Source organism: Neobacillus driksii, from assembly GCF_013409995.1.
GTDB lineage: Bacteria > Bacillota > Bacilli > Bacillales > Cytobacillaceae > Neobacillus > Neobacillus driksii.
The window spans coordinates 97,498-328,183 of record NZ_JACCBX010000002.1 but is presented as its reverse complement, the minus strand read 5'-3'; the positions used below and the strand labels follow the sequence as shown (position 1 = coordinate 328,183).

Below are 230,686 nucleotides of genomic sequence, written 5' to 3'. Positions count from 1 at the left end.
TCGGTTAAATCACCAACGGCACGTGAGAGGTTATCTATTACCATTGTTAGGAGTTCTGGCGGCATTTGCACATTTCTAAGATTTACCTCATCCATAATTTCATGAGCTTGCCTTTGAATTTTTCGTAAACGTATACTCTCAGATGTCATCATCCAAATGTCCTCCTTTATTATCATCTGCCAAAAATATATGTAGCAGAAAAAGATTCTTGACAACAATTTAACTATTCAAATAATTTAGCTCGTAAATTAGAAAATTTGATTGACATTGATAATCATTATCAATTATTATCGGATTAACTACGTTGAACAAATACATTTAGGGGGAGGTTTGTCCATGAATCAAATACAGGCTATCACAGAGGATAACTTAAAAGACTTCATCACATGTCCTTACAAATTTTATTTTGATTACTACGAAAAGAGAAAGCGTACTATCAACTGGAGACAGGTAGTGCAACATGTGGTAAATAAGGTGGTTTATACTTTTTATAAACTTCCTTCTGAACACCGACATTCAGGAAAAGTGCTAAGACTTGTGGATGAATATTGGAGTAATGTAGCACCACACCTATTTGAATCTAGGATTCAATATTATTTGGTAATTGCCAAAATAACAGATAATCTAATTCAATATATACAGCCAGAATCCAAGGAATCTCCACCTTTGTTTTTGTTTGAAAAACTAAATACATATATTGAAGAGTTGGATGTCGACCTATCCTTAACATTTGATGTTGCCGAGTGGTCTGATTCCTCTTTTGTGATAAAGAAGTACTTAGTCGACGCAACACCAGAAATGTTAACGCTCTACTATCATCTGTCGATAGTTTTTTCTGAAAAGGTATTTAAAAGAACCCCGAAGAGAGTAGAAGTCATTACGTTACTCGACGGAAAGAAGCATGTCTTCACACCGACCCCTGAAGATTTACAGGAAGGTATTAACTATCTACAAGTCATGAAATATTCCATTGAGAATCCTACTAACTACTTTAAGACAAGCAATGTTCATGAATGCAATTTATGTCCGTTTGTGAAGGACTGTGATCACGATACTCAAGAATTTAACCCCAAAAAATACTTGTCATAATCGATTTTGAAACATGTAAACTCCCACTCGGTTGAAGGGGAGTTTTTTGTTAACCTCGAGGCTAGATTTTATACAGAGATCCCATGATATGTACAGGTTTTTAGCTAAACTTTTACAATTGGGTCATGCGTTATAAATGTTTTGAATAGGATAGGAGTAATTATTCGAAAAGGGTTATTTTACGGTGTCCGCTCGTTTGTGAAAGGAGTTCAAAGAATGATAGCTAAGTATAAACATCTTGTAATCATGCACGTCTTGGTTATTTTTTTCTTTAGCATTTTCGCTTCAATAGTGGAAGCGAAAACTCATTCCACTATTCCTAAAAATAAAATTGTTGCGCTTGTATATGATGATTCTGGCAGTATGTGGGAACAGTCTGGAAATGTACCGATTGATAATTGGAAGTATGCGAATTACGCTCTTCAAAGCTTTGTTTCTCTTTTAGAGAAACAAGATCAGTTAAGAGTTGTTTCTATGAGCTCACCGACCGTACCGGAGCCGATTGAATTAGATGAAAGACTTCGTCAACATGAAATTGATCAAATTCGAACCTGGACCGGGAAAAGAAATACTCCACTAGAATCTTTACAAACCGCGATCAATGAATTGGGTAAAGCTGTGGACAGCAATAAAAACTCTGATTTCTGGTTAATCGTTCTTACCGATGGGATTTTTAATGAACTTAATCATCTTGAACAAAAGCTTTCAGCCGCACAAATTGAAGAGAACAAGAATACCCTTTTTACTAGTTTGAGGGAACTAAAGGAGAAAATGGACCAAAACGGTGCTAGTTTTCACAGTACCTTGATTCCCATTGAATCCTATTTGAGCACAGAAGAGCTAGAGATTATGGCTGATTTTAAACGACAATGGACCGAAAGTTCAGCTGGAAATGTGCTAGTGAGCAATGGAGAGCAAGATATCATCCAACGCATTAACGAGGTTGCAGCTCTCATGACCAATCGAGATCCGAGTGAACAGGAGAAATTTGATTTACATCCTGTTTGGGACGGCAATCAATTAGTCTTAGAGTCTCCATTTCCATTACGGAGAATTACTCTCATTGAACAATCCGCTGCAGAGAATGCTTCCTTTAAGGAATTTTATATAAACAACCAACGCATTGAACAAGGAATGGAGGGTCCATACAAAGTTATAACACCCGATGATCCAGCGAAATTACATCCACCCATTCAAGGAACATTCACGCATTTTAAAAATGTGAATGGTGATGGCGTTGTCGACAGAGGGACATATAAAATTGTTTTTGAGAAGCCACTATTGGAAGAACAACAAGAGTCTATCAAGATATTAGCAGAACCGGCGATTGATTTTAGAGTAAATTTTAAAAAAGCCACGGGTGAAGAGAATCCTGAAGTTTTCTTTGCAGGCAGTAAGATGGTGCTAGAAACCACACTATTGAAGAGTGAGAGTAATGATGAAGAAATCGATTTACGTGCAATTGACGTAAAAAGTTTGTTTGAAGTAGAAGCTGAAATTGACGGAGAGAAGCTTCACCTAAACTATGATTCTAAGGTTAATAAATTCATCGGGGATTTCACGTTACCTCAAAAGGATAAAATTCCTGTCAATGTAAAAGTCAATATTAAAGGATTCTATCAAAAGGTAAAGGAATCGAGCATTCAAATTAACCCAACGCGAAAGTTGAGCCTGGTGGCAAATACTGATACCTGGAGTGAGTCGTTAGATAAGTTAAACAAAGCAGATCCATTTGTGATTACCCCAATGATCAATGGGGAGGAAATGACTTCGGAAGAACTTAAAAAGGTTTTTAAGCAACTAAAAATAGAAACCCCCAGCCATATAAAAATTGAAAAAGAACAAAAAGGGAATAAAATTCTTATTTACCCTAAGAGTTTATCGCCGATCTTCCGAACATCGGTAGGAGACGTACCCCTTCACGTTACCCTACCCGGTGAGTACCCTAATGAAATAGCGGAAGAGACTTTTACACTAAACATTGAGGATATATCACTCTTTAAGAAATATGGAAAGGATGCTATAAAAGCGTTAATCTGGCTTGCCATCCTTGTGTATATCATTGGAATCATTATAAAACCAAGGTTTGACAAAAACCGCATTTCACTAGAATACAAGCAAAGCAGGAAAAGAGAGAGGCTTCGAGATGCACGCGGAATGACAGAAAACTTCTATACGAATTGGGTTAACAGATGGCTTGTACCCTATTTGGCGGAAAAAAAGAGTATTGGCGATTTAACATTTAAGGCTGATCGAAAGAAGGACCGTGTTTGGCTCGTGAAAGAATCACAGGACCCAAACCTCATTGTGAGACATGAAAAGCTTGAGGGAAGAAGTAAAAAGGCAGACTTACAGATTTATCATAACGATGAGATTCAAATTGAGAGAAGTAATGACTATTCAATTTATATATTTAAATCCCATTAAAGTACTTTAAGAGGTGGTAACAAGATGAGCTTTAATGTCCCAACGATATTAATTGGTCTAGGTGGAATAGGGAGTAATATTGCGAATATGGTATATGGCCGTGTTCCCCCCGAGCAGCGAGGAAGAGTCGCAATCCACGCGTTTGATACTGATGCCAATAGCATTTCAAAATTAGAACACTTAAGAAACAGTGCTACACAAACAAGCACAAGCCATTCCGTTAATGAATATCTTCAAGCGAATCCAGAAGTATTAAAATGGTTTCCGAATAATCCCCAAATAAAACGGAAAACGATGACAGATGGAGCCGGCCAAGTTCGAGCAGTATCGAGACTTGCTTTCCGGTCAGCGATGTCACAAGGGAAATTAAATGCGATGTGGGATGGAATTGAACGAATTTTTCCTGTTGATAGCCATGCTGAGTCGTATAATGTCCGAGTGATTATTATTAGTTCCTTAGTTGGCGGCACAGGTTCAGGGATCTTTCTTCAAATCGCTCTCTACCTGCGTGAAATGCTGGAGAGAAAGCTAAACTCGGAAAGTGTTCTGATTCGCGGAGTTTTTTTACTACCGGATATATTGGTAAGAAGTAATACGGTTGACCAAACGGAGTGGGAAGCGGTCCAAGGGAATGGGTATGCCAGCTTAAAAGAATTGAATGCCATAAGCTTGAGCGCATCGGGTAATCATAAACAAAATGTGACGATTGAGCTCGAGTATCGACCGAATCAAATTGATTTAGAGGGCAGGACAGCACATGCGATTACAGATAAACATCTTCCCTATGATTTTTGCTTTCTATTTGATTATGAAAATACAAAAGGGCAGCATTTAACGAACGTTTCGGAGTATATAGACCAGGTAGCACGATCTGTTTATCTCCAACTCTTTAGCCCGATTTCAGCTAGAAGCTTTTCACAGGAGGATAACCAAATAAGAAGTTTGGTCGAATCAAACGGGCAGGCACGGTACTGTGGTGCTGGAGTTGCTTCCTTAACGTATCCATATGAAGAGATTGTTGACTATTGTGCACTAAAATGGTCCATAAGCGGCTTAGATGACTCTTGGCTCCGATTAGATAAGTTATTTAATGATGAAAAAAAGAGACATGACGATGACTTAAGAAACGGAATTCATAATGAAAAACCAAAGATTAGAGAGCTTTATGTTAAGTACTTTGAGCAGATTGTGAATGACCAAGAAAAACCAAACCCTTTTTTCCGTCAGCTTGAATACCAAGTTCATGAAATCGAGGATAAGGGTAAAAAAGGCGCTTCGAAAGCCGATATATTCTTATCTGAAGTAGAGGAATATGCAAAAAAAGTGCTGAAAGATGATGTGGAATTAAAAGAGGATTATGAAGATCATTGTGTGCTGGATGGAGGAAAACTGAAAATAAAAGATCGAGCGAAACAAGAAATTAATCGAATGGAATCCGCCCTAGAAGACTACGCCAAAGAAATTAACAAGAAAATTAATGAATACAGTCATTTCATTGTTTATCAGATCATTGATGCAGATTATCATTCGACGAATGGCGTAAATGGGAGCCGGTTCCAGCTTAATACCTGGATTTTGAAAAAAGATTCACCTATTCACCCTGTTGGGGTGCGATATCTGCTCTATAGTATTCACAATAAACTTATTAAGAAGATTTCCCATTTAAAAGAAGAGAATCGCAGATTTAAAGAACAGATTGAACGCTATCAAGACATTTATGATTTAGACCGCAATGACGGTGATGTAGATGATGCGGTTCGACGTGTGGATAAAGCGTTAAAACAGGGCTTTGTTTCCAGTGTGTTTCGAAATCAATTTAAAGATTTTATTGATGAGTATACGGAAAAGGCATCTCATCAGCTGAGTACCCTTAATCGTTATAAATATTCCATGTTGTTAGAACTAGTCTTTTCTGCTCTCAATCAATCCATCAAGGAAATGATCGAGGATTGGCAAAGGTTCTTTGATCATTTAATTGAAACAAGAGAAACGCTCTTGTTGGAAATAAATCAATTAGCAAGGAAGTTTGATGGCGTGAGTGATCCGACGAAAAGGTATGTTCTAGCCAACAAGGAAATGCTGGAGCAAACGTGGGAGCGGATACGTCAATCGGTAGATCATGGTTTCTTGCCAGATAGTATCTCTCAGAAGATTTATCAAAGTCTCTATAACCGGTTTATCGAGCGGAAAACGAATCGAAGGGCAGAGGAGTTTTATAAAGAGACCAAGGTTGAAGTGTTTTTTAGAGAGAATGTTTTAAACTTTTGCCGGAACGAATTGGCGAGTAAGCATCATGATAAACTAGATTTAACCATCACCCAGGCGCTCAGAATAGAAGCCAGTCGGTTAGGGATTGACCCAGATGATTATCTTTATAAAAGAATGAAGGCAATAGAAGAACTGGCACAACCATATGTTCCGATTACAAATGAGTATCGAAGTTTAAAATACTGGGGACTCCATACGGAAAGTTTTAACCTGCTTTCGGAGCAGCTGCAAAATGAGTTATTTAACGAAAAACAAATTGTGGATGATGCCTTTAAGCGTAATGAAATCGTTTGTTATCGTGCCCATTATGGGTTATCTGTCAGTGACTTTACCAAATTTTCCTCTGGGAAAAATGGAAAGCCTCCAGGTGTTTATTATGAAGCCTATCATCGGTTAGTGAGTAAGCTCAATGAGGATGAAAATCGAACAATAACCCCGCATTTGGATCGAAATTGGCATCTCCCTGCGTATATGCCAGACTTAAATCCGGAACGCGCTGAGCTTGAAACCAATCGGACGGACCGTGCACTGTTGCTGGGGGTAATCTATGGCTGGCTTCAGTTAGTCAACTCTGACGGAAAGAGAGTCTATCAATATAGTGGAAATCAAGGCACAAAATTATTACTGAAATTTGGAGAAAAGGTGGAAGAAGATACCTTCAACCTTCATGAAGCATTACCTCATAATCCTGTTATCTATGATGAAATTTTAGAAAGATTCCAAGAAACACAAGAAACCCAAATCAGAAATAACCGAGAGATTCATGAACATGATTTTATTAGGGGAGCCGTTGAAATTTCGAAAGTTAGAAAAGATGGAATTCGTAATATCCTAGATTTAGTGTTGGCATATGACCAAGAATTTATCTCCAATCCTTCCTTAACGGAGCGGGCCAATCGTTTACGACAATGTCTGTTAACAGAGATTTGTGAGTACTTCAAAAAAGTAAAGAGAACGGAGTCGGCAAAACGTGGTGCGGCAAATTTGATTTACCAACTTTGGAAGGAATCTGAGGTCAGACAAATAACTCCACAGGATTCAGAAGAGTACCACAAGTGGTTGAATGATATTAATAATAAGCTGAACTCACTTAATCAAGAGCGAGTTTTAGTATAGCTTGTTTAAAAAAGGAGTGATCTTTGATGCACTCAATCGTGATTCATTTTGGCAAAAAGTATGAGGATTGGCATTTAGTTGAGCCATTCTTTTACAAGCTGCAGAGTTGTAATGAATTAACTTTTTACTGGGAGGAGGAGGCCCCGGCCTCTAATCCTCTCTTTTTATCATTAGTCGATCGAATGATTGAACATCTTGACCGTCAGCGAATAAAGGATTGGCAGTTGATTATTCTTTTGAATTTAGATGATGAGCTAAATAGACGGTTACGACTCACAACGCATCTCTCGGAAATAAGAAGAGACCTGCTTGAACCTTTAAAGGACAAGGGATTCTATCCATCTCAAAGTATCTTACATTTAATTGACAAGATCAAGAGAACTTCTAATTATGCGCCCATAGAAGAAGGGTTAAAACGGTATTGGGAGCTTGACCATTATGGCTATCTGATGAAAAGCCCTGGGTGGCCAATAGTGGGTAATGCCTTCATCGAGGAGGAAATAAAACAGCTTGATGAAGAATGGGGGGAACCCATTCAGCTTCAAGATATAATCTTAGATCAACCTGGTGCAGAATTTATGGAGGCTTTAGAGATGAAATGTGAGCGGGTCACGACCTGCCTAGCCAAGAAGATAGACAAAAAGAAGGATTATTTGTTGTTACGTGGAGAGAAGCCTAGTCATGATGAATGGATGACCAAGGATCAATTAGATATCGTCATGGAAGATTTTGAGAAAAAGATTAAGCAAATACGCACGCTGCCATTAACTCCTTCATTAACAAACTTTACTCCATCAGGAGAACTCTCAAGCAGTTTAAAGTACCATGTTGGTATTCAAAGTGAAATCGGTGATATTCGCCTTATTCGTCAGGAAATCGTACAAAGTTCTCATCGGGAAAGAATGAGAGGTTATTTGGAACTCACCTATTTTCTTCTCACGATTAGCCAACATCCAAAACTAATTGAAAGGCTGGAAAAGGGAAGTACCAGTGTGATACAAATTTCGTTAGAATCTGAGAGGCTGGAAACATTACTCAATCATTATTTTATGAGCTTGTTGAAGGCAAAAAGGCAATTAGAGGATCAATTATTGCTCCAGAACCAGTTTCAAACAAATCGATTTCGAGACGATGATTTTTCTCCCTATACAGCAACAAGTATTGAAAGAAGAAGAGATCGCAACCACCCACTATTGAAGAGCACAAAGCTGAACTATCAATTCTTTGACCAATGGCAGGATCAGCTTTATAAAGCTGAAACTATTCTCATTGATCGTGAAAATGAACTGCTAAAAAATTCAAGAGAAGCGATAAAAAAATTGCATGTTGTAAAAAGAAGAAATGACATTTTGGAAGAGGAAGAATTGATGGACATAAATGACTATAAACAGGACATTCTCCAAAAAATTAGTGTTGTGGAAAGGGATGTCATCCATTCTGCTCCTGAGACATCGGAAGCACTTTCAAAGTGGAAAAATTTTGTGACGAAAGCAAAAAACCAAATGCATTTTCTCCTGCAGCTACTCCCAAACCAGCGTCAGTTCCTGATGATGAGTTTCCTGATTATTATGATCCTGTTCATTCCTTTTCTGCAAATGTCGGGTTCAACTGAATCTACTAAGGTAACAGCCTATTTTTATGGTATTGGTTTGGTTGTCACCCTCCTTGTTACGTATATTGGGTATTATTTTACCAGACATATATCCCATCAACACATATGGAAATATCAAGAAAAAACCTATGAATATACCGAAAATATTTATCAAATGCAAGTCGATGCCCAGCACCGCTATAATGACTACTTAAACCATTTATTCAAGCTATTCTCGTTACGTAAATATCTCGAAAAATTATCCTTAATCGGTGAAGAAAAGAAGGAACAGAATCTTCTTTACCGCTATCACCTTATTAAATTAGACGAATTCGTCCAGATGACAAATCGATTGCTTCATATCCTTCAGATAAATAAAGAATCATTTTCCTCTAAACAAGAAATACGGGTGCCAGGTATTAAATTTGAAAAAAACATCACCGAGAATCCAATCTATTCTCCGTTTCAACAGCTAGGGGTACAGAGGACAAACGGACATGGCATTGAAGTGTATCTCGGTAGTGCGATTGAACAATACCAATCAGCCTACTTGAATGAACTCGAGCAAATTCGAATCCAAGAAGATAAGGTGTATAAACTATGAACTTATACCTTGAACTGTTAGGAAGTTTCGTTGTTTTATGTCTTAGTATCATTCTTCTCTATACGGCAAATTTTCCCCAAAATCAGCGTTATAAACAACTTTACCTACCACTAGTGACTTTATTTATTTGTTTATCATGGCTGCTTTTGGATAAGTGGCTTACGGGTATATACCAAGAATTTCTTAATGAAAGAATGCCGTCTTTATTGCCGAATATCCAATTGCTGATAAATATAACGATTTTGGTCTCGGTATTGACTGTTAAATGGTGTTGGAAAATCACAGGAAGTTTGCCTTCTAAGAATCTTGGAAATAATCGCATCTTGAAACCATTTGTGAAAATAGTAAATAAGGCTGCGTCTATTCTCTATCCGAAAGAACTTGTGGAAAATTCGAAAACGAAGTTGTCGAAGCAGGGTACAGTTTCACTAGTATATTTTAAAAGCCGTGGAAGGATTTACTTGAAAAAGGAATGGACCTATCTAGCTGCTTTTTTTAAGATTACAGCGATTTTCCCACTACTTATACTCGTGCTTCTTATCATTGCCAATGTATACGAGCTGACGATTAATCAGTATTTGCCGGCATATCCTATTATTTCTTTTATTCTATTAATGGAGATTGCATGGTTTTTAAATGGTGAAAAGGTGCCTTATAGTGAAGGTATAATAGCTGGTAATGATGCCGTCTCTAAAAGACTAACAACCTATGAAGAATTATTTAATCAATACAAGGAATTATGGGAAGATCGACTGCTGGCTTCTGGGATTCTGAAAGAAGATGAACATTTTCATCAACGTAAAGATCATTTTTCCTATGAAAATATCTCTCCAGACTTGGAACATCAATTGATTATTCATTCGATTTGTGAGGAATTAAAGAAAAAGAACATCATCATCGATGAAAGCTATACGACGATGATGTCAGAAATCATTCAAGAACATGATGTAATGATTGAGGATGTTAATTACAATGATTTTTCTTCCTATTTCTTTCCGGCATTGTATCATTTGCTGGCTAAAAATAAGAAGATATTAATCATTGCACATAGCCAAGGTGCGGCATCGGCAGCGGTAGATTGGGTGTCAAAGGGAATGAGAGAAGTATCAGGGGTGGATCAATTATGGAAGATAAGCACCTTTTTAGATGCACTTGAACAAAACATGAATTCAGATGTATTGATTGTTTCGCCCGAAACGTTGAAGGAGAAACGATTTTTGTACTACTTACGTCAGTTAGAAAAAACAAAACTGTTGGAAGGAATATTGTTGTTACATGCAGAGAAGCTGATTCCAGTTTATTCGACCATCATTCAAACTTTTAACCTGAATGTTAGAGAGCTAACTGGGAAAAAACCACAATATATCATATTAACTGAGTGGTATGAAGGATTAGAACATACCGTACGTTCTCTCTTGCAATGTGAGCCTAGAGATATCGTTTCACCGTCCAGCGTAAGTCAAAATTTATTTTATATGGTTTGGAAAAATGAAGGTGAAAATTGGTTTCAACAAAAGATCCTGCCAAAAATATCGCATCGTCAATTAGAAGCCGAAGTGGTCCTATCGATCCCTGCTTTACAGGCAAAAATTGACCCCGTTCACTTGATCAACCAGCGAAACACAAACGTTAAAGAAAGTATCGACGAAATCATGGATATGAAGAAGTCTTTGTTTGACCTAGGGTTTGATTTAGAAACGTTAGATCATATGGTAAAAATGATTCAGGTCGAGGACAGTAACCTTTCGATTCCGATTGATGAGTTTACACTTTTTCTCATTCGAGATGATCACTACAATTTAGTGAGGCGTTTAAATTTGTGGAAAGGAACCGGCAAAGTGGCTTCATTTGTTCACATCGTCAGCCCTCCATACTTACTTCGAGATTACTTAGCAGATCAGTTGGATTTCTATATGAGTACGAATCGGACCATCGCACCATTAGCTCCACGATTATCGCAATCACTTTGGAGCATTGCATATACTCTATTAGAGCGATTATGTCATTTTTATATAATGAAAGAGGAAGTGGAAAGCTATTTAACAAGAGCAAAAATTAGCTCTTATCGCTCGGTTGTCGAGGGTGTTCACGAGCTGTTCTCGAACGCCTTTGGTCCTAAATTAGCATACCGTTTTACGATTGAATCAGAAGAATTAGTAACCTTTGACCGGTTCAAAAAGGATTTTGTGAAGAAAACACGATACAGGATCCCCTATTCAGCTAAGGAAAAGATTTTACCAAAGGGGTTCCGTTTCTTTCAGATTAAGCATAACGATAAGTGTCTTTCTGAGATTCTTGAAGGACACCTCTATCAACAATACCTGCCAGGTCAATTCCATTCATTTAATGGCGAACAATATAAAATTCAAAAAGTAGATACAGAGCGTGGAATCGTGGAAGTCACCTTTGAACACATTTTTAGGCAGAAATACTATCGTCCTATTTCGGAATTTAAAATAAGCAATATGGCAGAACAACGCAATTTCAAGAGGAATACTATTCTTTTCGAACAGTTTGAGGTCTATTTGGGGGCGGTACAGGCGGATGTAAGTGTTAAAACAAGCGGATATGTGGAAATGAGTGAAATGTTAAACTTACAATCGATGAAGTTGCATTCTTATCATCAAGATGAACAAATCACCAGGAATTATGAAAACGGCCATCTTTTGTGCTTTGAGATACATTCCAAAGAGGGTACATTTGAAAATGCCGCAAAAATCAAATTTACCTTATCTCTCTTATTGGATGAGTTGTTTGTTTCCTTATTCCCAGATACACACCATTTTGTGAAGGTATGTGCTAGGTTGGAGGAATTATTCTTTGACCAAACAGATTCACAGTCTAAAAATCTAAAATGGATTACTCCTACCATCCAAGTAGATGATGTCAATGAGAAAGAGGGGCAGATCTCGCTCTATATTATTGAGGATTCTCCTGTACACCTTGGCATGTTAGAAGCGATTAGTCATAATTGGGAAAAAATCTTTGATATAGTAAATGACTATCTTTATTGGTTATTAAATGAAAGTAATGGAAATAGCGATTATCTGTATTTTGGTTACGGCCACTATCCCAAGGAATTGGCCTTAAGCGAAACTTTTGCGATTTTAGATACGTTGTTACCAACAAAAAAATTAAGGGAAGTTCGATCAGGATATCTTGGACGTATGGAAGATGAAGAAATCGTAAATATCAACAGCAGTGAAACGCAATGCGTGTTCTGTGGCAGAATGGTCGCTGCAGCGCAAGTCATTCAACTCAATGATGGCAGACAAAGGTGCTTTGCTTGTAATCAGTCGGCCATTGATCATGTATCACGAGTGGAGCCACTTTATCGAGAAGTTCGTCAATTTTTTAAAGATGTATATTTAGTAAACTTACCTGAAGATATCGCGCTATTCGTGTTAAGTGCAGCAGAAATTCATAAAACAAGCGGTTTACCTTCTATTCCAGAGGCAGGTAATCCACGATTAACCGGTAAAGCCAGCATGGATAGTGATGGTAATCTCAAGGTTCTTGTGGAAAATGGGTCACCGAGAACCCATACACTTTCCACCTTAGCCCACGAACTAACCCATATATGGCAATTTGAGAATTTACAAGTGGATCAGCTGCAAACGGAAGAACTTGAGGGATTTGCCTCATGGGTGGAAGTACACATGATGACCCAAATGGGAGAAGTACCGTATGCCAACATGCTGAAAGAACAACTAGAAAAAGATCAAGACCCCTATGGCAGGGGATACCGACTTATCGAAGAGAAATTAGCCATTCTCCCATACAATGCAACCCCATTTGACTTGTATGTACCTGATGAAGTTGAGATGTAATTAATAGAAAAAGCTTGGTGTGAATCGTTCATACCAAGCTATTTTTTTATTGGCAAAAAATAAGTTTGTAAAGTTACTACCTGATTAAATGTAAACTTAAATGAAATATTTGTTCTAATGACTGTTTTTCATGTAAAATAGGTAAATGAGACGTTAAGGAATTGTAAATAAACAAAACATGGGGGACATAAAGTGTCGTATGAATTGAAAAAAGGTATTAAATTGTTTGCACTAAATTCTAATCAAAGCTTGGCAAAGGAAATAGCGAAGCATTTAGGCTGTGAGGTTGGGAGGAGCTCGGTCACTCAATTTAGTGATGGAGAAATTCAGGTAAATATAGAAGAAAGTGTGCGCGGCTCCGACGTTTATGTTGTTCAATCCACTTCACACCCGAATAATGACCATATCATGGAGCTGCTGATTATGATTGACGCTCTAAAAAGAGCTTCAGCGAAAATGATTAATGTGGTTATTCCTTACTACAGCTATGCACGTCAGGATCGAAAAGCTAGATCCCGTGAGCCGATTACAGCCAAATTAATAGCGAACCTTCTTGAAAAATCAGGTGCTACCAGGGTGCTGACAATGGATTTTCATTCTCCGCAGGTACAGGGCTTTTTTGATATTCCAGTCGATCATTTAGTTGGAATTCCGATTCTCTCACAGTATTTTGAAAAAAAGGGACTTGAGGATGTAGTGGTTGTTGCGCCACATAACGGTTCTGTTGGTAGAGCAAGGAAGATGGCAAAGTACTTAGATGCTCCGATCGCCCTCATTGATCGACGACGTCCTGAACCGAATGTTTCCGAAATTTTTGAGATTATTGGGAATGTTGAAGGGAAAAATGCGATTATTGTGGATGACTTAATTAATACAGCCACAACGCAGACATTAGCAGCCAATGCTTTAGTAGAGCATGGGGCAAAGGCAGTTTATGCTTGCTGTACACACGCAGTACTCTCTCAATCTGCTGTACAAAAAATTGAATCATCAGCGATTCAAGAATTGGTTATTACGAACACGATTGAGCAGCCAGAAGAAAAGAGAATTGATAAAATTACGATGCTGTCTGTAGCCCCATTACTAGCAGATGCTATAGATCGAATTCATAATGAAAGAGCAGTAAGTCCTCTATTTGAATAAAGTAAAGCTGAAAGAGCCGTGATGATGACCACGGCTCATTCTTTATAAAAAATTAAATATTTTGAAGGGAAACATCATTCTTATTAATAGAACTAAATAAACGTATTTTGGAACGTACCATTTCTTTAACGGCTTCTCTTCCTACTCTTAGGAATAACCTAGAGTCTTGAATATCATCATGGCTATTAATAATTTTTCGTACTGCATTTGAAAAAGCCACTTGATTTTCTGTATTAACATTTATTTTTGATATTCCACACTCTATCGCTCTTTTAATATCCTGGTCGGGAATCCCTGAACCCCCATGCAGAACTAAAGGTACTGGAATTGTATTTGAAATATCTGAAATAACATCAAACTGTATGTTTGGTTCGATTTTATACATTCCGTGGGCTGTGCCGACTGCAACGGCAAGAGCATCAACCTTCGTATGATTCCAAAATTCGATTGCCTCTTCAGCACTTGGCAAGACGACTTCCTTTTCATTAACATGTATATTGTCTTCTGTTCCTCCAATTGTTCCTAATTCCGCTTCAACAGAAACCCCAACAGAATGAGCCGCTTCAACAACCTTTTTTGTAAGTGAGATATTCTCATTAAATGAATATTTTGATCCATCAATCATAACCGAGGAGAATCCAGCTCTAATACACTGCATGACAACTTCAAAACTACTGCCATGATCTAAATGTAGGGAAATTGTAACAGAACTATTTTTTGCAGCTGTCTCGGCAATCGCCATTACATAATCCATTCCCATATATTTAATGGTAGGTTCGCCAACCCCTAAAATAACGGGTGAATTTTCCTCTGTGGACGTCTCCACAATTGCCTGGGTAAATTCCATATTGATTATATTAAACTGTGGAACTGCATATTTTTCCATTTTCGCTTTCAAAAGCATATCGGTCATTGGTAAAAGTGTCATTTTGACATCTCCTTTATACTTTGATTAAGATAATTTTTTATTTTTTGTGATAGGACTTCCTCTGTAAAACCGAATTCTTCTATTAAATCATTTCCAGGTGCAGAAGCCGCAAACGTCTCTATACCAATATTTATACCTTTTTCACCTTTAACTGAGTCCCAACCGTATGGAGCGGCTAGTTCCAGAATAACTCGATGACGAACTTCAGAAGGTATGATGACTTCCTTATAAACTTGATCTTGTTCATTAAATAATTCTAGCGAAGGCATACTTACAATTCGAATCGAATAGCCCTCATTTGATAGGAGATTTCGAACTTTATCAGCGAGATGTACTTCTGAGCCCGTCGCAATGATTATGGCATCGATTTCTTTCTTTGATTCAAATTTATAAACATAACCCCCCCTACTTACGTTTTGATAGAGATTTACAGGGTTGGTAATGACAGGTAAATCTTGTCTAGAGAGAATGACGGCAGAAGGGCGATTGGTTTGTGAAAAGGCTGTTTTGTATACTTCAACTGTTTCGTTAGCATCAGCAGGCCTAAACACTAATAAATTTGGTATTAGTCTTAATGATGGGATATGTTCAATGGGCTGATGTGTAGGACCATCTTCGCCGTAATGAATGCTATCATGTGAATATATATAGGTAACTGGTTGATTCATTAGTGCAGACAACCTAATAGCTGGTCTCATATAATCTGAAAATACTAAAAAGGTAGCTCCATATGGTTTTAATCCTCCATATAAAGATAGACCATTTAAGATAGAGCCCATTGCAAACTCTCGAACTCCGAAGTGTAAATTTTGCCCACCATAATTAGCAGGACTAAAGTCTCCTTGATCAAATAAGTAGGTTTTATTGGAAGAGGATAAATCAGCTGAACCACCAATAAGGCTGATGTTAGACTGTGCAAAGGCATTTAGTACTTTTTCAGAGGCTTCTCTTGTTGAAATGAAGGTATTTTCTTGAAAGATTGGTAGTATGGACTTTTCTATTTCTATAGGATGTGAAAATATGTTCGTTAATAGGTTTGACTCCTCTGTATAATAATGTTGATAATCCTTAAATACTTCTTTCCACTTTATTTCCTTTTGTTCATTGGTATCGATATAGTCCTCAAAATGGTTTCTTACTCTGCTATCTACGAAAAACGGTTCATGATTCCATTGATAATTTTCCTTTACTAATCTAATTTCATTTTTACCAAGTGGGGATCCATGACTTGCGGATTTTCCACCTTTATTAGGACTTCCATAACCAATCATAGTTTTTACAATAATTAGGGAAGGTTTAGTTTCGTCTTTTCTTGCTTCTGCTAATGCTTCTTCAATAGCATGTACATCGTTTCCATCTTCAACGGTAAGAACTTCCCATCCCATGCTTTTATATTTATCTTCTACATTCTCTGTGAAAGAAAGACTTGTACTACCATCCAGTGAAATATCGTTTGAATCATAAAGAACAATTAATTTCCCTAATTTTAGATGACCAGCTAAAGAGGAAGCTTCTTGTGCAACTCCTTCCATTAAGTCACCATCTCCACATATTGAATAAGTATAATGATTGATTAACTTGAATTGGTCCTTATTAAATTTTGCGGCCATATATCTTTCTCCGATTGCCATTCCAACAGCCATTGAGAGACCTTGGCCTAGCGGGCCTGTTGTTGCTTCTACACCAGTGGTATGACCATATTCTGGATGTCCAGGTGTTTTGCTTTTTAACCTTCTAAAACGTTTTAAATCTTCTATAGATAAATTCATGTTGCTTAAATGTAGAAGACTATACAGCAGCATGGAGCCATGACCTGCAGATAATACAAATCGATCACGATTTATCCATTTTGGATTCTTTGGATTATAATTCATGATTTTTGTCCATAAAACATAAGCCATTGGAGCAGCTCCCATTGGCATACCAGGATGTCCTGAATTCGCGTGCTCAACCGCATCGATTGCCAGCATTCGAATGTTTGTAATAGATAAGTCATCAATAAATGAATAACTCATGTAAGTCCTCCTAATTGTTATAATTTACCCAATATTTATAATATTACAAATAGTAAGCGATTACAATAAAAAAGAAAAAAATAGTAAATAAAAGAAAAAAATAGAAAATTACACTTTACAAACTTAGAATAGTAAAATAAAATAAAGAAAAATTATGAAAATTCAAAAAACAAGAAAGTGTGAAGGGTATGATAACCACTAAAAGAATTGATAGCCTCATGAAATTTATTGAGGAGAAAAAAATGGTTAGTATAAATGAAATTGCTGAATTGTTAAATATTTCAGTTGTAACTGCCAGAAGGGATGTAGAGTATCTTGAAGAAATTACTCCTAATATTAAAAAGGTAAGAGGAGGAGCTGTTTGGAAGGAAAATGAAAGCGGTGACAAAGAAAATATTGGAAACATATCGAAGGATTACTTAAACGATCGTTTTCATAAACAAAGCAAAACAAATATAAAAGAAAAAAAACAGATAGCATTAAAAGCTTCTGCTTTGCTGAAAAGTGGAGATAGTATCCTGCTTGATGCTGGATCAACTTTATTTGAATTTGCGAAGAGTATAAGTCCTAATTTAACGATTACGGCTTTTATTACGGCAATGAATATTGCAGAAGTATTAGAAGATAGGGAAACCATTACAAAAATAGTATTAGGAGGAGTGTTCAGATCTAAAACAACGACGATGGTCAGTTCTATGATGGAGCAAATGATTTCTTCAATTTATGTAGATAAACTATTTATCGCAGCTACAGGTCTATCCTACACACATGGGTTTACCTGTAACGACATTTTAGAAGCAGATGTGAAAAAGCAACTTCTTAAATCTGCAAAAGAAGTTTACTGGCTTGTTGATTCATCAAAAGTTGGGAAAATAAGTTCTTTTCAAATTTCTCCTTTTGATTCGTCACACACGATTATTACGGACGATAATATCCAACCCGAAAATCAAAATGAACTGGAAAAATTGATGAATGTTATCATTGCATAATAACGAAGGAAGGTGAATTATGAACATATTTGTCGCTCAATCTGGCGGTCCTACGCCAGTTATTAATTCTACATTATATGGGGTTCTTGACCAATCAGAAGAGGTTGATGAGATCAAGAATGTGTACGCCTCTCTGAATGGATTAGAAGGACTCTTGAAAAATAACATTATCCTCTTAAATGATAAAGTGGACCTAATAAAAAAGGCGAAAGAACAGCCTGGAGCCATTTTAGGAGGATCAAGGTTGGAACTTACAAATGTAGATTTTGAAGAAATTGTAGATAAATTACTTGACCTTTCAATCGATGTTTTTTGTTACATCGGCGGAAATGGCTCCTCTACCACGATAAATAAAGTTCATGACATTTGTGAATCACGAAATGTTGGGATAAAGTGTATTTTTATTCCCAAAACCGTTGATAACGACATTTGCGGAACTGACCACACTCCTGGTTATTTAAGCGCTGCAAAGTTTTTAATCCAATCATTAAATCAAATAGAAGCAGATATTCGATCCAATTCCTTTCCTCCACAAATTGAGATTATGGAAGTGATGGGAGGAAATGCAGGTTGGTTGATTGGTGCAAGTGCTATAAGGAAAAAACACAGGTATGACTTTCCTCAATTAGTCTATTTACCAGAGAGAGAAACGTCAATCGATGAAATTTTGTCAGATATTCAATCAGCATTGAAAGAAAATACAAATATTTTAATAATGGTACCGGATCATATGAAACTCAAGTCTATTACTTCCGATATTACCATTCATAACCCAAGACAAAAGTACAACGGTGGCATAAGTTATAGATTGGCCCAGGAAATACAGCAGCATTTAGAAATAAAAACTAGTATTACAATCCCAAATAAATTATATAGAAGTTCAATGTGCTTGGTTTCACATCAGGATTTACATGAAGCTGAAATAATAGGAAGGGAGGCAATAAGAGTTGCTTTAAGAGGGGAAAGCGGGAAGATGATTGGGATTGAAAGGTCTTCTAATACCCCATATGAATACAAATTAACATGTGTTGATTTGTCAGAAGTTTCTGGAAAGGAAAGAACTTTACCATCCGATTTTTGGGATAATACAAATTTCATGCCAACAGATAAATTTAGAAACTATTTAAAGCCTTTGTTAGAAAAAGAGATTAATATGGAATCCAATTATGTAACAAATGAAAGTTTATATTAGGATGGGGGATTTAGATGAAAAATTTTAAGTTAATTACTTTAATTACTGTTTTATTGCTTTTGTTAACAGCTTGTGGACCTCCTTCAACTGCAAATACTTCAGAAGAAAAAAATAATGATAGTGGCTCCAAAACAAAAGAAGGAAAAACACAAATTCATTGGCTTCAGCATTGGGTAAATGAGCAAGGGCCAGATAAAATTAATGAAGTTAAAAAAGCATTTGAGGCGAAAAATCCAGATATTGAATTAATCATTGATGATCTTCCATTCGCACAAGAACATGATAAAATTTTGTCCTTAGATTTGGCAGGTAATCCACCAGATATTATCACAGCATCAGGAGCTTGGTTAACTGAATTTGCAGATGCAGGTATTATTGAACCAATTGATGAGCGATTTGCTTCATTACCAGAAGACATAAAAAAAGCAAATGAAGGGCCGATGATGCTTCCATATAAAGGGAAACTTTACGGTATTCCAGTTACGAATGGAAATATTGCATTGTTTTATAATAAAAAGCTTCTTGAAGAAGCAGGTGTAGAAGTTCCTACTACATGGGATGAATTTATGGAAGCTTCTATTAAACTAACAGATCCTAGCAAAAATCGATATGCCTTAACAGGAAACCTAGCGGCCGAACCTCCGACTGTCATCAGCTATGAGGTCATGCCCTTTATTTTACAAGCAGGTGGAAAGATCCTAGAAAATGGTAAAGCAGTATTTAACTCACCTGAGGGTGTTAAGGCTTTGAACTATTTGAAAGATTTAATAGTAACAAATAAGGTTAGCACTCCAGGCGAATTAAGTGCGGGTGAAAAGGAAAAAAGGGCAAACTTCTCCTCTGGAAATGTTGCTTTCATGTTTGAAGGTCCATGGGGGGTAAACATTCAGAAGAATTTAAATCCTGATTTAGATTTCGGTGTTGTGCCATTACCGAAAGGTGAAAAAACTGGTACGATCGCTCAAGGTTCTGTGTTAGCACTCAGTGCGAAGGGTAAGAACAAAGATGCTGCATGGAAGTTTATTGAATTTATGAGTAGTGCTGAAGGACAGTTATTATGGGATAAAGCTACAGGTTTCTTCCCTTATAACAAAGACACTATGAATGATCCGTTCTTTAAAGAAGATCCAAACTTGAAAGTATTTGTTGAGGAATTCGAAACCTTTGATCGCGTAGAAGTAATTGATCATTATTTACCTAATGCAGTGGATTTGAGGAAGCAATTCACTACTGAGATCCAAAACTTTATTACTGGTAAGAAAACTGCACAGGAAGCATTAGATGATGCAGCTGCTTACTGGAACGATGCTTTTGAAAAAAATAAATAAATGAAAAAATGTCAGAGGTTCATTTTGAGCCTCTGACACTATGGAGGAACACGATGAACAATAACCATGCGAGGAATGATCTAGTAGAATATTTTAGAAAAGTATCATTTATCCTACCTGCTATCACTTTACTGCTTTTGTTAACGGCGTATCCTTTATATCAGGTTATATTAATGAGCTTTTATGATTATACCGACAAGGCAAACCCAATATTTGCAGGGATAAAAAACTATACAGAATTTATTGTCGATCCGCTTTTTTGGAATGCATTGGGGAACACGGTCGTTTTCACAATTGTTAGTGTTTTCTCTGGTCTCTCAATTGGTTTAATTTTTGCCTTACTATTAAATCAACAAATCAACACAAAATTTAGGGCTATTTTTCGATCTGTATTAATGTTTCCTTGGTTAACTTCATCAACGGTTGTGGCCGCCATTTTCATGCTAATATTCAATCCATTTGGATTAGTAAATAAATTTCTAAGCAGCATAGGGTTTACTGAACTCTCCCAGACAGCATGGTTAGGGGATGAAAACACAGCACTACTAGCTGTAATCGTTGCGAATATTTGGAGAGGTTTTCCTTTTATGATGTTAATGCTATTAGCTGGTTTGCAAACCATTTCAAATGATTTATATGAAGCTGCTGAAATAGATGGTGCAGGATTTTTTAAGAAATTATTCTATATTACAATTCCGCAACTTAAAAATATTATTTTAACGTTAGTAATATTAGAGTTTATTTGGAATTTTAGATCATTTGATTTAGTTTTTCTAATGACTGGTGGCGGACCAATGAATAGCACAGAAGTCTTGTCTACATATATTTATCATCATGCATTTAGAACATTAGATTTTGGATATGCTTCTGCAACAGCTATCTTTATGCTTTTGATTATGGTCGCGTTATCCTTTTTCTATTTAAAATCTTCTATTAAGAAGGAGGGGGAATAATGTGTTTAGGAAAAACAAATTTGGTGTCTATTTATCACTAATAGTACTTGGCAGCATTGCGATGGTTCCAATTTTTTGGATGATTAGCATTGCATTTCGAACCAATCCAGAAGTATTTGCTTCTCCACTAAAATTATTACCCCCAACATTTACTTTAGATGCATTTAGCACGGTATTTGAAAACAGAGAATTAATTCAATTATTTATTAATAGTTATATTATTGCTCTATCGGTAACGTTTATTTGCATCATTGCTGCTGCGATGGCGGGTTATGGGTTCTCTCGGTTTGATTTCAAAGGAAAAAGGTCAGCTTTAATTTACATTCTATTAACTCAGATGTTCCCTATGGTTCTTTTGGTAATCCCCTACTTTTTGTTCATTACACGAGTGGGTTTATATAATACCTATTTTGCCTTAATTTTGGCATATACTTCATTTGCACTACCATTTTCGATCATGATGATGAGAGATTTTATTAATACCATTCCAAAAGAATTAGATGAGGCAGCAAAAATAGATGGATGTGGTCCACTTAAATCATTTTTTTATATAATATTACCCCCATGTCTGCCAGGATTAATTGCTACTGGTGTCTATACATTTATCCTAGCTTGGAATGAATTTTTATTTGCAGTCATTCTAACCAATTCTATTGAGGTTAGACCACTAACGATTGGAATTGGGATGTTAATTGGTGAGTTTACAACAGAATGGAACGCCTTAATGGCTTTATCCTTTATGTCGAGCGCACCACTAATCATAGTCTTTTTATTTGTTCAAAAATATTTTCTTCAAGGACTTACAGCAGGGAGTGTTAAGTAAATCAGAGGGAGAGTTTCTATGCAAAAAAAATTGTTATATAAATCTATCAAATCAGAACAACCATCACTTGTTCGTGTTATGCCAGAAGAATCAGGTCTACAGTTTGTTGGTTTTGAAGCGTGTAAAATTCAAAAAGGGGAAACGATTAAGAGAGAAGCCAAGGAAAATGAAATTTGTGCTGTAATTTTAAGTGGAAAGGTGAAAATTACTACGAAGGAACTGACATTTGATGATATAGGTAATCGATTGGATATTTTCGAAAAAATCCCCCCTTATGCTCTTTATGTGACTAAAGATGATTGTTGTGAAATGGAAGCCCTAACAGAAGTGGTCGAAATTGCATTCTGTTCTTCACCTTCAGCAGGTAGCTATCCAACGAGAGTAATCAAACCAGCGGATGTAGAAGTGATTGAAAGGGGTAAGGGTAATATGAAAAGGTATGTTCATAATATTCTTCCAGAAGATAGGGAGGCAGATAGTCTCCTAGTTGTAGAGGTATTTACTCCTGAAGGCAATTGGTCAAGTTATCCCCCTCACAAACATGATGTATTAAATTTACCTGTAGAGACCTTGCTCGAAGAAACTTACTATCATCGAATGAAACCAGATAAAGGTTTTGCATTTCAAAGGGTATATACAGACGATCAAAGCATTGATGCAGCTTTTGCCATTAAAGATGGAGATGTAGTTGTCGTGCCAAAGGGGTACCATCCTGTAGCTGCAAGCCCGGGACATGAACTATATTATCTAAATGTTATGGCCGGTCCTACGCGCTTGTGGAGATTCCATAACGATAAAGACCTTGAATGGCTATTAAATAAATAGCAAAAAATGGTGTAACTGATAGATTTAATGTGTGGAGGTAGATTATATGGATTCTTTAGTTTTTAAACACGATCGTTCATTGGATTTAATTGCGATTGGTCGTTTATGTATTGACCTAAATGCGAATGAAACACAACGTCCGATGGAAGAGACAAAGACATTCACCAAATATGTCGGTGGTTCCCCAGCGAATATAGCTATTGGTACTTCGCGTCTTGGAATGAAGGCTGGTTTTATTGGAAAGGTATCAGACGATCAAATGGGGCGTTTTATTCTACAGTACTTAAAAGAGAATAACATTCAAACTGATCATATTTTCACTGATAAGACGGGTGCCGTTACAGGTCTAGCTTTTACTGAAATAAAAAGCCCTACCGAGTGCAGTATATTAATGTACAGGGATAATGTGGCAGATTTGAAGCTTGATGCCTTAGAAGTTTCTGAAGAATATATAAAGCAATGTAAGGCATTATTAGTTTCAGGTACCGCATTAGCCAAGAGTCCATCAAGAGAAGCGGTATTTCTAGCATTAGAGTATGCAAGAAAACATGATGTAGTGGTTATATTTGATCTAGACTATCGACCATACACATGGGAATCCGAAACTGAGACTGCCATCTATTATCACTTAGCTGCAGAAAAATGTGATGTTATAATCGGAACCCGTGAGGAGTTTGATATGATTGAAAAAATCAGAAATTTTGGTGATTCTACTAATCTAGCTACAGCAGAACGGTGGTTTTCCTACCAAGCAAAACTCGTTGTAATCAAACATGGCGGGGGAGGTTCAATTGCCTATACCAAGGATGGCAGTCAATATCAATGTGGGATTTTTAAGACAAATGTACTAAAAACATTTGGCGCAGGTGATTCCTATGCATCTGCCTTTATATACGGATTAATGAATAGATTCAGTGTTTTAGAATCTATGAGGCTAGGAAGTGCAGCTGCATCAATTGTTATTTCCAAGCACAGTTGTTCCGACGCCATGCCAACATTAGATGAAATACAAGGTTTTATGGAAAATGCGGAAGAAGTATTAGCGACTGCAACCTAAAATGGAAAGATATATTACACTGAAATTGATCGATAATCATGAAAAGGAGAAAAATATTCATGACAAAAACAACAGTCAAAGTTGTACAAAATTATATAAATGGTGAATGGGTAGAGGCAACAAGGACTAAGACAGAGCCTGTCTATAATCCAGCAACAGGAGAGATCATTGCAAACGTTCCACTATCCACTAATGAAGATGTGGTAATGGCTGTAAAAGCTGCTCAAGAAGCATTTCAAAGTTGGTCTCAAGTTCCTGTACCAAAACGAGCAAGAATTCTTTTTAAATATCAACAAATTCTGGTCGATCACTGGGATGAACTTGCAAAATTAATTACCGTTGAAAACGGGAAAAGTTATAACGAAGCCCATGGTGAAGTTTTACGTGGAATTGAATGTGTTGAATTTGCAGCGGGTGCTCCTACGTTAATGATGGGTAAACAACTTCCAAATATTGCAACTGACATTGAGTCTGGAATGTATCGATATCCAATAGGGGTTGTGGGTGGAATCACTCCATTTAATTTTCCGATGATGGTACCATGCTGGATGTTCCCACTTGCAATCGCATGTGGTAATACCTTTGTCTTAAAGCCATCGGAAAGAACTCCTCTATTAGCAAATCGCCTTGCTGAGTTGTTTGAAGAAGCGGGATTACCAAAGGGTGTACTGAACATTGTGCATGGGGCACATGATGTGGTAAATGGATTACTTGAGGAAAAACAAATCAAAGCGATTTCATTTGTTGGTTCACAGCCTGTTGCTGAATATGTTTATAAAAAAGGAACAGAGAATTTAAAACGTGTACAAGCGTTAGCTGGTGCAAAGAACCATTCCATTGTTTTAAATGATGCTGATCTTGATCTTGCCGTTACGCAAATCACATCTGCAGCTTTTGGTTCTGCAGGAGAAAGATGTATGGCTGCTTCGGTAGTGACCGTTCAAGAAGGAGTGGCAGATGTATTGGTGAAAAAATTAAAAGAAGCTGCAGACAATATAATTATAGGTAATGGTCTAGATAGGGATGTATTTTTGGGGCCAGTAATTCGTGAAGGTCATAAAGAGCGTACGTTAAATTATATTGCTACAGGTGTTCAAGAAGGAGCACAACTTGTTCGTGACGGCAGAGAAGATGATGCAGTAAATGGAGAAGGCTTCTTTGTAGGACCAACGATCTTTGATGATGTTACAGAAGAAATGAAAATATGGCAGGACGAAATTTTTTCTCCTGTTTTATCGGTTATCCGTGTAAAATCTTTAGACGAAGCTATTAAAATAGCCAATAAATCTAGATTCGCAAATGGTGCCTGCATTTATACGAAAGATGGGGGGAGTGTTCGGAAATTTCGAGAAACGATTGATTCAGGAATGTTAGGTGTTAACATAGGGGTGCCAGCACCTATGGCATTTTTTCCGTTTTCTGGATGGAAAGATTCATTTTACGGTGATCTTCATGCAAATGGGACAGATGGTGTAGAGTTTTATACAAGAAAGAAAATGTTGACTGCACGTTGGTAGTCTAGTAAGAAACATAAAAAAAGCTGAAACGAAAACGTTTCAGCCCAGGCTGTCCAGAAACTCTCGATTGCCTTTTATTTTCCCTCAAATCTTTAACAATTCACCGCGTTAATCTGATATAATATAATTAATAATTATAGGCCGGTGGATTGAATGTATAAGCCAAAAAAAGAGATTCAAAATGAAGCAGAATTTGTTTTTATTGACGATTTGGTACCACAGGATCATCTTCTTAGAAAAGTTGATAAATACATAGACTTTTCTTTTATTGGTGAAAAGGTCCGTCCATATTACTCAGAAAAAAACGGGCGTCCTTCGGACCCTATACAACTTTTCAAGATGATGTTTATAGGATATTTTTATGGAATTCGTTCTGAACGCCAATTAGAACGGGAAATCCAGACAAACGTAGCTTATCGATGGTTCCTAGGATTAAAACTAAATGATCCAGTACCGGATCATTCAACTATAAGTTGGAATAGACGTACTCGTTTTAAAGAAACAAATATTTTTCAGGAGATTTTTGATCAGATCGTTTTTCAGGCCATTAACCACAAAATGGTTGGCGGAAGAGTTTTGTTTTCTGATTCTACCCATCTAAAAGCAAACGCAAATAAACATAAATTTACTAGGGTAGAAGTTGAAGTTGAAACACGTGAATACATAGAAGATTTAAACAAAGCAGTGGAAGAAGACCGAGTGAATCACGGAAAAAAGCTTTAAAGGATAAGGAGGTGAAGGAAACTAAAGAAATACGAAAGAGCACAACTGACCCAGAATGTGGATTCATGTCTCGCGATAATAAGCAGGAAATGTTCTGTTACCTTGATCATCGTACCACGGATATGAAATTTAATATCATTACTGATGCCTTTGTTACGCCTGGAAATGTCCATGATTCTGTTCCTTATTTATCCCGCCTCGATCGTCAAATCGAAAGATTTGGTTTTGACGTAGAAGCAGTGGCACTTGACTCTGGTTATTTAACAAATCCAATTTGTAAAGGTCTTAGTGATCGTAATATATTTGGAGTAATTGCTCATAGAAGATATCAACCCACAAAAGGGCTCTTTCCAAAATGGAAATTTCATTTCGATAAAGAACTTGATATCTATATATGTCCTAATGGAGAAGAATTGTCTTATAGTACCACAACAAGAGAAGGATATAGAGAGTATAAATCTGACTCTAAGAAATGTGCCAACTGCCCACTCCTGCAGGAGTGTACTAAATCGAAAAATACGCAAAAAGTAGTTACTCGACATGTATGGGAGGAACACAAAGAAAAAGTCCGCCTCAACAGGCTTTCTAAATCGGGTAAAATGCTTTATAAATTTAGAAAAGAAAAAGTAGAGCGAAGCTTCGCAGATTCAAAAGAACTGCATGGGCTTCGCTATGGCCGGTTACGGGGATTGCAAAATGCTAGTGAGCAGGTTTTACTTACAGCAGCCTGCCAAAACATGAAAAAGATCGCCACACACCTAGCTAAGCTAGCATAGGCGTGGCGATCTTTATGATTACTCAACTTTTTATTAAGCATTTAAGGAAAAGAAGACTTTTGGTTAAGAAAAAATACTACTTTCTCAACAATCTGAGCTGAAACGAAAACGTTTCAGCCTTTTATTATGTTGTTACAGTTAATCCGGTTAAATTCCAATTTTCTTTTCTAACATTCCAATCTTTTTAGTTCCTTCGATTAAAGTGTATTCATTCTTTTTGTAAGCAAACCAATACGCCATTCCGATAAAGAGCGCTCCGCCAACGGCATTCCCTAAGAAAACTGGAATAAAGTTACCAATATAATCCATCCATGTGAGATGTCCAGCAAAAATCGCTGCTGGTATGACAAACATGTTGGCCACAACGTGTTGGAAACCAATCGCGACAAAAGCCATGGTCGGGAACCATATACCCGCAATTTTACCCATCATATCTTCACTTCCATACGATAACCACACGGCTGCAGCCACTAGCCAGTTACAACCTATACCTGAGACAAATGCTTGAAGAAAGGTAGCCTCTACCTTATGTTCAGCAATATGAACTGTACTATCCAAATAAACGCCTGTTTCAGTTAATCCTACAATATGTCCGAAAAAGTAAGCAACGAAAATGGCACCCAAAAAATTGCTCACCGTGATGAGAAACCAGTTTTTCACAACTTGTTTTGTATTAATTTTATTTGCAAACTTTGCTAATGGAACCACCATCATATTTCCTGTGAGAAGTTCCCCGCCTGCGATTAATGTAAGGATGAGTCCAATCGGAAAGACAGAGGCACCTAGAATTGCGCTAAGTCCAGATAAACCCTCGGATAAGGGAGCTGTAACACGTATATATAATAGGAATCCTAATGAAATAAATGCACCTGCCTGGAAACCCAACAGCATCGTTGTTAATAATGGATAACTTGTCTTTTTTACTCCATTTTTAATTGAAATGTCTAATATTTGATTGGGTTTGTATAATGACATAACAGTATTTCCTTCTTTCTACCAGCTTGTATTGTGAAGAACATCACATATTGATTCGTCTTTATTTTAACGTAATACAGCATAAGAAGCTGTGAACATTTCATTAACTTTTTGTTTATTGAAGACCTGTCCACACTTTGCTGCTTTCCCCGGTGCGTAAGCTAATATAATAACGCGCAAAATGAAGCTTTTGGACTTGTAAATCTATAAGCCATGTCAACAGGTACCCCTGTTATTACTACGAAATCCGGTGGAATACCTGAAATTATTGAACACGGAAAAACTGGTTTTATAATAGATCCATCTAATATTCGAGAAGACTTGACTAAACACATCCTCAACTTACTATCAAATCCTTTAAAACTACAGCGAATGGGCAAGAAATGTGTTTTACGGATAAGAAACAATTTTACCTGGTAGCATAAGGTTGATTGACAGTTAAAGCTTTACCGACAAAAGCAGGAAGAATAAAATGTAAAAAACAAAAGTCACAGGCATTGCTGTGGCTTTTTTTTTGACTTTTAAAGTCACTTTTTTTGCATATATACCGTGGCTTCAAACCAGTCTTATGAATGATAAATTAATTATTTATTTAGGGTTTTGTTATTTTAAGAAAAAATACTAAAATAGATAATAAGTCTGTTTGTATTTTAATAGGTTATAATCAATATTATTAGTATTGTGTGGAACATTGGTATGGGGGAATGGTTTAATGGCTGCAGTGAAGTCGGTAAAAATTGATGGTGAAAATATACATATCTTTAATAGCGTGATCTATATCTTTGAGTCCCAATCGGGGTATACGCTTGAATTAGATTTAATTGTCAGCGAAGTTACGGTAAGAAAATATAAACAAGAGCAAACACTAATCATTGAGATTGAGCTTGAGGACGGTAGAAGCATAAATTCGATTATGCACCTAAAAACACTTCCTGGTGGATTACCACAGCTTAATTTATTTTGTGATTTAGGTGATATTGATGAGTATGAAGATTTTGATAGAGTCGATGAAAATAGTTCATGGTTTCCGAATGTAGAAAAAGGAATTACATTAGAAGAGATTAGAAAAGTTGAAATGCCGAATGAGAACATTAGCCTAAAATTAAATCTGCCTATCGATCAGGTTGAATGGTTAAAAAAGCAAAAAAGAGCTAGTTTAAATGAAATGGTAAAAGTGTTTATATCTGAATATTGGAAAAAACTAGAATAAAAGGTTAATGAAGGATTTATATCTTGTAGGAAGTGGAATAAATATATTATCGCATTATACTATTTTTATAATAAAGGGGTGGTACTCAAGGTTTCATGGTGTGGAAATCAATGTTGCGCATGGATTCTTAATACAAAATTTCATTTCTCCATTCTTCAATCAGCGTACAGCACAATGGGGAGGGAACCTTAAAAACCGCTTGCGATTTCCTCTCCCGGGGGTCCAGAAGTTATAAAAGTAATGGAGAAGCATGCTACAAAACCGTTTATTCTTGGATATAGAATTGCTCATGAAGAGTCTTCACTAGAGAATGGATTGCGAATAATCTTCGAATCTTCTTTAAAGAAGGATACATTGAAGAAGCTATCCATGATGAGTTAAAAGTTCTTAGGAGACCAGTGGATATAATTGAATCCTTTACTGCAGAGGAAATTCGAACGTTATTAGCAGTAATAAACACAGATACCTACACAGGATTTGGAGAAGCTTTGATTGTTCAATTTCTTCCTGATACGATGGTACGGATTTCATAATTCCGGCTCATAATGTTAAGAGCAAATTTACATTTTCATTAAGTTATCAAGGCCAATAATCTCATTAATAAAAGAATCGGTTACCACTTCATCAGTAGAAAACGTCTCCATACCTGAACCTATGTCAAAAGCTACTTTTCCATAATTTTGGGCAATATGCGAGGCAAGAATAACGGCATTAACCCCTGCTGAAAGAAAACATATGTCATAGGTGAAATCGTTTAGTTTTTCTTTTACATTCGGAATATCTTCATATTCATAAATTGGAATGGCGCCCACAATGGTGCAGCCTAAATCTTTAGCGTATTTCTCTTCAAGTGAACTCTTGGCTTGCGGAGCTCGGGAACCAATCAATAATACTCTTCTGCCTTTTAAAATTTGTTTGAATTTTTCTTCCTGCGATTTCATAAACACTCTTCGAATATTAGCCTCAAAGATGGTATTAGGCTGGATATTGTAGAGGGTGAACACTCGTTCTGTAATCGTTTTCGCGTTGGGTTCTAACGTATTATATCCAACTATATCTGCCGCTTTTACTGCCTCAAGGGCTTGTTTCTGTGCCTCGGGGTTAGGAAATCGAATGCCCCGATGATAAAATCCTTTCTTAATTCCTTTATTTGCAATTTTTGCTTCCCTGCGAAGGTGGGTTTGAAAGTTCTGTAAAACAGGATCGGAATTAAACATGCCTTGACCTATTATCACCGCTTCTGTTTGTCCTACTGAAATGATGGAACACGGTTGTTTTTTATTTAGAGAATCTAGAATACGGTCCATTAATTGAGCACTGCTTAGTTGTTTTGTATCCATACGTTCTTCCCCTTCAAAGTAAAGTAAGTGCGCATTTCTAATAAAATATGTTGGTTATGGAATGAATGTGAACAAAATAGGTCTTTATAAATTGTCAAAGAAAGAGGGGAGTCAGCAGGCAGATACACATGGAATTTTAAAACCATTTTGCCCAAGGCAATAACACTCCGGGTGAATAAATTAATTAAGACAGATTACTATTGAATTTATTTAGAAAGGTAATTACTGGGATAACATTACAATGGTTAGGGATGTGATTATTTGGTAAGAGCCTTAATTGGAAACACGGGTTTAGTTGGAGGAAACCTTTTAAAACAAACGCGATTTGACAGGCTATTTAATTCTAAAAATATATCTGAAGTTCGAGGGAACGAATTTGAATATGTAATATGTGCTGGAGCTTCAGGTGTTAAATGGAAAGCTAATAGGGAACCAGAAAAAGATTTGGAGAACATTAAGAGTTTAACTGACAATCTTCAGTCAATTAAAGCCAACAAGTTTATCTTGATTTCCACTGTGGATGTGTACCAAAGCCCCCTAAATGTGAATGAAAAATCTCCAATATTATTAGAAGGTTTAATTCCATACGGGAGGCATAGGAGATATCTCGAGGAATTTGTGCAAAATAAATTTGCTAATCATTTAATTATCCGGTTGCCGGCTTTATTTGGGCATGGTCTAAAAAAGAACTTCATATTTGATTTAATTCATAACCATTGTCTAGAATGGACACATAAAGATAGTAAATTCCAATTTTATAATCTAGAAAATCTTTATAACGATATTCAATTAGCAGAGGATCATCAACTCAAGTTACTAAATATTACGTCAGAACCCCTGTCTGCACAATTGGTAGCAAAAGAATGCCTTGGTATTGATTTCCAGAATGAAACCAAGGGAGAGCCAGCGAAATATAATGTGAAAAGTATGCATTTCCCTGTTTTTGGAGGAGAGAATGGATACTTATATTTAAAGGAAGCGGTTCTCAAAGACCTTAAGGAATTCATCCACCTGGAAAGATCGAAATTCTGACCAGGCCCCAAAAAAGCACTTGAGAAAAACCATTTGTTTTTCTCAAGTGCTTTTTTGTATTTGATATTCCAATTATGATCGCTTAATATGAAAGATTTGGTCTCTTTCCTTATAGACTTTAATCTGTTTTATTTGATAGGTCGATTGATATTGATTCCTTAATAGGAACGAGAGATACATCATTTTAATAAACAAGAAGAACAAAAAGCCCAAAAGGATAAATAAATCAGAACCGTACCTTACAGTGAAGTAAGCGAATGGTATAAGGAATAGACACAGAGCGATTAAAAAATATCTAAGTCTAAAATAGAGTAATTTGAAATATAGAGCGTTAAAAATTCGATCTTTACTGTGAGTATATATTTTTACATTGTTAACAGGGGTATAGTTGATGGCCGAAAATGCATATCCCGACAAGGCGTATAAGGAATCCCTAAAAAGATTTTTATTAATCTTTTTAATCCTTATAAAGGTCAAAATTTGATTAATTGCTCTTCTTGAAATCACTTTTATAGGTCCACTTGGTAAGTTCTTAGGAAAATGAATAAGCCTGTTGACTAATATCCCTGAAAAAGAATTCAATGCACTTTTTTCCTTTGGCCGTGCAAAGATGATATCATAGCCTGATTTGGTTTTTATAAACATTTCCTCAAGTAAAGTAACTGGATAATTGCAGCGAACTGAGTCGATTTCAAATACATAATCCCCCATAGCCCTATCTAATCCGGCAATCATTCCATTTTCCAACCCATGCCGATAGGCCAAATCTAAAATGATAAAATGACCATTAAGATCACTAACTTCTTTTTCTAATAATGACAGATTCCGTCCCTTTATTGAATCATTAACTAATAGAATTTCATAATTAGCAAATGTTTGATTTACATAGGGTGTTATTGTCTTCAAAAAATGAGAAATACAGCTTTCCTCTTCATTACCAATATAAACAACAAAAGAAACGAAGGTTTGAATCATTACAGCACTTCCTCTAGATCATAAATCGTATTTACCTTACCCGATAATATAGTCATAAAATATGGATTTTTACTATGTTCTTGGAATAGCGTCGGTCTTGCATCGTCGATTTCGGAACTTGAGATAATCGTTTTAATGGCAAACAGGGACCTAGCAAAAGAAAAGTCAACTTGTTCATTAAAATACATTTTTGCCTGTTGTTTCATATATGGCCATGAGCTCAAAGGTCGAACCGGGCAATCATTACAATTTTTCAAGTCAGTTGGAGTACAATCTTCTCTGAAATCCTGGCACTTAAATGTCGGCAATGATTCGTTGGAAGGACAATGAGGTGTATATTTGACAGAAGATAGGGAGTGAAGGCCTGTTAACCCAAAAGGCATCAAGGAAAGAAAAGGACCATCCATGATCGTTAATCCAACATTTTCGAGAAATTGATTAGGCTGTACAAGAATCATTTCGCATAACTCATATTTTAGTGGAATAAAAGGTAAATTGAATTTATCCAAAATAATATTAGTGGAAGCATAGGTGGCATTAAGGACTGCAGGGGTCGAGATGGAAAGATCATCCTTAAACGAAAGTTTATATTGGCTATCGACAACCTCTGCTTCAATTAAGTTTAATCCCCAAAAAAAGGATACATGCTTTATTTGTTTTAGTTGTTCTAAAAACCAATCCCTTATTTTTTCCGAATCAAATGAAAATTCGTCTGTTTCAAAAGCGGCTTCTACTCGGTTTTTATTAAAATAGATTCCTGGCTTTATGCTCTTTAAGGGAATATCAATATAATCACAAAAATTTTCAAATTGGGTTGGACTCACTAAGGAATCAGAAATGGATATCCCGTATATTTTTGTAAACTTATTATTTATCGCAAAGGAAAAATCATTACAAAACCTCTCGTAATTCAAAGTAGATCTAATGGCTGTAGATATACTTCTTGGATAATGATAACCTTTATGAATCCTTGCTTGATTAATATAGCTTGCCCTTTTAAAAGGGGAATCCTCAATATCAATTAAGGCTACTTGATGTTTTTTTTTAGCTAACAAAAGGGCAGCGTACATTCCAAATATACCTGAACCAAATATGACATAATCAAATTCCTTGTGTACCATTAATTCTCTCCTTTGACGTTCGTGACTTCATAGCCTCGTTCATTTCCACCTTCTTCAGCAACCCATAATAAGGGTTGTGTGGGTTTCAATCTCTTCACCCTCTTTTTTTTGCTATGTTAGCCTGGATGTTGACTTTTTTAACACACAGCTTTTTATTTTTATGAGTCATTTTCTTAAGTAATATATGCATGTCTATCTGTAATGCCATAGATAAAAGCTCTCTTTCCATGTTCCATTCATCCTAAAGTTAGATAATTGAAGATCTTTCTTTACGTTCTATGACTTTAACCGTCAGAAGCAAACTTCGTACCAGCGTGATTTCCAGGACCGTGACTCCCTTAACAACGACTTTCCCTTGTTAAGAGACATCAGCTTACTCTTGCCCCTAAATGTTTAAGACCAAAATTACATTTTCATCAAGTTATCAAGGCCGATAGTGTCATTAATAAAAGAATCGGTTACCACTTCATCAGTCGAAAACGTCTCCATGCCTGAACCAATATCAAATGCTATTTTTCCAAAGTTCTGGGCAATATACGAGGCAAGAATAACGGCATTTACCCCCGCTGACAGAAAACAAATGTCAAAGTTGAAACCGTTTAGCTTTTCTTTTACATTCGGAATATCTTCATATTCATAAATTGGAATGGCGCCCACAATGGTGCAGCCTAAATCTTTAGCGTATTTCTCTTCAAGTGAACTCTTGGCTTGCGGAGCTTGGGAACCAATCAATAATACTCTTCTGCCTTTTAAAATTTGTTTGAATTTTTCCTCCTGCGATTTCATAAACACCCTTCGGATATTGGCTTAAAATATTTCATTTGGCTGGATGCTGTAGAGTGAGAAAATTCGCTGAGTAATCGTTCTTGCATTTGGTTCTAGCATGTTATAGCCAATGATATCTGCCGCTTTTACTGCCTCTAGAGCTTCTTTCTGTGCCTGGGGATTAGGGAATCGAACCCCCCGATGATAAAATCCTTTCTTAATTCCTTTATTGGCAATCTTTGCTTCCCTGCGAAGGTGGGTTTGGAAGTTCTGTAAAACAGGATCGGAATTAAACATATCTTGTCCGATTACAACCGCTTCCGTTTGTCCTACAGATATGATGGAAGACGGTTGCATATTATTTAAACACTCCAAGATTTCGTCCATTAATTGAGAACTGCCTAATTGTTTTGTTTGCATACGTTCTTCCCTTTCCAAGTAAAGTAAGTGCGCATTTCTAATAAAATATGTTGTTTAGGGAATGGATGTGAACAAAATGGTGTTTATACATTTTCAAAGAAAGAGGGAATCAGTAGGCAGAAACACAGGGAAAATTTAAAACCATTTTGCCTAAGCCAATCACACCCCGGCTGAATAAATTAATTAAGACAGATTACATTTTGTATTGCTCGGATACAACATTCATTTTAGGAGGTCAATAAATTTGAAGGATATTTCCATTCTCATTCCTTACAGGCCAGATAATGGACCGCGGGATAAAGCATTTGATTGGGTGAAGAAGTTTTACCAGGAGTTCCTGCCGGATGCAGAATTATGTATAGGCAGTTGCAAATATCGAATGTTTTCCAGGTCGCAAGCCATAAACGATGCGGCATCCAAAGCAACAAGAGACGTTTTTGTCATTGTGGATTCAGATGTTTTCTTTAACCCAAAACTTATTGAAAAATCAGTTGACCTATTAGATCAACATCCATGGGTCATTCCTTTTGACAAGGTTCATATGATTTCCGAAAAAAGTACTCTTGAACTATATAAAACAAAACCTGAAGTCCCGCTCAAAAAAGAGCTGGAATGGACTATCAAAAGCGGGCATCATGGATTTAATATTGTTCCCAGAAAGTATTTTGAGAAAGTAGATGGATTTGATGGAAGGTTTTGTGGCTGGGGTGGAGATGATGATGCATTCGCTTATTCAATGAATACGATGTGTGGTGAATATAAAATATTAAATGAAGCAATTTTCCATTTATGGCACCCTCGACGAAGCGGGCAAGGCTGGCACCCCCGAAATAGAAGAAAAGACGAAATAACGGGGGATAATTTTGATTTATTTAAAAGATATAAAAGGGCAAATGGAGATCCCCGGGCGATGCAGCGTCTTATTGATGAAAGAAAAACGGATCAGTGTGGACAATGTTATGAACTCTAACCGATTTTTCCATGGGAAAATGAATCAATTCATATTGGGGGGGATCGCTGTTGAAAAAGTTAAACATTCTTGTTATTACCGGTGATTTCAGCAAATATGTATCTCCAGAGTTTCATCATTTATTAAATGAAGTGGGAAAGTTATCAGAGTTAACACTTTGGCATGAACCTGGTGATATAAAGGATATCCTTAACACTCTCCCATCACGCCCCGATTTTATTTTTATCAATGAATTTGGTGAAACCAATACACCAAAGGTGTCCGGACTAGAATCATTAGACATCCCATTCGCTGTCAATATGCACGATATCCATTATCATAAAGCGCAACGAAGAGAACAACTGAAATCTTTAAATGCAAGAGCGATCTTTATTTATTATCGAGACAAATTTGAGGAATGGTACCCAGAGTATGTAAGTAAAATGAGATGGTTGCCGCACCATGCCAATACTAATATCTTCAAAGATTATGGGCTGAAGAAAGAGATTGATTTTCTTTTAATGGGTGCAGTACATTCAAGAATTTATCCATTGAGATATAAAATTCTTAAGACCATGCAGAACAAACCCGGTTTTGTTTACCATGAACATCCTGGTTACCGCAATATCGAGAACCATGAAAAATACACCACATTTGCTGGTGAAAAGTATGCAAAAGAAATAAATCGGGCCAAAATCTTTTTTACATGCAATTCAATATATAAATATACGGTAATGAAATATTATGAAGTTCTCGCATGCAAGACATTATTGTTAGCGCCTGTCTCTCCAGAAATCATTGATTTAGGATTGATTCCAGGTAAACATTTTGTTGCTATAACGGAAAAGGATTTTCTAGAAAAGGCTGAGTATTACTTGCGCCATGACAAAGAAAGGGAAACAATCGCTCAAGAAGGGTATCAATTCGTTCGTAAACAGCACTCCACTGTCCAGCGTGGACGTCAGTTTGTAGCGATGATTAAAGACCTTCTAAGTGAATCATGAAATGGGAGCTGATAATATGAAATCGCATCCTATAGAAGACATTACTTCCTCTGAGATGACTAAGCTTCTAGGATTAAAACATGCAGAAATTGTAGACCGGGAATTAATTCTTAAAAACAGTGACACTAAAAAAATTGAGAAAATTAGATTGAGGATAAACTCAGGAAAAGATACAAAGGATTATTTCGTTAAATATGGAACCACACCTTCATTTATAAAAGAAATATTATTTTATGATGCACTTTCTCAACCAGTAAGAGACCACATAACTAAACTATTTTCATATCAATTTAACCCAGCAAGATATATCATGATTTTTGAATGGATAGATGGGGGAAATCCTGATTTTTCGAACAAAAATGTTATCTCAAACGTTTTTAGGGATTTAGGAGTTTTTGCAGCTAGCTATGAGGATCCCATTATTAAATATCAACACGGCAACGCAGGTGCCCTTTTAACTGGAAATACTCATTATGGTAAGGATAAGGTAGAAGATCTGGTTAATGATGTATTTGTAAGGAAAGAAAATTTTAATATCTTCTTGGAATTATCCGGACTAGCAAAAAGAAAAACCAAATCGGTTAACAGCATAGGCGGAGAAAAATTGGCAGTATTTCTAATGAATTGCGAAAATGGGTTAATTGACCTTATTATAGATACCATTTACCATATGCCTCTCACCATTCATCCGGGGGATGTATCTAAATTTAATCTGTTAATCAGAGAGCCGAATAATCAAACAGTGGTTTTGGATTATGAAAATATCAAAATAGCCCCAATGTGCATGCTGATGGAATACATTGGCGAAAAGGATATTCATGTTCCTTCGGAGAGCCTTTCAACATTGGCTCTGCAATCATATTTGAATGGCTGGAATTTAAAAACCGAAAATAAAATCGATTGGAGAAGCTTTTATAATAGTTACATTTGTAGCAGGATCATGTACAAATTCTATCTATTGGGGTGGTGGCTAAAAAAAGAAGGTTCAAAGAGGGATCCAGGGAGGGAATGGATCTTAAACCATGTAAATGATTTATCTTTTCTAATAGATCAGATCGAAAAAATTAATTAAAAATCATAATAGAATCACTGGGATCTTCCTCCCACCATTATTTTTCTGCAAAAAAGAGTAACGTTCACATATGAAAATAGGGACATCTGTCGTGTGCAAGGACTTTTTTTAAAGTAAAATGGTTGCAAAATTTGAATCTGTCAAGGTAGAAGGCACTCCGCATTATATACTTTCAAATAGGAAAGCGGGAACTGGGTTGGAAACCTTCTTATACTCTTGACGAAGGACTAAAGGAAACTGTCTGCAGCTTAATGAAGACTGACTTTATGAAGTGATAGTCTTGTAGACTGAACAACTGCAAACGGATAGCCATATTGCTATCCGTTTACAGTAGAAATATTATCTCAGTATGTCTGGATTCATATGTTGTTTGTAAACCTGAAGCAAATCATTTGTTACTCGTTCAATACTAAACTTATTTTCTACAAGTTCGCGGTTTTTCTTAATGTTCGTAATATCTGATGATGAATCGGACAGGAAAACTTCTGCAATGTCTTTACAAAATACTTCTTTAGAAAAAACTGCTTTTCCAGCATGATCACCAAAATGCAGCAGACAAGCCTCATGAAAGTTGTTTGGGGTAATGAAGCCGACATATCCTGCCGATCCAACCGCTATGACTTTTGTTTCACAGGCCATAGCTTCTAATGCAATTCTCCCGGTACCCACTACACAATCTGAACCGCGATAAATTCTTTCCATGTCTTTTCTTTCACCTAGCACATGAATAAAGTTCTCCCCGTTTTGTTTATTGATTTTGTTTACTTCGTCCTTTATTAAATTGAATCTTCGTTTGTTATTGGGACTGCCGCCAACTATCGCCACATGCATGTTGGAGAGGAATTTTTCCCGTATCGCGGGACATGTTTTGATAAATGCGTCACATAATTTGAATTTTTTTCGATTGCCAAGTCGTGCAGCGTAAACAATAAGAGGGGTATCAACAGGAATTCCTAATTGAAATTTAAGGCTGTGCTGATCACGATTACAATGATATTTTTTCATATCGATTCCGTTATGAATCAAAGTAGAAGGAATTCCTTTAGCATCCAACCAGTTCTTAATAGGGGAACTTACACTAACAAAAGCCGTATTTTTATGATGTAATTTGGAAAAAATATCATAATAGGTTCCATGAACGGTATAAATTAATGGAAGGTGAAGCTTGCTGGCGGCATGATCAGCTAACTCTGCAGATTTATCATGGGTATGAATGATGTTAATTCGATGTTTCAAAATGATTTTATGCACTTCTTCTAATCTATTAGCTGCCTTTAAGGAACCAATATACACGGGACAGCCTAGTGAAGTAAAATCTTCATGAATATTTCCGCCCGAAAAACTATATATGGTTACATCAATCCCGCATTGGATTAACTGCTTTGTTAAAGAGAGGGTATGAGTTTCTGTCCCGCCGATATTCAGACATTCCAACATCATTAATATTCTTATTTGGGAATGAGTCATAATCGTCCACCTTAATATTGACAATTCATTCATTTTTCCTCTAGTCTTTTACTCTTTCATTAATAATACTAAGCATCCTTTTCTTGCTTTTTCCCGCATCAACATAACGTTTTAGCAGAGCGCAATTCGCCTGGTAATGGGGATTGCTTTTCGTTCTGACTCTTGGGTGCCATAAATGGAAAATATCTGTATCCAGCCTTAAATAAGGACCGCAAATGGTGTTGACTGAGTGGCCAAAGGCATCATCTTCAGCTCCGTACCCTAGGAATCTTTCATCAAATCCTCCTACTGCTTCAAAGTTTTTGCGCGGAATAATATTTAACCCACCCACAAAATTACGTGCTCCTGCATCTGCCGTTTTAGATACTTCAAAATGAATTCGTGGAGGCCAGGAAGGACCAGTATTTAAGAGTTCATTTGTACTTTTTTTTGAAATATGTTTCACACGGGAATAAGGTATGATCCACGCATGTTCATTGAGGAGCTGGACGGACTTATTAATGATATCAGGATTTAAAATAATATCCGCGTCAGCAATTATAAAAATATCCCCTGTTGCTTGCTTTGCAGCATTATTTACTGCTTGTGCTCTGGAAAAAAGAGGTGTGGTGCAGTCGCTGATACAAATTTCAGTTTCCGCAAGCATTTTTTTGTAAAATGCTTTTACCCAGCTAAACGCCTGATCCCTTGGGCCATTATCAGGTCTATAAGGCATAAGTATCGATAATTTTCCCATAACAGCCTCCAAAATTTAAAAAAATGATAATAATGAATGAAAAGGCTCTGTTCTTTAGATTAGGTATAGTTGTAAAGTTACCAATGATTTTCAGATTGTTAACCACCCGTCAACTTTATGATATGCGTATAGAAGGTTAATGGTTTACGTTGGGTGATTTTATCATTTTAAAAAAATAAAGGATTAGCCCAATAACTTAAATTGCATCTTTCATAAGGTATATAAAGACGTACAAGTTATAAAAATTCGCCAATTAGCCTTGTTAAAGTAATCTGTTAACAGTTGGAAGAATTTCAAAAGGATGGGAGAAGTAAATGAAAGATGCACAACTATTAAATAGCGAAATGCTTATGGATAAAATTTTGTTTGCTTTAAACAATAAAAAACCACTTTCAGTAATATCAGTTGGTGCAACAGAGTCTTTTGTCATGGCACAATATACTATCTTTTCCGAGGAAGAGTTTATGAACCATCCGGAAGCACGTGTAGCTAACAAGGGGATAAAAGCAGGACTTAAACATCGAGGAGTCCGGTTCCCAAATATAACGCTGCGTGATGAGGTTGTAGATGCAGTTCGAAAAGCTGATATTATTGGGTACAACACAATTGTAAAAACCATGGATGCTGGACTATTAACGGAGAAGGTATTTGAAGCTTATGATATTAATCCACATTATATATTCGAAGCAAATCTTCGGCGTGTTTTTATGTTCTCTCAAAAAGAAAAATTTGAAGAAATGTTACGAAATAAAAATATTTTATTAATTAGTTCGATAGCTGATAAGGCAAGAACAGGACTTAATAAAAGATTAAAAGACAACCTAAAGTTCAATATTGTGGGGACCATAAGTATTTATGAATATGAAGATATTCCAAGGGTTAAAGATGAAATTTCAAAATATAATTTTGATCTTGCATTAATTGCTGCAGGGACAAATGCAATCATTATTGCTTCCCATATTGCTGGTGAATACGGAAAAGTGGCAGTTGACATAGGTTCTGGGATGAAGAGTTTATATACGGATAAAATTGTAAAGGATCGATGGCTAAAAAGTATTATTGGTCTGGACAATATTATGAAAATGTAATTGGTTGCAGGATATCTGTATTAATATTAAGCTCCCAATTCAATAAATTTAGTAATAAGGGACTAATCTATAGAATAGGAGGTGTTCGTATGAAGGTTTTAGTAACAGGTGGGTTGGGGTTTATTGGTTCGCATATAGTTGACGGTTTAATTGGGGAAGGATACGACGTGGTTGTAGTCGATAATATGGTTTCAGGAATAAGGAAAAACCTTCATTCTCAAGCGACATTTTATGAAATGGATATCAGGGATCAAGAAATCGAAACGGTTTTCCGGACTGAAAAACCGGATTGCGTCATCCATCAGGCGGCTCAAGTTTCAGTACAGCATTCAATGGAAAATCCATTATATGATTGTTCTCAAAATATTATAGCTACAATTAATCTATTAAATGCATGTAAAAAATTTGGAGTTAAAAAATTTATTTTTGCCTCAACTGCAGCTATTTATGGTGTGCCAGAAGATGTTCCCATAAAAGAAGATCATAAACTAGGACCGCTTTCTTTTTATGGTCTATCCAAGGCTACTTGTGAAGAGTATATTCAAAGATACTGCAAATTATACGAAATAAATTATACCATTTTAAGGTATGCCAATGTTTATGGACCAAGACAAAGTAAGGATGGAGAAGCAGGAGTCATTACCATCTTTATCAATCAATTAATGAACAAAAAGCCAATTAATGTATATGGAGATGGTAAACAAACTAGAGATTTTATTTATGTAAAAGATGTTGCGAGAGCTAATATCTTAGCTTTAACTAGAGCACATAATAAAACCATTAACATCAGTTCTAATAAAGAAACTTCACTAAATCATTTAATTCAAGAACTAACTGTACATTTTGGTGGAAATAAGGACATTATAATCAATTATCTTGATAAAAGACCAGGCGATATCTCTAGGAGCTGCTTGTCAAATGTAAGAGCAAAAACAGATTTAACCTGGGAGCCTACACCCGAATGGGATCTTTCAGGTGGTATAGCTGAAACAATAAAGTACTTTAATTTAAATAACTGATTACATTGAAAAGCTTATTCCAATTGATGTATGAGTTTCTTTTCCTTTATGGAGAAGTGCATTCCAAAGTTAGAGGCTTGTCTTTTTATTGGTTATCTCCTGGGAACGCATAAGAGTGATATGGGTTAAGAAACATATATTATCGGTAAGGATTGTTTGGAAAGTCTCCACTAGGAGAGATTATTTTAATCAAAGCACGGAACGTGAATTATACAAAAGAGGGTTTGGGAGGAATAGTCAAATGAATAAAGAGGATGAATCGATGATTGCCGAAGAGCCAATATCCATCATCTTAGCAACAAATCGACCTGAATCTTTCGATACCATATTTGCTAACTATGAACGACAACTGTGGAAGGAAAAAGAGCTTATCATTATATTAAACAATGATAATATGGATCTTGAAACTTGGAAGAAAAAAGCCACTGTTTATGAAAAGGTATCTGTTTTTCAGTTATCTGAAGAAACATCTCTTGGGGATTGTTTAAACTTCGGAGTAGAGAAAGCAAAATATACCTACATTGCCAAAATGGACGATGACGATTATTATGGTCCATTGTATTTAACAGAAGCAATCACAACGTTGAAACAATTTAACGCAGATGTTGTTGGAAAACGAACGTGTTTTATGTATTTAATTCATGAAAAGGAGTTAAGGCTGAGGTTTCCTGGAAGGGAAAAACGTGAGGTTAGCATCCTGCAAGGAGCAACGATCTTTACTACAAAAAAGCTGCTTCAATTAATTCCATTTGGGAAGAAAAATCTTGGCGAATGTCTGCACTTCCTAAAAAGATGCCAAAAAAAGGGACTTAAAATTTACTCTTCAAGCTGCTATAACTTCGCGATATTAAGAAATCATGCTCAATCCCATACATGGCGCCCTTCAAGTAAATATCTATGGAAAACATCAAGATTATATACACGTACAGAAAACTTCGGGGAAATAGTGAATGCCCCAACTAATAACGAGCATTAATACCAAGTTTGGTATGAAAGAGACAGAAAGTAAGCTCGTAATAAAAGATGAATCCTTGTTGCTGCATAATAATTATTTTCAGGCTCCGTTTGAAATCCTTGCATCGTCCTCCCTTATAAAAGAACTGGAAATCCCCGAGGATATAGTTTTCCAATTGTTAATCATGAAAGAACGGCCAACTGTTGGGCTTCTATTGGGTGAAAAAAATCAAAAATAGAATCTCGACTACATGAAAAATACCCTGACTGGTTTTGTGAGTATGAGAATATTGGCGGAATAGTCATTCCCTTTTCAACTAGGTCCATAAATTGGAGAAAAGGATTGTCCTGGCATGATTTATGATTCGGTCCTGAGAGGTACGGGTCTGCGCCAATTCCTTCTAGTAAATATAGAAGTAATTTAAAATCCAGCTAAAGTCATATTAAAGTTAGCAACCCTTTCTAAAGGTAGAGCAATTTTTATACTAGAGCTGAAGAAAGGTAAACAAGAAGAATACATTGTGTACCCATTATAGTAAAATAAGGGTACATGACCGATTATTTGATATTAGAGTTGTTATGTAGAAAACACATATTAAAAAATGGACGTGTACTCCGAATAGAGTGCAGGGTGGCAGGAGTCGATGAAGAGTTAACGAACATCACAAGAGGCGGTAATGCCATGACCCTGGAGGAGGTAATCGCTGAATCAGGATTACAAGGTTTCGATGTAAATGAGGAGGTGCTGGATATGGAATATATAAACAAGAAGAATCCTACTGAACTATTGCCCCAAGGTAAGGTTAAAAAGGATCTCATTCAAAACCGTATGGACCTAAAAATTGGAACGTTGATGGCTGCAACTCCAAAACCAGCCGCAACCGTAGTATTGATGGACGAATTATCAAGGGTGTATTTAACAAAACGACCCGTCACCATGAAGTTTATGGGTGGATTTCACGTTTTCCCAGGAGGAGCCGTAGAAAGTCATGATCTATTGGTTGAAAATGATTATATAAAAAGTGATGAAGTACATCTTTCTATTAGTCTTTCCCATTATATTGCTGCAGCTAGAGAATTGTTTGAAGAAGTTGGGATATTGCTGGGTAATACGACTGATGGTTTCCCGGTTTTATTGCCAAAGGAAAAAGAAATGAAATATCGAAATGATCTTGTAAGTGGTGAAATACCTTTTGTTCGAGTGTTAGAGCAGGAAAGAGTCTATTTTGATCCTCGATGTTTAACGTATATCGGACAAATAACTACACCCGAGGAAAGTCCGATTCGTTTTGATACCCGTTTTTTTCTAGCAAAACTTCCACCAGGACAAAGCCCAGAACCAGATGAAAAGGAAATTGATGGAGCGAGCTGGTTTAAGCCGGAAGAAGCATTAACTGCGTTTCGACATAAAAAAATAAAACTTGCACCACCAACTATTCTTACCCTTCAAGCTATCATTGATTTTCAAAAAAGCGGTGTCTTAAAGATGTCAGTTACAAGAGAGGATTTAATTAAATTGCTTAAGGAATTATAAAAAAATACTAGTTAAACGATGACAAAAGGGGAAAGCATTCATGCAAATTACATTTGATAATATTTTTATTCATAGTCATGTCGCAGCTGAAAATAGTCTATACAAACACTACCATTTTCCTGAAATGTTATCGCGATATGATAGTAATTATATTGAGTTTAAAACCTTTCCTGCACTAGAAGAATTTAAAGAGGCAGAACGTTATTTACGAGATTTCCATCGAAAAAATGGTCAAAAGCATGTGAAGTTTAAATTTCCTGTCAATGAAAAGATCCCTGCTAAGTTAGTGAATTACTTAAATCAGAAAAATTATGATATTGGTTTTCTAGAATTATATTCAATTGAACCGAATCATTTTCCAAAGGTAAAGGATCACCCTGACATTGAGGTTCAAATTGTAACAAATCAAAATTTGAAATCATTTCTTGCTTTACAATATCAGCAAGATATCGTGTTTGGGAGCAATTTCGCCAATCAAAAGGTTGAGTTAAATAAGTGGATTTATGAGAACCCGAATTTTATGCAGCTGCTTGCTTTATATAAAGGAACTCCAGCAGGTACAGTGGATGTCATTATTTCGAAGGATACAGCTGAAATTGATAATTTAGGTGTGGATGAAGCTTTCCAAAAGAAAGGAATCGGCACCAGGATTCAAAAATTTGTGATGGATACATTTCATGATAAGACCGTCATCCTTGTTGCAGATGGTCAGGATACCCCAAAAGAAATGTATAAGAGGCAAAACTATCAATACCTTGGTTATCAATATTACACACAAAAAGTTGAAGATTAAAATTGAATAAAAAATGCTTGGGTTCTTTAACGTCACTCGGAGTTACAATGGGAACTGAATGATTAGAAAGAAAAAGTCGTTTACTTTAATGGTAAGTGGCTTTTGTTTTACCTTATTGATTTAGCAAATGAGTGCAAAAATAATTTTCTGAATAGTTTTTATATATTGACACATTAGTCATAAGTGACTACAATTTTATATATAGAAATCTGATTCAAATAGGAGAATAATATGAAATCTGAAAATTATTCAAGAACCGATCGTCGTAAGGCATATATACGTGAGCAGATTGTGAGCGGTGCTTTGGAGTCTTTTTCTGAATTGGGCTACATGAAAACGACTGTGAATGATATTACTTCACGTGCGGATGTGGGGCATGGAACCTTCTATCATTATTTTAAAAATAAGCAGGACCTTCTAAGTAAGCTGGTAGATGAACTGGCGGAGAAAGTGGATGATTATGTCCAGCCAAAGAATATGCAGTTAACGGTTTACGAGAGAATGAAATATGAAGCACAAAGAATTCTTGAATATTACGTGAATAACAGCAGCATTTTGCTGGCATTAAAAGAAGCGCTGATGGTGGACAGACAATTTGAGGAACAATGGCTAAAAATTAGTGAAAGCCTATTTAAGCGAATCGAGCGCGATATCAAAGGTTCAATCCAAAAAGGATACTGTCACGATGTTAATGTTGACGTCACGATCCGAGCTTTAACATGTATGTTTGAGGGTTATGGTCATCATTTGATGGTACAGCCAGTGACTCCAGCAGAAATACAAGAGGTTGCTCAATCATTGACAGATTTGTGTTATAAAGCTGTATTTAAGGAATAATGTATTTGATTTATTAGATAGCCAGAATAAGCAGCGAAGTTAATCCTTTTGTTGCTTATTCTTTATGGGGGATGTCTTTTGAGGGAGGAATTCAAATTATTTGTATGCGCTTACAATTGAATATTAGCATTCAGTGGACAAATGAACTTCAATATATTTAGGGGTAGTAAGAACTATTATTGAAGTTTATTTGATTCTTTTTATCTAATTATGACAATGTAGTCATATTCGATATTATTGTCATTATTAGAAAATTAAAAGGAAAATAGGACTAAGCTGGCGAACATTAAAGGAGGTGAGGAATAAATTCAACAGCTCTATAATCGTGATGTGAAAACGGTCGACCATATTTTTAGTTTAGTGTCACCGTTATCATAACTGCACATAGGCAACACTATTTAAACCATACTTAGTAGTCTGCATAATGAACTGAGTCCAAATGTAGTGAATCCATAAATTCGTTTTTTGTGCACCTATAGATTCTACAATGTGAATGGAGTCTTATTAAATGGATGCAAAGGGAGAGGATTAATTTGGCGAAACACGAGGTATATCATTCTACCGTATTAAAGGAGTCTTACTGGCCGGCTGATACTTCACTTCCATTAAACGATTGGACTGTTGCTCAAGTATTAAGGGAGGTTACAGCGGAAGTTCCTGACCGGATTGCATTAGTCGAAGGGGGTGCGGATCCTGCAAAACGCAGAAGATGGACATACAGTCAGTTGCTAGCTGATTCTGAGCGAGTTGCTTCTGCATTGCTTACAAAATTTAAGCCTGGGGAACGTGTAGCGGTTTGGGCTCCAAATGAAGTGGAATGGGTACTGATTGAATTTGGCTGTGCCATTGCAGGAGTCACCTTAGTGACTGTTAACCCTGCGTTAAGGGAAAAAGAACTAGATTATTTGATACGTCATTCAGAAGCAGCTGGAATCTTCCTTGTTGATGAATACCGTGGCTATAACATGCTCGAGGCGGTTACCAATGTTCGCAAAAATTTACCTTTACTGCGGGAAGTGATTCGTTTTACGAATTTTGAGGAATTCATCAATTGCGGCAGTCAATCAACCATTTTTCCAGTAGTAAAGCCGGAAGATCCTTTTGTCATCATGTATACCTCAGGAACAACTGGTAAATCCAAGGGTGCCATCCTTCACAATAAAGGCATAACCAACTCTACTAAATTTATGGCTGAACGTGCCGGAATGGAAGTCGGCGGTGTATGGGTGAATGTTATGCCACTTGTTCATATGGGCGGCTGTGGGTTTGCTGTACTCGGAACCCTTCAACAACGAGGCACTCATGTACTCGTAAATGCGTTCGACCCAGGATTATTCCTTGAGTTGATTGAGAAAGAGAGAGGGTCCTTCGCACTACTAGTACCAACAATGGTCGAAGCAATCTTAAATCATCCTGATCGAAAAAAATACAATCTCTCAACCTTTAAATCTCTACTTTCTGGTGCCTCTAAGGTTGAACCTTATTTAGTTAGACGGGTTAAAGAAGAACTTGGCTGTGGGATGTCGATTGTTTGTGGTCAAACCGAGATGCATGGTGGAACAACGCAAACGCATCTTGATGATTCCCCTGAAGACCAGGCAGAAACAATTGGGCAGCCATATCCGCATATTGAAGTCAAGATTGCTGATCCTGCAACCGGAGAAGTGCTTCCACTTGGTATGGATGGGGAGATTTGCTGTCGTGGGTATCAAACAATGGTTGGCTACTACAATATGCCGGAACAGACAGCCACTACCCTTAATGACGATGGCTGGCTGCATTCAGGCGATATTGGCTCCATGGATGAAAGAGGTTTTATAAAAATAAAAGGGCGTTTAAAGGATATGATTATCCGAGGCGGTGTCAATATTTATCCAAGTGAAGTAGAATCGCTGTTGCGAGACCACCCTAAGGTTGCCGATATTGCAGTAGTTGGCATGCCGGATGAATATTGGGGTGAACAAGTCACGGCGCTTATCATCCCAACTTCCTTTGATGATCTGCCGACAGAATCTGAACTTACAGAATACTGTAAAGCCAATATGGCTGGCTTTAAGAGACCAAGGAATTGGTACTTCGTTAAAGAATTTCCAAAAACTGCGGCAGGGAAAATCCAAAAATTTAAGCTGCAAGAAATGGTCAAAAATGGTGAAGTAGAACAGGGAACCAATTTAACAATATAAGACGCAAAAATAGGGTGTTCCAAAGTTGGAACACCCTATTTTTGTTATCTTTGAATACTAAAGAATAGATAAAAATTTTTATATTTTTGAATTGTCAGTTTATATTGACATTCGTGTCATATATGACTACAATGTTTATAAAGGTAAAAATTATGAAAAATAGGAGTTAATAATATGGCGAAATCTCAGGAGGCAATAATAGTAAACCGGCACATTACACTCAATCAGAATCAAATCATGTTAAGCGCTATTGAAGTGTTTTCTGAAATCGGTTACATGAAAGCGACTGTCAAAGACATCACGACAAGAGCTAATGTAGGACATGGAACCTTTTACCATTACTTTAAAAATAAAAATAACCTCCTAGATCAATTAGTAGACGAACTTTTCGAAAAGGTTAAACACAATATAGAGCCCAAAACCTTGCCGGAAAACCTTTATGAAACGATGAAAGATGAAGCTCGTAGAATATTAGATTTTTATTATCAAAACAGAGGGATACTCCTAGCCTTAAATGAAGCGATGATGGTCAACCACCATTATAAAGAAAAATGGTTGGAACTGAGTGAGAGGTTATTTAAAAGGATTGAGCGTGATATTAAAGGCTCTATGAAAAAGGGATACTGCCATAATATGAATGTCGATGTTACAATTCGTGCACTTGCTTGTATGTTTGAAGGTTATGGAAATTACATAATGTGGCAGCCATCTAGTCCTAGGGAAATAGAAATGACTGCTGAATCTTTAACGGACTTTTGCTATAAAGCGGTTTTTAAGCTCAAAGCCTAAGTACTAGAGTAGTAGCTGGTGCAATTTTATAAATCCTAGGTACATAGGAAGTAAACAAAACAAATAGTCAATAGGAGGTTAGCAATAATATGCAGGATGTTTATATTATCGGCATTGGGATGAACAAATTTGGTAAGTATCCCGGAGAGACAGTTAGGACCATGGCAGAACACGTAATACAGCAATCCTTGGAGGACGCAGGAATTAGCGCAGAAGATTTACAGGCTGGCTTTTTCTCAAATACTTTTTGGGGAATGTTTGATAAGCAGCACTCGATTCGTGGTCAGGTGATTTTCAGGGGGATGGGGATTGATAAGATTCCTGTAACAAATGTGGAAAATGCTTGTGCAGGAGCCTCAACTGCTCTGCACCTAGCATATACCGGAATTCGAGCTGGCGTGTATGATGTCGCCATCGCTGTCGGTTCTGAAAAGTTAACGAACCCAGACAAAGCAAAATCTTTATCCGCCTACTCAAGCTGTATGGATGTAGAGAACTTTGATAGACAGATCAATTTGTTATTGGATTATGGAAAGAACCTAGAGGTTGCACTCCCTCAGGAAGAATCACCACCTGGGGCTGGAAGAAGTGTTTTTATGGATGTTTACGCGATGATGACTCGTTGGCATATGAGCAAGTATGGTACGAACCAAAGACAACTAGCAGTAATTGCATCGAAAAACCATTTTCACTCTTCCCTCAATCCAAAAGCACAGTATCAAAATCGGATGAGCATTGAAGATGTTCTGAACGATAGTCCTGTTACCTACCCTTTAACTCGCAGTATGTGTGCTCCAGTTGGGGACGGGGCAGCGGCGGTTATCGTTTGCTCTGAAAGATTTTTGAAAAAACTTGAAAAATCTCGTCCAGTAAAAATTCTTGCTTCCGTCCATGGTCAAGGTTCAGACAGAGACCTTGATGGTGAGGATATCGGTGAAAGACTTGCAAAAGAGGCCTATAAAAAAGCAGGGCTAGGTCCACAGGATATTGATTTAGCTGAGTTACATGACGCTACTGCTTATGGTGAACTGCACCAAAGTGAAGCGATGGGATTTTGCCCCCCGGGTGAAGGCGGGGCACTAGCAGAATCAGGTGCGACAACGCTCGGAGGATCCATTCCAATCAATACAAGTGGGGGACTTGAAAGCAGGGGCCATCCAATTGGAGCTTCCGGTCTTGCGCAAATATACGAAGTTGTTACCCAGCTTAGAGGGGAAGCTGGAAACAGACAGGTTATTGGGGCAAGAATCGGTCTAGCTGAAAATGGCGGCGGCAGTATTGGAGTCGAAGAAGCTGCCATGTGTATTCATGTCTTAGAAAAAGTATAAGTGGAGGTTTTGAACTGTGGATTATAACTTAACAGAAGAATTGTCGATGTTAAAGGATATGACCTATAAATTTGCAGCAAATGAAATTGCTCCACATTCTGCGGAATGTGATAGAGAAGAGAAATATACTCCTGAAATTGTAAAAAAAGCTGCAGAATTAGGTCTCGTTGGAGCATGGATACCTGAAGAGTATGGCGGCGCTGGGATGGGGATATTAGGCCAGGCCATCATTACAGAACAGCTATCCCGTGTAGATATGGGAATTGGAACGAATATTATCACAGCAAGTTTCGGATGTGAAGCATTATATCTATACGGCTCCGAGAAACAGAAGCAAAAGTATTTACCTAAGGTGTGCAGTGGCGAGTGGGTCTCATCAGGAGCATTCACCGAGCCTAATGCCGGAACGGACGCGGCAGGGTATCAAACAAGGGCTGTTCGTGACGGAGATGATTTCATTATTAACGGAAGCAAAATCTTCATCACAAATGGTACAGTAAGTGATTTTATGGTGGTGCAGGCGATTACCCAGCCAGATGAAAAAAGACATAAGCGCTTCTCGCAAATCATCGTTGATGCCAATACTGAGGGTATTACCAGAAGTAAGCTTCATGGCAAGTTAGGAATACGTTCCAGTGATACGGCACAAATTTCATTTGAAAATGTCCGCGTCCCCCAGTCCAATCTAGTTGGGACAGATGGAAAAGGATTCCCACAGCTTATGCACTTCTTTGATATTACTCGGATGATGGTTGCTGCTCAGGCATTGGGTATTTCTCAGGCTTGCCTCGATGAAGCGGTCAAATACTCAAAAGAAAGATACGCCTTTGGTAATCCGATTGGAAGCTACCAACCGACAATGACAAAATTAACGGAAATGGCCGTCAAGGTTGAGGCACTTCGAAATATCGTCTATAAAGCAGCATGGCTTGTTGATTCAGGAAAACCTGATTTTACGCTTTCGGCAATGGCAAAATACTTAGGTGGACAGACAGCAGTTTTTTGCGCTAATGCGGCGATCGAAATTCATGGCGGGTACGGATATATGGAGGAATACAATGTCCAAAAATGGTACCGAGACGCGAAAATTCTTGAAATCTATGAAGGAACGAAGGAGGCAGAAGTAATGGCCATCGGACGTGTACTCCAGTCTTAGTTTCTATATAAATATCTGAATATTAAATCTTGTCTAAAAAAGGGAGAAAATCATGATTACAAATCTTGAAGGTAAAGTGGCATTAGTTACAGGCGGAACAAATGGAATTGGTAAAGCAACGGCATTAAAGCTTGCAAAAAGTGGAGCAGATATAGTAGTTAGCGGCAGAAATCATGAGGCTGGAAACAAAGTGGTTGCGGAAATAGAAGAAATGGGAAGACGTGCAATATTTTTAGAATGTGACTTGTTTGTCTACGATTCAGTCAAACAGATGGCTGACCGTGCTATTGATGAAATGGGAAAGATTGATATTTTAATAGCAAATGGCGGTGCAACCGTTCAATATGCAAAATTCTTTCACGAATTAGACCCAAATGATTATGACGGCTGCTTAAATAGCCAACAATCGTCTAGGCTTTATGCAATCCGGGCATTGCTTGACCATATGAGAGAGCAAAATTATGGGAAGATTGTCATCATTACTTCTGACGCAGGAAGAATTGCGACCCCGAGAGAATCACTAATCGGATCGGCAGCAGCTGGTCTTGTACTGATGAACAAAGCGTTGGCAAATGAGTTTGCTCGCTGGCAAATTCGCGTGAATGCTCTTTGTTTAACGGTTATTCAAGACACGCCAGGATTTGAAGCCGTAATGGCTACAGAAGCAAGTCATGTTTTTCAGAAAGCTGTCGACCGTGCGAAGCTTGGTTTACCTAATGCGGAGGATGTTGCAGAGGCTGCGCTTTTCTTTGCCTCACCTGAATCTGACAGAATAACAGGTCAAACCTTAAGCATTAACGGCGGCCTTTCATTTGCAGGGTAAAATATCATTTTCTTTTAAATATAGGAGGGAACACGATTATGTACCAAAATTTATCATCAGATGAAATTTTAACTAAATTAGCCCAAGTAGCAGGGGACCCCTATGAGAGAGCAAAAGAATGGAAAATGGAATCCGGATCCAAAATTATCGGCTGTTACATCATGCACTTTCCTGAGGAGTTACTACATGCAGCTGGCGTCTTACCGATTGTCCTTCAAGTAAAAGAGGAACCGATTACTACTGGGCACGCCTATTATCCCGCTTATTTCTGTGGTCCGACCCGCAGTATCGTCGATCAAGCAGCGAAGGGAGAATTAGATTTTTTAGATGGTTTTGTCGGTGGAGATTATTGTATCCAAGCCGTCGGTGGTGCAGAAGTGGTAGGAAATCTTCTTCCAAAGGTCAATAACATGTTCTTCCGTTTGCCTGTTGGCAATCAGGCGTGGACACATGGAGATATAGTTACAGGATTGAAAGAATTAAAACGAGATATTGAAAGATTTGCAGATAAAGAGATTAGTAATGAAGACATCCTAAATAGCATTCGCATTTATAACAAAAACCGCAGCCTAATTAGGAAAATTTACGAGTTAAAATCATTACATCCGTCACTGCTAACTTCTAGTGACATGTTATCGATTATTAAGTCTAGCATGGTCATGCCGAAGGAAGAGCATAACGAAATTTTAGAGAGTCTGCTTCCAAAGCTTCAAGCTAAGAAGGATTCTATCAAAGAAGAAGGTGTGCGTGTCTTCTTGTCTGGTAGCTTCTGCGGCGCACCGAAAAACGAAATATTAGAACTTGTAGAACAATCCGGTGCTGTTGTCGTAGGAGATGACCTTTTCCACGGCTACAGATATATCAGTGATAATATCGCTGAGGACAGAGAGCCACTTGCAGCCATTGCTGCTCATTATATTGATAAAAATACGAATGTCCCTTGTCCTACAAGATGTGACCCTAAAACGGATTGGCCTCAATACCTCGTTGATTCTATGCGAAAGTATAAGGCAGACCAACTTGTCATCGTGATGGCACAATTTTGTGAACCACATATGTTCTTCTACCCAGATATTAAAGATGCCATGCAAGAAGCTGGAATCCCACACCTACTCCTAGAAATCTCACACGAATTAGACTCCATCGAAACCATAAAAACTAGACTAGAAGCCTTTGTTGAAATGGCTGTTTAGGATATTTATATAAAGCAAACAAAATCGAGAGGAATGATGATAGATGGCAGTACAGGAAGCGAAAAGAGCGAATCGATTAAAGTCAGGAAAATTGGTGAATAAGCTTGTTAATGAATATTGGGAGGATCTGATTAATGCCAAGAAGACCGGTAAAAAGGTCGTTTATACAACTGGTCTGCCAATTGGCCCATTTATGGCTGCTCAGGATATGGCTTGGATTCACGGGGAAGGGTACGGTGCCCGTGTTGCGGCAAGACATGAGGAAAAAGAACCGCAAACCTTTGCTGAGAACAAGGGATTTAATCGTGAACTTTGTTCCTATGCGCGAACACAAATGGGTTGTGCGATGTTCGCTGAATTAGGTGTACCGGATGATTTAAATCCAGGTCCAATTGCGACTGAAATCCCAGCACCAGACGCGATTGTTACTTGTTACCCAGGCTGTTCCACTGGACCACAGTGGGATTGGGCAATCGAGCGTGTTTTTGGTAAAAAAATCCCTTGGTTCAATGTTGTTATTCCTTATCATATGGGGCGTAACGGTTCTACCTACATGAAAGGTGAAGAATTTGAGGAAAACGTAAAATACGTTGTTAGACAGTTTGAAGATTTAATTAAATTTTTAGAGGTAGTAAGCGGAAAGCCATTTAACTGGGATAAATTCCAAGAGTTAATGGGTGTAACGAAAAAAGTTGGAAAGCTTCGGATGGAAGCGATGGAACTATGTAAGGCAAAACCGGCACCTGCGAGCTTCTTTGATTGGTCGATTCAAATTGCACCTGTTAATTATCTCACTGCATGGCCAGGAACGGTGGAAGCAATGCAAGCTGTTAAAGACGAGGTTCAAGAGAGACTCGACAATGGTGTAAGTGCAGTTCCGAATGAGAAATACCGTATTTTCTGGGAAGGAATTATGAACTGGAATAAGCTGGGCTGGATGGCAGATAAGTTTGCAAGCTATGATGCCACAGTTGTTGCGGGTCGATATACGCACATGGCCTTCTGGCACGAGCCTGACACAATCGATCCTGAACACCCATTAAGAGGAATCGCGATTAATCATTTGGAATGTCAGCTTAACCTTGGCTACCCGATTACCGAAGAGCGAATGATGACACTTTCCAAAGATTATTCCATCGACGGTATTGTCTTCCATGGTGCAAGAACTTGCCGCTCTTTCTCTCGTTCACATTTCCTATTAGCTGAAAATTTAAATAAAAAGATGGGCATTCAATCTACTTCCTTTGAGGGAGACATGGTTGACGATTCCTTCTACAAGGAAGAACTGGTAAATACTCGCATTGAAGCATTGATTGAAAGTCTCGAGGCGCAGAAAAGCAGAGGATAATTAACGGTAAATCTGTCCGGGACAATGGTTCCCGGACAGGTGAAAATTTCGATAGGTAATCCCTAAGGGAAAAACAGAAAGATGAAGGAGAGAGTAAGATGACATCGAAAAGTGATGGTTCTTCCTTTTATACAATGGGTGTGGATAGCGGGTCCTTAACAGGAAAAGCAGTAATCATTGATGGAAATCGCCGGATTGTTTCTCATAGCGTCAAACAGCTCGGCTTTGTTAGCCAAAAAGCTGTCATGATGGCGATTGATGAGGCATTGGAAAAAGCGGGATTGGTTCTCGATGATATCGCTTATACCGTTAGCACTGGTTATGGACGAAAAAGGTTAGAAATTGCAGGAAAGAATTTAACGGAAATTAGTTGTCACGCAAAGGGAGCCAACTACCTCTATCCTGAGGTAAAAACAGTCATTGATATCGGCGGTCAGGACAGCAAGGTAATAGCGGTCGATCCATCAGGAAATATTAAAAACTTTGCGATGAACGATAAATGTGCTGCTGGAACTGGACAATTTCTTGAAGTACTGGCACGAGCTTTGGACGTCGAATTAACTGAAATTGGCGAGTTGTCGCTGCAATCAGATGCGGATATCAAAATTAGCTCAATGTGTACAACATTTGCTGAGTCCGAAGTAATTTCTCTGGTGGCGGAAGGTCATTCAACGGTAGACATTCTTTCTGGTATGCATAAGGCGATTTCAGGGAGAATGAAAGGATTGGTTGGCCGTGTTGGAATGCAGTCGCCAGTAATGATGACAGGTGGAGGCGCTAAAAATATTGGATTGGTGAAAGCGTTAGAAAAAACGTTAGGTGTGTCTATTTTTATACCTGAAGAACCTCAGATCATCGGTGCTTTGGGGGCAGCGTTATTTGCGAATGACTTTGCTACAGGAATACGGAAAAAAGTAGAAGAGGAGCAAGACTTAGATAAATCTCGTGCACCAGCTAAAGATTGCGGCAGCTGTTCCGTTCAGAATTATCAATTAAACAAAAACTAGTTCCTCTTTTTGGAAAGGAGAATGTTATGCACTATGAAACGATTCAATTTGAGCGTCGCGGTGCCGGCGCTTGGATTATTTTAGATAGTCCAAAAAATATGAATTCTGTATCATCCACGATGCTGGGTGAGTTGGCGAGTGTATTAAAAGAATGCGAAAAAGATAGCAGTATTAAGGTTGTTGTTCTAACTGGCGCAGGATCTTCCTTTTGCGCTGGGGCGGATCTTAAAAATGTCCTTTCTTCTTTAAATAATACAGAGCCTGGGTCGAAGGACTTTCTTGATATGTTCGATCAGATAGCAGGTCTTCTTCGTAGAATGCCAAAACCTGTGATAGCGGCAGTAAATGGGTTAGCTCTTGCAGGAGGTCTGGAGCTTGTGATGTGCTGCGATATCGTATTTGCGGCTGAAAGCGCCAAGATTGGGGACGCTCATTCTAATTTTGGCGTTTTTCCAGGTGCGGGTGGAGCGGCGGTATTACCAAAGAAAATCGGGCTTAATCGAGCTAAATATCTTCTTTTTAGCGGTGATTTTCTATCAGCTGCAGAAATGGTGAGATTTGGTTTGGTGAATAAGGTTGTACCTGACAGTCAGCTTGTGGAGGAAGTCGAAAACTTTGTTGAAAAGCTAGCTGCTAAAAGTCCATTGGTACTCCACCGGATGAAGGAAGTTGCCAACGCATCGGTTGATCAAACTCAAGACGAAGCATTGCGACATGAAATGCTTCATTTAAGGCAGCATGTTCGCTCCTATGACTTAGCAGAAGGTCTAAAAGCGTTTGCAGAAAAACGTAAACCTGAATTTAAGGGCTATTAAGGGGAGATAAAAGTGAAAATTGAAAATCGTGTGTTTATCATAACCGGCGGGGCATCGGGTCTTGGTGAGTCCTGTACTAGGCTGTTTGTGGAACAAGGCGCAAAAGTCGGAATTTTAGATATCAATGAAGACCAAGGAGAAAATCTTGCGAGAGAACTTGGTAAATCTGTTGTTTTCTGCACGACAGACGTGAGTGATGAAAATTCTGTAAGGGAAGCTTTGGAAACCGTCTCAAACACATTTGGTGGGATTCACGTAGCAGTCAATTGTGCCGGTCTTATTTATGGTGCGAAGGTCCACTCTAAGAAAGGACTTTTTCCTATGGATAAGTTTAATAAGGTAATCCAAGTAAATTTAATCGGCACGATGAACGTCGTTCGATATGCGGTTCAAGAAATGTTGAAGAATGAACCTGATGAAAACGGGGAAAGAGGTGTTATTGTAAATACTGCTTCTGCAGCAGCCTTTGGCGGTCAGCTTGGACAAGCGGCGTATAGTGCGTCAAAAGCAGGAGTGGTCGGGATGACACTTCCAATTGCCCGAGAGATTGGGGATTATGGAATGCGAATTGTCGCTATTTCCCCAGGTCTGTTCGATACACAAATGTCTAGTGGAATGCCTGAATCCTTTAAACAAGAAGTAGCACAGCATATACCTTTTCCAAAGAGGCTGGGCAAACCATCTGAATATGCAGCTATGGTTAGACATATTGTTGAAAATCCTTATTTAAATGGAACCACGATTATGCTAGACGGTGCAGCACAACTACCAGCGAAATAAACAAAATACAAGGATAAATGAAAGGAGAAAAAAATGTCTGGAGCATTAGAAGGTTTAAAAATTTTAGATTTTAGTACATTGGTTCCGGGCCCTTATGCCACCATGTGTTTGGCTGATTTGGGAGCGGAAGTCCTTAGGATTAAATCGGGAACGAGGCCCGATGTTGTTGATTTCTTACCTCCTTTCCTGCCTGGAACAGAGCTTTCGGCTGTATCTGCACAATTGAGCAGGAACAAAGAGGTTATGACCCTCAATCTAAAAGATCCTCGCGCGGTAGACGTGATTCATCAGCTGTTAGGAGAATACGACATTATTATCGAACAATTCCGCCCAGGTGTGATGACGAAACTGAACCTTGATTACGAGAGTCTTAAAAAAGTAAATCCTAGATTGATTTATTGCTCGTTAACAGGATACGGTCAGACAGGACCCATGCGGGACCGTGCAGGTCATGACATTAACTACATAGCCATGTCTGGTGTTGCTTCTTATTCAGGAAAGAAAGAATCAGGGCCACCATTGATTGGAATACAAGTTGCTGATATTGCTTCTGGTTCTAACAATGCAATTATTGGAATCCTTTCGGCAGTGATTTATCGAGAGCGAACTGGGAAGGGTCAGTATATCGATGTTTCGATGACTGATGGAATGATTGCATTTAATTCATTTATGCAGGGTGCTAGCTATCTGGTAAATGGTAAGGAAATTGGGATGGAGGAAAACCTTCTCAATGGAGGCTCTCTTTATGACTACTATGAAACGCAAGATGGTAGATATCTTAGTTTCGGTGGCGTGGAACCACAATTTTTCAAGGCCTTTTGTCAAACGATTGGTCGACCTGAGCTGGCTGTAGGAGGAGTGGAACCAGAAAATGTGGCTCAAATCAAAGAAGAGGTTCGTGAGATTGTTAAAACGAAGGCATTAGATGAATGGATCGAATTATTTAATACTGTGGATGCCTGCGTTGAGCCGGTACTTTCACTAGCTGAAGTATTAGAGGGACCTCTTGTTGAAGAACGAGGGATGGTGGTTGAAATACCTGGTCCTAATGGGACATCTGTAAAACAGATTGCCAATCCGATTAAGTTTTCTGAGTCCATTCCAGAGTATCGTCACACAGGTATCCCGCTATCAGAAGCGAATACAGAAGTGGTAATGAAAAATCTTGGTTACTCTCAGGAGCAAATCGACGAGTTTACCAAGACGGGTCTATTCAGTTAATAGAGTTCATTTTTCATAGAATGAAGGGGGTATTGATGATGTTAAAGACAACTTTTGTAAAATTATATATTGAAAATAGGACAGCTGTGATTACGATTGAAAATCCACCTGTAAATGCGCTTAGTGCACAGATTATGGAAGAGCTTGATCAAACTTTGGAAGTCGTTAGGGGAAATTCTAATATTCAAACTGTTATTATTACCGGTGGTGGTGACAAAGCGTTTGTAGCCGGTGCGGATATTAAACAGTTTATTGATATGACTCCTCAAGTAGGATATGACCTTGTGAAAAGTGGCCACCAGATTTTTAATAAGATTGAAAACTTTGAAGTACCAGTAATCGCTGCTATTGAAGGATTTACTCTTGGAGCTGGCTGCGAGCTAGCGATGGCATGCGATATTCGCATTGCCGGTGAAAAAGCATTATTCGGACAACCCGAGGTGAATTTAGGAATTATTCCAGGCTATGGGGGAACGCAGCGTTTACCTAGATTAGTAGGAGCTGGTAAAGCGAAAGAGCTTATTTTTACCGGGGATAATATCGAAGCAAGTGAAGCATACCGAATTGGCTTGGTAGATATTCTCGTTCCAGCTGGAGAAGCACTAAGTCGGGCACATACTTTATCGGCCAAGATTCAGAAAAAGGGACCACTGGCTATCAAAGCTGCTAAGAAGGCAATTACCCTGGGACTTGATTTGCCGATGGATGAAGCATTAGAACTTGAGGCCGTTCAATTTAGAAGCCTTTGTTCCACTGATGATCAAAAGGAAGGCGCGAGAGCCTTTTTAGCGAAGGAAAAGCCATTGTTTCAAGGAAAATAAATTTTTATTGAGGAGTAATAACCATGACTCAACCTATAATTGTAAAAATTGAGAACGGAATTGGTTCTATTTTTCTCAATCGTCCTCAAAAGTTAAATTCTTTATCTACTGATTTAGTAGAGGACTTAACAGAAGCGCTGGTTAGCCTGGATAAAAACCCAGAGGTGAAAGTGGTTGTCTTATCCGGTGAAGGGAAATCCTATTGCGCTGGAGGAGATTTAGAAACGATTCAGCAATTTACAAAACAAAGTGAAATTGCCTCTTATTTAGATAAAGCGATAAATGTAACTCGAGTAATTTTGAATATAGATAAATATGTGATATCTGCTGTTCATGGTTATGCAGCCGGAGCCGGGTTTAGCCTTGCACTTGCTTCAGATTTCATTGTCGCTGACTCGTCTGCTAAGTTTGGCTTAAGCTTTGTGAATATTGGAGTCATTCCAGATTTGGGCTTAATCAAGTTACTATCTGAACGAGTGCCCACTGCCATTGCCAAGGAATGGATTGTTACCGGAAAGATTTTAGGTGTAGAAGAGGCTAAGGCATGGGGAATTGTTAATAAGGTCGTTGATGGTGATTTACTTCAGGAAGCAAGTGAATTTGCCCGCGTAATCTTGAATGGTCCCCCTTTAAGTAACCGATACGTGAAGAAAATGTTGAACCATTCGGCACAGCTCCCTTGGGAGGCATTTTTAGAACAAGAAACTATGGTTCAAGCCCATCTGATTGCAAGTGAAGATATGCAAGAAGGTGTGAATGCATTTTTGGAAAAACGGACACCTGAATTTAAAGGGATTTAATTTAATTTTTGGAGGGTGTAACATGTCTATTAAAACAATCGGTGTGATTGGGGCCGGGAGCATGGGATCGGGTATCGCTCAGATTGCAGCTTGCGAAGGTTTCCAAGTCATTTTATCGGATATTCAAGAAGATTTTTTAACAAGAAGTTTAGGTGTAATCAGAAAGAGTTTGGAGAAGCTTTCCTCAAAGGGGAAACTTACTGACACTGTTGAGACCATTCTAGATCGTTTTACAGCAACTACTAGATTGGACGATTTGAAAGCGGCGGATTTAGTTTTTGAGGTTATCATTGAGAATATGGAGAAAAAGAAAGAGTTGTATCGGAACATTGATCAGATTTGTAAACCTGAAGCAATCTTTTGCTCCAATACATCTGGATTAAGTATTACCGAGATGGCCTCAGCTACGAAACGGGCAGACCGGGTAATCGGAACTCACTTTTTCAACCCGGTACCGCTAATGGAACTAGTCGAAATTATCCGTGGCAATGATACATCTGATGAAACCTATTTGATTGCTAAAGATTTATGTGAAAGCTTTGGTAAGAAATCAATAACAGTAAATGAAGCGCCATTGTTTGCTGTAAATCGTATATTAGCGCCAATGATAAACGAAGCCATTTTCGTCCTTCAAGAAGGCGTAGCAACCAAGGAAGATATCGACCTAGGAATGAAACTAGGAGCCAATCACCCAATCGGACCATTAGCACTCGCTGACATGATTGGGCTCGACGTCATGCTCATGGTATTAGACACACTCTACCAAGAAACAGCCGACTCCAAATACCGCCCAGCCACCCTATTAAGAAAATTGGTTCGAGCAGGACACTACGGCAGAAAAACCGGCCTCGGATTCTACGAATATTAAATGGTGCCTGTCACCGCCCGTGGACAGTGTCCACCTGAGGCGGACAGTTGTAGAAAGGTCGAATTCTATATTTTTATAGATTCGGCCTAGTTTTTTAGATTCTATTTTGGGGTGATGAAGGTGGAAACAAAGTATATAAAAAACCCATTTGATCATTTACTCAAATGTAAATATGAAAAAATCAGTGATAGTAATCTGAAAGTAACCTTGCCTATTCAGCCTTTGCTGTTAAATACTGTAGGGTATGTTCAAGGTGGGATTATCAGCTTGTTGGCAGATTTAGCAATGGGCAATACATGTAATACCTTTGATGAAGACGAAAACTCTCTTCAATCGGTCGTAACAGTTGATCTCAAAACAACTTACCTAAAAGGAGCAAAAGGAGAATTCCTCACTGCAGTAGCCCACCTCATCAAAAAGGGAAGGACCCTTAATCACCTCGACTGTGATATCTACAACGATCAGAACGAACTAGTGGCAAAAGCAACTGGCATATTTGCTAACTTAAAGTAAATGGTGCATGTCACTTCTTAAAAAATCACCAATGATATACACCTCTGGTTGACTGTGTAATTAATTTCATATAGAGTTGTTATCTATTATTCTTAAATTGGAAAAATCAATATTCATATCAGTCTATAATTATGGTATCTTTATTTAGGTGAACTATACTAGGGGGTAGTGCCTGCATGTTTGATACCGCATTATGGTATTTTCCAATTCTGATTTTTATTTTTTTAAATTCTTATAAAATAAATAAGCTAAATGCTAAAAATAAATTAACAGCAAGTAACATAGACTTGCAATTAGAACGTGTGATTCGATTCTTAGAAGACAATGGCGGTAATCATGTATCTCATCTAATTTTGTTACAGGATAAGGATGTATATTGGGCGGTGGAAGAACAAGTACTAATTGTTTATAAGAGGATAGGTAATAAACTAGTCGTATTAGGAGACCCGATAGGTCCAGAGTCATTGATTCCTAAGTCTATTAAAGAATTTCAAGAATACGGAGTAAGTAATGGGCTTAAGCCAATATTCTACCAAATCAGCCCGCGTTTCATGCATTTGTATCATGATACAGGCTATCGATTCTTAAAGTTAGGGGAAGAAGGAGTTGTGAATCTTCATAACTTTTCGATTGAGGGCAAGCAGGGAGCTAAATTACGAACTAGACTAAACAAATTTATCCGTAACTCTTATACGTTTAGCGTAATCATGCCACCGTATTCAAAAGCTATCCTTTCTGAGTTAAAGGAAATTTCAGATGCTTGGCTTGGAAATCAGAAAGAGAAGGGATTCTCGGTTGTCTCTTTTAGTAAGGAATATGTTTCTTGTTTTCCGGTTGCTCTATTAAATGATCCAGAAGGGAAAGTTCTTGCTTTTGCGACACTTGCAAGTGACCACAAAAATTCGCTTACGATCGACTTAATGAGAAAAGTACCAGAAAGCCCACATGGAACGATGGATGTTTTATTCATTCATATCTTTAAATGGGCGAAAGAAAACGGGTACCAGAATTGTAGTTTAGGTATGGCGCCGCTTTCAAATGTAGGAGATTGCAAATACTCCTTCCAAAGTGAAAAGTTCTTCAGATTGGCCTATTTGCATGGAAATTCATTGTATAACTTCAAAGGACTCAAAGAATTCAAAAGCAAATTCGCCTCCGGATGGGAACCTAAGTACCTTGCCTACAGAGAAACCTTTCTGCCTGTCGTCATCATCCAACTGCTGCTGCTCATCAACAGCACACCACATCCAAAATCCGTAGTAGACAAAATCAAATACTTAATGAAAAAAACAGGATAAAAGGTGCCATTCGGTGCCTTTTTTCTACTGTGCGGAATCGTTTGTTAAATGATTACTTTTTCTGTGCTAACCATGCTGCAACGATTTTTGCTTCTTCTGGTGTAATGACCCCCGCTGGCATTGCTCCTTTTCCGTTTTTAATAATATTCTCAATATCACCTTGGGCATACTTTGTACCAATTTTATTTAAAGCAGGACCTGCTCCACCTTGTAGATTGTCTCCATGGCATGTTATACAAGAGGTACTAGCAATTTCTTCTGCTTTTGCTGAAGTGTCTGTTTTGCCGTCTGCCGTTTTTTCAACAGCTTTGCCTGCATGTGGAGTTCCTTCGTAATTAAAGAGCAAAAATACAAGAAAACCTGCTAAAATGATATTGATTCCAGTAGTAGCCCATATTTTTTTCATGTTAAATCCTCCACGAGTTTTTTTAATGAAATATACCTAGAAGAGAGGACCAATTGAATACAATTGACCAAATAATACTGCTAATTATTAAACCAGTAATAAACATACTCCAACTGTGTTTTTTCCTCTCCCAACAAGCAACCATTATCGCTAACCCTATAGGAATTCCAATAAAGGGCAGCCAGGGAAAAGTCTCAAATGTCTTGTATAAATAGATGGCTATACATGCTGTTAACAAGATTGAAAAGAAGAGCTCACTTAATAATGATAATTCTGATTTGATATGACTGGTCATTATTTTCCTCCTCCCAAAGCCGTACTTATATTCAAAGTCTTATTCCACTTCGGTTTTTATTAAATCCACGCTCATTGCCTTTTTTCATTTAATCATTTGTACGATTAGGGTTTTTATTGTGTGGGAATCGACTGTTTTCGCGGTTTTTATAATCATTATTGCTCTCATTTTCATTGGTTTTACGTTCATAACGAACAGGACGGAAATTTACATCATCATCCTGATTTAATGCGTCTCGTTTCTCAGCATTACATGCTGTTAACAATCCTATTAAAAGAAAAATAGTCAAAATGGTGATTTTCCATTTGTTTTTCATCCTATTACTCCTCGTATCTTTTTATTGGTAATATTTTTACTATGCGCCTTCGTAAATTTTTTAGTCCAATTCGACAATGTGTAAATTTTTACAAACGAACAGACCACTGCTCTTCATAAAGAGAAGGAAAACAAATGGTCAGAGAATGATTATACAAATCAAGATCGTGAATTAGTAAAATTTATGGCAAAAGTAACAAGGAAGTGAACGAATACCAGCACCATTTGTGAGGTCCCACATAGCAAAAAGCAAGTATAAAGACCATATAAAAGCAGTGTATTTCTCATATGAAATACACTGCTTTTATATTGTTATCAGAAAGCTGTTTTATATAAAAAACGGACTCTATTATATTGTTTTATCATTTTCAATATTTATTATGAAAGGCATTAATTGCTTTACGTAATCTTCTGGTTGTGTGGTTTGATTTTGCATCCAATGCATTGCAGCTCCATAAAGTGCCCAGCTTAACATCACCGCAAAGACCTCTATTTCGGATTTGTTTTGATTCGGCCATTGCTTTTTTGCCCACTCCGAAAAAAATGCCTCAAGTTCTTTTTTAAAAATCGTTTCTATTTGTGGTGTAAATGCCTCATAACTTCGCCGGCATTGGTTACTGATAGATGATTGGAACTTTATGATCGATAAAAATATAGCCTCAATTGTCTCTTGATTAATTACCTCGTGTGTACTAACTTCTTGAATGATTTCCCTCATCACACTCTCACTTAATACCTTTTCAAGCAAGTCATATTTGTCAATGAAATGAGAATAAAAGGTTGCACGATTAACCGTGGCAGCCGTTGTAATATCTTTAATGGTGATGTCTTTAAAGTCTTTTTTCATCGATAACTGTATAAACGCATCCATAATGAGCTTACGGGTACGGAGAATACGGGGGTCAATTTGTTTTTCCATAGATTTTTCTCCTATTTTTTAGACATTTTTATCAATATGTTGTTTAAACAATATAGCTGTTATTTTGTTGGTTGTTGAATGTTTACCAACTTGATATATTAATTTTACAACAAATGTTGTCTAAACAAAAGATGTTGGGGTGAAGAAAATGAAAATAACGATTTTTGGAGCAAATGGGCAAATTGGTCAACTTTTTGTAAATCTTGCACTTGAGGCTGGACATGAGGTTACAGCCTATACGAGACGACCTAATGCTTTAAATATAGAACATGAAAAACTGCAAATTGTAGTCGGGGCTTTAACAGACCGAGAAAAATTAAAAGAAGCCATCATCGGAAGAGATGCTATTTTAAGTGCCCTTGGGCCAGCAATGTCAATGAAACGAAAAGTTTCAGACCTCCCTATAGCAGAAGCCCATAAAGCCATTATCTCTGTAATGGAAGAGTTCGGACCGGAAAGGTTCATTACGCTTGCAACACCTAGCATCTCCGCAAAGGAAGACGTTAAACAGCTTATAACTGTGATGCCGAGTGTTATGCCAAGACTATTCTTTCCTGCTGGGTACGCTGAAATGAAAGCAATAGAGAAATTGCTTAAAAACTCTAAGCTAGATTGGACTGTTGTGCGCATCATTGATCCGAATGCCAAAACAAATGGAAATGGGTATTCTATATCATTTGGAGATACGAAAGGTAAGATGAGTGTCTCTCGTTATCATGCAGCGAAATGTATGCTGGACGCTGCGACGAAAGACGAATGGATTCATAAAATGCCAATCGTATTTAATAACTAGGAGGGCAAGGGAATGAAACAATTTGAATTTGGAGTCTATTCATTAGGCGAACGAATACCGGATGCCAATGGGAATAGTCGAACTGCTCAATCTAGAATAGAAGAGATTATCCAAATGGCAAAAATGGCGGATGAAGCAGGACTTGATATTTTTGGTGTTGGCGAACATCACCGTCTCGATTTTGTCACATCCTCCTACGCCATGCTGCTTGCAGCGATAGCACGGGAGACAAAAAACATTAAACTAACCAGCACGCTTTCTGTTATAAGTACAGCTGATCCAGTTCGTGTTTACGAAGATTTTGCCACACTAGATTTATTATCGAACGGACGCACCGAGATTATTTTAGGTCGTGGGGCATTTTTAGAATCATTCTCTCTCTTTGGAGCAAGTTTAAATGATTACAATGAATTGTTTGAAGAGAAGCTGAATTTATTTTTGAAATTGCAGGAGCAGCAAGTTGTCAGTTGGCAAGGGAATTTCCGTTCCCCTCTTCGAAGTGCACAAATTGCACCTAGACCTGTTCAAAAGAAACTGCCGCTTTGGATTGGTGTGGGGGGTACTCCTGCCAGTGCCGTTCGTGCAGGAAGACTTGGATTAAATATGGCCCTTGGCTTGTTAGGTGGCCGTCCAGAATCTGTTAAACCACTAGCAGACCTATACTGGGAAGCCGCAAGAGAAGCAGGTCATGATGTATCCAAGTTAAAAATTTCTGTGACAGGGCATTCGTATATCGCCAAAACAGGAGAACAAGCCATTACCGAATTTCTTCCGCACTACAATCAATATTTTCACTACTTTTCAAAAGATCGTGGTTATCCGCACTACCATACATCAGCGGAGCAATTGACGCCTCAGCGAGCACCTGGGCAAATTTTAGCCGTTGGCAGTGCAGAAGAACTAGCAGAAAAAATCTTGTACCAGCATGAACTATTTGGACATTCGCGCTTTATGGGACAATTTGATATGGGTGGTCAGCCATTAGCCAGAGTAGAAAAAGCAATTGATCTACTGGCAAACAAAGTAACACCAATCGTTCGCAGAGCTTTATCAAAATAAGTAAATCTGGATGATGGCTTTGTTATAGAAAAATAAAAAAGAACAAAAAAAGGGGGGAAGAAGGATGGAAATTTTAACTTATGTTTTACAAGGAATTCTTGCTTTAATGTTTTTAATGGCTGGATTCGGGAAAGTTACAGGTTCTAAAATGCATGTGGAGGCATTTACGCATTGGAAATTGCCACAATGGTTTCGAGTTGTAACAGGGCTTGTTGAATTAGCCGGGGCTGTGCTTTTAATCGTTGGATATTGGTATTCAACTTCAGCCATGGCAGGATCACTTTTACTCGGTATTACAGGTGTAGGTGGCATTATTACACATATTCGAGTAAAAGATTCCTTTAAGGATACGTCTATGATTCTATTCTTAGCTATTCTATCGTTTGTTGTACTTTATCTTTATTTAGCGTAAAAATTTCATTTTTACCAAGATGGGTTAAAAGGGAAATTTAATATAAAAATTTTTTTTGGAGGAAAAGAAGATGAAAATATTAGTTACAGGTGCAGCAGGAAAATTAGGATCAAATATCGTTGGAAATTTAGTGAAGAAAGTACCTGCTTCAGATATTATCGCTGGTGTACGTGATCCACAATCAGAAAAAGCAAAGGTATACGAAGCACAAGGTATTGAAGTTCGCTTAACAGATTTTGAGAAAAAAGAAACATTAGTTGAAGCATTCAGTGGTGTGGACCGTGTCTTCATAGTTTCAACAGTACCTGTTATGGAAACAGCAATCCAACAGCAGAAAAATACTGTAGAAGCAGCGAAAGAGACTGGTGTATCCCAATTGGTTTACTCAAGTGCACCACGTGCAGATGTGAGTGATTTCGTTTTAGCTGCTCCTCACCGTGAACGTGAAAACATCATTAAAGAATCAGGTATTCCATATGTATTCGTTCGTAACAACTGGTACGTTGAAAACGAATTAGGTACCATTCAACAATGCTTAAATGGCTCACCTTGGGTTACATCGGCAGGAGAAGGGAAGGTAGCTTGGGTCTATCGTCCAGATTTAGGTGAAGCCACTGCCAATGTGTTAGCAGGTGATGGACACGATAATAAAGCATACGAATTATCAGGTGAAAACTTAACACAACAACAATTCGTTGATGCAGTTAATGAGGTTACAGGTAAAGAAATTCCATTATTAGCCGTAGATTCTGAAGCTCATGCAAAAATGCTAAAAGAGGCTGGCGTGCCAGAAGAATTTGTATCAATGCTAGTGATGATTCAAAATGGAATTCGTGAAGGTGGATTAGAAGCTCCACTTTCTGATTTAGAAATGCTTCTAGGTCGCAAACCAACTTCTGTGAAAGAAGCGTTACAAATTTTATTAAAATAATACGAATGTCGCGTATCAAACGCCATGTCATACTGATGAAAGAAGCTTTGAACCAAATTGTTAGCCAACTATCTGAAACAATTTAAATATCGTGGACTAATCCAAAACAGTTCTTTTTATTAGAGCAAGGAGGAAGAAATCATGACAAATGAGAAATTAAATATTGGAATTATCTTAGGAAGCACTCGGCAGGGGCGAGTGAGCCCTCAAGTTGGAGAGTCGGTAAAAGGAATCGCTGACAAACGTGGAGATGCCAATTATGAAATTGTTGATATCGCTGATTACAATTTGCCTTTTTTGGGAACAACCGATGGGACAGAACCTGGAATAGCAGCTTGGAGTGAAAAAGTTGCCAGTTTGGATGGATTCGTATTTATTGTTCAGGAATACAATCACAGTATTACTGGAGCATTAAAAAATGCGCTTGATATTGCGAAGCGTGAAGCTTGGAATAACAAAGCGGCAGGTATCGTTAGCTATGGGGGAACGGGTGGTGCTCGTGCAGCTGAACATTTACGAGGTATTTGTGGAGAATTATTCATTGCAGATGTGAAGACTCACCCAACATTATCTTTATTTACTGATTTCGAAAACTTTACAACATTTAAGCCAGCTGATTTACATCTTGATAATGTCAATTTAATGCTTGACCAAGTTAACGCGTGGAGCGGTGCATTGAAAACCTTGAGATAATAACGAGAATGATAGTTGCAATAAAAAAAGAATATCAGACCCTGCCAAATAGGGTGTCTGATATTCTTTTTTATTTAGGATCTGTTTAAAAAGAATGTTGATTTCACTGTGTTTGAAAATAAGCGGAGAATTTCCGTTTAAATTGGGAAATACCCATATTTCCTTAAAAATAAACGGAGTTTTTCCGCTTATTGTATCAAAATCCTTGTAATTTGTCTTATTTAAAGCAGTTAACCGGAATATTTCCGCTTATATCTGCTTCTTAAGGTTCCTCTATATACAATAGCCGGAAATTCTCCGCCTATGAATTCTCAACCCTTCACAAAAATCAACCTAATAATTGAGCCTTTATTTAAGGAAAGTTTCCAGAATGCTCAATGAGATAAGGATTGTGAACTGTTGTGTTTAACCTAGCGGCCTGCAAATGATTAGAATATATGAAGGATTTTTAAAATTACATATGGAATAAAGGTTAAAAGTGTTAAAAAAAGAAAGTTATATACGCTAAATTTTAGTAAATATTTTTTTCCTTGGCTAGGATAGGATTGAATATATAATTTATAAGAAATGACACTGGCCATAGAGGCTATAATTGTCCCAAGTCCACCTATATTTACCCCCAATAGCAGCGGCCTCCAATTTGATGTAAACTCAGCCAGAAGGAAAGAAGCAGGAACATTACTAATGAATTGACTCAATAGAATTGAGGTGAAATAAATAGAATCAGAATCTTTCAGATTAACACTGGCCATCATATGAACGGCGTTAGTATTCGAGATATTTCCTACAAAGATGAAAAAACAAATAAAAGTTAATAGCAGGAAATAATCAATTTTAAACAATAGCTTATGATTTATAATGGCAGCAGTCATTAAAGTAATGATTAACGCAGCTTGGTATGGAATGACACCGAAAATGGATGCAATGATAACAGCTAAAACGATGCCCCAAACCATGGTTCTCTTCTTATCGTTAATTTGTATCGGAGCAATCTCTACCTTCAATTCCTTTTTAGTCAGTCTATGGATGAAGATATATATAGAAATGATACCAAGAACAGCGAGTAAAAGAACGGTCATAAAAAAGGGCTTTGGTGTTAGTCCATAAAATGAATAGATAAACAGATTTTGCGGATTTCCCATTGGCGTTAGACTGCTGCCGATATTTGCAGCTATCGTTTGCAGGATGATCGTTTCCATCATAGGCATGTTCATTTTCCTGCTTATCACGAGTGTCAGTGGTACAAATGTAAGTAATGCCACATCGTTTGTAACAATCATCGAGCTAAAAAAACATAACAATATGAGAATCGCTGAAACCGATTTACTATTATTGCATTTATTTAAAATTGATATAGCGAATTTATCTAATACTTTTAGCTCATCAAAAGCTTTAATCGCAAGCATTAGGTTAAATAAACTAATCAATACGGGGAAATTTAGATACTCTATTTTAGGAGTTTGAAATAAACAGCTCCCAGTGGCTAAAATCAGTGAAATGGTAAAAACTATGTCCTTTTTTAGAAAGCTTAAATCCAGCTTTATTCTTTTTTTAGTTTGAATTAAAACATTCTCTTTCACAATACACCACCGATAATCCATTTGACTTATTTTACAACGTTAAGATTCTATCATGGTAATCACGATTTGAGAATAAAAACATGAGATTAGGAAATGTTAGTATGGGAATTTTGTAATAAGAGTAAAAATGGTATATTATGCTACTGTAGTCAAAAAAAAACAAACCGTAATGGAGGAAATACAATGTATACAGCCATTTCTCACTTTATCAATGAATGGAATCAAGAAGCCGTTTCTACCCAAAAGGTTTTGGATGCCTTAACCGATGAGTCACTTCAACAAAGAGTTTCGCCGGAAGATCGCACATTAGGAGAAATTGCTTGGCATATTGTTGCGAGTACACCTGGAATGTTAATGGAGTTTGGTGTTACAGTAAAAAGTTCGTTAAACGAAGCTGACCTTCCAACCTCAGCTAGGGAAATAGCTGAAACGTTCCGGAATGTGAGTGCAGAAACTAGTGCAGCTATAAGTGAACAGTGGACAGACCAATCCCTAAGTGAAACGAAAAGTGTATTTGGAATGGATCTGCCAAGAGCTGTTATGCTTAGTATGCTTAACAAGCATATCATTCATCACCGTGGACAGATGACCGTTCTTATGCGCCAAGCTGTATTAAGGGTCCCAGGTGTCTATGGACCATCACGAGAAGAATGGAGCCAAATGGGGATGGATGCAAACTCTCTATAAGAAGAAGAAATTTGTATACATTAAAGCCGTGGTCACGACTGTGAAGCGGCTTTTTTAATTGGGTAAATAGTTACTCTTTCACAAAAAAACAAAACGTTGGCTGCAAATTAAATTACCTGCTTTTTGACAAATCTCTCAGACTTTTGATGTATTTTGTAGAATAAAATCGAAATTTATCTGTTTTGGATGTATAATAGATTCTTGTGTTGGTCTATTAAAAAGAAGGAGGTAGATTTCGATGGAATGGACTTTATTCGGATTGTTTCTTCTTTCCGCATTATTGCTTGTTTTTTCAATAGTTAAGACATACCGTGACTCAAAGCTTGAAAAAAAGCAAATTGATTTAGTACATGTATCCATGATGAAAGAAATCAATAGCATTCAAGACTCAATCCGAGATATCGAGCTTGATATAGAAGTAGTAACAAAAGAAGCTGGAATTCAACTTTCTGCAGAAGAGAAGCTTTTTATGCGTGAAGTTATAGACTTATATAGACGTAATTACTCGATTGAAAGCATCGCTGAGATGAAAGAAGTACCAGTAACTGAGATTGAACAGCTGCTAACACCTTATCTGAAAATAAAGGATGAAGGGGGCCAAGTGGCAAATGCGAATTAATTTATTGAGCAGCTTTGCAGCAGGAATTCTAATTGCCACAACAATTTGTGGTGTTGTTTACTTCACAGATGATACCACCTCTGAAAAAGCGTCCGCTAAATCTTCCGGAGATATTAAACTAACTGCAGCACAGATGAAGGATGAGCTTGAATCTGCGGGTTATGTGGTTCAAACGAAAGAAGAATTAGAAAAGACGTTGGAAGCAGCAAAGGGTATTGAAACAAAGCCTGCTGATTCAAAAGAGCTGGATAAACCCGTAACTCAAGTTGTAGTCAATGTCGCAGATGGAATGACGAGTATCGATGTTGCGAATGTGCTTGTTCAAGCGAGTTTAATCCCCGATGCGTTTGTCTTCACGCAGGATATTGAGGCTAGAGGGTTACAAAACGCTTTGCGTCCAGGTTCTTATACAGTCAATAGTGGAATGTCGTACGACGAAATCATTGGTACTATATTTAAAAATTAACACAAAAGCCGTTCTCTTCTCGAGGCGGCTTTTCTTTATGGATCAATCTACTAGTATATTCCAAGAGTGGTTCAATATGATAAAATAAGAGTAATATATTTAGAGGAGCTTTTACATGGACAAACAATCATATTTCTATCAATTTATTGAGCCGCTATCGAAAGAACTGGCGTTAGTTGCACGTGAATTGGAAAATAGTATTTTTTCCAGCCCAAGAACGATGCTGACACACGCCCGTGTGTTTGTCGAGAATATTTTACAGCAGGTGATTCGAGCTGAGGAATTGCCTGAAGATCCTCGGGCTAATTTGAAGGACCAGCTCGATATGCTTAACGACAAAGGATATTTAATACCTGAGATACGAGATGCTCTCCATTTTGTTAGGCAAATTGGAAATCAAGCGGCCCATAATTCAAGAATGTTTCGCTATTCTGAGGCGCTTTTGTCGTGGGAAGCATTGTACAAAATTGTTAAATGGTATGTAGAGGTATATGGACCAGTGGATATTACCGTTCCGGATTATCAGGATCCATCCCCAATTATGGAAAAAAGATATGATATGTCTGAGCTGGAAATTAGACTAAAGTCACTTGAAGAACTTCTTTCTCATTCCGTGGAAAAGCTCTCTACTGAGACTGCATTGGCAGAAACTGCAGTTGCTGTTGAATCGCCGGTAGCTGAAATACCCGTAGTCGAAGAGGGAATTCCTGGTGTGACAACAATTCGTACTATTACATTCAATGGAAGAAAACTGGAAGTTCCTTATTTTCTTCGTGACGCATTTTTGCTGCCACAACGATTTGATAAATCCGAAACCTTTCTGATTCGATTAGGCGCAGAGCAACAAGCACGCATCATGAGTGAGCTGCCAAAAAATCTGGAAGGACTTCACAAGCATGTAAAACGGTACAGTGAAAAAAATGATGAGATTTTGTTTGAGGAATTAAAGACCTTTATTGAAGAAGAGAAAATTAGAAGGAAGTTATCACTAGAACGACCTGGTGAACTGTTCTTCTTTTACAAGGCAGACTATATCATTGTCACCGAGGAACTGGCAAAGGTCCCGCTTACCTCGGAGGAATTCACTGGGATTCCAAGTCTGTTAAGACAACTTAACGAAGATCAGATTGACAGTGTCGGGCAGCTGCCAAAGGAGCTTGTTATTCTCGCAAAATATGAAAATGTCGGGATTGGAACAGTAGAAAAATTGTTTGAGCAATTGAAGAAAAAAACAAATGAAAAAGCCTCCGCGGTTGGACCTGCGGTAGAGGAGGAGTCCATTCGGACAAGTAATAAAAAATGGGATTCCTTATATATCAATGTAAAGCTTGGAAAAGGCAACACGGTTATTCGTGGTGAAAGCGTGCCGGCACTTTGGAAAGAAGGGTTAAATTGGATTGAGGATCATCATCTTCCTATTCATGAAATGATTAAAGAGGGAGTGGTTCTTGGTTCCACCGATACAGGAAAACGCTATGCGATGGCACTTGAACCCGTTCATAAAGATAAACGGAATTTTACCCAATTGCATACGTATAAATCTAAACTTACAGGTACCACCTATTACCTTGAAACGAAAATTAATCCGAAATCTGGACTTGAAACCCTCGCTAAGTTACTTACTCGATTAGGGGTGGAAGTTAAGATTCCGTTATTAGAGAATAATGATTAAAAACGTATCTAACACCGACATTCGTCAAAAGAGGTCGGTGTTATTGTCATTTTTGTAAAAATAATTATATCCATGAAAACCCATACGATTTATAATAAAATGGAATAAATTTAGTGTGCCGAAATAAATTTAGGAAGATAGTCTAATTAGAAGGTGTTGGAGTGAATGAAAAAAACCAAAGAAAATCTGAATATGAAATCGTTGTTCATTTTCTTTATACCCTTAGCATTATCTGCGAGTCTTGTTACGATATCTCATATTATTATTAACAGTACATTAGTTAGAGCGGATAATTCTGAATTTATTTTGGCGGGTTATGCAATTGCGATGAGTTTGTTTGCTATTACTGAACGGCTGGGAAATTTGCTCAGGCAGACGTGTTCTTCATTGGTGCGGGATAAAGAATCGTATAAGTTAATGTCCCATTTTTCCTTTTACCTCATCGGAAGTTTAATGTTTGTTGCATTTGCAGTGGCTTATACTCCGGCAGGAGATTTTATTTTTGCAAAAATCTTTGGAGCGAAAGCGAGCATGGTGGATGATATAAAGGCTATCTACCAAGTACTTATCATCGTGACGATTTTTTCTGCACTTCGTTGTTTAGCTCAAGGAGTGATTATTTATAATCGACAGACAAAATGGTTAACCATTGGTATGGTCATAAGGCTTGCTGCCATGTACTTGTTGTCCCTATTTTTCATTCATACGGGTCATATTACAGGAGTATCAGGTGCGCTGATTTTCTTAATCGGAATGATCGTCGAGTGTAGTATTAGCTTCATAGAAGCAAGGTCATTAGTCCACAAAATGCCCGAGAAGCATGAACTAAAGATAGAGTCAAAGAAAAGTATCTTTAAATTTTATAGCCCTCTTATGTTATCTTCTGTAATTGTTGTTATGATTGGTCCTGCAATCAATATTGCTTTAGGTAAAACGGTTAATATCGAGTTGGCAATTGCAAGTTATGCTATTGCCTTAAGTGTGACTCAATTGATTTTAAGTCTATTCTCTTACATCCATCAAATTGTGATCAATTTTTATGGAGAACATCATGCGCTTGTAAAAAAGTTCTTATTAATAGTAGGTTTTATTCCGTGCATCTTGGTAGCGATTTTATCGTATACTCCGTTGGGGGAATTGTTTTTTGAACATGTAATTGGAGTTAGTGGAAGGTTGTTGGACGCTAGCATACAGGTGTTCAAGGTTACGATGTTAATGGCGCTTGTATTTCCATTTGTAGATTACTTTAACGGTTTATTAATGGTGTATAAACGCACGAAGATAACGATTTTTTCTCAAGGAGCAAATTTTATTGTTACATTGATCGCTTTAATTATTGGCGTGACTTTTGCGGCGCAATGGAATGGGACCATCGGCGCGATCGGCCTTTCGCTGGGATCATTAGCTGAGTTAATTGTCGTAGGCAGCTTCGTTCAAGCTATTGAACGTAAAGATGGTAAAGTGGCTATGTTTCAGATAAAAGGGCTTTTGAAAGCAGGAAAAAATCGTTAATGTATATGGCTGTGAATTAGGAAACCACCAGTTGGTGGTTTTTATTTTTTGGATGTGTGGGTTTGTCCAATTCATTTAGCTTTTTTTACATAGTATAGTAGGTAAATAATTTATGGCGGTGCCTACATTGTTACTATATACCAACCAGAAAAAGTAAACATGAATGGAAAAGTGCGCTTGCAAGCTAGATTTGATGAAGCAGGTATGGAGAATATGCTTTGGTATGAGAGTAGTGAGAATTATGGTTCGTATATGACGACGGAGCGAGTCGATGCCTTTTTGGTTGGTCTACTTTGGCTCGCACTAAATAAAGGACAAAATATTCTAGTCAAAGGTGCTCTCTCGGAAAAACTTTATTATTCTTAAAATCACCATTTAATTCCGTTAATTGCGCAAATCTATAAACATAAGCATATTAAACTGGTTTGCGATAACCTTGTTTCCACACCATTACCAAATGAGGGGGCAGTGGGAACAGGTCTATCATGTGGTATTGATTCTTTGTGTACGGCTTATGAGCATTTAGGTCGGGCTGTGCCAGCAAATTATAAAATTACTCATTTTACATTTTCAATACAGGATCAAATCAAATGATGGGAAGCCAGAAGTGGCAAGAGAAAATCTATCAAGACAGGGCAATATGGGCGAAAGCCTGCGCACAAGAGTTAGGAAAAGAGTTGATTGTGGTTGATAGTAATATCAACGATATCCTAATAATGAGTTTTCTAAAAAACCTTGAGGTCTAATTATTTTAATATTTTAGGATTATGGGCTTCATGAACGCTTCATGAAGTCTGATTTCTTCGAGAAGTTACGATTTTGGCTTCATGAACGCCTCATGAGGTCCGTTTAGTACAAACACATACAATTATCGGCTTCATAAAACGAATATACGATTAATCCGTTACTGTTTCTAAAATTTCGTTTATATAAAACGATGGGATAGCAGCCCCAATTATTTCTTTAGTTTCTATTTCTGGATTTTGCAAGGTAGCAAAAATTACGCCAACGACTTCACCATTTTGATTCAGTACCGGGCTGCCGCTATTCCCCTTATAAATTGGGGCTTCTATCATCATCACTGGTACGTCCCAGTCCGTTAAATGAACTTTACCGATGATTTTACCTTGATTGGCTATTTGGGTAAAAGCCAATGGATTTCCGATAAAGATGATATCATCGCCAACCGTACTTTCCCAATCTTTTTCGATTCTAAATGGAAGAAAAGGAAGGTTTTCTGCATCAATGTCTACAATTGCCACATCTATTTCCGGGTGTTTTGCAACTACCTTACCAGCATATGACTCACCCGATTTAAACTGGACATTTACTCTATTTGTATGTTCTACCACATGTTCATTGGTAACGATTAATCCAGAGGGTGAAACGGTAAATCCCGTTCCTTTTACTCCATTCCATTCAATCGTAACAATCGATTTTTTGTACTTTTTTACTTCAGGCTGCTTGGATAAGTGATTAGACACTTTAACAAAGTTAATTGCAGGAAGGTTGAAAATATTAATCCATACCTCTAATCCGCTTATTAAAAGCGCTAGTACGAGTAGGGAACTAACGATTTTAACCACAAACTTTTTCCACTTTTTCTTTTGAAGTTTCTCTTTTTCCCATTCCTGTTTATCTTCTGGATTAAAAAATGCCTCCCAGTCAATTTCGTCTTCTTTATGTTTTTGCTCGTTATTTTCGTTATCCACATCTTATCCCTCATTACAATATATTCTATCTTTCTATTATACCGAAAAACGAATCATTATTAATCGACCAAAAATTCATGATAAAATTTAGTAAAAAGCGGAGAGGATATATCGGATGGAAATTAAAAAAGTATCGATTATCGGATTAGGTGCATTAGGTATTTTATTTGGGAACCATTTTGCCAAGAAAATGCCAAAGGAAAATGTAAGAATTATTGCCGACCGTGAAAGAATTAAAAAATATAGAAGCGAAGATGTCTATTGTAATGGTGAACCTTGTGCCTTCAACTATGTAACACCTAAAGAACCTTGTGAACCAGCAGATTTATTGATTTTTTCGGTAAAATACGAAGGGTTACATGATGCCATCCAAGCTGTTCGCCATCATGTGGGGAAGGACACGATTATTTTATCGGCCTTAAATGGAATTACAAGTGAGGGTATTATTGGCCAAGTTTATGGAATGGATAAGATTCTTTATAGTGTAGCCCAAGGGATGGACGCGGTAAAAGTGGGAAATAAGCTTACATATGATCATATGGGTATGCTTTGCTTTGGTGATCAAGTGCCTGGGATCATTTCTGACAAGGTGAAGAGTGTTGCGGCTTTTTTTGATAAAATTGATTTCCCTTATGAGGTAGATACCAATATGAATAAGCGGTTATGGGGGAAATTCATGCTCAATGTTGGAGTGAATCAAACTGTTGCTGTCTATAAAAGCAATTACGGTGAAATTCAACGAGATGGCGAAGCAAGGGAAACCATGATTGCTGCAATGAGAGAGGTCATTACCTTATCTGAATATGAGGGGATTAATCTAACCGAGGCAGATCTGAACTATTGGTTAAGCGTGTTAGCCACATTAAGTCCTGAAGGGAAACCTTCCATGGCACAGGATTTGGAAGCACGCAGATATAGCGAGGTGGCTTTGTTTGCTGGAGCAGTATTGGAAATGGGTGAAAAACATCGAGTACCAACACCTGTAAACAAAAAACTGTATGATACCATTAAATCCATTGAAAGTACTTATCACCTTTGATATAAGCAAACGAGTGTGGTAAACTAAACCTAACTTATAAGAAATGGAGGTTTTCCCTTTGACTGCGTCTATGAGACTACGATTCCCAGCTTTGAACTGTTAAATGAATAGGTTCAAGGACTTTGCACGCGTGCAGAGTAACGGGAGTGGTCTGTCTATTTTTAGGGAAACCTTTATTTTACGGTATTGTAAAACAAGAGGGACAATTCTGCCCTCTTTTTTGCTGTCTTTTTTTAGATGTTATTTGTGTTATTTCAGTTTCTATAAAAATGTCCTTGACCACATACCAAGCTAAAAAATATTTTATAGGACGTGATCTATATGGAAACATCTAAGCACGAAATGAATCATTGGAAACGAAATACGATTCTCTTTTTAGGAAGTCAAACCATATCCCTTTTTGGATCAGCCTTGGTTCAATATGCGATTATGTGGTATATCACCTTGAACACCCAATCAGGTGTGATGATGACAATTTCCATCATATGCGGCTTTGTCCCAACTTTTTTTCTTTCTCCTTTTGCAGGGGTTTGGGCAGACCGCTACAATCGAAAAATACTAATTATCCTATCAGATTCCTTGATTGCGATTTCAACTCTTGTTTTAGCGATTCTGTTTTTAATGGGGTATGAGGCACTTTGGTTATTATTTCTAATGTCGGCCATTCGGGCAATAGGAACAGGTATTCAAGGTCCAGCGGTAGGAGCTATTCTTCCTCAGATGGTTCCAGAAGATAAACTCACAAAAGTGAACGGAACGAATGGCAGTATCCAAGCACTAATCATGCTCGTGGCGCCTATGGTCAGCGCAGCATTACTGACAATGGCTTCCATGGAGGCAATCTTCTTCATAGATGTAGTCACTGCAGCGATCGCCGTTTTTATCTTACTCGCTTTTTTGCATATTCCCATCCATGCAAAAGCGGCAGAAAAGCAAACAACCAGCTATTTCAGCGACTTGAAACAAGGTTTTATCTATATTCAAAATCATGCTTTTGTTAAGACGTTTTTTGTCTTTTTTGCGTTTTTCTTTGTATTAGCGGCCCCGGTGGCATTCCTAACCCCGCTGCAGGTTACTCGCACTTTCGGTGATGATGTTTGGCGGTTAACAGCAATTGAAATTACTTTTTCGATTGGGATGATGATTGGCGGCGGGTTCATGGCATCTTGGGGCGGATTTAAAAACAAGATTCATTCGATGACACTAGCTGCCCTTGTGATGGGTGCATGTACATTCGCACTTGGTATCACCCCGAACTTTTGGATTTATTTAGTTTTCATGGGGTTAGTAGGGGTAGCCATGCCGATTTTTAACACACCATCGACTGTCTTACTGCAAGAGAAGGTGGAGGGAGATTATCTCGGTAGGGTTTTTGGTGTCTTGGGGATGATTTCTACCTCGATGATGCCACTGGGAATGCTCATATTTGGACCGATTGCAGATATTATTGAAATTGAATGGCTCCTAATCGGTACTGGATTATTAATGTTTATCCAGGGATTCTTTTTAATTGGCAGTAAGGTGCTGCTAGAAGCAGGAAAACCAGTTGTAAAAGAAAGTACGAATTAAAGATTCCTTGATGAAATCAATAAAAGTGAAAGGCACCTTCCACATGATTGGAAGGTGCCTTTCACTGTGTGTAAAATCATTAATTTGCAGCACGTTTTCTTTCATCTTTTTTATCTGTTTGATATCCGTCAGCCCAGAATTCTGCATTCTTAATACCTAATTTAGTAGAATTAAATTTAGGGTCAAGGCCTTGCTTCAGCTGCGCTTCATAATCCTTAAGAGCGATGTTCGCTGGTTTAAATAATAAAAGAATGGCAAGTAAGTTCAACCATACCATGATACCAAGTCCGATATCACCCATTGCCCAAGCTGTTTCTGCGGTCTTTACAGATCCATAGAAAGTGGATCCTAAGAGAACTAATTTTAATATGGTCATCGCTAGTTTTCTTTGTTTGCCTTTAATTAGATATGCGAGATTGGTTTCCGCAATATAGTAATACGCAAAAATCGTGGTGAAGGCAAAGAAGAATAGAGCAATCGCAATAAATCCTGATCCAAACCCTGGCAGAATCGTATCAACCGCCGCTTGGGTGTAAGCAGGACCCGTTTCGACTCCTTTAAGATTTTCAACTAACACTTCTCCCGTTTTTTCATTTATGGTATTGTATGAATTCGTAAATAGAATCATAAAGGCAGTAGCTGTAACAATTAAGAACACATCTAGATAAATAGAAAAAGCTTGGACTAATCCTTGCTTTGCCGGATGGGATACTTCTGCGGCTGCTGCAGGGTGAGCACCAGTACCCTGCCCAGCTTCATTCGCATATAGCCCACGTTTTACACCCCACATAATGGTTGAACCGAGAATGCCCCCGAACATTTCCTCAGCGCCAAAGGCACTTTTAAAAATCAGGGTAAATACTTCTGGAATTCTATCAAAATTAACCGCAATGATGGCTATAGCGATTAATAAATATCCGGCAGCCATAAAAGGCACAAGAAATTCTGCAACTCTCGCAATACGCTTAACTCCGCCAAAAATAATAAGTCCCATAAGTAAAATAAGTACTAATCCGGTAATCGTATTGTCAATCCCAAATGCATTGCTAACGCCCTCTGTAATCGAATTTGCCTGAATTCCTGGCATGAGTATAGCCATTGCGAGGAGTGTTGCCACTGCAAATATAACGGCAAACCATTTCCAGCCAAGTCCCTTTTCAATGTAGAAGGCAGGACCGCCTCGATATTCGCCATCTTGCTTTTCTTTATAGATTTGAGCAAGAGTGGACTCAACAAAAGCTGATGCTGCACCGATAAAGGTAATTACCCACATCCAAAATACTGCGCCTGGGCCACCGAAAGCAATTCCTGTCGCCGTTCCAGCAATATTCCCGACTCCAATACGACCGGATAAAGACATGGCCAATGCTTGAAAGGAAGAGACACCCTCATTAGAGCTCTTACCATTAAATAATAGACGCACCATTTCCTTTACATGACGTATTTGCAGAAATCTTGTCCGCACACTAAAGTACAGTCCAACTGCACAAATAAAGATGATAAGAGGCGGGCTCCATAAATAACCGTTAATGCTAGCAACAAGTTGTTCAAACATATAATTCCTCCTTTGTTATGTATTAATTGGTTTACAGTTCCAAATGTTGTATAACAAGGTGACATTAAAAGTATAAAATAATATCGGATGATATTTCAATACAATATTCTATAAATTCTTTATATTGTGACTTTAGTAATGCAGTAAATATAAACAAGTAGGCAATACGAAAAAGGACAAACTTCATTTTTAGAAGCATGTCCTTTACCTGTGGTGCCTACTATTTATGGTTTCTTAAAGAATGTATGCAATAATACACTTTTGATGATCCTAGGAGTCATCAAGGATGAAATCGGTCGAACCAGGTTCATCACTTTTACAAAAGCATCGTAGACTTCTTTATTTTGAGAGGATAAGAGGAAGATTTTTTTTGCGTACCATTGCTGTATAAAGAGACCGATTGGCATTTTCCCGGTGGTAGCAGAATAACGGAAATCTTCTGTAATGACCATATTCCAAATCGGGGAAATGGTTTTCGCAGCCTTTTTATGAAATGCCGCTGAATCTATTTGTCGTGCGCCTGTTTGTAACAGTTTTTTCAAAGTAAGAGCCTCTAAAATAGCTATACTCATTCCTTGACCAAAGACAGGATCAATCCTGCAGATGGTATCTCCGATTAACAAAAGACCCTTTGGTAATTCCATCTTATCAAATCTTTTCCAAATAATATGTGGAATGCGATAGAAGCTTGTTTTCGTAAGGGGAGTGCCATGTTCTATCTCTTGAAAGATATCAAGTCTTGGCAATTTCCTAGAAAGTTCAATAAAGCCGTTATCATCTTCTAGAACCTCTTTCTCATCAACGGCTTTATGATAACCCATAATGGTGACAATATAACGATTCCCCTCAACCTTTGAGATGGTGCCTCCCATTTTTTCTTGAGGAGGATTAGGATACACCATCTTAATCTTCCAGTTTCTTTGATAACTTTCATCCAGCTCAAATTGTTTACTGATATAGCTTAAGTTGATTTCAATTTTTTCTTTAGGAATATGTGTACCTCGTTTACCTAACCATTTTGAGATAAGACTGCTTACACCGCTGGCATCCACAACTAAATCTGCTAGTATTGTTCCTGTTTGTAGTCGAACACCTGTGATTCGATTTTCTTCTTCATTATATAAAAAATCCTCGACCACTTGATTGTAATGCAAAACAACATTTTGAATTCGTTTTATGTATTGTTCAATATGCCATTCTAAATGCGGGCGTGTTTGAAGTGTAGTCCTATACCCGGCATCGTATCGAATTTTCCACGCTCCATGGTGAAACCATGAAAGATCCATGGTCGAATTGATTTTTACAGCCCCGCTATCATAAAATTTCTCTGTAATACCAGGAAACAGCTCCTCGAGACCGTGCTCGCCAGCATGAAGAAGGGCGTGTAAATGTTCACCTTGCGGGGCACCCTTTCGTGATGATGGTCCTTCTGATTGGCTGTCACGTTCGAGGATGATAACTTCTTTATAAACATCCGATAACACACGTGCTGCCAATTTACCCGAAATTCCTCCGCCAATAATAATTGCTTTTTCCATTGAGGCCATGAGATGGTACACCTGCCAAATAATAATTTTCATAGAAAAAAGTAACCCACACCTAAGGCGGATTACTTACTTAAAACAATAAATTAGGCACCAAGCTGATCTAAAATGTATGAAGAATTTTGTTCATCCCAGCGGAAAACTCCTTCTTGGAGCTGGATGACTGAATCGAATGGACGTGGAATTGGCAGCTCGCCTAACTGCTCTAACTGTTGCTCCCTTAATTGAAGGAGTTCCTTTTTGGAAGCAATTCGGATCACTTGTTTTAATGAAAGACTCTTAACCGTTATGTTCTTACTGGTACAAATGCTATCTTGGAAAGGCTTGTTAAATTGAATCATCATTTCTAAATCATTCAGGCAAGCGACACCAAAAACATCTTTTATCGTGTCTTCATATTTAAGCTGATACCCAGTTGCAAATTTAATCATATTCTTTTCGGGATTTTCTAAAATATAAATCGTATCAATTTCATTTTTCATTAATTCGCACCCTTTTGAAGCGGCTGGTTAGTTTTTTCATTTACATTACCGCTTTAGTTTGTTAAAACACAACTATTTTATTATAGCATACCTTTCTGTTTTCGTGTAAGAGACAAGCTGTATATGACGTTTGTCATACTCTGCATATGACACCTGGTACTTACAGTAATCATTTTTATTTACTATACTTGATTTAACGACACAAACCGAAGGGAATTAAAATTATGTCAGTACAAGAAAATACGAAGAATTTACGAAAACAAGTTGCTCCTTTTGAAGGGTCAACAACAAAAGAAAGTGTTTGGCAGATTATTAACACGGTCGGACCGTTTATCTTATTGTGGTTCCTTGCTTATCAAAGCTTATCTATTTCTTATTGGTTAGCATTGGTACCAATGATTGCAGCAGCAGGGTTTTTAGTACGAATTTTCATCATTTTTCACGACTGTACCCATCATTCGTTTTTTAGAAACAGAAAGGCGAATCGCGCAGTTGGGACCGCAATGGGAGTATTAACCTTGTTCCCGTTTGATCAATGGGGTCACGAACACTCTGTTCACCATGCCACAAGTGGTAACTTAGATAAGCGTGGTACAGGGGATATTTGGACATTAACTGTCGATGAATATTTAGCAGCTCCACTTAAACTTCGTTTAGCTTACCGTTTTTATCGTAATCCAATCGTGATGTTTGGTTTTGGACCCATTTATGTATTCGCGCTTAAAAATCGTTTTAACAGAAAAGATGCTCGTAAAAAGGAGCGAATGAATACCTATTTAACGAATGTCATTCTTGTTGCTTTAATTACTTTATTTTGCATGACAATTGGCTGGCAGTCATTCCTGCTCATTCAAGGTACGATTTTCATGATTTCCGGTTCGGCAGGTATTTGGCTATTTTATGTACAGCATACATTTGAAGATTCTTACTTTGAAGAAGATAAGGATTGGGAATATGTGAAAGCTGCAGTAGAGGGAAGTTCTTTTTACAAACTGCCTAAACTTTTACAATTCTTAACAGGTAATATTGGTTTCCACCATGTTCACCATTTAAGTCCAAGAGTTCCAAATTATAAATTAGAAGAAGCTCATAACCAGACAGAACCATTAAAAAATGTTCCAACCATTACACTTGCGACAAGTTTAAAGTCACTACGTTTCCGCTTGTGGGATGAAAATGCGAAGAACTTTGTAGCGTTTAAAGACGTGAAAGCTTTAGCGAAGAAACGAATTTCTGTACAAGCAAAACCAGAATTGTAATTTGCCCAATTTGGCTGACTCTCCGTGCGCGGAGAGTCTCTGCATGAGTAGCAGCTGCCTGATAAGGAGAGATTGAAGATGATTCGAATTGTAATCGCAGAGGATCAGGCGCTGCTGTTAGAGGCCATGGGTAATCTGTTGAACTTGGAAGAGGATATCGAAGTAGTTGGTCAGGCAGGTAATGGGGAAGAGGCACTTACTCTGGTGAGAAACTTGATGCCTGATGTTTGTATTATGGACATCGAAATGCCTGAAAAGACAGGTCTCGAGGCGGCAGAAGAGTTGCAGCGTACTAACTGTAAGGTAATTATTCTAACCACCTTTGCACGACCAGGATATTTTAAACGTGCGATGAAGGCTGATGTGCGGGGATATTTACTGAAGGACAATCCTAGTGAGGAATTAGCTTCTTCCATTCGAAGCATTATAGCTGGCAAGCGAATTTATTCCGAAGAGCTCATGGACGAGGATTCTGTTGAAGAAAATGTCAACCAGCTGGCGAAGGAATCCACTCAAAGTAACAAAACGGGATTAGTCAAAAATTATTTATCTTCCATTATGGATAAAATGAAATTACCAACAGGTTAAAGCATCCAATTTTCACTGGATGCTTTTTTGTGTTTTTATAGGCAGATTAAACAACGGATGCAAAAATTCAAACATTTATGAAAGCTATGAGGGAGAGGAGCTGATTAGAAAACATCAAACCACATGGGTTCATCATCTTCAGGGTCACCATTGTAATTGATTAAAATTTCATCTTCTTTTTTGATATCACGATAGGCATAAATATCAATGGTTTGGTTTTTTAAATTAAGCTTATATAACGCATTAGGGGTGTAGGAGTGATTAAACAGCGAACCGTATCCAAGTGCTAAGGCACATTCGTCTAAATCTTCACCCCACCAGAATACATATTCAATCATGATGGTTTTTTTCAAATATTTATACTCATCTTTACCGGAAATAATCACGGGTGCTTCATGAATGAGCTCACCTCTTTTTATATCACGGGTAGCAAATATTCCTCTGCCATACTTTGATTTCTTCACTTCAAACATAGAATCATCACCACCATCATTAAATGAAACACTTTTTATTACTCTATGAATGAATGGGAGAATTTGTTTAAGTAATCCTATAAAAGAAGATTATTTAGGAGGAGCAGCATGACGCTAAATCATAATACATTTTGTGCAAACGAGTATGATACATTAAACCGTGTAATCCTTTGTCAGCCCCAATATATGACCATACGTGAGGTTATCAACGAAACACAAAAGGAATTTAAGGATGAAGGGATACATATTAAACGTGCTTTGGAACAACATAGGGATTTTGTTAGAACCTTAGAATCCAATGGAATAGAGGTTGTTTTATTACCTTATCATAAAAAATACCCAGAGCAGGTATTTACGCGTGATATTGGCTTTACCCTCGGACAAACCATTTTTGTTGCGAAAATGGCTCACGATGTTCGTATCGGGGAGGAAGATGTTTTAAAACAGTGGCTTGATGATGAAGAAATGTCTTACTACAATTTGGCGGAAGACAGGATTGAAGGTGGAGATGTAATCATAGATGGGGAGACCATTTACGTTGGTTTAAGTAACCGGACTCATCAGGATGCCGTAGAACATTTGCAAGGTCTTCTAATCCAATACGATGTAAAACCCATCCCTTTTAAGGAAAGATATCTCCATTTGGATTGTGTATTTAATGTCATATCTCCTGATACTGCCCTGATTTATCGGCCCGCCTTAACAGAGGAGGATGTACACCTTTTTTCGTCTCGCTATGAATTAATTGAGGTATCAGAGGAAGAACAATTTACACTAGGAACAAATGTGTTGTGTATAGGGAATAAGAAAATTTTAAGTTTACCGATTAATAAACAAGTGAATCAAAATCTGCGAAACCGTGGATTTGAAGTGATTGAAGTGGATATATCAGAGATCATTAAATCAGGTGGATCTTTCCGCTGCTGTACGCTGCCCATCTTAAGAGGATAAGAAAAAGGCTGTCCGAGTAATTCGGACAGCCCATTTTCCTGTCTAGCTTCAGCGCCTAGAGGCGCTTCCGCTTTTCTTAGTGAAATCACAGTTAAATACCTTGTTGATTTCGTAATGTTTGTTCAGCCAACGCGACAAGACGTTTGGTCATTTCGCCACCGACTGAGCCGTTTGCTCGTGCGGTCGTATCAGCACCAAGTTGAACTCCAAACTCGTTGGCGATTTCTTCCTTCATTTGATTCAGAACATTGTCTGCACCAGGAACCAATAGTTTGTTTCTAGCCATGATACATCACTCCCGACGAAGTTTTTTGAGCAATGTATAATTGCTCGTATTTAATTTTCCCTAAATGATTATCTCAAATTCGTGTCACTAATTGGCATAATAATTCTGGGTATAATAAGGCTGTGATTTTTCATTAAATGCGACACCGACTCCTAAGTACTCATATTCTTGACGTAGGATATTTTCACGGTGTCCTAGTGAATTCATTAATCCTTCATGGGCAAAAATACTGCTTAATTGACCATATGCGAGATTTTCCCCTGCAGTATGAAACGCAACAGCGTCCTCTTTCATACGATCAAATGGTGATTGTCCTTGAAGATTTGTATGATCGAAATAATCATGTTCGGCCATATCAGCACTATGCTCGCGAGCCGTTTCGCGGACATGATCATCCCATGTGAGGATAGGGAGCTGGTGATTCACCCGGGTTGCATTCGTTAAATCAAACATTTGATATTCGAAACCTTCTTTTAAGGTTGGCGATGCTTCCGTGTAAAAGTCTTTTTTGTTGTCCTCCATCGTATTGCTGATGATTTGTATCGCTGTGACCGTATTGTTTTCGTGTTTATCGTAAAAAATTGTCACATAGGCGTCATCGAGCAAAAATAAATCATTGTCACTATCCTCTTGCAGCTGGTAAATGACCATTCCTTTTTGGACTTTCGTTATCGGTTCACCAAGAATACTACGGACACTTTCTTTTGATGAAGTACCTATTTTAATACCGTTGGTGGAAGTCAATAAATCTTGGTTTGTGTATAGACCGGCAGCTTGATAATTGTCATCGTACATCACCATAAAAAAATTATGGTAATTGTCATGATAGGCATGCCAATTTGTCCCATATTCATTGAGCGAAGTCCGTTTTGCTAGTCCCAAATTATGCTCGATATCAGTCTTTACATTCCCAAGCTCTATATTATGAACAGAAAAAGTTTGTTCAACCGGTGGTGTTAATTCCACCTTTTTCTGCGGTGTTTCAGTCGATTCTTCCGGAGTCAAAGGCATTTCCTCTACTTGAAAGCCAAGCTGTTTCAACATCTGCTGGATATCATCATATAAAACACTAATTGTTTCAGGTGCTTCTAGGCTTTCTTTTAACGACGATACAAAATTAGCATGAATGTCGGAATTATCGAGCTGTTTTGTGATAAAAGGCCAGGAAATATATAGTAAAAATAATAAGGCAATTAAACGTAGTAAACGAAACATTTTCTTTCCTCCAATTCTATTAGGAGTATAGCCAATTTCGATTAACTGTAAAATAAATTCGCCCTGAAATCAAGATAAATTTTCGTTATTAACATTATATCTGCGTAGTCGTAAAAAAATGAAAATGTCAGGCACACTCCCAAGTGCCTGACATTTGCTTTAGATTTCGAGGATAATCGGGAGAATCATCGGTTTTCTCTTCGTATGCTTAAACAAATACTGCCCGACTGATTTTTTAATATTTTGCTTCATCACGTTCCACTGGCGAATATTATCTGATTCTAATTCAAGAATCACTTTCTTAACTAGGCGGTTAATTTCTCTAATTAAATCCTCGGATTCCTTTACATAGACAAATCCACGGGTAATCGTGTCAGGACCTTGGATTATTTTTCGATCGGATTTGCTGATGGTTAACACAATGACAAGCATCCCATCTTCAGAGAGCTGTCTTCGGTCTCGTAAAACAATTTCTCCGACATCGCCAACACTAATGCCATCTACATACGTATCTCCAGCAGGAATATTCCGAGTCTGTCTTGCCACTGAATTTTCAATATCAACAACGTCTCCATTTTTAATAATGAATGTATTTCCTTTTTCAACCCCAACGGATTCTGCCAACTGCTTATGATGATGGAGCATTCTGTATTCCCCGTGAATCGGGATAAAATAGGTTGGCTTCATCAGGGTCAGCATCAGTTTCAGGTCTTCCTGGTAGCCATGACCAGAAACGTGCATGCCGGTTGAACTGCCAGAGCCATAAATGACCTTAGCCCCAAGTTGAAATAAGTTGTCGATAATCTTGGAAACACCTTTTTCATTTCCTGGGATAGGCGACGCTGCTAAAACAACGGTGTCCCCAGGGTAAATGGTTGCATCACGATAATTTCCTGTTGATAACCGTGCGAGCGCAGCATTCGGCTCTCCCTGACTTCCAGTACAGAGAATCGCAACCTTATCAGGAGGAAATTGTTCAATCTCATTCGCACTGATGAGCATACCTTCTGGCATATCTAAGTATCCGCGCTCCATTGCAACATCCACTACGTTCACCATGCTTCTTCCAAGTAACGCAAGCTTACGGTTTGTCTTTATCGCTGCCTCAACCACCTGCTGAACACGGTTCACGTTTGACGCAAAAGTGGAAAGAATAATCTTTCCATCTGCTTTTATAAAGGCCTCTAATAAATGGTCACCTACCATTTGCTCAGATGGAGATAAACCCTTACGTTCGGCATTGGTACTTTCTGATATTAAGGCGATAACACCTTGTTCGCCGATTGCCGCCATTTTATGAATATCACTAAACTGGTCATTTGAAGGTGTTAAATCAAATTTGAAGTCACCGGTATGGACGACATTCCCTTCTGGAGTGTGAAAGACAATACCTAAGCAGTCAGGGATGCTATGACTCACTTTGAAGAAAGACACACCAATTTTCCCAAATTCAAGCTTTGAATCAGAGTGAATGGTCACCAGCTCTGTATCCCGAAGAAGGCGATGCTCTTCTAACTTTAATTCAATTAATCCTAAGGTAAAACGAGTAGCATATATCGGAACATGATTAAATCTTTTTAAAAAGAAAGGTATACCACCGATATGATCTTCATGCCCATGAGTCACGAGCATCGCCCGGATTTTGTCCTGGTTTTCCTCTAAATACGTCATATCAGGGATTATTAGGTCAATACCCATCAAACTCTCGTCCGGGAATTTCCCGCCGCAATCGATAAGAATAATATCGTTCTCACACTCAATAACATACATGTTTTTACCGATTTCATTAATGCCTCCTAAGGCAAAAATGGATACTGAATTTTTACTCATTTTTCATTCATACCTCCCGATTTACACTTGCATAAGATTTAGTATTCCCTGAGAAGAGACGAGTATGATGAATGAGGGACAGTTCCTTCAAAAAAATGATTGAAAAGATTATTTTTTATTTTGTAAAAAATGTATTGATTTTTCTAATAATAACAATTAATATATGTTTTATATTAAACCCATAGATTTAATCGGAATTAAAAAGGTTTGACTACGTAAGATTCAGAAAAGGGCGCAATAGACAAGTGCCCTTTCAGTAACCCCTGCATATTTTATAACTATCTTAAATCCATTTTTTCAGAACTCAAGTGGATTATTTTTAGGAGTGAATGTTGACTGAAATACTCAACATTAATGGAGGAGGGATGGAATGAAGGTATCGAGCAAAGGTGAATATGCACTACGAGCTTTACTTCAGCTGGGAAACCATCAAGGAAATGTACTAGGAATTCAAGAGATTTCTGAAAAAACACTGGTTAGCATTCATTATTTGGAACAAATCCTGCTTCAATTAAAAAAGCTGGGTTATGTTACGAGCAAGCGAGGTGCTAAGGGCGGTTATATGCTCCAACGAGAACCTGCAGAAATCAATATCGGGGAAGTAATTCGGGATTTGGAAGGTCCTCTGTCACCAATGAGCTGTGCGTCTATTACGAAATATGAGCCATGTCCATTAGAGGGGGGATGTCAATTAAAGCCGTTGTGGTCAATGGTACGTGATACAATTGCTTTTGTTTTAGAGAGAACCACACTGGAGGATTTACTTTTAAACCGAATTACGAAGTTAGAAGGAGAGGATATCATTGTCGTCAAAAGTGCGTCTGGATCAACAAGTGATGGAAAAAATAGCTAGTTTACTAGAAGGTTTGGAATTTGGTACCGTCCAAATTACCGTTCACGATTCACAAATTACCCAAATTGACCGCTTAGAAAAGCACCGTTTGCCGCTAAAAAGCAAACAGATAACGCCATTATCAAATCAATCTAAAAGCAGGTAATGAACATTATGAATAACTGCCGATCGGACACCCGAAGGCCCTTTAGTAACTTGTACATATTTGGTATGTACATGTGTGAACTAATGGGGCTTTTTTTATTGGAAAAAGCCCACTAAACGAATAGAGGGGTCAATAAATATGATGAAAAAAATTTGGATTACACTATTATCGCTAACTTTCCTTTTCGTGGCCGCGTGCTCGAATCAAAGTACAACCACAACCACAACTGAGAAAGATACAGAAGCTCCTGCTGTAAAAAAAGAAGTGGAACTATTAAACGTATCCTACGATCCAACAAGAGAATTTTATGAGGAATACAACAAGAGCTTTGCTGCTTATTGGGAAGAAGAAAAAGGGCAAAAAGTAACCATTAATCAATCTCATGGTGGTTCCGGTAAGCAGTCAAGATCTGTTATTGACGGTTTAGAGGCCGATGTTGTCACTCTGGCACTTGCTTATGATATCGACGTTATCGCGGAAGCAGGAAAGCTTCCAGTAAATTGGCAGGAACGATTAGATAACAACAGTTCTCCTTACACTTCTACGATTGTGTTTCTTGTTAGAAAAGGCAACCCAAAAGGTATTAAAGACTGGGACGATCTCGTGAAAAATGATGTATCCGTGATTACTCCTAACCCTAAAACATCTGGCGGAGCAAGATGGAATTACCTGGCGGCCTGGGGATATGCACTAGAGCAAAATAACGGAGACGAAGCAAAAGCAAAAGAATTTGTCACCAAACTCTTTAAAAACGTCCCTGTTTTAGATTCAGGTGCACGCGGTTCTACCACCACATTTGTGGAAAGAGGAATCGGTGATGTATTGATAGCATGGGAAAATGAAGCATTTCTAGCGTTAAATGAATTAGGCAAAGATGAATTTGAAATTGTTGTTCCATCTGTAAGTATCTTAGCGGAGCCACCTGTCACCGTTGTTGATGAAACAGCTAAGAAACACGGAACAGAAGAAGTTGCGAAAGCCTATTTAGACTATCTATATACAGAGGAAGGTCAAGAAATTGCGGCTAAAAATTATTACCGTCCGCGTTCTGAAGAAGTAGCTAAAAAGTACGAAGACCAATTCCCTAAAATAAACTTATTTACGATTGACGAAGTTTTTGGCGGCTGGAAAAATGCCCAGAAGATCCATTTCGATGATGGCGGTGTCTTTGACGAAATCTACAAACCGTAAGAATAAAGGAGAGTTTTAAGTGGCTAATAAGAGAAAGCGACATCGAGTTTTACCAGGATTTGGTCTTTCCATGGGATACACACTCATTTATCTAAGCCTAATCGTGTTGATTCCGATTGCATTCCTATTTTTAAAAGCATCGACGCTCAGCCTGGCTGATTTTTGGGAGACCGTTACCGACGACAGAGTGGTCGCTTCCTATAAATTGACAATTTATACTTCTTTAATCGCAGCTTTGGTGAATGCGGTATTCGGGACACTGATTGCATGGGTATTAGTAAGGTACGATTTTTATGGGAAGCGAATCATTGATGCCCTAGTCGATTTACCGTTTGCCCTTCCAACGGCGGTGGCAGGGATTGCACTTACCACCATTTATGCTCCTAATGGCTGGATTGGGCAATACTTTGAAGCCATGGGGATAAAGGTAGCGTATACGCCACTCGGTATTATGGTAGCCTTAACGTTTATCGGACTCCCTTTTGTGGTACGGTCGGTTCAACCGGTATTGCAGGATTTAGATCGACAGTATGAGGAGGCAGCTTCTACACTTGGGGCCAGTTCGACGCAGATTTTCGTGAAAATTATCTTACCGGCCATTTTCCCCGCTATCCTAACAGGATTTGCCCTTGCCTTTGCAAGGGCTTTGGGTGAATATGGCTCTGTTGTCTTCATATCCGGCAACATGCCGATGAAAACGGAAATTGTTCCATTGCTGATCATAACGAAATTAGAGCAATTCAATTATGCGGGTGCCGCCGCGATCGCGGTTGTCATGCTTGTATTTTCATTTGTTCTATTATTCTTAATTAATTTCTGGCAATGGAGAACAACGAAAAAGTATCAGATGAACTAGAGGAGATAGGGGAATATGATTGTTCAAGAGCTTCGAGAGAAAAATGTAAAAGCCAATGCCGAACCAGATCTCCTAAAAAAGTGGGCATTAATCACCATTGCCTTAGGCTTTCTAGGATTATTCATACTTGTGCCTTTAATCGCTGTTTTTTCTGAGGGACTAAATAAGGGAATTGAGCTATACTTCGCATCTTTGACAGAACGTGATGCCTTATCGGCGATTAAGCTAACGTTACTTACTGCTGCGATAACGATTCCAGTTAACACCATTTTCGGGGTACTGGCCGCTTGGTCGATTACCAAGTTTAATTTTAGAGGTAAAAATATTTTAATTACGTTAATTGACATCCCGTTTGCAGTTTCACCGGTTATTGCAGGCCTCGTTTTTGTTCTTTTGTTTGGTTCACGGGGAGTATTGGGTCCGTTTTTAGAGGCAAATGATATTAAAATTATCTTTGCAGTACCAGGAATCATTTTAGCTACTATATTTGTTACGTTTCCATTTGTGGTAAGAGAACTGCTCCCCATTATGGAGGAACAAGGAACAGAAGAAGAACAAGCAGCCATTACGCTGGGTGCAAGCGGCTGGCAAATGTTTTTTCGGGTGACATTGCCCAATATTAAGTGGGGCTTACTTTACGGAGTCATTCTTTGTAACGCTCGAGCCATGGGTGAATTCGGAGCGGTATCGGTGGTTTCTGGCCATATTAGAGGTCTAACGAATACCATTCCACTTCATGTTGAAATTTTGTATAACGAATATAATTTTACGGCAGCTTTTGCGGCAGCTTCCTTACTCGCGCTTCTAGCCATACTGACGTTAATTTTAAAAAGTGTTGTGGAGTGGAAAACGAAAAAACATTAAAAGAGAATCATGTGTCATTAAAATGGAGGATCGTAGAGATGGGGATTACAATCAAGGATGTATCGAAGGCGTTCGGAAACTTTCCAGCCGTCAACAATGTCAATCTAGAAATTCCGACAGGCGATTTTGTGGCTTTATTAGGTCCATCTGGTTCGGGTAAAACAACACTTCTGAGGCTGATTGCGGGGTTAGAGGGGTTAGATACGGGTGGAATTTTTTTCAATGACAAGGATTACACCTATAAGACGATAAAAGAACGGAATGTAGGGTTTGTTTTTCAAAATTATGCGCTATTTAAGCATATGACGATATTTGATAATATCGCTTTTGGATTAAAGGTAAGACCGAGGAAAACTCGTCCTTCTAAAAAAGAAATTGCCGATAAGGTAAACGAATTGTTGAAGCTCGTTCAATTAGAACAGCTGGCAAATCGCTATCCTTCACAGCTTTCAGGGGGACAAAGGCAACGGATTGCATTAGCAAGGGCACTTGCTGTAGAACCAGAAGTCCTGCTTCTAGACGAACCGTTTGGAGCACTCGATGCGAAGGTTCGTCAGGAATTGCGTCATTGGTTAAGGGAGATTCACCAAAGGCTTAACATTACCACCATTTTTGTCACCCATGACCAGGAAGAGGCATTAGAAATGGCTGATACTGTGGTCGTGATGAATCAAGGAAAGATTGAACAAATTGGCTCTCCAGAGGAAGTGTATCAAAAACCAGCAAACGCTTTTGTATATAGTTTCTTAGGAAGAGTCAACGAGTTCCGCGATACTGAGGCGTCGGCTGCCATCAGCTATATTCGCCCGCACGAAATTGTTTTGCGTAAAATATCCCAAGGAAACAGCATTTTATCAGAGGTTTCACATATTCATATTATTGGTTCCACTGTCAGGGTCGAATTAAGACGACAGGATACTGGCGCTCTTTTTGAAGCAGAGATGAGTATCGAGCAATATCAAAATATGACGCCCATCAAAAGGGGAGATATTCTTTTTGCCGAATTTAAAAATATCATTGTCTTTGATCATCATTTGGAAAATAAACTCGATCATGGAGGAAAAATAGGTATTAGAAATTCTTTAAAAAGCAAATTAATATAGAAGGAAAAAGTGCTAGGAAAAATCCTGGCACTTATTTTTATTGAAATCTACATATATAAAGCATACATTAGAAATTAGAAGCATTGTAAAATAACGAACGAAGGGGCGGATAAGATGAAATATAATTTTGATGAGATTGTGAATCGAAGAGGTACTTATTCTATAAAGTGGGATGGGGGTCAAATCTTAAAAAATATGGGTTTTACGGAAAGATACGATGAAGATACCATCCCGTTATTTACAGCTGACATGGATTTACCAGTTCCTCAACCGTTAATTGACGCCTTACATAAGACCGTTGATCATCGAATTTTCGGTTATTCTGTATTTCCTGATGAGTATTTTGAAGCTGTACAGCATTGGTTCAAAAAGAGACATGATTGGGAGTTCAAGAAGGAAGAAATCGTTTATAGTCCAGGAACGGTTCATGCGTTGAATGTTGCGGTAAGGGCACTTACAAAACCAGGAGAAGGAGTAATCATTCAACGGCCAGTTTACCCTCCCTTTACATCATCCATCAATGCAAACGAAAGAACGCTCCTGAATAATGCTCTTGTAAGTGATGATGATGGCTATTATTCGATTGATTTCGAAGATTTTGAAGCAAAGGCAAAAGATGAAAACACGAAAATGTTTATTTTATGTAACCCGCATAATCCAACAGGACGAGTATTTACTAACGATGAGTTAAGAAAATTAGCAGATATTTGTGCGAAAAATGATGTGCTGATTATAGCTGATGAAATTCATGGCGATATCGTCCGGCGTAATCAAACCTTTATTCCGATTGCCAAAGCAGCTCCTGAGCATACTGACAAGATTATCACGTTTACGGCAATTAACAAGACCTTTAATGTAGCAGGACTACATTGTACTAATGTAATAATCACGAATCCTGAGCTGCGGAAGACCTTCAATGGTGTTATGGGGATGCATTTACCATCACCTTTTACCGTTTCAGCCCTCATCGCCGTTTACCATGAGGGAGAGGATTGGTTAGAACAGCTGAAAGAATATATCGACGGAACAATGGAATGGGCAGTGGACTTTTTAGAGGAGAACATGCCAAAAGTAAAGGTGAGAATACCTGAAGGAACCTATATTATGTGGATGGACTTTAGTGCTTACGGCATATCTCCAGACGAAGTACACGACCGGATCTACAACAAAGCCAATGTCTTATTGGAAGATGGAAAAATGTTCGGAGAAGAAGGCTTGCACTATCAAAGAATCTGTATTCCATCACCACGACCGATGATAAAGGAAGCATTTGAGAGGATTGCTAGGGAGTTTGAAGATTTAAAATAGGTTTTGGGGATTTAGTTGCGGATGTGCTGGAATTAGTTGCGGATGGGTTGGGTTTAGTAGCGGATAGCGGAGAATACTGGCGGATGGCAGAAAATACTGGCGGATGACAGAAAACACTGGCGGATGACAGAAAACACCGGCATGTAGCCAGATATACTGGCTTATAGCTAAATGCTAGCAAGATGATAGCGCGCATTACATTAGGTGATATCCCTAAAAAAGCACTAAGTTTCATAGGAGTGGTGATATGGAGAGCAGTTTGCTTCGAACCTGCACGAACCTGATACAAAATGCGAAAAACATTGTCGTCCTAACGGGTGCAGGAATTAGTACCGAATCAGGCATTAAGGATTTTCGTTCACAAACAGGGATTTATCAAATGGCCCCTGAATATATTCTCTCACTCGATAATTTTCATCAAAATCCAGCTGGGTTTTATCAGTTTGCGATTGAAAATCTTTACCACCCAGAGGCACACCCTAACCAAGGACATGAGATCTTAGCTCAATGGGAAAAGGATGGGAAGGTTAGCCATATTATCACGCAAAATATTGATGGCCTCCATCAAAAGGCAGGTTCTAAACAGGTCATTGAATTTCATGGGACGATGAAAACAGCTTCCTGTCAAAACTGCCGAAAAACCTACAGCACCGAAGAAATGATCAACAGACGAAACACGATGGATGAATTTTATGTTTGTGACCACTGTAGTACTTCTGCTAAGAACAAAAGGTACATCAAACCGGATGTCGTCCTATTTGGAGATGCCGGTGAATGGTTTACGATGGAAGGCTTCAACAAAATTATTAACATTATCCATCAGGCGGACTGCCTATTAGTATTGGGAACAAGTTTAAAGGTTACCCCATTCTCTACGTTCCCACAATACAGGAGAGAAGGCACCCCAATGATTATTGTCAATAAAGGCGATACACCCTTTGACCATAACAAAGATTCCTATGTAATCCATGACTCTATCGGAGAAACATTAACCAATATTAATGATCACATTAATCCACCTATTTCCTAGAGGTGGATTTTTTTATCTAAAAACAATTTTGATTATTTAAAAAGCTTGATATAATTTTTAAAAAAAGTAGAAACAAAGAATAGGAGTATATCAACATGTCTAAACCAATACTTGTATACAGAGGCGAATACCTTGAAAGCAGTCATGATGTACATATTGCCGTGGTAAATAATGAAGGGAAACTGCTATATTCCTATGGAAATCCCGACAGGCTGACGTTTCCACGCTCTTCGATGAAACCTTTCCAAGCTGTCCCGTTAATTGAAACGGGAGCGGCCGAGCATTTCCGTTATTCTCCAGCTGAACTGTCTTTAAGCTGTGCGTCCCATAGCGGTGAACAATTTCACCGTGAAGCGGTTTTAAATATTTTAGAACGAATCGGACTTACTGAAGAAGCACTGCAATGCGGAACGCATATTCCAAGGGATATAGAGAGTTATAAGCAGTTAATTCGTGATGGAAAAGATTTAACGCCGGTGTTTAGCAATTGTTCTGGAAAGCATTCTGGTATGCTGGCAACTGCTGTCTATATGCATGAAGATGTTTCAACCTACCGTGAAATTCATCACCAGCTGCAGCAGCGAATACTCGAGACAATCGAAGATGTTTGCAATATTCCAAAGGAAGAAATTCAACTTAGTGTGGATGGCTGTGGGGTACCTGTTCATCAATTGCCCCTATCACATGCCGCATTAGGTTTTGCAAGACTGGCAAAACCCAATGAAACTCTAGCACTAAAGCGTGCGGCAGCACTAGAAACCATTCGTAATGCCATGATTCAGCATCCTGAGATGGTAGGCGGGACGGATCGTTTCGATACAGACCTGATGAAAATTTATGACGGTAGGGTCGTGGCAAAAGCAGGTGCTGAAGCTGTCCAATGTATCGGTTTAGTAGAAGAGGGCATTGGAATTGCTATAAAAGTGGAGGACGGTGCACCTCGTGCCACAAGTGTTGCCGCCATGGAAGTGTTAAAGCAGCTGGGTATTGGTGACCAACAAATTTTTGAAGTCTTAAAGGATTATGTCATTGCACCTGTATTGAATGCGAGAAATGATACAATCGGGACCATTAAAGCAGATTTTGTGCTGGAAAAAGCATAATCGTTGTCCGCCCCCAATAGTAAAATGGGGGGATTTTTAAATTTTCTAAATAGATTGACAATTATAGGCAAGGAAAATAAACTTAAAGTGTAGGTTTTTTTACAATAAAGCAGAAACGCTGTTTGTTATTACGCAACAACTGGAGGTGAAGGGATTGATTACGGACGAAAGTCTAACAGAATTAAAAGCGTATTTTAAAGACATACAGATAAGTGAAGAAGACCAGCATCATCCACTTGGGAATTCAGGTAGAGTAACGATTTTTCCAAAAACAGAACAAGAAATTTTAACTGTTTTAGCATATGCCAATACCAATGGCCACTCTGTTTTCATCATGGGAGGAGGTACAAAAAGAGGATTCGGTGGGATGCTTGAAAAAGCAGACATTCTCTTAACGTTAGCTCAATATACTGGAATCGTTGAGCATAATCCTGGCGATATGACTATTACGGTAAAAGCTGGTACATCCTTTCAAGAAATCCAAACCTATTTAGCACGATACAAGCAAAAAATCCCGCTAGATCCATACAATCCAAAACATGCGACGATTGGGGGAATTGTTTCAGCTAACGATAGCGGACCCAAAAGACTTGGATACGGATCAGCCAGAGACAATGTGATTGGCCTCCGGATGGTGTACCCAGACGGAACTCTGATTCGTTCGGGTGGAAAAGTAGTAAAAAATGTCGCCGGGTATGATATGAATAAGTTATTTATTGGAGCAATGGGTACCCTCGGTGTCGTATCACAGGTGACCATAAAGCTGCGCCCGATAGCTAAATATGAATCTATTCTATTTGTATCCTTCCCTGAAAGAAATGTTGAAGAGATTCGAGCATTTGCAGCAAAAGTGCTTGATTCTATGATTGAACCCATCACCCTCGAGATACTAAACCCCTCCTTAGCTGGGAATTTGACAAACAATAATCAATATATATTGCTGATTTCGTTTGAAGATGTAAAAAGCTCAGTACACTACCAAGAGGATTTTATTAAAAAGATAATCCCTGATAAAACCACCCTAAGATCCCTATCACAAAATGAAGCAAAATCCTTCTGGGATCATTTTTACCACCAACAGCCTAACGGCTTAATAAACGTAACCACAACAGAGGCAGTTCTAAAAATTGGCGTTGTCAACTTGGATGCAATCAAGATTTTACAAGAAGCAGAGCTAATCGCTGATGCTTGTCATGTTTCCATCGAAGCACATGGCGGTTTGGGGACGGGAATATGCTACTTGACCATTCGTGGCGCAACCGAGGATATATTATCTGCGATTCAACACATGAGAAAAAGTGCAGTCAAGCATGGAGGATATGCTGTAGTAAAGCACCTTCCCTTTTCCCTCCGTAAAGAAATCAATGTCTGGGGAGAAAAAACGGCGGCGCACTTTCTTTTTGAGGGAATCAAACAAAAAATCGATACCAACATAATCTTGAACAAGAATCGTTATGTCGGGGGGATTTAACGTGAGTGTGAAGGAAAGTCATTTAAACGAAGAAACGCCTTGTACATCCTCTCTAGGAAACTATCTGTGGCGAGACCCGCCTCAGGAATATAAGTGGGCGGATTGTGTCCATTGTGGGATGTGCTTGGAATCTTGTCCTACATATGAACAAACTGGGGAAGAGCAGCACTCACCCCGAGGACGTGTGTATCTCATAAAAGCAGTAGCAGAAGGAAAGCTTAGTGTAGATGAAGATTTTGCAAATCCCGTTTTTTCCTGTCTTGATTGCCGTGCCTGTACGACTGCCTGTCCTGTGGATATTGACGTTGGCGGGCTGATTGAGGAAGCAAGAGGACAAATCCGTCAAGCGGTACCGCTAAATGGCTGGAAGGGAGTAGTTAACAAATTATTTCTACATGGTGTGTTCCCGCATCATAATCGCTTACGTTCTCTCGGCGGTTTGTTACGGTTTTACCAGCGGAGCGGATTGCAAAAGGCGGTCCGGAAAACAAAGCTAATCAATATCATGCCACAGCATTTAGTCGAACTGGAATCGATTATGCCGGAAGTCAAAGGGGCTGTTCGGAAAACGCTTATAAAAGCCAAAGGTGAAACCAAACAAGAAGTCGCGCTATTGACCGGTTGTGTAATGGATGTATTTTTTAGTGATATTAATCAATCCACCATCAATGTTCTTACTCGGAATGGAAATGATGTGAGCATTCCGTCAAATCAAACCTGCTGCGGGGCATTGCATGTTCATGCCGGTGACCGCGAAATGGGCAGGAAGCTTGCAAAGCAGAATATCGAAGCTTTTGAAAAAGCAGATAAGGTCATCGTCAATGCGGCTGGCTGCGGATGCATGATGAAGGAATACACAGAATTATTCCGTGATGAACCAGAATGGAAAAAACGAGCAGAAGAATTCGAAAAAAAGGTAGTGGATATCTCCAAATACTTGCACGACACCGGCTATGAAAAACCAAAAGCAGCCATTCCTACTCGAATCACCTATCATGATGCCTGTCACCTGGCGCATGGGCAGGGAGTGAGGCAGGAACCTCGTGACATTCTGCTTGATATTCCGGGAGTAGAAATGGTGCACATGCCAAACGCTGACCGGTGCTGTGGGAGCGCGGGAATCTATAATATTACCAATCCTGAAATGGCGGATGCTGTTCTTAAAAGTAAAATGGAAAACGTTCCAGAGGATGTTGAAATGATTTCGATGGGAAATCCCGGCTGCATGATGCAAATGGCATTAGGAGTGCAAAAATACGGAAGAAGTCAAAAGATTGTTCACACCGTTCAGCTTCTAGATTGGGCCTATCAAAAAGAAGAAGGGGATGACTATCATGTCCGTCTTAAAGATTGATACCACTGACAAGCATATTATCAATCTCGCAGCAATCGTAGGCGGACCAGGTTCCATTTTATATAAAACTGCGGACCTGCTCGCATATGATTGCGATGGATTTACAATTCATAAGCATTTGCCAAAGGCCGTTGTTTTTCCAAAAAATACCGAGGAAGTTTCCAAACTAGTAAAATATTGCTCTGATCAAGGTCTCCCATTTCTGGCACGCGGCGCTGGAACAGGTTTGAGCGGCGGGGCCATTCCTGTGAATGGTGAAGTCATCATCAGTATGGTGCGGATGAAAAAGCTAATCAGTGTTGACCTTGAAAATCGTAGAGCGGTGGTAGAGCCAGGCTTTGTCAATCTTAAACTTACAAACTCGATTTCTGATAGAGGTTATTATTATGCCCCTGATCCTTCGAGCCAATATTGCTGCACAATTGGCGGGAATGTAGCAGAAAATGCCGGCGGTGCACATTGTTTGAAATACGGAGTCACCACGAACCATATTCTTGGTTTAGAAGTCGTGCTTCCGAATGGAGAAATCATTGAGATTGGCAGGAATGGTGTTTTGGATGAACCGGGATATGATTTACTCGGAATCTTGACCGGTTCAGAAGGGACGCTGGGTATTGTCACGAAAATCACAGTTCGCCTTTTAAAAAATCCAGAAGGAAAACAGACGGTCCTCGCTTATTTTGACAAGGTAGAAGATGGCAGTCAAGCAGTATCAGATATTATCTCTGCAGGCATTGTTCCTGCAGCACTGGAAATGATGGACAAAACAGCAATTGAAGCAGTGGAGGCGGCTGCATTTCCTGTTGGTCATCCAATGGATATTGAAGCGGTTTTACTTATAGAAGTTGATGGGATTGCCGCAGGCATAGAGGAACAGATCAACCAGATTTTGGCGGTTTGTAAAAAAAGTAATGTTCGAGAGGTTCGTGCCGCCATGGATGAGGCAGAAAGAGGCAGGTGGTGGGCTAATCGTAAAACAGGATTTGGAGCGATGGGTGCCATTTCACCTGATTATTTAGTGCAGGACGGGGTGATTCCGAGAAGCAAGCTTCCGGAGGTCCTGAAGAAAATTGCGCAGATTAGTGAGGAATCTGGGTTGCGGATAGCGAATATTTTTCATGCAGGTGATGGGAATCTCCATCCACTCGTTTTATTTGACGCCCGTAAACCGGGTGAGATTGAAAAAGCACTGGAAGCCGGAAGTCTTTGTTTGAAGGCTTGTGCCGATGTTGGCGGAACAATCACTGGTGAGCATGGGGTAGGAATTGAAAAACGTGAAGAAATGCGTTTTGTTTTTAAAGACGTAGAAATACTCGCACAAACCAATATTCGTGAAGTATTTAATCCTAATAATCTCTTAAATGCCGGGAAACTCTTTCCGACACCGGGGCGCTGCGTGGAAATAAAAAAAGAAATCAATGCGAAGTAGAAATGCTAGGGAGGAATGTTTGAATGAGTAATTATGTGAATGTAAGAGATTTACAGGTTGCGAGTGAATTATATGAATTTATTAATTCTGAAGCATTGCCAGGATGCCAAGTGGATCAGGATACGTTTTGGGCAGGGTTTGAAAAAATCATCAGGGACTTGACTCCAAGGAATAATGAATTGCTTGCAAAAAGGGATGAACTGCAAACAAAAATTAATAGATGGCACCAGGAGAATAAAGATTTTAATTTTGATAGATATAAAGCATTTTTAGAAGAAATCGGCTATCTACTGCCAGAACCAGAGGATTTCACTATTTCTACTGAAGGAGCAGATGATGAAATCGCACTAAAAGCTGGCCCTCAATTAGTTGTGCCTGTTGATAATGCCCGCTATGCCATTAATGCTGCAAATGCACGGTGGGGAAGCTTATATGATGCCTTATATGGTACAGATGTGATTAGTGATGAAGGCGGCGCAGATAACCAGGGTGGATATAATCCTGTTCGCGGCGAGAAAGTCATCGCATTTGCTAGGAATTTCCTTGATGAGACAATCCCTCTACAAGTTGGAACACATAAAGAGGCAGTACGCTATACTATTGACCAAGGTTTGAACGTTACCTTACGTAATGGAGATATTACCCGTTTGAAAAATGAAGAAAAATTCGTTGGCTATCAAGGTCAGCCAGATCAGCCTTCTGCTGTGCTGTTGAAAAATAATGATAACTATTTTGAAATTCAAATCGATCGAAGTCATCCAATCGGAAAAACGGATGCTGCAGGTGTAAAAGATCTTCTCCTAGAATCGGCTCTTACTTCAATCATGGACTGCGAAGACTCTGTGGCAGCAGTTGATGCACAGGATAAGATTCTCGTATATCGGAATTGGCTTGGTTTAAATAAAGGCAGCCTAAGTGCCACTTTTACAAAAGGAAATAAAACCTTAAACCGGACACTCAATCCTGACCGCAGGTATCTGTCGCCTAGTGGCAGTGAATTTACCTTGCCAGGGCGGGCTTTAATGCTGGTTCGCAATGTCGGCCATCTGATGACCAATAATGCCATTCTTGATGGTAACGGGAATGAAGTACAGGAGGGTATTATTGACGCTGTTGTTACCTCGCTGTGTGCAAAGCATTCTCTAATTGGAAATACTTCGTTCAAAAACTCAGAAAAAGGCTCTGTCTATATTGTAAAGCCAAAAATGCATGGACCAGAAGAAGTCGCATTCGCAAATGAGCTTTTTAACCGGACAGAGGATTTACTTGGGTTAGCCAGAAATAGGCTGAAAATTGGGGTCATGGATGAGGAACGCCGCACATCATTAAATCTTAAATCCTGTATCAAGGAAGTACAGGAGCGTGTGGTCTTTATTAACACAGGATTCCTTGACCGGACGGGGGATGAAATGCACACGTCGATGGAAGCAGGTGCGATGATCCGCAAGAATGAGATGAAATCCACGCTTTGGCTGCAAAGCTATGAAAAATCGAATGTGAACAATGGTCTTTCTACCGGCTTCCAAGGTCGTGCTCAAATCGGTAAAGGAATGTGGGCAATGCCTGATTTAATGAAGAGCATGCTCGAGCAAAAAATCGGACATTTAATGGCTGGAGGAAATACAGCATGGGTTCCATCACCAACAGCCGCAACGCTTCATGCTTTGCATTACCATCAAATCAATGTAAAGGATGTACAAAATAATCTTATCGGCAGTATTTCTGATTTACGGGATGATATTTTACAAATTCCTGTTTCTAACGATACGAATTGGAGTCCAGAGGAAGTCCAAGCAGAGCTTGATAATAATGCTCAAGGGATACTCGGCTATGTCGTTAGGTGGGTGGAGCAGGGAATTGGCTGTTCAAAGGTACCGGATATTAATAATATTGCATTAATGGAAGACCGAGCAACCCTCCGTATTTCCAGTCAGCACGTTGCGAACTGGCTGCACCACGGAATTTGCACGAAGGATCAAGTGGTAGAAACGTTGAAGAGAATGGCGAAGGTAGTAGATGAACAAAATGCTGGGGATCCTGCATACAGACCAATGGCGGATAACTTTGAGCAATCAGTTGCCTTCCAGGCAGCGTGTGATTTAGTATTTAAGGGCTATGATCAGCCAAGTGGATATACGGAACCTATCTTGCATAGCCGCCGTCTGGAAGCGAAGGCAAAATATTCAGTTCGGTCGAAATCATAGTCTGAAAATGCCCTGGCAAAGAGGTGGATAAGTTTGCAAAGAGATAATATGGTAAAGTCCGTAAGCAGGGCGCTGGATATCGTCGCGCTTGTGGGGATGAAAAAGGGCGGTCTCGGTGTTACGGAGATTGCCAATCAGATTGATATCAATAAAAGCTCCGTTTTTCGAACACTATCCACCCTTGTTCAATATGGCTATATCGAACAGGATACGGAAACAGGGAAATACAAGCTCGGGCTTAAGTTCCTGGATATTAGCTCAAAGCTGTTAGAATCCATTGATCTAAGAACCGAAGCGAAGCCCTTTCTCCAAGAACTCGAAAATATGACGAATGAAGTGATACATTTAGTTGTCTTTGACCAGGGAGAAGTCGTTTATATCGAAAAATTAGAAGGAAATGAAACCTTACGAACTCATTCAAAGGTTGGAAAAAGAGCCCCAATGCATTGTACGTCCGTTGGAAAGGCGATACTTTCCCATTTGCCTGAAAGTGATGTTGTAGCCATCCTTGACCGAAAAGGGATGCCTTATCATACAGACCATACTATTACAACGGCGGAGGAATTCCTGCAGGAACTTAAACAAATAAGACAAAGAGGATACGCGTTTGACTTAGAAGAAAATGAGTACGGGATTACCTGTATCGCTGCACCTGTTTTTGATCATATAGGAAATGTCGTTGCAGCTGTCAGCATTTCTGGTCCAACCACACGAATGACCACCGAGCGGTTGAACCAGCTCGGACCGATCATGATTCAAACAGGCCAGAAAATATCAGCAAGACTCGGTTATCCAGAACCCGTTAATAGTGAAGATTAAGGCAAGTGGTAATCTGAGCAGGACCGAAGTCTAAAACGTTAATTGATGAGAGCCCTCACAGTGGTAAAAGATGAGATGACGGTCACTCATAAAGGTAATCAGAGCCTGAAAGCTATTAAAAGAAGATATGACGGTCACTCAAAAAAGCCGCAAAACTTTAACTAGTTTTGCGGCTTTTCTTTTACATTTTTACGATAAACCGTCCTCTTGCCTGCCCTTGTAAAATGATAGGGAGAGTCTGTGGCAGCTCTTCTAAACTAATTTCTTTGGAAATGGATTCTAGAATTTCCGGTTTGAAGTCACTGGCCATTCGCTCCCATAACGGTTTGCGAACTTCCATTGGACAATACACAGAATCAATTCCAAGAAGATTAATACCGCGAAGGATAAACGGAAACACAGTAGTAGGGACATTACCGCCGCCTGTTAATCCACTGACTGCAACGGAACCATTGTAGTGGATTTTACTTAAAATAGCCGCAAGCGATTCTCCGCCAACCGGGTCCACCGCACCAGCCCAAAGCTGTTTATCTAACGCTTTGACCTTTCCGTTATAAATTTCATCCCGGGAAACAACCTCATTCGCACCGAGTTTATGTAAATAATCATGTTCACTTTCTTTTCCAGTGCTGGCAACAACATCGTAGCCTCGTTTTGCCAGGATTGCCACAGCAATACTTCCAACGCCTCCAGTAGCACCAGTTACTAACACTTTACCTTTTTCAGGCGTAAGTCCATTTTCTTCAAGTCTTTGTACGGAAAGGGCTGCTGTTAACCCAGCCGTTCCATAGATCATCGCTTCTTTTAAAGAAAGGTTTTCAGGTAATGGAACAATCCAATCTGCAGGAATCCGTGCATATTCACTGTAACCGCCATAATGGGAAACCCCAATTTCATAGCTGGTAGCAATGACTTGATCTCCCTCTCTATAGCGAGGGTCTTCTGAAGAAACAATCACGCCCGCTAAGTCAATCCCTGGTATAAAAGGGTAGGACCGAACAATTTTACCTTCGGGAATACTGGCTAAGCCGTCTTTGTAATTAATACTCGAATAAGCAACTTTTATTAATACTTCCCCCGCAGGCAAATCATTCAAAGAAATATTTTTAATCCCGACCGTAAAATCACTTTCTTTCTTATCAACGACTAAAGCTCTGAAATCCTCTTTCAAAATAACAACCGCCTCTCTAATATAAAAATTTCCATTTCCATCATACTACATTATTATAAAAGTATAGAACTCTTAACTGGAGTGATGTTCATGTTTGCTGCCGGACAAAAGGAAATGCAGAAAATGGATCAGTATACGATTGAAAAACTCGGCTTACCTGGCGTTGTGTTAATGGAGAATGCGGGAGCTAGAGCAGTAGAGGAAATACTCAAAAGTACTGCGAACAGCAATCCTAGAGTGATTGTTTTAGCAGGAGGAGGCAATAATGGCGGTGATGGTTTCGTCATTGCACGCAGGCTTTTTGATCTTGGATTACAGCCCCAGCTATGGATCTTGGCAGATCCTGAACGTATAAAGGGCGACGCTAAACTACATTTAGATGTTTATATGAATAGAGGATTACCACTTATTCAACTACAGAAAAACAAGATAAATATACTTCAGGATGAATTAAGCAACGCTGATATTATCATTGATGCTATTCTTGGAACTGGTGTAAACGGTCCTGTTCGGGAACCGTTAAAAGATGTTATTTCACTGGTCAATACATATGCAGGAAAAAAGATGATCCTTTCTGTTGATATTCCATCAGGGGTAAGCAGCGATACTGGTAAAGTTGAGGGGGAAGCGATTAAAGCTTCTAAGACCATTACTTTTGTGTACCCGAAAAAAGGGTTCTTTTTAAATCAAGGACCTCAACATATCGGTGAGTGGAAGGCAGTAGACATTTCTGTACCGCCTTCTATTGTTGAAAAATTAGGATTAGAGATGCCTAAGCTCATTACTGAACATCTGGCCAAGGGTGCTATACCAATCCGCCCGAAACATGGTCATAAAGGCACTTTCGGTCATGCACTCATTATAGGAGGTTCTCGGCAATATGTCGGTGCTCCTATCTTCTCGGCGAAAGCTGCATTGCATTCCGGAGCAGGCTTAGTTAGCCTGGCTATTCCAGAAACGATTTATCCAATCGTTGCAGCGGAAAATCCTGAATCTTTATTACTGCCTTTGCCCGATGAGAATGGACATTTTGCAGAAAGTGCAATCGATGAACTCAAACCGTTGCTCCATCATTTTGACTGTGTTGGGGTTGGGCCTGGAATAAGCAGGTTTCCAAACGGAGAAGAGTGGATGAAATCATTATTTTCTCGCCTGACCAATCAACCCATTGTCATTGATGCAGACGCTCTCTACCTGCTACGAAACCAAATGGACTTGCTAAAGAACTATAAGGGTGTGGTAATCTTGACACCTCACCCAGGAGAAATGTCAAAGCTCCTGAATATACCGGTGAAAGAGGTAGAAGAAAATCGGCTTGAAATCGCGCGTCAATTTGCCAAAGAGCATTCTATCTATTTACTTTTAAAAGGACATCGTTCTGTAATTGCAGCACCATCGGGAGAGCTATACATCAACCCACACGGGCATGACGCACTCGGAAAAGGCGGGAGTGGTGACATTTTAACAGGTCTAATTGCGTCCTTTGTTGCACAGGGTGCTTCTCCATTACATGCGCTTATTTCTGCAAGCTATTTACATGCACGTGCCGGTGAAGACAGAGCAAAGGAATTATCCCACTATGGCGTTATGCCTTTTGATATCATCGATGGTGTGAAGAGGCTCTTAAATGAAATTTAGACATACTAAATTGGTGTACTAAATTTAATACTTTGAACTAAAATAGAAAAAGGTAAAAAATTTAGGAGTTGATTTTATGTATTTAGTGAGGCCTCCTTGTTAATCTAAAAAGACCATTCGTCCACCTCCCTACTCTTTCTTTTTAAAAAAGAAAAAAAGGAGGAACTAACTGGATGATGGTAAATAACGTAAATAAGCTTTACCTAATTATCTTTTTTCATAACCTTATCCCAGCTTACGTAATCGAACGATTATTTTGGGAACAGCGGGGTATGACGGTATTAATGGTTGTACTATGTGAAATCATCTATGCCGTGAGTATTGTCATTTTTGAAATACCTACAGGTGTTTTTGCCGACAAATTTGGCAGAAAAACTCTACTCGTAATTGGTGCTGTCTTATCGGTGTTTGAATTTATAATCTTACTGTTTGCCTATGAATTTTGGACATTTGCTTTGGTTGTCTTTCTAGCAGGCATTTCAAGCGCCTGTACAAGTGGTGCATGGAATGCGCTTTTGTATGACTCACTACTAACAGACAAAAAGCAAGAATCCTTTGAAAAAATTGTTGGCAGAATGAATTCACTTGATTTTATCGCAGCATTACTTGCCGCTCTGTCAGGAAGTGTTTTGGCGAAATACGTTGGATTTGAATTTAACTATATCGTGTCTGCGGCAAGCATGTTCCTGGGAATGGTACTTACCCTCCTATTAAAGGAACCGGCAAGAAATCGTCAGCAGCAGAAAAATAAAAAGAGTCAATCGGCCTTCATGGTTTACGTAAGAAAATCCATAACCTTTTATAAAACCAATCCAAAGGTAGTTACGATTATTACAAATGCGATGGGAATAGCAGCGTGTATTACGTATTTAGATGAGTTTTGGCAACTTTATTTAGATGAGATCGGATTTTCGGTACTATTTTTTGGACTATTTTCGGCGTGCATTTCGCTGGCAAGAATTCCAGGAAATTTACTCGCGGCTTATTTACTTATCTATTTCAAAGCACAATCCATCATTCTGTTTATACTAGGGATTACCACTTTTTGCTTTTTCATGACAGCTATTTTTCCAGGTGTAATTGGTTTATTCATGATCATACTGATTTTTTTAGCCAGTGGGGTGATAGACCCGGTTGTAACGGGATTTCTTCATCATCATGGGAGTTCGGAGATTAGAGCAACAATTGAGTCTGTTCAATCTTTGATCGAGAGCATCATAACCTTTACAGTTGGTATCGGCTTTGGTATCATATCTTCAAGTTTATCAATTGTATCAGGGTTTATTTTTTTAGGAGCATTTTCCTGTGTATTTTTCCTTTACTTTTTAAAAAGTGTTCAAGGGAATGTGAAAAACTAGAGGCCATCCTTCTGGGTGGTCTTACTAATTTTTTTTATACAAAAAATTGAAACCTATTTATCTATTTATCCGTCTTTTAACTTGAAGCACCTTAGAAATTTGATAGGGAGAGATGATATGAAACGTTTTTATAAGATGGCTGCATTTACTATTATTCTTGCAATCATATTCTCTGTGAGCAGTACAAGCATAGTGTCAGCTGATACTGGTGGTAACACGGAAGAAAGTATCAATGAAAAGTTTGGTCTTCCGATTGTCGTTTATGGGGAAGCATTATCACAAGCTCAAAAGGATGAAGTGAGAGAGTTATTAAAGGTAAACGATACGAGCAAGGTCAAAGAAATTACTGTAACTGGAGAAGATCTGGTTAAGTATATTAAAGGAGACGCTCATTCTAATATGTATTCCTCCGCAAAAATTACGCGTAAGGATGCGGGTGTGGGACTTGTTATTAATCAGGTAACTCCTGAAAATATTACAGAGGTTACCGATGAAATGTACGCAAACGCCTTATTGACAGCGGGAATTCAAGACGCAGTCGTAGATGTTGCTTCACCTGTAAAAGTCAGTGGACACTCTGCTTTAGTTGGAATTTATAAGGCTTATGATGCAGGTGAAGGTGCAACTCTTGATTTGGAGCGCACAGAAGTCGCCAATGAAGAACTAAATTTAGCTACTGATCTAGCGAAAAAAGAGGGGCTGGATCAGGATAAAGTAAGTGAGCTCTTAACAGAAATCAAAAAGGAAATAGCTGAGCAAAACCCAGCAACAAAAGAAGAACTTGCGGCACTTATTGATGAAAAATTAAAGACACTCGAAATCAGTCTAAGTCCGGAAGACCGGCAGTTGTTACTAGACTTATTTGAGAAAATGAGAAACTTAAATATTAATTTCGATAATGTTAAATCCCAGCTCGAAAACCTTACCCAGGATATTCAGCAGCGGATTGAAGAAGCAGTGGGCGACAAGAATTTTCTCCAACAAGTAGCCGATTTCTTTAAACAATTAATAGAAAATATCAAAAGTATATTCTCATAATATTAAGGCTCAGTCATTGGACTGAGCCTTTCGAACGTTTGTAACAAAATTTTAATGATAAAAAAAAGAGGAATGATTATAGGACTATATAAAAATCCCCAGATTTTTGTTAAAATAGAATTTAAGAAAAAAGGATTCGACAAAATTCACAAAAATATGCTTGAGTTAGATTATACTAGTGTAATAAATCTGCTAAAAGCTGTAAAACTTAAAAATAAACAATAGAATTTTTTGAATTTTGAATAATGATGCAATGATTTTGCGGAAGCAGGAGGAAGTAGACTATGTGGGATTTTGAAATGGATATAGATCAAGTAGCAAGAATAAAAGTAATTGGTGTTGGCGGCGGCGGTAATAACGCTGTAAACCGAATGATAGAAGACGGTGTTCAAGGTGTAGAATTTATTGCTGTAAATACCGATGCCCAAGCTTTAAAACTATCAAAAGCAGAAATTAAAATGCAAATCGGTGCAACATTAACTAGAGGTTTAGGTGCTGGTGCAAATCCAGAGGTCGGCAGAAATGCAGTAGAGGAAAGCAGGAAGCAGATCCAAGAAGTACTAAAAGGAGCAGATATGGTCTTTGTTACCGCTGGTATGGGCGGAGGAACAGGGACTGGAGCTGCACCAGCGATTGCCCAAATTTCACGTGAGCTTGGTGCTTTAACCATTGGGGTTGTGACACGTCCATTCGGATTTGAAGGCCGAAAACGTGCAACGAATGCAGCAGCTGGGATTGATTTAATGCGTGAAGCAGTAGATACATTGATTATTGTTCCAAACGATCGTCTATTGCAAATCGTAGATAAAAAGACTCCGATGATTCAAGCTTTCCGTGAGGCAGATAACGTGCTCAGACAAGGTGTGCAGGGGATTTCCGATTTAATTGCCGTACCTGGCTTAATTAACCTCGATTTCGCAGACGTGAAAACGATTATGTCTAATCAAGGGACTGCCTTAATGGGTATTGGTATGGCGAAAGGTAAGGACCGAGCTGTGGAGGCAGCAAAGAAGGCTATTTCAAGTCCATTGTTAGAAACCTCTATCGATGGCGCTCAGGGTGTCTTAATGAATATCACGGGCGGCAGTAATTTAAGTCTATATGAAGTTCAAGAGGCGGCAGATATCGTTTCTTCTGCTGCGGACAAGGAATTAAACATGATTTTTGGTTCGATTATCAATGAAGACTTAAAAGATGAAATCATGATCACCGTTATTGCAACGGGTTTTTCTGAAACAGAATTATCTTCACGAAAGAACACAGTTAGTCCATCAAGGGATGTTATCTCAAGACCACAATCTCAAGGTATCTCACGGCGAGAACAAAATGTTCAAGAAGAGCCAAAGCCTAGTCAGGATAGACAAAGACCACATTCAGAAGATACGCTGGATATTCCTACATTCCTGCGTAATCGTAATCGAAGATAATGCCACCACCAGGGCTGCTGAGAACCATCTCAGCAGCCCTTTTTTGGTTCATAAGTACAAATGAATTCAATTTCGACAATTTTTTAAAAACTATGAGGAGCATTTGAAACTTTTATGCTAAAATAATAGTGAAATAACAACAGCAAGGAGAATTCGCTATGTTGAAGGATATTTTTATAGGCTTATCTCAAAATCAATTTTTAAATAATGCAGCTAAGAAGTATGGATTAAAAATGGGTGCACAAAGTGTCGTTGCAGGTACCAATATCGATGAAGTAATCAAAAGTATTAAAGAACTCAATGCACACGGAATTTCTTGTACCGTTGATAACTTAGGTGAATTCGTCTTTAAAGAAGAAGAGGCGACAGAAGCAAAGGAACAAATTCTTAAGGTTATTGAAGCGATTCATGAGCATAATGTCGATGCCCATATCTCTTTAAAACCTACGCAATTAGGCTTGGATATCGAATACAACTTCTGCTTAAGCAACTTAAGAGAAATCGTTGATCGTGCTAACAACTATGGAATTTTTGTAAACGTTGACATGGAAGACACCGGTCACCTGCAGCCTACTTTTGATGTTTTAGATGAGCTGTCTAAGGAATATGACAACGTTGGAACGGTTATTCAGGCATATTTACTTCGTGCTGATGAATACCTTGAAAAATATAAAAACTTCCGTATGCGGATTGTAAAAGGTGCTTACAAGGAGCCCGCTGAATACGCTTACCAAAATAAAAAAGATATCGATGCTAATTTTATTAAACTAATTGAATGGCATATAGTAAACGGCAAATTTACTTCAATTGCCACCCATGATCACAATGTCATTAACCACGTGAAGGAATTTGTAAAAAAGAACAACATCCCGAATGAACAATTTGAGTTTCAAATGCTTTATGGATTTAGAAAGGAGATGCAGCTGCAGCTAGCTAAAGAAGGCTATAACTTCTGTACGTATGTACCTTTTGGAAATGACTGGTACGGCTATTTCATGAGGCGTCTTGCTGAAAGACCTCAGAACTTAAATCTTGTAGCCAAGCAAGTACTTAACAAAAAAACAAACACGATTATTGGTGTTGCTGCAGGGTCATTTTTGTTAGGAAGACTGACGAAGAGTGCTAAAAAGAAACGTAGATAAGACCGTTTAAAACTCCTTTCAAATGAAAGGGGTTTCTTTTTTTATGAAGAAATAGCCCTAAAGAACTAATCTTGGTAAAATTGACAAGTTTGTACCTGACAATTAATAAGTATTGATTGATGGACGGTATTTTATAAAAAGGGGGAAGTTTTAATGAAAAAGAAAGGGTTCTATCTTTCAATCGTGTTTCTCATAACACTCTCTATGATTCTAGCAGCATGTGGAAACAAAGAGGAGGGCGGGGAAAAGCCAGCAAATGAAGAAAAAGAAAAGCCAAAATTTATTAGTATTTTAACGGGGGGGACTGGCGGCACCTATTACCCGTTAGGAGGCTCCTTTGCTGAGATTATTAAAGATGAAACAGGTATCGATGCGAATGCTGAAACGAGTGGTGCTTCTGCGGAAAACATGACGACCCTAAAAAATGGTGATGCCGAAATTGCCTTTTCCCAAACGGATATTGCTTCATATGCTGCTGAAGGAAAATTAATGTTTGCAAACAACAAGGTTGATAATATAAAGGCAATTGCCACCTTATATCCAGAAACGATTCAAATCGTAACAACAAAAAAATCCGGGATTACATCAGTCGAAGATTTAAAAGGCAAAAAGGTTTCTGTAGGTGCACCTGGTTCTGGTACAGTGGCAAATGCCGAGCAAATTCTTGAAGTACATGGGATGACTTTTGATGATATTCACAAACAAGATTTATCATTTGATGAGTCTACACAGGGAATTCAAGATGGTACCATTGACGCGGCTTTTGTAACAGCAGGTACTCCGACTGGTGCAGTCGAAAGTCTTGGTGCTACAGAAGATATAGTCATAGTACCAATTGAACAAGATAAAATTGATAACCTGATTCAAAAGTATCCATTCTATGTAAAGGAAGAAGTACCTTCAGGGACATACGGATTGGAGTCTGCAGTAACAACAGTAGCTGTTCAAGCGATGCTTGTTGCAAACAGTGATCTTGCTGATAACGTTGTCCACGATATTACAAAAGCAATCTTTGAAAATCTTGATAAAGTGACACATGCAAAAGGGAAATTAATTAAAGTCGAAAACGCCTTAAACGGTGTGGGGATTGATGTACATCCTGGTGCACAAAAATACTTTGATGAAAAAGGCGTAAAAGCACAGTAACAGATTTCGCTGTGAATAAATTGGCCGGTGGCATGAATAGCAGCCGGCCCCCTTTTCCATAAAGTAGGGAGGGGAAAATGCCTAAACTTCAACCAATCCAATATCTATTAATCTTTATTATCATCCTTATCTTACTAGTATTCATACCCTTTCAGAAAGCGATTGTCTTTCAGCCAAATGACAGCAATGCGAAGTTTGCATACATTCCTGTTAAAAACGAAACTCATTTTGAAATCAAATACACTCATTCCATTCATTTATCCGATGTGGTTGAGAGCTATATAATTACTCATGACGAGAGGATTCAACAATATGAGCTTATGTATGAGGATTTTGCCATCGGCATGCCCTCTAATGCCGAAAAAGGAGAAACATTCGAACAAGAAAATGGAGCTTATTACATCAAAAACATGAATCGGGTCTTTCCTTTCTTTCACTTACGAATCGGACAGGTTCGTGCCAATCATACCGTGATTTTTAAAAATAAGGAATACCCTATATCTCGTTCAATAAAACCGGGCACGTCTGTAAAAGTGGAAATACGTAAATTGAACTTTTTTAAGCAATGGAAAGGAGTGAATATCCTTGAGTCACTATGAAGAAACACTGTCAGAGGCTAAGCAGCAGGAGCTTTTAGAGAAATATGACCCTGAAGCTGGAACACGGAAACTAAAAGGACTACCTCTTTGGATTGCCTTCGCAGGTTTATTAGCCTTTTCCCTCTTCCACTTATACACTGGAATATTTGGCATGTTAACCGCGCAGTTGCAGCGTTCCATCCATTTAGGTTTTGCACTCGCACTCATTTTCTTACTCTTTCCTGCCCGAAAGAAAAATCGGGGAAAGGAGATTAAGGTCGCTTGGTATGATATCATTCTTGCGATCGTTTCAGTCATCGTTGGGGCTTATTGGCCGGTCATGATTGATGATTTGGTCTTACGGACAGGAAATGTCACCGGGATGGACTTTTTTGTTGGTCTTTCAGCTATTTTACTAGTTTTAGAGGCAACACGAAGGACCGTTGGTCTGCCAATTACCATTATTGCCATTGTTTTTATGATATACGCGGTATTTGGACCGTATATGCCGAGTGCCATTGCACACAGAGGTTTAGAATTGGATCGGTTAGTCCAGACAATGTTTTTTACAACAGAAGGAATTCTTGGAACACCGATTGGCGTATCTTCAACCTTTATCTTTCTCTTTTTATTATTCGGTTCCTTTTTAATCAAGACCGGTGTAGGTGAGTATTTTAACGATTTGTCGATTGCGATTGCCGGCAGGAGTGTGGGGGGACCTGCGAAGGTAGCTGTATTCTCAAGCGCTTTACAAGGTACAATCAGCGGCAGTTCTGTTGCGAATGTGGTAACATCCGGTGCCTTTACAATACCAATGATGAAAAACCTGGGATATAAAAAGGAATTTGCCGGTGCGGTGGAGGCGTCCTCGTCTACAGGCGGACAGTTAATGCCACCGGTTATGGGAGCGGCAGCATTCTTGATGGTTGAATTCATTGGAGGGGGTATCTCCTACTGGGAAATAGCGAAGGCTGCTGCAATCCCGGCCATTCTTTATTTTACAGGTATTTGGATTATGACTCATTTTGAAGCAAAGCGAATCGGTCTTCGTGGGTTAACCAAGGAAGAAATGCCGAGCAGGAAAGAGGTTCTAGGGAAACTTTACTTATTACTTCCAATTATTGCGATTGTCCTTTTGTTAATGTCCGGTATGAGTGTCATTCGTGCTGCGTTATGGTCGATTGTTATTACTGTCGTGGTAAGTGCAATTCGAAAGGAAACTAGGATCGGATTTAAAGGGATTGTTGAAGCTTTAGTAGATGGAGCACGGTCTGCTTTAGGTGTTGCTGCTGCAACCGCTGCTGCAGGGATCATTGTCGGAGTTGTAACAAAAACAGGGCTGGGTTTAAAAATGGCTAACGGGCTTCTTGATATTGCCGGAGGGGCATTGCTGCCAACTTTGTTTTTGACAATGATTGCTTCTTTGATATTGGGAATGGGTTCGCCAACGACAGCTAATTATGTCATTACTTCAACCATTGCAGCACCAGCGATTATTCTGTTAGGAGTCCCTGATTTATCTGCTCACTTATTTGTGTTTTATTTTGGCATCGTGGCCGATATTACTCCACCAGTTGCTCTAGCTGCATTTGCTGCCGCGGCTATTTCCGGAGGAGAACCGTTTAAAACAGGTGTGGAATCAACAAAGCTTGCGATTTCTGCTTTTATCATCCCCTATATGTTTGTCTTGTCACCAGAATTACTAATGATTGATACCACGTGGACCTATCTAATTTGGGTTGTATTTACAGCTTTTATTGGCATGATCGCCATTAGTGCTGGAGTTATTGGTTTTTGGGTGCGAAAATTGAATTGGATAGAACGTATTGCTTCTCTTGGAGCGGGATTATGTTTAATTTATCCAGAAAATATCTCCGACATTGTCGGATTAGTATTGTTTGCGGTATTACTCGCTTTGCAATATTTTTATAAACGTGGTCACATTCCTAAAGTGCAAAATTGAATAAAAGGTGAAACTCGGGACTCATTTTTACCGTTCCGAGTTTTTTTCTTTTAGTATTTGCTGACTTGAAATAATTAACATTGCAGTTATGATAAATTTTGCTTTAATTGGTAAAATAAATAAGAAGTCTTGAAGCAGGGGGATACATAAAATGGAACAAACCATGAATAAGACTGACCGCCCGCCTTATGGCATTATTGCGGTTTTAATCATTGGTGCCTTTATTGCTTTTTTAAATAATACATTATTAAATGTCGCGTTACCTTCAATCATGAAAGACTTAGATGTCGATACATCGACGGTTCAGTGGCTGACAACCGGATTTATGCTGGTAAATGGAATATTGATCCCTACTACTGCATTCTTAATTCAAAAATATACTGTTCGCCGGTTATTTCTAGTCGCAATGGGATTGTTTACAATTGGTACGCTTATAGCCGGAATCGCCCATGCATTTCCTTTATTATTAACAGCGCGAATGGTGCAAGCTTCAGGCTCGGCAATTATGATGCCGCTGTTAATGAATGTAATGTTAGTAAGCTTTCCAATTGAAAAAAGGGGAGCGGCCATGGGGGTTTTTGGGTTAATTCTGATGTTTGCACCTGCTATTGGTCCAACTTTATCCGGATGGATTATCGAACATTATGATTGGAGAATGCTGTTCCATTTCGTAACTCCAATTGCAGCAGTCATTCTTATCTTAGGATTTATGAGGCTTAAAGATAAAAAGGAGAAAGTCAATATCTCCCTTGATTTCTTTTCGCTTTTGCTTTCGAGCATTGGTTTCGGAGGACTGTTATATGGTTTTAGTTCTGCCGGTAGTAGAGGATGGGACAGTCCGCATGTTTATTTGACAATTACTATCGGAGTTGTTTCGTTGGTTTGGTTTATCTTACGGCAATTAAAGCAAGATCGGCCAATGCTCAACTTTAGGATTTTTAAATATAATATGTTTGCCCTTTCATCGGCTATTTCAGCGATCGTCAATATCGCCATGTTTTCAGGTTTTCTGCTCCTCCCTATTTATGTTCAAACAATCCGTGGAATTTCTCCTTTTGATGCAGGTTTAATGCTGCTGCCTGGAGCCATTGTGAATGCTCTTATGTCGCCTGTTACCGGAAGATTATTTGACAAAATTGGCGGTAGAATTTTAGCAATAGTGGGTTTGAGTATTACAACGATTACTACTTATTTCTTCAGCAGGTTATCATTTGAAACATCCTATATGTCCTTGGTTCTTTTACATGCGATAAGAATGTTTGGAATGTCAATGGTGTTTATGCCGGTGTCTACGAACGGATTAAATCAATTACCAAAACGGTTTTATCCACACGGAACAGCAATGAACAGTACTATGCAGCAGGTATCCGCTGCTATTGGAACAGGTTTATTGATTACCATTATGTCTAATCGATCAGAGTCATATGGAAAAGAACTTGCAGCTTCTGCTATGCAAAAAATGTCTGGGCAGCCAACAGAAGCAGCACTTTCAGAAATGCAACAACAAATTGCAATGGAAGCTATGTTAGAGGGCATTAACTATACCTTTTTTATATCAGCCATCATTATTGGTGCGGCATTGGTTCTTGCGTTCTTTATTAAACGAGCGAAATCTGAAGAAGAAAAACAGGATGAGACTTCTTCTAGTAAGCAGGTAGTAAATAAATTAGCCAAGACTTAACGGCTAATAAGGGAAATCGTACTTAGTACGAATTCTTTTTTTTATTGGGGTAATTGTAGAATTGTCCTAAATTTAAAAAATGAGAATATAGTTTAGTACGGTTAAGAATTTGTATAGGCGGGGGGAGAATTTCAAAGAACCAATGTTATACAGGTGTAATTGAAATTTCTTTCGAAAAATGTAAGCGATTACAAATTAAATTGGAAATGGGGGGCTGTAATTGAATATCTTATTATGCTGTGCAGCAGGTATGTCTACCAGTCTATTGGTGGCGAAGATGGAAAATGCTGCAAAAGCAGAAGGAATTGAAGCGAAAATATGGGCAGTGAGTGCGAATGAGGTTAATAATCACTTGGATGCTGCAGATGTGTTACTTGTGGGTCCGCAGGTACGCTATTTGCTGCCTCAATTAAAGAAAAAGGGACTTGAAAAAGGGATTCCAGTTGATGCGATTAACCCTGTACATTATGGAATGTGCAATGGTGCGGAGGTATTAAAGTTTGCGAGAAATTTAATAGGTTCATAATTTCACATAGGGGTGAATAGATATGGCCAAATTTACTCAAATACTGGAAGAAAAGTTCATGCCGATCGCAGGAAAGATTGCCGGTCAGAAACACTTGCAGGCACTTCGTGATGGAATTATCTTAACGATGCCGCTTATTATCATTGGATCTATCTTCTTAATTATTGGATTCCTGCCGTTTAAAGGATATCCGGAATTTATGGCAGGTATGTTTGGTGACGCGTGGCTGACTGAACTATTATATCCTGTAACCGCTACCTTTGATATTATGGCGCTGATTGCAGGTTTTGGTATTGCCTATCGATTGGCAGAGCATTACAAAGTAGACGCGTTGAATGCAGGTGCTATATCTGTCGCGGCTTTTGTTCTTGCCACACCATACTTTACCATGTTTACACCAGAGGGGGCTAGCGAAGCAGTTCAAGTTGGCGGGGTACTGCCAATAGCATTACTGGGAAGCAAGGGGTTGTTTGTTGCGATGATCCTTGCGATGGTTTCAACTGAAATTTATCGATTTATTATTCAAAAAAATATTGTTATCAAAATGCCTGATGGCGTACCTCCAAGTGTTAGTAAATCTTTTATTGCATTATTTCCGGCCTTCATTGTTATTTTAGTGGTTTGGTTGATTCGTTTATTGATAGAAAATACATCCTTTGAAACCTTACACAACGTAGTTGGAAAGCTGTTACAGGAACCGCTTGGTGCACTTGGAGGCTCCTTAATTGGTGCCTTAATAGCTGTATTCTTTGTCCAGCTTTTATGGTCGACTGGATTACACGGTGCCAGTATTGTTGGCGGGGTAATGGGTCCTATCTGGCTGGCTGCAACGGACGCTAACAGAGTAGCACTTACCGCTGGTAATGAATTGCCAAATGTGGTTACACAGCAATTTTTTGATATTTTCATTTACATGGGTGGATCTGGAGCGACATTTACATTTGCCATAATGATGATGTTTATGGCAAAGAGTCAGCATTCCAAGACATTAGGCAGACTAGCAATTGGACCAGGAATTTTTAATATTAATGAGCCAATTACTTTCGGTGCGCCGATTGTCGCTAACCCATTGCTTATCGTTCCATTTATTCTAGCACCACTAGCCTTAACCATTACCACATATATTGGGATGACCACTGGCTTTGCACCTAAGACCGCAGGAGTCGCCGTTCCATGGACCACTCCTCCAATTATCGGCGGTTACCTGGCCACAGGTGGAAACTTCAGAGGTGCCTTAATGCAACTAATCAACCTAGCCGTATCCTTCGCTATCTACTACCCATTCTTTAGAATGTGGGATAAACAAAACTACAAAGTCGAACAAGGTGCTGAAAAATAAAAGAATAAAAGAGAGCTTGCCCGGCGGCAAGCTCTTGGTATGTCAATTTTGGAGGGTTAAACCATGAATAAAGAAGAATTATATAACCTGTCATTTCAATTAATTTTGCATAGTGGAAATGCCCGAAGTCTGGCGATGGAAGCTATTTTTGCAGCCAAAGAAAAAAGCTTCACACAAGCCTTTGAAAAGCTGGATGAAGCTGATATTGAAATAACTAGAGCACACGTGTTTCAAACACAATTGATTCATGCGGAAGCAGCTGGAGAATCATTCGATATACCGATTATACTTATTCACGCCCAAGATCATTTAATGACTGCTATGACGTTAAAGGATTTAGCAAGAGAGATGGTCGAAATTCGTCAAGAATTGAACAAAGGATAACAAGGGGGAAGGATTTGTGCAAAAGTCTATTAAAATCACAACAATCGGCGGTGGATCAAGTTATACACCGGAACTCGTCGAAGGTTTTATCAAAAGGTATGATGAACTTCCACTGCGGGAGCTTTGGCTTGTAGACGTGGAAGAGGGTAAGGAAAAACTAGAGATTGTTGGGAATCTAGCAAAACGAATGTTTCAAAAAGCTGGACTTCCTGTTGAAGTTCATTTGACCCTAGACCGACGCAAAGCTTTGGCCGGTGCAGACTTTGTAACCACACAATTCAGGGTTGGCTTGCTTGACGCTAGGGCGAAAGATGAACGGATTCCACTAAAATATGGTGTTCTTGGTCAAGAAACAAATGGACCTGGGGGTCTATTCAAAGGCTTAAGGACAATCCCTGTTATTTTAGATATTGTAAAAGATATGAAAGAGCTATGCCCAGATGCCTGGCTGGTTAATTTTACAAATCCAGCTGGAATGGTAACAGAAGCGGTTCTCCGCTATAGTGACCATCGTAAAGTTGTTGGCTTATGTAATGTGCCAATCGGAATGGAAATGGGAATTGCAAAACTATTGAACGTTGAACATTCACGAGTTCGTATTGATTTTGCTGGTCTAAATCACATGGTATACGGTTTAGACGTGTACGTTGACGGTGTAAGTGTAAAGGAGCGTGTAATTGAATTCTTAACGAATCCGGAAAACTCAAGTTTTGTTAAAAATGTACAAGGTCAAGGATGGGAGCAGGAATTCATCCGTGCTTTAGGGGTACTTCCATGCCCATACCATAATTATTACTACAAAACTCGTGAGATGGTAGAGAAAGACATCAAGAATGCGGAAACTGTTGGCACAAGAGCGGAAGTGGTAAAGAAATTAGAAGATGACCTCTTTGAACTTTATAAAGATCCAAATCTTTCAATTAAACCGCCACAACTTGAGAAACGGGGTGGAGCTTATTATAGTGATGCAGCTGTTAGGTTAATTTCATCTATCTATAATGACAAATGTGACATTCAGCCTGTTAATACGATGAATAATGGCTCAATTGCCAGTATTCCTGATGATAGTGCTGTCGAAGTCAGCTGTATGATTACCAAAGAAGGACCGAAACCTTTGGTCATGGGTGATCTTCCTGTATCTGTCCGCGGTCTTGTTCAACAAATTAAGTCATTTGAACGGGTTGCCTGTGAAGCAGCTGTAACAGGTGACTATAATCTAGCGGTTCTTGCTTTAACGATAAACCCGCTTGTTGCATCGGATACGATTGCAAAAAAAATCGTGGATGAAATGTTAGAAGCGCATAAGAAGTATTTACCTCAATTTTTTTAAAAATAAAGAATGGAGGGGCCACAGATTGATCAAACTGATTGTCAATGCAGATGATTTTGGATATTCCAGGGGAATCAATTACGGAATTATCGATGCTCATAGATATGGAATTGTTAATTCCACAACGATGATGATGAATATGCCAGGTGTGAGTCATGCAGTAGGACTGGCGAAAGAACACCCCAGACTAAAGCTTGGCATTCATCTGGTTCTAACATGCGGAAAACCTTTGCGTTCAGACGTTCCAACCCTAGTGGATGAACAGGGGAACTTTAAAAAACTGAAAGATCTTACTAATGATAATAACCTTTCCTTAACAGAACTGGAACGGGAATGGACCGCACAAATCGACCGGTTTTTCGATAATGGTCTAACAGCCACTCATTTTGACAGTCATCATCATGTCCACGGTATTCCAGAATTCTTACCAGTGATCCAAAGGCTGTCCAAAAAATACAATTTACCTGTAAGAAGAATATCCGAACAGCCTGTTGAAGGGGTGACGTCGTTCACTGACCGGTTTTTTCATGATTTTTATGGCGAGGGTGTAACCCAGAATTATTTCATTGAGTTAACTCAGCGCGATGTAGAACATCAAACGGTAGAAGTGATGTGCCATCCAGGTTACCTGGATTTTGAAATTTTAAATGGTTCGTCATATGCAGTCGAAAGAGTGAAAGAGACTAAGATTCTAACCTCTGTTACTTTGCCAGATAATATTATATTACTATAAATTTTGAACAGCCATCGTTTGATGGCTGTTTTGCTTTATTAAATTCTAGGCGCTGTTATCATCATTGTTGATTTTCGTGTAGGAATGAGAATTAATAGGCGGAGAATTTCCGCTTAATGTATATGTGTAAGCTTTAGAAGCAGATATAAGCGGAGATATTCCGGTTAAGTGCTCTAAATAAGACAAAATCCTAAGTTTTGGAACATATAACCGGAAAAACTCCGCCTATTTTTAAGGAAATATGGGTATTTTCCAATTTAGCCGGAATTTCTCCGCTTATTTATCAAACTCAGTATATCAACTTCGGACTTTAACAAAGCTAATTTCAAAAAGAAAATATTGAATTTTTCCCTATAATTCGACAATTGTACTAGTTATTTCATAGTAAAATACTACCAGGATATTGGGTGAATATTATTTTCCAAGGAGATATTTTATGATGAATAGACAATATGATTTAGATTGGATTCGTGTTTTAGCTACATTAGCGGTTTTCATTTACCATTGTTTTATGTTTTTTAATCCTTGGGCTTGGCATGTAAAGAATAATGAGACTGACCCGACTTACATCACAGCCATTTCATTATTTATGAGCTCATGGTTAATGCCAATCTTTTTCGCAGTATCGGGAATTAATTCGTACTACGCTCTACAGAAGAGAACGGGTATCAAATATATAAAGGAAAGGCTTGCACGACTAGGGATTCCCCTTTTGTTTGGGGTCATGATCCTAACCCCGCCTCAAATCTATATGGAACGGGTCAGTCATGGGCAGTATTTCGGCTCGTTTTTCAACTGGTATCCTCACTATTTTGATGGAGTTTACCTCTATATTGGTGGGTCAGGAAATTTTGCATTTGTGGGATTGCATTTATGGTATCTCTTGGTGCTACTAGTTTTTAGTTTGATTACTCTGCCTTTGTTTATAAGAAAGAAACCTTCCGTATCCAAGGATTTAAAACCATTACACCTTATCGTTTTAACCATCCCATTAATGATTGTATCTGTTTTAGTGGATGTGGTAAATCTAGGTGGCTGGGATATTAGTTTTTATCTGGTTATTTTTCTATATGGTTATTTTCTCTTCACTAAAGCTTCTTTTAAGTCTATGGTTCAAAGGCTGCTGCCAATCACGTTGGCACTATCCATTCTTACCACTGTACTTTTTGTGTATGGTTTTATGTCAGGAATGCCTGCAACTGGTAATGGGCTATCCATCCTTTTAGCTGCTGTTAAGGCCTTAAACTGCTGGAGTTGGCTGCTTGTAATTTTTGCCTTTGCCGACAAAAAGCTATCTTTTACAAATAAATGGATGCAGTATGGCAATCAAGCGTCTATGCCCTTTTATGTATTTCATCAACCGGTAATTGTTACAATAGGTTTTATGATTGCAGAGGTTGATTGGTCAATCCCGGTAAAACTTGTCTTTCTTTTATCACTGTCTTTCTTTATCATTATCGGTTTCTACCATTTTATTATCTCTAGAATACGATTTATACGGATTCTATTTGGGATGAAAGGCAAAAGGGAAGAAAGAATGTATTACAAACCAAATGTTAAGATTTAGAGAATATTTTTTTAGGTAATATTTTTAGAATGGTAAAATTTTGCTACTTTACATGTAAAGGACAGATTATAATGAAGTTTGTGTTAGCGCCTGATTCATTTAAGGAGAGTATGTCTGCAAAAAAAGCTGCTCTTGCAATGGAAAAAGGTATTCGTACGATTTTTCCTGATGCAGATTGTGTGATTGTTCCTATGGCAGACGGTGGTGAGGGGACGGTGGAATCACTCGTTAGTATGACGAATGGTGAAATGGTCAAGGTTGACGTCATTGGTCCACTAGGTGAGAAGGTTTTAGCAGAATATGGTCTATTAGGTGAAGGCAAAACAGCTGTGATTGAGATGGCAAGTGCAAGTGGACTAGAATTAATCAAACTAGAAAACCGGAATCCATTAGTGACTACTAGCTATGGAACCGGTCAATTAATAAAGCATGCTCTTGATATCGGAGTAAGTCGTATTTTAATCGGAATTGGCGGAAGTGCAACGAATGATGGAGGAGCAGGAATGCTTCAGGCTCTAGGTGTTTCTTTTAAGGATCAGGATGGCCAGGAACTGCCGTTCGGAGGCGGTGCATTGAACCAATTAGCTTCGATTGATTTAAGTGGATTAGATAGCAGGATTAACAGTGTCAAAATTGATGTGGCATGTGATGTAACGAACCCTTTGATTGGCGTGAATGGGGCATCGGCAGTATTTGGTCCACAAAAAGGTGCAACCCCTGAAGTGGTGAAACTTCTCGATGAAAACTTAGGACATTATGCTGAGGTAATTAAACGAGTATTGGGTAAGGACATTGCACATATAGAAGGTGCTGGTGCCGCTGGTGGTCTTGGTACAGGATTAATGGCCTTTTTAAATGCTAACTTAAAAAAAGGCATGGACTTAGTCATTGAATATACAGGTCTTGAGGATAGAATAAAAGGCGCGGATTATGTTTTTACAGGGGAAGGCAGCATTGATGGACAAACGTTATTTGGCAAGACACCTTTTGGGATAGCATCAATTGCGAAGAAGTATTCGATCCCCGTGATCGCATTTGCTGGCAGAATTGGTAATGGTGTAGAACCACTATATGACCATGGATTTACGTCCATCGTTGGGATATTGAAAGGTTGTACTTCTTTAGATGACGCATTGAAATCCGGTGAAGCCAATTTAGCATTTGCAGCGGAAAATATCTGTCGTGTATTAAAAATATAATGATTGAACATGCTGTCGAATGATTTCGGCAGTTTTTTTTATGTGAAATGGTGAATGATTACTGTGAAAAAAGATAAATTTGTTAAAATAATAGTATGAAGGAGGAATGACCAATGAATCGATGCGGCTGGGTAAATCAGGATCCACTTTATATTGATTATCATGATCATGAATGGGGCGTGCCCGTGTATGATGATCAATTGTTATTCGAATATTTGAACTTAGAGGGGGCACAAGCAGGCTTGAGCTGGTACACAATACTGAAAAAGAGAGAAAATTATCGCAAGGCGTTTGATTATTTTGACCCTAATATCATCATTTCCTACGATGAAAACAAAATTGAAGAACTTTTACAGAATGAAGGAATTGTTCGCAATAAACTCAAAGTCAATGCCGTCATTACAAATGCAAAAGCGTTTTTGAAGGTGAAGGAGGAATTTGGTTCCTTTAGCGAGTATATTTGGTCTTTTGTAGATGGTAAGCCGATTATCCATCACTTTAAAGATTTATCAGAGGTTCCAGCTACGACAGATATTAGTGATAAGTTAAGTAAGGATTTAAAAAAACGCGGTTTTAAATTTGTTGGATCAACGATTTGTTACGCTTTTATGCAAGCCACAGGGATGGTTAATGATCATTTAGAATCATGTATTTGCTTCCATAAAAATACATAGATCAATCTGTTCTTTATATTGAAACGACTGAATGAATTTCACATTACTTACTATAATAAACGAATTTAGCCCTTTACTCTGCTGAAATTATATATTATCCTGTTCTTAATAAGGAACAAAAAGAAGGACTTTTTTCAAATTGAATTGAAACAAATTTGAATGAAGAGCGTCTAATATAATGATTCCAATTTCAGGAAATTTTTCAAAGGAATTTTGTGTCGGATAACGGAATAGATTAGAAGAATGAGAGTGGAAACCTTTTCTGAATATTCGGAAGTGCTGCGTGAGGAATGATGAGATTTGGGGAAAAGAGGAGAAGTAATAAATGTCTATACGGACGTGGGCGATTTCATTCATATTAGTTGGCAGTTTAATAGGGTTAGCAGGATGTGCGGAGAAAACAAACGGTAAAGAAGCTGATCTGGAGCACAAAGTAACAGAACTTGAAAAGAAACTAGAAGAGCAAAAAGCTGCAGAAGAAGCGGCTAGGAAAGCAGAGGAAGAGGCAGAAGCAAAAAGAAAAGCTGAGGAAGAGGCTAAAAAGCCTAAAGTGGTGAATGTAGTCGATCCAACTACCAAAAACATTATTAAAAGCCTGATTCCAGTCGATATGGGATTTGGAACAGATAATGAAAAATATAAGCAGGAGCTTGAAAACTGGGCTAAGGATTTAGCAAGAGGAACAGATACAACGCCCGGCTATGACACGAAGATGATGCTAGATAAAATTGATGCCAATGGTCAGGTGATCAAAGGGAAACCAAGAGTCATTCTTGAAGAAGTAGAACTAGTGGATAAAATAATCGAGGCTTCAGTCAAGGGTGGAGACGTTATCCTTCCAATCTATGTTACTGAAAGCGGATATAAGCCAGAGGATGCTGCCCATTTATCTGAAGTGGTTGTGGCGACATATACAACAAAATTTAATCCAAGTATAACAGGAAGAAATAAAAACATTGAATTGTCTGCACAGGCCATTGATAATGTGATTGTTGGAACAGGAGATATTTTCTCTTTTAACTATACAGTTGGACCGAGTGACGAAGCACATGGATACCAGCCGGCACAAGAAATCGTAAATAAGGAATTGGTTATGGGAATTGGCGGTGGTATTTGTCAAACCTCCTCTACCTTGTTTAATGCAGTTGATCAACTTGCTGTCGACTATGTGGAATGGCACCATCATTCTCTGACAGTCGGTTATGTACCTGAAGGAAGAGACGCAACGGTTTCTTATGGCGGAAAAGATTTTCAATTTAAGAACACAGCGGGTGTGCCGTTATTGATTAAAGCGATTTATAATCCGAATGGCACCTTTACGGTAGAAATGAGAACCTCTGCTGCCTATCAAGCCTTACTCCAAAAGCGATAATTAGTAGTGTGAATGACGTGTAGCCAACTACACGTCTTTTTTTGTTTGAAATAAAAGGAAAAAAGTTGTTTAAAACTTTAGGTGTGAATAAATAATTGAACCAGGATATCCTTTTTATACATGGAATCTTGTTAATAGGGGAATATAAAGGTCAAAAAAGGTGGTTTGATACATTGGAATTATCATTACAAGGTCAAGTAGCTTTCATTACCGGTGCGGGTTCAGGAATTGGCCGCGCCGCAGCTGTGAAATTAGCGGAAAACGGAGCAAAAATTGCTTTAGTCGATTTACACCCAGAAAACTGTACTGAGGTTAAAAGGTTGGTTGAGGAAAAAGGGAGCGAGGCTCTCATAGTAGAGGCCAATGTCTCTTCTGTAGAGGATATGATAAATAGTTATGATCAGGTAATTGAGAAATGGGGAAGACTTGATATTGTTTTCGCTAACGCTGGAATTAATGGCGTTGTCGCTCCCATCGAAGACCTTTCACCAGACGATTGGGACCTGACCATTTCTAATAATCTCAGAAGTACCTTCTTAACCGTTAAATATGCTATACCTCATCTGAAAGAAAAAGGCGGAAGTGTAATCATTACGAGTTCGATTAATGGTAACCGTGTTTATAGAGGCTTTGGGATGTCCGCCTACAGCACATCCAAAATTGGACAGATGGGATTCGGAAAAATGGCAGCTCTTGAACTAGCCAAATTTCGTATACGTGTGAATATTATCTGCCCCGGTGCGATTGAAACAAATATTAACGAAAATACATGGAAAGAAAAAGAAGAGCTGAAAGAAATTGAAATTCCAATCATCTATCCAAAAGGTAGTCAACCCCTTGAGCACCACGCAGGAAAGCCTGAACAGGTAGCTGAACTTGTGTTATTTCTGGCTTCCAAGCAATCCAATCATATTACAGGAACAGAAATTTACATTGATGGTGCGGAGTCACTACTATAATAACCAAAAAACACGATGAAGATTTTACTCTTCATCGTGTTTTTTTAGGTTATTCTAACCCTTCAATCACTATTTCTTTAGCAGGCAGGAAGTCTTCATCCGTATCCAAATAGGTGACATTTACCCGATCTCCCTCTTTAAGATAAATGATCATTGGTTCTTTTTCAGAAGCTAGGATATAACTTTTCTTATTGTCTAAAAGGAATGACACGATAGTGAAGTCCCCAGACTTTTCTTTATAAACACGGAGAACAGTACCAGTTATCTGTTTTTCGTCGGCCTTCGAACTGCCATCCACTGAACCGCCGCCACGTTGGAGAGCGGTTTTATATTGTTTTAGAGCTTCGTTTGGAGTTACACCAAACACGGATATTTCTGGATTAGCAGCTGATACGATAAAGTAATTCTGTAAAAATCCATTCGAATCGAGCACTGGTGTCAGCCAGCTAGCTTCCCCGTAGAAGTTATAAATGACAGGCATTTCCCCATGCCATTTCTTTTCAATAAATTTCTTTTCTATTATTTGCAGAGCACCTTGTGAATCCATATAAGATTCTTCAGGGTTACCTGTATAATAGGTAGCTTCCCCTGTACGCGAGTTGGTCAAGGAGTAACCGAGCATAGAATCGACGCCTTCTTTAGGGGAGGTAAAATCAGTGAAATAATACATAACCCCATTTTGATTAAAAATTGGACTTACATTAGCCTCTGTTCCTTCATCAGAAGGAAGTTTGACATCCGATTTTCCAAAAAGGCTATTCCAAAATCCATGAACATAATTTCCAAAATAGCTGTTTTGCAGGCTGACAATTTCAGGTGATACAGCCCCATCAATAAACTTAGGAACATTTGCAAGAGTATATGACTTTGTTTCCCCATTTTTCGAATCTACTACGACAACACCCTTAACGTCAAAGCCATTTCGTGCTGAAATAAATTGACCGTATGAGCGGATGTAATAAGGTTTCCCATCATCATCAATTTCCAATTGGACATCGCCGTAGAAAATATGTTTCGGGAATTGCATACGAATATGGCGCTCTACATCTTTATTAAAATAGGAAGAAGGTGTATAAATCATGTCTGACTTGATAAATTTTGGGTTAGCAGAAGAATCAGTGGCGCTTAACGTAAAGTAACCAGGTGTTTCCTTTCCTTTCCACCATTTGAAAAATCCAGAAAACTCAACAGGTGCAATATAAACATAATCTCCATTTACTTTTTGAATTTGAAGATTACCCAACTCGTAATAGCTCGTATTTGGTACTTGACCAAAAGCTTTTTTCATTTTATTGCGGGCAAACTCAGGTGGTACACTAGCAGGTGTTTCTTTCTCATCAAAAGATTTAATCTCTACTTTTTGGTCCATCTTAGCAATCTCATATTTTTCATCTGCGTTAAAAACAAAGGCCGTGAGAAAGTAAATTCCAAGAATTAGACTTGCTGCAAAGAGCAGAGCTTTCACTTTTCTTTCCATTCCAGTAGAAATGAGTGCACCCAATGCGGTAATCACTATTGCAAGAACCCATAAAGAAGTTAGGTTTCGGTCAAAATTTGTAAAATAATAGTAAGCAAAAACAGAAGGAATCAAAATAACGATTAAAGCGTTAATAGCTCCCGGAATTAACCTTCCAGCTCCATTAGAACTTTTCTTATTACTTTTTGTATCGGAGGACTTATCATCCCTATAAATCGGTATAAGAACAAGAGCAGACACAATAGCAACAATCAACGAAAACAAAAACATATTCCCCATAACCAATTCCCCTTTTTAATCAAATTCTATTTATCTTGAGTCTAATTATATACGAATATCTAGGAAGAAAGTTTCATTAATAACTTTTTTGAAATGGTCAATTCTGTATAAACATTGTTTTAAAGCAAAAAATACCAATGCTTCTATAGAAAAAACTAGGAGGAATTTTATGCAATGGAATTATAAGATGCTTGTATTTCTGCTTACGATCAGTTTAATGGGGTGTGCCGATAATCAAAATGCTACGGATGGAAACCAAGCAAATAACCAAAATCCACAACAAGTAGCCAACAACTCAAACAATGTAAATCCTAGGAATATGGCGCAAAACAATAGAGGTAATGCTGCCAACCCCACTCAAAACGTAGTAAATGATCAAGGATTGTCAGAAGAATACCATGGCCATATTTCAAATCGTCCGGAAACAAAACAGAAAAAGGAAAAACCCCCTGCTGCGAATAACCGTTTTATTCAAGTACAACTTTTAGGGATTAATGATTTACACGGACAAATAAATGTGACGCGTAATGTTGGTGGAAAACCAGCAGGAGAGCAGATTACTTAGCAGCTTATTTAAAACAAAGGGAAGCAGAAAATAAGAACACTCTTCTTGTACAAGCTGGGGATATGGTAGGGGCAAGTCCACCTGCTTCAGCCCTCTTACAGGATGAACCAGCAATATAGATATTGAACAAACTCGGCTTCGATATTGGAACTGTAGGCAATCATGAATTTGATGAGGGAGTTAAAGAGCTACTTCGTCTTATTAATGGCGGGACTCATGAAGAAACGGGCAATTTTGCTGGAGCCGATTTCCCTTGGGTGGCGGCAAATGTCATCGATCAAAAAACCGGAGAATCCATTTTACCTCCTTATAAAATTTTTAAGGTAAATGGGATGGATATTGGATTTATTGGGGTCGTAACGACAGAGACACCGACGATTGTAGTGCCAAGCGGAGTGGAAGGCTTAACCTTCTCTGATGAAGTGGAAGCTATTAATCGTAATGTAGCAGAATTGAAAAAGCAGGGAGTTCGATCTATCGTTGTCTTAGCACACAATCCAGGTACATCAGGTGTGAATGGTGAAAATCCAACTGGAATGCTTGTCGATATCGCCAATAAGGTTGACGACGAAGTGGATATTATTTTTGGCGGACATAATCATGCTTATATGAATGCAACGATTGACAATAAGCTAGTCGTTCAATCCTATTCTTATGGTACAGCATTTTCTGATGTTGATATTGAGATTGACTCAAAGACGAAAGATATTGTTACCAAGAGGGCAGAAATCGTTACAACGTTTCAAGAAGGTATAAAACCTGACCCCGAAATAGCTGGGATGGTAGCGAAATACGAAGCTACGGTTGAACCGATTGTAAATAGGGTAATAGGAACAACCTCAGTTAATTTAACAGCGCTCCGCAATGATAACGGAGAATCCATCCTTGGAGATTTAATTGCTGACGCTCAAAGGCAGGCATTAAAGACAGACATAGCCTTTATGAATCCGGGCGGTATCCGAGCGGATATTAATCCAGGGGACATTACGTGGGGCGAGATTTACACCGTTCAGCCGTTTAATAATGATATGGTTCAAATGACGATGACAGGACAGCAAATACGCGATGTGCTTAATCAACAATGGGGAACAAAAACAACGATACTTCAAATTTCTGGATTCACTTACACATGGGACGAAAATGCTCCAAATGGACAAAAGGTTGTAAATATCCTACTTCCAGATGGTACTCAAATCGATCCGAATAAAACCTATACTGTAGCCGCTAATATCTTCCTTGCAGGTGGGGGAGATGATTTCACAGTATTTACGAAAGCGCAAAATAAAGTGATAGGGCCAGTTGACTTAGACGTACTCGTAGACTTTATTGCGGCTCAACCAAAACCGTTCACATATGAGATTGTTAACAGAATTCAAAAGGTTAGGTATTAAAAGAGACGTAAATTTTTATGAAGGACTAAACTTAATGAGGAATCTTCTGTTTAGTCTTTCATCACGCTTATGAAGGACTAATCACATGGGAGACTCTCCTGATTAGTCTTTCATTATGCTTATGAAGGACTAATCTCACGGGGAACTCTTTTGATTAGTCTTTCATCATACTTATGAAGGACTAATCTCATTGGGAATTCTACTGATTTGTCTTTCATCAACTTTTTAACCGTTGTATTAATGATCAACAATGAAATTTAACCAACAAAGCTTTAACGATAACAAAAGCTCCCTCTGAACATGAATCAGAGGGAGCTTTACCTTATTGAGGCTTTTTGTTTTCTTCATTCGAGCTTCTTACATCTTGTCTGACTGGAGCCAGCAGCTCTTCTGATGCTTCTGTTTGGTATTGTAATTTCCTTGTTTGCTGCTTCTGTCCGCCTTGGTTTTTAACGACATTATTTGCAACATATTTATGGAACATATATTCAAATATTGCAACTCCAAGTGCGGCAATTAAAGACATTGAAAAATGGTTGTCACCATAGGTGAGATTTTCGCTCATAAACCATATGATTAGAAACGCTAAGCCAAAATCCGCAATGGTTGCAACCGTATTATTGGTTCTTGGTAAAATCATGAGGTCACCGATTAGATATGCTGCAACACCAAGAACAAGTGTGATAAGAAAGATGTTGCTAAATGCCATGTCAAACAATAAACCGAGGATAAGCGACAAAAGGACAAGACTTGAAACAAATTTAATGGCTAAAGCTTTTACATGCTTCATCTTAACACCTCCTTTAAAAAATATTGTGTATAATTTTTTACTAATTATTCATGAATAAAAAAGTGCCAGGGACCCTCTCCACATGATGTGACCCCGAAAAGTTAGAGTTTTATATTAAGCAGCTAATTGGCTGGTATGGATACGGTATTGAACCGGACTCATGCCTGCCAATTTTTGCTTTATGCGCTTGTTATTATAATAATTGATATATTCTTCAATTCTCTTTTTTAATTCTTCAAAAGAGCACAGTGATTCCCCATAATACATTTCTTGTTTTAGTAATCCGAAAAAGTTCTCCATGGGCGAATTATCTAAACAGTTTCCTTTTCGTGACATGCTCTGAAACACTTTGTATTCCTTGAGCTTTTTTACCCATTTATTATGTTGATAATGCCACCCTTGATCAGAATGTACAGTTGTTCTAAAATTTGAATCTTTTTCAATTTCTAGAGCTTTCTCGAGAGGTTTGATTGCTAATTCTAAGGTTGGGCGCATACTTATCCCATATGATAGAATTTCGCCGTTGAACATATCCATAATTGGATTTAAATACAACTTTAAACCGTCTAAACACTTGAATTCCGTAATATCTGTTGTTAATTTTTGATGACACACAGTTGTGTGAAAGCAACGATTGATTACGGTTCTCGGCAACAGTTCCAGTCGTTCCTTTATATGAACTGTACTTGCGTGATTTTAATCTGAATTTATCTCCCTTGAGCCCACGCTTATTCATAATGCGTTGAACCTTCTTATGATTCGCTTTTATTCCACGGTTTCTCAATTCTAAATGAACACGACGATAACCGTAATTTCCTTTATGTTCTTCGAAAATGGATTGAATAATTTCCTCCAATTCCTGGTCTGGATTTTCCTTCTTCATGTTCTTAATATGATAATGGTAGGAGGATTCGGGAATGCCGACTACTTGTAAAACATCCTTTAATTTGAAGGTTTCTTTGAGTTCAAATGATAACGCTGCTTGTGCTTTTCGAGATAGCCCTTCGGATCCATCTGAAAAGCTCGCAACTTTTTTAAGTATGCTACCTCTAAACGTAGAAGTTCGTTTTCTCTTTCCAACTTTTGTTCATATGTCATTTCTTTTGGTTCTGTGGTTTTTTTGGTCTTTGCTTTATCAGGCATAGGAGGCCGTCCTTTAGGTTTATTCAGGCCTTCAACACCCCCCTCATGAAAAGCTTTCTTCCATGAAGCTATCAAGGGAGAATTCGTTAACCCGAAATGGAGGGCTGTTTCCGTTTCAGAAGAACCTGTTCTCATCATAAAGCTTAATACATCAAGCTTGAATTGGAACAGAATAAGTTTCCTTATGTTTCTTCCTCACTAACCCTTCAGCTCCGAATTTCTCGTAAACTTTAACCCACCTCTTAAGTTGAGCGCTGCTTTTCATCCCATACTTCTCAGCTAAAGGGTTATATCCCAATTTACCCTCTTGATACTCTCTTACTAACATTAACTTGAATTTTCCACCATATTTCGCCATAAAAAAACACCCCGAAAGCTAGATTTCACTCTAACTTTCGGGGTGCACCTCAACATGAGAAGGTGCCTGGCACTTTTTTACTCGTATGATTTTTCTAGCTCATCGATTAGGGAACCGACATATGCCACTGCTTTTCGAACTGGCTCTGGTGTCGACATATCTACACCAGCATGTTTTAAAAGCTCAAGCGGTTTCATCGTTCCGCCTGCACGAAGGACTTCCAGCCAGGTGTCAACGACAGGCTGACCTTGTTCTAGTATCAATTGCGCCACAGAAGTAGAGGCAGTTAAACCAGCAGAATACGTGTATGGATATAAGCCCATATAATAGTGAGGCTGTCGCATCCAAGTTAGGCTCGCACCTTCATCGATTTCCACCGTATCCCCCCAGAATTCTGTGAGTACAGCTCTAGTCACTTCAGATAAAGTATTGGCAGTAAGCGCTTTACCGTTTTCTGCTAACGCATACACTCTGCGTTGATATTCAGCCTCTAGTAAGTGAGTAACAAAATTATGATAATACGTTCCAAGCAACTGAAGCACTACCCAGCGACGCATTTCCTTGTCTTCATAATTTGCTAATAGGTGCTGTCCTAATAAAAGCTCATTCATAGTAGATGGAGCTTCAATAAAATATAAGGAAGGGCGGACATTCATGATTCTTTGATTTTTGTTTGCAAGGTAAAAATGGCCTGCGTGACCGAATTCATGTGCAAGGGTGAAGCAGCCGCGCATATTATCCTGCCATGTTACTAAAATGTATGGGTGTGCACCATAAGGGCTTGAACAGAAGGCACCTGTCGATTTACCGATATTATCGGCAAGATCTACCCACCGCTCTTTAAAGCCTTTTTCAATAATTTCACTATACTCAGGTCCCATTACCTTCAATGATTCCAGGATAAGTTGACTTGCTTCTTCGTAGGTTGTTTCAGGATTAAAATCGGGATCCAATGGTGCTTTTAAATCACAAAACTTCATGACATCAAGGCCTAAAGCCTTTTTCTTAAGCTGAGCAAACCGGCGCATATGAGGGGCGAGCTCTTTAAAAATAATATCGATTTGATTGTTATACATCTCAAGTGTTACTTTCTGTGGTTCTAATAGCATTTGTTCAACTGACTGATAATTTCTTAAACGTGAAAGAGTCACTTGCTTCTTTATTTCAGCAGAATAGGCAGCAGCGATCGTGTTTTTGTATTGTTTAAGAGTAGAAACAAAAGAGTCATATGCTTTTCTGCGTGTTTCTGTATCTGCAGAGAACTCATAGCGATTTTCAAATAGAGCAAAAGAAACTGGTAACTCATTTCCTTTGCTATCAAAAATAGGGGAAAAGTCCATGTCTGCTAATTTAGCCATATTATAAACGGTATAAGGGGCACCATGAACCTCACCCAAAGCGGCTAATACTTCTTCCGTTTCTGGTGAAAGTCGATGTTTTTTTGTTTCAAGCAGCTCGAGTAAATCCTTTCTGAATGGTTGAAGTTCTGAGTTCTCTTGAAGATATTTTTCAACTGTTCCTTCTTCAAGTGAAAGGATTTCGGAATTTATAAATGATAATGCAGCAGTCATTTTTGTCCTTAGTGCAGCTAATTTGGCTGAATTAGCTTGATTAACAGGATCAGTCCCATCAGCAGATTGCTTTAAGCTTGCGTAGGTCGCTGCTTTGACCATTTTCATTAATAGTTGTTCTTGAGCGATCAAGCATGCTGCTAACTCTTTTGAACTAGTATGTAACGTACCTTTAAAGACCTCAATCTTTGCGGTATCATTTTCAATCAGAGCAAGTTCTGCTTCCCATGCCTGATCTGACACAAATAGATCATCAAGATTCCATGTTAATTCCTCTGGAACTTCTGACCGGGTAACCCGTTTTTCTACTGTCTTTTCCATTTATTTCTCCTCCTCTAAACCTTCGTGTTCCTAAGTAATATCATATATTATTTGAATATTAAAGCAAATAAAAAAATGAGTCGAACTGGTAACGTTTCGACTCATTATTTTTCACCATTCTCTAGGTTCATAATTGAGATCACTAAATAATTGCTGCTTTTCCTTTTTCGTTAAATCTCTCCATTGGCCAACAGGGAGGTTTCCTAAGTTAATATTCATAATCCGAATTCGCTGAAGGCGGACAACGGAATATCCGAGAGCAGAGCACATCCGTCGAATTTGACGATTCAACCCTTGAGTCAAAATAATCTTAAACACATACTTTGACAGCTGTTCCACTTTACATGGGAGGGTTTTCGTATCTAGAATTCTAACGCCTTCAGACATTTTTTTTAAAAACTCCGAAGTAATCGGCTTATCCACGGTTACAATATATTCTTTTTCATGCTTATTCTCCGCCCGGAGTATTTCGTTGACAATATCTCCGTCATTCGTTAACAGGATTAACCCGTCTGAATCTTTATCTAATCTGCCAATGTTAAAAATTCGTAGAGGGTGGTTGACTAAATCGATGATATTACCCTTGATATGTCGTTCAGTTGTACTTGTAATCCCAACGGGTTTATTAAGGGCAATATAAACATAATTCTTGGCGACCCTAATGGTTTCACCGTTTACACGGACCACATCCCCAGGCTCGACTTGACTGCCGACCTTAGCGACTTTCCCATTAATCGTGACTCTTCCTTCTTCTATCCATTTATCTGCACCGCGCCTTGACGTTTTACCAGACTCGGAAATAAATTTATTTAATCGCAGGTTAAACACATCCTTAATTTGCACAATATGTTCTTAGAATACTTAACTGCAAGCTGAATTTCAAGGTTAACTTGACTCTAGTTTTTACCTGAACCAACTCTTTTTCAAACTTGTTATAAAGTTCGAGCAGGGGAAAAAGGTTTCTCTAGACCCACTAGATGTTTTTGTTCAATAATATAGATAAGGCTTAGAAATGGGTGAAGAAAATGGAAGAACAAGGCTTTTTGGATTTAAAAAGAGGAGAGCGCGGAGCAATCGTCAGTATTATTGCCTATATTTGCTTGTCAGCATTAAAACTAGCAGTTGGATATATAGCAAATTCCGAGGCATTGAAAGCAGACGGTTTAAATAATCTAACAGATATCATTGCATCAGTGGCAGTTCTGGTTGGTCTAAGATTATCCCAAAGACCGGCGGATGATGATCATCCTTATGGACACTGGAAAGCAGAAACCGTAGCTTCCATGGTCGCTTCCTTTATCATGGCGGCCGTCGGTTTAAAGGTTGCATACGAAGCGATCGTCAGTATTTTTTACGTACAAATAGGAGCACCAGACGTTATCTCGGCATGGACGGGGCTTTTTTGTGCGTTCGTCATGTATTGGGTTTATCGGTATAATAAAAAACTAGCAACAGACATAAACAGTCAATCGGTCATGGCTGCAGCAAAGGATAATCTCTCTGACGCCTGGGTAAGTGTGGGTACCTTTATAGGTATAATGGGTGCACAGTTTGGACTCCCTTGGCTTGATCCTTTGGCAGCAGTAATTGTCGGTCTTCTCATTTGTAAAACGGCATGGGACATTTTTAAAGAGGCCTCGCTCTATTTAACGGATGGATTTGATGAAAAGGAAATAGAAGTATATAAACAAACCATCCATCATTGCCAGGGCGTAAAGGGTGTGAAAGAAATTAAAGCTAGAAATTACGGGAATAATGTTGTTGTTGATGTTGTCATTCTCGTAAATTCCACGTTAGATGTAAAAAAGGCGCATGATATCGCTACACAAGTTGAAGAGGAGTTAATCAGGACACATAAGGTGTATGATGTACATGTTCACGTAGAACCGAAATAAGACCATACATAAACACAAAAAGGATGGAGTTTTTACACTCCATTCCTTTTTGTGTTTTTATTTCTAGTAATTTTTTCTACGCATTTTATATACTTGCATGTTATTCCCATCCCAGCCTCTTGTGATAATGAAATTACCACTTATCGTTTCGTATAGTCTTACATTGCTAGGATTAGATTCATCCCGTTTTTCTTTCGGGGAATCAGCGGTTTCAACGTCTTCGATAGTATTATCGGTTGCCAGGTTTCCTATAGTATTATCGGTAGCCAGGTCTTCGAACGTATTATCGGTAGCCAAGTCTTCGAACGTATTATCGGTAGCCAGGTCTTCGATCATGATGATTGGGCTTTTTTCTATATCTGGGCTTAGAGAATCCTTGAGATTAGGTCTATGACCCCAGAACTTGAAAGAATCAAATATTGATCTTCTTTCATTTTTATCCGCCATGAAATCTTCCATTGTTTTGCACCTCCATAGCTTTATAAAGCAGTTTCAGCTGCTCCTCCTCAATTAGTCAAACAAACCATTGTTAATACTAATTTACGTAAAACTACCTAGAAATGCATGGGCATACGCTCAGTCTATAAAATTCTCATAAGAAAATGTCTATTTTAGTGTTCTTCTTCATTTTCCTCCAATTGATGAAAGTAAGCAGTAATAATTTCATTAAGCTGATGAAGCTCTTTTTCCCAGACACCTGCAGCGTTATTTTGCAGGGTTTGAAGGGTGCTCTCGATTAGGAATTTCCTTGGGGCACGAGTATGCATGATTTCTTCTTGGATAAAATCTAGCAATTCATTATATTTTTCTTGATCGTTTTTATCTTGAAAGTGTTTTGTAATGCAATTTCTCATAGGACTGACGATTTTGTAAAATTGAACGATTAATTCATGGTTATTTTTTTGAAGCCCTGGAAGCCAATTGTCTAAAAGCTCAGGCGGGTGCAATTGTTCTTCAGCTTGTGCTACTTCGTCCACCATTTTTACTAAACGATTTACACTAAATCTGACAACCTGACTAATTTTCTCATTTGAATCGGTTGCCAAGCGATTGTATTGGAGATTGTGCTGCATAAGTCCCTGAAACATGATGGCACAATCTAACAAGTATGGTTTATTTTTTTCGCCGAAGATATCAATAAACCTGGTATACATCCATCTGAGTGAACGTAATCGCGCGATGCGGATATATTGTTTCAAATCTACATCGTTTGTTGACATTACTTCCTCATATAGAGCAATTAACTTATTTTTGCGGTTAGAAATCATTTGCATTACTAATTGTTTTATAAAGACCTCGATATCTGAAGGGCTCTTGCCAATTAATAAATCGTCTCGTTCCTTTTGGAGTTTCTTAAAGGTTGCTTTATAAATCGCAATTAATAGCTCGCTTTTTGATGAAAAATATTTGTAAAAGGTTCCTTTTGAGATACCGCTAAAATCTAAAATGTCCTGTATCGATGTAGCTTGAAAACCTTTTTCAATAAATAATTGATGGGCCTTGTTAATGACATGCTGTTTTCGATCATTCATTTTATCACCTATAATCCGGAGTATACTAACTGTATAAAAATATACTACATTAAAAATTTGGGCATTACAAATCCATAAATTTGTAGTGTTTTTTGATTGCAAAAAATGAACCGACGGTATATTATTAATAAAGCGTGAAACAAGGGTATAAAAAAATGAACAAAGAGTTTACACAGGGGGTATAGAACATGGAACAAGTAAAAAATGAAACGAAACGTCCCCCATACGGGATTATCTCAATCCTGATGATTGGGGCTTTTATTGCTTTTTTAAACAACACACTACTAAATATTGCACTTCCTTCCATCATGGCGGATTTAGAGGTTGATGCGTCAACTGTGCAATGGCTAACGACAGGATTTATGTTAGTGAATGGTGTATTAATTCCCACAACTGCATTCTTGATTCAAAAATATTCGGTACGTAGGCTTTTCATAGTAGCAATGGGCTTGTTTACTGCGGGTACCATTCTTGCAGGTTTTGCCCATGTGTTCCCAATTTTATTAGCAGGCAGGATGACTCAAGCTTCTGGTTCAGCTATCCTAATGCCGTTATTAATGAATGTCATGCTAGTAAGCTTCCCAATTGAAAAAAGAGGAGCAGCCATGGGGATTTTCGGATTAATCTTAATGGGTGCACCGGCCATCGGGCCAACATTATCAGGATGGTTAATCGAACATTACGACTGGAGAATGCTCTTCCACTTTGTGACGCCAATTGCGGTGGTTATCTTTTTAATCGGATTTTTCCTATTAAAAGATAAGAAGGAAAAGGTTGATATTCGAATTGATATGATATCCGTTTTACTTTCAAGTGTCGGCTTTGGAGGTTTACTTTATGGCTTCAGCTCTGCAGGAAAGCAAGGATGGGATAGTCCACAGGTTTATTTGACGATTGCGATAGGAGCTATTTCATTACTAGTATTTATCCTGCGTCAATTAAAACAAGAACGTCCAATGCTTAATTTTAAAATCTTTAAATATCCAATGTTTGCCTTATCATCGGCCATCTCGATGGTTGTTACAATGGCGATGTTTTCTGGGATGCTGCTGTTACCGATTTATGTTCAAACATTACGCGGCATTTCACCGATGGATGCTGGTCTAATGATGCTGCCTGGTGCGATCTGTATGGCGGTTATGTCACCGGTAACAGGTAAACTATTTGATAAATTCGGCGGTCGGTTGTTGGCTGTAATTGGTTTAACAATCACAGTGATAACCAGCTATCTTTTAAGTCAGTTAACATTTGAGACTACTTATTTCCATTTAATTCTTTTATATACAGTCCGTATGTTAGGAATGTCAATGGTAATGATGCCGGTTTCGACCAATGGTCTTAACCAGCTGCCTGCACGTTTCTACCCACATGGTACAGCGATGAACAACACACTTCAGCAGGTTTCTGGAGCGATAGGAACAGCCTTATTGGTAACTATCATGTCTAATCGTGCTGAGTCAAAGGGGAAGGAACTTGGTGAAGTTGCTATGGCAAAACTGACTGAACAGCCAACCCAAGAGGCCTTAGCTCAAATGAAGCAGCAAATTATGATGCAGGCAACATTAGATGGTATAAATTTCGCGTTCTTCATCTCAGTATTTATTGCGGCAGTTGCACTAGTCCTTGCCTTCTTTATGAAACGTGCGAAACAAGCAGAAGATACTGTTGAAGAAAACCCTGTTGGAAAAAAAGTCGTAAACAATAAACTTGCAGAAAATTAATAGGGATCGAAACGTCTATACTCTTTGTGAGTACAGGCGTTTTTTTATATTAAAATTTGCTTTTTTATTTGACATACCTCTATAGTAAATGTGGGAATACCTAGTAGTAGGAGGTTTTATTATGGAAAACAAATCGAACCCTAGTTTTACTGATGCTTATATCGAACGCTGCAGCAAGGAAACAGAATCGATGATTGCGAATGAATCGTCGAGTTTTTTAACAAATCCAATTACATATTTAAAAGAACATAAAAGTGAATTTATTTATGTAGAGTCAGCTTTGTTTGAAGATGTCGGTGTCGAAGGTGTGTCAATCGAGGTTGATGATGTATTCGGTACCTATGATGTCATGCTGGGTTTGAAGCTTCAAAAGAAGTTTGAAAAAATGTTAAAGGAACAGCTTAATAACTCTTTGCAAGGTGATGAAGCGAAGTTTGATTTAATGTTTAGCCATGATGATGGGTTATGGGATTTGAACTTTGCCTTAGATTATGTAGAGGGATATAGAGAAAATCTATCCATACATGAGTCCCTTCAATTAATTCACCAGTTTTTATCTGCTTTAGTTCATACCATTAAACAAACAACCAGTTGAAATACGCTGGTTGTTTGTTTGTATCTGCGTTAACATACAAGTAAGGGAGGGAGAGTTTTGAGAGTTATATCATTGTGCCCAAGTAATACGGAAATAATGGAATACTTAGGTTTGTCTCATCTTTTAGTGGGAGTGGATGATTTTTCAGATTGGCCCGCGTCTATAGCCAATCTGCCAAAACTGGGACCTGATTTATCGATAAATATGGATCTTGTTGAAGAACTGAAGCCAGACCTCGTTCTTGCTTCGTTAAGTGTTCCTGGGATGGAAAAGAATGTTGAAGCGTTAGTAGAGCGCGGTATCCCTCACATCGTTTTAAATCCCCAATCATTGACGGAAATTGAAGAGGATTTAATCAAAACTGCTGACGCTCTGAATCAGCACGAACGCGGCAAGGCAGCAGCAAAGGAGTTTCGTACTAGGCTTAATGCCGTCAAACAACAGGGATTAAACACAAACAAAAAGCCTTCTCTTTATTGGGAGTGGTGGCCAAAACCAATCTTTACTCCTGGGAAAATCAATTGGCTTACCGAAATTTCTGAAGCAGCGGGTGCTATCAATGCCTTTTGTGACGTAGAATTAGCCAGCGTTCAGACAGATTGGGAGGACGTCCTGAGAAGAAAACCTGATTATATTTGCCTTGCTTGGGTAGGTGTAAGAAAGGAAAAAGTTCAGAAAAACAATGTTACCAAACGTCCATGTTATGAAACGCTGGAGTATGTTGATGATAGCAGGATCCTTATCCTTGAAGAAGAACTATACTGCCGGCCGTCTCCAAGGCTGTTGGATGGGCTTGAAAAACTTTTTAGGTTAATTCATTAATGGAAAACGCTTGGATACTCTATATCCAAGCGTTATTTTACCTTATATCTAAGTACTGTTTTTAATTTTGTAGAATCCGACTTTCTTGGATCACTTATGTAGATTTCCCGATGTCTTTTGTCTATTCGCCTCAGGTGATTGGCAGCACAGAAATCATCCATTTTTGAAAAAGTTACATGTTCACTATCGTAATCCCCGATGTGCATACATTGGACACACAATCCCTCTTCAATCGTTTCAAATTTAGCTGACTGTAACAGGGCATCTGATACCTTCTTCGCACTTACTTCCTTGGCAAATGAAAAGAGGTCTGCAGTAACAAACTCTGGCTGGCGAATCATTAGCTTATAAACCAGTCTGTCTTTGTCCAGATGTTCTAATTGTCTCCCTTCCTCATCCAAGTCCCAGACTCCTTCTAAAGGGAAAACCGTATATTCATAATATCCGTCGTGAGTGATACCTTTCTTTGGAAGCATCCTGATGGCATATGAGAGAGCATATAGGGTCTCCACACTTTCCTTAAATGCTTCGTTGTTAGGATTTCCTTTCCCTTTTAATGTGAAATAATTTATTGGAGGCACTGCAATCTTAGCTGGGTTCGCAGCAGGCAAATATATATCTTTCTCTCTTTTTCTCCATTCATGTTTCATCGTTCGCTCTCCTTTATGTAAGCTACATAAAAATGATATATTATTTATCGAAAAAAAACATTTCTTTTCTACTTTTTATTTGAACCTTTTGTGCATGGTATAATTTTCTTATGAGATTGCTTAAGATTGAGAGGGGCTTGCACTATTATGGGTGTGAATAAAAAAACGGCACTTGTGCTTGGAGCTACAGGTCTAATTGGAAAAGAATTGGTCCAAATACTTAGTGAAAATGGGCATTACCAAAAAGTGCATTTATTGGTTCGCAGAACGATTGAAGTGGAATCTAAAGTTTGTGAATTACATTTGGTTGATTTCAATAACCTACATCAATACCATGAGTTATTTCAAGTTACTGATGTTTTCTGTTGCTTAGGGACAACGATAAAAGTGGCAAAGACAAAAGAAGCTTTTCGTAAAGTGGATTACGAATATCCAGTTGAGGCTGCAAAATTGGCAAAGGAAAACGGTGCTGAAAAGTTTCTGATTGTTAGTTCTATGGGGGCAGACACCAAGTCTTTATTTTTTTATAGTCGAGTAAAAGGGGAAGTAGAGGAAACTCTATCTAGGTTAAACATACCTTCACTACATATTTTCAGACCTTCATTGTTGTTAGGGAAGCGGGAAGAGTTCCGATTGGGAGAGAAACTCGCAGAAAAGGCTAGCGGTATTTTGAACAAAGTCATGATAGGTCCGCTGCGTCAGTACCGAGGGATTCAAGCAAGAAAAGTGGCAGCAGCGATGGCCGTTGCGGCACAGTCAAATAAAAAGGGAAAACATATCTATCTTTCACATGAAATTGATTCTATGGTTGGGTTTTCAGAATGGAAAAAGCTTTAAACAATTATTTAACTGTCAAAGGTGTACCAAGTTAGGTGCACTTTTTTTGTTGTCATTTATCATTCGGCAAATAATTTAAGAATGTCGAGAACTTATTTGTTAGATTAACTGTCAATGATTTTTAAATTAACCCTATTTTTTATTTGAAAATATTGGTTTTATCATTAATTTTGCTGCCTATTTTTATACTATTGTTCACTAGTAGGTTCGATGTAATTTTACAAAATTTTTTGTTCACATGTGATAAATTGGTAGAAGATTAACATTGGTACAAGAATTACTCTTATTAATCAACTACTTTATTCAACGAAATTTCCCTTCAAAACATCATCTAATAATCATGATCACCTTTCGCGTTTTATTTAATCGAGTTACATATTGGATAGTAGAATACGAGCATCATTTTACAGGTTGTATAATGAAATGTACTTTTGTGGTCTGTAAAATTAAAAATAGATGCAGAATTTTCAGTAAAATAACTTTTAAAAAGGAGGGCTTTTTATTGGAAAAAATACAGCGAATCTCCACTATCAATCTAGAACGTAACTTCCAAGAAGTAGAACGTGCACTTACCAGTCAAGAAGCGTTGGAAGAATCAAATCGCTGCCTTTATTGCTTTGATGCCCCATGTATTAAGGCATGCCCCACAGGAATCGATATCCCAACTTTTATAAAAAAAATTGCCTCAGGAAATCTACTTGGTTCTGCGAAAACGATCATGACCTCGAATCCAGTTGGAGCAAGCTGTTCTAGAGTGTGTCCAACAGAGGAGCTGTGTGAAGGTGCCTGTGTCTTAAATCATTCCACAAAACCCATTATGATTGGAAATCTCCAGAGATATGCCACTGATTGGGCCATCAAAAATGAACAAACCCTATTCGAGCCTGGAATACCTAATGGTAAAGCTGTTGCTGTAGTGGGCGGCGGACCTGCTGGACTCTCTGCTGCGAGAGAATTAGCCCGGTTTGGATATAAAGTGACGATATTTGAAGCTGCTGAAAAAGCGGGGGGATTAAATACTTACGGAATTGTCTCTTTCCGTCTTCCACAATCCATCTCTTACTGGGAAGTGGAACAAGTTGAAAAACTAAATGTAACAATCCAAACCAATACTCGTGTTGGTAAAGATGTACCTATAAACGATTTACTTAAAGATTTTGATTGTATTGTTTTAGCAGTTGGCATGGCACATGTTCCTTATTTGGGTATCGAAGGTGAAGATCTCGAAGGAGTCTTTGATGCCATTGAATTTGTAAAGGGAACAAAAAGCGGAAAATTAACTAAGGATTTTGTTGGAAAGCGCGTGGTTGTTATCGGTGCGGGAAATACGGCCATTGATGGTGCTACCTGTTCCGTACGTTTAGGAGCAGAAAATGTAAAAATCCTTTACCGGAGAACGGAAGAAGAAATGACAGCCTATGATTTTGAATATGAATTTGCCAAACAAGATGTCGTGGAATTCCGCTGGTTAACGGCACCTAAGAGAATTATTGGCGATGAAAGTGGGAAGGTAACCGGGATTGAATGTATCAAAATGAATCTTGGTGAACCTGATCAAGACGGGCGTAGAAGACCTAATCCAGTTGAAGGATCTGAATATGTGATTCCTGTGGATGCGGTTATCAAAGCGATAGGCCAAACTAGGCATCTAGAGTTAATAGAAGCTCTAGAACTACTGCATGATAGTGGTGTCGTACAGGTAAATAAAGAAACCTATCAAACTTCCAATCCCAAAATATATGCGTGTGGTGATGTTGTTTTTGGAAAAGGTAATGGCGATGCCATGGTCGTTACCGCTGCACAGCAAGGGAAACTGGTAGCGCATAGCATTTATAAACAATTTAAAGCAGCTGGTGTAACACAATAATATGAAATAAAAAAGAATATAATCATGTAAGCGCTTTCTATAGATAAAGGATGTTTCTTATTAAAAAGGGGTGAATTCATTTGGCTGATTTAAGTATTAATCTTGCAGGAATAAAATCTCCTAACCCATTTTGGTTAGCTTCTGCACCTCCAACTAATTCAGGGTATCAGGTTCAGCGAGCCTTTGAAGCGGGGTGGGGCGGTGCCGTTTGGAAGACATTGGGCGACCCCATCTTAAATGTTTCCTCGCGGTTTGCGGCGATAAGTTTTAACGGACAGCGGGTTGCTGGGTTCAATAATATCGAATTGATCACGGACCGGCCATTAGATGTTAATTTAAAAGAAATCTATGAAACGAAAAAGAGATTTCCAAACCATGCGATTATTGCCTCTTTAATGATGGAGCCAAAACAAGAAAAGTGGCATGAATTAGTTAAACGTGTTGAGGATGTTGGGGTCGATGGTCTGGAGCTAAACTTTGGCTGTCCGCACGGAATGGCTGAACGAGGAATGGGGTCTGCCTCAGGTCAGGTACCAGCCTTAGTAGAACGGCAGACTTATTGGGTAAAGGAAGTGGCAAAAACTCCTGTTATTGTAAAACTAACACCAAACATTACGGATATTACAGCTACTGCTGAAGCTGCATGTAATGGCGGTGCCGACGCTATCAGTATGATTAACACCATTAATAGTTTAATGGGAGTAGACCTGGAAACATGGAATACGATTCCTCATGTTGCCGGCAAGGGAGCACATGGAGGCTATTGTGGTCCTGCTGTTAAGCCAATTGCCTTAAATATGGTGGCAGAGTGCGCTCGACATGCAAATATTAATGTTCCGATTTCGGGAATTGGCGGGATCTCGAACTGGCAGGATGCCGTAGAGTTTATGTTAATGGGTGCAACTGGAGTGCAAATTTGTACTGCTGCTATGCATCATGGATTTCGTATTGTTGAAGATATGATTGAAGGACTAAGCCATTACTTAGATGGCAAGGGTATTAAATCTGTTAGCGAAATCATTGGTAAATCTGTTCCAAAATATTCGGATTGGGGTAATTTAGATCTTAATTATAATATTGTCGCAAAAATCAACACTGAGGTTTGCATCAACTGTAACAAATGCCATATTGCCTGCGAGGATACCTCTCATCAATGTATTGATAGGTTAACAGACGAAAACGGGAATGGCTATTTGAAGGTTAGAGAAGAGGATTGTGTTGGCTGTAATCTTTGCTCGATTATCTGCCCAGTTGATGGAGCAATTGATATGGTGGAAGTACCAAATGAATTGCCGCCAATGTCCTGGAATGAACGACAGACGGCATTGAGTCTAGCAGCAGAATGTAAGATTGATATTCACAAATAAGAAGGGAGATATTGTATGAAGAAATTGATAAAAAACGGGACGATTGTAACAGCTTCAGATACTTATATAGCGGAAATATTAATTGAAGATGGAAGAATATCTCAGATTGGCACGAATCTTTCATCACAAGGAGCAGAAATAATTGATGCCAATGGCTGTCTTGTTATTCCTGGGGGGATTGATCCTCATACCCATTTAGATATGCCTTTTGGAGGAACGGTGACAAAGGATGATTTTGAGACGGGAACAAAGGCGGCAGCTTTTGGGGGAACTACGACGGTAATAGATTTTTGCCTAACCACGAAAGGTGAACCATTAAAAAATGCGATCCAAACCTGGCATGCTAAATCGAAGGAAAAAGCGGTAATCGACTATGGTTTCCATTTAATGATTGCTGAAATTAATGAAAATGTCTTAAGCGAACTTCCTTATGTGATCAAAGAAGAAGGCATTACCTCTTTTAAAGTGTTTATGGCCTACAAAAACGTTTTTCAAGCAGATGATGACACACTGTTCCGAACCCTTGTTTCAGCGAAAGAACATGGAGCGCTTGTAATGGTCCATGCTGAAAATGGTGATGTCATTGATTATTTAACGAAAAAGGCGATTGCAGAAGGAAACAAAGATCCAATCTACCACGCACTGACAAGACCGCCTGAGTTAGAGGGAGAAGCGACAGGGAGAGCAGCCACACTGACCGGACTAGCAAACTCCCAATTATATGTGGTTCACGTTTCTTGTGCGGATGCAGTTGAAAAAATAGCTGAAGCACGCAGCAAGGGCTTTAATGTGTGGGGTGAAACCTGTCCACAATATTTAGTATTAGATCAAAGTTACCTAGAAAGACCAAATTTTGAAGGTGCAAAATATGTTTGGTCGCCTCCATTACGAGAAAAATGGAACCAAGAAGTTTTGTGGAATGCTTTAAAGAGCGGCCAACTGCAAACTCTTGGATCTGATCAATGCTCCTTTGATTTTAAAGGACAGAAGGATTTAGGAAAAGATGATTTTACTAAAATTCCAAACGGTGGACCGATTATAGAAGATCGACTATCAATTTTATTCTCTGAGGGAGTGAAGAAGGGACGGATAAGTCTTAACCAGTTTGTTGATTTAACTTCCACCCGAGCGGCTAAATTATTTGGATTATACCCGAAAAAAGGAACCATTGCAGTGGGGGCGGATGCTGATATCGTCATCTTTGATCCGCAAGTTGAAAGAGTAATCTCTGCCGAAACTCACCATATGGCAGTCGATTATAATGCCTTTGAAGGCATGAAAGTCACAGGTGAACCTGTTTCCGTTCTATCACGAGGAGAATTCGTCGTCCGGGATAAGCAGTTCGTCGGCAAGCCAGGATCAGGCCAATATCTAAAGAGAGCCAAATACAATGTGAATGCACCAGTAAACCAAAACGAAACCCTACCTATTTAACAGCATTAGATAAAATACCACTTCTCCATTCATTGTTGAACGACTCCTGCAATTGCTTACATAAAGCAAGCAATTGCCCTAAATAACCTCAGTTGTTGTCGGTGATTGAATTTGATTATTTAAATTCTATTAATCTTGGCTGTGTTCGAGCAAATTGTTGATTTGCACCCTGTTGATTGGAGCGAAAGGCACGAAGACTCCTCGAAAATGCTATCGCATTTTCTTCGTGCGTGGGCGGATTCGAGGAAGTACTTCAGAGTCCTGCGGGAGTACGGGGCTGGGGAGACCCCACAGGCGCTTAAGCGCCGAGGAGGCTCCCTGGCACGCCCGCAGAAAGCGAAGTGCCTCGTGACTGGCCAAGACCGCCTGTCACTGCGGTGATTATTCGAAGAAGCTTTCCTTAGTGTAGCGGAAATCAACAGGCCCAATCAACACAGCCTTTAATTTAACCGAAAAGGAGTGTTCATATGAAAAAAAGCCACTTAAAATCTTCAGATTTATTACCAATTCAACAAAAAGACAGAAAAGTTACAAAGCTAGGATACTCATTTATGTGGGTTGGGATGGTAGTGGTGCTCGCAACCTTTGCCATTGGCGGTGCAGGGGTCCAAAGTCTCTCCTTGCCGCTTGTCATTCTTGCAACCATTATCGGTTCACTCGCGATCGGATTTTTTATATCCCTAATTGCGGATATCGGCATAGAGCATGGCTTGTCATTTCCTGTGTACATGAGAGCACCGTTTGGAACGATCGGAACCCATATTCCTTCGATCACTAGGGGAGTTACTGCATCAGCTTGGTTTGGCATTAATACCTATTTTGGTGCGACAGCAATGAACGGCATTCTAAATATTTTATCTGGTTTTGATAATTGGTTCGTCTGCTTCATAATTTTTGCAATTTTCCAATTGATTAATACCGCATTAGGAATTAAATCAATTGAACGGTTTGCAGATTTAGCAGCGCCAATCATACTCTTAATCTCGATATGGATGTATTCCTCTTTATCTGACCAAGCACAAGCAGCGGGAAGAGATGTTTGGAGCTGGGTAGAATCACCTGTTACTGGCGGTGCGGCAGTTACTGCTTTTATGGTGGTTATTTTTAGTAACATGGGCTTCTGGGCAACATTGAGTGCTGATATTCCAACGATTTCGCGATTTATTAAAGCTCCTGCAAACGAAAAAAACTGGTTTAAAAGAAATAAAAGTTCTTTAATTGGAAACCTTATTTCGATGCCATTAACGCAGACCTTCATGATTATCATTGGTGCAGTATCTTACATTGCCGTATTAAATGCAGACCCTGTAGTTGCACTTCAAGAGTCTGCAAGCGGAATTGTCCTTGCCGTTTTATTGTTGATGATTGTATTAGCTCAGTGGTCAACGAATACTGCTGCCAACGTGGTTCCCGCTGCAACGATTTTCTCTAATGTAGGCGGACCAAAGTTTCCATTTTGGGCAGGTGTTATCACAGCAGGAATCGTTGGTACAATCGTTCAACCGTGGGAATTATTTGGTGTCATCATTCCTATCCTTCTAATCGTTGGCGGCATATTATCAGCAATCGTTGGTATTCTCTTTGCGGACTATTATTTACTCCGTAAAAGACGAGTAAATGTGCCGGAGTTATACGAAGACCATGGTCAATTTAGATATTGGGGTGGTGTGAATCTTGCAGGCTTTATTGCTTGGATTATTGGCGGTTATGTCTCCTATTTACTCCCGGCATATGGATTTTTAGTAGGTTTCCTGCTTGGAGCTGCTATCTATTATGTCCTGGCGAAATACTGGTGGTTTAAGAAGTATCAACAGGCTGAAATTGAGAATCCGAGTGATGACAAATATCTAGGAATTTCAGTTGGACGTGATTGGGTGATTGAAGAAGAATTTGAGTCTGTCATCGAGGAAGCACCTGCTGGTTTAAAATTTGATTAAAGAAAATCTCTCAATTGTAGGAGGAAACGATGTCGGAATATCAACAATATCTTACTGAACGAGATAAGCTGGATTTTTTCATCCAAAAGGGCTTTCGAATTAATGCTGTCCATGAACACTTAGATGGGGCTTCTGTTGAGTTTTACCACCCAGCCAGTAAAGAAAAGGAAACATTGCTTATTGGCACTGCCAATGCAAGAAAGTATTTTTCCAGCTTACTTATTAAACAGAATTTAGGCATAAGATGAGCTGAGAAGAAAGGGGGATTGGTTCTTATAACCAATCCTCTTTTGAAAATTTATGTTTATAGTTGGGAGAAATAGGATGAAGGAGCATTTACCATTAAGGGTTTCCGATATTTTATCACGGAAGCACTTCGAAGAAGCGATCGTGATAGCTGGGGAAGATGGTTTGAATCGGATTGTAAAATGGGTTCACGTTGTCGAAGTAACAAACATTCGAAATCTTTTAAACGGAGATGAACTTATCCTCTCAACGGGTGTGGCATGGACAGAGAATGAGGACTTGTTTGTTTCTATGCTCATTCAACTGGTAGAAACGAATGCAGCAGGTCTTTGCATTGAAATGGGAACTTATTTGTCAGAAATTCCAGCAGTAGCCATCAAGATTGCGGAAGAAAAAAAGTTTCCGATTATTATTTTTCAAAAAGAAGTTCCGTTTGTTGAAATTACACAGGATATTCATACCTTTATTATTAACAAACAATACAGGAAAATTAGCGACTTACGAGAGTTATATGCTGAAGAAAAAAAGAGGGTCGAAGAATTTGAGTGGCTCCAAGGCTGGCTAGAGGGTGACCATTCCTTAGATAGTATTAACGAATATTTACTGGAACACGGGATAAAACCAAAATCTACTGAAGCGGTTGTTTTACTAGCCAAGTTACATTCATTTAAAGAGTTAGAGAACCAAGACGCAACCTATATAAAAATATTATTTCGTTCTGTCTTTGAACAGAATGGCTTCACTGTATTTTTGGTTGAAAAAAGAAATGTAGTGATATTCATTTTATTAAATAATCGTCCGAATAAGAATATTAAGGATCGATTAAAAAAAGCAATACAGTCAATTGAGGATTCAGAGTTTCTGAGGAAGAAGCGTACAGCAAAGATATATATGGCGGCAGGTAAGCTCGTTGAGCAATTAACAGATATACATATGAGCTGCCAAACAGCAAAAGAAACACTTCGTATTCAACAAGAAATGTCGAAAGAAAAAATTTACTTTTATGAGGATTTACATTTATATCGCCTCATATCCCAAATCAGTAAGCATGTAGATTTACAGGAACTTGTCATGGAATATCTACAGCCCGTCATTCAATATGATAAAAAGTATAACAGTAAGCTGTTAGAAACATTAAAAACGTATTTAGAATGTAATGGTTCCAAACAAGAAACGGCCAATAAACTTTTTATTGTAAGGCAGACCTTATACCACCGGCTGGAAAAATTGGAGAATCTTCTTGGAAAGGATTTTATGGACCATGAAAAACGAGTAACATTTGAGTTCATGCTACTTGTAAAAGATTATTTATCACCCTATCTCGCAAACAGTAAAAAATATATTACGTAGTGTTCATTTTGTGTAAGAAAATGAAGGGGTTTTCTTACAGTATGTCTAATGAACAACTTTCAACGATACGAGATAATGAATGTATATGATTACCATTCATCTATTTAACTAGGAGGCGAATATATGAGCGTAACTAAAAAGGATACTACTGTTCTACAAAACTTTATTAATGGGGTTTGGGTAAGTTCAAACAGCAGTCAGACGCTAAATGTCCCAAATCCTGCAACAAATGAATTACTCACTAAAGTTCCAGTTTCGACGAAAGAGGATGTTAACGCGGCGGTTGCGGCTGCGAAGGAAGCGTTTAGCAAGTGGAAAAAGGTTCCGGTACCAAAACGAGCAAGAATCCTCTTTAAATATCATAGTCTATTAAGTGATAACCATGAGGAGTTAGCAAGACTCATTGTTCAAGAAAATGGTAAAGCATTTAAAGAGGCATATGGGGAGGTTCAGAGAGGTATTGAATGTGTAGAATTTGCCTCAGGGGCACCGACCTTAATGATGGGTGAAACATTATCAGGTATTGCCGAAGAGATTGATTCGGAAATGTTCCGCTATCCATTAGGCGTTGTTGGCGGCATCACCCCATTTAACTTTCCTATGATGGTACCGCTTTGGATGTTTGCTTTAGCCATTGCCTGCGGAAATACCTTTGTATTAAAACCATCTGAACGAACACCGATTTTAGCCAATAGATTAGCAGAGTTGTTCTCTGAAGCTGGGGCTCCTCCTGGAGTATTAAATGTCGTTCATGGTGCACATGATGTCGTAAATGGATTACTCGATCATGAAGATATCGCGGCCATTTCTTTTGTTGGTTCTCAGCCGGTTGCAAAGTATGTTTACGAACGAGCAGCGGCGAAAGGAAAAAGAGTTCAAGCGCTTTCTGGAGCGAAAAATCATCATATTGTCATGCCAGATGCCGATATGGATAAGGCGGTGCAGCATATTATCTCTTCAACGTTTGGAAGCGCTGGGCAGCGCTGTATGGCATGCAGTGCGGTTGTGGTTATTGGTGACAATGAACCATTCGTTAAGGCGTTATCGAAAAAAGCAGATGAACTAATAATCGGAAATGGAATGGATGACGAGGTGTTATTAACTCCTGTTATTCGAAAAGAACATCGTGACAAGGTTCTCGGGTACATTGAGAAAGGAATTGCAGAGGGTGCTGACTTAATCCGCGATGGACGCAAAGAGATGAGTGACTATCCAGAAGGGAATTTCTTAGGACCAACCATATTCGATCATGTTACACCTGAAATGACGATTGCCAAGGACGAAATTTTCGCCCCGGTTTTAAGCCTGCTTAGAGCCAGCGATTTAGATCAGGGACTGGAATATATTCGAAAATCTAGATATGGAAATGGAGCTACCATCTATACCAATAATGCAAAGGCAATCCGGCAATTCCGTGAAGAAGCTGACGCGGGTATGCTCGGTATTAACGTTGGTGTTCCGGCAACTATGGCATTCTTTCCATTTTCAGGCTGGAAGGACTCCTTCTATGGTGATCTCCATGTAAATGGGAAAGACGGCTTAAACTTCTATACGCGTAAAAAAATGATTACATCCCGTTTTGAAGCATAAAAAAGGAGGGACGGAGCCATGGTTCAAACAGGTCGTCCGCATGAAGAATTACTGGCACAGGATGATAAATATTTATGGCATTCTATGAAACCTTATAATCCCAATGCAACTATAGTTGCCACCAAAGCAGAAGGTTCTTGGGTAACCGATGCCAATGGAAAGCGTTATTTAGATGGTATGGCTGGCTTATGGTGTGTGAATGTAGGCTATGGAAGAACAGAGCTTGCCGAGGCAGCGTATGAACAGCTAAAGGAAATGGCTTATTTTCCACTGACGCAAAGCCATATCCCAGCTATCAAACTGGCTGAAAAATTAAATGAGATGCTTGGCGATGAATACGTCATCTTTTTCTCAAACAGCGGTTCAGAGGCGAATGAAACGGCTTTTAAAATCGTCCGTCAATATCATCAGCAAAAAGGGGATGTTAATCGTTACAAAATAATATCCCGTTATCGTGGCTATCATGGGAATTCAATGGGGGCTCTAGCAGCAACAGGTCAGGCACAAAGAAAATATAAATATGAGCCGCTCGCTCCAGGATTCATTCATGTTTCTCCGCCAGATTCTTATCGGGATGATGTGAATGTAAGTGATCCAAGGGAACTTTCATCGGTAAAAGAAATCGACCGGACCATGACGTGGGAGCTGAGCGAAACGATAGCAGCGATGATTATGGAGCCTATTATTACGGGCGGGGGAATCCTAGTGCCGCCTGAAGGATATATGAAGGCAGCCAAAGAGGTTTGTGACAAACATGGTGCTCTACTAATTGTAGATGAAGTCATCTGCGGCTTTGGGCGAACTGGAAAAGCTTTTGGCTTTATGAACTACGATGTTAAGCCTGACATTATTACAATGGCGAAAGGGATTACGAGTGCGTACCTTCCGTTATCCGCAACAGCCGTACGGAAAGAAATTTACGAAGCCTTTAAAGGAACGGAAGAATATGATTACTTCCGCCATGTGAACACCTTTGGCGGCAATCCAGCTGCTTGTGCCTTGGCATTAAAAAACCTAGAAATTATGGAAAAAGAAAACCTATTTGACCGCTCGCGTGACCTTGGTGAACAAGTTGTCAATGAATTAACTAATCTTCTGCAAGATCATCCATATGTAGGGGATGTACGTGGAAAGGGATTATTGGTTGGAATTGAATTAGTGAAGGATAAGAAGACGAAGGAACCTTTAGATGTAACGCTAGTTAATCAAGTAATTGCCAACTGCAAACAGGAAGGGTTATTAATAGGTAAAAACGGAGCAACTGTTGCTGGATACAATAACGTATTAACATTATCACCGCCATTAACTATCAAGCAGGAAGATATCCATTTCATTATTAAGACTGTTAGTGAAAGCTTAAAGAAAATCAAATAAGCATAAAAGAGTCCTAAGTGTCAGAAACACTTAGGACTCTTTTATTTTATCACAATTGGTATTCTTCCGTTTAAAAGAAATGCATCGCTCAAGTGATGTCTATATTCGATCTGACCATATGAGCTTAGAGATCTGCTAGACCTAATTAGGACATCCATCCTCTGGGCAGTTGACATTTCAATCGGAGTTCCAGTGCTAATGGTATATGGTTCATTGTAACGGCCAAATGGAGGTACACCCAGAGACCGACCGTCTACTGCTATAACCACGACATCGACTGGAAAGGTAATCTTAATTTTTGTATAGGCTGCACATAATAATCGGACAAGGATCGTCTCATTTCTCCTGGCGTTAATAGAAATCTGCATTCCAGCCACACCGCTATTTAACCCCGCAGGAACCGTTAATCCAGGGCGGATCGATACCTTACTGCCAATGCGTCCTGGGAAATTAACCCCGGTAACGACAAAGTAATCCGGATTGTAATCATGAAAGGCAAAGAAATCATAACTTCCGCTGTCATTTTCGTGAAAATCATCATTGACTCCAGGTTCATCACCCATCTTTGGGAAAGTCTGATGCGCATGATCAGCTTGCTCACGCCAAACTGAGTCAATGTCATCAATAACCCAAAGAGCTTCCACATCATAAGGAACAGTCATGGCATGCGGATCACCACTCTCAAGGTTGCCGCCAATAAACCCAGGGAAAGTTGGATATTTCGCTAGGTTCCAGCTGTCCGGCGTGGATATCCGCCAACACTTTTGCCATCACTAGCGTCATAGGCATCGGGCGGCTCGACAATCAAAAACCCATATAATCCAAAGTCGAAATGCTGAATCGTGCTTCGATGGCAATGATAAAAATAACTTCCGATATGATTTGGCTGCCACTGATACGTGTATTGACCCAACTCCATAGAGGTGTGTCCAACTCCATCATTCATCGCAGTAGGCTCGATTCCATGCCAATGTATTGTATGTGCAGGCTGACCGTGTGCTTCAACATAACTATGAAAAACTACACCGCGGGGTACCCGTATCGTAGGACCAGGAAAGGTTCCTTCCGATGTCTCTGGAACATCAGGGTTACTAATTAGGAAGAATCTTATCTTTCTGCAGTCCCACATCGTAAGGTCTCTGCCGTGCATAAGGTGGACTCTTTGATTATTTGGTATTTGCATGGTAGCACCTGGTATAGATTCTGCAACAAACTTAGGTACTGGATTCGTTGGAATCAAAAGCTCAGGAGTTGGCGGACTCTCTTGTGGAGGATCGAACGACTTTACCCATTCACCCTCATGACCAACCACTGACCTGCGTGCAATCCGATGTACAGGATTCGTAAAAGACATAGCATTACTCCTTTGATTTATTCCTATTATTTATTATCATAAGATGCAATCGTTTAATGCTGTCCTTCATGCCCAGCTGCAGGAGCTGTCTCATGAGGACCGTGATTCATTCCAGCACCAGGGAATGTTGTGACTCCACCAGGTGTGTTTCGATCACCAATGAAATCTAATCCACTCATCATACCCATACCATAGTTTCCACCTTGTGCCGATTGACTGGTCTTTGAGTGGTCATGCATTGGGTAACAAATTGGTGATAATGGAACAGAAATATCAAGATCTCCTGTTTTCGTTCCAATTTTCGGGAAGTGGGTGTTCAACTCCCCTGTTGGCGGCCAGACAGGGTGTGGAACCGATCCTTTGATAGCCGGATTTGCGATGGAAATGAGCGGTTTATCAGCAAGACCGATACCACGCTCATTAGGAACATCAGGCGGTCTTGTAAAAGGAACCACCCATTCGATTACATCAAGCGGTTTGACTGTATAAGTATCTATCCAATGGGGATTTGTTTGAACAACACCATTTACTCCCGTTACATAGACATGATTGGCATGAATGTGCAGGGAATGAAGGGATAGGCCAGTATTTATAATTCGAATGACAGCTGGTTCCCCAACCCTATGGCTCGGAGTTATATATGGGTTATGTGCTGCAAACCATCCTGATTGACCATTTATCGTAAAAAAGTCTGGTTTACGATTCAAACCATCTGACCTGTACCGATCTCGTTGATACGCACTGATAAATTGTGCTGCGGGATAGTCTCTTCCTGGAGGGTAGTTTCCGACTTCCGCAAATAAACGGGAGCTGACCGCATGGAGGATCCACACATATTGTCTAAATGGTGGTGTATGTGTTGAATCGTCACCATCTTCCCAAGATAATCCTGGAAAGTGTGAGGTCGTTCCAAAATCATCAAAAAGCTGTTGTACAGCAGTTGTAGGAGCAGCGTAAGGTGTGGATTTATGCCCAGAAACTGCCGCATTTGGCATGACAACCAAGGCGCCATGCAGCCCCATAATTCGGTTTACTGGTGCATTTAGATTATCGTAATATAAAAAGGTCCCAGTTTTTGAAGCAACAAATTCGATATTTTTTGTCGCTCCAGGTGCAATTGGACCACTGTTTACCATCCCCTGTATGAAAAAAGCATGTGGCTCATCAAGTCCATTTGTGATTGAAACCTTAATGAGACTTCCTTCCGTTGTGAAAATATGAGGTCCAGGGACTTCTGCAGGAAAATTAGCCTCTTTGTACAACCAAAAGTAACATTGTGCTTGGTTAATAGAATTATGTGTAACCATGTCTTTTATAGCGTCTGTAATGGTAAAGTTGAGTTCCTGTACCTGTTTAACAGCAAAAAGTGAATTATTGGATATCCACGCAGGCATCACACTTCCTACAACTAACGCCGCAAGACCGCCTCCCGCATATTTAACAAAATCTCTTCGTTTCATCTTTACCTCCTTAAACAATAGTAGAGAAATGGTTTTACCACGTAAAATGACCTATGTATATCCACAGAAATTCCGAATCTAACTCGTGGGATACCCGGTCCAAAGTCACAAATCGTTCTCGGAATAATGACCTTTTTCACCTGTTTGTAGTTTTCAACCTTGTGCGGCTGGTACTAAATAACTATTCATTTTACAGTTTGAACATTCCTTTCTATCCTACACATTGACAGCAATTTTTTTATCGTGGTTATTTTTTAAAATATGACAAAGAGAACAATGGACGTCGAAATTTTTCACTGCAGAAAAATTTTATAATTCATAGATTCATAATTTTACGAGTTAGATTTATTTTTTTGGCTAAAACATGCTATAGTAAATTGACATTTAGAGTAATTAAAGGATGAAAACAATGACAAAGACAGTTTATTTGAAAGAGTGGCAGCAGGCACTTGAAAATGAAATACTTTACTTGAAAAAATATGGCAGTAACAAATATAGAGTGACCAATGGCAGGCTGCTGTCAAACGATGGGACATTTACCTATTATTTTGATACTGCCTTCTCATTAAAAATACCAGTTGGTTCTTCTATTACGCTTGTATGGGGAGGCGTAAAACAGGGAGGACGGACCCTTTCTTCTGAAGGGAAGGGGATCATCGTTCAATTAGAGCAATCGCTGGGTGATTTAATCCCTGATGCCTATATCTATCATGATCCTTGGGAGCTGCTTGAGCAGCTCATCGAACGGTTAGATGAAGTCAACAAAAGCAAGCAGAAACGTTTAAGGGTCAACCGATTAATGAACCCTTCAATGTCAGCAAAACACCCCATTGAAAAGGTTAAAAGCAATGTCCATGAATTAGTGCTGCGCTCAAAATACAACCCGGTCACCTTTGTGTGGGGACCGCCTGGAACCGGTAAAACCTATACACTTGCACGGGTTGCTGCAAATAAATATTTTCAAGAAAAAACGATACTTATTCTTTCGCATAGTAACCAAGCAGTAGATGTATTAATCAGTGAGATTTCAGCTTTTATTAAAAAGAAGGACCGCTTCAAAGAAGGGGATGTACTTCGGTATGGATCTAATACCGGCGTGGGAGAGGATAGCGAAGAAGCACTTACCACCAGTCAGCTCCTCCAGAAACAGGAACATAGTCTCGTAGAAGATAAAAATGCTTTAATAGAAGAAAGAAAAAACCTAAAACATGATATTGCCCGATCTTTTAGTAAGAGAGATACAAATCAACTATTGGAACTTGAGAAAAAGATTGCCAGAGTGCTTGAAAAAATACGTCAAAAAGAAATAGAATTTGTAAAAAATGCCCTTGTGGTGGGCGCAACGCTTGCAAAAGCAGCAAGTGATCCTGCGATATATGGGAAAGATTTTGATGTTGTTATCGTGGATGAAGCAAGTATGGCTTATGTACCACAGGCAGCATTTGCAGCTTCGCTTGGTAAAAGAGTCATTATATGCGGAGATTTTAAACAATTACCACCTATAGCCTCGTCCAGGGACTCACTCGTAACAAAATGGCTGAAAGAGGATGTTTTTCATCGAGCGGGTGTGGCAGATTGGGTGGAGGAGGGTAAGCTCCATCCGCATTTATTCTTATTGAAAGAACAGCGGAGGATGCACCCAGATATATCTGCTTTTACCAATCGATACATTTATCATTCTCTTGTAGGTGACCATGAAAGTGTAAGCAGTAGTAGAAAGAGGATTGTTGAACATGCACCTTTTCCGGGACGGGCGGCCATCTTATTAGATACAAGTTATATGGGTGCTTTTTGTATAACTGAAAAAAGTTCCAATTCCAGGTCAAATCTATGGCAGGCTCTGATTTCTTTTCAACTGATTCATGAATCCTATCTTGGCGGTGCTCGTTCCATTGGGTATGTAACACCCTACCGAGCACAAGCAAATTTAATGGATCTCTTGCTGCAGGATTTATATGAAAAAGAACGGTTAACGGCAGATATCGTTTCTGCCACCGTTCACCGCTTTCAAGGCAGTGAAAGAGATGTGATGATCTTTGATACAGTAGACTCCAATCCACAGGAACGAGCCGGAATGCTATTAACAGGAAAAGACAGTGAACGACTCATAAATGTGGCAATTACAAGAACAAAGGGAAAATTCATTCATGTCTGTAATCTCGCTTTTATCCGTAAACATGTATATAACAGAAAAACGATTAGGCAGTTGGTTGAACATCAAGAAAAACATCAGCAAAGTGTGAGAACAAAGGATATTGGCACCTGGATTAGAAATCAGCATCCTAATTTAAAGTGGATCCATGCACTAAAATTAGATAAGGTGCTTAGAGACATAGAAAATGCCCGTTCTTCCATTGTTATTTCTTTACCAGTAACGATTGTTTTACCAGAGTCATGGACAAATGTTTTAGTTCATCGGAATCCGTCCGCCACACTCACCGTTATTTCTGAGAAACCAATTCCAGAAATACAGGCTGACTCATGGCAGGAGGCTGGGTGTTCCTTCCCGTTTGTTGTCATTGATGAGCATATTCTCTGGCTCGGTTTCCAGCTAGGAAGAGGAAAAGGGCTACAGCCTCCCTTTATTGCAGCAAAATTAAGTTCAGAAAAGGTATGCGATTATTTAATCGGACAGTTAGTAACAGATAACATTAACTAAAGTAATGATTTAATTTTCAAAAAACATCCTTGACAATTTGCTCATTTCTTAAGATAATAAGTAAAAATTACAAATTGCTAATGGTAAGGGATTAGTAAACTTGTGAACGTGAAAGAGAGTGAAACCCACAGGCTGTAAGGTTTCTCGCGCGAAAGAGATTGAACCTGCCCTTTTCACACCGCTTATGAAAACATAAGCCGTTTTCCCTCGTTACGGAGTCAAAGTGGATGCTAAAAGCATCAATGAAGGTGGTACCGCGGAAACGACTCTTTCGTCCTTTTTATAGGGACAGAAGAGTCGTTTTTTTATTTTTTTTAGAGGGGTTAGAGGAAATGAAGAAACAACTCGTGGTTGTAAAAATAGGGAGCAGTTCATTAACAACAGCTTCAGGTACGATATCAGAAGAAAAAATTCGTGACCATGTCGAAGCACTGGCATGTATAAAAGAACAGGGTCACGATGTCATACTCATCTCTTCTGGTGCAGTTGCTGCAGGTTTTGGGGCGTTAGGGTATCCGACACGGCCAAAAACCACAGCAGGGAAGCAGGCAGCAGCAGCAGTCGGACAAGGATTATTAATGCAGCATTATCATTTGCAATTTAAAGAGTTTGGTATAGTCCCAGCCCAAATTCTATTAACTAGAGAAGATTTTTACAGCCTTGAGCGGTTTCACAATCTTTACAATACGATATCTGAGCTGCTTCAAAGGGGCGTTATACCGATTATTAATGAAAACGATTCTGTTTCAATTGAGGAATTAACCTTTGGTGATAATGATATGCTGTCTGCCCTTGTAAGCGGGTTTTTACATGCGAATGCATTAATTATCTTAACAGATGTAAATGGCTTATATGACGGTAATCCAAAAGTGATGAAGGACGCGAAGAAGTATGACTTTATTCCGAGGGTTAACGATGAACTGCTTGAAGCTGCAGGAGGAAGTGGATCCTCCGTTGGTACAGGCGGAATGAAATCGAAGCTGCTTGCTGCGAAAAAAGCTCTTTCCTTCGGGGTTAGTGTCTTTGTCGGGAAAGGACAGGGAAAGGAAAAGCTCTTAAATATTTTAGAGGGTAAAGGCGACGGAACTTATATTGGCGGCTCCTTCCAAACACAAATGCAAAAGAAAAAGCAATGGATTGCTTTTCATTCTCATACTGCTGGCATTGTCGAAATTGATGACGGTGCAGAAGTGGCGATTGTTACAAATGGGAAAAGTTTGCTGCCTGTTGGTGTTACAAATGTTATTGGTGATTTTAATGCGATGGATGTTGTCGAGGTTCACAATCAAAGAGGTGAATTGATTGGCAAAGGACAAATCTATTATTCTGCAAAAAATCTTCAAATGGTCAAAGGTTTACCTGGCGAGAAAACGAAAAATTTTTCTATTAATAAAAGAGCAGAAGTGATTCATCGAAATAACTGGGTCTTTTTGCCGGAGGAGTGAAATTTACTATGAGTGAATTATTAGAAAAAGCTGTAAAACTAAGATCATCATCAAAGGTTCTTGCTGTTCTCACTACGGAGGAGAAAAATGAAGCTTTAGCAAAAATGGCTGACCGATTATTGACAGAGAAAGAATTGATCCTTACTGAAAATGCTAAAGATATTGCAGCAGGAGAGGAAAAAGGATTTTCGCCTTCTTTGTTGGATCGGTTATTGCTTACGGAAGAAAGAATCGAGCAGATTGTAGAAGGGATTCGCCAATTGATTGTACTTGAAGATCCAATCGGAGAAACGATTGAAGCTTGGGATCGTCCGAATGGGTTACAGATTCATACCGTTCGTGTTCCGCTTGGTGTCATCGGAATGGTGTATGAAGCGCGTCCGAATGTAACGGTGGACGCAGGCAGTCTTTGCTTAAAAGCGGGAAATGCTGTTCTTTTAAGAGGAAGTACTTCGGCTCTTTACTCTAATAAGGCACTTGTGAAAGTAATGCGTGAGGCTTTAGCAGATAGTAAAATACCAGCCGATGCCGTTCAACTGCTTGAGGATACGAGCAGGGAAACAGCTTCGCAAATGTTTAAACTAAATCAATATCTTGACGTTCTGATTCCCCGAGGAGGTGCAGGTTTGATTCAATCGGTTATTCAAAATGCGACTGTACCTGTGCTTGAAACGGGTGTTGGGAATTGTCATATATTTATTGATGAGACTGCAGAAAAGCAAATGGCTATTGATATTACGATTAATGCAAAATTACACCGTCCTTCTGTTTGTAATGCGGCTGAATCCCTTATTCTTCACGAGGATTGGCCACATATATCAGAGATCGTTCATTCCTTAAAGGAAAAAGGAGTGGAGCTTAGAGGGGATGAAGAGCTGGCAGCGCAATACCCTTTTGTAAAAATTGCCGTTGAAGAGGACTGGCAGAACGAATTTTTAGCACCGATTCTAGCCGTGAAATTGGTAAAGAGTGTGAAGGAAGCCATTCAACATATCGACAAGTATGGAACGAAGCATTCAGAAGCAATCATCAGTGGAAATGATGAAAATGTACGGTTATTTTTCCAAGCGGTCGATGCAGCCGTCGTCTATCATAATGCTTCCACTCGTTTTACCGATGGGGAACAATTTGGCTATGGAGCGGAAATCGGGATTAGTACACAAAAACTGCATGCACGCGGTCCAATGGGTTTAAGAGCCATTACCACGACAAAGGCAATTGTACAGGGAACAGGTCAAATCCGTTCATAATAAGTAATAGAGAACAAGGTACATTCTTGTTCTCTATTTTTTTCGATCCTTGGTATGCGAGAAAAGATTTCTGTTATAATAAGATACAAACATATATTCTTATTTTTGAAGAAGGTGATTTTCTTGGCAAATACCATACAAATAGCGGTTAGGACGCTTGTGGAACATGTTTATAGCAGTGGCAGTATTGATTCCCGTTTTCGGTCACAGTCCACACTTTTAGATGGAACAAGAATTCACCAAAAAATCCAACGTACATACCAAGATTCTGATCAAAAGGAAGTTTATCTTCGAGCTGACCTACCCTTTAAAGATGTCATATTTACTATTGATGGAAGATGTGATGGGTTATTATTGCGGAATGGTGAGGTAATCATAGATGAGATAAAATCCACTTCTCAGCCGTTGGAACACCTTGGACAAGAAGGTATTCCTGTTCATTGGGCACAAGCAAAAATGTACGCTTATATATATGCCAATGACCATCAGTTACCGGAGATTTTTGTGCAGCTTACCTATGTGCAGGTTGAAAGTGATGAGAAAAGATATCTGAAAAATTGTTTTACAATGGAGGAACTAGATGTTTTTGTTCATGAGGTGGTAGGAAATTATTATCCTTATGCAAAATTACTTCATGATCACCGCAAAGCAAGGAATGAAAGTAGTAAACAACTGGTTTTTCCATTTGATTCTTACCGTGCAGGTCAAAGGAAACTAGCTGGTGGTGTTTACAAGACGATCTCAGAAGAAAAGAGTTTATTTGTAAAAGCACCAACTGGGATTGGCAAAACGATCTCAACCTTCTTTCCTGCTGTTAAAGCTATGGGTGAGGGGCATTTAAATCGAATTTTTTATCTGACCGCTAAGACTATTACCAGAACAACGGCAGAAGAGGCTTTAGAACGAATGCGATCTTGCGGGCTATGTTTGAAATCCGTTACGATTACAGCGAAAGACAAGGTTTGTTTTAAGAATGAGACCAAATGTCAGAAGGATTATTGTGAGTTTGCTGATGGTTATTATGATCGAATCAATGAAGCTGTATTAGATATTGTATCAAATGAAAACCTTATGAATCGTGAAGTAATCGAGAAATACGCTCGCAAACATACCATTTGTCCTTTTGAATTTTCGATTGATCTTGCTTATGCAGTTGACGCAGTCATTTGTGATTATAATTATATTTTTGATCCTCGCGTATCGTTAAAACGAATGTTCGAGGAGCAGAAGAAGTCAACACTTTTGTTAGTTGATGAAGCTCATAATCTGGTTGATCGCGGAAGAGAAATGTTCTCTGCTTCCTTAAATAAAGATACGTTTCTTCAATTAAAAAAGGAATTTAAAACTGTCAATAAGGTTATCTCCGATTATGCTTCAAAAATAAATGCCTGGTTTATTTCATTGAAAAAGCTTCATGGTGAGCAGAGTGAGTATACTGTGGAGCAGCTGGATGAAGAATTGGTTGAGTTGTTAACCCAATTTAATGAAGGTGCTGAACTTTTCCTACAAAAAGAGAATGCTCCAAACCTGTTGGAGCTGTACTTTCAAGTCAATGCTTTTTTGAAAATAGTTGAATTACTTGATGAGCATTATGTGATTTATGGAGAGAAAAATAAAAAAGATGTAACACTAAAATTGTTCTGTATCGATCCATCAAAATTACTGCAAAAAATGGGAAAAAACTTTCGGTCAAAAGTCTTTTTTTCTGCCACACTATCGCCGTTATCTTATTATCAGGATATGTTAGGCGGGCAAGTGGACGATTATACACTTTCGATTCCTTCCCCTTTTAAGGAAGAGCAGACAGATATTTTTATCAAACCGCTCTCGACTAGATATCGTGACCGAGCGAGAACAAAAGAGCCAATTGCATCTATGATTCATGCCTTAGTTCAAAATCGACCAGGTAATTATTTAGTTTTTTTTCCGTCCTATCAATATTTACTTGCGGTATATGAACAGTTCATTACAGAATACCCGGGAATCCCTACCTTACTTCAAGGTGCGGGAATGTCTGAGTTGGAACGAGAAGCCTTTTTAGAACAGTTTATACCAAATCGAGCAGAGACATTGGTAGGATTCGCGGTACTTGGCGGTGTTTTTTCAGAGGGTGTGGATTTAAAAGGTGATCGGTTAAACGGAGTGGTGGTGATCGGGGTAGGGTTGCCACAGCTTTGTTATGAACGGAATCTGATAAAGGAACATTTCAATCAAAACGAAAAAAACGGTTATGATTATGCCTATGTATATCCTGGAATGAACAAAGTTTTACAGGCGGGCGGACGGTTAATCCGTTCGGAAGAGGACCACGGGACCATTGTGCTGGTAGACGACCGGTTTTTACGGAGGCAGTATCAAGACCTTTTACCACAAGAGTGGCGGAGTTTTACGGTCATTTAGGTGCTTATTTATCTAATTGGATGAAAGTTTGACTACTTAATCTAAATTCATTAAAATTAGATTATATAATCTAATTTTTGAAATAAAGGAGTAGCTAATGAATCATCCAATTTCAATTTTTATACTAGATGTAAGTAACTCTTCTTCCGCTGAAAAAGGAGAAGAATTAACGAACTACCTTGATGAGATGGTGGCCTCAATTAATGTTTGGACGAAGAAGTTTGGACATTGCAAGGTAAAACACCGTGCGGGCGATGAGATTATTTTTGCTGGTTATGGCTATTCGACGGCATATATTATTGCTTTTTTTATCAGCAGGGTTTGGAAGTATCGTGATCATACCCCTTATTTTGGTTTGTCCTTTGGTGATAGTGATAAAGAGTTAGAAGAAGTTGATATTGAGAAATGGATCCACCCGCTAATAAAGCAGGCGAGATATGCGAACGATTTATTAAAACAAGAGCCAGTCAGACCACTATTCAAATTTGAACTTGATCAATTTTATCAAGATATTTCACTCTTTACATATAACCAGTTTCGGAATGAGTTTGAGGTTTTAATTAATTCATTATTGCGTTTACAGATGAACATGTTAAAAGAGCAAACTCCTATTCAAGAACAGGTTTTTACCTATTACTTTATTTTGCAGCAGCAAAAAGCGGTAGCAAAGCTGCTCGAAAAAACAGCACCGACCATTTCCAGTCATTATAAAAAAGGAAAATCTGAAGAAATTACAAAGGTTTTTAGCGAATTGGTCACCATCCTAGATTCACTGCAGGAAAAATCGTATAACGATAATCAGAGGAATGGGAAAAGTGAATCATTAATGGAATCAATTCGACATCATATAAAATTAAATTATATTAAGCAATGACCTGATAGAGAGGAGTTTCCATGCTATTATTATCCCTCATTCTCGCCCATCTCATAGCTGATTTTTATTTGCAGACCGATGAAATGGTCGTAGACAAAATGAAAAATATTAAGAAGCATATTGGCCACCATTTTCTTGTAAATGTACTTGTGCTGACAGTTTTTTACCTTTTTTCATCTAAAGAAGTGAGTATTATTACGTGTCTTATTTTTCCGTTGTTCTTTATTGTGAGCAGCCATTTAATTATTGATATCCTTAAAATCAAGCTCCTTGATACCTTAAAAATAAGCAATGAAGAAAACCTAAAAAGAGCTAGTTTCTTCACGATTGATCAGCTGGTACACCTTGGAACAATTCTCCTTGCTGGACAATATTTTTTAGGTGTTCAGCTTGCAAGTATCCAGGGATTTTTTAGAAACGGGAAAGAATTGGGCACGATAAACTCGGTTTTATTCATTCTTATTGTTTTGATTCTTGCCACTAGTGTAAGTGGACACATGATAAAAATCCTATTAGGCTCCCTGCCTAATCAGCTTTTAACCTTTGAAGGGAAATATACATTTAAAAATGAACGGCAAGAGGCTCAATATGCCAAGAACCATACGGGTAATAGATCCTTAACAGAGGAATATAACTATACGATTTTTAGCAAACATGATCTCTCACGGGGAAAATTAATTGGTTATATTGAGAGATTACTAGTTATCGTGTTAACCTTTTACAGTGCTTATCCAGCGATTGGATTTATCGTTGCGGCTAAGTCGATTGCACGGTTCAAACAAATGGATGACCGCAACTGGGCAGAGTATTTTCTATTGGGTACGCTGACATCGATGTTTATAGGAATTACACTTGGAATACTCTTAAGGGAAGTATTAACCTAAAATTTATCTTCTTAGCTGCCTATTAGTAGGCAGCTAATTTTTTTTTTGAAAAAATGACACAAGTGGTATGTTTTAGCATATAATTAAGAAAAAGTTGCACGAAGGAAAAACTTTAATAAGGAGGAAAGAGATATGAGCATACCAAAAACAATGAGACTTGTGGATGGTGAGAAGGGAAATTTAATTCAAATCACTTCTTTAAATCTGGACGGTGTGATGAGAAGAAGATTGTTAGATTTAGGCTTTGTGGCTGGTGCGATGGTCGAGGTCATTAGAAAAAGCCCTTTAGGGGACCCAATTGCTTATCGAGTCAGTCAAACGACCATTGCGTTAAGAAAAGAGGAAAGCTCTCGGATAGAAGGGGTGTTGATGACAGATGGGGAATAGTTATCGAGTGGCCTTGGCGGGAAACCCAAATACCGGTAAGAGTACTTTATTTAATGCCTTAACAGGCTTAAGACAGCATACAGGAAACTGGGCTGGAAAGACTGTTTCGCTCGCGCAAGGCGATATTCAGTATAAAGATAAAACGTTTAATTTGATTGATCTTCCAGGTACCTATTCGCTTTTTTCCAATTCAAGTGATGAAGAGGTAGCAAGAAACTATATTGTTTTCGAAAAACCAGATGTTACCGTTGTTGTACTGGATGCAACATCCCTAGAGAGAAACTTCAATTTAGCCTTACAGGTATTGGAAATGACAAAAAATGTAATTATCTGTATTAACCTAATCGATGTCGCAGAAAAACAAGGGATTACCATTAATGAGCGGATTTTAACAAATCGATTAGGCGTTCCGGTGATTAAAATATCGGCACGAAACAAAAAAGGCTTCCCTATGCTGCTTGATACCATAGACCGCATCGTGACCGGTGCGATAGACTGTCAACCTGTCCAAACCACCTACCCGGATGATATTGAAGAACAAATTAAGAAAATTGAACCAAAAGTTTCGGAGCTTATTGGAAATGAGTTGTCCGCACGTTGGGTTTCGTTAAGGTTGCTGGATGGTGACGAAAACTTACTGAATGAGATTAACGAGCGATTTGGACAAAAGGAGAGAGCTTAGATGAGTATTCAACAGCTTTACACAGAAGCACAACAGCTTTCAACGGCCAAGCTGAGAGATGATATTGTTCAACAGCTCTATGAACGTAGCCATCGACTTTGTGCTGAGGGCATTAAGTATACAAAGTCGAACAGAGACACAAGGACCGAAAAACTAGATGCGATATTTACCTCGCCGATTTTTGGATTTCCGATTATGCTTACGATGTTGGGCGTATTGTTTTACTTAACAATTGCTGGAGCAAATATACCGTCCTCGATGTTGGCAGAGTTCTTTGGGTCGATGGAGAAATATTTAACTGCATTTTTTAGCTTTATTCACGCACCTGACTGGGTTCATGGCGTTCTTGTTCTCGGGTTATACCGCGGTACAACGTGGGTTATTAGCGTCATGCTGCCTCCGATGGCAATCTTTTTTCCAACCTTCGCACTCTTAGAGAATTACGGTTATCTACCACGTGTTGCTTTTAATATGGACCGTCTGTTTAAAAGGGTGGGTGCTCATGGGAAGCAATCCTTAACAATGGCTATGGGTTTTGGCTGTAATGCAGCAGCGGTGATATCTACAAGGATAATTGAATCGCCAAGAGAACGAATGCTGGCGATATTGACCAATAATTTTGTTCCATGTAATGGGCGTTGGGGAACATTAATTGTATTAGCCTCGTTATTTATGGCGGCAAATTTTACAGGCGGACTTAAATCACTTGTCACAACCGGAGTGATTGTCGGGATCGTCATGTTTGGTATCATTGTCACCTTTTTTGTCTCTTGGGTCCTATCAAAAACAGCATTAAAAGGGATTCCAACCCATTACACGTTAGAACTTCCTCCATACAGGAAACCTAAAATTTTTGATACGGTGGTTCGCTCATCGTTAACAAAATCATGGTCGGTTTTAATGCGTGCGGTGAAGGTTGCAGCACCGGCGGCGATTTTAACCTGGGTGTTTGCAAACATTTTTATTGGTGATACCAGCATTCTGATGTATGCAGTTGAGTTCTTAGATCCATTTGGAAAATTGCTAGGACTTGATGGTTATATTATGATGGCGTTTATTTTAGGGTTGCCAGCGAATGAAATTGTCCTTCCCATCTTGTTAATGGGGTATCTATCAACAGGATCCTTAACAGAGGTGGATAGCTTGGTCGATTTAAAGCAAATCTTTCTCGACCATGGCTGGACGTGGCTGACAGCACTAAATATGATGTTGTTTTCACTGCTTCATTATCCATGCGGAACAACGCTTTTAAATATTTATAAAGAAACTAAAAGTAAAAAATGGACTTTTCTAGCCTTTTTGATTCCTACGGTCATTGCCATTCTTGTTCCTTTTATTATTACCCAAACCGTTAGATTCTTTGGCTGGATGTAAATTAAAAGTAAGGGTTTAGGTTTTCATATTAAGAATAGACGTATGAATTGGCATACGTCTATTTTTTTAGGTTTCTGAGTTGGGGGGGGCAGGTTAGACCAAATACCTTAGCTGATAAATAGACGGAAAAATTCCGCCTAATTTGTAATTATTATTAAAATGGGCATAAATAGACGGAGAGATTCCGCCTATTGGCTCTAAAAATCACAAAATGGGAGATTTTTCTTTGCATAGACGGAAAATCTCCGCTTATATCACCCGAAACGAGCTCTATTCTGTAATTAACCGGAAAATCTCCGCTTAACGAAACTCTTTAAAAGTGGTCTCTTTTTTGTTGGTTTGATTTTTCTATGTCATAATAATTAAGAAGGAGGAGGGAAGTATTATGCGTTTAAAAGGTAAGAAGATAGTAAGTCTTGTCCATCATGATTTTGAAGATCTTGAGCTATGGTATCCAATTCTCCGATTAAGAGAAGAAGGGGCTGTGGTTGACCTAGCAGGAGAAAAGGCTGAGGAAGGGTACATAGGAAAATATGGAGTGCCGGCAAAATCGGATTACTCTTATAGTGATATTAAAGGGGAAGAATACGATGCGATTTTAGTTCCAGGTGGTTGGGCACCAGATAAGATTCGCCGCTTTCCTGAAGTTCTTTCACTGCTTCAGCATTTCGAAGAAAACAAAAAGCCAATTGGACAAATTTGCCATGCTGGCTGGGTTCTAATTTCCGCAAAAATCCTGCAGGGTAAGAAGGTAACTAGTACACCTGGGATTAGGGATGATATGGAGAATGCTGGTGCAACTTGGTATGATGAGCCAGTTGTCGTCGACGGAAATTTAGTCTCAAGCAGACGCCCGCCTGATTTACCGGATTATATGCGTGAATTTGTTAAAGTCATCGAGCAGAAATAAGTTATTTTTAGCATTATTTCCAGCCATTTTAGAGATACTTATGGAATGAAATGCTTATTCTTTTAATGAGAGGAAGATGTAACGTGGCAAATATTGAAGTTGGCGAAGTTTTTACAATTAGTGATGAAACAGATCAGGAGCAGGAAGTAGAAGTGTTAGCTTCGATCAATATAGAAGGCACCAATTATGTAGCGGTAGGATTTGTTGAAGATATAAAAGAGGAAACAGAAGAGGACATTGATATCTTCTTCTTAAAAGTTGATGAGGACGGAGACTTAACAGCTATCGAAAGTGACGAGGAGTTTGAAAAAGTTTCGGCTGCTTTTGATGAGATTATGGATGAAGAAGAAGATAGTCAATAACTTTGAAAAAAAGATAGAGCTGGTATACCAGTTCTATCTCTTCTTTAACGATTTTAATGGTTGTGATCATCTTCAGTTGGCGGTAAAGCTATACCACTAGGTACTCCATTTGTAAACATTGCGAATTCTACAGTTCCCGATTTATTAAAAAAGGGAACAGCAACCATTACAAAATTACCAATTTCACCTTCAAACTTAGCAACTTGTACTTTATTTACACCCATAAAAGTATAATCCTGTTTGAGCAACTCAAACTTTTGAGTCTTAAAAACATCGCTACTCAAAAGTTCTGCAACAATTTTATTCTTTTCAGAACCTGTTACCGGGTAGATACCATGATCCTCACATCCGCATGAAAACAAATCTGGTACTAAATTTGGATTTGCAGCTTTTACTGAATTCCCCGGAGCAACAAACATCAATAAAACAATTAAACTAGTACAAAGTAATGTTACTATCTTTTTCATAAATTCTCCTCCTTATTAAGTATTACTTATATATTCCTCTATTTCTCGACATAATCCTGCAAAAATTATGAAAAATTTCGTACAATTTTACTAGTTCTTGTTACTCATGCTTGATGTTTAGTTTTTTCATTCGATACTGAAGACTTTGACGGCTAAGTCCTAGCACATCTGCAGCTCTAGTAATATTGTAATCATTATTTTTCAAGACATGTTCAATATAGGATTTTTCAAAGTATTCCATTTGCTCCTTTAGTGAGGTGGTCATATCTGTTCCATCTTTTAAAAACATATCAACCGAGACAGAAGGAGTGTTTCTTTCTTTTAGATGCAATTTGCTTCGATATTGATAGGGAAGATGCGAATACTCAATGAGTTCTTCATCATCCATCATAATGTTCATAGCCGCTTCAACCAAATGTTCTAGTTCACGAACATTTCCATGCCAGTCATACTCTAGAAATGAAGCTTTGACCTCTTCTGATAAACCTTTTACGTTCATTTGAAAGAGATCGTTGTACTTGTTAATAAAAAGCTGGGCCAGGAGAGGGATATCTTCTTTTCGCTCCCTTAAAGGCGGAATGAAGACAGTAACGACTCCAAGGCGGTAATATAAGTCTTTACGCATATGATTATTGGTTACCGCATCGATTGGATCCTCGTTAATATTTGCGATCACACGAACATCCACGGGGGTATCCTTCGTGTCCCCAACCCGGCGGATGGTTTTCTCTTGAAGTGCACGAAGCAGTTTAGCCTGAAGGTTTAGATTAAGTGAATTAATCTCATCAAGTAATAACGTTCCGCCATTGGCCTGTTCAAATAATCCCGGCTGGTCGATGGCTCCGGTAAATGCACCCCTTCTTGTGCCAAATAGAAGACTTTCTATTAAGTTATCAGGTAAAGCCGCACAGTTTTGAGTGATAAAGGGGCCGGAAAACCGACTACTGGCATTATGTATACTTTGGGCAAACAACTCTTTACCGGTTCCAGTTTCTCCTACAATTAAAACGTAAGAAGAGGTACGTGCCGCACGCTTGGCACCTTCAATGACTTCCTTCATCACTGTACTGTTTCCTGTAATACTATCAAAGGTATATCTAGTAGTACCTTTTCGGGTGATATTCCCTTTTATTAAACGTTCCAGTTTTGTGACATCATTGGCGATTTCAACAGCACCCAACAGTTCTTCGTTTTCATAAATAGGAATGGTATTATTGTTGGTAGTAATTTCCCGGCCTTTGTTATTAAAATAGGTTTGTTTAACGTTCTTCGTTTCTTTTCTATCTTGAAGCGCTTTTACAAGTGTACTAGATTGATTTTCTTTAAACATAAAGACATCTAGCAGATTCTTATTCATTACTTCTTGGATGTCCATCGATTCCATTTGCGCCATTTTATTATTATAAATTACCGTATTCCCCGAAGCATCTACGGCATGGACCCCAACATCCACTTCATCTAAAATCCTTTTATACATGGAAATAAGATACTGCAGGTATTCAACTGTCATTTTTGTCTGATCCATGATCTTCATTCCCCTTATTGTTTATCTTTCTATTAAAACAAATAATCCGAAATAGCGCAAAATATTTTTGCGTTAAAAATAATTTAAATATTTGGCGCAAAAATATTTTGCGTTTAATAATATTAATCCTTTATTTATGTAGATTTTACGGTTGGCACGGAACTTGCATTATGTTATTTTGTACAAACCACAAGGGGGATAAAAGAATGAAACCGTATACGCATGAACCATTTACTAATTTTACAGAAGAAGCAAATAAACAAGCATTTCAACAAGCTCTTTCGTATGTTCAATCCCAGCTAGGAAAGGAATATCCCGTTGTGATTGGCGGGGAATCCATTATTACCGATAAAAAGATTCAATCTATTAATCCAGCAAATAAAGAAGAAGTCATCGGTAGTGTGTCCATGGCAGACCAAGAACTTGCTGAAAAGGCCATGCAAACGGCATTAACTGCATTTGAATCTTGGAAGAAGTGGAAGCCTGAACACCGTGCTAATATCCTATTCCGTGCAGCAGCGATGTTACGCCGCCGTAAACATGAATTTTCTGCTTACCTTGTAAAAGAAGCTGGAAAGCCATGGAAGGAAGCAGACGCAGATACCGCTGAAGCCATTGATTTTATCGAGTATTATGGTCGTCAAATGCTTCGTATTAAAGAAGGTTTCCCCGTTCAAAGCCGCGATGGGGAATACAATCAATATCACTACATTCCACTAGGTGTAGGAATCATTATTTCACCATTTAACTTCCCATTGGCCATTATGGCTGGAACAACCGTGGCAGCCATTGTGTCTGGTAACACGGTTCTTCTAAAGCCTGCAAACTCAACACCAATTGTGGCAGCAAAGTTTGTAGAGCTAATGCATGAAGCTGGTCTGCCAAATGGCGTATTAAACTTCGTACCAGGCAGCGGGGCGCAGATTGGGGATTACCTAGTGGACCATCCAAAAACTCGTTTCGTTTCCTTCACTGGTTCACGTGAGGTAGGCTGCAGAATCAATGAACGCGCGGCAAAGGTTCACCCGGGGCAAATTTGGATTAAACGTGTTATTGCTGAAATGGGCGGTAAGGATACAGTGGTTGTAGACAATGATGCAGATTTAGATTTAGCTGCAGCAAGTATCGTTTATTCAGCTTTTGGTTTCTCTGGTCAAAAATGTTCTGCTGGCTCTCGTGCAGTTGTTCATCAGGATGTTTATGATGAAGTGCTTGAAAAAGCTGTGGCGTTAACAAAGACACTTACACTTGGTAACCCAGAAGATTTATCTAATTACATGGGTCCAGTGATTGATGAAAAATCTTTTAAGAAAATCATGAGTTATATCGAAGTGGGTAAACAAGAGGGAAGATTAATGACTGGCGGAGAAGGCGATGACTCACAGGGTTACTTTATCCAGCCAACAATCTTTGCTGATATAGATGAAAATGCGCGACTTATGCAAGAGGAGATTTTTGGGCCAGTTCTGGCTTTCTCAAAAGCTCGTGATTTTGACCATATGATGAAAATCGCTAACAACACAGATTACGGTCTAACAGGAGCATTAATTTCAAACAACCGTGAACATATTGAACGTGCCCGTGAAGAATTTCATGTTGGAAATCTCTACTTTAACCGTACTTGTACTGGAGCGATTGTTGGATATCAGCCATTTGGAGGATTCAACATGTCAGGAACTGATTCTAAAGCAGGCGGTCCCGATTATTTACTGCTTCACATGCAAGCTAAAACAACTTCCGAAACGCTATAAGGAGGAAATAAAATGAATACTACTACAAATAAAACAACTGAAATTATCGAAAAAACCCAAAAGTTTGGTGCCAACAATTATCATCCACTGCCAATCGTGGTTTCGAAAGCAGAGGGAGTATGGGTGGAAAATCCAGAAGGAAACCGCTACATGGATATGCTGAGTGCTTATTCCGCGGTAAACCAAGGACACCGTCATCCTAAAATTATTAAGGCCTTAAAAGACCAAGCAGATAAAGTGACGTTAACTTCACGAGCTTTCCATAATGACCAGCTTGGTCCGTGGTATGAGAAAATTTGTAAATTAACCAATAAAGAAATGGCACTTCCTATGAATACAGGTGCTGAAGCGGTAGAAACAGCTATTAAAGCAGCACGCCGCTGGGGCTATGATGTAAAAGGAATCGCTGAGAACCAAGCAGAAATTATTGCTTGTACAGGTAACTTCCATGGCAGGACAATGGGTGCAGTTTCCTTATCTTCTGATCCTGAATATAAGCGAGGATTTGGTCCGATGCTTCCAGGGATTAAGCTTATTCCTTATGGAGATATCGAAGCATTAAAAGCTGCTATCACACTTAATACAGCTGCATTCTTAATTGAACCAATCCAAGGTGAAGCAGGAATTATCCTGCCTCCTGAAGGGTTCTTAAAAGCAGCTTCTGATTTATGTAAAGAAAACAATGTATTGTTTATTGCCGATGAAATTCAAGTTGGCTTAGCTCGGACAGGAAAAATGTTTGCTGTTGAATGGGAAGAAGTTAACCCAGACATGTTAATTTTAGGAAAAGCATTAGGAGGCGGAGTGTTCCCAATTTCATGTGTTGTGGCCAACTCCGATGTTTTAGGCGTATTTAATCCAGGTTCACATGGATCCACTTTCGGTGGAAATCCACTTGCTTGTGCTGTGTCAATTGCAGCTTTAGAAGTGATTGAGGAAGAAAAACTAGCAGACCGTTCACTTGAATTAGGTAAGTATTTTCTAGAACAATTAAAAGTGATCAATAGCCCTGTGATAAAAGAAATAAGAGGCAGAGGTTTATTTATAGGTGTAGAGCTGACAGAGGAAGCAAGACCTTACTGTGAGCAATTAAAGGAAGAGGGTTTATTATGTAAAGAAACACATGATACCGTTATTCGTTTTGCACCGCCGCTTATCATTACAAAGGAAGAAATAGATTGGTCAATTGAAAAGATCACTAAGGTTTTAGCTTAAGAACTATATTTCTATACTACTAAAATACGAGGTGCGGGCATGTCGGTTAAGACAGTGATAAATGAAATGTCAAAAGAACAGCAAAAGGAAAAGGAATCTTTAAACTTATACTACTCAACACAAACGGTGATTCAAGAAGCATTAACGAAGTTGGGCTACAATAGTGAAATGTTTGAACTATTAAAAGAACCGATTCGATTATTGACCGTTAGAATTCCAGTTCGCATGGATGATGGCACAGTTAAAATCTTTACCGGGTACCGTTCACAGCATAACGATGCAGTTGGACCAACAAAGGGAGGTGTCCGCTTTCATCCTGATGTAGATGAAGCTGAGGTAAAAGCCTTATCGATTTGGATGAGTTTAAAGTGTGGGATTACTAACCTTCCATATGGCGGCGGTAAAGGCGGTATCATTTGTGACCCGAGGCAGATGTCCTTTAGAGAGCTTGAGAGATTAAGCCGCGGCTATGTTCGTGCGATCAGTCAGATTGTAGGACCAACAAAAGATATTCCGGCACCTGATGTTTATACAAATTCACAAATAATGGCATGGATGATGGATGAATATAGTCGTCTGCGTGAGTTTGACTCGCCAGGATTTATTACTGGTAAACCCCTTGTATTAGGAGGATCGCACGGACGAGAAACTGCAACTGCCCGTGGTGTGACCATGTGTATAAATGAAGCGGTTAAGAAAAAAGGAAAAGAGTTAAAAGGTGCTCGCGTGGTGATCCAAGGTTTTGGAAATGCAGGCAGCTACTTAGCTAAATTTATGCATGACGCAGGTGCCAAAGTGGTCGCTGTTTCCGATGTATACGGCGGAGTTTATGATCCAGACGGACTTGATATTGATTATTTACTCGATAGAAGAGATAGTTTCGGAACCTTCTCTCAGCTATTTACAGATACAATCAGCAACCAGGAATTGCTAGAGTTAGAATGTGATATTCTTGTACCTGCCGCGATTTCGAACCAAATCACCGAAGAGAATGCTGCTAACATTAAAGCGAGTATTGTCGTTGAAGCAGCAAATGGACCAACCACTCTTGAAGCTACAAAGATCTTAACAGAGCGTGGAGTTCTCCTTGTTCCAGATATTCTTGCAAGTGCAGGCGGGGTTACGGTTTCTTATTTTGAATGGGTGCAAAACAATCAGGGTTACTATTGGTCTGAAGAAGAAGTAATGGAAAAGCTTGAGAAGGTAATGGTTAGTTCTTTTGACACGATTTATCAACAGGCTCAGACCCATCAAGTTGATATGCGTTTAGCTGCATATATGGTTGGGATTAAGAAAGTAGCAGAAGCCTCCCAATTCAGAGGCTGGGTATAATCGGACAGAGCCTTGCAGAACACAATCTGCAAGGCTCTTTTATTTATTTAGGCTCTGTTATTATTCATTTTTGATTTTCGTGTAGGGTTGAGAATTCATAGGCGGAGAATTTCCGGCTATTGTATATAGAGGAACCTTAAGAAGCAGATATAAGCGGAGATATTCCGGTTAACTGCTTTAAATAAGACAAATTCCAAGGATTTGGAGACAATAAGCGGAAAAACTCCGCTTATTTTTAAGGAAATATGGGTATTTCCCAATTTAAACGGAAATTCTCCGCTTATTTTCCAAACACAGTGAAATCAACATTCAGTTTTAACAGAGCCTTTATTTAATAAATCGTTTGATTTGTTTTAGTGCGTCTTTACGATTTGGATATCGGAAAGGTAGATCAAAGGTAGTCGTTTGTTTTAAAATACTCTTCTGGTGAGAGAAGACATCAAAGCTGCCTCTGCCATGGTAGGCACCAATTCCACTTTCACCAACACCGCCAAACGGGAGGTAAGGTGAACTAAGGTGCATGACAGTATCGTTTATACAGCCGCCGCCAAAAGAGATAGAAGCTAAGATAGCATCTTGGAATTCTTTGCTTTCTGAAAAAATATAAAGAGCTAATGGTTTAGGATGATCATTAATTTTTTGAATCATGGCTGATTCATTTTCATATTCAAGGACAGGGAGGACAGGACCGAAAATTTCCTCCTGCATGACTGGGTCCTCCCATGTAACACCGCCAAGCACTGTGGGCTCAATGGTAAGCGTATCCTTCGAATAATTGCCGCCGTGAAGGATTTCCCCGCTCGATATTAACCCGGTCACGCGATTGAAATGACGTTCACTTACGATTCTCGTGAATTCACCATTTTTCACGATATTCTCATATAGATCAACTATAGTTTCTTTGAAGGTTTTTAAAAATTGGTCCTTGATGTCTTTGTGTACATATAAATAGTCAGGCGCGACACATGTTTGACCTGCATTGATAAACTTACCCCAGGCAATCCGTTTGGCTGCCAATTTAAGATCTGCGTCATGATGAACGATACAGGGACTTTTTCCTCCTAATTCAAGCGTAACAGGTGTTAAGTGCTTTGCGGCCGCTTCCATAATTACCTTTCCAACTGAAACACTTCCAGTAAAAAAGATATAATCAAATTTTTCTTTTAATAAAAGCTGAGTGGTGTCGGCATCACCTTGGACAACAGAAACGTACTCTTCAGGAAATGTTTTATTGATCAGGTCTGCCATAAGTTTTGATGTCTCTGGTGTCAGTTCGGAGGGTTTAAGTACCGCACAATTCCCTGCAGCAATGGCACCAATCAGAGGAGCGATGGCAAGTTGTAAAGGATAATTCCAAGGAGAAATGATCAATGCAATCCCATATGGTTCAGAATAAATATAGGCCTTAGACCCTAGTTGAGTCATGGTCGTTTTGACTTTTCTTGGCTGAGTCCAATCTCGTATATGTTTGAGAGTAAAACGGATTTCCTCAAGCAAAATTCCCATTTCACTAATATAAGAGTCGAAGTCACTCTTATTCAAATCCTGCTTAAGTGCTGTCATTATATCTTTCTCATGTGAGCGAATCATATCTCCTAGAGATGTTAATGCTTCTATGCGGAATGATACATCTTTTGTTCTTCCTGTTTGAAAGAAATCACGCTGCCTTTTCAATATATGACTAAACCCTTCCATAAGCGCACCTCCTAATAGATAAAAATATTCTATCACATCTTATTTTAATAACCAGTTAGGATAGGACAAAATGGAATAATTTTGTATGAATAAAAATTATCAGAGAATACTATGAGTAAATAACAGCGAAGGAGATAGTAAATTGTCTATTGAAAAAGGAATGAAATATCAAATTTCTCAAACCATCAAGGGGAATTTTAATTCTGCAGAATCGTTGACAGTTACCACTAACAATGGGATTACCGTTCAATTTACACTAGAAGATGGAAAAGGACATGGCTCAATGCCATTGGACCATTTAAACTATCTATTGAAGAGAGCAAATCTTACCCCGGTGACTTCGAATAAGAGAGTACTTTTAAGCTCAGAAAATGAGGAAAAAATAGGATGACAAGTAAAGCCTCCTCTTATAACAAGGAGGCTTTAGTTTTTCACTAACATTTTTAACAAGTAGTCCGCATAGGCTTCAGAGATTTCTTCTGCACTTTGAGGACCATTTTGGTCATACCATTCTTGGATCCAGTTGAGAGCACCCAAGATGATTAAACGTACCATTTTTACATCCACAGAACCAAACTCCTGTTTATCTATACCTTCATGAATGATTCTATCAAAATAGTGAGAGTAACTTTTTCTCAAGCCAAGCACTTCTTGCAACTGCTCGTCAGAAAAATTATGATGTGGCTTCGAAAGCGCCATAAACATTGATTTCTCACTAGTAGCAAGCAGAATATGTTCTTTAATCGCACATCTTAGCTTTTCGATTGGGTTCCGGTCACTTTCAATAACTTTTTCAATCCCGTCCAAACAAATCTCCATAATCATTAAATGGCATTGAAACAAAAGGTCATCCTTATTTTTAAAATAATAATACATTGACCCTTTTGTCATCAAAAGTTTTGCAGCGATTTCTTCCATCGTCGTTCCTTGGTATCCTTTTTCAATAAGGACGGCCGCAGCAGAACGAAGGATTTCCTGCTTTTTTTTCGCCATTTTCTGCGCTCTAAAAGAGGACATGCTCTTTCCTCCTTAACTATTAATCTTTGTAATCTTAAATATAGGACAGCTATTATGAAAAATCAATGAATTTTAAACATAGGTTCAAAAAATAAATCAATTGTAAAATTATAAGAAAATTGCTATTATTTAAAATAGAGATGTAAACGGTATCATAAGAGGGATTTTTTTATAAGGAGATGATAGTTTGTTACCTCTTGAAGGTATACGCGTTCTTGATCTCACAAGACTCCTGCCTGGTCCTTATTGTTCTTTACTACTGGCTGATTATGGAGCAGATGTAATAAAAGTGGAAGATCCCAAAAGCGGGGATTACGCCCGCTGGTACGAACCAAGAGTAAACGATCATCAAAGTGCTATGTTTATTTCATTAAATCGTAATAAACGCAGCATTACCCTAGACCTTAAAGCTGAAAAGGATAAAGATGCGTTTATTTCTTTGGTGAAAACAGCAGATGTCCTGATTGAATCATTCCGCCCTGGGGTTATGGAGCGTCTTGGTCTTGGTTATGAGCAGTTAAAGGTACATAATCCAAAACTGATTTTTTGTGCGATAACCGGTTATGGGCAAACGGGACCTTACGCCAAAGAGGCTGGACATGATTTGAATTTTTTGAGCTATTCGGGGCTGCTGCATTTACAAGGTGCTCCAAACGAAAAACCTCTCATCCCTTCCGTTCAAATTGGTGATATTGGCGGCGGAGCATTGATGGCTGCGGTAGGAATCTTACTCGCCATCATTAACGCGAAGAATACGAACACCGGTCAATTTGTGGACATTTCTATGCTTGATGGAGCTCTGTCATGGATGCATACGATTCTGCCAAACTACTGGACCTCCGGCGAAATGCCTAATCGTGGGGAACTAACTTTAAACGGCGGGAAAGCCTGTTACGAGATTTATAGAACAAAAGATGATCGATTTATTTCCGTTGGCGCACTTGAATATAAGTTTTGGGAAAATTTTTGCAAAGTCATTGGTAAGGAAGAACTAATAGACCAACTAGAGGAACCCCTTGAACAACAGCGCATAATGAAGCAGGAAGTTCAAACAGCCATCCAACAAAAAACATTAACGGAATGGCTTGAGCTTTTCGAAGGTATTGATGCCTGTGTCTCCCCAGTCTTAACTCCAGAAGAACTCGCAGACCATCCACAAATTAAACATCGTCAAATGATTGAAAACATCACCCATCCAGAAATGGGAGTTATCAAGCAAATAGGAAATCCTATTAAACTATCAAATTCAACTGTTACAACTAGACGGCATGCACCAGGTCTGGGAGAACATACAAATGAAATTTTGAAGGAACTAGGTTTTTAAAATAAGAAAGGGGAATAGAAGATGAGAATACAAGATTCCATTGCTTTGGTAACGGGCGGTGCTTCGGGGCTTGGTGAAGCAACTGTCCGAAATATCGTAAAAAACGGCGGGAAAGCGGCAATTCTTGACCTCTCTGAAGAAAGAGGTGCTAGTTTAGCCAAAGAATTAGGGGAAAATGCTGTTTTTTACAAAACGAATGTAACTAGTGAAGAAGATGTCCAGAACGCCATCGATTCAGCGATTGCTCAGTTTGGCAGTATCAATACCGTAGTGAATTGTGCAGGTATTGCTGTTGCGGAAAAAACAGTAGGCAGAAATCAAGCACATAGTTTTGAAAATTTTAAAAGAGTCATTGAAATCAATTTAATAGGTACATTTAACGTCATTCGCCTTACCGCTGCCAAAATGGTCAATAATCAGCCTAATCAAGAAGGTGAAAGAGGAGTAATCATCAATACAGCATCTGTTGCCGCTTTTGATGGTCAAATCGGTCAGGCAGCTTACAGTGCCTCAAAAGGCGGTGTAGTAGGAATGACATTGCCAATTGCACGCGACTTAGCAAAGTCTGGAATCAGAGTGATGACCATTGCACCTGGATTAATTGAAACACCACTTTTCGGTTCATTGTCTGAGCAGGCAAAAGCAGCATTGGAATCCCAGGTTCCGTTTCCATCCCGACTCGGACGTCCTTCTGAATATGCACAATTAACTCAGTCAATTATCGAAAATGTCATGCTTAATGGTGAAACCATCCGCTTAGATGGCGCTATTCGCATGGCCCCAAGATAATTTTTAAAAAAATTATATAAAATTGGAGGAAGATGAGATGCGTGAAGTTGTTATTGTGGAGGGTGTTCGTACCCCAGTTGGAAAAAGAAAAGGGCTATTAAGCAATGTTCGTCCAGATGAATTGGCAGCCAAAGTATTAAGAGAATTAGTAAATCGTGCAGGCATTTCCCCAGGAATCGTGCAGGACGTCATCATGGGCTGTGTTTCACAGGTAGAAGAACAAGGTCTGAATATCGCGCGTAATGCAGTTCTAATGGCAGATTTCCCAATCCAGGTACCAGCAACCACTATAGATCGTCAATGTGGATCCGGGCAGCAAGCGATTCATTTTGCAGCCCAGGCGATTCTTAGCGGGGATATGGATGTTGTTATTGCCGGCGGTGTTGAAAGCATGACACGTGTCCCGCTTGGTTCTACCCGTCAAAATTCAACCTCCAGTGAAGAGCTAACATCAAGGTATGAAATCATTCACCAAGGTTTATCTGCAGAAAGAATTGCTGATAAGTGGGGATTTACACGCACCCAGTTAGATGAATTTTCCGTTGAAAGCCACAATCGTGCGTTAAAAGCCCAAGAAGAAGGAAGATTTGACAGGGAGATTATGCCTTTAGAAGTGACTTTAGAGGATGGCAGTACAGTGGCAGTGAGGCAGGATGAAGGACCTCGAAAGGGTTCCACTATAGAAAAATTATCCACTCTTAAAACAGTCTTTAAGGAAGATGGAAAAATCCATGCAGGAAACGCCAGCCAAATGAGTGATGGTGCTGCGGCTGTATTATTGATGTCACGTGAAAAAGCAGAGGAATTAGGGCTTAAACCGCGATTCCGAATTGTTGCCCGTTCTGTAGTAGGTTCTGATCCAACCTTGATGCTGACGGGTCCAATTGAAGCAACTCGACAGGTTTTAGCTAAAGCAGGGCTTACAATTGAAGATATGGACATTTATGAAGTAAATGAAGCGTTCGCTCCGGTACCAATGTGCTGGTTAGAAGAAATTAAGGCAGATCCTAAGAAGTTGAACCCTAACGGGGGAGCCATTGCCCTTGGACACCCACTTGGAGCAACAGGCGCTAAATTAATGATCTCGATGATGCATGAATTAGAAAGAACAGGCGGCCGCTATGGATTACAGGCAATTTGTGAAGGCGGCGGAATGGCCAACGGAACCATTATCGAAAGAATTAGTGAATAAGAATGGAAGAGGAAATAAGCAGCAAAAGAAACATTTTGTTGCTTATTTCCTTTTACCGATAAATAGAAGGTAAAGGGGAGAAGGGTTTTTGTTCAATGAAATCGGTGTAACACAAGTAACCATACCGCTACCTTTTCGACTAAACCATGTGAATTGCTTTTTAGCTGAAGGGGCTAATGGGTGGACCATTATCGACGCAGGACTCAATAATGCTGTATCGAAGGACATATGGAGACCCATCATACAAAAGCATGAAATAAAGGACATCATTCTAACGCATTACCATCCAGACCATTTTGGCTATGCAGGTACACTGCAGCAGCTTACAAATGCAGAGGTATGGATGACAGAAATTGATACGGAGGCTGGGTTAACCTATTGGGAACAGGATTCTTTAGGGATAGTAAATAGAAACTATGATACATGCGGGCTTCCAGATAATTTATCCCAGCTGTTAACTACGGATGAACAGGGTTTTAACACACAAGTTAAGCCTTATCCAACTGTTCAACATTTTCTTGAGGAGGGAATGAAAATCGTATTCGGCAAATACGAATACGAGGTTATTTTTACACCGGGGCATTCAGATGGATTAATCACTTTATTTAATAAAGAGAATAGTATTTTATTTTCAACCGATCATATTTTACCAAGAATTTCTCCCAATATATCCTACTGGTTCCGGGGGAATCGGAATCCATTACAATCCTACATGACTTCTTTGGAAAAAATTAAAGTATTAAATGTTGACTATGTAATCCCTTCTCATGGGAAGCCGTTTAGAGGTGCCAATCAAAGAATTGAAGAATTATTAGCACACCATCATGAAAGGTTAGCAGAGACGTATGACGCTATTAAACGCCCAACAACCATCTATGAGGTTAATCAACAGTTGTTTCGAAATTTGAATATTCATGAAACTCGTTTTGCTGTTGGCGAGACACTTGCTCACCTGGAGTATTTATATATAAATAACCAATGTAAAAAATTTCTTCAGGATGGTACATGGTATTACGAAGGCATTTAATTTTATACGTTGTGCGATGGTTCATAGCTTTGGTAAGGGAGGTTAGTAATGGAAACTATTTTTACACTTCAAACACAAAAAGAAGATATCGATCTTTTAGGGCATGTGAATAATTGCAGATACGTTAAGTTTTTGGAGGATGCTCGTGTAAATTGGTATGAAAATTGCGGAATATCTTTAAAGGACTTTCAAGAAATGAGGATTGGAACGGTTGTTTTAAAAATGGAGGTTTTGTATCGAAAGGAAGCAAATTTAGGAGATCATTTAAAAATTATTACTCGTCCAGACTATTTAGGGAATACAAGTTTCGTATTAAAACAGGATATTTATAATCAATTTGATGAACATCTTACAGATGCCAAAGTGACAATGGTCATGTTTGATACTATATTAAGAAAAGGTATAAAAGTGATCGATCAAATCGCTCAGAATTTCAGATAGTCTAAAACAGAGCATTTTTGTTTAAATAAATGCTCTGTTTAACTGCAGTATTAATCATACATAAATACAGAAGGAATATCGCTCGTTAAACCTTAAAACGCTGTATTTGAATACACTGCTATTAAAACAACCGCTTTACAATCCCCGATATTTTTCACTGTATGAGGTACACTTGCATTCCAGCTGAAGGAATCACCTTCTTCTAAGATCACTGAATCTTCCCCTTGTTCTGCTAAAACTTTCCCCTCCAGCACTAAATGACATTCTTCCCCCTCATGCGCATGGGCGTCTCCAATCGATGCGCCTGGCGGAAATTCCACACTTCGCAAACTTAAACCACCCATGGATGAGATATGTTCAATTTTTAACTGATTAAATGAGGTCGTTGTTCGGGCATCTTTTCTAACTACGCGTAAATGTTGTTTTTTTTCTAATAATAAGTAAGGTAATGGAACCTCTAAATAGCTAGCAATGGTTTGCAGCGTGCTGATCGATGGTGAGGTGTTGTTGTTTTCTACATTGCTGATAAATCCTTTTGAAAGGCCAGTCCCTTCACACATTTGGGCTATTGTGATTTTTTTTCGATTTCTAATTGCTCGAATTTTTGCGCCGATATCCAGTTTGATCACCCTTTATGGTTTCCTAATATAGAACATATTTATATATTAGCAAAAAATCCATTGACAATCCATAAGATCCGCTGTTATCCTATAAGCAACAAATGTTCATATTAAAAAACATTTTATTTTTTTATAAATGTGTTTACAAATATGAATCTTTATTAATTATTAAAATACTTACAGAAGGGATGATATATATGAGTGCACCGATGATCTATGAGCTTCGTCGTCCAAGAGAGATCCATCCTGATAAAAAGTATCCAGCATTGTTTATCATGCATGGAATTGGCAGTAATGAACAAAACATGCTTTCTTTGGTTAACGGATTAGAAGATCAGTTCTACATTTTCAGTATCCGCGGTCATCTCGCGCAGCCACCAGGCTATGCTTTCTTTACGATTGAAGGGTACGGCAAACCGCATCGAGAAGTGTTCGATGAAGGTGTAAACAGGCTAACAAACTTTATTGACTATGCTTGCGAACAGTATCCGCTAGATACATCTCATTTATACTTGTTAGGTTTCAGCCAGGGTGCAATTTTAGCGATGACGCTAGGCTTAACATTAGGCAATAAAATAAAAGGAATTGTTGCTCTAAGTGGTTACATTCCAGCCTTCGTAAAAGAAGAGTATGAGATCAAACCTGTGAATGAAGTTTCGGTATTCGTTTCACACGGAGAAATGGATCAAGTGCTTCCATTTGAATGGGGAGTTGCCAACAATGAGTATTTTCGTCAATTAGGTGCAAACGTTACTTTTAAGACTTACCACGAAGGACATAGTGTTTCCTTAAGCAATCTGCAGGATTTTACAAATTGGTTACTACAAGATTTAAAAAAATAAATTATTAAGGGAGAGGCAGAAAAATGAAAAAGATAGAAGTAAGTACATTAATTTTACGTGTAGTATTAGGGGTTACGTTTTTTATTCATGGTTTAGTAAAATTCCAAGGCGGGATTGAAAATATCGTTGGCTGGTTTGATTCCATTGGTTTACCAGGTGCTTTAGCGTATGGTGTTGCAGTGTTAGAAATGGTTGGAGGACTTGCTTTAATCATTGGTTTAGGCAGCAGAATTGTATCAGCATTATTGGTTTTATTAATGCTTGGAGCAATTGTCAAAGGGAAATTAGCAGTCGGCTTTTTAGGTAATGGTCAAGGTGCTGGCTGGGAATTAGATTTAGCATTACTAGCAATGTCATTATTTATTGCCATCAACGATAGTAAGATGTTTGCGCTAGATAAAGTGTTCTTTAAAGGACAAAATAACCAGACACAATCACTTTAATACTGGAGGGAAAAGTACTATGATGCCATCACTGTTTATTGCTCATGGTGCACCATTGCTGGCGGTAGAAAACAATGAGTATACTCAATTTTTAAATCAACTGGGGGATTCTTTACCACGCCCAAAGGCAATTGTTTTATTTTCCGCTCATTGGGAGTCTAGAGTGCAAAAAGTAAGTGAAGTAGACGAATATGACACCATTTATGATTTCGGCGGATTTGATCCAGCGCTCTATACCATCAAATATCCCGCTAATGGATCACAGGAAATTTCTAGTGAAATCATGGATTTATTCAGGGCAAATGGTATTCCTTTTGACATAGAAACGAGACGCGGTTTGGATCATGGTGCGTGGGTGGTGCTTCGTTTACTTTATCCAAATGCAGATGTTCCTGTGATTGCGATGTCTGTCAATCCTGCACTCACACCCGAAAAACAATATAAGGTAGGAAAATCACTGGCTGCTTTACGTGCTAAAGATGTTTTAATTATTGGCAGTGGGGGTACCGTTCATAATTTAAGAGCTGTGAATTTTGCGGATAATGGACAAGTAGATACATGGGCGGTTGAGTTCGATGACTGGTTAGCCCATCACCTTCATACATGGGATACGAAATCATTGTTTAAGTACGATTCACTCGCTCCCAATGCACAATATGCTGTACCTCCATATGGCAAAGAACACTTTATTCCGGTCTTTTATGCAATGGGAGCAGCAGATGATAACAAGACAGCAAAGTTATTACATCGCAGCTTCCGATATGGAAACCTAAGTCATAGTGTATGGCAATTTGGAGAGTAACGTTGAGGATATCTACACGCTTTTCAGATATATCTACAAATTTTGGACGATATCTACACATTCTTAAGGTTTATCTACACAAAATCATTATTTATCTACACACTATTTGAATATATCTACAAACGAAGCATTACTAGGTATCCTGCCCAATTAAAATTACTGGCAGGATGCCTTTTTATTTTAAAAAAGGGAATAATAATTCTAATTCATTGAAATAAGAATGTGATTATTGATATAATAATTCGGTTATTAATATAAAGAATGCATAAAAGTTAATAAGGTGGTTAATATGAATCAAGATTATAGAGTGTTACTGTATTATAAATATGTCCATATAGAAAATCCCGAGGAAGTTCAACAAGAGCATCTTCAATTCTGTAATGAACTAGGTCTTAAGGGTCGGATTATTCTTGCATCTGAAGGAATTAACGGAACTGTATCAGGTACAGTTGAGCAAACTGATGCTTATATAAAATACATGGATGAGCACCCGCTTTTTGCTGGTACTGTTTTTAAAATTGATGAAGCAACAGAGCATGCGTTCAAAAAAATGCGTGTTCGTCTTCGACCAGAGCTTGTTACGCTACGTTTAGAGGACGATGTTGACCCTCTTGTTACAACAGGAAAGCATTTAAAACCGAAAGAATTTTTCGAAGCGATGCAAAGAGAAGATACGGTTGTGATTGACGCACGTAATGATTATGAATATGATTTAGGTCATTTCAGAGGCGCCGTTCGCCCTGATATACTAAATTTCCGGGATCTTCCTGAATGGATTCGAGAAAATAAGGAGCAATTCGAAGGGAAAAAAATCCTTACGTATTGCACAGGCGGCATCCGCTGTGAGAAATTCTCTGGCTGGCTTGTAAAAGAAGGGTTTGAAGATGTTTCACAATTGGAAGGCGGAATTGTGACGTACGGAAAAGACCCAGAAGTACAAGGCGACTTATGGGATGGACAGCTATATGTATTTGACGAGCGCATTGCGGTTCCAGTCAATCAAAAAGAGCATGTGGTGGTTGGGAAGGATTATTACACAGGTGAGCCTTGTGAGCGTTACGTAAACTGTGCCAACCCTGAGTGTAATAAAAAGATTCTCTGCTCTGAGGAAAATGAGCACCGTCACCTGCGCAGCTGCTCACATGAGTGCAGAACGCACCCGCGAAACCGTTATGTCGCTCAGCATGGATTAAGCGAAGAAGACGTAAAAGAAAGATTAATGAATTTACAAGCATAAGAAAAAGGCTGCACGCTCTTCGTTTAGAGTATGCAGCCTTTTATTATTTCTTTGCAAGGACATCGCTTGATTTAACTAATTCATCGTATATTGCTGTTGTTAAGCTATTGTCACCTTTGCTGTCATGGCCAGCTTCCCACAGCATCATTCCTCCAAAGCCGTGATCAAGTGCCAGATTTGTCTTCTTTTTAATGGTTTCCACACCATTATAATGATAAGTGGTTCCATTCATACTCACCGTATCATTCGCAGCATTTGCAGGATCCTGGTTGACGATAGCGGCATAAGAAACCTGCTTAATCGCAGGGTCTTCAGGCTGTGCATAAAAAGGAACTCCTAAAACAAGCTTTTCTTTCGGAAGATTGTTTTGATCAAACAGATTCGCCCAATAGTTTACTATTTTCTCCGTAAACGGATAAGGAGATAAATTCGCTGCGTGGTATCCGCCATCCCACTGACCGTCATAGGCCATAATATTTACATGGTCGACATGCTGAAAAGTGGAAGGTTCATAAACAACAAAGCCCATCTCGGTGCCTGTCACCGCATGAATTTTTGCATAAACAGCAATCGAAAGCTCTTTACCTTTTGGATGCAGCTGTTCGCTTAGTTCCTTTGCAAAAGCAGCCAAGTTGGCAGCATCTGCTTTTGAACGAGGATGTTCGAAATCGATATCAATACCGTCTAGTTGTTCACGGTCTACGATACTAGTAAGTTCATTCACTAGTCTTGTCCTAGAGTCAGGATTGCTGATCGCTGCTTTAAATGGTTCGTAGGATTCCCCGCCATTTATATGAAACCAGCCGCCAACCGCTAAGATTACTTTTGTATTGTGTTTGTCAGCTTCCTTAACCATCGTTCGTAAATTATTGATGGCTGAATCACCATTTAGTAAAATACCACCATCCGGTGTGGGATGAGCAAACGAGAAGATTGCATGTGTTAACTTGGAATAATCAACTACATTCGGATCACGAAAATCCTGTACATAACCCAATAACACTTTAGATTCCTCAATACTCTCCTCTGGGATTGCTTTTTCTTCGGGATTTTTACCTGATTCTGAGGCTTTTTCTATTTTAAGCGGTTTTGACGCTTGTTCTGTTTTATTTTTGGAATATAACACTCCTGTAAAAATTCCCCCTGTAAAGGTAATTAGGATTACCAGGGTCAGGAGGATTTTGCTTTTCTTCATAGATTGTATTCCTCCCTATTATTCTCTGACTTTAAAATTGTATCAAAAAATAAGAGGAGGAAGTGATGGTAATATCAACCTTGCGAAAATATGGTAAATAACGAGTCCTAATTATTGTTAAATAAGCTCAAATATTGTCTAATTATAGTAAGACTTTAAGTAAAAAGGGGATTTACTTCTGTGTGGGCTGTTGGAATAGGAATGATCTTACTATATAATGTATTGATTTTTTACATTGGTTATAATATTTGGGTTTGGCTGAAGCAAATGAGTGGCGACCGAAAGAGTATAAAAATAATGTTCTGGGTGGTACTCGTTCTTTTTGCTTATTCTTTCGTTTTCTCACGCTGGCTGGATGAGAGTTTATTTTTTACATGGCTTGGGGCTGCGTGGCTATCGTTATTTTATTTTCTGATAATGCTACTACCCATAGCCAATTTAGCGGTTTTTCTAAGAAGATTTTCAAAGATACAAAAAGAGAAGTTTGTTAAATGGACAGGTTTCATCGTATTAGTTGTGATTGTTGGTTCATTCTTATTCGGAGTGTTTAATGCCTACAGTCCTAAAGTGACTACATATGAGATAACGATCCGAAAACAGGTAGAAGGGAAACAAAGCCTGAAAATTATTATGGCTTCGGATATGCATTTCGGGGATTTGTCGGGCAGCGGGCAGGCTAAAAAACTTGTGGAGTATATTAATTCTGAAAAACCTGACCTCGTACTTTTTCCAGGAGATATTATTGATGATGATATTACTCCTTTCCTTGAAGAGGGAATTCCAGAGCTGCTGAAACAAATCCAAGCTCCTGTTTATGCTTCCTTAGGGAATCATGATCGTGATGACGTGGATCTTGTAAAGATTTTTAATAATAGCGGCATGAAGGTATTAGATGACGAAGTCCTGAACCTTCCTGAAGGGATTGTCCTTGTGGGCAGGAAGGATAGAGGATATCAGGATGTTGTAAGAGCTGAGCTTTCAGCTTTGATGAAGCAGGTCGATGTTACGAAACCCGTATTTCTACTTGAACATCAGCCCTATGATTTAGATATCGCAGAGAAAAACGGGGTTGACCTTATTTTATCAGGTCACACACATCGAGGTCAGGGAGCACCAGGTAACCTGATTACGAACAAGATTTTTGAAAATGATTTTGGCTATCTGAAAAAAGGGCAGCTCCAATCCATTGTTTCCTCCGGCTATGGTGTGTGGGGACTGCCGCTCCGAATTGGTACTCGTTCAGAAATTGTCCAAATCAATGTTAAATTTAACCCAATTAAATAAGTAAAAAATCTATCTGGAAAACAGGTAGATTTTTTTCATTTCCTAACAATAGATAACTGATAGTGTTTTTTTTATTCTAATTGAATAGTATTTATTGATGACTGCGAATTTTATGAAAGCGCTTTATTAGCGTAAAGGAGAGAAGCGAATGGAAAAATTATTGCCTGCAGAAGTTCAAGAAAAGTTATCCTCCCTTCCTGACTGGAAATTAACAGATGAAAAATGGATTGAGAGAAAGTATCGTTTTCGCGATTATCTAAAAGGAATTGATTTTGTAAATCTGGCAGCAAACCTTTCTGAGCAGGTTAACCATCACCCATTTATTTCAATAGACTATAAAGTTGTAACGGTAAGAATTTCGTCCTGGAATGCTAGGGGTTTAACGTCTTTAGATTTTGAATTAGCCACAAAATACGATGAATTTTATCTACAAACGAAAAGTTAATTTTCTTCTAAAGGGAGAGATTTCTAAATGGGGAAAGCAAGAAAAATACCGAGACACTTACAAAAATATGTGGTGGACCAGCAGTATGAAAAATACACACCGATTGATCATGCTGTTTGGCGTTATGTGATGAGACAAAACCATAACTATCTAAAAGACACTGCTCATCAAGCCTATGTTGGCGGGTTAACGTCTTCAGGAATATCGGTTGAGAAGATACCCAATGTTACGGACATGAACAAAGCGTTAGAGCCGTTTGGCTGGGGGGCGGCCAATATTGATGGTTTCATCCCGGGTGTTATTTTTTTCGACTTTCAAGCACATGGTATCCTGCCGATAGCATCTGACATTCGTAAACTAGAAAACATTCAATATACACCCGCACCTGATATCATACATGAAGCGGCGGGTCATGCACCAATCCTTTGCGAACAGAAATTCTCGGAATATGTAAAGTTATTTGGCCAAATTGGTTCAAAAGCATTGGCTACAAGCGAAGAGCATGAATTATTTGAAGCCGTCCGTACCTATTCTAATTTATTAGAGAGCGGAAAAGCAACAAAAGCAGAGATCGAAGCAGCGAAAGCTAATTTTGAGGAAAAACAAGCAGCTGTAACGGAATTATCAGAAGCCGAACAAATTTCGCGTTTATATTGGTGGACCGTAGAATACGGGCTAATTGGCAGTGTCGATCATCCGCAAATCTATGGTGCTGGATTATTATCTTCTGTATCGGAAGGAAGAAGCAGTTTAACACATTCAGTTAAGAAAATTCCATTCGACCTGAAAACGGTTATTGAAACTGGCTTTGATATTACCAAACCACAGCCGCAGCTTTTCGTTTGTGACAGCTTTGATCAGTTAATTGATGCAGTGCTTGAATTCTCAAAAACGATGGCCTTTAGAGTTGGTGGAACAATAGGTTTAGATAAAGCACTTCGTTCGAATCATACGGCTACGGCCCAATATAGCTCAGGTCTGCAGCTAACCGGAACCTTACGAAACCTTATCAAGGATGAAAAAGGGGAAGCAATATACATTCAAACAGAAGGCCCTTCAGCCTTGGCCTATCAAAATACCGAATTGCACGGTCATGGAAAGGCCATACATCAAGACGGGTTCGGGGCTCCAATTGGAAAAATAGCAAACAGCATAAATCCATTAGAGGAGCTTAATGATGAGGAGCTTAAAGGAATTGGAATAGAAATAGGCAAAAAATCCACCATCGAGTATGAGAGTGGTGTTAAGGTGGTCGGAACTCCACAACATTTCTATCGAAAAGATGACAAACTTCTGCTGATTTCGTTTAAAGATTGTACGGTTTCTTTGAAGGAACAAACTTTATTTCATCGTGATTGGGGAACCTATGATTTGGCAGTTGGAGATAGAATTACCTCCGTTTTTGCAGGTGCCGCAGATTCTGAACAATTTTATGCAGATTTAGAGGAAGTAGAGACAAAACCACTTGTTAGAAGAGAATTGTCGCAATTAGAACAGTTGTATGGGAAGGTAAGAAATATACGTGAAAAACAGAATAATGACATTGAACAAGTCTTACTTGAGGTGATCGGTAAATTAACGACTGATTATAAAGAAGATTGGTTATTACGAATTGAGGTAATGGAGTTGTTGGTGAAACATAATCTAATGCCGGACCAACAGCTTTTACTAAAAAAAGAGCTAGAAGATATAAAGCTATTGCACGAAGAGTTTCCAGTGTTAATTGAAAGAGGTCTGATGGTAACAAATGCATGAAGAGACAATCATTTTGAATGATTAACAATACCCCGCCCGGTGAATATACTTATTAAAGGTTGAATCGATGGGCGGTTTTTCTATGGAAAAATCAACTAAAAGAACTTTTCGGGGCGTGGATTCAAGCAATTGGTACAGTTACAGCTGCTGTTGGAAGTACACCATCACTTAACGATGATACACAAGAAAGTCTGAACTTATGGGGTAATGTCCTTCAGGGCACTGGGAATGCATTATTCGCCGACGCTCAGGAAGGATTAACATTAGAGAACTTGGAAACGAAGTCCAAGCAATTGGCAATACCACTGTTGTAGCTGGAATTCTATTAAATATTTCAGAAGAGAACAAGCTTACGTTGGATATAAACGGTAATTTGCTGCAAGCGATAGGTGGAGGGGTAGCACACCCAGAGGATTTATTGGAGGAGCCCTCTACCGTTAGAACACTCAATATTACAGGAAATGTCTTACAGATTATCGGGAATTCATTGCAGGCCCTTGGTGGAGCTGAAGAGCTTAAAAGGATTCAGGAAAATGAAAAGGAAGATAGATTCAAAGGGTATAGGGAAAATAATGAAGCCAATCAAGGATCCTCCTCTAACGAATCTTTGGCCATAAGCGGGAGCTGGATCCAAGCAGTTGGGTCAGTGATTTCAGCAATTGCTCAAACCAAAGAAAGTGTAGAATAAACAATGAAGAAATAACTTGATAAGTATAGAGAAACTGGGGCAAACTTTGTTAAAAAGAAGGTAAACTAAGGTGAAGTGTAATGAAATTACTATGTATAGATGGCGGTGGAATACGAGGCATTTTTGCCATTGCCATTTTACAAGCATTAGAAGAAGAAATAGGTCAACCTGTTGGTGATTTGTTTGATGTAGTTGCTGGCACAAGTACTGGGTCTATCATCGCTGCATCTGTTTCACTTAACAAAAACATGAAAGAGATTTACGATAGCTATAAGCATTTTGGTGGAAAGATTTTTACCAGGCAGGCTAAGGTTGGTCTATTTAAGAGTGTTTATAGTGACCGAGCGCTAAGACACTTGTTAAAACAAGCGTTTGGTGTTGTGAAACTACAGGATATAACCAAGCCGCTGCTAATTCCTGCTGTGGACATTACTCATGGAAAACCGTTTACTCACCGGTCAAACTACGGCCATCCTGATTGTGATGATCTATCCATAAAAGTATGGGATGCTGTCCTTTCCTCCTGCTCGGCACCTGTCTATTTTCCCCCTAATAAAATAGGGGATCAATACTTATCTATTGATGGAGGACTATGGGCGAATAATCCTTCATTAGTCTGCCTGACGGAAGCTATTCATTTCTTCCAAAAAAGTATGAAGGAAATCAACATATTATCCATTGGGACGGGATTACAGAATATTGATTTTACGAACAAGAATGATAAGTATTGGGGAATCAATCAATGGCTTCCGTTTCAGTTACCTTCAATGAAGGTAACTCCAAAGCTTCTTGATTTGGCCCTTCACCTTTCATCAGAATCCGTGACTTATCATTGTCAGCTTCTCCTTAACGAACAATACCTTCGAATTAATGAAGACTTGGGTAAGGAAATTCCCTTTGATCAGGTAGATTATATGGATGTTTTAAGTGACTTAGGAAGAAGAGTTTTTAAAAAGCGGAAAAATCAAATCCTGGCGTTTATAGAAAAATAATAAATTAAACCCGGCACATTTAGCAGCGCGGGTTTTTTATTTTGGTTATTCAATATTTTTAACCTATTGATACCATACTATTTTATGAGGTGAAAAAGCATGTACAAATTGTTGTCACATAATGATTTAGATGGTGTCGGGTGTGGAATTCTAGCAAAGCTTGCGTTTGGTGAGGATGTAAAGGTTCGCTACAATTCCATTTCTGGTTTAAATCGAGAAGTAGAATGGTTTTTCGAAAACGAAGATAAAAACACTTTTTTATTTATTACCGATTTGTCTGTAAATGAAAAAAATGAACAGAGGATCAATGCGTTTTATGAAGATGGAGGAAAAGTACAGTTAATTGATCATCATAAAACAGCGCTGCATTACAATGATTATCCGTGGGGTCATGTGATTGTAGAGGATGAAGAAGGGAAATTAACTTCTGCCACATCCTTATTGTATCACTATCTTCTTTCACATCAGTTATTGGAAGAGTCAGCAGCAATCTCTCAATTTGTTGAGCTGGTTAGACAATATGATACGTGGGAATGGGAAAAAAATGATAATCAGGATGCCCAGCGTCTAAATGCATTGTTTTTTCTCGTTTCAATTGACGAATTTGAAGAAAAAATGATTACTCGTCTTCGGACTAGTGAACAATTTCATTTTGACGAGTTTGAAAAGAAAATATTAGATATGGAAGAAGATAAGATTGATCGCTATATCCGCAGGAAAAGGCGGGAGCTGGTTCAGACTGAACTCAATGGTCTATTTGCTGGTGTGGTCTATGCTGAATCTTATCACTCAGAATTGGGAAATGAATTAGGGAAAGAGTACCCTCATCTTGATTATATCGCGATTTTAAATATTGGCGGAAAGCGGATGGGTTTCCGTACGATTCACGATCATGTCGATGTTTCTGAGGTTGCTGGACAATACGGAGGCGGAGGGCATGCAAAGGCCTCGGGGTGTTCATTAACCGAAGAAGCATATAAAAGTTTTGTAACTGAAACCTTTCATCTAGAACCGATTCCGGAGGACGCGAGACGAAATCGTTATAACCTAAAGGGTGCGGCTTTTGGCACACTCTATAAAAGCAGAAGAGAAGATTACTTCCTGCTTCATCAAGTAAATGAGGATGAATGGGCGATTCAAAAAGGGCAGAAACGTTTGGAACAAACCTATGCCAACTTTGAAGACGGGGAAAGCTATTTGAAAAGAAATTATGAGGTCTGGTTAGTAAAAGACGACGATTTTGTTCAGTACCTCATGAAACAAGTTAAAAACCATTTCCACTGAAAAAACCGTTACAGAACAATTGTTCTGTAACGGTTTTTTCAAGAGTATTATTGTTTTAGTTGATTTAAATCCTCAATACATTCTTGAACCAATGTAACCGCCTGACTCATAGCTGCTCCGCCGCCAAATGCTGCCGTAACACCAACTGCTTCGAGGATTTCCTGTTCTGAACAACCTTGATCAAGACATCCTTTTGTATGATAAATAATACAATATTCATCTTGTGTATAGAGGCTGATTCCTAATGCAATCAATTGCTTTTCACGTTGAGATAAAGCACCTTCTTTAAAGCACTCTTCTGTAAAAGCATTGAAGTGTTTAGCGAACTCCGGCATTTTTTGCGTAAATACACCTAACCCAGATTTATACTCGTGTAAGGCAGCTTCGGTAGAATTTCTTGCTTCAAATTCCATTCCTGTGTTCAACTCCATTTCTAATAATCATGAATCCAAAATTAGTATGAGCGAACAAAGAATGGATTAACCACATTAATAGTTGTTATGGTAGTTTTTAAAATAGGATGTTAAAGAGCAAGGGGGTCTTTCCATTTCAGGCACAAATCCACTAAGTTTCGTTAAAAAATAGCAGGACTCAGGAAAATGGTGCTCCAAGAATCGGAGCGTTGTCGCATTTAAAACTTCTTTTCCTTTATAAAGCTTAATCACATGTTCCACCAATTGATTAAAGGCAAGCACTGTTCCACTAACTTCACGTGCAAAAGCGATCTGAACAGGGAAATGAGGAGGGATAAACCTTAAATAACCTTTTATGGCGTCATTTTTTAATATATGTGCTGAAAAAAGCTTACTTAGTGTGTTTACTTTTTCATGAAGGATAAGTTCCACACCATCAAGTGCGCGATTTAATAATGAAGCATGACCAAGCTGATCCTCTAACCAAAGGTCTAATAAATCAACTAATGGCAGCGGGGGATAATCGGTTCCATTCACGTAATACTGCAGAATCCGCAAATATTCACCGTTTTCATTTAGTGTACCATTAAAATAAGTGGGGGTAATGTTAATTAGGATTTTATTATTTAATTGTAAGTTAAGAACCTTTCCTTCAAAGCGATAATAATCATAAGAAACTTGCGCAGAAAGCCTGGAAAAATCAATTAATGCCTGAGAATTTACTTGTGAGTTTTTTGGAATTTGTTCCAGCCGATTTCTAAGCTCTGTGAACCTTCCAATAAAGGCCACAGCTTCTTCTACAAGGTTTACCTCAACGTGTGATAAATAATCCCGAACAAAAACGGCATGATCTAAAAGTATATTAACCCAAAAATAATGCTCCTCCCAGGGAATAAATGGATTTAGGTTTTTCACCGGCAACCTCCTTTATTTGAGATATTTCTTATATATATAAATTACTATTCAGGCTTTCAATAAATGTATAATTTACCAGTGTTAGCAAAAAATAAAATAAAAAGATGGGGCGGGTGCGAATGCGTAAAGACCGCAATCGCTTTTTGAAGGATTTTAAACTGCAGAAAGACCAAATACGGAATATTACAAGTGATATGAGAGAGTCAAAATTAGCTGGAGAATCAATATTAGAGCAATTTATTAGCGATTTTAAAAATAGTTCTGATTTAAGTGTCACAGAGTTTCCGCATTTAACAGTAAAAATATATTACTTTAGTTACCTAATTAATAAGGATCATTATGAACAATTTTTATCTATGCTTAGAAAAATTACTCCGGATGAGGTACAGCCCTTTCTAAGCCATTCAGAGTTTAAAGCATTGTCAGATATGAGTGATGTGGAAGAAGCCATATTATCTGGAAGTGTTATTTTATTCACTGAGAAACAAGCATATGAGCTTCCTTTTCAAGAGGGAAAGGGCCGATCTATTGCTCCATCTGAAACGGAAACGGTCATTTTGGGTGCGCATGATGCGTTTGTAGAGTCTGTTGATGTGAATTTATCACTTATTCGAAAAAGAGTGATGAGTTCCAAACTTAAGACAATAAAATTGCATGTGGGAAATAAGGCAAAAAGGACGGTTTATTTACTATATATTGAAGGGGTAGCTTCCGAGAATGATTTAGAAGAAATAAAAAAAAGAATTCTATCGGTTCATAATGATGGGATTGTAGATACGAATATGCTTGTTCAATATATTGATGAATATCCAAATTCACCATTTCCGCAATTTTATACCACAGAAAGACCAGATGTAGTTGCATATAAAATGTTTGATGGGAAGATTGTAGGATTAATGGACAACAGTCCGTTTGCTTTTTGCACACCCGTTAGTTTTTTTGATTTTATGGAGTCAATGGATGATTTCGGGCAAAGATGGATAGTTGGGACTTTTATTAAGATTACAAGGTATATTGCCATTTTAGTTACTCTGTTATTTACTGCCTTATACGTAGCGGTTACAACCTATCATTATGAAATGATTCCGCAGGCATTGCTTCCGACACTGCTGGAGTCACGAAGTAAAGTGCCGTTTCCCCCGGTCATTGAGGCGCTTTTTTTAGAATTCTTGTTAGAGCTGCTCCGAGAAGCAGGAGCCAGGCTTCCAACAAAAGTTGGCCAGACAATCGGTATTGTTGGTGGTATTGTAATTGGGCAAGCTGCGGTACAGGCAGGGATTACCAGCAATATCCTGATCATTGTGGTAGCAGCTTCTGCCATCGCGTCATTTGTGGTCCCCAGCTATTTATTAAGTGCTTCGATAAGAATTGTCCGTTTTGGATTTATTATACTCTCAGGATTTTGGGGTAATCTTGGAATTATTTTTGGTATGGGGATATTGATTATCCATTTAAGCAGTCTGACTAATTTAAATTCACCCTACTTACTGCCGATATCGCCTATGTATCCTAAGTTCTTTAAATACTCATTGATAAGGGGACCATTTAAGAAAAAAGCCGAAAGGGGTTAACAACCATGCAAATGAAAGAAAAGTTATCACCCTTTCAAGCTTCGATTTTGATATATTTGATCCAGTCTGGTGTTACATTATTTTTTTTACCCCGACTTGTAGCCGAAGCCTTTGGGACCAACGGCTGGATAGGACTTATTATTATTTCTATCATTGTAAATATGAATCTATTTCTCATTTGGCTGGTATTTAAGATAAGTAAAGGAAAGTCCATGCTCGAAATCATATCCATTTTTCCAAAATGGATTACACTGCCAATTTTTTTATTTATTGCCGGTGTATGGTTGTTATTAGGGGTTTTTGTGATGGTTAAGTTTTGTATGATCCTTAGAGTATTGTTCTTCGGTAACGTGTCACTTATTTACTTACTCTCAATGGCTTATATATTAACCTATATGTTGTTAAAGATGGACCTTTATCAAATAGCCAAATCAACGGTTGTTTTATTTTATTTTACAATCTGGACTGTTTTTTTATTAGCATTCCACCTTCCCGAATTTAGCTTTATCCGGCTTACTCCGTTTATATTTAAAGGTGAAACGGATATGTTGAAGGGGGGAGTGAATATTTTTACAGCCCTTTTAGGTTATGAACTGTCCATTTTATTTATCCATATGATAGAGAGGAAACAATTAAAATCTCTTATAGCAGGGAATACAATTACATCCATTATCTATTTGGGTGTGACCTTCGTCAGTTATGGTTTTTTTAGTTTTGAGCAATTGATAAGGGAAATGTACCCGGTGGTAACACTGTTAGGGTACATCTCTTTTCCTGTCCTTGAAAGGGTGGAAAATTTCACCTTTTCAGTTTTTGGGTTAAAGGTGCTTATGACAACCGTCATGTATTTATGGGGTACAAAAGAATTATTGCAGTATCAGTTTAAAAAGATTAAATCCACCATTCTCTTAATAGGGATTCTGATAATCAGTTTTTTTGTGTCCTTTATCCCCAAGGTAATCAAAGACGTTGAACAATGGTTAACGTATATTACCTATGCTTGTACAGCAATAGCATTTCTATTACCAATCTTTTTATTGATTACAGTTTTATTTACGAAAAAATTGAACAGGATGTCAGCAAATGAATAAAGTATTTGTCAGCATTATTGTATTTTTTCTGACTGGATGTGCCGAGCAACGGATCATAGATGATTTAGCGCTGATTAACGCTGTAGGCTATGATGTTACGGATAACGAAAAGAACCCCTTAAAGTTAACCGTTACCTTTCCAATCATAACAAAAGATGGAAAATATGATCGAAAAACGATATTGGTAGAAGGCAAATCAAGTAAAGAGGCAAGGGAAAAAGTAAGAATGAAGACAAACTTAAAACTTGAGAGCGGACAAATGCGTGTTTCCTTGTTTGGACAGGAAATAGCAAATAAGGGGATGTTACCTCTTTTAAATTCCTTAGTCCGTGATCCGAGTATTGGCACCAGAGCTAAATTGGCTTTAGCTGAAGATGAAGCAAGTGATATTTTGATGCTGCAGATTAAAAACGAAGGTCAAAATGCTACATACTTAGAGCAGTTTTTAACGAAGTTAAACCGAGAAAGTTTAAGAACAAATTATAATATTTATCAATTCCTTAGAGACTACTATGATGATGGAATAGATCCGATTCTGCCGGTCTTTAGAGTTGAAAAAAATAACATTGCCTATAATGGCATTGGTTTATTTCAAGAAGACAAACTTGTCGAAATCCTTAAACCCTCTGAAGCCCGATATCTTTTCCTTTTTCGAGAAGAGATGAAACAAGGTAATTTCGTCGAGCAAATTGACGTAGGAGAGGAAGAAAAAGCCTCAATCATGCTTAATTATGAACTTAAGGAGCACCATATTAAGATTCAATCATCATCAACTAATCCAAAGAAAGCTTCAATATATATAAAATTAATAGGGGATGTAATTGAATATACCGGGAAAGAGGAAATTTCAGATCCAAAAATACAAAAAAAAATTGAAAAACTTATCACCAAGAAAATTCAACAGGAGGGTAAGGAACTTATAGTGAAGTTGCAGAAACTCCAAGTAGACCCACTTGGAATTAATCGATATGTACGTAATAAAATGAACTATAAGGAATGGAAAGCATTAGATAAGTATCAATCCTACCAGGATATGAACATAAATATCGAGGCAAATATTATTATAAACAGTTCTGGAAAATGGAAGTAGGTTTACTAAAAAATTAAGGAAAAATTATCTTTTATTTGTAAGAATTTTCTATATAATAGAATGAGGTGGGAGCACTACAATGTATCTGCGGTGCTCCATTTTTAGTTGATAAAAGATGGAGGGGAAACATCAATGACTAATGAAAATGAGGTTTTATTAGATAAAGGAAAACAAAAGGATCCAAAATTGAAAGTACAAAGAAAAGAAGGAGAACCGACTCCGGCTTTCATAGGGGCTTCTTGGGGTGCGCTGCTTGTTGGTGTTACGGCTTATTTCATAGGTTTGTTTAACGCTGCGATGCAATTAAATGAAAAAGGATATTACTTTTTGGTATTAATATTCGGGCTTTATGCAGCGGTTTCTTTACAAAAAGCAGTTAGAGATAAAGATGAGGGAATACCCGTTACGAATATTTATTATGGTATTAGCTGGCTGGCACTTATCGTTTCTATTTCATTAATGGGCATCGGTTTATACAATGCCGGAAGTATTGATTTGAGCGAAAAAGGATTCTATGGGATGTCATTTGTTCTTAGTTTATTTGCTGCCATTACGGTTCAAAAGAATATTCGAGATACACAGAGAGCAAGAGAAAGAGAGTAGTTTTATAAAGAAATGGTCGGTCTAGCTGGCCATTTATAAGGAAAAAACGACAGTAATGAAACTGTCGTTTTTTTCGTTACCGAATTATTTGTTTTCTAATGAATTTACATATTTTTGTACCATTTCAGTGGTAACATTTTTTCTAAGAGAAATGATTCGCAGGTTAATTCTGTTCATTTTATTGGTGACTTCATTGATTTTATCTGTTGTAAAAGGTTGCCCTTGTTTACATAATTCAACAGCTTCTTCAATATATTTTTCACGCAGCTCATCCAAAGCTTTAAACTCTTGGTAACTTTGATTTTGATTTTTCGCATGTTTAATTAGGTCTTTATGTACGCTCATGATTACACTCCTCCATATTAACTTTTTTCATCATAACATAATTTAAAAGGAAGGAGACAAAGTACCTAAGCAAGATTTTTGTTTTTATAACTGGAAGTGCTATTATTTTTATATCGATTAAAGGAGATGCTTCTATGCTAAATGAAATTGTCTTAAATGAAACCACGATTAAAGTTCACAAGTATGAAGAAGAAAAAGAAGGTCGTTTACATAAAATATCGGTTGAATTTCCCGTAAGGAGTGAGGATTACCATGACATTACGACCCTTTTGTACAAAGGTACATTTGATGTAAAGGTTCCTGAGCGGGATTTAGCGTTTAGAGCAAGATTCTACAATACTCTACTTCCTTTACAAATTTATATATTAAAGGGCAGGTTGGAGAGTTTAAATTAAGTTTGATGGAAGTAAATGAATAGGAGAGAAGAGGATGGTATTTCAATGAGGTTAAGCATTTTGGATCAAGCACCCATTTCTTCTAATCAGAGTGCTGCTGATGCACTTAAGGCATCGATGGAGTTAGCTCAAGCTGGTGAAAATTTAGGGTATACACGATTTTGGATTGCTGAGCATCATGATTTACCCGGTCTTGCATGCTCTGCGCCGGAAGTGATGTTAGGATATATTGGAGCCCATACAACTAAAATCAGAATAGGCTCCGGTGCCGTGTTATTACCCCATTATAAGCCGTATAAGATAGCCGAGGTATACAATATGCTAGCCACATTGTTTCCTGATAGAATCGATGTCGGGATTGGCCGGGCTCCCGGCGGTTCTGCTGAAGCAACCAATGCTTTATCTGATAACTTTTTACAGCAGGTGTGGAATATGCCCAACTCAGTAAAAGATCTATTGCATTTTATAGATAATACTGTACCGCCGGAACATCCGCATGCGAAAGTGACAGCATCACCGATTCCAACCGTTCCACCAATACCTTGGCTGCTTGGTACGAGTAAGAAAAGTGCCATACTTGCTGCAGAAAATGGACTTGCGTACGTGTTTGGGCAGTTTATGAGTGACCAAGATGGTGCTGCTATTATTGAACAATATAGAAATACTTTTAAACCGAGGAAACAAAATGAAGAACCACGAGTAATTGTAACAGTTTCAGCGATTTGTGCAGAAACCATAGATAAAGCAGAAGATGTAGCTTTAAGTTCATTGGTGTGGGGGTTGCAAAGAAAAAGAGGAGAGGGGCAGCAAGGAGTTCCTTCTATCCAAGAAGCAAAGGACTATCTTCAAAATGAAGATAAAACTCTACTTGAAGAGATGAAAAACAGTATGATTATAGGTGATCCGCAACAGGTAAAAGATAGAATAGATGAACTGCAGGTCCAATACAATGCAGATGAAATCATGATTGTTACCATCACACATTCACCAGCAGATAAAATTCAATCCTATAAATTGATTGCAGAAGGGATATTAAATCAGTAAAGGTTTAAAGGAGCCGGTAAGAAGAAGAGGGGAGAATTAGTAAAAGGGCTTGGTGGGACTCGAACCCACAAAATACTCGGCAGTTTATCGGTTGAAACTGTCGGTCGCTCTACAATTGAGCTACAAGCCCTGTTTTTATTATGGTTTTAATACCAAATATTATTCATTCATTTTCATCTTGTCATTTTACCAATTTCCTCAGTCACAACAAAAGCTAGATCATCATTTCCAAACAACGATAAAACACCAAGAAGTGTTTCGTCACCAATTTCTCCAGCTTCATCTTTAGGTACCACTAATTCCATTGCTTCTTTTAAAGCGAAGTTTGCAGCCTGATTGGGATAGGCGCGCAAATACAATTCCTCAGGATTTAAATCATGGTTGATACACCATTGAGCAAACACGAGGATCATCATTTTTTCCTCGCCTTGGTAGTTCTGAATTATTTTTTCTTCTAACTGTTTTTTATCCATTAAGAAAACTCCTTTAAAAATATCATGTAACCATTATATCGGATTTGCGTGAATCACAGAAGGAATTTAAAAAGAATGAAGGGGGGAACGTAAAACAGTGAGACAAAGAGGATAGGAAATTAAAAAATTTACCCCTTAATATCCATTTAACAAAATTACGTAAAATATAAATTTGACGTAATTAACCTTGTTAGGTAAAATATAGAAGTGAGGTGATTTTATGGTAAATCCATCAAAACAAAATAATTTCAATAAATTACAATCTCTTCTTTCCGAACTTCCCTGGTATGTTGATGAATATATCAATCATAAATTAAGAAAGCTTTCGACTGCGTCCTTGTTTAATTACTGCCATGATTACAAAATCTTCTTCAACTGGATGATTCGTGAGCAATTATTTATCGGAAATGTTAAGGATATTCCTTTAAGTCGATTAGAACAAATGACAGTTATTGAGATTGAAAGTTTTTTGAATTTCCTTCATTACGAATTAAACAATAAAGAATTAACCGTTAATCGGAAATTATCAGCTTTAAAGTCCCTGTTTAATTATCTGCAGAACATTGCTGAAACTCCCGATTTACAGCCTTATATTAATCGAAATGTGTTAGCCAAAATTGAATTTAATGAAGTTAAAGACAGCATGGAAACAAAAGCTGCTAAAATGGAAGGCAAAATTCTCCTTGGTGATGAATACGAAAAGTTTCGTCTATTTATTGCTCATGATTATGGTGAATTAAATAAAGAAAACAAAAAACTCTATAACTTTCATCAATTAAATAAAGAGCGTGATACGGCCATTGTTTCATTAATTTTGGGATCAGGGCTTCGTCTTTCAGAGTTAATTGGGATTGAATTAGACGATATTGATTTTAAAAAGTATTGTGTAAGAGTGATTCGAAAAGGAAATAAAGAGCAATTCGTGTACTTTAGTCAGACTGCAATGGCTGATTTGCAAGCATATCTAGCTGTGAGAGCCACTAAGTACCAAGTTGAAAAGAATAACAAGGCTTTATTTATTGCAGCGGCAATTGGTCCAAAAGGAAAAACACGAAGACTGACGGCACGATCGGTTGAGAAATTAGTAGAAAAGTATGCGACTGCATTTGGTAAACCATCATTATCTGTACATAAGCTGCGTCATTCCTTTGCTACAAGATACCATGCTGAAATTAATGATGTGCCAAAATTACGTCGGCAATTAGGTCATTCATCGATTCAAACGACTATGATCTACACACATATAAAGAATGATGATTTAAAAATCGCTGTGGATAAAATGGATATGCCAAAAGAGGAATCATAATGAAAGTCAGCAGAATCACCTGCTGACTTTTTCTTTTAATCAGTTTACATAATATTGTTATGCAAACGAAATTATGTGATATCTCAAAAACCAAGTATACTTAAGAAAATGAGACGGAATAAAAATTTTCGGTTTTTTCCTCTAAACATTTTATCTTTTTGAATCGAAAAATACCCAAAACCTCAGTTTTACCTGTATCTTTTGGGTATTTTGTGCACGTGGGAAAATGGGTGTAGCTCCTCCCTACCTGTTTTTGTTGCTAGTACGAACACTCGCGTTATTCAGATTCCATTTACTGTTACCATACTTCCATGTAGACTCCACAAACGCGATTGTATCGGCATTTGCTATCCCTGTAATTCTTTGTACCCCTTTCAACACCATCTCTCCTGTGCGTAACTTAACAGGCTTTAGAGATTGAAATGAATTCACTGTTAATTCGGTTGGCTCATTTAACCTCCCTTTATAATAAAGTCCCAGTTTTTTGTAATATTTCTTCCGATCCCTTAAATCAAACATATAGGATTTCCCTGTTTGACCAATGGTTATCTTCGCTTTATAGCCATTTTCAAAAGTACTGGCAATTTCTAATGGTTCAGGAACAGCCAATTCTTTTTTTATAAAATCTTTCAGGGTATATAAATAATTTAGGGTAATGCCGCCGCTTCCCCCTGTTAATACATTTGAGAATACATCTTTGACACCATCCTGGTTGAGATCTACCAGCTTTAATGACGCTTTAGACCCACTTTCAAGTGGAATTTTATACTGTTTTTCATCAGCGGTAGATATATCAATATAAATCTCTTTTAAATAGCCCTCTTCATCTTCATATGGAACCCCTTTTAACTGAATGCTTTCGTTGATTCCATCTCCAGTGACATCCGATTCATACGTCGATATTGTAACGGTTTTCGCTTTTTCATCGAAAGCATGAGCCCCGGTAATCGCAGTAACAGACATGAGAAAAAATGCAGCAGCAACTAGTAGTAATTCTCTTTTCATTCTTTTCCCCTCCAAAATCTGATACACATAGTATGCCCAATTTTGGTAAAAACATGAAAAAGACTCCCAATATTTAGGGAGTCTTAGTTAATCATTTTATTCTTCTGCTTTAGGTGTTCCTTCTACCTTCCAAATGGTTGTTACTTTTCCATTATCATTTTCATCAAGGATAAAAGAACCGTTAGAATATCGGTCATTTAAGCGAATTTCTGATGTAACGACTGTTTCAATGTGACCCTTTTCAGTTTGAATGAAAATCGTATCTTCGTCATTCGCAACTTCAAAGCCTACTACACGATGAGGATTTGCTTTTAGCTCTCGTAAAATGACAACCCCGCGTTTTGCTCGGGTTGCTTTTTCGAATTCCTTCAGCTTCATTCTCTTTATTGAACCGCGCTGTGTAGTGATCACAATGGTTTCTTTACTGTCTGGAGTTATAACTTTACCGCCAACAACAAAGTCTCCATCCTTCAAATTTATACCTTTTACACCGGCAGCTCGAACACCGACAATACTAATTTCTTCTTCATGGAACCATAATGCGTAGCCAAAAGTAGAGATTAAGAACAATTCTTTCGTTCCATCTGTGAGATGTACATCAATTACTTGGTCATCATCCTTAAGATTGACCCCCACTAATGGCTTCGAATAGCGCTGTGCTTTATACTGTTTTAGTTCTGTTTTCTTTACCATTCCATTTTTAGTGACGAAAACGAGATAAGCATCAATCTCAAAATCTTTCACTGTGATCGCTTGAATAATATCTTCATCGCGGTCAATTGGAATGATATTCGCAACATGCTGCCCTAGATCTTTCCAGCGAATATCAGGCAGTTCATGAACAGGACAGTATAAATAATTCCCTTTATTCGTAAACAGGAGAACAACGTCCTTCGTGTTCACATCAAGCTGTGCTAGTAAACGGTCTGAGTCCTTCATCGCTAAGTCTTGGCCATTTGAAGCAGCAAAAGACCGTTGGCTAGTCCGTTTGACATACCCTTCTCTTGTAATCGTAACAATAACATCCTCACTAGGGACTGTTACTTCAAGATTAATTTTCAATTCTTCAATTTCAGCTTCTATTTTTGAACGGCGAGGATCAGCAAACCGTTTTTTCACATCTTTTAATTCTTTTTTGATGACGGATAATAGTTTCTTCTCACTTAATAAAATCGAAGTCCATTCTTCTATTTTATTAGCCAATTCTTCTGCTTCATTCTGCAAGGCTGTGATATCTGTATTGGTTAAGCGGTAGAGTTGTAAAGAAACGATCGCTTCTGCCTGAGCTTCAGTAAAACCAAATTTGGCAATTAAATTATCTTTCGCGTCACGTTTATCTTTTGAAGCACGGATGGTCGCAATCACTTCATCAAGAATCGATAATGCTTTCATCAATCCTTCAACGATATGCTGACGTTCCTTTGCTTTGTCTAGCTCAAATTTTGTTCTTCTAAGAACAACTTCTTTTTGGTGCTCAATATACGCATCAAGTAATTCACGTATACCTAATAATTTAGGACGTTTTTTAGCAATCGCAACCATATTGAAATTGTATGCTACTTGCAAATCACTATTTTTATATAGATAATTTAAAACGCCATTGGCATCCGCATCTTTCTTTAATTCAATGACAATCCGCAAGCCCGTTCGATCTGTTTCATCACGAACCTCTGAAATTCCTTCAACTTTGCGATCGAAGCGGAATTCATCGATTTTCTTAACAAGATTCGCTTTATTAACTTCATAAGGAATTTCGGTCACGACAATCTGCTGCTTGCCGCCCCGTAAATCTTCGATATCCGCTTTACTGCGAACAATGATTTTCCCTTTACCAGTTTCATAGGCCTTTTTAATACCATCAATACCTTGAATAATACCCCCAGTTGGAAAATCAGGGCCTTTAATCACCGTCATTAATTCATCAACCGATACGTCAGGATTGTCCATTCGCATGATGACTCCGTCAATGACCTCACCGAGATTATGCGGCGGAATATCGGTTGCGTACCCTGCTGATATCCCCGTTGAGCCGTTTACCAGCAGGTTCGGGAACATCGCTGGTAATACGGTTGGTTCCTTTGAAGTATCATCAAAGTTTGGAATAAAATCGACTGTTTGTTTTTCAATATCGCGAAGTAACTCTGCCGAAATCGCAGATAAACGAGCCTCCGTATAACGCATCGCAGCTGGAGGATCCCCGTCCATACTTCCGTTGTTTCCATGCATTTCAACGAGGACATTTCTTACCTTCCAGTCCTGACTCATCCGAACCATCGCATCATAAACAGATGAATCACCATGGGGGTGATAGTTACCAATAACGTTACCAACTGTTTTCGCTGATTTACGGAAGCCCTTATCATGGGTATTCCCTTCAACATGCATCGCATAAAGTATTCTTCGCTGAACTGGTTTTAATCCGTCTCTTGCATCCGGAAGGGCACGTTCTTGAATAATATACTTACTATATCTGCCAAAACGATCGCCGATTACATCCTCTAGAGGTAAGTCACGGAATTTCTCATTTGTGCTCATTCTTCAGATTCCTCCTCAACGACCGTTATATTTTCATTTTCAAGGATCGTGTCATCTTCTTCTAAACCAAATGCTACATTGGTTTCAATCCATTTACGGCGAGGGTCAACTTTATCACCCATAAGCGTCGTGATACGTCGCTCTGCTCTTGCCGCGTCATCTATTTTCACACGTATTAATGTCCGTGTTTCTGGATTCATCGTTGTATCCCAAAGCTGGTCGGCATTCATCTCGCCAAGACCTTTATAGCGCTGAATCATATAGCCTCTGCCAACTTTTTTAATGGCACCCTGTAGTTCATCATCGCTCCAGGCATATTCAATGATTTCCTTTTTGCCTGTTCCTTTACTCACTTTATATAAAGGAGGCAGCGCGATAAACACTTTACCTGCTTCAATTAGCGGTTTCATGTACCGATAGAAAAAGGTTAGCAGCAGCACTTGGATATGTGCACCGTCTGTATCGGCATCCGTCATAATAATGACCTTATCGTAGTTTACATCTTCTAGATTAAAATCAGAGCCGACACCCGCACCAACGGTATGAATAATTGTATTGATTTCTTCATTTTTAAAAATATCCGCCAGCTTCGCTTTTTCTGTATTGATTACTTTACCACGAAGTGGAAGTACTGCCTGAAAGCGACGATCGCGTCCTTGTTTAGCAGAACCGCCTGCGGAATCACCCTCAACCAAGTAAATCTCATTTCTTTGCGGATTTCTTGATTGAGCAGGTGTAAGCTTCCCTGATAAAAGAGCGTCAGAACGCTTTCGTTTCTTACCACTTCTAGCGTCCTCCCGTGCTTTTCGTGCTGCTTCACGGGCTTGGTAAGCTTTAATAGACTTTTTTATCAACAATGCGCTTATGTCTGGATTTTCTTCAAGGAAATAAGTCAGGTGTTCAGAAACCACTGCATCTACTGCCGATCTCGCTTCACTCGTACCTAGTTTACCCTTGGTTTGACCCTCGAATTGTAATAATTGCTCGGGAACCCGGATAGAAATGATCGCAGATAATCCTTCACGAATATCCGCACCTTCAAGATTTTTTTCCTTTTCTTTCAACAGTGAAACCTTTCGTGCGTAATCATTAAAAACACGGGTCATAGCTGTTTTTGAACCTACTTCATGTGTTCCTCCATCTTTGGTCCGAACATTGTTTACAAATGAAAGCATGTTCTCTGAATACCCATCATTAAATTGAAAGGCAAATTCCACTTCAATTCCATTATGGCTTCCTTCAAAGCTAACGACGGGATGAAGGACATCTTTTTCTTCATTTAAGTAAGAAACAAAGGCCTCAATCCCATTTTCATAATGAAAAACCTCATGAAAATCATTACGTTCATCAATGATTTCGATCTTTAATCCTTTTAAAAGAAATGCTGACTCTCGTAACCTCTCACATAATGTTTCAAAATTATATGTGGTGGTAGAAAAGATGGTCGGGTCCGGCTTAAAGTGAATCGTTGTACCTGTTTGATTGGTTTTCCCGATTTTCTCTAAGGTCGTAACCGGTTTACCGCCATTTTCAAACCGTTGTTCATAAACAAAACCATCTCTTTTTATCGTTACCGTTAACCATTCAGATAAGGCATTAACGACAGAGGCACCTACACCGTGTAGACCACCGCTGGTTTTATAACCGCCTTGACCGAATTTCCCCCCAGCATGGAGTACAGTTAAAATGATTTCTGGAGTTGGTTTCCCCATTTTATGCATGCCAGTAGGCATTCCGCGTCCTTTATCCATGACGCTTATGGAATTATCTTTGTGAATTTTTACAATGATTTGGTCCCCAAATCCACCTAGAGCCTCATCGACAGAGTTGTCGACAATCTCATATACAAGATGGTGTAATCCGCGTGTATCAGTGCTCCCGATGTACATTCCGGGTCGCTTCCTGACGGCCTCCAGCCCCTCTAGTACCTGTATGGCATCATCATTATATTCAAAAGCTTTCTGATTACTTGCCACTAAAATACCCCTTTCATTCCCTGCAAAAGAAAAAACATCTTTAATTGCTATCTTTATGAGTAAATTTATTCATTCGTGTAAAAAAAGTTATTGCCATTATTTAGAACGAATGTTTGCCGCTCTTAATTGTAACACATGTTTACGGCGTCTATGCTTTATTTTAGCGATTTATTTCGATTTGGCAAATGTCAAAATGAAATCAACATAATTTTGTAACACGAATTTATGTAAAAAAAAGAAAAAACTGCTAAATGTTAGCAGAATTTTCTTTTATCCTTATTTTGTTAAAGCATGTGCCACTTTAATACAAAGGTCCATAATAACTGTATATCCTTTTTCTTTCAAAAACTCGTATGCTTCTTCATTTACTAGGCCCTGCTGTGCCCAAAAAACATCAGCGTCCACTTCGTCAAATTCTTTCGCCACATCAAACAATTGTTCTGAACGGCGGAAAACATTAACGATATCAATATGTCCCTCAATATCTTTTAACGAAGCAACCGCTTTCACTCCTAGCACTTCATTAACTGCTGGATTCACGGGGATGATCTCATAACCTGCCTTTTGCATAACTTCTGAAACCATATACGAAGTTCTGTCAGGTTTGTCACTTAACCCGACAACAGCAATACGCTTAGCTTTTTTTAATATAGCTCCGATTTCTTCTAAGGATGGATTTTCAACTGCCATGAACAAACACTTCCTTCATTTCCTTAATTTTACTATCCATCTTCACTATAACATAAATCAATTATTTGCCAAAAAAAATAGCTCCAGTGATTCGGGAGCATTGGTGGTTAAACTTCAGGCAGGTGATGGAATGTCCATGGAGGCAGCTTTTGGGACTGAAAGGCGAAATTGAGCTCCTTCCCCAGTATTTTTAACAGTAACACTTCCATCCATATTTTCTATCATTATTTTCGTCATATATAACCCAATCCCCGTAGTATCACTGTTTCTAGTGGTGAGATCTGGTTCGAAAACTCTTGAAAGCATTAACGGCTCAATGACACCAGCATTATCTGTAAAATCCACAACTATACAGCTGCCTTCTGTCGATATCTTAATAGCTAAGATTCTCTTATTAACTTTGTTTGTTATAAATGCATAGCGTGCGTTTGTTAAAAGAGTTAAAACAGCTTGACTGTATTCATTTGGAAACCCATAAGCCATATGCTCTTCGCGATATTCAAACTCAACATGAATGTCATGAATCTTAAGGCTGTAGGAACAAATCGATAGTGCTTTTTCAATACAATCTGATATAGAAAAGGTGCATTTCTGTTTAGTTGGTTGATAAAATTTCCGAAAATCATTGATCGTACGTGACATATAATTAATTTCAATCATGCCTTCTTTGGTGAAAGTGTCAATATAGTGATCATTTATTTCACCAAATTGAAGGGCTTCACGGACGTCTTGAATTAAGAGTGACAAACTATTGAGCGGCGGCTGCCATTGATAACCAATACTAGAGATCATTTCACCCATCGATACAAACCTAGAATGGTGAAGAAGGAAATGATCCTTCTGACGATTCTTTGCTGCTTCCTCCGCGACCCGGCTTTCTAAGTTTCTTACCGCCACCTCGTATTTTTCTGCCATTTCCCGGTAGTTCTCTTCATTTTCTTTTTGCTTTTTCAAAACCACATGACGGAAAAGAATATAGCTTATAACAAAAGCAATAAATAGTAATCCTACTGAAAGAATTGTAATATATGTACCAAGCACTTTTATTCACCTATTGAACTGTTATAAAAAGTTACGCAGTTTCTTCCGTTAATTTTTGATTTAGATAGTCCTTGTTCAACCTCAGAAATGAGCTCTATTTTCGATTTACCCGCCGAAAATTCTGCAACTCCAAAACTGCAGGTAACGGTACCTATTTTCGGAAAGGCAAATGAATGAATTAATGAACGGATGGATTCAGCAAGAACCATCGCTCCAGGTCTGTTCGTTTCCGGTGTTAAAAGAATAAAGGAATCACCGCTCCAACGTGCCAAAACATCTGATTCACGAATCCTTTGCTGAACAATGGTTGATATTGTTATGAGCACTTCATCCCCTTTTGTATTGCCTAAATAATCATTTACATTAGTAAAATAATCAATGTCCATGAGAATAATAGAAAAAGGATGATTATATCGTTCTGACCGGCTTATCTCACTTGAAAGCAGTTCCTCGAACTTATTCCGATTTAAACTTCGTGTTAATGGGTCCATTATGGATAGAATTTCATTCTTTTTATACTCTTCTTCTAATAAACTAATTTCCGTACAGACAAATAGGATCTGTTTATTTCCTGGAATTCGAGAACCCTTCATTAAATATATCCCTTGTTTGCCTTTTTTACCTTTCCACATGACCTTTGCATACTTTTTCTCTGTCTGAAAAAATTCTTCTATCCATTTTCCTTTATTCTTAGGATAAAAATAGTTTGGGTCTTCAACAAATAATTCAGCAACAAGGTTAGTTGTTTGTAAGTCCTTGGTATTTCCTATACCTGTAAAGGAAGCAAATGCTTCATTAAACTCTACAATATGTCCGTGGTCCTCAATGAATAGTAAATGATCCTGTGTTTCTATGAGTGCCTTTGTTAACTGGTTATGTTTCAATAATTCCTTTTCCTGCTGAACTTGCTGGACTGATTTTTGGATGGCAAGTAAAAATCGATCTAAATCGATTGGTTTTAAAATAAAATGGTTGACGGCATATTCAATACACTGGATAAAGACATCGTTATCATCATGAGCTGTGGTAACCATGATTTGAACCTTTTCACTATGTTTCCGGATGTTTTTAATCATGTCTAAACTGCTCATAACTTTAATATCTACAATGAGTAAGTCAGGAAGGTACTGCTGATAAAGCTGAAGCCCTTCTTCACCGTCTATCGCAACATGGACATCTGAAAAACGGCGATTTAAGATTCGTAATAATTTCTCGCGTGAATACACCTCATCTTCTACATATAAGACCTTTACATCTTTGAATTGATAACTGTGATTTTGTGGTACTGTAATGGCCATGATTTTTCACCTCTTTCATCCTACTAAAAATTTTATATGACAAAACCGACCACTCGGCCGGCTTACCTATTGTTATTCAATGTTATAGTTAAATTATATTTCCTGTAAACAACCACATCAATCGATAACCAAATGGTTTGAAAATTCTCCATATATTTGTAATAAAATAGACTCTAATTGTTCTTAACTTAGACAGAATATTATTTTGAAAAATAAAAAAATAGACCAGCTAAGTGGTCTATTTTTGTGTCACTGCCTTATTTGGGTCGATACTCATCGCAGTCCACGCCGTCTGGTCTCCAAAAGCTCTCGACCAGGAAGCCATGCCTGCCAGTTGATAATTGGCTGTAAGGTTTGCTCGTTTCGTTAACGATAATTCATCCTCAATCCATACCTTATAGGTGGCATTCTCGTCTTCGGCATGATATTCAGCATAATTTTGACCGCTTGCCTCATCATAAACAGGCTGTATCCCTTTTTCGGCAAGCCATTCTTTTACCTTCGCCATTGACATAGATTGAGAGGAAACCTCTGTTGTACCATCTTCATTTATTTGTTCTTTCCACAATCTAGTATATAAAGGGACACCTAGTATTAACTTTTCTTTTGGTACTTCTTTTAACAAGTTTTGCAGGTTCGTCTCTACCCATGGAAGGCTTGATACACTGCCTGCAACAGGAGACGATCCCGGATGTTCATCATAGGCCATAATAATAAGGTAATCCACAATACTGGCAAGCTTCTCCCTTTCATAAAAGGATGACCAATTATTATTTTCACCAGCATAAAACGTAATGTCCATCGAAACAACTAACCCTGCTTCATGTAAATACGGTGCTGCTTCCCGCATTAATTGAGTAACAAGTGGACCATCTGCGGGATAGACATTTTCAATATCAAAGTTTATCCCCTGCAATTGGTACATTTGACTGAAATGAAGCAGCTGGACGATAATCTTTTGCCGTGTTGCAAAGTCCTTTAACGCTTCATGCGTCAGTACCGGATCAAATGCATTTGAAAATAATCCCCATACTTGGTATCCCTTAGATTGTGCCCATTTACTATATTCTAAGGACGCTATATTACTTATTGTCCCGTCATTTCCAGTTAAGGAGAACCAAGTTGGTGACACAACATTAACACCCGTCATATCCGGTATTTGGGTATGATCCGGATTCTTCGTGTATACGGCTTCCCAGGTTAATTGAATGGGTCCATTAATGTTTGGAATAGATGCTGTTTCATTTTTTTGTGAGATTGTAATGGTAACCTCTTTGTTCTTATTTACATATTTCTTGTTGATATATCCACTCACTCCATTTTCTTTCCTTACTAAGTAGTAATCCTCTTCCTCGGCCTCAATCATTACAGTCTCTTTTTTAGACATTTCCGCGGTATACGGTGCTTTTAGAGAAGGATTCAAGCGTAATCGCAGCTTTTCCGGGTGAACATCTTCAGCCGTTATTTCACCTTGTACATAGTGGTCACCGTTTTTTTGAATCCAAACAGCTCCCGTTTCCTCCAAGATCTTAAACTGGATTGGATAATAGGCGAGCAATGGATCAAGTGCTACATATATTTTGCCTTCTTTCAAGATAATCGGTGATACTTGAAGCTCCACCGGCTGTTGATTAACAAAGAAGGTTAAGGAATCAGTTGGCATTTGGATAACCTTTTCTGCAGTCGTAATGATGATAGACTTTGATTTTTCATCATAAATAATGCTGTTATCTATGTTCTCCTGCATAAATGTAAGTGGAAGAAAGATAGAATCCCCTTCGATTAGTGCATTTCCTCGCTGACTTCCTTCGAAAAGGATTGGATTCTTTTCGGTAAAATAAGTTAATCTTTCTTTTGAGGCAAACGGATATAATAAAAAAAGAATAGAAGACGCAATAAATAGAATTGCAATCATCAATCCTCCTAAAATCCATTTTGGTGATAATGATTTCTTTTTCTGGTATTCAATTTGTGCCATCGTTTTTCCTCCTCACTTCTATCGTACGGTATCCACGAAAAATTGAGTAGTGTTTTTTCACCAATACATGGTAAAATAACAGGACATGCACTATTTATAGAAGGAGAATTCGTTGATGGTTCAAATTATTTTAGTTCTACTACTCGCCTACCTGCTAGGGTCCATTCCGTCAGGTTTAATTATTGGTAAAGTTTTTTATAAAACAGATATTCGTGAACACGGGAGTGGAAATTTAGGGGGAACAAATACTTTTCGAACATTAGGTGTAAAAGCTGGTATCGCTGTAACCTTGGCTGATATCCTTAAAGGAACGTTAGCCGCTTACCTGCCTGTATTGTTTGGAATTGATATCAATCCTTTACTCGCAGGGGTTTTTGCTGTAATCGGACATACCTATCCGATTTTTGCTGGCTTTAGAGGCGGAAAAGCAGTAGCAACGTCTGGAGGCGTTTTATTGTTTTGTGCGCCGCTGATGTTTTTAATGATATTCCTGGTCTTTTTTGCCAGTCTTTATTTTACAAAATATGTATCTCTATCGTCGATGATTGCAGGCGTGTTTGCTGTAATTTATGCTTGCATTGATGGGGACATCCCGTTATTAATCGCTGTAACACTTTTGGCTTCATTTGTGATTTATCGACATCGGGCTAATATAAGACGAATCATGAATAAAACCGAACCAAAAATTAAATGGCTTTAAGGAATCGAGTTTGGTTCCTTAAAGCCATTTTTCATGAAACATTCAAAATTACAGTCATTTTCTTTCCACTTGGTAAAGTACAATAATAGTAATAGACCCATGGAGGGATGATCATGTCTGATCTTAATAAAACCATTCTGTTTTCAACAGACGTTACAGACGGGAATAACCAAGAATTTGTCGTTAATAGATGACTTGCCGGAGAAGTTTCCATACAAAATAACCAAGAATTTTGACGAACTGATTGATTTTTTCGAAGAAATGGAATCATAAACTTGATCAAAACGGAGTTCCGCAATCGGAAACTCCGTTTTATATTTTTAGCAGCTTAAATGTAAATTTACCGTCTTCATTCCTGCTATAGTCAAGTTTTGTCTTGTCAAAGTGTACATAATCCTGATCATGAATGAGGATTTTTACCCTGCAAAATTCAAATAGCTGATCGCCAGTAATTTTCCGCTCTTCCAGAGACAGATTTAGTTTTGGACCACCTCAGCCGACTCCCATGCTCAATCGGACGAAAAGTTCCTCCTGAGGGGTCTGCCTTTCTCTCTCGATTACATCTTCTAATACCTTGCTTGTACTCTCGGTTATGGTAAACATCACAAACCACTTCCTTAATTTTTTTCGAAAATTGCAGGAAAAAGTCGAAATATAGCATATAAATATAATATAGTATTGGTAGACAGGATTAAAATATTTTGCCTTAAAACAGATCATGAAGGAGAAATTATGAGAAAAAAAGCAGTGATAACGTCTGTATTCATCATTTCTGCGTGTATTGTACTTGCTTCGGTGCTTTTTATACAACAACATAATAATCAGGCTGCTGCAGACAAAATATATCCTATAGGTGAGCATGCTACTAGAACACAATCTGTAATGGGCAGGACATTGACAGAAAAACTAACCATTGGGGCCATCGGAGATATTTTGATTCATGATACGGTTTATCAGGACGCCTTTAATGGAGCACAGTATAATTTCAATCCTATCTTCGAAAATGTAAAAGGTATATTAGAATCGCCAGACGTTCTTACGGCGAATCAGGAAAGTATGTTAGGCGGCGTTGATATTGGTGTCTCAAGTTATCCCATGTTTAATAGTCCTCATGAAGTCGCAGATGCACTTGTTAATACAGGTGTTGATATCGTCTCTCTTGCAAACAATCATACGTTAGATAAGGGTGAAAGAGGTATTCTATCCGCTACAGATTATTTAAATAGTGTTGGACTGCCTCATGTTGGAAGCTATCTTAATCAAGACGATCGGCACAAGCTTACAATCATTCATAAAAATGGATTTAAATTAGCTTTTCTATCTTATACATACGGTACAAATGGAATACCCGTGCCAGATGGCAAGGATTTCTTAGTTAACCTGATTAACCGTGATATCATGAGTGAAGAAATTGGACGAGCTAAAAAAGAAGCTGATGTTATAATAATGAGTATTCATTGGGGAAATGAGTACCAGCGAATTCCCACAAGTGAACAAAAGGACTTGGCTAATTTTCTAGCAAATGAAGGTGTAGATATCATCTTTGGTTCTCACCCTCACGTGCTTCAGCCAATGGAATGGATTAAAACAGAAGATGGCAGAAACTCATTCGTTATTTATTCCTTGGGTAACTTCATTTCTGGACAGGTTCGTGACTATAAGGATATTGGCGGTATGGCTACAGTTGAAATAACGAAACAGGTTACGGAAACAGGAAAGAAAATTGAATTGGCAAACCCTGCTTTTTATCCAACCTATGTTTCAAGCCAAAGAAATCGAAATTACCAAGTAGTCCCCCTTGAAAATGCAGGCTCTTTTGGGCTTGAAAATGCTTCGGGTAAATATCAGGAAATTCAAGATCATATGACTCAATGGCTCCGTTAATTCGGGGCCTTTTTATGGGTATTTTGGAAGGATGTTTCGCAATGAAACAAAACGATTATCAAGGCAATTTTTTATCTTTGTTATTTATTGTCTTAGTCTATTTTTTTACCAGGAATTATTATAGTCCCTTCTTTTGGGGAATCCTTGGTTTATTACTGTTGCTAGCATTCCTCAAGGAAGAGAATCGTTTATTTGCATGGGTCGTAATTTCCTTCTTTGGGGGCAATTTTATTGTCATTTATCTAGATAAGTTTATCGATGGTATGGTTGCGGATCCTTTCTTTCGGGTAATCATCAACCAAATCTTGTTCACCATTCCAATCCTATCGATGTGTTATGTTATCAAACAATTCAATAAAAGGCTTAGCTTCTTTTTAAAAAAACCGGAATCTTTTAGTATCCTATATATCGTTTTGCTTTTTATTGTTACAGGATTTCTTTTGTTATATTTAATAAAGGATGGTTTCGACGTTTTTTTCTCCATTCTCACCTTCTCACTTATTCATGCTACCGTTCAGGAGGTCATTTGGCGCGGTATTTTGTTAACACAGATGATTAAGATTACGAGTGAAACAAGAGCTATACTATTTACTAGTCTCGCCTTTAGTGTTAATACTACACTATTTGGATTCTCTACCGCCGTTCTTCTGATATATTTAATTTTAGGCTGGATATTTGGTTTTTTAACAACAAAATATAAAAGCATTTTGCCTGCTATTTTGGTTCATTGGGTGGTGTTACTATTCTCTTTCTTAAATGGCTGGATTCAACTGCCAATCTTATAGTGTGAAGCAACATCATCGATAATTAGAGAAGCTTTATTATATAATAACTATAGAGGTATTTTTGAAAGGAGAAACAGATGAACATCCAAATCAGCAGTGCAGCAGCAGCGTGGTATAAACAAGAACTAAATTTAAAAAACGGTGATTTTGTTCGTTTCTATGTACGTTATGGCGGGTATAGCCCGGTACAGAAAGGTTTTTCGCTTGGGATTTCTAGTGATGAACCCAATGATATTGGTGCAAAGACAACCGTAGATGGAATCACTTTTTATGTTGAAGAAAAAGATTTATGGTATTTCGATGACCACGATTTAATGATTGACCTACACAAAAAATATGAAGAGCCTGTATTAGATTATAAAAAAGCATAAACAACATAAATCAAGCACACATGAGGTTGTATCATCATGTGTGCTTTCTACTTACATTTTCTCAAGTTGATGGATCACATTTTCACATATTTCATGAGTTATTAAAGAATCACTTGCTGTAATAGATGGGAATTTGTTAGTGCGGATCGCATTAATAAATTCTGCGACTATTTGTTCAAATCCTCTTTTATATAAAGTAGAATCCCAGTTGTCAAAAGAAAGTGCTATTTCTTTCTGATCACGATAAATCGTTAATTGGTCTAAATCATGAACAACTCTTTTTTCATTTGTTCCCATGACCTCTAGCTTTTCTTCAACAGCCCCGCTGTCGCGATTCATAATAGCCAGACCTGTCATATCTTTAGAGATCAATTGAACCACAACATGATAAAGCATTTCATTCCTAACTCTTCCATGAACGATAATATCCTCAATTTCACCTTTAAACAGGTGACGGACCGTATCGATAACATGGATGAAATCATCATAAACAAAGGACCGAATCGTACCAGGTAGTGCATGGCGATTCTTTTGCAAAATAATCATATTTGGTTCATTCACTTCGGCAATGGTCTGATAAAACGGGGCAAACCGTCTGTTAAAACCAGTCATCAAGATTAGACCTTTTTCCTCTGCTAATTCAACAAGCTCCTTGGTAGTTTCCAAGTGATAGGTAATAGGCTTGTCTACATAAACATGGATACCGTTCTGTAAGAGTTGTCTTACAATACTTTCATGTGATTCCGTTGACGAGTGAACAAATGCTCCTTTTATCCCGCTTTCAATGATAGAAGAAAGACTAGAATGAGTATTTGAAAAGCGATATTGATTACTTATTTCCATTAATATTTCGGTATTTCTAGTAAATAAATGGATTTCCACATTAGCCAGTTTACTAACAACAGGCAGATAAGCTTTTTTCGCAATATCGCCAAGCCCGATGATTCCCAGTTTCATCATGGTTCATCTCCCTTTTTATCCCCAAATATGTTTCTGTAATCCTTCTTTATGTAAAATTTCTTTTTGTCTTTCTCCGATTAAATCAAAATGTGAATATCCGTCACGGCGGTGGTGAATCCATTCCTTTTTCAACCCATACTTCCTTCCCCATTCAGCCAGTTTTTCAAGGTCATGGCAGCCTACCTTGGTAACCGTTTTGCTTCCGGGGAAGCGGTCATCCAGCCAATAATGAGTTAAAAATGCGATTTCACCCTCATCGATTTTTTGCTTCCACTCTTTTACTTCTTGTCTCTTAATCCCAAAAGCCATAAACTCACCCCAAAGCTCATTCCATTACTTTTTCTTTATTTCTTCATACTTCAGGAACCATTCAGGGAACGCCTTTTTAAATGCGATTGGTCTAAAGTTGTCCTTTTTGACCACAATATGAGTCGATGTTCCTTCTGCACAAACTTCCTCATCGCCATTTATAATGGAATAGCCATATACAGTTTTTAGCCCGTCATTTTTCTCAATCCAAGTCTTTACAAAACCCCGATCGCCGTAGCGTAACGGCTTTTTATAGGTTGCTTGAATGTCATAAACCGGAGCAAAATACCCTGCGTTTTCCATGTCTACATAACTATATCCAAGATCCTCAATTAACCCGCTTCTACCGAGCTCAAAGTATTTCAAATAGTTTGCATGATAGATGACTCCCATCATGTCAGTATCTGCATATAAAAGTTGAATTTCTCTCGTTGAAATAAATACATTATCCATTCTTTATTCCCCTTCCCTATTTAAAGGAAATTTATTTAGCGCCTTTTCCACATCTTCACCTTCAATATGAATGGCTTTTTCTAATATATCCTCTTCCTGTGGTGCTCCCATGAGCCTCATTGCTTGCGCTTGTATCATCTCATCAGCCAAATTGGTAGCAAATCTTCCGTTCCCTTCGAACGTATGATTCTCAATACTTTGTTTCAAAAGAGTTCTGGCCCCTTCAGTTAATTGGTATTGAAAGCTTTCTACGTAGGTCTCGATAATCGCTAGCAGCTCCACCGCTGAATAATCCGGGAACAGAAAGAATTTCTTAAACCGAGAGCGCAGCCCAGGGTTACTCTCTAATAGCAGGTCCATTTCTTTTGGGTAACCCGCAAGCACGACAACTAGATTTTCATTATGCTTGGTCATTTCATCAACGAGGGTATCTACTACTTCTTTACCAAAATCACCTGCTGTCTGGCTTAAGAGTGAATAGGCTTCATCAATAAATAACACCCCGCCAAGCGCTTCTCGTATCTTCTTCTTTGTTTTTCCTGCGGTTTGACCGACGTATCCCGCAACAAAATCTGCCCTGCTAGCGACAATTAAATGACCTCTTTTTAACATCCCGCATTCTTTTAGGAGCTCCGCATAAATTTTAGCCACAGTCGTTTTACCCGTTCCCGGGTTACCTGTAAATACGGAATGAAGCTGAATGGGTACCGTCGGCAGCTTTTTTTCTTTTCTAAACTGCTGCATTTTAACAAAAGAAACGAGTGTCTCCAATTCACCCTTTAACTCTGTCAGGCCTATTAACCGTTCTAATTTTTCGAAAGGTGATTCCCGATGTTCATCCTTCTCGACGCCAAAGTCTTTTTTATCTAATAACGTGTAGGTGAGAATATCCTCATTTGAAAGGGGATGATCAGACCCTTTCTTAAAGATCGCATCCAACACAATATTACGCACGGATCTTGCATTACCAAATGTATCATCTACCCGTTCCTGTTCAAGGCGATGATTGATTTCTATCTTCGCTTCTTCCGTAAGGATATAATCATTTTCAGAGGCAATCTTGTCGGCGATTAAAAGTAATTCCTCATTGGAATAATTGGGCAAATGGATAAGATTCGATTGTGGGAAGCGGCTCCTTAATCCTGGGTTAGCATCTAAAAAGATACGCATTTCATCTGGATATCCCGCTAGAATAACAGCGAATTTCCCACCATATTCCTTTCCGGTCATAAGTGAAACAAGGGTATCAACCGCTGTTTGCCCATAATCATTTCCTGATTGTCCTTCACGTTTTAAACTATAGGCTTCATCAATGAACAGAACGCCTCCAATCGCTTTCTCAACGACCGCTCTAACGTTTTCTTCTGTTTGACCTACAAACGCCCCAACGAGCTGGGATCGGTCTGTCTCAATCACTTCTGGCCGTGGCAGGACCTCAAGCTCATGATAGATTTTTGCTAATAAACGTGCGATGGTTGTTTTTCCGGTACCAGGATTTCCAGTCAGAACCATATTAAGACTTAATTCATCTTTTGTTTGGAATCCGAGTTTTTTACGGTCCTTCTGGTATTTTAAAAATTGATAAAAATCATTGACTCGTTTTTTGACAACATCCATTCCAATCATTTCATTTAACTCGTCTAAGGCATTAGCTGTATCTTGATTCTCATCTTCTTCCATCAAAAAGACCCTCTGCCAGTCTTTTTTAATGTCTTCGAGACTAGATAAATGTAATTTTAAGTCATCAAAGTAAGTCGCCGTATGAAAGACTCCTTTAATTGATTCCTCATACTCTTCAGCAGCCTTCAGAAGGTTACCACTAATCTCAATCACGGTAGACAGCAGTTCAATTAGTTCTTTGTATTGAAGTAAAAGCGTCGTGTTTCCAAGCGTATCAGCAAGATTCATCTTTTCTGTGAGATCTTCCACCTGATTATCTGCCTCTGCTAAGAAGCTTTGACAAATTTGTATGTATTGTTCTGCAACCTTTTTCTTTGCTGTTCGATTATCTGTTTCCCGAATGGCTGGAAACGTGAGAACATCCAAAATGTCTTTTTTCTTTTTCCAATCGTATTGAATGAAGTAAGATTTTGCCTTGGTGTTCTCCGGATGTAGTTCTAATGCTTTGTGAAGCCACGCCGAAGCTAATGAATCTTGGTTCTTACGCTCTAGACGTGATAAGGCAGCAACGGTTAACATCCTTGATAGTAGAACAGGGTTTGATTCACTACGTATGGCGGTTAAGAGTTCATTTTCATTGGAAATAAACCCTTGTTCATTCAGTTCATTTTCCCACTGAAGTAATTTATCATTATTGTTTAACGTGTTTGTTTGTTGTTTTATCATTAGGATCACTTCTTCTTCAAAATTTCCCTTTTATCTTACCACAACCTGTTCACTGAAACGAAATTCGAAGGTCTAATAAAAATGGGACTGCTGATTTCCGCTCCACTAAGGAAAACTTCTTTGAATAAATACCGCAGGGACAGGCGGACTTTGCCTGTCACGAGGCGCTGCGCTCCTGAAGCGTTCATGAAGCCCATAATTGTAACTTCTCGAAAAAATCAGGACTCATGAGGCGTTCATGAAGCCCATAATTGTAACCTCTCGAAGAAATCAGGACTCATGAAGCGTTTATGAAGCCTATAATCGTACTATCTCGAAGAAATCAGACCTCATGAAGCGTTCATGAAGCCCATAATTGTAACTTCTCGAAGAAATTAGGCTTCATGAAGCGTTTATGAAGCCTATAAGTGTAACCTCTCTAAGAAATCAGGCTTCATGAAGCGTTTATGAAGCCCATAATTGTAACTTCTCGAAGAAATTAGGCTTCATGTAGCGTTTATGAAGACCATAATCGTACTATCTCGAAGAAATCAGGACTCATGAAGCGTTCATGAGCCCAAAATTTAAATAGTTTCTACGAATCATCGGGGTCTTCCCCTGCCCCGTACTCCCGCAGGACATTGAATATTACATCCACGAATCCGCCCACGCACGAAGAAAATGCGATAGCATTTTCGAGGTGTCTTCGCGCCTTCCGAACCAATCAACAGTGTGCCTTAAATAAAAACTCAATTAAAAAGGACCTGTACGAAATGAACAGGTCCTGAATTCTTAATTAAACTTCATCCTTGATTTCTGATCGGTAGGATTCAATGCTTTCACGGCGTCTTTCGTTTTTTGCTTTAATTTGCTGTCGCTGTGTTTCACTATCGGTAAATGCTAGTGATTCTTCCGCTGCTTCAATGTTTTCAATTGTATCATGAATCATAGATTGAAGCTTTTCTACATTATCACTTCGATCATCTGGTTTCGGTTTGTTGTTATAAGTCATGGAATGGTTCCTCCTTCATGGTGTCGTGGTACAGATATAGTTTGTTTCGAAGTGAAAAAAATATCACAGAAAATATTTGCTATAAAAAAGACCCGCTGGCATATGCCTTGCGGGTCTTGTCCAATGATTATTCACCTTTAGTTTGGATTACTTGTGCATGTTTACCAGATGTATCTTGATACTTTTTCCCTTTGTTGCCACCGTAGCGCTGTGACTTATTTCCAAGTTCATCGGTGCTGAAACCCTGTTGACTATGTTTTGGATTACTCATGTAATATCCCTCCTCCTTAACATTTTGTCCGTTTTAAAGGAGGAACATGATTGGTAATCTATGTGAGTTTATTCTGCTTTACCAAGGCGCTTTTCTTCTAAACGCATTTCAATTTTTTCCATCGCAGCTCTATCTTTCAAAAGTTGACTTTTATTTTCGGATACAAGTTCTGCAAAAGAACGTTTTCTAGGCTTTCTCATAAATATCACCTTCCTTATGACCTATTCTAACAGTTATTATGCCCGGAAACGGTTGCAATTATTACAACTTTTTGAAAATTATAAAGAAAAGTCTACGATAAAGCATTAAAGGGCTAAACTGTAATAAAAAAAGACAATGGATCACAATCCATTGTCTACTTCAGTTCCTTTGCATACTGTTTCATTGCGTCAAGATTCATCGCGCCAATATATTTGTTTCCGATATTCCCTTTTGTATCAATGAAATACGTTGTTGGAATCGATAGAACTTGATACGTTTCATTTACTGTGTCTTCCGCGTCTAACGGAATCGGAAAAGTAATTCCATTTTCATCAACAAAAGCTTTTACATCTAAATGTGGGTCAATGTTTACGGCTAGAATAACAACATCATTCCCAGCTTCTTTATGAAACTCCTCCATGGCTGGCATTTCTGCTTTGCATGGCGGGCACCAAGTTGCCCAGAAATTGAGCATAACTTTCTTTCCTTTAAAATCGGAAAGTTTAACGGTATCGCCGGCTAATGTTTTAAGTTCAAAATCTGGAGCCTTTGCCCCAACCTTTAATCCGCCCATGTTAGCTGCTTCTTGGACTACATTTTCGGGTTCAGCCTTTTTATCCATAGCCTGCACGATCGCAACTCCAAGTAAGGCTATTAGCACAACAGTAGCAATGACTTTCTTCACCATACCCCGAACCCCCTTGATTCAATAATATGCTACATCGATTTTACACTATAAAGTAAGTTGAAATACAGATTGTATATGCCAAATATGTGACAGTTTAAAAATAGTTTAGTAAAAGTATTCTAGAAAAGCAAATAAAGTTACTTTTTTAAGGCGTTAAGGACACTGGTTGTCACCCGGTCTGCAATTAAATCAATATCCCGATCAGATAAAGTCTGTTCATTCACCGCGGTTACTTTCTTTGCCTGCGTGCCTTCAGGTACATCAACCCCTAATGGTGAGATTCCTTCTAGTCCCCTCATCGCTTTAATATCGATGAGTTTTGCCACATTCTCTTTTGAAAGTTCGCGGTCCCCTTTGAGTTGCCTGGATATCCAATTTATTTTTGCAGTAAACTCTAATGATTCCATTAAATAATATGCCTGTTCTAAATTCTTCCCCCATGTTAAGGCGCCGTGGTTTTCTAATAACACACCTTGATGATCGTAGACATGTGTTTTGATTGCTTTAGGAACCTCATCTGTTGAAGGTGTTCCGTATTCTGCGAGTGGAATCGTTCCCAGGGAAACAACTGCTTCAGGCATAATGGCTTGATTTAGGGGAATCCCAGCAATTGCAAAGGCTGTTGCATATGGAGGATGAACATGTAAAACGGCATGTACATCTGGACGTTCGTGATATACAAGGAGGTGCATTTTCATTTCCGTGGTAGGTGTAAAATCACCTTCAATGACATTTCCTGCCCCATCTACTTTTATAATCATTTCAGGGGTCAGTTTTCCCTTGCTTACATTGGTCGGAGTAATTAAGAATTCATTATCATCAATGCGGACAGAGATATTTCCAACATTGGCAGCAACGAATCCTTTTTCATACACTCGTTTTCCGATATCACACATTAGTTTTTTATATTTAATCTCGATAATCATCCTAAACCCTGCTTTCAATTAGGAATCCATTTTATCTAGTAGTATACCCTTCTCCTGTTTGATATTAGAGTTTTATACAATGTTAAAATTAACGTAATCTTATGAAAATTTGTTAAGATAGATCTACGGAGAGGAGTTGGGAAAATGAAGATTCTTGTTTTAGGAGGAAGCCGCTTTCTAGGCAGAACATTTGTTGAGGAAGCACAGAGGCAAAACCATGAGGTAACTATTTTTAATCGGGGAAATCAAAATGAAGGGTTTAAAGATGTTGAGATTATTACTGGTGATCGTTTTAATGATTTAAGTAAACTAACGAATCGGTATTGGGATGCTGTATTAGATACAAGTGGATTTATCCCTTCTTCGGTCTTAAAGTCCACCGAAGTGCTAAAAGATCGGGTAAAGCATTACACCTTTATTTCGAGCATTTCTGTTTACAAAGATTGGGTCCAGGAAAATTTTGATGAATCATATCCTGTTTACGACATGTCATTAGACAAAGCAAATGAACTTGCTAAAGATAGCAATATATATGAGTATTATGGACAATTTAAAGCATTATGTGAAGTGGTGGCTGAGACAGCTATGCCTGGTCGTGTTGTAAATATACGTGCAGGCCAATTAATCGGACCTAACGACTATACTGACCGCATTCCCTATTGGATACATAGAATTGCTGATGGAGGTAAGATTTTAGCGCCAGGAAATCCTAACAGACCTGTGCAGATGATTGACAATAAAGACCTGGCACATTGGATCTTGTCAATGATGGCTAATCAAACAGCGGGAACTTTTAATGCTACTGGACCAGACTATACACTTACAATGAAAGAGTTTCTTGCAGCTTGTATGAAGGTAACAGGCACCGAATCAGAAATCGTGTGGGCTTCAGAAAAATTTCTTCTTGAGAATAAGGTTGCGCCGTGGACGGAAATGCCGCTTTGGGTGCCGGAAGAGTTTCCTTTGGAGCCAGCGCTTAAGGATCCATGGAGAGGTGCTTTTACCGTTAATATTGATAAAGCCATTGCGAGCGGACTTACCTTTAGGCCTTTAGAGGAGAGTCTAACGGAAATTTATGAATGGGAAAAGCAGCGTAATTTAGCTTCCGATGAATGGAAATCTGGAATGAGTGCTGATCGTGAAAAAAAGCTGCTTGAATTGTGGTTTCAACAAACGAGTAAATGATTTCGCGGATATAATTTAATTAACACTGTATATAGGATTTAACGCGGATAATAATTCAATTACCGCCGATCAATAGAATAGCCCCTCATGAACGAGGGGCTATTTAATGTGGATTTACATTAATTTTCTTTTTTGCTTCAAGAGTTCATTAAATTCATTGTCTAATTCCACGTATTTAGGACTTTTTGGGTCTATTAGTGATAATTCACCCAAAATCGTAGCAATTCTATTTTCGATTATCATTAAAGTTTCTTTACTATCAGTTGGTTCAGCCCTGCTGCTTTTATTAAAGTAATCTTCTGTCTTCATTTCTATACGCTTTATCCTCTGATTATCAAATACAAGGAGTTTATCGCAAAGCTTATTTAAAAAATAGTAATCGTGCGAAACGGTTATAATCGTTCCAGCGAATTCATTAAGTGTTTTTTCAAGCTGTTCCCTGCTAGGCAAATCGAGGTGATTAGTCGGTTCATCCAAGATCAGAACATCATATTCCTTCATTAGCATGTCAACTAACTTTACCCTTGTTCTCTCTCCAAGGCTCAGTGTCTTAATAGGCTTGGTAATAAACTGTTCTTTTAATCCCAGATTCGCAAACAATGTTCTCGCCTTAAGAATGTTTTCTCGGTCCGTAAAGCCTAATGCCTCTAAAGCCGTTTTCTCAGCTGGTAAATTGTCAACATCCTGACTTAAGTAAGCAATCTTTAATGAATCACTTTTCCAAAGGTCGCCGCCAGTACACGCTGTTTCACCAAGGATCATTTTAATTAAGGTGGTTTTACCGCAGCCATTTTCTCCTAATAAGCCAATACGTTCTCCATGATTGATATAAAAGTGACATTCGCTAAAAAGGGGTTTCTCTTCAAAGGACTTCGTTAAATTCTTTGCCTCAATAATCCTCTTTCCTCTATTCCCTTTTGTATCAAACTGAAATCTGACTTTTGTCTCCTCTAGAGGTTTGTCGACCTTGTTCTTTTCTAGCTCGCTTTGAAGACGTTTCATTTTGGATTTCACTTGAGCATCACGTTTCTTCGCCTTAACTCGGTGATATTCTTTATTTCCATAATCTCTGCCTTGTTTTGTTGAT

Annotated in this window: 215 protein-coding genes, 1 tRNA gene and 4 pseudogenes (2 of these 220 running past the window's edge); 154 read left to right on the top strand and 66 right to left on the bottom strand. The window is 38.5% G+C overall.

Annotated elements, in window-relative coordinates:
* On the bottom strand, nt 1-152 hold the 5' portion of the coding sequence (locus F4694_RS04805; protein WP_374757407.1) for a hypothetical protein. 82 nt of this gene lie to the left of the window's left edge; only the first 152 of its 234 coding nucleotides appear in the window; its start codon is at nt 150-152; its stop codon lies off the left edge, out of view.
* A gap of 184 nt (nt 153-336) precedes the next feature.
* Between F4694_RS04805 and F4694_RS04800 the strand changes: the two genes are divergently transcribed.
* The 6 genes from F4694_RS04800 to F4694_RS04775 all read left to right on the top strand — a co-directional run bounded on the left by F4694_RS04800 (nt 337) and on the right by F4694_RS04775 (nt 14,068).
* Nucleotides 337-1,089, top strand: a complete 753-nt coding sequence (locus F4694_RS04800) for a hypothetical protein (protein ID WP_179595758.1) — start codon at nt 337-339, stop codon at nt 1,087-1,089.
* Between the two features lie 216 nt (nt 1,090-1,305).
* The gene (locus F4694_RS04795) at nt 1,306-3,516 is read left to right on the top strand and encodes a vWA domain-containing protein (RefSeq protein WP_179595757.1); all 2,211 of its coding nucleotides are present in this window, start codon (nt 1,306-1,308) and stop codon (nt 3,514-3,516) included.
* A 24-nt stretch (nt 3,517-3,540) separates the two neighbouring features.
* Nucleotides 3,541-6,900 carry a tubulin-like doman-containing protein gene (locus tag F4694_RS04790; RefSeq protein WP_179595756.1) on the top strand — a complete coding sequence of 1,120 codons (3,360 nt, stop codon included), beginning with the start codon at nt 3,541-3,543 and terminating at the stop codon, nt 6,898-6,900.
* Nucleotides 6,901-6,926: 26 nt separating this feature from the next.
* On the top strand, nt 6,927-9,095 hold the full coding sequence (locus F4694_RS04785) for a hypothetical protein (RefSeq protein WP_179595755.1): 2,169 nt from the start codon (nt 6,927-6,929) through the stop codon (nt 9,093-9,095).
* Nucleotides 9,092-12,925, top strand: coding sequence for a hypothetical protein (locus F4694_RS04780; RefSeq protein WP_179595754.1), 3,834 nt, complete (start codon nt 9,092-9,094; stop codon nt 12,923-12,925). Before F4694_RS04785 ends, F4694_RS04780 begins: the two co-directional genes overlap by 4 nt.
* Nucleotides 12,926-13,117: 192 nt before the next feature.
* Entirely contained in the window at nt 13,118-14,068 is a 951-nt protein-coding gene (locus F4694_RS04775) for a ribose-phosphate diphosphokinase (RefSeq protein ID WP_308806278.1), read from the top strand.
* Nucleotides 14,069-14,120: 52 nt separating this feature from the next.
* On the opposite strand, the gene fba is transcribed toward F4694_RS04775, so the two are convergent.
* The gene (gene fba / locus F4694_RS04770) at nt 14,121-14,996 is read right to left on the bottom strand and encodes a class II fructose-1,6-bisphosphate aldolase (protein ID WP_179595753.1); all 876 of its coding nucleotides are present in this window, start codon (nt 14,994-14,996) and stop codon (nt 14,121-14,123) included.
* The gene (gene tkt / locus F4694_RS04765; RefSeq protein ID WP_179595752.1) at nt 14,993-17,011 is read right to left on the bottom strand and encodes a transketolase; all 2,019 of its coding nucleotides are present in this window, start codon (nt 17,009-17,011) and stop codon (nt 14,993-14,995) included. The genes fba and tkt overlap by 4 nt, the downstream gene beginning before the upstream one ends.
* 188 nt (nt 17,012-17,199) lie before the next feature.
* Here tkt and F4694_RS04760 point away from each other — a divergent pair, with 188 nt between their 5' ends.
* From F4694_RS04760 to F4694_RS04720, 9 genes are all read left to right on the top strand, one after another.
* Entirely contained in the window at nt 17,200-18,000 is an 801-nt protein-coding gene (locus F4694_RS04760) for a DeoR/GlpR family DNA-binding transcription regulator (protein WP_257029128.1), read from the top strand.
* 19 nt (nt 18,001-18,019) lie between these two features.
* Nucleotides 18,020-19,192: a diphosphate--fructose-6-phosphate 1-phosphotransferase gene (locus F4694_RS04755; protein WP_179595750.1), complete on the top strand. Its 1,173-nt coding sequence runs from the start codon at nt 18,020-18,022 to the stop codon at nt 19,190-19,192.
* Between the two features lie 14 nt (nt 19,193-19,206).
* Nucleotides 19,207-20,520, top strand: a complete 1,314-nt coding sequence (locus tag F4694_RS04750; protein WP_179595749.1) for an ABC transporter substrate-binding protein — start codon at nt 19,207-19,209, stop codon at nt 20,518-20,520.
* A gap of 53 nt (nt 20,521-20,573) precedes the next feature.
* On the top strand, nt 20,574-21,473 hold the full coding sequence (locus tag F4694_RS04745; protein ID WP_179595748.1) for a carbohydrate ABC transporter permease: 900 nt from the start codon (nt 20,574-20,576) through the stop codon (nt 21,471-21,473).
* Nucleotide 21,474: 1 nt separating this feature from the next.
* On the top strand, nt 21,475-22,296 hold the full coding sequence (locus F4694_RS04740; protein WP_179595747.1) for a carbohydrate ABC transporter permease: 822 nt from the start codon (nt 21,475-21,477) through the stop codon (nt 22,294-22,296).
* Between the two features lie 18 nt (nt 22,297-22,314).
* Nucleotides 22,315-23,121 (top strand): 5-deoxy-glucuronate isomerase, encoded by an 807-nt coding sequence (gene iolB, locus F4694_RS04735; protein WP_179595746.1) that lies wholly within the window; start codon nt 22,315-22,317, stop codon nt 23,119-23,121.
* Nucleotides 23,122-23,167: 46 nt separating this feature from the next.
* Nucleotides 23,168-24,178 (top strand): 5-dehydro-2-deoxygluconokinase, encoded by a 1,011-nt coding sequence (gene iolC / locus F4694_RS04730; protein ID WP_179595745.1) that lies wholly within the window; start codon nt 23,168-23,170, stop codon nt 24,176-24,178.
* A gap of 59 nt (nt 24,179-24,237) precedes the next feature.
* Complete coding sequence (locus F4694_RS04725) at nt 24,238-25,695, top strand: CoA-acylating methylmalonate-semialdehyde dehydrogenase (RefSeq protein ID WP_179595744.1); 1,458 nt, start codon at nt 24,238-24,240, stop codon at nt 25,693-25,695.
* A 153-nt stretch (nt 25,696-25,848) separates the two neighbouring features.
* A protein-coding gene (locus tag F4694_RS04720; protein ID WP_257029127.1) for an IS1182 family transposase occupies nt 25,849-27,194 on the top strand; the annotation gives its coding sequence in 2 pieces (ribosomal slippage) (nt 25,849-26,413 and nt 26,413-27,194; 1,347 coding nt in all).
* A 147-nt stretch (nt 27,195-27,341) separates the two neighbouring features.
* On the opposite strand, the gene F4694_RS04715 is transcribed toward F4694_RS04720, so the two are convergent.
* Complete coding sequence (locus F4694_RS04715; protein WP_179595743.1) at nt 27,342-28,169, bottom strand: formate/nitrite transporter family protein; 828 nt, start codon at nt 28,167-28,169, stop codon at nt 27,342-27,344.
* Between the two features lie 213 nt (nt 28,170-28,382).
* On the opposite strand from F4694_RS04715, the gene F4694_RS32915 reads away from it, so the two are divergent.
* From F4694_RS32915 to F4694_RS32005, 5 genes are all read left to right on the top strand, one after another.
* Nucleotides 28,383-28,589 carry a glycosyltransferase gene (locus F4694_RS32915; protein ID WP_179595742.1) on the top strand — a complete coding sequence of 69 codons (207 nt, stop codon included), beginning with the start codon at nt 28,383-28,385 and terminating at the stop codon, nt 28,587-28,589.
* Nucleotides 28,590-28,881: 292 nt separating this feature from the next.
* Nucleotides 28,882-29,379, top strand: coding sequence for a hypothetical protein (locus F4694_RS04705; RefSeq protein ID WP_179595741.1), 498 nt, complete (start codon nt 28,882-28,884; stop codon nt 29,377-29,379).
* 7 nt (nt 29,380-29,386) lie between these two features.
* Nucleotides 29,387-29,614, top strand: a complete 228-nt coding sequence (locus tag F4694_RS32010; protein ID WP_306458381.1) for an oxidoreductase — start codon at nt 29,387-29,389, stop codon at nt 29,612-29,614.
* Between the two features lie 5 nt (nt 29,615-29,619).
* Nucleotides 29,620-29,760 carry a hypothetical protein gene (locus F4694_RS32630; RefSeq protein ID WP_306458380.1) on the top strand — a complete coding sequence of 47 codons (141 nt, stop codon included), beginning with the start codon at nt 29,620-29,622 and terminating at the stop codon, nt 29,758-29,760.
* Between the two features lie 17 nt (nt 29,761-29,777).
* Complete coding sequence (locus tag F4694_RS32005) at nt 29,778-29,912, top strand: hypothetical protein (RefSeq protein WP_257029126.1); 135 nt, start codon at nt 29,778-29,780, stop codon at nt 29,910-29,912.
* Nucleotides 29,913-29,939: 27 nt separating this feature from the next.
* On the opposite strand, the gene F4694_RS04695 is transcribed toward F4694_RS32005, so the two are convergent.
* Nucleotides 29,940-30,719, bottom strand: a complete 780-nt coding sequence (locus F4694_RS04695; protein ID WP_179595740.1) for a GT-D fold domain-containing glycosyltransferase — start codon at nt 30,717-30,719, stop codon at nt 29,940-29,942.
* A 261-nt stretch (nt 30,720-30,980) separates the two neighbouring features.
* Between F4694_RS04695 and F4694_RS04690 the strand changes: the two genes are divergently transcribed.
* Nucleotides 30,981-31,751 carry an NAD(P)-dependent oxidoreductase gene (locus F4694_RS04690; RefSeq protein WP_179595739.1) on the top strand — a complete coding sequence of 257 codons (771 nt, stop codon included), beginning with the start codon at nt 30,981-30,983 and terminating at the stop codon, nt 31,749-31,751.
* 72 nt (nt 31,752-31,823) lie between these two features.
* On the opposite strand, the gene F4694_RS04685 is transcribed toward F4694_RS04690, so the two are convergent.
* From F4694_RS04685 to F4694_RS32910, 3 genes and pseudogenes are all read right to left on the bottom strand, one after another.
* Nucleotides 31,824-32,726 (bottom strand): glycosyltransferase, encoded by a 903-nt coding sequence (locus tag F4694_RS04685; RefSeq protein ID WP_179595738.1) that lies wholly within the window; start codon nt 32,724-32,726, stop codon nt 31,824-31,826.
* A complete protein-coding gene (locus F4694_RS04680) occupies nt 32,726-33,847 on the bottom strand; it encodes an NAD(P)-binding protein (protein ID WP_179595737.1) in 1,122 nt (373 codons plus the stop codon). The genes F4694_RS04685 and F4694_RS04680 overlap by 1 nt, the downstream gene beginning before the upstream one ends.
* Nucleotides 33,848-34,252: 405 nt before the next feature.
* Nucleotides 34,253-35,032: pseudogene (locus F4694_RS32910) on the bottom strand (GT-D fold domain-containing glycosyltransferase).
* A 244-nt stretch (nt 35,033-35,276) separates the two neighbouring features.
* On the opposite strand from F4694_RS32910, the gene F4694_RS04665 reads away from it, so the two are divergent.
* Genes F4694_RS04665 through F4694_RS04655 form a run of 3 tightly spaced genes read left to right on the top strand, consistent with a single transcriptional unit; the run spans nt 35,277 to nt 38,057 of the window.
* Nucleotides 35,277-36,002 (top strand): glycosyltransferase, encoded by a 726-nt coding sequence (locus F4694_RS04665; RefSeq protein ID WP_179595734.1) that lies wholly within the window; start codon nt 35,277-35,279, stop codon nt 36,000-36,002.
* Between the two features lie 50 nt (nt 36,003-36,052).
* Nucleotides 36,053-36,985: a glycosyltransferase family protein gene (locus tag F4694_RS04660; RefSeq protein ID WP_179595733.1), complete on the top strand. Its 933-nt coding sequence runs from the start codon at nt 36,053-36,055 to the stop codon at nt 36,983-36,985.
* The gene (locus F4694_RS04655) at nt 36,975-38,057 is read left to right on the top strand and encodes a hypothetical protein (protein WP_218895516.1); all 1,083 of its coding nucleotides are present in this window, start codon (nt 36,975-36,977) and stop codon (nt 38,055-38,057) included. Before F4694_RS04660 ends, F4694_RS04655 begins: the two co-directional genes overlap by 11 nt.
* A gap of 339 nt (nt 38,058-38,396) precedes the next feature.
* Here F4694_RS04655 and F4694_RS04650 read toward each other — a convergent pair whose 3' ends face one another.
* Nucleotides 38,397-39,524 (bottom strand): glycosyltransferase, encoded by a 1,128-nt coding sequence (locus F4694_RS04650; RefSeq protein WP_179595731.1) that lies wholly within the window; start codon nt 39,522-39,524, stop codon nt 38,397-38,399.
* 40 nt (nt 39,525-39,564) lie between these two features.
* Nucleotides 39,565-40,260, bottom strand: coding sequence for a galactosyltransferase-related protein (locus F4694_RS04645; RefSeq protein WP_179595730.1), 696 nt, complete (start codon nt 40,258-40,260; stop codon nt 39,565-39,567).
* 314 nt (nt 40,261-40,574) lie between these two features.
* On the opposite strand from F4694_RS04645, the gene F4694_RS04640 reads away from it, so the two are divergent.
* The 23 genes from F4694_RS04640 (at nt 40,575) to F4694_RS04530 (ending at nt 63,428) form a co-directional block, all read left to right on the top strand.
* Complete coding sequence (locus tag F4694_RS04640) at nt 40,575-41,348, top strand: GT-D fold domain-containing glycosyltransferase (protein ID WP_179595729.1); 774 nt, start codon at nt 40,575-40,577, stop codon at nt 41,346-41,348.
* An 89-nt stretch (nt 41,349-41,437) separates the two neighbouring features.
* The gene (locus F4694_RS04635) at nt 41,438-42,367 is read left to right on the top strand and encodes an NAD-dependent epimerase/dehydratase family protein (protein WP_179595728.1); all 930 of its coding nucleotides are present in this window, start codon (nt 41,438-41,440) and stop codon (nt 42,365-42,367) included.
* A 241-nt stretch (nt 42,368-42,608) separates the two neighbouring features.
* Complete coding sequence (locus F4694_RS04630) at nt 42,609-43,343, top strand: glycosyltransferase family 2 protein (protein WP_179595727.1); 735 nt, start codon at nt 42,609-42,611, stop codon at nt 43,341-43,343.
* Between the two features lie 13 nt (nt 43,344-43,356).
* Nucleotides 43,357-43,560: a hypothetical protein gene (locus F4694_RS04625; RefSeq protein WP_218895515.1), complete on the top strand. Its 204-nt coding sequence runs from the start codon at nt 43,357-43,359 to the stop codon at nt 43,558-43,560.
* Nucleotides 43,561-43,952: 392 nt separating this feature from the next.
* On the top strand, nt 43,953-44,855 hold the full coding sequence (locus tag F4694_RS04620; RefSeq protein WP_179595725.1) for an NUDIX hydrolase: 903 nt from the start codon (nt 43,953-43,955) through the stop codon (nt 44,853-44,855).
* 40 nt (nt 44,856-44,895) lie between these two features.
* Nucleotides 44,896-45,648, top strand: a complete 753-nt coding sequence (locus F4694_RS04615; protein WP_179595724.1) for a GNAT family N-acetyltransferase — start codon at nt 44,896-44,898, stop codon at nt 45,646-45,648.
* 231 nt (nt 45,649-45,879) lie between these two features.
* Nucleotides 45,880-46,485 (top strand): TetR/AcrR family transcriptional regulator, encoded by a 606-nt coding sequence (locus F4694_RS04610; protein ID WP_179595723.1) that lies wholly within the window; start codon nt 45,880-45,882, stop codon nt 46,483-46,485.
* Between the two features lie 533 nt (nt 46,486-47,018).
* Nucleotides 47,019-48,668 carry a class I adenylate-forming enzyme family protein gene (locus F4694_RS04605; protein WP_218895514.1) on the top strand — a complete coding sequence of 550 codons (1,650 nt, stop codon included), beginning with the start codon at nt 47,019-47,021 and terminating at the stop codon, nt 48,666-48,668.
* Nucleotides 48,669-48,842: 174 nt separating this feature from the next.
* Entirely contained in the window at nt 48,843-49,457 is a 615-nt protein-coding gene (locus F4694_RS04600; RefSeq protein ID WP_179595721.1) for a TetR/AcrR family transcriptional regulator, read from the top strand.
* A gap of 89 nt (nt 49,458-49,546) precedes the next feature.
* Nucleotides 49,547-50,785 carry a thiolase family protein gene (locus F4694_RS04595; protein ID WP_179595720.1) on the top strand — a complete coding sequence of 413 codons (1,239 nt, stop codon included), beginning with the start codon at nt 49,547-49,549 and terminating at the stop codon, nt 50,783-50,785.
* Nucleotides 50,786-50,801: 16 nt separating this feature from the next.
* Nucleotides 50,802-51,941 carry an acyl-CoA dehydrogenase family protein gene (locus F4694_RS04590; protein WP_179595719.1) on the top strand — a complete coding sequence of 380 codons (1,140 nt, stop codon included), beginning with the start codon at nt 50,802-50,804 and terminating at the stop codon, nt 51,939-51,941.
* A gap of 52 nt (nt 51,942-51,993) precedes the next feature.
* The gene (locus tag F4694_RS04585) at nt 51,994-52,764 is read left to right on the top strand and encodes an SDR family NAD(P)-dependent oxidoreductase (RefSeq protein WP_179595718.1); all 771 of its coding nucleotides are present in this window, start codon (nt 51,994-51,996) and stop codon (nt 52,762-52,764) included.
* Between the two features lie 38 nt (nt 52,765-52,802).
* Nucleotides 52,803-53,957 (top strand): 2-hydroxyacyl-CoA dehydratase subunit D, encoded by a 1,155-nt coding sequence (locus tag F4694_RS04580; RefSeq protein WP_179595717.1) that lies wholly within the window; start codon nt 52,803-52,805, stop codon nt 53,955-53,957.
* A gap of 43 nt (nt 53,958-54,000) precedes the next feature.
* On the top strand, nt 54,001-55,305 hold the full coding sequence (locus F4694_RS04575; protein WP_179595716.1) for a 2-hydroxyacyl-CoA dehydratase subunit D: 1,305 nt from the start codon (nt 54,001-54,003) through the stop codon (nt 55,303-55,305).
* Nucleotides 55,306-55,403: 98 nt separating this feature from the next.
* Nucleotides 55,404-56,312, top strand: a complete 909-nt coding sequence (locus tag F4694_RS04570) for an acyl-CoA dehydratase activase (RefSeq protein WP_179595715.1) — start codon at nt 55,404-55,406, stop codon at nt 56,310-56,312.
* A gap of 26 nt (nt 56,313-56,338) precedes the next feature.
* Nucleotides 56,339-57,127 (top strand): enoyl-CoA hydratase/isomerase family protein, encoded by a 789-nt coding sequence (locus F4694_RS04565; RefSeq protein ID WP_179595714.1) that lies wholly within the window; start codon nt 56,339-56,341, stop codon nt 57,125-57,127.
* 12 nt (nt 57,128-57,139) lie between these two features.
* Nucleotides 57,140-57,907, top strand: a complete 768-nt coding sequence (locus F4694_RS04560) for an SDR family NAD(P)-dependent oxidoreductase (RefSeq protein WP_179595713.1) — start codon at nt 57,140-57,142, stop codon at nt 57,905-57,907.
* A gap of 33 nt (nt 57,908-57,940) precedes the next feature.
* A complete protein-coding gene (locus F4694_RS04555; RefSeq protein WP_179595712.1) occupies nt 57,941-59,128 on the top strand; it encodes a CaiB/BaiF CoA transferase family protein in 1,188 nt (395 codons plus the stop codon).
* Between the two features lie 38 nt (nt 59,129-59,166).
* Nucleotides 59,167-59,949 (top strand): enoyl-CoA hydratase/isomerase family protein, encoded by a 783-nt coding sequence (locus F4694_RS04550; protein WP_179595711.1) that lies wholly within the window; start codon nt 59,167-59,169, stop codon nt 59,947-59,949.
* A 23-nt stretch (nt 59,950-59,972) separates the two neighbouring features.
* Entirely contained in the window at nt 59,973-60,749 is a 777-nt protein-coding gene (locus F4694_RS04545; protein ID WP_179595710.1) for an enoyl-CoA hydratase/isomerase family protein, read from the top strand.
* 22 nt (nt 60,750-60,771) lie between these two features.
* On the top strand, nt 60,772-61,617 hold the full coding sequence (locus F4694_RS04540) for a 3-hydroxybutyryl-CoA dehydrogenase (RefSeq protein WP_218895513.1): 846 nt from the start codon (nt 60,772-60,774) through the stop codon (nt 61,615-61,617).
* 120 nt (nt 61,618-61,737) lie between these two features.
* Complete coding sequence (locus tag F4694_RS04535; protein ID WP_308806274.1) at nt 61,738-62,130, top strand: PaaI family thioesterase; 393 nt, start codon at nt 61,738-61,740, stop codon at nt 62,128-62,130.
* A gap of 176 nt (nt 62,131-62,306) precedes the next feature.
* Nucleotides 62,307-63,428, top strand: coding sequence for a phosphatidylglycerol lysyltransferase domain-containing protein (locus F4694_RS04530; RefSeq protein WP_179595708.1), 1,122 nt, complete (start codon nt 62,307-62,309; stop codon nt 63,426-63,428).
* Nucleotides 63,429-63,480: 52 nt separating this feature from the next.
* On the opposite strand, the gene F4694_RS04525 is transcribed toward F4694_RS04530, so the two are convergent.
* The 4 genes from F4694_RS04525 to F4694_RS04510 form a co-directional block, all read right to left on the bottom strand.
* Nucleotides 63,481-63,834: a c-type cytochrome gene (locus F4694_RS04525; RefSeq protein WP_179595707.1), complete on the bottom strand. Its 354-nt coding sequence runs from the start codon at nt 63,832-63,834 to the stop codon at nt 63,481-63,483.
* A gap of 22 nt (nt 63,835-63,856) precedes the next feature.
* Nucleotides 63,857-64,129, bottom strand: a complete 273-nt coding sequence (locus F4694_RS04520; protein WP_179595706.1) for a hypothetical protein — start codon at nt 64,127-64,129, stop codon at nt 63,857-63,859.
* 88 nt (nt 64,130-64,217) lie between these two features.
* Nucleotides 64,218-64,445 carry a hypothetical protein gene (locus F4694_RS04515; protein ID WP_179595705.1) on the bottom strand — a complete coding sequence of 76 codons (228 nt, stop codon included), beginning with the start codon at nt 64,443-64,445 and terminating at the stop codon, nt 64,218-64,220.
* Between the two features lie 348 nt (nt 64,446-64,793).
* Nucleotides 64,794-65,363 carry a TetR/AcrR family transcriptional regulator gene (locus F4694_RS04510; RefSeq protein ID WP_179595704.1) on the bottom strand — a complete coding sequence of 190 codons (570 nt, stop codon included), beginning with the start codon at nt 65,361-65,363 and terminating at the stop codon, nt 64,794-64,796.
* Between the two features lie 148 nt (nt 65,364-65,511).
* Between F4694_RS04510 and F4694_RS04505 the strand changes: the two genes are divergently transcribed.
* The 5 genes from F4694_RS04505 to F4694_RS04485 all read left to right on the top strand — a co-directional run bounded on the left by F4694_RS04505 (nt 65,512) and on the right by F4694_RS04485 (nt 69,251).
* Nucleotides 65,512-66,156, top strand: a complete 645-nt coding sequence (locus F4694_RS04505; protein ID WP_179595703.1) for an SDR family oxidoreductase — start codon at nt 65,512-65,514, stop codon at nt 66,154-66,156.
* Between the two features lie 12 nt (nt 66,157-66,168).
* Nucleotides 66,169-67,215 carry an LLM class flavin-dependent oxidoreductase gene (locus tag F4694_RS04500; protein ID WP_179595702.1) on the top strand — a complete coding sequence of 349 codons (1,047 nt, stop codon included), beginning with the start codon at nt 66,169-66,171 and terminating at the stop codon, nt 67,213-67,215.
* Nucleotides 67,216-67,279: 64 nt separating this feature from the next.
* Nucleotides 67,280-67,627, top strand: a complete 348-nt coding sequence (locus F4694_RS04495) for a DoxX family protein (protein WP_179595701.1) — start codon at nt 67,280-67,282, stop codon at nt 67,625-67,627.
* 70 nt (nt 67,628-67,697) lie between these two features.
* Nucleotides 67,698-68,558, top strand: a complete 861-nt coding sequence (locus F4694_RS04490) for an SDR family oxidoreductase (protein ID WP_179595700.1) — start codon at nt 67,698-67,700, stop codon at nt 68,556-68,558.
* A 141-nt stretch (nt 68,559-68,699) separates the two neighbouring features.
* Nucleotides 68,700-69,251 carry an NADPH-dependent FMN reductase gene (locus F4694_RS04485; RefSeq protein WP_179595699.1) on the top strand — a complete coding sequence of 184 codons (552 nt, stop codon included), beginning with the start codon at nt 68,700-68,702 and terminating at the stop codon, nt 69,249-69,251.
* Between the two features lie 428 nt (nt 69,252-69,679).
* Here the strand turns inward: F4694_RS04485 and F4694_RS04480 are convergent, their stop codons facing one another.
* On the bottom strand, nt 69,680-70,831 hold the full coding sequence (locus tag F4694_RS04480) for an SLC13 family permease (protein ID WP_179595698.1): 1,152 nt from the start codon (nt 70,829-70,831) through the stop codon (nt 69,680-69,682).
* A gap of 183 nt (nt 70,832-71,014) precedes the next feature.
* Here F4694_RS04480 and F4694_RS04475 point away from each other — a divergent pair, with 183 nt between their 5' ends.
* From F4694_RS04475 to F4694_RS04445, 7 genes are all read left to right on the top strand, one after another.
* Nucleotides 71,015-71,518 carry a DinB family protein gene (locus F4694_RS04475; RefSeq protein ID WP_179595697.1) on the top strand — a complete coding sequence of 168 codons (504 nt, stop codon included), beginning with the start codon at nt 71,015-71,017 and terminating at the stop codon, nt 71,516-71,518.
* Nucleotides 71,519-71,756: 238 nt separating this feature from the next.
* On the top strand, nt 71,757-72,137 hold the full coding sequence (locus F4694_RS04470; protein WP_179595696.1) for a hypothetical protein: 381 nt from the start codon (nt 71,757-71,759) through the stop codon (nt 72,135-72,137).
* Entirely contained in the window at nt 72,127-72,603 is a 477-nt protein-coding gene (locus F4694_RS04465) for an aminodeoxychorismate lyase (protein WP_179595695.1), read from the top strand. The genes F4694_RS04470 and F4694_RS04465 overlap by 11 nt, the downstream gene beginning before the upstream one ends.
* 115 nt (nt 72,604-72,718) lie before the next feature.
* Nucleotides 72,719-74,275 (top strand): DUF4145 domain-containing protein, encoded by a 1,557-nt coding sequence (locus F4694_RS04460; protein ID WP_257029125.1) that lies wholly within the window; start codon nt 72,719-72,721, stop codon nt 74,273-74,275.
* Nucleotides 74,276-74,440: 165 nt separating this feature from the next.
* On the top strand, nt 74,441-75,787 hold the full coding sequence (locus tag F4694_RS04455) for a multi antimicrobial extrusion protein MatE (RefSeq protein WP_257029124.1): 1,347 nt from the start codon (nt 74,441-74,443) through the stop codon (nt 75,785-75,787).
* Between the two features lie 159 nt (nt 75,788-75,946).
* Nucleotides 75,947-76,153 (top strand): hypothetical protein, encoded by a 207-nt coding sequence (locus tag F4694_RS04450; RefSeq protein ID WP_218895511.1) that lies wholly within the window; start codon nt 75,947-75,949, stop codon nt 76,151-76,153.
* Nucleotides 76,154-76,377: 224 nt separating this feature from the next.
* Complete coding sequence (locus F4694_RS04445; RefSeq protein ID WP_179595693.1) at nt 76,378-76,533, top strand: hypothetical protein; 156 nt, start codon at nt 76,378-76,380, stop codon at nt 76,531-76,533.
* 150 nt (nt 76,534-76,683) lie between these two features.
* Here F4694_RS04445 and F4694_RS32825 read toward each other — a convergent pair whose 3' ends face one another.
* Nucleotides 76,684-77,499, bottom strand: coding sequence for a S1C family serine protease (locus tag F4694_RS32825; RefSeq protein WP_179595692.1), 816 nt, complete (start codon nt 77,497-77,499; stop codon nt 76,684-76,686).
* A gap of 115 nt (nt 77,500-77,614) precedes the next feature.
* Here F4694_RS32825 and F4694_RS04435 point away from each other — a divergent pair, with 115 nt between their 5' ends.
* Both F4694_RS04435 and F4694_RS04430 read left to right on the top strand, forming a co-directional pair.
* Nucleotides 77,615-78,538: a ketopantoate reductase family protein gene (locus F4694_RS04435; RefSeq protein ID WP_179595691.1), complete on the top strand. Its 924-nt coding sequence runs from the start codon at nt 77,615-77,617 to the stop codon at nt 78,536-78,538.
* Nucleotides 78,539-78,880: 342 nt separating this feature from the next.
* A complete protein-coding gene (locus F4694_RS04430) occupies nt 78,881-80,107 on the top strand; it encodes an MFS transporter (protein WP_179596014.1) in 1,227 nt (408 codons plus the stop codon).
* Nucleotides 80,108-80,186: 79 nt separating this feature from the next.
* On the opposite strand, the gene F4694_RS04425 is transcribed toward F4694_RS04430, so the two are convergent.
* From F4694_RS04425 to F4694_RS04415, 3 genes are all read right to left on the bottom strand, one after another.
* Nucleotides 80,187-81,662: an alanine/glycine:cation symporter family protein gene (locus tag F4694_RS04425; protein ID WP_179595690.1), complete on the bottom strand. Its 1,476-nt coding sequence runs from the start codon at nt 81,660-81,662 to the stop codon at nt 80,187-80,189.
* Nucleotides 81,663-81,886: 224 nt separating this feature from the next.
* Nucleotides 81,887-83,200, bottom strand: a complete 1,314-nt coding sequence (locus tag F4694_RS04420; protein WP_257029123.1) for an FAD-dependent oxidoreductase — start codon at nt 83,198-83,200, stop codon at nt 81,887-81,889.
* 92 nt (nt 83,201-83,292) lie between these two features.
* Nucleotides 83,293-83,688 (bottom strand): hypothetical protein, encoded by a 396-nt coding sequence (locus F4694_RS04415; RefSeq protein WP_179595688.1) that lies wholly within the window; start codon nt 83,686-83,688, stop codon nt 83,293-83,295.
* A gap of 224 nt (nt 83,689-83,912) precedes the next feature.
* Here F4694_RS04415 and desA point away from each other — a divergent pair, with 224 nt between their 5' ends.
* Both desA and F4694_RS04405 read left to right on the top strand, forming a co-directional pair.
* Nucleotides 83,913-84,947: a Delta(5) desaturase DesA gene (gene desA, locus F4694_RS04410; protein ID WP_179595687.1), complete on the top strand. Its 1,035-nt coding sequence runs from the start codon at nt 83,913-83,915 to the stop codon at nt 84,945-84,947.
* A 78-nt stretch (nt 84,948-85,025) separates the two neighbouring features.
* Nucleotides 85,026-85,535 carry a response regulator gene (locus tag F4694_RS04405; protein ID WP_179595686.1) on the top strand — a complete coding sequence of 170 codons (510 nt, stop codon included), beginning with the start codon at nt 85,026-85,028 and terminating at the stop codon, nt 85,533-85,535.
* A gap of 104 nt (nt 85,536-85,639) precedes the next feature.
* On the opposite strand, the gene F4694_RS04400 is transcribed toward F4694_RS04405, so the two are convergent.
* Nucleotides 85,640-86,008, bottom strand: a complete 369-nt coding sequence (locus F4694_RS04400) for an SET domain-containing protein (protein ID WP_179595685.1) — start codon at nt 86,006-86,008, stop codon at nt 85,640-85,642.
* Nucleotides 86,009-86,116: 108 nt separating this feature from the next.
* Here F4694_RS04400 and F4694_RS04395 point away from each other — a divergent pair, with 108 nt between their 5' ends.
* Entirely contained in the window at nt 86,117-86,959 is an 843-nt protein-coding gene (locus F4694_RS04395) for a dimethylarginine dimethylaminohydrolase family protein (protein WP_179595684.1), read from the top strand.
* 91 nt (nt 86,960-87,050) lie between these two features.
* On the opposite strand, the gene F4694_RS04390 is transcribed toward F4694_RS04395, so the two are convergent.
* From F4694_RS04390 to F4694_RS04380, 3 genes are all read right to left on the bottom strand, one after another.
* Nucleotides 87,051-87,245 (bottom strand): alpha/beta-type small acid-soluble spore protein, encoded by a 195-nt coding sequence (locus tag F4694_RS04390; protein WP_063251859.1) that lies wholly within the window; start codon nt 87,243-87,245, stop codon nt 87,051-87,053.
* A gap of 87 nt (nt 87,246-87,332) precedes the next feature.
* Entirely contained in the window at nt 87,333-88,460 is a 1,128-nt protein-coding gene (locus F4694_RS04385; protein ID WP_179595683.1) for a CAP domain-containing protein, read from the bottom strand.
* Nucleotides 88,461-88,619: 159 nt separating this feature from the next.
* Nucleotides 88,620-90,290, bottom strand: coding sequence for a ribonuclease J (locus tag F4694_RS04380; protein WP_179595682.1), 1,671 nt, complete (start codon nt 90,288-90,290; stop codon nt 88,620-88,622).
* Nucleotides 90,291-90,660: 370 nt separating this feature from the next.
* Here F4694_RS04380 and F4694_RS04375 point away from each other — a divergent pair, with 370 nt between their 5' ends.
* From F4694_RS04375 to F4694_RS04310, 14 genes are all read left to right on the top strand, one after another.
* Nucleotides 90,661-91,143 (top strand): RrF2 family transcriptional regulator, encoded by a 483-nt coding sequence (locus F4694_RS04375; RefSeq protein ID WP_179595681.1) that lies wholly within the window; start codon nt 90,661-90,663, stop codon nt 91,141-91,143.
* A complete protein-coding gene (locus tag F4694_RS04370; protein WP_373459817.1) occupies nt 91,127-91,288 on the top strand; it encodes a YezD family protein in 162 nt (53 codons plus the stop codon). Before F4694_RS04375 ends, F4694_RS04370 begins: the two co-directional genes overlap by 17 nt.
* A 138-nt stretch (nt 91,289-91,426) precedes the next feature.
* Complete coding sequence (locus tag F4694_RS04365; protein WP_218895510.1) at nt 91,427-92,479, top strand: sulfate ABC transporter substrate-binding protein; 1,053 nt, start codon at nt 91,427-91,429, stop codon at nt 92,477-92,479.
* Between the two features lie 19 nt (nt 92,480-92,498).
* Nucleotides 92,499-93,335 (top strand): sulfate ABC transporter permease subunit CysT, encoded by an 837-nt coding sequence (gene cysT / locus F4694_RS04360; RefSeq protein ID WP_179595679.1) that lies wholly within the window; start codon nt 92,499-92,501, stop codon nt 93,333-93,335.
* Between the two features lie 15 nt (nt 93,336-93,350).
* Nucleotides 93,351-94,199 (top strand): sulfate ABC transporter permease subunit CysW, encoded by an 849-nt coding sequence (gene cysW / locus F4694_RS04355; protein WP_179595678.1) that lies wholly within the window; start codon nt 93,351-93,353, stop codon nt 94,197-94,199.
* A gap of 38 nt (nt 94,200-94,237) precedes the next feature.
* Nucleotides 94,238-95,302, top strand: a complete 1,065-nt coding sequence (locus F4694_RS04350) for a sulfate/molybdate ABC transporter ATP-binding protein (RefSeq protein WP_179595677.1) — start codon at nt 94,238-94,240, stop codon at nt 95,300-95,302.
* 114 nt (nt 95,303-95,416) lie between these two features.
* Complete coding sequence (locus tag F4694_RS04345) at nt 95,417-96,610, top strand: MalY/PatB family protein (protein ID WP_179595676.1); 1,194 nt, start codon at nt 95,417-95,419, stop codon at nt 96,608-96,610.
* Between the two features lie 247 nt (nt 96,611-96,857).
* Entirely contained in the window at nt 96,858-97,640 is a 783-nt protein-coding gene (locus F4694_RS04340; RefSeq protein WP_179595675.1) for an NAD-dependent protein deacylase, read from the top strand.
* Nucleotides 97,641-97,735: 95 nt separating this feature from the next.
* Entirely contained in the window at nt 97,736-98,743 is a 1,008-nt protein-coding gene (locus F4694_RS04335; protein ID WP_179595674.1) for an asparaginase, read from the top strand.
* A gap of 154 nt (nt 98,744-98,897) precedes the next feature.
* Nucleotides 98,898-100,214 carry an FAD-binding oxidoreductase gene (locus F4694_RS04330; protein WP_179595673.1) on the top strand — a complete coding sequence of 439 codons (1,317 nt, stop codon included), beginning with the start codon at nt 98,898-98,900 and terminating at the stop codon, nt 100,212-100,214.
* A gap of 1 nt (nt 100,215) precedes the next feature.
* Entirely contained in the window at nt 100,216-101,568 is a 1,353-nt protein-coding gene (locus tag F4694_RS04325) for a (Fe-S)-binding protein (RefSeq protein WP_179595672.1), read from the top strand.
* A complete protein-coding gene (locus F4694_RS04320; protein WP_179595671.1) occupies nt 101,549-102,997 on the top strand; it encodes an FAD-linked oxidase C-terminal domain-containing protein in 1,449 nt (482 codons plus the stop codon). The genes F4694_RS04325 and F4694_RS04320 overlap by 20 nt, the downstream gene beginning before the upstream one ends.
* Before the next feature lie 23 nt (nt 102,998-103,020).
* Nucleotides 103,021-105,201: a malate synthase G gene (locus F4694_RS04315; protein ID WP_179595670.1), complete on the top strand. Its 2,181-nt coding sequence runs from the start codon at nt 103,021-103,023 to the stop codon at nt 105,199-105,201.
* A gap of 33 nt (nt 105,202-105,234) precedes the next feature.
* Nucleotides 105,235-106,020, top strand: coding sequence for an IclR family transcriptional regulator (locus F4694_RS04310; protein WP_179595669.1), 786 nt, complete (start codon nt 105,235-105,237; stop codon nt 106,018-106,020).
* Nucleotides 106,021-106,201: 181 nt separating this feature from the next.
* Here F4694_RS04310 and F4694_RS04305 read toward each other — a convergent pair whose 3' ends face one another.
* Nucleotides 106,202-107,191, bottom strand: a complete 990-nt coding sequence (locus F4694_RS04305; protein WP_179595668.1) for an NADPH:quinone oxidoreductase family protein — start codon at nt 107,189-107,191, stop codon at nt 106,202-106,204.
* Nucleotides 107,192-107,281: 90 nt separating this feature from the next.
* Here F4694_RS04305 and F4694_RS04300 point away from each other — a divergent pair, with 90 nt between their 5' ends.
* From F4694_RS04300 to F4694_RS04210, 19 genes are all read left to right on the top strand, one after another.
* A complete protein-coding gene (locus F4694_RS04300; RefSeq protein ID WP_179595667.1) occupies nt 107,282-108,829 on the top strand; it encodes an NAD(P)H-hydrate dehydratase in 1,548 nt (515 codons plus the stop codon).
* Nucleotides 108,830-109,002: 173 nt separating this feature from the next.
* Nucleotides 109,003-110,187 carry an MFS transporter gene (locus tag F4694_RS04295; protein WP_179595666.1) on the top strand — a complete coding sequence of 395 codons (1,185 nt, stop codon included), beginning with the start codon at nt 109,003-109,005 and terminating at the stop codon, nt 110,185-110,187.
* Nucleotides 110,188-110,304: 117 nt separating this feature from the next.
* Entirely contained in the window at nt 110,305-111,225 is a 921-nt protein-coding gene (locus F4694_RS04290; RefSeq protein ID WP_179595665.1) for a DUF1002 domain-containing protein, read from the top strand.
* A 284-nt stretch (nt 111,226-111,509) separates the two neighbouring features.
* The gene (gene ftsZ / locus F4694_RS04285) at nt 111,510-112,652 is read left to right on the top strand and encodes a cell division protein FtsZ (RefSeq protein WP_179595664.1); all 1,143 of its coding nucleotides are present in this window, start codon (nt 111,510-111,512) and stop codon (nt 112,650-112,652) included.
* Between the two features lie 158 nt (nt 112,653-112,810).
* Nucleotides 112,811-113,794, top strand: coding sequence for a proline dehydrogenase family protein (locus tag F4694_RS04280; protein WP_179595663.1), 984 nt, complete (start codon nt 112,811-112,813; stop codon nt 113,792-113,794).
* 153 nt (nt 113,795-113,947) lie between these two features.
* On the top strand, nt 113,948-114,940 hold the full coding sequence (locus tag F4694_RS04275) for a TAXI family TRAP transporter solute-binding subunit (RefSeq protein ID WP_179595662.1): 993 nt from the start codon (nt 113,948-113,950) through the stop codon (nt 114,938-114,940).
* A gap of 77 nt (nt 114,941-115,017) precedes the next feature.
* On the top strand, nt 115,018-115,539 hold the full coding sequence (locus F4694_RS04270) for a DUF1850 domain-containing protein (RefSeq protein ID WP_179595661.1): 522 nt from the start codon (nt 115,018-115,020) through the stop codon (nt 115,537-115,539).
* Nucleotides 115,526-117,481: a TRAP transporter permease gene (locus F4694_RS04265; protein ID WP_179595660.1), complete on the top strand. Its 1,956-nt coding sequence runs from the start codon at nt 115,526-115,528 to the stop codon at nt 117,479-117,481. The genes F4694_RS04270 and F4694_RS04265 overlap by 14 nt, the downstream gene beginning before the upstream one ends.
* Nucleotides 117,482-117,632: 151 nt before the next feature.
* Nucleotides 117,633-119,162, top strand: coding sequence for a DHA2 family efflux MFS transporter permease subunit (locus tag F4694_RS04260; protein WP_179595659.1), 1,530 nt, complete (start codon nt 117,633-117,635; stop codon nt 119,160-119,162).
* 220 nt (nt 119,163-119,382) lie between these two features.
* Complete coding sequence (locus F4694_RS04255) at nt 119,383-119,688, top strand: PTS sugar transporter subunit IIB (protein ID WP_179595658.1); 306 nt, start codon at nt 119,383-119,385, stop codon at nt 119,686-119,688.
* 22 nt (nt 119,689-119,710) lie between these two features.
* The gene (celB, locus tag F4694_RS04250; protein ID WP_179595657.1) at nt 119,711-121,027 is read left to right on the top strand and encodes a PTS cellobiose transporter subunit IIC; all 1,317 of its coding nucleotides are present in this window, start codon (nt 119,711-119,713) and stop codon (nt 121,025-121,027) included.
* A gap of 63 nt (nt 121,028-121,090) precedes the next feature.
* The gene (locus F4694_RS04245; protein WP_179595656.1) at nt 121,091-121,411 is read left to right on the top strand and encodes a PTS lactose/cellobiose transporter subunit IIA; all 321 of its coding nucleotides are present in this window, start codon (nt 121,091-121,093) and stop codon (nt 121,409-121,411) included.
* Between the two features lie 16 nt (nt 121,412-121,427).
* On the top strand, nt 121,428-122,741 hold the full coding sequence (locus F4694_RS04240) for a 6-phospho-beta-glucosidase (protein ID WP_179595655.1): 1,314 nt from the start codon (nt 121,428-121,430) through the stop codon (nt 122,739-122,741).
* Between the two features lie 25 nt (nt 122,742-122,766).
* Nucleotides 122,767-123,474 (top strand): chitin disaccharide deacetylase, encoded by a 708-nt coding sequence (gene chbG, locus F4694_RS04235; RefSeq protein WP_179595654.1) that lies wholly within the window; start codon nt 122,767-122,769, stop codon nt 123,472-123,474.
* Nucleotides 123,475-123,910: 436 nt separating this feature from the next.
* Complete coding sequence (locus tag F4694_RS04230; RefSeq protein ID WP_179595653.1) at nt 123,911-125,041, top strand: acyltransferase family protein; 1,131 nt, start codon at nt 123,911-123,913, stop codon at nt 125,039-125,041.
* Nucleotides 125,042-125,112: 71 nt separating this feature from the next.
* Nucleotides 125,113-126,240, top strand: coding sequence for a glycerate kinase (locus F4694_RS04225; RefSeq protein ID WP_179595652.1), 1,128 nt, complete (start codon nt 125,113-125,115; stop codon nt 126,238-126,240).
* Nucleotides 126,241-126,353: 113 nt separating this feature from the next.
* Nucleotides 126,354-126,914 (top strand): DNA-3-methyladenine glycosylase I, encoded by a 561-nt coding sequence (locus tag F4694_RS04220; RefSeq protein WP_179595651.1) that lies wholly within the window; start codon nt 126,354-126,356, stop codon nt 126,912-126,914.
* A gap of 325 nt (nt 126,915-127,239) precedes the next feature.
* A complete protein-coding gene (locus F4694_RS04215; protein ID WP_179595650.1) occupies nt 127,240-128,286 on the top strand; it encodes a VanW family protein in 1,047 nt (348 codons plus the stop codon).
* Nucleotides 128,287-128,459: 173 nt separating this feature from the next.
* Nucleotides 128,460-129,245 (top strand): SDR family oxidoreductase, encoded by a 786-nt coding sequence (locus F4694_RS04210; protein ID WP_179595649.1) that lies wholly within the window; start codon nt 128,460-128,462, stop codon nt 129,243-129,245.
* Between the two features lie 49 nt (nt 129,246-129,294).
* Here the strand turns inward: F4694_RS04210 and F4694_RS04205 are convergent, their stop codons facing one another.
* Nucleotides 129,295-131,001, bottom strand: coding sequence for a hypothetical protein (locus F4694_RS04205; RefSeq protein WP_179595648.1), 1,707 nt, complete (start codon nt 130,999-131,001; stop codon nt 129,295-129,297).
* Between the two features lie 169 nt (nt 131,002-131,170).
* Between F4694_RS04205 and F4694_RS32625 the strand changes: the two genes are divergently transcribed.
* On the top strand, nt 131,171-131,566 hold the full coding sequence (locus tag F4694_RS32625; RefSeq protein WP_306458368.1) for a hypothetical protein: 396 nt from the start codon (nt 131,171-131,173) through the stop codon (nt 131,564-131,566).
* A 122-nt stretch (nt 131,567-131,688) separates the two neighbouring features.
* Nucleotides 131,689-132,957, top strand: a complete 1,269-nt coding sequence (locus F4694_RS04200) for a bifunctional metallophosphatase/5'-nucleotidase (protein WP_306458367.1) — start codon at nt 131,689-131,691, stop codon at nt 132,955-132,957.
* 322 nt (nt 132,958-133,279) lie between these two features.
* Here the strand turns inward: F4694_RS04200 and F4694_RS04195 are convergent, their stop codons facing one another.
* The 7 genes and pseudogenes from F4694_RS04195 to rluF all read right to left on the bottom strand — a co-directional run bounded on the left by F4694_RS04195 (nt 133,280) and on the right by rluF (nt 137,968).
* Entirely contained in the window at nt 133,280-133,747 is a 468-nt protein-coding gene (locus F4694_RS04195; protein WP_179595647.1) for a YndM family protein, read from the bottom strand.
* A 114-nt stretch (nt 133,748-133,861) separates the two neighbouring features.
* Entirely contained in the window at nt 133,862-134,362 is a 501-nt protein-coding gene (locus tag F4694_RS31995; protein ID WP_308806272.1) for an IS3 family transposase, read from the bottom strand.
* 109 nt (nt 134,363-134,471) lie between these two features.
* Nucleotides 134,472-134,630: pseudogene (locus F4694_RS31990) on the bottom strand (IS3 family transposase); the annotation flags it as partial.
* A gap of 59 nt (nt 134,631-134,689) precedes the next feature.
* Nucleotides 134,690-135,028: a helix-turn-helix domain-containing protein gene (locus F4694_RS04180; protein ID WP_179595645.1), complete on the bottom strand. Its 339-nt coding sequence runs from the start codon at nt 135,026-135,028 to the stop codon at nt 134,690-134,692.
* Between the two features lie 13 nt (nt 135,029-135,041).
* Nucleotides 135,042-135,248, bottom strand: coding sequence for a helix-turn-helix domain-containing protein (locus tag F4694_RS04175; RefSeq protein ID WP_179595644.1), 207 nt, complete (start codon nt 135,246-135,248; stop codon nt 135,042-135,044).
* Nucleotides 135,249-135,325: 77 nt separating this feature from the next.
* Nucleotides 135,326-137,140, bottom strand: a complete 1,815-nt coding sequence (gene pepF / locus F4694_RS04170; RefSeq protein WP_179595643.1) for an oligoendopeptidase F — start codon at nt 137,138-137,140, stop codon at nt 135,326-135,328.
* Nucleotides 137,141-137,251: 111 nt separating this feature from the next.
* On the bottom strand, nt 137,252-137,968 hold the full coding sequence (gene rluF, locus F4694_RS04165) for a 23S rRNA pseudouridine(2604) synthase RluF (protein WP_179596012.1): 717 nt from the start codon (nt 137,966-137,968) through the stop codon (nt 137,252-137,254).
* 197 nt (nt 137,969-138,165) lie between these two features.
* On the opposite strand from rluF, the gene F4694_RS04160 reads away from it, so the two are divergent.
* Nucleotides 138,166-139,035 carry a cation diffusion facilitator family transporter gene (locus F4694_RS04160; protein ID WP_179595642.1) on the top strand — a complete coding sequence of 290 codons (870 nt, stop codon included), beginning with the start codon at nt 138,166-138,168 and terminating at the stop codon, nt 139,033-139,035.
* 63 nt (nt 139,036-139,098) lie between these two features.
* Here F4694_RS04160 and F4694_RS04155 read toward each other — a convergent pair whose 3' ends face one another.
* Together F4694_RS04155 and F4694_RS04150 are read right to left on the bottom strand one after the other, a co-directional pair.
* Nucleotides 139,099-139,494, bottom strand: a complete 396-nt coding sequence (locus tag F4694_RS04155) for a hypothetical protein (protein WP_179595641.1) — start codon at nt 139,492-139,494, stop codon at nt 139,099-139,101.
* A 152-nt stretch (nt 139,495-139,646) separates the two neighbouring features.
* Complete coding sequence (locus tag F4694_RS04150) at nt 139,647-140,567, bottom strand: TetR/AcrR family transcriptional regulator (RefSeq protein ID WP_179595640.1); 921 nt, start codon at nt 140,565-140,567, stop codon at nt 139,647-139,649.
* 188 nt (nt 140,568-140,755) lie between these two features.
* On the opposite strand from F4694_RS04150, the gene F4694_RS04145 reads away from it, so the two are divergent.
* The 3 genes from F4694_RS04145 (at nt 140,756) to F4694_RS04135 (ending at nt 143,705) form a co-directional block, all read left to right on the top strand.
* Nucleotides 140,756-142,288, top strand: coding sequence for a DHA2 family efflux MFS transporter permease subunit (locus tag F4694_RS04145; protein WP_179595639.1), 1,533 nt, complete (start codon nt 140,756-140,758; stop codon nt 142,286-142,288).
* A 121-nt stretch (nt 142,289-142,409) separates the two neighbouring features.
* Nucleotides 142,410-142,883, top strand: a complete 474-nt coding sequence (locus tag F4694_RS04140) for a branched-chain amino acid aminotransferase (RefSeq protein ID WP_179595638.1) — start codon at nt 142,410-142,412, stop codon at nt 142,881-142,883.
* A gap of 57 nt (nt 142,884-142,940) precedes the next feature.
* The gene (locus F4694_RS04135) at nt 142,941-143,705 is read left to right on the top strand and encodes a cobalamin-binding protein (protein WP_179595637.1); all 765 of its coding nucleotides are present in this window, start codon (nt 142,941-142,943) and stop codon (nt 143,703-143,705) included.
* A 32-nt stretch (nt 143,706-143,737) separates the two neighbouring features.
* Here the strand turns inward: F4694_RS04135 and F4694_RS04130 are convergent, their stop codons facing one another.
* Nucleotides 143,738-144,355, bottom strand: coding sequence for a GyrI-like domain-containing protein (locus F4694_RS04130; RefSeq protein ID WP_179595636.1), 618 nt, complete (start codon nt 144,353-144,355; stop codon nt 143,738-143,740).
* Between the two features lie 153 nt (nt 144,356-144,508).
* Here F4694_RS04130 and F4694_RS04125 point away from each other — a divergent pair, with 153 nt between their 5' ends.
* The 9 genes from F4694_RS04125 to F4694_RS04085 all read left to right on the top strand — a co-directional run bounded on the left by F4694_RS04125 (nt 144,509) and on the right by F4694_RS04085 (nt 156,357).
* Entirely contained in the window at nt 144,509-145,192 is a 684-nt protein-coding gene (locus F4694_RS04125; RefSeq protein WP_179596011.1) for an NAD-dependent epimerase/dehydratase family protein, read from the top strand.
* A gap of 502 nt (nt 145,193-145,694) precedes the next feature.
* The gene (locus F4694_RS04120) at nt 145,695-147,059 is read left to right on the top strand and encodes an NAD(P)-dependent oxidoreductase (protein ID WP_257029121.1); all 1,365 of its coding nucleotides are present in this window, start codon (nt 145,695-145,697) and stop codon (nt 147,057-147,059) included.
* Nucleotides 147,060-147,139: 80 nt separating this feature from the next.
* The gene (gene preA / locus F4694_RS04115) at nt 147,140-148,426 is read left to right on the top strand and encodes an NAD-dependent dihydropyrimidine dehydrogenase subunit PreA (protein ID WP_179595634.1); all 1,287 of its coding nucleotides are present in this window, start codon (nt 147,140-147,142) and stop codon (nt 148,424-148,426) included.
* Nucleotides 148,427-148,441: 15 nt separating this feature from the next.
* Nucleotides 148,442-149,860, top strand: coding sequence for a dihydropyrimidinase (gene hydA / locus F4694_RS04110; protein WP_179595633.1), 1,419 nt, complete (start codon nt 148,442-148,444; stop codon nt 149,858-149,860).
* Between the two features lie 467 nt (nt 149,861-150,327).
* A complete protein-coding gene (locus F4694_RS04105; RefSeq protein WP_179595632.1) occupies nt 150,328-151,797 on the top strand; it encodes an NCS1 family transporter in 1,470 nt (489 codons plus the stop codon).
* Nucleotides 151,798-151,826: 29 nt separating this feature from the next.
* Entirely contained in the window at nt 151,827-152,045 is a 219-nt protein-coding gene (locus F4694_RS04100) for a hypothetical protein (protein ID WP_179595631.1), read from the top strand.
* A 76-nt stretch (nt 152,046-152,121) separates the two neighbouring features.
* Entirely contained in the window at nt 152,122-153,393 is a 1,272-nt protein-coding gene (locus tag F4694_RS04095; RefSeq protein ID WP_179595630.1) for a PucR family transcriptional regulator, read from the top strand.
* A 123-nt stretch (nt 153,394-153,516) separates the two neighbouring features.
* The gene (locus F4694_RS04090) at nt 153,517-154,983 is read left to right on the top strand and encodes a CoA-acylating methylmalonate-semialdehyde dehydrogenase (protein WP_179595629.1); all 1,467 of its coding nucleotides are present in this window, start codon (nt 153,517-153,519) and stop codon (nt 154,981-154,983) included.
* An 18-nt stretch (nt 154,984-155,001) separates the two neighbouring features.
* The gene (locus F4694_RS04085; protein ID WP_179595628.1) at nt 155,002-156,357 is read left to right on the top strand and encodes an aspartate aminotransferase family protein; all 1,356 of its coding nucleotides are present in this window, start codon (nt 155,002-155,004) and stop codon (nt 156,355-156,357) included.
* A 41-nt stretch (nt 156,358-156,398) separates the two neighbouring features.
* Here F4694_RS04085 and F4694_RS04080 read toward each other — a convergent pair whose 3' ends face one another.
* From F4694_RS04080 to F4694_RS04070, 3 genes are all read right to left on the bottom strand, one after another.
* Nucleotides 156,399-157,019, bottom strand: a complete 621-nt coding sequence (locus F4694_RS04080) for a hypothetical protein (RefSeq protein WP_179595627.1) — start codon at nt 157,017-157,019, stop codon at nt 156,399-156,401.
* A 62-nt stretch (nt 157,020-157,081) separates the two neighbouring features.
* On the bottom strand, nt 157,082-157,711 hold the full coding sequence (locus F4694_RS04075) for a multicopper oxidase domain-containing protein (RefSeq protein ID WP_179595626.1): 630 nt from the start codon (nt 157,709-157,711) through the stop codon (nt 157,082-157,084).
* A 53-nt stretch (nt 157,712-157,764) separates the two neighbouring features.
* Nucleotides 157,765-159,171 (bottom strand): multicopper oxidase domain-containing protein, encoded by a 1,407-nt coding sequence (locus F4694_RS04070; RefSeq protein WP_179595625.1) that lies wholly within the window; start codon nt 159,169-159,171, stop codon nt 157,765-157,767.
* A 409-nt stretch (nt 159,172-159,580) separates the two neighbouring features.
* Between F4694_RS04070 and F4694_RS04065 the strand changes: the two genes are divergently transcribed.
* The 11 genes from F4694_RS04065 to F4694_RS04015 all read left to right on the top strand — a co-directional run bounded on the left by F4694_RS04065 (nt 159,581) and on the right by F4694_RS04015 (nt 172,398).
* The gene (locus F4694_RS04065; protein ID WP_179595624.1) at nt 159,581-161,830 is read left to right on the top strand and encodes an AAA domain-containing protein; all 2,250 of its coding nucleotides are present in this window, start codon (nt 159,581-159,583) and stop codon (nt 161,828-161,830) included.
* 332 nt (nt 161,831-162,162) lie between these two features.
* Nucleotides 162,163-163,275, top strand: coding sequence for a glutamate 5-kinase (gene proB / locus F4694_RS04060; protein WP_179595623.1), 1,113 nt, complete (start codon nt 162,163-162,165; stop codon nt 163,273-163,275).
* Between the two features lie 8 nt (nt 163,276-163,283).
* Nucleotides 163,284-164,525, top strand: coding sequence for a glutamate-5-semialdehyde dehydrogenase (locus F4694_RS04055; RefSeq protein WP_179595622.1), 1,242 nt, complete (start codon nt 163,284-163,286; stop codon nt 164,523-164,525).
* 123 nt (nt 164,526-164,648) lie between these two features.
* The gene (locus F4694_RS04050; protein WP_179595621.1) at nt 164,649-166,925 is read left to right on the top strand and encodes an ATP-dependent DNA helicase; all 2,277 of its coding nucleotides are present in this window, start codon (nt 164,649-164,651) and stop codon (nt 166,923-166,925) included.
* A 97-nt stretch (nt 166,926-167,022) separates the two neighbouring features.
* Nucleotides 167,023-167,799, top strand: coding sequence for a hypothetical protein (locus F4694_RS04045; protein ID WP_179595620.1), 777 nt, complete (start codon nt 167,023-167,025; stop codon nt 167,797-167,799).
* Nucleotides 167,800-167,819: 20 nt separating this feature from the next.
* Entirely contained in the window at nt 167,820-168,683 is an 864-nt protein-coding gene (locus tag F4694_RS04040) for a DUF3307 domain-containing protein (RefSeq protein ID WP_179595619.1), read from the top strand.
* A gap of 132 nt (nt 168,684-168,815) precedes the next feature.
* Nucleotides 168,816-169,070, top strand: a complete 255-nt coding sequence (locus F4694_RS04035) for a FeoA family protein (protein WP_179595618.1) — start codon at nt 168,816-168,818, stop codon at nt 169,068-169,070.
* Nucleotides 169,060-169,752 (top strand): FeoB small GTPase domain-containing protein, encoded by a 693-nt coding sequence (locus F4694_RS04030; protein WP_179595617.1) that lies wholly within the window; start codon nt 169,060-169,062, stop codon nt 169,750-169,752. Before F4694_RS04035 ends, F4694_RS04030 begins: the two co-directional genes overlap by 11 nt.
* Nucleotides 169,753-171,126 carry a ferrous iron transporter B gene (locus tag F4694_RS04025; RefSeq protein ID WP_179595616.1) on the top strand — a complete coding sequence of 458 codons (1,374 nt, stop codon included), beginning with the start codon at nt 169,753-169,755 and terminating at the stop codon, nt 171,124-171,126. It abuts the gene before it with no gap.
* Between the two features lie 385 nt (nt 171,127-171,511).
* The gene (locus tag F4694_RS04020; protein WP_179595615.1) at nt 171,512-172,036 is read left to right on the top strand and encodes a type 1 glutamine amidotransferase domain-containing protein; all 525 of its coding nucleotides are present in this window, start codon (nt 171,512-171,514) and stop codon (nt 172,034-172,036) included.
* A gap of 83 nt (nt 172,037-172,119) precedes the next feature.
* Entirely contained in the window at nt 172,120-172,398 is a 279-nt protein-coding gene (locus F4694_RS04015) for a DUF1292 domain-containing protein (protein ID WP_179595614.1), read from the top strand.
* Nucleotides 172,399-172,451: 53 nt separating this feature from the next.
* Here the strand turns inward: F4694_RS04015 and F4694_RS04010 are convergent, their stop codons facing one another.
* Nucleotides 172,452-172,865 (bottom strand): hypothetical protein, encoded by a 414-nt coding sequence (locus tag F4694_RS04010; RefSeq protein WP_179595613.1) that lies wholly within the window; start codon nt 172,863-172,865, stop codon nt 172,452-172,454.
* Between the two features lie 100 nt (nt 172,866-172,965).
* Nucleotides 172,966-174,390 carry a sigma-54 interaction domain-containing protein gene (locus F4694_RS04005; RefSeq protein ID WP_257029120.1) on the bottom strand — a complete coding sequence of 475 codons (1,425 nt, stop codon included), beginning with the start codon at nt 174,388-174,390 and terminating at the stop codon, nt 172,966-172,968.
* Nucleotides 174,391-174,596: 206 nt separating this feature from the next.
* Here F4694_RS04005 and pruA point away from each other — a divergent pair, with 206 nt between their 5' ends.
* From pruA to F4694_RS03990, 3 genes are all read left to right on the top strand, one after another.
* A complete protein-coding gene (pruA, locus tag F4694_RS04000) occupies nt 174,597-176,141 on the top strand; it encodes an L-glutamate gamma-semialdehyde dehydrogenase (RefSeq protein WP_179595612.1) in 1,545 nt (514 codons plus the stop codon).
* Between the two features lie 12 nt (nt 176,142-176,153).
* On the top strand, nt 176,154-177,356 hold the full coding sequence (locus F4694_RS03995) for an ornithine--oxo-acid transaminase (protein WP_179595611.1): 1,203 nt from the start codon (nt 176,154-176,156) through the stop codon (nt 177,354-177,356).
* Between the two features lie 66 nt (nt 177,357-177,422).
* Nucleotides 177,423-178,688, top strand: a complete 1,266-nt coding sequence (locus F4694_RS03990; protein ID WP_374757409.1) for a Glu/Leu/Phe/Val family dehydrogenase — start codon at nt 177,423-177,425, stop codon at nt 178,686-178,688.
* A 327-nt stretch (nt 178,689-179,015) separates the two neighbouring features.
* Here F4694_RS03990 and F4694_RS03985 read toward each other — a convergent pair whose 3' ends face one another.
* Nucleotides 179,016-180,383 carry an aldehyde dehydrogenase gene (locus tag F4694_RS03985; protein ID WP_179595609.1) on the bottom strand — a complete coding sequence of 456 codons (1,368 nt, stop codon included), beginning with the start codon at nt 180,381-180,383 and terminating at the stop codon, nt 179,016-179,018.
* 142 nt (nt 180,384-180,525) lie between these two features.
* Between F4694_RS03985 and F4694_RS03980 the strand changes: the two genes are divergently transcribed.
* A complete protein-coding gene (locus tag F4694_RS03980; protein WP_179595608.1) occupies nt 180,526-180,774 on the top strand; it encodes a hypothetical protein in 249 nt (82 codons plus the stop codon).
* Between the two features lie 32 nt (nt 180,775-180,806).
* Here the strand turns inward: F4694_RS03980 and F4694_RS03975 are convergent, their stop codons facing one another.
* Nucleotides 180,807-181,400: a TetR/AcrR family transcriptional regulator gene (locus F4694_RS03975; RefSeq protein ID WP_179595607.1), complete on the bottom strand. Its 594-nt coding sequence runs from the start codon at nt 181,398-181,400 to the stop codon at nt 180,807-180,809.
* Nucleotides 181,401-181,587: 187 nt separating this feature from the next.
* Between F4694_RS03975 and F4694_RS03970 the strand changes: the two genes are divergently transcribed.
* The 5 genes from F4694_RS03970 (at nt 181,588) to F4694_RS03950 (ending at nt 186,173) form a co-directional block, all read left to right on the top strand.
* On the top strand, nt 181,588-182,724 hold the full coding sequence (locus F4694_RS03970; RefSeq protein ID WP_179595606.1) for a CaiB/BaiF CoA transferase family protein: 1,137 nt from the start codon (nt 181,588-181,590) through the stop codon (nt 182,722-182,724).
* 21 nt (nt 182,725-182,745) lie between these two features.
* Nucleotides 182,746-183,513 (top strand): 3-hydroxyacyl-CoA dehydrogenase, encoded by a 768-nt coding sequence (locus F4694_RS03965; protein WP_179595605.1) that lies wholly within the window; start codon nt 182,746-182,748, stop codon nt 183,511-183,513.
* Between the two features lie 37 nt (nt 183,514-183,550).
* Nucleotides 183,551-184,705 (top strand): thiolase family protein, encoded by a 1,155-nt coding sequence (locus F4694_RS03960; protein ID WP_179595604.1) that lies wholly within the window; start codon nt 183,551-183,553, stop codon nt 184,703-184,705.
* 88 nt (nt 184,706-184,793) lie between these two features.
* Nucleotides 184,794-185,732 (top strand): MBL fold metallo-hydrolase, encoded by a 939-nt coding sequence (locus F4694_RS03955; protein ID WP_179595603.1) that lies wholly within the window; start codon nt 184,794-184,796, stop codon nt 185,730-185,732.
* Between the two features lie 48 nt (nt 185,733-185,780).
* Complete coding sequence (locus tag F4694_RS03950; protein WP_179595602.1) at nt 185,781-186,173, top strand: acyl-CoA thioesterase; 393 nt, start codon at nt 185,781-185,783, stop codon at nt 186,171-186,173.
* A 92-nt stretch (nt 186,174-186,265) separates the two neighbouring features.
* On the opposite strand, the gene F4694_RS03945 is transcribed toward F4694_RS03950, so the two are convergent.
* The gene (locus F4694_RS03945; RefSeq protein ID WP_179596009.1) at nt 186,266-186,793 is read right to left on the bottom strand and encodes a helix-turn-helix domain-containing protein; all 528 of its coding nucleotides are present in this window, start codon (nt 186,791-186,793) and stop codon (nt 186,266-186,268) included.
* 197 nt (nt 186,794-186,990) lie between these two features.
* Here F4694_RS03945 and F4694_RS03940 point away from each other — a divergent pair, with 197 nt between their 5' ends.
* From F4694_RS03940 to trhO, 4 genes are all read left to right on the top strand, one after another.
* Nucleotides 186,991-187,635 carry an alpha/beta hydrolase gene (locus F4694_RS03940; RefSeq protein WP_179595601.1) on the top strand — a complete coding sequence of 215 codons (645 nt, stop codon included), beginning with the start codon at nt 186,991-186,993 and terminating at the stop codon, nt 187,633-187,635.
* 23 nt (nt 187,636-187,658) lie between these two features.
* A complete protein-coding gene (locus tag F4694_RS03935; protein WP_179595600.1) occupies nt 187,659-188,078 on the top strand; it encodes a DoxX family protein in 420 nt (139 codons plus the stop codon).
* Between the two features lie 19 nt (nt 188,079-188,097).
* Nucleotides 188,098-188,880: a DODA-type extradiol aromatic ring-opening family dioxygenase gene (locus F4694_RS03930; RefSeq protein ID WP_179595599.1), complete on the top strand. Its 783-nt coding sequence runs from the start codon at nt 188,098-188,100 to the stop codon at nt 188,878-188,880.
* Between the two features lie 289 nt (nt 188,881-189,169).
* Nucleotides 189,170-190,117, top strand: a complete 948-nt coding sequence (gene trhO / locus F4694_RS03925) for an oxygen-dependent tRNA uridine(34) hydroxylase TrhO (protein WP_179595598.1) — start codon at nt 189,170-189,172, stop codon at nt 190,115-190,117.
* Between the two features lie 43 nt (nt 190,118-190,160).
* Here trhO and F4694_RS03920 read toward each other — a convergent pair whose 3' ends face one another.
* Nucleotides 190,161-191,312, bottom strand: a complete 1,152-nt coding sequence (locus F4694_RS03920) for a glycoside hydrolase family 18 protein (RefSeq protein WP_179595597.1) — start codon at nt 191,310-191,312, stop codon at nt 190,161-190,163.
* A gap of 180 nt (nt 191,313-191,492) precedes the next feature.
* On the opposite strand from F4694_RS03920, the gene F4694_RS03915 reads away from it, so the two are divergent.
* The 6 genes and pseudogenes from F4694_RS03915 (at nt 191,493) to F4694_RS03885 (ending at nt 197,760) form a co-directional block, all read left to right on the top strand.
* On the top strand, nt 191,493-192,596 hold the full coding sequence (locus F4694_RS03915) for a metallophosphoesterase (RefSeq protein ID WP_308806265.1): 1,104 nt from the start codon (nt 191,493-191,495) through the stop codon (nt 192,594-192,596).
* Nucleotides 192,597-192,744: 148 nt separating this feature from the next.
* On the top strand, nt 192,745-193,041 hold the full coding sequence (locus tag F4694_RS03910) for a 4a-hydroxytetrahydrobiopterin dehydratase (RefSeq protein WP_179595596.1): 297 nt from the start codon (nt 192,745-192,747) through the stop codon (nt 193,039-193,041).
* A 27-nt stretch (nt 193,042-193,068) separates the two neighbouring features.
* Nucleotides 193,069-194,796 carry an aromatic amino acid hydroxylase gene (locus F4694_RS03905; protein ID WP_179595595.1) on the top strand — a complete coding sequence of 576 codons (1,728 nt, stop codon included), beginning with the start codon at nt 193,069-193,071 and terminating at the stop codon, nt 194,794-194,796.
* Between the two features lie 59 nt (nt 194,797-194,855).
* Nucleotides 194,856-195,484 (top strand): annotated as a pseudogene (locus tag F4694_RS32905) (DUF6944 family repetitive protein).
* Nucleotides 195,485-195,564: 80 nt separating this feature from the next.
* Nucleotides 195,565-196,476 (top strand): CBASS cGAMP-activated phospholipase, encoded by a 912-nt coding sequence (locus tag F4694_RS03890; RefSeq protein ID WP_179595592.1) that lies wholly within the window; start codon nt 195,565-195,567, stop codon nt 196,474-196,476.
* A gap of 99 nt (nt 196,477-196,575) precedes the next feature.
* On the top strand, nt 196,576-197,760 hold the full coding sequence (locus F4694_RS03885) for a DHH family phosphoesterase (RefSeq protein ID WP_179595591.1): 1,185 nt from the start codon (nt 196,576-196,578) through the stop codon (nt 197,758-197,760).
* 47 nt (nt 197,761-197,807) lie between these two features.
* Here F4694_RS03885 and F4694_RS03880 read toward each other — a convergent pair whose 3' ends face one another.
* Entirely contained in the window at nt 197,808-198,173 is a 366-nt protein-coding gene (locus F4694_RS03880) for a carboxymuconolactone decarboxylase family protein (RefSeq protein WP_179595590.1), read from the bottom strand.
* 75 nt (nt 198,174-198,248) lie between these two features.
* A complete protein-coding gene (locus tag F4694_RS03875; protein WP_179595589.1) occupies nt 198,249-199,088 on the bottom strand; it encodes a DUF2935 domain-containing protein in 840 nt (279 codons plus the stop codon).
* 119 nt (nt 199,089-199,207) lie between these two features.
* Here F4694_RS03875 and F4694_RS03870 point away from each other — a divergent pair, with 119 nt between their 5' ends.
* The 4 genes from F4694_RS03870 (at nt 199,208) to yiaA (ending at nt 203,443) form a co-directional block, all read left to right on the top strand.
* On the top strand, nt 199,208-200,659 hold the full coding sequence (locus F4694_RS03870) for a spore germination protein (RefSeq protein WP_257029118.1): 1,452 nt from the start codon (nt 199,208-199,210) through the stop codon (nt 200,657-200,659).
* Between the two features lie 5 nt (nt 200,660-200,664).
* On the top strand, nt 200,665-201,750 hold the full coding sequence (locus F4694_RS03865) for a GerAB/ArcD/ProY family transporter (protein ID WP_179595588.1): 1,086 nt from the start codon (nt 200,665-200,667) through the stop codon (nt 201,748-201,750).
* Nucleotides 201,743-202,840, top strand: coding sequence for a Ger(x)C family spore germination protein (locus F4694_RS03860; protein WP_179595587.1), 1,098 nt, complete (start codon nt 201,743-201,745; stop codon nt 202,838-202,840). Before F4694_RS03865 ends, F4694_RS03860 begins: the two co-directional genes overlap by 8 nt.
* A gap of 132 nt (nt 202,841-202,972) precedes the next feature.
* On the top strand, nt 202,973-203,443 hold the full coding sequence (yiaA, locus tag F4694_RS03855) for an inner membrane protein YiaA (RefSeq protein WP_179595586.1): 471 nt from the start codon (nt 202,973-202,975) through the stop codon (nt 203,441-203,443).
* An 84-nt stretch (nt 203,444-203,527) separates the two neighbouring features.
* Here the strand turns inward: yiaA and F4694_RS03850 are convergent, their stop codons facing one another.
* Nucleotides 203,528-203,788 carry a DUF2533 family protein gene (locus F4694_RS03850; protein ID WP_179595585.1) on the bottom strand — a complete coding sequence of 87 codons (261 nt, stop codon included), beginning with the start codon at nt 203,786-203,788 and terminating at the stop codon, nt 203,528-203,530.
* 134 nt (nt 203,789-203,922) lie between these two features.
* Here F4694_RS03850 and F4694_RS03845 point away from each other — a divergent pair.
* Nucleotides 203,923-204,206: pseudogene (locus F4694_RS03845) on the top strand (DUF3219 family protein).
* Nucleotides 204,207-204,228: 22 nt separating this feature from the next.
* On the top strand, nt 204,229-205,227 hold the full coding sequence (locus F4694_RS03840; protein WP_179595584.1) for an LLM class flavin-dependent oxidoreductase: 999 nt from the start codon (nt 204,229-204,231) through the stop codon (nt 205,225-205,227).
* A gap of 44 nt (nt 205,228-205,271) precedes the next feature.
* Here F4694_RS03840 and F4694_RS03835 read toward each other — a convergent pair.
* Nucleotides 205,272-205,357, bottom strand: a tRNA-OTHER gene (locus tag F4694_RS03835).
* A gap of 43 nt (nt 205,358-205,400) precedes the next feature.
* Nucleotides 205,401-205,700 carry a hypothetical protein gene (locus tag F4694_RS03830; RefSeq protein WP_179595583.1) on the bottom strand — a complete coding sequence of 100 codons (300 nt, stop codon included), beginning with the start codon at nt 205,698-205,700 and terminating at the stop codon, nt 205,401-205,403.
* A 220-nt stretch (nt 205,701-205,920) separates the two neighbouring features.
* Here F4694_RS03830 and xerS point away from each other — a divergent pair, with 220 nt between their 5' ends.
* Nucleotides 205,921-207,006 carry a tyrosine recombinase XerS gene (xerS, locus tag F4694_RS03825; protein ID WP_179595582.1) on the top strand — a complete coding sequence of 362 codons (1,086 nt, stop codon included), beginning with the start codon at nt 205,921-205,923 and terminating at the stop codon, nt 207,004-207,006.
* A 243-nt stretch (nt 207,007-207,249) separates the two neighbouring features.
* On the opposite strand, the gene F4694_RS03820 is transcribed toward xerS, so the two are convergent.
* The 7 genes from F4694_RS03820 to F4694_RS03790 all read right to left on the bottom strand — a co-directional run bounded on the left by F4694_RS03820 (nt 207,250) and on the right by F4694_RS03790 (nt 217,529).
* Nucleotides 207,250-208,011 (bottom strand): hypothetical protein, encoded by a 762-nt coding sequence (locus F4694_RS03820; protein WP_179595581.1) that lies wholly within the window; start codon nt 208,009-208,011, stop codon nt 207,250-207,252.
* Nucleotides 208,012-208,107: 96 nt separating this feature from the next.
* Nucleotides 208,108-210,546: a DNA topoisomerase IV subunit A gene (gene parC / locus F4694_RS03815; RefSeq protein WP_179595580.1), complete on the bottom strand. Its 2,439-nt coding sequence runs from the start codon at nt 210,544-210,546 to the stop codon at nt 208,108-208,110.
* Complete coding sequence (gene parE / locus F4694_RS03810; RefSeq protein WP_179595579.1) at nt 210,543-212,522, bottom strand: DNA topoisomerase IV subunit B; 1,980 nt, start codon at nt 212,520-212,522, stop codon at nt 210,543-210,545. Before parE ends, parC begins: the two co-directional genes overlap by 4 nt.
* A 276-nt stretch (nt 212,523-212,798) precedes the next feature.
* Nucleotides 212,799-213,212: a CoA-binding protein gene (locus tag F4694_RS03805; RefSeq protein WP_179595578.1), complete on the bottom strand. Its 414-nt coding sequence runs from the start codon at nt 213,210-213,212 to the stop codon at nt 212,799-212,801.
* Between the two features lie 114 nt (nt 213,213-213,326).
* Nucleotides 213,327-214,253, bottom strand: coding sequence for a sensor histidine kinase (locus tag F4694_RS32820; RefSeq protein ID WP_179595577.1), 927 nt, complete (start codon nt 214,251-214,253; stop codon nt 213,327-213,329).
* A gap of 2 nt (nt 214,254-214,255) precedes the next feature.
* Nucleotides 214,256-215,551 carry a GGDEF domain-containing response regulator gene (locus F4694_RS03795; RefSeq protein WP_179595576.1) on the bottom strand — a complete coding sequence of 432 codons (1,296 nt, stop codon included), beginning with the start codon at nt 215,549-215,551 and terminating at the stop codon, nt 214,256-214,258.
* A gap of 238 nt (nt 215,552-215,789) precedes the next feature.
* A complete protein-coding gene (locus F4694_RS03790; RefSeq protein WP_179595575.1) occupies nt 215,790-217,529 on the bottom strand; it encodes a glycosyl hydrolase family 18 protein in 1,740 nt (579 codons plus the stop codon).
* A 115-nt stretch (nt 217,530-217,644) separates the two neighbouring features.
* Between F4694_RS03790 and plsY the strand changes: the two genes are divergently transcribed.
* The 4 genes from plsY (at nt 217,645) to F4694_RS03770 (ending at nt 221,269) form a co-directional block, all read left to right on the top strand.
* Nucleotides 217,645-218,229 (top strand): glycerol-3-phosphate 1-O-acyltransferase PlsY, encoded by a 585-nt coding sequence (gene plsY, locus F4694_RS03785; protein WP_179595574.1) that lies wholly within the window; start codon nt 217,645-217,647, stop codon nt 218,227-218,229.
* 732 nt (nt 218,230-218,961) lie between these two features.
* On the top strand, nt 218,962-220,113 hold the full coding sequence (locus tag F4694_RS03780; RefSeq protein ID WP_179595573.1) for a CapA family protein: 1,152 nt from the start codon (nt 218,962-218,964) through the stop codon (nt 220,111-220,113).
* A 41-nt stretch (nt 220,114-220,154) separates the two neighbouring features.
* Nucleotides 220,155-220,898, top strand: coding sequence for a CPBP family intramembrane glutamic endopeptidase (locus F4694_RS03775; RefSeq protein WP_179595572.1), 744 nt, complete (start codon nt 220,155-220,157; stop codon nt 220,896-220,898).
* Between the two features lie 77 nt (nt 220,899-220,975).
* Nucleotides 220,976-221,269: a HesB/YadR/YfhF family protein gene (locus tag F4694_RS03770; protein WP_179595571.1), complete on the top strand. Its 294-nt coding sequence runs from the start codon at nt 220,976-220,978 to the stop codon at nt 221,267-221,269.
* Nucleotides 221,270-221,320: 51 nt separating this feature from the next.
* On the opposite strand, the gene F4694_RS03765 is transcribed toward F4694_RS03770, so the two are convergent.
* The 9 genes from F4694_RS03765 to F4694_RS03725 form a co-directional block, all read right to left on the bottom strand.
* Complete coding sequence (locus F4694_RS03765; RefSeq protein WP_179595570.1) at nt 221,321-222,229, bottom strand: Gfo/Idh/MocA family protein; 909 nt, start codon at nt 222,227-222,229, stop codon at nt 221,321-221,323.
* A gap of 15 nt (nt 222,230-222,244) precedes the next feature.
* Nucleotides 222,245-222,538, bottom strand: a complete 294-nt coding sequence (locus F4694_RS03760; RefSeq protein WP_179595569.1) for a hypothetical protein — start codon at nt 222,536-222,538, stop codon at nt 222,245-222,247.
* Nucleotides 222,539-222,562: 24 nt separating this feature from the next.
* The gene (locus F4694_RS03755) at nt 222,563-222,991 is read right to left on the bottom strand and encodes an acyl-CoA thioesterase (RefSeq protein ID WP_179595568.1); all 429 of its coding nucleotides are present in this window, start codon (nt 222,989-222,991) and stop codon (nt 222,563-222,565) included.
* A gap of 3 nt (nt 222,992-222,994) precedes the next feature.
* Nucleotides 222,995-225,337: an AAA family ATPase gene (locus F4694_RS03750; RefSeq protein WP_179595567.1), complete on the bottom strand. Its 2,343-nt coding sequence runs from the start codon at nt 225,335-225,337 to the stop codon at nt 222,995-222,997.
* A gap of 775 nt (nt 225,338-226,112) precedes the next feature.
* Nucleotides 226,113-226,328, bottom strand: coding sequence for a small acid-soluble spore protein Tlp (gene tlp / locus F4694_RS03745; protein WP_179595566.1), 216 nt, complete (start codon nt 226,326-226,328; stop codon nt 226,113-226,115).
* A gap of 127 nt (nt 226,329-226,455) precedes the next feature.
* Nucleotides 226,456-226,599, bottom strand: coding sequence for an acid-soluble spore protein N (locus tag F4694_RS03740; protein ID WP_179595565.1), 144 nt, complete (start codon nt 226,597-226,599; stop codon nt 226,456-226,458).
* 68 nt (nt 226,600-226,667) lie between these two features.
* Entirely contained in the window at nt 226,668-226,799 is a 132-nt protein-coding gene (locus F4694_RS03735) for an FbpB family small basic protein (protein WP_034672833.1), read from the bottom strand.
* A gap of 155 nt (nt 226,800-226,954) precedes the next feature.
* Complete coding sequence (locus F4694_RS03730; RefSeq protein WP_179595564.1) at nt 226,955-227,488, bottom strand: redoxin domain-containing protein; 534 nt, start codon at nt 227,486-227,488, stop codon at nt 226,955-226,957.
* Between the two features lie 137 nt (nt 227,489-227,625).
* On the bottom strand, nt 227,626-228,414 hold the full coding sequence (locus F4694_RS03725; RefSeq protein ID WP_179595563.1) for a class II aldolase/adducin family protein: 789 nt from the start codon (nt 228,412-228,414) through the stop codon (nt 227,626-227,628).
* Nucleotides 228,415-228,558: 144 nt separating this feature from the next.
* Here F4694_RS03725 and F4694_RS03720 point away from each other — a divergent pair, with 144 nt between their 5' ends.
* Nucleotides 228,559-229,599, top strand: a complete 1,041-nt coding sequence (locus tag F4694_RS03720) for an SDR family oxidoreductase (RefSeq protein WP_179595562.1) — start codon at nt 228,559-228,561, stop codon at nt 229,597-229,599.
* A 114-nt stretch (nt 229,600-229,713) separates the two neighbouring features.
* On the opposite strand, the gene abc-f is transcribed toward F4694_RS03720, so the two are convergent.
* On the bottom strand, nt 229,714-230,686 hold the 3' portion of the coding sequence (gene abc-f, locus F4694_RS03715; protein WP_179595561.1) for a ribosomal protection-like ABC-F family protein. Its footprint extends 728 nt past the window's final position; the window shows 973 of its 1,701 coding nt (coding positions 729-1,701); its start codon lies beyond the right edge, outside the window; it ends in the stop codon at nt 229,714-229,716.

What these genes read in the sequence shown, in the direction of transcription:
- F4694_RS04800 (WP_179595758.1), top strand. Translation starts at nt 337, where the DNA reads ATGAATCAAATACAGGCTATCACAGAGGATAACTTAAAAGACTTCATC.
- F4694_RS04795 (WP_179595757.1), top strand. Translation starts at nt 1,306, where the DNA reads ATGATAGCTAAGTATAAACATCTTGTAATCATGCACGTCTTGGTTATT.
- F4694_RS04790 (WP_179595756.1), top strand. Translation starts at nt 3,541, where the DNA reads ATGAGCTTTAATGTCCCAACGATATTAATTGGTCTAGGTGGAATAGGG.
- F4694_RS04785 (WP_179595755.1), top strand. Translation starts at nt 6,927, where the DNA reads ATGCACTCAATCGTGATTCATTTTGGCAAAAAGTATGAGGATTGGCAT.
- F4694_RS04780 (WP_179595754.1), top strand. Translation starts at nt 9,092, where the DNA reads ATGAACTTATACCTTGAACTGTTAGGAAGTTTCGTTGTTTTATGTCTT.
- fba (WP_179595753.1), bottom strand. Translation starts at nt 14,996, where the DNA reads ATGACACTTTTACCAATGACCGATATGCTTTTGAAAGCGAAAATGGAA.
- tkt (WP_179595752.1), bottom strand. Translation starts at nt 17,011, where the DNA reads ATGAGTTATTCATTTATTGATGACTTATCTATTACAAACATTCGAATG.
- F4694_RS04760 (WP_257029128.1), top strand. Translation starts at nt 17,200, where the DNA reads ATGATAACCACTAAAAGAATTGATAGCCTCATGAAATTTATTGAGGAG.
- F4694_RS04755 (WP_179595750.1), top strand. Translation starts at nt 18,020, where the DNA reads ATGAACATATTTGTCGCTCAATCTGGCGGTCCTACGCCAGTTATTAAT.
- F4694_RS04750 (WP_179595749.1), top strand. Translation starts at nt 19,207, where the DNA reads ATGAAAAATTTTAAGTTAATTACTTTAATTACTGTTTTATTGCTTTTG.
- F4694_RS04745 (WP_179595748.1), top strand. Translation starts at nt 20,574, where the DNA reads ATGAACAATAACCATGCGAGGAATGATCTAGTAGAATATTTTAGAAAA.
- iolB (WP_179595746.1), top strand. Translation starts at nt 22,315, where the DNA reads ATGCAAAAAAAATTGTTATATAAATCTATCAAATCAGAACAACCATCA.
- iolC (WP_179595745.1), top strand. Translation starts at nt 23,168, where the DNA reads ATGGATTCTTTAGTTTTTAAACACGATCGTTCATTGGATTTAATTGCG.
- F4694_RS04725 (WP_179595744.1), top strand. Translation starts at nt 24,238, where the DNA reads ATGACAAAAACAACAGTCAAAGTTGTACAAAATTATATAAATGGTGAA.
- F4694_RS04715 (WP_179595743.1), bottom strand. Translation starts at nt 28,169, where the DNA reads ATGTCATTATACAAACCCAATCAAATATTAGACATTTCAATTAAAAAT.
- F4694_RS32915 (WP_179595742.1), top strand. Translation starts at nt 28,383, where the DNA reads ATGTCAACAGGTACCCCTGTTATTACTACGAAATCCGGTGGAATACCT.
- F4694_RS04705 (WP_179595741.1), top strand. Translation starts at nt 28,882, where the DNA reads ATGGCTGCAGTGAAGTCGGTAAAAATTGATGGTGAAAATATACATATC.
- F4694_RS32010 (WP_306458381.1), top strand. Translation starts at nt 29,387, where the DNA reads ATGAAGGATTTATATCTTGTAGGAAGTGGAATAAATATATTATCGCAT.
- F4694_RS32630 (WP_306458380.1), top strand. Translation starts at nt 29,620, where the DNA reads ATGGAGAAGCATGCTACAAAACCGTTTATTCTTGGATATAGAATTGCT.
- F4694_RS04695 (WP_179595740.1), bottom strand. Translation starts at nt 30,719, where the DNA reads ATGGATACAAAACAACTAAGCAGTGCTCAATTAATGGACCGTATTCTA.
- F4694_RS04685 (WP_179595738.1), bottom strand. Translation starts at nt 32,726, where the DNA reads ATGATTCAAACCTTCGTTTCTTTTGTTGTTTATATTGGTAATGAAGAG.
- F4694_RS04680 (WP_179595737.1), bottom strand. Translation starts at nt 33,847, where the DNA reads ATGGTACACAAGGAATTTGATTATGTCATATTTGGTTCAGGTATATTT.
- F4694_RS04650 (WP_179595731.1), bottom strand. Translation starts at nt 39,524, where the DNA reads ATGACTCATTCCCAAATAAGAATATTAATGATGTTGGAATGTCTGAAT.
- F4694_RS04645 (WP_179595730.1), bottom strand. Translation starts at nt 40,260, where the DNA reads ATGGGAAAATTATCGATACTTATGCCTTATAGACCTGATAATGGCCCA.
- F4694_RS04640 (WP_179595729.1), top strand. Translation starts at nt 40,575, where the DNA reads ATGAAAGATGCACAACTATTAAATAGCGAAATGCTTATGGATAAAATT.
- F4694_RS04635 (WP_179595728.1), top strand. Translation starts at nt 41,438, where the DNA reads ATGAAGGTTTTAGTAACAGGTGGGTTGGGGTTTATTGGTTCGCATATA.
- F4694_RS04630 (WP_179595727.1), top strand. Translation starts at nt 42,609, where the DNA reads ATGAATAAAGAGGATGAATCGATGATTGCCGAAGAGCCAATATCCATC.
- F4694_RS04625 (WP_218895515.1), top strand. Translation starts at nt 43,357, where the DNA reads ATGAAAGAGACAGAAAGTAAGCTCGTAATAAAAGATGAATCCTTGTTG.
- F4694_RS04615 (WP_179595724.1), top strand. Translation starts at nt 44,896, where the DNA reads ATGCAAATTACATTTGATAATATTTTTATTCATAGTCATGTCGCAGCT.
- F4694_RS04610 (WP_179595723.1), top strand. Translation starts at nt 45,880, where the DNA reads ATGAAATCTGAAAATTATTCAAGAACCGATCGTCGTAAGGCATATATA.
- F4694_RS04600 (WP_179595721.1), top strand. Translation starts at nt 48,843, where the DNA reads ATGGCGAAATCTCAGGAGGCAATAATAGTAAACCGGCACATTACACTC.
- F4694_RS04595 (WP_179595720.1), top strand. Translation starts at nt 49,547, where the DNA reads ATGCAGGATGTTTATATTATCGGCATTGGGATGAACAAATTTGGTAAG.
- F4694_RS04585 (WP_179595718.1), top strand. Translation starts at nt 51,994, where the DNA reads ATGATTACAAATCTTGAAGGTAAAGTGGCATTAGTTACAGGCGGAACA.
- F4694_RS04580 (WP_179595717.1), top strand. Translation starts at nt 52,803, where the DNA reads ATGTACCAAAATTTATCATCAGATGAAATTTTAACTAAATTAGCCCAA.
- F4694_RS04575 (WP_179595716.1), top strand. Translation starts at nt 54,001, where the DNA reads ATGGCAGTACAGGAAGCGAAAAGAGCGAATCGATTAAAGTCAGGAAAA.
- F4694_RS04570 (WP_179595715.1), top strand. Translation starts at nt 55,404, where the DNA reads ATGACATCGAAAAGTGATGGTTCTTCCTTTTATACAATGGGTGTGGAT.
- F4694_RS04565 (WP_179595714.1), top strand. Translation starts at nt 56,339, where the DNA reads ATGCACTATGAAACGATTCAATTTGAGCGTCGCGGTGCCGGCGCTTGG.
- F4694_RS04555 (WP_179595712.1), top strand. Translation starts at nt 57,941, where the DNA reads ATGTCTGGAGCATTAGAAGGTTTAAAAATTTTAGATTTTAGTACATTG.
- F4694_RS04550 (WP_179595711.1), top strand. Translation starts at nt 59,167, where the DNA reads ATGTTAAAGACAACTTTTGTAAAATTATATATTGAAAATAGGACAGCT.
- F4694_RS04545 (WP_179595710.1), top strand. Translation starts at nt 59,973, where the DNA reads ATGACTCAACCTATAATTGTAAAAATTGAGAACGGAATTGGTTCTATT.
- F4694_RS04540 (WP_218895513.1), top strand. Translation starts at nt 60,772, where the DNA reads ATGTCTATTAAAACAATCGGTGTGATTGGGGCCGGGAGCATGGGATCG.
- F4694_RS04530 (WP_179595708.1), top strand. Translation starts at nt 62,307, where the DNA reads ATGTTTGATACCGCATTATGGTATTTTCCAATTCTGATTTTTATTTTT.
- F4694_RS04525 (WP_179595707.1), bottom strand. Translation starts at nt 63,834, where the DNA reads ATGAAAAAAATATGGGCTACTACTGGAATCAATATCATTTTAGCAGGT.
- F4694_RS04520 (WP_179595706.1), bottom strand. Translation starts at nt 64,129, where the DNA reads ATGACCAGTCATATCAAATCAGAATTATCATTATTAAGTGAGCTCTTC.
- F4694_RS04515 (WP_179595705.1), bottom strand. Translation starts at nt 64,445, where the DNA reads ATGAAAAACAAATGGAAAATCACCATTTTGACTATTTTTCTTTTAATA.
- F4694_RS04510 (WP_179595704.1), bottom strand. Translation starts at nt 65,363, where the DNA reads ATGGAAAAACAAATTGACCCCCGTATTCTCCGTACCCGTAAGCTCATT.
- F4694_RS04505 (WP_179595703.1), top strand. Translation starts at nt 65,512, where the DNA reads ATGAAAATAACGATTTTTGGAGCAAATGGGCAAATTGGTCAACTTTTT.
- F4694_RS04500 (WP_179595702.1), top strand. Translation starts at nt 66,169, where the DNA reads ATGAAACAATTTGAATTTGGAGTCTATTCATTAGGCGAACGAATACCG.
- F4694_RS04495 (WP_179595701.1), top strand. Translation starts at nt 67,280, where the DNA reads ATGGAAATTTTAACTTATGTTTTACAAGGAATTCTTGCTTTAATGTTT.
- F4694_RS04490 (WP_179595700.1), top strand. Translation starts at nt 67,698, where the DNA reads ATGAAAATATTAGTTACAGGTGCAGCAGGAAAATTAGGATCAAATATC.
- F4694_RS04485 (WP_179595699.1), top strand. Translation starts at nt 68,700, where the DNA reads ATGACAAATGAGAAATTAAATATTGGAATTATCTTAGGAAGCACTCGG.
- F4694_RS04475 (WP_179595697.1), top strand. Translation starts at nt 71,015, where the DNA reads ATGTATACAGCCATTTCTCACTTTATCAATGAATGGAATCAAGAAGCC.
- F4694_RS04470 (WP_179595696.1), top strand. Translation starts at nt 71,757, where the DNA reads ATGGAATGGACTTTATTCGGATTGTTTCTTCTTTCCGCATTATTGCTT.
- F4694_RS04465 (WP_179595695.1), top strand. Translation starts at nt 72,127, where the DNA reads ATGCGAATTAATTTATTGAGCAGCTTTGCAGCAGGAATTCTAATTGCC.
- F4694_RS04460 (WP_257029125.1), top strand. Translation starts at nt 72,719, where the DNA reads ATGGACAAACAATCATATTTCTATCAATTTATTGAGCCGCTATCGAAA.
- F4694_RS04455 (WP_257029124.1), top strand. Translation starts at nt 74,441, where the DNA reads ATGAAAAAAACCAAAGAAAATCTGAATATGAAATCGTTGTTCATTTTC.
- F4694_RS04450 (WP_218895511.1), top strand. Translation starts at nt 75,947, where the DNA reads ATGAATGGAAAAGTGCGCTTGCAAGCTAGATTTGATGAAGCAGGTATG.
- F4694_RS04445 (WP_179595693.1), top strand. Translation starts at nt 76,378, where the DNA reads ATGATGGGAAGCCAGAAGTGGCAAGAGAAAATCTATCAAGACAGGGCA.
- F4694_RS04435 (WP_179595691.1), top strand. Translation starts at nt 77,615, where the DNA reads ATGGAAATTAAAAAAGTATCGATTATCGGATTAGGTGCATTAGGTATT.
- F4694_RS04430 (WP_179596014.1), top strand. Translation starts at nt 78,881, where the DNA reads ATGAATCATTGGAAACGAAATACGATTCTCTTTTTAGGAAGTCAAACC.
- F4694_RS04425 (WP_179595690.1), bottom strand. Translation starts at nt 81,662, where the DNA reads ATGTTTGAACAACTTGTTGCTAGCATTAACGGTTATTTATGGAGCCCG.
- F4694_RS04420 (WP_257029123.1), bottom strand. Translation starts at nt 83,200, where the DNA reads ATGGAAAAAGCAATTATTATTGGCGGAGGAATTTCGGGTAAATTGGCA.
- F4694_RS04415 (WP_179595688.1), bottom strand. Translation starts at nt 83,688, where the DNA reads ATGAAAAATGAAATTGATACGATTTATATTTTAGAAAATCCCGAAAAG.
- desA (WP_179595687.1), top strand. Translation starts at nt 83,913, where the DNA reads ATGTCAGTACAAGAAAATACGAAGAATTTACGAAAACAAGTTGCTCCT.
- F4694_RS04405 (WP_179595686.1), top strand. Translation starts at nt 85,026, where the DNA reads ATGATTCGAATTGTAATCGCAGAGGATCAGGCGCTGCTGTTAGAGGCC.
- F4694_RS04400 (WP_179595685.1), bottom strand. Translation starts at nt 86,008, where the DNA reads ATGTTTGAAGTGAAGAAATCAAAGTATGGCAGAGGAATATTTGCTACC.
- F4694_RS04395 (WP_179595684.1), top strand. Translation starts at nt 86,117, where the DNA reads ATGACGCTAAATCATAATACATTTTGTGCAAACGAGTATGATACATTA.
- F4694_RS04390 (WP_063251859.1), bottom strand. Translation starts at nt 87,245, where the DNA reads ATGGCTAGAAACAAACTATTGGTTCCTGGTGCAGACAATGTTCTGAAT.
- F4694_RS04385 (WP_179595683.1), bottom strand. Translation starts at nt 88,460, where the DNA reads ATGTTTCGTTTACTACGTTTAATTGCCTTATTATTTTTACTATATATT.
- F4694_RS04380 (WP_179595682.1), bottom strand. Translation starts at nt 90,290, where the DNA reads ATGAGTAAAAATTCAGTATCCATTTTTGCCTTAGGAGGCATTAATGAA.
- F4694_RS04375 (WP_179595681.1), top strand. Translation starts at nt 90,661, where the DNA reads ATGAAGGTATCGAGCAAAGGTGAATATGCACTACGAGCTTTACTTCAG.
- F4694_RS04370 (WP_373459817.1), top strand. Translation starts at nt 91,127, where the DNA reads ATGGAAAAAATAGCTAGTTTACTAGAAGGTTTGGAATTTGGTACCGTC.
- F4694_RS04365 (WP_218895510.1), top strand. Translation starts at nt 91,427, where the DNA reads ATGATGAAAAAAATTTGGATTACACTATTATCGCTAACTTTCCTTTTC.
- cysW (WP_179595678.1), top strand. Translation starts at nt 93,351, where the DNA reads ATGATTGTTCAAGAGCTTCGAGAGAAAAATGTAAAAGCCAATGCCGAA.
- F4694_RS04350 (WP_179595677.1), top strand. Translation starts at nt 94,238, where the DNA reads ATGGGGATTACAATCAAGGATGTATCGAAGGCGTTCGGAAACTTTCCA.
- F4694_RS04345 (WP_179595676.1), top strand. Translation starts at nt 95,417, where the DNA reads ATGAAATATAATTTTGATGAGATTGTGAATCGAAGAGGTACTTATTCT.
- F4694_RS04340 (WP_179595675.1), top strand. Translation starts at nt 96,858, where the DNA reads ATGGAGAGCAGTTTGCTTCGAACCTGCACGAACCTGATACAAAATGCG.
- F4694_RS04335 (WP_179595674.1), top strand. Translation starts at nt 97,736, where the DNA reads ATGTCTAAACCAATACTTGTATACAGAGGCGAATACCTTGAAAGCAGT.
- F4694_RS04320 (WP_179595671.1), top strand. Translation starts at nt 101,549, where the DNA reads ATGTCCGTCTTAAAGATTGATACCACTGACAAGCATATTATCAATCTC.
- F4694_RS04315 (WP_179595670.1), top strand. Translation starts at nt 103,021, where the DNA reads ATGAGTAATTATGTGAATGTAAGAGATTTACAGGTTGCGAGTGAATTA.
- F4694_RS04300 (WP_179595667.1), top strand. Translation starts at nt 107,282, where the DNA reads ATGTTTGCTGCCGGACAAAAGGAAATGCAGAAAATGGATCAGTATACG.
- F4694_RS04295 (WP_179595666.1), top strand. Translation starts at nt 109,003, where the DNA reads ATGATGGTAAATAACGTAAATAAGCTTTACCTAATTATCTTTTTTCAT.
- F4694_RS04290 (WP_179595665.1), top strand. Translation starts at nt 110,305, where the DNA reads ATGAAACGTTTTTATAAGATGGCTGCATTTACTATTATTCTTGCAATC.
- ftsZ (WP_179595664.1), top strand. Translation starts at nt 111,510, where the DNA reads ATGTGGGATTTTGAAATGGATATAGATCAAGTAGCAAGAATAAAAGTA.
- F4694_RS04280 (WP_179595663.1), top strand. Translation starts at nt 112,811, where the DNA reads ATGTTGAAGGATATTTTTATAGGCTTATCTCAAAATCAATTTTTAAAT.
- F4694_RS04275 (WP_179595662.1), top strand. Translation starts at nt 113,948, where the DNA reads ATGAAAAAGAAAGGGTTCTATCTTTCAATCGTGTTTCTCATAACACTC.
- F4694_RS04270 (WP_179595661.1), top strand. Translation starts at nt 115,018, where the DNA reads ATGCCTAAACTTCAACCAATCCAATATCTATTAATCTTTATTATCATC.
- F4694_RS04260 (WP_179595659.1), top strand. Translation starts at nt 117,633, where the DNA reads ATGGAACAAACCATGAATAAGACTGACCGCCCGCCTTATGGCATTATT.
- celB (WP_179595657.1), top strand. Translation starts at nt 119,711, where the DNA reads ATGGCCAAATTTACTCAAATACTGGAAGAAAAGTTCATGCCGATCGCA.
- F4694_RS04245 (WP_179595656.1), top strand. Translation starts at nt 121,091, where the DNA reads ATGAATAAAGAAGAATTATATAACCTGTCATTTCAATTAATTTTGCAT.
- F4694_RS04230 (WP_179595653.1), top strand. Translation starts at nt 123,911, where the DNA reads ATGATGAATAGACAATATGATTTAGATTGGATTCGTGTTTTAGCTACA.
- F4694_RS04225 (WP_179595652.1), top strand. Translation starts at nt 125,113, where the DNA reads ATGAAGTTTGTGTTAGCGCCTGATTCATTTAAGGAGAGTATGTCTGCA.
- F4694_RS04220 (WP_179595651.1), top strand. Translation starts at nt 126,354, where the DNA reads ATGAATCGATGCGGCTGGGTAAATCAGGATCCACTTTATATTGATTAT.
- F4694_RS04215 (WP_179595650.1), top strand. Translation starts at nt 127,240, where the DNA reads ATGTCTATACGGACGTGGGCGATTTCATTCATATTAGTTGGCAGTTTA.
- F4694_RS04205 (WP_179595648.1), bottom strand. Translation starts at nt 131,001, where the DNA reads ATGGGGAATATGTTTTTGTTTTCGTTGATTGTTGCTATTGTGTCTGCT.
- F4694_RS32625 (WP_306458368.1), top strand. Translation starts at nt 131,171, where the DNA reads ATGCAATGGAATTATAAGATGCTTGTATTTCTGCTTACGATCAGTTTA.
- F4694_RS04195 (WP_179595647.1), bottom strand. Translation starts at nt 133,747, where the DNA reads ATGAAGCATGTAAAAGCTTTAGCCATTAAATTTGTTTCAAGTCTTGTC.
- F4694_RS04180 (WP_179595645.1), bottom strand. Translation starts at nt 135,028, where the DNA reads ATGATGAGAACAGGTTCTTCTGAAACGGAAACAGCCCTCCATTTCGGG.
- F4694_RS04175 (WP_179595644.1), bottom strand. Translation starts at nt 135,248, where the DNA reads ATGGCGAAATATGGTGGAAAATTCAAGTTAATGTTAGTAAGAGAGTAT.
- pepF (WP_179595643.1), bottom strand. Translation starts at nt 137,140, where the DNA reads ATGGAAAAGACAGTAGAAAAACGGGTTACCCGGTCAGAAGTTCCAGAG.
- F4694_RS04160 (WP_179595642.1), top strand. Translation starts at nt 138,166, where the DNA reads ATGGAAGAACAAGGCTTTTTGGATTTAAAAAGAGGAGAGCGCGGAGCA.
- F4694_RS04155 (WP_179595641.1), bottom strand. Translation starts at nt 139,494, where the DNA reads ATGGAAGATTTCATGGCGGATAAAAATGAAAGAAGATCAATATTTGAT.
- F4694_RS04150 (WP_179595640.1), bottom strand. Translation starts at nt 140,567, where the DNA reads ATGAATGATCGAAAACAGCATGTCATTAACAAGGCCCATCAATTATTT.
- F4694_RS04145 (WP_179595639.1), top strand. Translation starts at nt 140,756, where the DNA reads ATGGAACAAGTAAAAAATGAAACGAAACGTCCCCCATACGGGATTATC.
- F4694_RS04140 (WP_179595638.1), top strand. Translation starts at nt 142,410, where the DNA reads ATGGAAAACAAATCGAACCCTAGTTTTACTGATGCTTATATCGAACGC.
- F4694_RS04130 (WP_179595636.1), bottom strand. Translation starts at nt 144,355, where the DNA reads ATGAAACATGAATGGAGAAAAAGAGAGAAAGATATATATTTGCCTGCT.
- hydA (WP_179595633.1), top strand. Translation starts at nt 148,442, where the DNA reads ATGAAGAAATTGATAAAAAACGGGACGATTGTAACAGCTTCAGATACT.
- F4694_RS04105 (WP_179595632.1), top strand. Translation starts at nt 150,328, where the DNA reads ATGAAAAAAAGCCACTTAAAATCTTCAGATTTATTACCAATTCAACAA.
- F4694_RS04100 (WP_179595631.1), top strand. Translation starts at nt 151,827, where the DNA reads ATGTCGGAATATCAACAATATCTTACTGAACGAGATAAGCTGGATTTT.
- F4694_RS04095 (WP_179595630.1), top strand. Translation starts at nt 152,122, where the DNA reads ATGAAGGAGCATTTACCATTAAGGGTTTCCGATATTTTATCACGGAAG.
- F4694_RS04090 (WP_179595629.1), top strand. Translation starts at nt 153,517, where the DNA reads ATGAGCGTAACTAAAAAGGATACTACTGTTCTACAAAACTTTATTAAT.
- F4694_RS04085 (WP_179595628.1), top strand. Translation starts at nt 155,002, where the DNA reads ATGGTTCAAACAGGTCGTCCGCATGAAGAATTACTGGCACAGGATGAT.
- F4694_RS04080 (WP_179595627.1), bottom strand. Translation starts at nt 157,019, where the DNA reads ATGACTGTTCCTTATGATGTGGAAGCTCTTTGGGTTATTGATGACATT.
- F4694_RS04075 (WP_179595626.1), bottom strand. Translation starts at nt 157,711, where the DNA reads ATGTCTTTTACGAATCCTGTACATCGGATTGCACGCAGGTCAGTGGTT.
- F4694_RS04070 (WP_179595625.1), bottom strand. Translation starts at nt 159,171, where the DNA reads ATGAAACGAAGAGATTTTGTTAAATATGCGGGAGGCGGTCTTGCGGCG.
- F4694_RS04065 (WP_179595624.1), top strand. Translation starts at nt 159,581, where the DNA reads ATGACAAAGACAGTTTATTTGAAAGAGTGGCAGCAGGCACTTGAAAAT.
- proB (WP_179595623.1), top strand. Translation starts at nt 162,163, where the DNA reads ATGAAGAAACAACTCGTGGTTGTAAAAATAGGGAGCAGTTCATTAACA.
- F4694_RS04055 (WP_179595622.1), top strand. Translation starts at nt 163,284, where the DNA reads ATGAGTGAATTATTAGAAAAAGCTGTAAAACTAAGATCATCATCAAAG.
- F4694_RS04045 (WP_179595620.1), top strand. Translation starts at nt 167,023, where the DNA reads ATGAATCATCCAATTTCAATTTTTATACTAGATGTAAGTAACTCTTCT.
- F4694_RS04040 (WP_179595619.1), top strand. Translation starts at nt 167,820, where the DNA reads ATGCTATTATTATCCCTCATTCTCGCCCATCTCATAGCTGATTTTTAT.
- F4694_RS04035 (WP_179595618.1), top strand. Translation starts at nt 168,816, where the DNA reads ATGAGCATACCAAAAACAATGAGACTTGTGGATGGTGAGAAGGGAAAT.
- F4694_RS04030 (WP_179595617.1), top strand. Translation starts at nt 169,060, where the DNA reads ATGGGGAATAGTTATCGAGTGGCCTTGGCGGGAAACCCAAATACCGGT.
- F4694_RS04025 (WP_179595616.1), top strand. Translation starts at nt 169,753, where the DNA reads ATGAGTATTCAACAGCTTTACACAGAAGCACAACAGCTTTCAACGGCC.
- F4694_RS04020 (WP_179595615.1), top strand. Translation starts at nt 171,512, where the DNA reads ATGCGTTTAAAAGGTAAGAAGATAGTAAGTCTTGTCCATCATGATTTT.
- F4694_RS04010 (WP_179595613.1), bottom strand. Translation starts at nt 172,865, where the DNA reads ATGAAAAAGATAGTAACATTACTTTGTACTAGTTTAATTGTTTTATTG.
- F4694_RS04005 (WP_257029120.1), bottom strand. Translation starts at nt 174,390, where the DNA reads ATGGATCAGACAAAAATGACAGTTGAATACCTGCAGTATCTTATTTCC.
- pruA (WP_179595612.1), top strand. Translation starts at nt 174,597, where the DNA reads ATGAAACCGTATACGCATGAACCATTTACTAATTTTACAGAAGAAGCA.
- F4694_RS03995 (WP_179595611.1), top strand. Translation starts at nt 176,154, where the DNA reads ATGAATACTACTACAAATAAAACAACTGAAATTATCGAAAAAACCCAA.
- F4694_RS03990 (WP_374757409.1), top strand. Translation starts at nt 177,423, where the DNA reads ATGTCAAAAGAACAGCAAAAGGAAAAGGAATCTTTAAACTTATACTAC.
- F4694_RS03985 (WP_179595609.1), bottom strand. Translation starts at nt 180,383, where the DNA reads ATGGAAGGGTTTAGTCATATATTGAAAAGGCAGCGTGATTTCTTTCAA.
- F4694_RS03975 (WP_179595607.1), bottom strand. Translation starts at nt 181,400, where the DNA reads ATGTCCTCTTTTAGAGCGCAGAAAATGGCGAAAAAAAAGCAGGAAATC.
- F4694_RS03965 (WP_179595605.1), top strand. Translation starts at nt 182,746, where the DNA reads ATGAGAATACAAGATTCCATTGCTTTGGTAACGGGCGGTGCTTCGGGG.
- F4694_RS03960 (WP_179595604.1), top strand. Translation starts at nt 183,551, where the DNA reads ATGCGTGAAGTTGTTATTGTGGAGGGTGTTCGTACCCCAGTTGGAAAA.
- F4694_RS03950 (WP_179595602.1), top strand. Translation starts at nt 185,781, where the DNA reads ATGGAAACTATTTTTACACTTCAAACACAAAAAGAAGATATCGATCTT.
- F4694_RS03940 (WP_179595601.1), top strand. Translation starts at nt 186,991, where the DNA reads ATGAGTGCACCGATGATCTATGAGCTTCGTCGTCCAAGAGAGATCCAT.
- F4694_RS03935 (WP_179595600.1), top strand. Translation starts at nt 187,659, where the DNA reads ATGAAAAAGATAGAAGTAAGTACATTAATTTTACGTGTAGTATTAGGG.
- F4694_RS03930 (WP_179595599.1), top strand. Translation starts at nt 188,098, where the DNA reads ATGATGCCATCACTGTTTATTGCTCATGGTGCACCATTGCTGGCGGTA.
- trhO (WP_179595598.1), top strand. Translation starts at nt 189,170, where the DNA reads ATGAATCAAGATTATAGAGTGTTACTGTATTATAAATATGTCCATATA.
- F4694_RS03920 (WP_179595597.1), bottom strand. Translation starts at nt 191,312, where the DNA reads ATGAAGAAAAGCAAAATCCTCCTGACCCTGGTAATCCTAATTACCTTT.
- F4694_RS03910 (WP_179595596.1), top strand. Translation starts at nt 192,745, where the DNA reads ATGGAAAAATTATTGCCTGCAGAAGTTCAAGAAAAGTTATCCTCCCTT.
- F4694_RS03905 (WP_179595595.1), top strand. Translation starts at nt 193,069, where the DNA reads ATGGGGAAAGCAAGAAAAATACCGAGACACTTACAAAAATATGTGGTG.
- F4694_RS03890 (WP_179595592.1), top strand. Translation starts at nt 195,565, where the DNA reads ATGAAATTACTATGTATAGATGGCGGTGGAATACGAGGCATTTTTGCC.
- F4694_RS03885 (WP_179595591.1), top strand. Translation starts at nt 196,576, where the DNA reads ATGTACAAATTGTTGTCACATAATGATTTAGATGGTGTCGGGTGTGGA.
- F4694_RS03880 (WP_179595590.1), bottom strand. Translation starts at nt 198,173, where the DNA reads ATGGAATTTGAAGCAAGAAATTCTACCGAAGCTGCCTTACACGAGTAT.
- F4694_RS03870 (WP_257029118.1), top strand. Translation starts at nt 199,208, where the DNA reads ATGCGTAAAGACCGCAATCGCTTTTTGAAGGATTTTAAACTGCAGAAA.
- F4694_RS03865 (WP_179595588.1), top strand. Translation starts at nt 200,665, where the DNA reads ATGCAAATGAAAGAAAAGTTATCACCCTTTCAAGCTTCGATTTTGATA.
- F4694_RS03860 (WP_179595587.1), top strand. Translation starts at nt 201,743, where the DNA reads ATGAATAAAGTATTTGTCAGCATTATTGTATTTTTTCTGACTGGATGT.
- yiaA (WP_179595586.1), top strand. Translation starts at nt 202,973, where the DNA reads ATGACTAATGAAAATGAGGTTTTATTAGATAAAGGAAAACAAAAGGAT.
- F4694_RS03850 (WP_179595585.1), bottom strand. Translation starts at nt 203,788, where the DNA reads ATGAGCGTACATAAAGACCTAATTAAACATGCGAAAAATCAAAATCAA.
- F4694_RS03840 (WP_179595584.1), top strand. Translation starts at nt 204,229, where the DNA reads ATGAGGTTAAGCATTTTGGATCAAGCACCCATTTCTTCTAATCAGAGT.
- F4694_RS03830 (WP_179595583.1), bottom strand. Translation starts at nt 205,700, where the DNA reads ATGGATAAAAAACAGTTAGAAGAAAAAATAATTCAGAACTACCAAGGC.
- xerS (WP_179595582.1), top strand. Translation starts at nt 205,921, where the DNA reads ATGGTAAATCCATCAAAACAAAATAATTTCAATAAATTACAATCTCTT.
- F4694_RS03820 (WP_179595581.1), bottom strand. Translation starts at nt 208,011, where the DNA reads ATGAAAAGAGAATTACTACTAGTTGCTGCTGCATTTTTTCTCATGTCT.
- parC (WP_179595580.1), bottom strand. Translation starts at nt 210,546, where the DNA reads ATGAGCACAAATGAGAAATTCCGTGACTTACCTCTAGAGGATGTAATC.
- F4694_RS03805 (WP_179595578.1), bottom strand. Translation starts at nt 213,212, where the DNA reads ATGGCAGTTGAAAATCCATCCTTAGAAGAAATCGGAGCTATATTAAAA.
- F4694_RS03795 (WP_179595576.1), bottom strand. Translation starts at nt 215,551, where the DNA reads ATGGCCATTACAGTACCACAAAATCACAGTTATCAATTCAAAGATGTA.
- F4694_RS03790 (WP_179595575.1), bottom strand. Translation starts at nt 217,529, where the DNA reads ATGGCACAAATTGAATACCAGAAAAAGAAATCATTATCACCAAAATGG.
- plsY (WP_179595574.1), top strand. Translation starts at nt 217,645, where the DNA reads ATGGTTCAAATTATTTTAGTTCTACTACTCGCCTACCTGCTAGGGTCC.
- F4694_RS03780 (WP_179595573.1), top strand. Translation starts at nt 218,962, where the DNA reads ATGAGAAAAAAAGCAGTGATAACGTCTGTATTCATCATTTCTGCGTGT.
- F4694_RS03775 (WP_179595572.1), top strand. Translation starts at nt 220,155, where the DNA reads ATGAAACAAAACGATTATCAAGGCAATTTTTTATCTTTGTTATTTATT.
- F4694_RS03770 (WP_179595571.1), top strand. Translation starts at nt 220,976, where the DNA reads ATGAACATCCAAATCAGCAGTGCAGCAGCAGCGTGGTATAAACAAGAA.
- F4694_RS03765 (WP_179595570.1), bottom strand. Translation starts at nt 222,229, where the DNA reads ATGATGAAACTGGGAATCATCGGGCTTGGCGATATTGCGAAAAAAGCT.
- F4694_RS03760 (WP_179595569.1), bottom strand. Translation starts at nt 222,538, where the DNA reads ATGGCTTTTGGGATTAAGAGACAAGAAGTAAAAGAGTGGAAGCAAAAA.
- F4694_RS03755 (WP_179595568.1), bottom strand. Translation starts at nt 222,991, where the DNA reads ATGGATAATGTATTTATTTCAACGAGAGAAATTCAACTTTTATATGCA.
- F4694_RS03750 (WP_179595567.1), bottom strand. Translation starts at nt 225,337, where the DNA reads ATGATAAAACAACAAACAAACACGTTAAACAATAATGATAAATTACTT.
- tlp (WP_179595566.1), bottom strand. Translation starts at nt 226,328, where the DNA reads ATGACTTATAACAACAAACCGAAACCAGATGATCGAAGTGATAATGTA.
- F4694_RS03740 (WP_179595565.1), bottom strand. Translation starts at nt 226,599, where the DNA reads ATGAGTAATCCAAAACATAGTCAACAGGGTTTCAGCACCGATGAACTT.
- F4694_RS03735 (WP_034672833.1), bottom strand. Translation starts at nt 226,799, where the DNA reads ATGAGAAAGCCTAGAAAACGTTCTTTTGCAGAACTTGTATCCGAAAAT.
- F4694_RS03730 (WP_179595564.1), bottom strand. Translation starts at nt 227,488, where the DNA reads ATGGTGAAGAAAGTCATTGCTACTGTTGTGCTAATAGCCTTACTTGGA.
- F4694_RS03725 (WP_179595563.1), bottom strand. Translation starts at nt 228,414, where the DNA reads ATGATTATCGAGATTAAATATAAAAAACTAATGTGTGATATCGGAAAA.
- F4694_RS03720 (WP_179595562.1), top strand. Translation starts at nt 228,559, where the DNA reads ATGAAGATTCTTGTTTTAGGAGGAAGCCGCTTTCTAGGCAGAACATTT.